General features: G+C 66.0%; 223 protein-coding genes, 5 tRNA genes and 8 pseudogenes (1 of these 236 only partly in view). 105 read left to right on the forward strand and 131 right to left on the reverse strand.

The genetic code is table 11. The features are described 5' to 3' along the window. The 21 genes and pseudogenes from AOZ53_RS08510 to AOZ53_RS08605 all read left to right on the forward strand — a co-directional run. A partial coding sequence (locus tag AOZ53_RS08510) for a pentapeptide repeat-containing protein (protein ID WP_197286469.1) occupies positions 1-385 on the forward strand: 385 nt, incomplete at its 5' end. Positions 386-419: 34 nt separating this feature from the next. Beyond that, positions 420-821 carry a hypothetical protein gene (locus tag AOZ53_RS08515; RefSeq protein ID WP_054487562.1) on the forward strand — a complete coding sequence of 134 codons (402 nt, stop codon included), beginning with the start codon at positions 420-422 and terminating at the stop codon, positions 819-821. Between the two features lie 2 nt (positions 822-823). Continuing rightward, positions 824-1,189: a hypothetical protein gene (locus tag AOZ53_RS08520; RefSeq protein WP_054487564.1), complete on the forward strand. Its 366-nt coding sequence runs from the start codon at positions 824-826 to the stop codon at positions 1,187-1,189. Positions 1,190-1,283: 94 nt separating this feature from the next. Beyond that, entirely contained in the window at positions 1,284-1,622 is a 339-nt protein-coding gene (locus AOZ53_RS08525; protein WP_054487566.1) for a hypothetical protein, read from the forward strand. After that, positions 1,619-1,858, forward strand: coding sequence for a hypothetical protein (locus tag AOZ53_RS08530; RefSeq protein WP_054487568.1), 240 nt, complete (start codon positions 1,619-1,621; stop codon positions 1,856-1,858). The genes AOZ53_RS08525 and AOZ53_RS08530 overlap by 4 nt, the downstream gene beginning before the upstream one ends. Next, on the forward strand, positions 1,855-2,007 hold the full coding sequence (locus AOZ53_RS34130) for a hypothetical protein (protein WP_156333325.1): 153 nt from the start codon (positions 1,855-1,857) through the stop codon (positions 2,005-2,007). The genes AOZ53_RS08530 and AOZ53_RS34130 overlap by 4 nt, the downstream gene beginning before the upstream one ends. Before the next feature lies 1 nt (position 2,008). Further along, the gene (locus AOZ53_RS08535; RefSeq protein ID WP_054487570.1) at positions 2,009-3,109 is read left to right on the forward strand and encodes a hypothetical protein; all 1,101 of its coding nucleotides are present in this window, start codon (positions 2,009-2,011) and stop codon (positions 3,107-3,109) included. A 7-nt stretch (positions 3,110-3,116) separates the two neighbouring features. Then, positions 3,117-3,890: an ERF family protein gene (locus AOZ53_RS08540; protein WP_082385571.1), complete on the forward strand. Its 774-nt coding sequence runs from the start codon at positions 3,117-3,119 to the stop codon at positions 3,888-3,890. Continuing rightward, positions 3,891-4,526, forward strand: coding sequence for a lambda exonuclease family protein (locus AOZ53_RS08545; protein ID WP_054487572.1), 636 nt, complete (start codon positions 3,891-3,893; stop codon positions 4,524-4,526). It abuts the gene before it with no gap. A 36-nt stretch (positions 4,527-4,562) separates the two neighbouring features. Then, positions 4,563-5,087, forward strand: coding sequence for a hypothetical protein (locus tag AOZ53_RS08550; protein WP_054487574.1), 525 nt, complete (start codon positions 4,563-4,565; stop codon positions 5,085-5,087). 79 nt (positions 5,088-5,166) lie between these two features. Then, the gene (locus tag AOZ53_RS08555; RefSeq protein WP_054487576.1) at positions 5,167-6,042 is read left to right on the forward strand and encodes a hypothetical protein; all 876 of its coding nucleotides are present in this window, start codon (positions 5,167-5,169) and stop codon (positions 6,040-6,042) included. Positions 6,043-6,044: 2 nt separating this feature from the next. Next, positions 6,045-6,512 (forward strand): hypothetical protein, encoded by a 468-nt coding sequence (locus AOZ53_RS08560; RefSeq protein ID WP_156333326.1) that lies wholly within the window; start codon positions 6,045-6,047, stop codon positions 6,510-6,512. Positions 6,513-6,515: 3 nt separating this feature from the next. Beyond that, a complete protein-coding gene (locus AOZ53_RS08565; protein ID WP_054487581.1) occupies positions 6,516-7,007 on the forward strand; it encodes a hypothetical protein in 492 nt (163 codons plus the stop codon). Beyond that, positions 7,007-7,303 carry a hypothetical protein gene (locus AOZ53_RS08570; RefSeq protein ID WP_054487583.1) on the forward strand — a complete coding sequence of 99 codons (297 nt, stop codon included), beginning with the start codon at positions 7,007-7,009 and terminating at the stop codon, positions 7,301-7,303. Before AOZ53_RS08565 ends, AOZ53_RS08570 begins: the two co-directional genes overlap by 1 nt. A gap of 2 nt (positions 7,304-7,305) precedes the next feature. Next, positions 7,306-7,560, forward strand: a complete 255-nt coding sequence (locus tag AOZ53_RS08575; protein ID WP_054487585.1) for a hypothetical protein — start codon at positions 7,306-7,308, stop codon at positions 7,558-7,560. A 1-nt stretch (position 7,561) separates the two neighbouring features. Beyond that, entirely contained in the window at positions 7,562-8,881 is a 1,320-nt protein-coding gene (locus AOZ53_RS08580) for a hypothetical protein (RefSeq protein ID WP_054487587.1), read from the forward strand. After that, the gene (locus tag AOZ53_RS08585) at positions 8,874-9,611 is read left to right on the forward strand and encodes an ASCH domain-containing protein (RefSeq protein ID WP_054487589.1); all 738 of its coding nucleotides are present in this window, start codon (positions 8,874-8,876) and stop codon (positions 9,609-9,611) included. Before AOZ53_RS08580 ends, AOZ53_RS08585 begins: the two co-directional genes overlap by 8 nt. A 50-nt stretch (positions 9,612-9,661) precedes the next feature. Beyond that, positions 9,662-9,868, forward strand: a pseudogene (locus tag AOZ53_RS08590) (repressor LexA); the annotation flags it as partial. Positions 9,869-9,900: 32 nt separating this feature from the next. After that, positions 9,901-10,134, forward strand: a complete 234-nt coding sequence (locus AOZ53_RS08595) for a helix-turn-helix transcriptional regulator (RefSeq protein WP_054460707.1) — start codon at positions 9,901-9,903, stop codon at positions 10,132-10,134. 63 nt (positions 10,135-10,197) lie between these two features. Beyond that, positions 10,198-11,130: an alpha/beta hydrolase gene (locus AOZ53_RS08600; RefSeq protein ID WP_231689870.1), complete on the forward strand. Its 933-nt coding sequence runs from the start codon at positions 10,198-10,200 to the stop codon at positions 11,128-11,130. Positions 11,131-11,138: 8 nt separating this feature from the next. Then, positions 11,139-11,753: a PIN domain-containing protein gene (locus AOZ53_RS08605; protein ID WP_082385572.1), complete on the forward strand. Its 615-nt coding sequence runs from the start codon at positions 11,139-11,141 to the stop codon at positions 11,751-11,753. A 1-nt stretch (position 11,754) separates the two neighbouring features. Here AOZ53_RS08605 and AOZ53_RS08610 read toward each other — a convergent pair whose 3' ends face one another. The 4 genes from AOZ53_RS08610 to rpsO form a co-directional block, all read right to left on the reverse strand. Continuing rightward, positions 11,755-12,972 (reverse strand): threonine ammonia-lyase, encoded by a 1,218-nt coding sequence (locus AOZ53_RS08610; protein ID WP_054433450.1) that lies wholly within the window; start codon positions 12,970-12,972, stop codon positions 11,755-11,757. A 13-nt stretch (positions 12,973-12,985) separates the two neighbouring features. Continuing rightward, complete coding sequence (locus tag AOZ53_RS08615) at positions 12,986-13,711, reverse strand: hypothetical protein (RefSeq protein ID WP_054477516.1); 726 nt, start codon at positions 13,709-13,711, stop codon at positions 12,986-12,988. Between the two features lie 203 nt (positions 13,712-13,914). Further along, entirely contained in the window at positions 13,915-16,071 is a 2,157-nt protein-coding gene (gene pnp, locus AOZ53_RS08620; RefSeq protein ID WP_054433452.1) for a polyribonucleotide nucleotidyltransferase, read from the reverse strand. Between the two features lie 90 nt (positions 16,072-16,161). After that, the gene (rpsO, locus tag AOZ53_RS08625; protein ID WP_006223612.1) at positions 16,162-16,431 is read right to left on the reverse strand and encodes a 30S ribosomal protein S15; all 270 of its coding nucleotides are present in this window, start codon (positions 16,429-16,431) and stop codon (positions 16,162-16,164) included. A gap of 318 nt (positions 16,432-16,749) precedes the next feature. On the opposite strand from rpsO, the gene AOZ53_RS08630 reads away from it, so the two are divergent. Next, positions 16,750-17,268 carry a hypothetical protein gene (locus AOZ53_RS08630; protein ID WP_054433453.1) on the forward strand — a complete coding sequence of 173 codons (519 nt, stop codon included), beginning with the start codon at positions 16,750-16,752 and terminating at the stop codon, positions 17,266-17,268. Between the two features lie 63 nt (positions 17,269-17,331). Here AOZ53_RS08630 and pssA read toward each other — a convergent pair whose 3' ends face one another. From pssA to AOZ53_RS08650, 4 genes are all read right to left on the reverse strand, one after another. Next, the gene (gene pssA, locus AOZ53_RS08635) at positions 17,332-18,105 is read right to left on the reverse strand and encodes a CDP-diacylglycerol--serine O-phosphatidyltransferase (protein ID WP_006389119.1); all 774 of its coding nucleotides are present in this window, start codon (positions 18,103-18,105) and stop codon (positions 17,332-17,334) included. 235 nt (positions 18,106-18,340) lie between these two features. Continuing rightward, positions 18,341-19,357, reverse strand: coding sequence for a ketol-acid reductoisomerase (ilvC, locus tag AOZ53_RS08640; protein WP_054433454.1), 1,017 nt, complete (start codon positions 19,355-19,357; stop codon positions 18,341-18,343). A gap of 68 nt (positions 19,358-19,425) precedes the next feature. After that, complete coding sequence (gene ilvN, locus AOZ53_RS08645) at positions 19,426-19,917, reverse strand: acetolactate synthase small subunit (protein ID WP_006217868.1); 492 nt, start codon at positions 19,915-19,917, stop codon at positions 19,426-19,428. Between the two features lie 10 nt (positions 19,918-19,927). Then, positions 19,928-21,697, reverse strand: coding sequence for an acetolactate synthase 3 catalytic subunit (locus AOZ53_RS08650; protein ID WP_255353196.1), 1,770 nt, complete (start codon positions 21,695-21,697; stop codon positions 19,928-19,930). A 440-nt stretch (positions 21,698-22,137) separates the two neighbouring features. Here AOZ53_RS08650 and AOZ53_RS08655 point away from each other — a divergent pair, with 440 nt between their 5' ends. Beyond that, a complete protein-coding gene (locus AOZ53_RS08655; RefSeq protein WP_054433455.1) occupies positions 22,138-24,360 on the forward strand; it encodes an FUSC family protein in 2,223 nt (740 codons plus the stop codon). A gap of 78 nt (positions 24,361-24,438) precedes the next feature. Here AOZ53_RS08655 and yaaA read toward each other — a convergent pair whose 3' ends face one another. From yaaA to AOZ53_RS08670, 3 genes are all read right to left on the reverse strand, one after another. Then, positions 24,439-25,209, reverse strand: a complete 771-nt coding sequence (gene yaaA / locus AOZ53_RS08660) for a peroxide stress protein YaaA (protein WP_054477982.1) — start codon at positions 25,207-25,209, stop codon at positions 24,439-24,441. A 16-nt stretch (positions 25,210-25,225) separates the two neighbouring features. Continuing rightward, positions 25,226-26,008, reverse strand: coding sequence for a 3-hydroxybutyrate dehydrogenase (locus tag AOZ53_RS08665; RefSeq protein ID WP_049071820.1), 783 nt, complete (start codon positions 26,006-26,008; stop codon positions 25,226-25,228). 148 nt (positions 26,009-26,156) lie between these two features. After that, on the reverse strand, positions 26,157-27,401 hold the full coding sequence (locus tag AOZ53_RS08670; protein WP_054487593.1) for a cation:proton antiporter domain-containing protein: 1,245 nt from the start codon (positions 27,399-27,401) through the stop codon (positions 26,157-26,159). 257 nt (positions 27,402-27,658) lie between these two features. On the opposite strand from AOZ53_RS08670, the gene AOZ53_RS08675 reads away from it, so the two are divergent. Continuing rightward, positions 27,659-27,749 (forward strand) — tRNA-Ser (locus AOZ53_RS08675). Between the two features lie 78 nt (positions 27,750-27,827). On the opposite strand, the gene AOZ53_RS08680 is transcribed toward AOZ53_RS08675, so the two are convergent. From AOZ53_RS08680 to AOZ53_RS08690, 3 genes are all read right to left on the reverse strand, one after another. Then, positions 27,828-28,808, reverse strand: coding sequence for a Bug family tripartite tricarboxylate transporter substrate binding protein (locus tag AOZ53_RS08680; RefSeq protein ID WP_054487594.1), 981 nt, complete (start codon positions 28,806-28,808; stop codon positions 27,828-27,830). Between the two features lie 102 nt (positions 28,809-28,910). After that, positions 28,911-29,819 carry a dihydrodipicolinate synthase family protein gene (locus tag AOZ53_RS08685; protein ID WP_054433064.1) on the reverse strand — a complete coding sequence of 303 codons (909 nt, stop codon included), beginning with the start codon at positions 29,817-29,819 and terminating at the stop codon, positions 28,911-28,913. 13 nt (positions 29,820-29,832) lie between these two features. Further along, positions 29,833-30,960: a mandelate racemase/muconate lactonizing enzyme family protein gene (locus tag AOZ53_RS08690; RefSeq protein ID WP_054433092.1), complete on the reverse strand. Its 1,128-nt coding sequence runs from the start codon at positions 30,958-30,960 to the stop codon at positions 29,833-29,835. Positions 30,961-31,118: 158 nt separating this feature from the next. Here AOZ53_RS08690 and AOZ53_RS08695 point away from each other — a divergent pair, with 158 nt between their 5' ends. After that, positions 31,119-31,994, forward strand: a complete 876-nt coding sequence (locus AOZ53_RS08695; RefSeq protein ID WP_054433063.1) for a LysR family transcriptional regulator — start codon at positions 31,119-31,121, stop codon at positions 31,992-31,994. Between the two features lie 41 nt (positions 31,995-32,035). On the opposite strand, the gene AOZ53_RS08700 is transcribed toward AOZ53_RS08695, so the two are convergent. Then, complete coding sequence (locus AOZ53_RS08700; RefSeq protein WP_054487596.1) at positions 32,036-33,235, reverse strand: amidohydrolase family protein; 1,200 nt, start codon at positions 33,233-33,235, stop codon at positions 32,036-32,038. 38 nt (positions 33,236-33,273) lie between these two features. Further along, positions 33,274-33,474 carry a hypothetical protein gene (locus tag AOZ53_RS08705; RefSeq protein ID WP_054433060.1) on the reverse strand — a complete coding sequence of 67 codons (201 nt, stop codon included), beginning with the start codon at positions 33,472-33,474 and terminating at the stop codon, positions 33,274-33,276. A gap of 190 nt (positions 33,475-33,664) precedes the next feature. On the opposite strand from AOZ53_RS08705, the gene AOZ53_RS08710 reads away from it, so the two are divergent. Together AOZ53_RS08710 and AOZ53_RS08715 are read left to right on the forward strand one after the other, a co-directional pair. Further along, positions 33,665-34,168, forward strand: a complete 504-nt coding sequence (locus AOZ53_RS08710; RefSeq protein ID WP_054487598.1) for an ASCH domain-containing protein — start codon at positions 33,665-33,667, stop codon at positions 34,166-34,168. Between the two features lie 349 nt (positions 34,169-34,517). After that, complete coding sequence (locus AOZ53_RS08715) at positions 34,518-34,856, forward strand: virulence factor (protein WP_054433055.1); 339 nt, start codon at positions 34,518-34,520, stop codon at positions 34,854-34,856. Positions 34,857-35,112: 256 nt separating this feature from the next. Here the strand turns inward: AOZ53_RS08715 and AOZ53_RS33305 are convergent, their stop codons facing one another. The 4 genes from AOZ53_RS33305 to AOZ53_RS08730 form a co-directional block, all read right to left on the reverse strand. Beyond that, complete coding sequence (locus tag AOZ53_RS33305) at positions 35,113-35,361, reverse strand: hypothetical protein (RefSeq protein WP_082380555.1); 249 nt, start codon at positions 35,359-35,361, stop codon at positions 35,113-35,115. A 294-nt stretch (positions 35,362-35,655) separates the two neighbouring features. Continuing rightward, complete coding sequence (gene serS / locus AOZ53_RS08720; RefSeq protein ID WP_054433054.1) at positions 35,656-37,002, reverse strand: serine--tRNA ligase; 1,347 nt, start codon at positions 37,000-37,002, stop codon at positions 35,656-35,658. 42 nt (positions 37,003-37,044) lie between these two features. Further along, complete coding sequence (locus AOZ53_RS08725; protein WP_054433052.1) at positions 37,045-38,385, reverse strand: replication-associated recombination protein A; 1,341 nt, start codon at positions 38,383-38,385, stop codon at positions 37,045-37,047. 135 nt (positions 38,386-38,520) lie between these two features. Continuing rightward, on the reverse strand, positions 38,521-39,312 hold the full coding sequence (locus tag AOZ53_RS08730; protein WP_082385573.1) for a deaminated glutathione amidase: 792 nt from the start codon (positions 39,310-39,312) through the stop codon (positions 38,521-38,523). A 230-nt stretch (positions 39,313-39,542) separates the two neighbouring features. Between AOZ53_RS08730 and AOZ53_RS08735 the strand changes: the two genes are divergently transcribed. From AOZ53_RS08735 to AOZ53_RS08775, 9 genes are all read left to right on the forward strand, one after another. After that, on the forward strand, positions 39,543-40,814 hold the full coding sequence (locus AOZ53_RS08735) for an amino acid deaminase (RefSeq protein WP_054487600.1): 1,272 nt from the start codon (positions 39,543-39,545) through the stop codon (positions 40,812-40,814). Between the two features lie 152 nt (positions 40,815-40,966). Then, positions 40,967-42,526, forward strand: coding sequence for an ABC transporter substrate-binding protein (locus tag AOZ53_RS08740; protein ID WP_054433048.1), 1,560 nt, complete (start codon positions 40,967-40,969; stop codon positions 42,524-42,526). A gap of 84 nt (positions 42,527-42,610) precedes the next feature. Next, positions 42,611-43,552 carry an ABC transporter permease gene (locus AOZ53_RS08745; RefSeq protein WP_054433046.1) on the forward strand — a complete coding sequence of 314 codons (942 nt, stop codon included), beginning with the start codon at positions 42,611-42,613 and terminating at the stop codon, positions 43,550-43,552. 120 nt (positions 43,553-43,672) lie between these two features. Continuing rightward, the gene (locus AOZ53_RS08750; protein WP_054433045.1) at positions 43,673-44,542 is read left to right on the forward strand and encodes an ABC transporter permease; all 870 of its coding nucleotides are present in this window, start codon (positions 43,673-43,675) and stop codon (positions 44,540-44,542) included. 2 nt (positions 44,543-44,544) lie between these two features. Beyond that, positions 44,545-45,552, forward strand: a complete 1,008-nt coding sequence (locus tag AOZ53_RS08755; protein ID WP_054433042.1) for an ABC transporter ATP-binding protein — start codon at positions 44,545-44,547, stop codon at positions 45,550-45,552. Beyond that, positions 45,549-46,550 (forward strand): ABC transporter ATP-binding protein, encoded by a 1,002-nt coding sequence (locus tag AOZ53_RS08760; RefSeq protein ID WP_054487603.1) that lies wholly within the window; start codon positions 45,549-45,551, stop codon positions 46,548-46,550. The genes AOZ53_RS08755 and AOZ53_RS08760 overlap by 4 nt, the downstream gene beginning before the upstream one ends. Positions 46,551-46,581: 31 nt before the next feature. Beyond that, on the forward strand, positions 46,582-47,454 hold the full coding sequence (locus AOZ53_RS08765) for a MurR/RpiR family transcriptional regulator (RefSeq protein WP_054487604.1): 873 nt from the start codon (positions 46,582-46,584) through the stop codon (positions 47,452-47,454). 14 nt (positions 47,455-47,468) lie between these two features. Next, complete coding sequence (locus AOZ53_RS08770; RefSeq protein ID WP_054433035.1) at positions 47,469-48,950, forward strand: N-acyl-D-amino-acid deacylase family protein; 1,482 nt, start codon at positions 47,469-47,471, stop codon at positions 48,948-48,950. 1 nt (position 48,951) lies between these two features. Next, positions 48,952-49,368, forward strand: a complete 417-nt coding sequence (locus AOZ53_RS08775) for a RidA family protein (RefSeq protein ID WP_054487607.1) — start codon at positions 48,952-48,954, stop codon at positions 49,366-49,368. A gap of 314 nt (positions 49,369-49,682) precedes the next feature. Here the strand turns inward: AOZ53_RS08775 and lolA are convergent, their stop codons facing one another. Continuing rightward, a complete protein-coding gene (gene lolA / locus AOZ53_RS08780; RefSeq protein ID WP_054487609.1) occupies positions 49,683-50,318 on the reverse strand; it encodes an outer membrane lipoprotein chaperone LolA in 636 nt (211 codons plus the stop codon). After that, the gene (locus AOZ53_RS08785; protein WP_156333328.1) at positions 50,318-52,696 is read right to left on the reverse strand and encodes a DNA translocase FtsK; all 2,379 of its coding nucleotides are present in this window, start codon (positions 52,694-52,696) and stop codon (positions 50,318-50,320) included. The genes lolA and AOZ53_RS08785 overlap by 1 nt, the downstream gene beginning before the upstream one ends. A 42-nt stretch (positions 52,697-52,738) precedes the next feature. On the opposite strand from AOZ53_RS08785, the gene trxB reads away from it, so the two are divergent. From trxB to AOZ53_RS08800, 3 genes are read left to right on the forward strand one after another with little or no spacing between them, the layout of a single operon-like run. Next, positions 52,739-53,698 carry a thioredoxin-disulfide reductase gene (gene trxB / locus AOZ53_RS08790; RefSeq protein ID WP_054433026.1) on the forward strand — a complete coding sequence of 320 codons (960 nt, stop codon included), beginning with the start codon at positions 52,739-52,741 and terminating at the stop codon, positions 53,696-53,698. Next, a complete protein-coding gene (locus tag AOZ53_RS08795) occupies positions 53,685-54,371 on the forward strand; it encodes a Smr/MutS family protein (protein WP_054487613.1) in 687 nt (228 codons plus the stop codon). The genes trxB and AOZ53_RS08795 overlap by 14 nt, the downstream gene beginning before the upstream one ends. Further along, positions 54,368-54,697: a DMT family transporter gene (locus tag AOZ53_RS08800; RefSeq protein WP_054433023.1), complete on the forward strand. Its 330-nt coding sequence runs from the start codon at positions 54,368-54,370 to the stop codon at positions 54,695-54,697. Before AOZ53_RS08795 ends, AOZ53_RS08800 begins: the two co-directional genes overlap by 4 nt. A gap of 72 nt (positions 54,698-54,769) precedes the next feature. Here AOZ53_RS08800 and AOZ53_RS08805 read toward each other — a convergent pair whose 3' ends face one another. Further along, on the reverse strand, positions 54,770-56,863 hold the full coding sequence (locus AOZ53_RS08805; RefSeq protein WP_054433021.1) for a sodium:solute symporter family protein: 2,094 nt from the start codon (positions 56,861-56,863) through the stop codon (positions 54,770-54,772). Continuing rightward, complete coding sequence (locus tag AOZ53_RS08810; protein WP_054433018.1) at positions 56,863-57,138, reverse strand: DUF4212 domain-containing protein; 276 nt, start codon at positions 57,136-57,138, stop codon at positions 56,863-56,865. The genes AOZ53_RS08805 and AOZ53_RS08810 overlap by 1 nt, the downstream gene beginning before the upstream one ends. 738 nt (positions 57,139-57,876) lie before the next feature. On the opposite strand from AOZ53_RS08810, the gene kdpF reads away from it, so the two are divergent. The 9 genes from kdpF to dapA all read left to right on the forward strand — a co-directional run bounded on the left by kdpF (position 57,877) and on the right by dapA (position 68,371). Then, positions 57,877-57,966 (forward strand): K(+)-transporting ATPase subunit F, encoded by a 90-nt coding sequence (gene kdpF / locus AOZ53_RS08815; RefSeq protein WP_035360036.1) that lies wholly within the window; start codon positions 57,877-57,879, stop codon positions 57,964-57,966. After that, the gene (kdpA, locus tag AOZ53_RS08820; RefSeq protein WP_054487615.1) at positions 57,966-59,762 is read left to right on the forward strand and encodes a potassium-transporting ATPase subunit KdpA; all 1,797 of its coding nucleotides are present in this window, start codon (positions 57,966-57,968) and stop codon (positions 59,760-59,762) included. The genes kdpF and kdpA overlap by 1 nt, the downstream gene beginning before the upstream one ends. A 22-nt stretch (positions 59,763-59,784) precedes the next feature. Then, complete coding sequence (kdpB, locus tag AOZ53_RS08825; protein WP_054433013.1) at positions 59,785-61,944, forward strand: potassium-transporting ATPase subunit KdpB; 2,160 nt, start codon at positions 59,785-59,787, stop codon at positions 61,942-61,944. Between the two features lie 30 nt (positions 61,945-61,974). Next, positions 61,975-62,583, forward strand: a complete 609-nt coding sequence (gene kdpC, locus AOZ53_RS08830; protein WP_054477957.1) for a potassium-transporting ATPase subunit KdpC — start codon at positions 61,975-61,977, stop codon at positions 62,581-62,583. Between the two features lie 51 nt (positions 62,584-62,634). Continuing rightward, positions 62,635-65,421, forward strand: coding sequence for a sensor histidine kinase (locus AOZ53_RS08835; protein ID WP_054487617.1), 2,787 nt, complete (start codon positions 62,635-62,637; stop codon positions 65,419-65,421). A 9-nt stretch (positions 65,422-65,430) separates the two neighbouring features. After that, a complete protein-coding gene (gene kdpE, locus AOZ53_RS08840) occupies positions 65,431-66,123 on the forward strand; it encodes a two-component system response regulator KdpE (protein WP_054419958.1) in 693 nt (230 codons plus the stop codon). Between the two features lie 118 nt (positions 66,124-66,241). After that, positions 66,242-67,003 (forward strand): TorF family putative porin, encoded by a 762-nt coding sequence (locus AOZ53_RS08845; protein ID WP_054433001.1) that lies wholly within the window; start codon positions 66,242-66,244, stop codon positions 67,001-67,003. A gap of 220 nt (positions 67,004-67,223) precedes the next feature. After that, complete coding sequence (locus AOZ53_RS08850) at positions 67,224-67,469, forward strand: hypothetical protein (protein WP_054433090.1); 246 nt, start codon at positions 67,224-67,226, stop codon at positions 67,467-67,469. Positions 67,470-67,471: 2 nt separating this feature from the next. Further along, positions 67,472-68,371 (forward strand): 4-hydroxy-tetrahydrodipicolinate synthase, encoded by a 900-nt coding sequence (gene dapA, locus AOZ53_RS08855; protein WP_054487619.1) that lies wholly within the window; start codon positions 67,472-67,474, stop codon positions 68,369-68,371. Here dapA and AOZ53_RS08860 read toward each other — a convergent pair. The 4 genes from AOZ53_RS08860 to icd all read right to left on the reverse strand — a co-directional run bounded on the left by AOZ53_RS08860 (position 68,349) and on the right by icd (position 74,034). Further along, a complete protein-coding gene (locus tag AOZ53_RS08860; RefSeq protein WP_054432995.1) occupies positions 68,349-69,893 on the reverse strand; it encodes a methyl-accepting chemotaxis protein in 1,545 nt (514 codons plus the stop codon). The genes dapA and AOZ53_RS08860 overlap by 23 nt on opposite strands. A 246-nt stretch (positions 69,894-70,139) precedes the next feature. Beyond that, positions 70,140-71,411, reverse strand: coding sequence for an O-antigen ligase family protein (locus tag AOZ53_RS08865; protein ID WP_054487647.1), 1,272 nt, complete (start codon positions 71,409-71,411; stop codon positions 70,140-70,142). Between the two features lie 130 nt (positions 71,412-71,541). After that, positions 71,542-72,519: a glycosyltransferase family 9 protein gene (locus AOZ53_RS08870; protein ID WP_054432993.1), complete on the reverse strand. Its 978-nt coding sequence runs from the start codon at positions 72,517-72,519 to the stop codon at positions 71,542-71,544. Positions 72,520-72,777: 258 nt separating this feature from the next. Next, a complete protein-coding gene (icd, locus tag AOZ53_RS08875) occupies positions 72,778-74,034 on the reverse strand; it encodes an NADP-dependent isocitrate dehydrogenase (protein ID WP_006393232.1) in 1,257 nt (418 codons plus the stop codon). Positions 74,035-74,239: 205 nt separating this feature from the next. Here icd and AOZ53_RS08880 point away from each other — a divergent pair, with 205 nt between their 5' ends. Further along, a complete protein-coding gene (locus AOZ53_RS08880) occupies positions 74,240-74,665 on the forward strand; it encodes a DUF1841 family protein (protein WP_054432991.1) in 426 nt (141 codons plus the stop codon). A gap of 77 nt (positions 74,666-74,742) precedes the next feature. On the opposite strand, the gene AOZ53_RS08885 is transcribed toward AOZ53_RS08880, so the two are convergent. Continuing rightward, positions 74,743-75,105, reverse strand: coding sequence for a c-type cytochrome (locus AOZ53_RS08885; protein WP_006393230.1), 363 nt, complete (start codon positions 75,103-75,105; stop codon positions 74,743-74,745). Between the two features lie 14 nt (positions 75,106-75,119). Further along, on the reverse strand, positions 75,120-75,473 hold the full coding sequence (locus AOZ53_RS08890; RefSeq protein ID WP_035360031.1) for a c-type cytochrome: 354 nt from the start codon (positions 75,471-75,473) through the stop codon (positions 75,120-75,122). A 178-nt stretch (positions 75,474-75,651) separates the two neighbouring features. On the opposite strand from AOZ53_RS08890, the gene AOZ53_RS08895 reads away from it, so the two are divergent. Both AOZ53_RS08895 and AOZ53_RS08900 read left to right on the forward strand, forming a co-directional pair. Then, entirely contained in the window at positions 75,652-76,533 is an 882-nt protein-coding gene (locus AOZ53_RS08895) for an AAA family ATPase (protein WP_054432989.1), read from the forward strand. 22 nt (positions 76,534-76,555) lie between these two features. Continuing rightward, positions 76,556-77,728 (forward strand): vWA domain-containing protein, encoded by a 1,173-nt coding sequence (locus AOZ53_RS08900; protein WP_054477953.1) that lies wholly within the window; start codon positions 76,556-76,558, stop codon positions 77,726-77,728. 41 nt (positions 77,729-77,769) lie between these two features. Here the strand turns inward: AOZ53_RS08900 and AOZ53_RS08905 are convergent, their stop codons facing one another. The 3 genes from AOZ53_RS08905 to AOZ53_RS08915 form a co-directional block, all read right to left on the reverse strand. Then, positions 77,770-78,327: a GNAT family N-acetyltransferase gene (locus AOZ53_RS08905; RefSeq protein WP_054432984.1), complete on the reverse strand. Its 558-nt coding sequence runs from the start codon at positions 78,325-78,327 to the stop codon at positions 77,770-77,772. A gap of 92 nt (positions 78,328-78,419) precedes the next feature. Beyond that, positions 78,420-78,800, reverse strand: coding sequence for a hypothetical protein (locus AOZ53_RS08910; RefSeq protein WP_006393225.1), 381 nt, complete (start codon positions 78,798-78,800; stop codon positions 78,420-78,422). Between the two features lie 294 nt (positions 78,801-79,094). Continuing rightward, positions 79,095-79,694, reverse strand: coding sequence for a GNAT family N-acetyltransferase (locus tag AOZ53_RS08915; RefSeq protein ID WP_054432982.1), 600 nt, complete (start codon positions 79,692-79,694; stop codon positions 79,095-79,097). Between the two features lie 111 nt (positions 79,695-79,805). On the opposite strand from AOZ53_RS08915, the gene AOZ53_RS08920 reads away from it, so the two are divergent. Both AOZ53_RS08920 and AOZ53_RS08925 read left to right on the forward strand, forming a co-directional pair. Beyond that, positions 79,806-82,559, forward strand: coding sequence for a M16 family metallopeptidase (locus tag AOZ53_RS08920; protein WP_054432981.1), 2,754 nt, complete (start codon positions 79,806-79,808; stop codon positions 82,557-82,559). A gap of 290 nt (positions 82,560-82,849) precedes the next feature. Then, positions 82,850-83,236: a DUF4148 domain-containing protein gene (locus AOZ53_RS08925; protein ID WP_054432978.1), complete on the forward strand. Its 387-nt coding sequence runs from the start codon at positions 82,850-82,852 to the stop codon at positions 83,234-83,236. Between the two features lie 333 nt (positions 83,237-83,569). Here AOZ53_RS08925 and dnaJ read toward each other — a convergent pair whose 3' ends face one another. From dnaJ to hrcA, 8 genes are all read right to left on the reverse strand, one after another. Continuing rightward, complete coding sequence (gene dnaJ / locus AOZ53_RS08930) at positions 83,570-84,700, reverse strand: molecular chaperone DnaJ (RefSeq protein WP_054432976.1); 1,131 nt, start codon at positions 84,698-84,700, stop codon at positions 83,570-83,572. Positions 84,701-84,809: 109 nt separating this feature from the next. Next, on the reverse strand, positions 84,810-86,735 hold the full coding sequence (dnaK, locus tag AOZ53_RS08935) for a molecular chaperone DnaK (protein WP_006393220.1): 1,926 nt from the start codon (positions 86,733-86,735) through the stop codon (positions 84,810-84,812). A gap of 81 nt (positions 86,736-86,816) precedes the next feature. Continuing rightward, positions 86,817-87,221, reverse strand: a complete 405-nt coding sequence (locus tag AOZ53_RS08940) for a thioredoxin family protein (protein ID WP_054432974.1) — start codon at positions 87,219-87,221, stop codon at positions 86,817-86,819. Between the two features lie 14 nt (positions 87,222-87,235). Next, on the reverse strand, positions 87,236-87,793 hold the full coding sequence (grpE, locus tag AOZ53_RS08945; RefSeq protein ID WP_054432973.1) for a nucleotide exchange factor GrpE: 558 nt from the start codon (positions 87,791-87,793) through the stop codon (positions 87,236-87,238). A gap of 59 nt (positions 87,794-87,852) precedes the next feature. After that, positions 87,853-88,002, reverse strand: a complete 150-nt coding sequence (locus AOZ53_RS34135) for a hypothetical protein (RefSeq protein ID WP_156333329.1) — start codon at positions 88,000-88,002, stop codon at positions 87,853-87,855. Positions 88,003-88,012: 10 nt separating this feature from the next. Continuing rightward, positions 88,013-88,246 carry a hypothetical protein gene (locus AOZ53_RS08950; RefSeq protein ID WP_054432971.1) on the reverse strand — a complete coding sequence of 78 codons (234 nt, stop codon included), beginning with the start codon at positions 88,244-88,246 and terminating at the stop codon, positions 88,013-88,015. A gap of 12 nt (positions 88,247-88,258) precedes the next feature. Beyond that, positions 88,259-89,350: a ferrochelatase gene (gene hemH, locus AOZ53_RS08955; RefSeq protein ID WP_054432969.1), complete on the reverse strand. Its 1,092-nt coding sequence runs from the start codon at positions 89,348-89,350 to the stop codon at positions 88,259-88,261. Positions 89,351-89,395: 45 nt separating this feature from the next. Then, the gene (hrcA, locus tag AOZ53_RS08960) at positions 89,396-90,400 is read right to left on the reverse strand and encodes a heat-inducible transcriptional repressor HrcA (RefSeq protein ID WP_006393215.1); all 1,005 of its coding nucleotides are present in this window, start codon (positions 90,398-90,400) and stop codon (positions 89,396-89,398) included. Between the two features lie 130 nt (positions 90,401-90,530). Between hrcA and AOZ53_RS08965 the strand changes: the two genes are divergently transcribed. Together AOZ53_RS08965 and recN are read left to right on the forward strand one after the other, a co-directional pair. Beyond that, entirely contained in the window at positions 90,531-91,430 is a 900-nt protein-coding gene (locus tag AOZ53_RS08965; protein ID WP_054432966.1) for an NAD kinase, read from the forward strand. Between the two features lie 13 nt (positions 91,431-91,443). After that, a complete protein-coding gene (recN, locus tag AOZ53_RS08970) occupies positions 91,444-93,105 on the forward strand; it encodes a DNA repair protein RecN (protein WP_054487620.1) in 1,662 nt (553 codons plus the stop codon). Between the two features lie 213 nt (positions 93,106-93,318). Here the strand turns inward: recN and fur are convergent, their stop codons facing one another. After that, the gene (fur, locus tag AOZ53_RS08975) at positions 93,319-93,738 is read right to left on the reverse strand and encodes a ferric iron uptake transcriptional regulator (RefSeq protein ID WP_006223539.1); all 420 of its coding nucleotides are present in this window, start codon (positions 93,736-93,738) and stop codon (positions 93,319-93,321) included. Positions 93,739-93,894: 156 nt separating this feature from the next. Here fur and AOZ53_RS08980 point away from each other — a divergent pair, with 156 nt between their 5' ends. Continuing rightward, on the forward strand, positions 93,895-94,431 hold the full coding sequence (locus AOZ53_RS08980; RefSeq protein ID WP_054432962.1) for an outer membrane protein assembly factor BamE: 537 nt from the start codon (positions 93,895-93,897) through the stop codon (positions 94,429-94,431). 16 nt (positions 94,432-94,447) lie between these two features. Next, positions 94,448-95,239, forward strand: a complete 792-nt coding sequence (dapB, locus tag AOZ53_RS08985; RefSeq protein WP_054487622.1) for a 4-hydroxy-tetrahydrodipicolinate reductase — start codon at positions 94,448-94,450, stop codon at positions 95,237-95,239. A gap of 58 nt (positions 95,240-95,297) precedes the next feature. Here dapB and murB read toward each other — a convergent pair whose 3' ends face one another. Then, positions 95,298-96,332, reverse strand: coding sequence for a UDP-N-acetylmuramate dehydrogenase (gene murB, locus AOZ53_RS08990; RefSeq protein ID WP_054477939.1), 1,035 nt, complete (start codon positions 96,330-96,332; stop codon positions 95,298-95,300). 284 nt (positions 96,333-96,616) lie between these two features. Here murB and AOZ53_RS08995 point away from each other — a divergent pair. From AOZ53_RS08995 to istB, 4 genes are all read left to right on the forward strand, one after another. After that, a tRNA-Gly gene (locus AOZ53_RS08995) sits at positions 96,617-96,692 on the forward strand. Between the two features lie 227 nt (positions 96,693-96,919). Further along, positions 96,920-98,854 (forward strand): tyrosine-type recombinase/integrase, encoded by a 1,935-nt coding sequence (locus AOZ53_RS09000; RefSeq protein WP_003097548.1) that lies wholly within the window; start codon positions 96,920-96,922, stop codon positions 98,852-98,854. Between the two features lie 119 nt (positions 98,855-98,973). Then, positions 98,974-100,473, forward strand: a complete 1,500-nt coding sequence (istA, locus tag AOZ53_RS09005; protein WP_003097546.1) for an IS21-like element ISPa36 family transposase — start codon at positions 98,974-98,976, stop codon at positions 100,471-100,473. Continuing rightward, positions 100,460-101,251, forward strand: a complete 792-nt coding sequence (istB, locus tag AOZ53_RS09010) for an IS21-like element ISPa36 family helper ATPase IstB (RefSeq protein WP_003097544.1) — start codon at positions 100,460-100,462, stop codon at positions 101,249-101,251. The genes istA and istB overlap by 14 nt, the downstream gene beginning before the upstream one ends. A gap of 212 nt (positions 101,252-101,463) precedes the next feature. Here the strand turns inward: istB and AOZ53_RS09015 are convergent, their stop codons facing one another. Further along, on the reverse strand, positions 101,464-102,771 hold the full coding sequence (locus AOZ53_RS09015) for a TolC family protein (RefSeq protein WP_003097539.1): 1,308 nt from the start codon (positions 102,769-102,771) through the stop codon (positions 101,464-101,466). Between the two features lie 206 nt (positions 102,772-102,977). Here AOZ53_RS09015 and AOZ53_RS33315 point away from each other — a divergent pair. Further along, positions 102,978-103,770, forward strand: a protein-coding gene (locus AOZ53_RS33315; protein WP_086009121.1) for an IS5-like element ISStma16 family transposase whose coding sequence is annotated in 2 segments (ribosomal slippage) — positions 102,978-103,237 and positions 103,236-103,770 — 795 coding nt in all. Because the reading frame shifts where the segments join, the coding sequence is not laid out codon by codon here. Positions 103,771-104,293: 523 nt separating this feature from the next. On the opposite strand, the gene AOZ53_RS33325 is transcribed toward AOZ53_RS33315, so the two are convergent. Then, positions 104,294-104,935 carry a LysR substrate-binding domain-containing protein gene (locus AOZ53_RS33325; protein ID WP_023657317.1) on the reverse strand — a complete coding sequence of 214 codons (642 nt, stop codon included), beginning with the start codon at positions 104,933-104,935 and terminating at the stop codon, positions 104,294-104,296. Positions 104,936-105,042: 107 nt separating this feature from the next. Here AOZ53_RS33325 and AOZ53_RS33330 point away from each other — a divergent pair, with 107 nt between their 5' ends. Further along, positions 105,043-105,348, forward strand: a complete 306-nt coding sequence (locus AOZ53_RS33330) for a helix-turn-helix domain-containing protein (RefSeq protein ID WP_003097526.1) — start codon at positions 105,043-105,045, stop codon at positions 105,346-105,348. A 4-nt stretch (positions 105,349-105,352) separates the two neighbouring features. Here the strand turns inward: AOZ53_RS33330 and AOZ53_RS09030 are convergent, their stop codons facing one another. The 9 genes from AOZ53_RS09030 to AOZ53_RS09070 all read right to left on the reverse strand — a co-directional run bounded on the left by AOZ53_RS09030 (position 105,353) and on the right by AOZ53_RS09070 (position 114,677). Then, positions 105,353-106,243 carry a LysR family transcriptional regulator gene (locus AOZ53_RS09030; RefSeq protein WP_003097524.1) on the reverse strand — a complete coding sequence of 297 codons (891 nt, stop codon included), beginning with the start codon at positions 106,241-106,243 and terminating at the stop codon, positions 105,353-105,355. 231 nt (positions 106,244-106,474) lie between these two features. Then, a complete protein-coding gene (locus AOZ53_RS09035; RefSeq protein WP_003090336.1) occupies positions 106,475-106,759 on the reverse strand; it encodes a CopK family periplasmic copper-binding protein in 285 nt (94 codons plus the stop codon). A 128-nt stretch (positions 106,760-106,887) separates the two neighbouring features. Then, the gene (gene copD / locus AOZ53_RS09040; protein WP_003097522.1) at positions 106,888-107,814 is read right to left on the reverse strand and encodes a copper homeostasis membrane protein CopD; all 927 of its coding nucleotides are present in this window, start codon (positions 107,812-107,814) and stop codon (positions 106,888-106,890) included. A gap of 4 nt (positions 107,815-107,818) precedes the next feature. Continuing rightward, complete coding sequence (copC, locus tag AOZ53_RS09045) at positions 107,819-108,205, reverse strand: copper homeostasis periplasmic binding protein CopC (protein WP_003090319.1); 387 nt, start codon at positions 108,203-108,205, stop codon at positions 107,819-107,821. Positions 108,206-108,346: 141 nt separating this feature from the next. After that, on the reverse strand, positions 108,347-110,653 hold the full coding sequence (locus AOZ53_RS09050; protein WP_228777907.1) for a heavy metal translocating P-type ATPase: 2,307 nt from the start codon (positions 110,651-110,653) through the stop codon (positions 108,347-108,349). Between the two features lie 287 nt (positions 110,654-110,940). Further along, positions 110,941-111,213, reverse strand: coding sequence for a DUF2933 domain-containing protein (locus AOZ53_RS09055; protein WP_003097518.1), 273 nt, complete (start codon positions 111,211-111,213; stop codon positions 110,941-110,943). A gap of 33 nt (positions 111,214-111,246) precedes the next feature. Further along, positions 111,247-111,732, reverse strand: a complete 486-nt coding sequence (locus AOZ53_RS09060; protein WP_003090303.1) for a DUF411 domain-containing protein — start codon at positions 111,730-111,732, stop codon at positions 111,247-111,249. A 37-nt stretch (positions 111,733-111,769) separates the two neighbouring features. After that, positions 111,770-112,750 (reverse strand): copper resistance protein B, encoded by a 981-nt coding sequence (locus AOZ53_RS09065; protein ID WP_005408883.1) that lies wholly within the window; start codon positions 112,748-112,750, stop codon positions 111,770-111,772. Between the two features lie 25 nt (positions 112,751-112,775). After that, entirely contained in the window at positions 112,776-114,677 is a 1,902-nt protein-coding gene (locus AOZ53_RS09070) for a copper resistance system multicopper oxidase (protein ID WP_003097515.1), read from the reverse strand. Positions 114,678-114,931: 254 nt separating this feature from the next. On the opposite strand from AOZ53_RS09070, the gene AOZ53_RS09075 reads away from it, so the two are divergent. The 10 genes from AOZ53_RS09075 to AOZ53_RS09120 all read left to right on the forward strand — a co-directional run bounded on the left by AOZ53_RS09075 (position 114,932) and on the right by AOZ53_RS09120 (position 122,999). Next, the gene (locus AOZ53_RS09075) at positions 114,932-115,624 is read left to right on the forward strand and encodes a heavy metal response regulator transcription factor (RefSeq protein WP_003097513.1); all 693 of its coding nucleotides are present in this window, start codon (positions 114,932-114,934) and stop codon (positions 115,622-115,624) included. Further along, positions 115,596-117,032, forward strand: a complete 1,437-nt coding sequence (locus AOZ53_RS09080; protein ID WP_003097498.1) for a Cu(+)/Ag(+) sensor histidine kinase — start codon at positions 115,596-115,598, stop codon at positions 117,030-117,032. The genes AOZ53_RS09075 and AOZ53_RS09080 overlap by 29 nt, the downstream gene beginning before the upstream one ends. 947 nt (positions 117,033-117,979) lie before the next feature. Next, the gene (locus AOZ53_RS09085; RefSeq protein ID WP_003116799.1) at positions 117,980-118,309 is read left to right on the forward strand and encodes an ArsR/SmtB family transcription factor; all 330 of its coding nucleotides are present in this window, start codon (positions 117,980-117,982) and stop codon (positions 118,307-118,309) included. A gap of 13 nt (positions 118,310-118,322) precedes the next feature. Next, positions 118,323-118,793, forward strand: coding sequence for an ArsI/CadI family heavy metal resistance metalloenzyme (locus tag AOZ53_RS09090; protein WP_054487624.1), 471 nt, complete (start codon positions 118,323-118,325; stop codon positions 118,791-118,793). A 12-nt stretch (positions 118,794-118,805) separates the two neighbouring features. Then, positions 118,806-119,303: an arsenate reductase ArsC gene (locus AOZ53_RS09095; protein ID WP_003107241.1), complete on the forward strand. Its 498-nt coding sequence runs from the start codon at positions 118,806-118,808 to the stop codon at positions 119,301-119,303. 10 nt (positions 119,304-119,313) lie between these two features. Further along, positions 119,314-120,399 (forward strand): ACR3 family arsenite efflux transporter, encoded by a 1,086-nt coding sequence (arsB, locus tag AOZ53_RS09100; RefSeq protein WP_003109696.1) that lies wholly within the window; start codon positions 119,314-119,316, stop codon positions 120,397-120,399. 14 nt (positions 120,400-120,413) lie between these two features. Then, positions 120,414-120,836 carry an arsenate reductase (glutaredoxin) gene (gene arsC / locus AOZ53_RS09105; protein WP_003107236.1) on the forward strand — a complete coding sequence of 141 codons (423 nt, stop codon included), beginning with the start codon at positions 120,414-120,416 and terminating at the stop codon, positions 120,834-120,836. A gap of 98 nt (positions 120,837-120,934) precedes the next feature. Further along, positions 120,935-121,237, forward strand: a complete 303-nt coding sequence (locus AOZ53_RS09110) for a PadR family transcriptional regulator (RefSeq protein ID WP_003107234.1) — start codon at positions 120,935-120,937, stop codon at positions 121,235-121,237. Continuing rightward, positions 121,234-122,463 carry a chromate efflux transporter gene (chrA, locus tag AOZ53_RS09115; RefSeq protein ID WP_003107233.1) on the forward strand — a complete coding sequence of 410 codons (1,230 nt, stop codon included), beginning with the start codon at positions 121,234-121,236 and terminating at the stop codon, positions 122,461-122,463. The genes AOZ53_RS09110 and chrA overlap by 4 nt, the downstream gene beginning before the upstream one ends. Before the next feature lie 5 nt (positions 122,464-122,468). Continuing rightward, positions 122,469-122,999: a GNAT family N-acetyltransferase gene (locus AOZ53_RS09120; RefSeq protein WP_003107230.1), complete on the forward strand. Its 531-nt coding sequence runs from the start codon at positions 122,469-122,471 to the stop codon at positions 122,997-122,999. Positions 123,000-123,206: 207 nt separating this feature from the next. Here AOZ53_RS09120 and AOZ53_RS09125 read toward each other — a convergent pair. The 4 genes and pseudogenes from AOZ53_RS09125 to mobH all read right to left on the reverse strand — a co-directional run. Next, positions 123,207-124,673, reverse strand: a pseudogene (locus AOZ53_RS09125) (chromosome partitioning protein ParB); the annotation flags it as partial. A gap of 243 nt (positions 124,674-124,916) precedes the next feature. Continuing rightward, positions 124,917-125,398 (reverse strand): annotated as a pseudogene (locus AOZ53_RS09130) (efflux RND transporter permease subunit); the annotation flags it as partial. 92 nt (positions 125,399-125,490) lie between these two features. Then, positions 125,491-126,687: pseudogene (locus AOZ53_RS09135) on the reverse strand (efflux RND transporter periplasmic adaptor subunit). Positions 126,688-126,980: 293 nt separating this feature from the next. Continuing rightward, positions 126,981-128,828: a MobH family relaxase gene (gene mobH / locus AOZ53_RS09140; protein WP_003109768.1), complete on the reverse strand. Its 1,848-nt coding sequence runs from the start codon at positions 128,826-128,828 to the stop codon at positions 126,981-126,983. Between the two features lie 315 nt (positions 128,829-129,143). On the opposite strand from mobH, the gene AOZ53_RS09145 reads away from it, so the two are divergent. From AOZ53_RS09145 to AOZ53_RS09155, 3 genes are all read left to right on the forward strand, one after another. Next, positions 129,144-129,770, forward strand: coding sequence for a hypothetical protein (locus AOZ53_RS09145; protein WP_003109769.1), 627 nt, complete (start codon positions 129,144-129,146; stop codon positions 129,768-129,770). Between the two features lie 12 nt (positions 129,771-129,782). Beyond that, positions 129,783-130,415: an RES family NAD+ phosphorylase gene (locus AOZ53_RS09150; protein ID WP_003090219.1), complete on the forward strand. Its 633-nt coding sequence runs from the start codon at positions 129,783-129,785 to the stop codon at positions 130,413-130,415. A gap of 84 nt (positions 130,416-130,499) precedes the next feature. Next, a complete protein-coding gene (locus AOZ53_RS09155) occupies positions 130,500-130,865 on the forward strand; it encodes a DUF3742 family protein (protein WP_003090216.1) in 366 nt (121 codons plus the stop codon). Positions 130,866-130,876: 11 nt separating this feature from the next. Here the strand turns inward: AOZ53_RS09155 and AOZ53_RS09160 are convergent, their stop codons facing one another. From AOZ53_RS09160 to AOZ53_RS09235, 16 genes are all read right to left on the reverse strand, one after another. Further along, the gene (locus AOZ53_RS09160) at positions 130,877-132,397 is read right to left on the reverse strand and encodes a conjugal transfer protein TraG N-terminal domain-containing protein (protein WP_003090214.1); all 1,521 of its coding nucleotides are present in this window, start codon (positions 132,395-132,397) and stop codon (positions 130,877-130,879) included. 13 nt (positions 132,398-132,410) lie between these two features. Then, complete coding sequence (locus AOZ53_RS09165; RefSeq protein ID WP_003090212.1) at positions 132,411-132,770, reverse strand: hypothetical protein; 360 nt, start codon at positions 132,768-132,770, stop codon at positions 132,411-132,413. Continuing rightward, positions 132,767-134,161: an integrating conjugative element protein gene (locus AOZ53_RS09170; RefSeq protein WP_003109770.1), complete on the reverse strand. Its 1,395-nt coding sequence runs from the start codon at positions 134,159-134,161 to the stop codon at positions 132,767-132,769. The genes AOZ53_RS09165 and AOZ53_RS09170 overlap by 4 nt, the downstream gene beginning before the upstream one ends. A 9-nt stretch (positions 134,162-134,170) precedes the next feature. Next, entirely contained in the window at positions 134,171-135,121 is a 951-nt protein-coding gene (locus AOZ53_RS09175) for a TIGR03756 family integrating conjugative element protein (protein WP_003109771.1), read from the reverse strand. After that, positions 135,118-135,564, reverse strand: coding sequence for a TIGR03757 family integrating conjugative element protein (locus AOZ53_RS09180; RefSeq protein ID WP_003109772.1), 447 nt, complete (start codon positions 135,562-135,564; stop codon positions 135,118-135,120). Before AOZ53_RS09180 ends, AOZ53_RS09175 begins: the two co-directional genes overlap by 4 nt. Before the next feature lie 164 nt (positions 135,565-135,728). Beyond that, entirely contained in the window at positions 135,729-136,223 is a 495-nt protein-coding gene (locus AOZ53_RS09185; RefSeq protein ID WP_003090203.1) for a JAB domain-containing protein, read from the reverse strand. 175 nt (positions 136,224-136,398) lie between these two features. Next, positions 136,399-137,166 (reverse strand): DsbA family protein, encoded by a 768-nt coding sequence (locus AOZ53_RS09190; protein ID WP_003090202.1) that lies wholly within the window; start codon positions 137,164-137,166, stop codon positions 136,399-136,401. A gap of 24 nt (positions 137,167-137,190) precedes the next feature. Beyond that, entirely contained in the window at positions 137,191-140,082 is a 2,892-nt protein-coding gene (locus AOZ53_RS09195) for a conjugative transfer ATPase (RefSeq protein WP_003105079.1), read from the reverse strand. Continuing rightward, positions 140,082-140,531 carry a TIGR03751 family conjugal transfer lipoprotein gene (locus AOZ53_RS09200; RefSeq protein ID WP_003109775.1) on the reverse strand — a complete coding sequence of 150 codons (450 nt, stop codon included), beginning with the start codon at positions 140,529-140,531 and terminating at the stop codon, positions 140,082-140,084. Before AOZ53_RS09200 ends, AOZ53_RS09195 begins: the two co-directional genes overlap by 1 nt. After that, on the reverse strand, positions 140,512-141,930 hold the full coding sequence (locus tag AOZ53_RS09205; RefSeq protein WP_003109776.1) for a TIGR03752 family integrating conjugative element protein: 1,419 nt from the start codon (positions 141,928-141,930) through the stop codon (positions 140,512-140,514). The genes AOZ53_RS09200 and AOZ53_RS09205 overlap by 20 nt, the downstream gene beginning before the upstream one ends. After that, positions 141,920-142,831: a TIGR03749 family integrating conjugative element protein gene (locus tag AOZ53_RS09210; RefSeq protein WP_003105643.1), complete on the reverse strand. Its 912-nt coding sequence runs from the start codon at positions 142,829-142,831 to the stop codon at positions 141,920-141,922. Before AOZ53_RS09210 ends, AOZ53_RS09205 begins: the two co-directional genes overlap by 11 nt. Then, positions 142,828-143,520: a PFL_4703 family integrating conjugative element protein gene (locus AOZ53_RS09215; RefSeq protein WP_003105641.1), complete on the reverse strand. Its 693-nt coding sequence runs from the start codon at positions 143,518-143,520 to the stop codon at positions 142,828-142,830. The genes AOZ53_RS09210 and AOZ53_RS09215 overlap by 4 nt, the downstream gene beginning before the upstream one ends. Beyond that, positions 143,517-143,915: a TIGR03750 family conjugal transfer protein gene (locus AOZ53_RS09220; protein WP_003105639.1), complete on the reverse strand. Its 399-nt coding sequence runs from the start codon at positions 143,913-143,915 to the stop codon at positions 143,517-143,519. The genes AOZ53_RS09215 and AOZ53_RS09220 overlap by 4 nt, the downstream gene beginning before the upstream one ends. Before the next feature lie 11 nt (positions 143,916-143,926). Next, positions 143,927-144,286 carry a TIGR03745 family integrating conjugative element membrane protein gene (locus tag AOZ53_RS09225; RefSeq protein WP_003090173.1) on the reverse strand — a complete coding sequence of 120 codons (360 nt, stop codon included), beginning with the start codon at positions 144,284-144,286 and terminating at the stop codon, positions 143,927-143,929. A 16-nt stretch (positions 144,287-144,302) separates the two neighbouring features. Further along, positions 144,303-144,536, reverse strand: a complete 234-nt coding sequence (locus AOZ53_RS09230) for a TIGR03758 family integrating conjugative element protein (RefSeq protein ID WP_003050225.1) — start codon at positions 144,534-144,536, stop codon at positions 144,303-144,305. Beyond that, entirely contained in the window at positions 144,533-144,916 is a 384-nt protein-coding gene (locus tag AOZ53_RS09235; protein WP_003105635.1) for an integrative conjugative element protein, RAQPRD family, read from the reverse strand. Before AOZ53_RS09235 ends, AOZ53_RS09230 begins: the two co-directional genes overlap by 4 nt. A gap of 203 nt (positions 144,917-145,119) precedes the next feature. Between AOZ53_RS09235 and AOZ53_RS09240 the strand changes: the two genes are divergently transcribed. Genes AOZ53_RS09240 through AOZ53_RS09275 form a run of 8 tightly spaced genes read left to right on the forward strand, consistent with a single transcriptional unit; the run spans position 145,120 to position 152,358 of the window. Then, positions 145,120-145,590, forward strand: a complete 471-nt coding sequence (locus AOZ53_RS09240) for a helix-turn-helix domain-containing protein (RefSeq protein ID WP_003050245.1) — start codon at positions 145,120-145,122, stop codon at positions 145,588-145,590. Next, positions 145,587-146,162, forward strand: a complete 576-nt coding sequence (locus AOZ53_RS09245; protein ID WP_003109777.1) for a PIN domain-containing protein — start codon at positions 145,587-145,589, stop codon at positions 146,160-146,162. The genes AOZ53_RS09240 and AOZ53_RS09245 overlap by 4 nt, the downstream gene beginning before the upstream one ends. Positions 146,163-146,179: 17 nt before the next feature. Continuing rightward, positions 146,180-147,094, forward strand: coding sequence for a CBASS system CD-NTase-associated protein Cap6 (locus tag AOZ53_RS09250; protein WP_003105629.1), 915 nt, complete (start codon positions 146,180-146,182; stop codon positions 147,092-147,094). Continuing rightward, positions 147,091-147,561, forward strand: coding sequence for a type III CBASS phage resistance system CD-NTase-associated protein Cap8 (gene cap8 / locus AOZ53_RS09255; protein WP_003105626.1), 471 nt, complete (start codon positions 147,091-147,093; stop codon positions 147,559-147,561). The genes AOZ53_RS09250 and cap8 overlap by 4 nt, the downstream gene beginning before the upstream one ends. Beyond that, complete coding sequence (cap7, locus tag AOZ53_RS09260) at positions 147,558-148,058, forward strand: type III CBASS phage resistance system CD-NTase-associated protein Cap7 (RefSeq protein WP_003090159.1); 501 nt, start codon at positions 147,558-147,560, stop codon at positions 148,056-148,058. The genes cap8 and cap7 overlap by 4 nt, the downstream gene beginning before the upstream one ends. Beyond that, positions 148,058-148,960, forward strand: a complete 903-nt coding sequence (locus tag AOZ53_RS09265) for a CBASS oligonucleotide cyclase (protein ID WP_003105624.1) — start codon at positions 148,058-148,060, stop codon at positions 148,958-148,960. The genes cap7 and AOZ53_RS09265 overlap by 1 nt, the downstream gene beginning before the upstream one ends. Positions 148,961-148,998: 38 nt before the next feature. Then, a complete protein-coding gene (nucC, locus tag AOZ53_RS09270; RefSeq protein WP_003050273.1) occupies positions 148,999-149,724 on the forward strand; it encodes a CBASS effector endonuclease NucC in 726 nt (241 codons plus the stop codon). Positions 149,725-149,733: 9 nt separating this feature from the next. Continuing rightward, positions 149,734-152,358 (forward strand): AAA family ATPase, encoded by a 2,625-nt coding sequence (locus tag AOZ53_RS09275; RefSeq protein WP_003116812.1) that lies wholly within the window; start codon positions 149,734-149,736, stop codon positions 152,356-152,358. Positions 152,359-152,398: 40 nt separating this feature from the next. On the opposite strand, the gene AOZ53_RS09280 is transcribed toward AOZ53_RS09275, so the two are convergent. From AOZ53_RS09280 to merT, 24 genes and pseudogenes are all read right to left on the reverse strand, one after another. Next, on the reverse strand, positions 152,399-153,148 hold the full coding sequence (locus AOZ53_RS09280) for a TIGR03747 family integrating conjugative element membrane protein (protein WP_003105620.1): 750 nt from the start codon (positions 153,146-153,148) through the stop codon (positions 152,399-152,401). After that, positions 153,145-155,337, reverse strand: coding sequence for a type IV conjugative transfer system coupling protein TraD (gene traD, locus AOZ53_RS09285; RefSeq protein WP_003116813.1), 2,193 nt, complete (start codon positions 155,335-155,337; stop codon positions 153,145-153,147). Before traD ends, AOZ53_RS09280 begins: the two co-directional genes overlap by 4 nt. A gap of 4 nt (positions 155,338-155,341) precedes the next feature. Beyond that, positions 155,342-155,890 (reverse strand): integrating conjugative element protein, encoded by a 549-nt coding sequence (locus AOZ53_RS09290; RefSeq protein ID WP_003109779.1) that lies wholly within the window; start codon positions 155,888-155,890, stop codon positions 155,342-155,344. Next, complete coding sequence (locus AOZ53_RS09295; protein ID WP_003109780.1) at positions 155,887-156,477, reverse strand: transglycosylase SLT domain-containing protein; 591 nt, start codon at positions 156,475-156,477, stop codon at positions 155,887-155,889. Before AOZ53_RS09295 ends, AOZ53_RS09290 begins: the two co-directional genes overlap by 4 nt. Further along, the gene (locus AOZ53_RS09300; RefSeq protein ID WP_003098886.1) at positions 156,459-157,196 is read right to left on the reverse strand and encodes a TIGR03759 family integrating conjugative element protein; all 738 of its coding nucleotides are present in this window, start codon (positions 157,194-157,196) and stop codon (positions 156,459-156,461) included. The genes AOZ53_RS09295 and AOZ53_RS09300 overlap by 19 nt, the downstream gene beginning before the upstream one ends. Positions 157,197-157,208: 12 nt before the next feature. Then, positions 157,209-157,853: a hypothetical protein gene (locus AOZ53_RS09305; protein WP_003098888.1), complete on the reverse strand. Its 645-nt coding sequence runs from the start codon at positions 157,851-157,853 to the stop codon at positions 157,209-157,211. Next, entirely contained in the window at positions 157,850-158,449 is a 600-nt protein-coding gene (locus AOZ53_RS09310; RefSeq protein ID WP_003098890.1) for a PFGI-1 class ICE element type IV pilus protein PilL2, read from the reverse strand. The genes AOZ53_RS09305 and AOZ53_RS09310 overlap by 4 nt, the downstream gene beginning before the upstream one ends. Positions 158,450-158,587: 138 nt before the next feature. Further along, entirely contained in the window at positions 158,588-160,867 is a 2,280-nt protein-coding gene (locus AOZ53_RS09315) for a helicase-related protein (protein ID WP_003098893.1), read from the reverse strand. 136 nt (positions 160,868-161,003) lie between these two features. Continuing rightward, positions 161,004-161,309, reverse strand: coding sequence for a hypothetical protein (locus AOZ53_RS09320; RefSeq protein ID WP_003098895.1), 306 nt, complete (start codon positions 161,307-161,309; stop codon positions 161,004-161,006). Between the two features lie 89 nt (positions 161,310-161,398). After that, the gene (locus AOZ53_RS09325; protein WP_003098896.1) at positions 161,399-161,719 is read right to left on the reverse strand and encodes a hypothetical protein; all 321 of its coding nucleotides are present in this window, start codon (positions 161,717-161,719) and stop codon (positions 161,399-161,401) included. A 50-nt stretch (positions 161,720-161,769) separates the two neighbouring features. Further along, positions 161,770-162,903, reverse strand: a complete 1,134-nt coding sequence (locus AOZ53_RS09330) for a DUF6094 domain-containing protein (protein WP_254917107.1) — start codon at positions 162,901-162,903, stop codon at positions 161,770-161,772. A 40-nt stretch (positions 162,904-162,943) separates the two neighbouring features. Then, a complete protein-coding gene (locus AOZ53_RS09335) occupies positions 162,944-163,591 on the reverse strand; it encodes a hypothetical protein (protein ID WP_003098901.1) in 648 nt (215 codons plus the stop codon). A gap of 76 nt (positions 163,592-163,667) precedes the next feature. Next, positions 163,668-163,928 carry a hypothetical protein gene (locus tag AOZ53_RS09340; RefSeq protein WP_003098905.1) on the reverse strand — a complete coding sequence of 87 codons (261 nt, stop codon included), beginning with the start codon at positions 163,926-163,928 and terminating at the stop codon, positions 163,668-163,670. Between the two features lie 16 nt (positions 163,929-163,944). After that, positions 163,945-164,352, reverse strand: a complete 408-nt coding sequence (locus AOZ53_RS09345) for a hypothetical protein (RefSeq protein WP_003098908.1) — start codon at positions 164,350-164,352, stop codon at positions 163,945-163,947. A gap of 106 nt (positions 164,353-164,458) precedes the next feature. Continuing rightward, positions 164,459-164,797: pseudogene (locus AOZ53_RS09350) on the reverse strand (hypothetical protein). A 94-nt stretch (positions 164,798-164,891) separates the two neighbouring features. Beyond that, a complete protein-coding gene (locus AOZ53_RS09355) occupies positions 164,892-165,581 on the reverse strand; it encodes a DUF3275 family protein (protein ID WP_003098913.1) in 690 nt (229 codons plus the stop codon). A gap of 94 nt (positions 165,582-165,675) precedes the next feature. Next, a complete protein-coding gene (locus AOZ53_RS09360; protein WP_003098915.1) occupies positions 165,676-166,503 on the reverse strand; it encodes a DUF932 domain-containing protein in 828 nt (275 codons plus the stop codon). Between the two features lie 145 nt (positions 166,504-166,648). Beyond that, the gene (locus tag AOZ53_RS09365; protein WP_003098919.1) at positions 166,649-167,554 is read right to left on the reverse strand and encodes a DUF3577 domain-containing protein; all 906 of its coding nucleotides are present in this window, start codon (positions 167,552-167,554) and stop codon (positions 166,649-166,651) included. A 397-nt stretch (positions 167,555-167,951) separates the two neighbouring features. Beyond that, positions 167,952-168,315 (reverse strand): annotated as a pseudogene (locus AOZ53_RS34965) (XF1762 family protein); the annotation flags it as partial. A gap of 141 nt (positions 168,316-168,456) precedes the next feature. Beyond that, a pseudogene (locus AOZ53_RS09375) lies at positions 168,457-168,759 on the reverse strand (DUF3085 domain-containing protein); the annotation flags it as partial. Between the two features lie 27 nt (positions 168,760-168,786). Beyond that, positions 168,787-169,793, reverse strand: a pseudogene (locus AOZ53_RS33345) (Tn3 family transposase); the annotation flags it as partial. A gap of 9 nt (positions 169,794-169,802) precedes the next feature. Beyond that, positions 169,803-171,491 carry a mercury(II) reductase gene (gene merA, locus AOZ53_RS09390; protein WP_003098932.1) on the reverse strand — a complete coding sequence of 563 codons (1,689 nt, stop codon included), beginning with the start codon at positions 171,489-171,491 and terminating at the stop codon, positions 169,803-169,805. Positions 171,492-171,501: 10 nt separating this feature from the next. Further along, a complete protein-coding gene (merP, locus tag AOZ53_RS09395) occupies positions 171,502-171,807 on the reverse strand; it encodes a mercury resistance system periplasmic binding protein MerP (protein WP_003098934.1) in 306 nt (101 codons plus the stop codon). 12 nt (positions 171,808-171,819) lie between these two features. Continuing rightward, entirely contained in the window at positions 171,820-172,170 is a 351-nt protein-coding gene (gene merT / locus AOZ53_RS09400) for a mercuric ion transporter MerT (RefSeq protein WP_003098936.1), read from the reverse strand. A gap of 71 nt (positions 172,171-172,241) precedes the next feature. Here merT and merR point away from each other — a divergent pair, with 71 nt between their 5' ends. Continuing rightward, positions 172,242-172,649 carry an Hg(II)-responsive transcriptional regulator gene (merR, locus tag AOZ53_RS09405; protein ID WP_003098939.1) on the forward strand — a complete coding sequence of 136 codons (408 nt, stop codon included), beginning with the start codon at positions 172,242-172,244 and terminating at the stop codon, positions 172,647-172,649. A gap of 261 nt (positions 172,650-172,910) precedes the next feature. On the opposite strand, the gene AOZ53_RS09410 is transcribed toward merR, so the two are convergent. The 8 genes from AOZ53_RS09410 to AOZ53_RS09445 all read right to left on the reverse strand — a co-directional run bounded on the left by AOZ53_RS09410 (position 172,911) and on the right by AOZ53_RS09445 (position 180,378). Beyond that, complete coding sequence (locus AOZ53_RS09410; RefSeq protein ID WP_003098941.1) at positions 172,911-173,735, reverse strand: hypothetical protein; 825 nt, start codon at positions 173,733-173,735, stop codon at positions 172,911-172,913. Positions 173,736-174,023: 288 nt separating this feature from the next. Continuing rightward, the gene (locus tag AOZ53_RS09415; protein WP_003098943.1) at positions 174,024-174,302 is read right to left on the reverse strand and encodes a hypothetical protein; all 279 of its coding nucleotides are present in this window, start codon (positions 174,300-174,302) and stop codon (positions 174,024-174,026) included. A 96-nt stretch (positions 174,303-174,398) separates the two neighbouring features. Beyond that, positions 174,399-175,136, reverse strand: a complete 738-nt coding sequence (locus AOZ53_RS09420) for a DUF5983 family protein (RefSeq protein WP_003098947.1) — start codon at positions 175,134-175,136, stop codon at positions 174,399-174,401. 213 nt (positions 175,137-175,349) lie between these two features. Beyond that, entirely contained in the window at positions 175,350-175,742 is a 393-nt protein-coding gene (locus AOZ53_RS09425) for a hypothetical protein (RefSeq protein WP_003098949.1), read from the reverse strand. 21 nt (positions 175,743-175,763) lie between these two features. Further along, positions 175,764-176,015, reverse strand: a complete 252-nt coding sequence (locus AOZ53_RS09430) for a hypothetical protein (protein ID WP_005408894.1) — start codon at positions 176,013-176,015, stop codon at positions 175,764-175,766. A gap of 298 nt (positions 176,016-176,313) precedes the next feature. Further along, positions 176,314-176,625, reverse strand: coding sequence for a hypothetical protein (locus AOZ53_RS09435; RefSeq protein ID WP_003108988.1), 312 nt, complete (start codon positions 176,623-176,625; stop codon positions 176,314-176,316). Between the two features lie 336 nt (positions 176,626-176,961). After that, entirely contained in the window at positions 176,962-177,462 is a 501-nt protein-coding gene (gene lspA / locus AOZ53_RS09440; RefSeq protein ID WP_003098955.1) for a signal peptidase II, read from the reverse strand. A gap of 3 nt (positions 177,463-177,465) precedes the next feature. Next, complete coding sequence (locus AOZ53_RS09445) at positions 177,466-180,378, reverse strand: heavy metal translocating P-type ATPase (protein WP_003098961.1); 2,913 nt, start codon at positions 180,376-180,378, stop codon at positions 177,466-177,468. Positions 180,379-180,470: 92 nt separating this feature from the next. Here AOZ53_RS09445 and cadR point away from each other — a divergent pair, with 92 nt between their 5' ends. Further along, on the forward strand, positions 180,471-180,869 hold the full coding sequence (gene cadR / locus AOZ53_RS09450; protein WP_003098965.1) for a Cd(II)/Pb(II)-responsive transcriptional regulator: 399 nt from the start codon (positions 180,471-180,473) through the stop codon (positions 180,867-180,869). Positions 180,870-180,936: 67 nt separating this feature from the next. On the opposite strand, the gene AOZ53_RS34970 is transcribed toward cadR, so the two are convergent. Together AOZ53_RS34970 and AOZ53_RS34975 are read right to left on the reverse strand one after the other, a co-directional pair. After that, the gene (locus AOZ53_RS34970) at positions 180,937-181,311 is read right to left on the reverse strand and encodes a DUF3703 domain-containing protein (RefSeq protein WP_055312603.1); all 375 of its coding nucleotides are present in this window, start codon (positions 181,309-181,311) and stop codon (positions 180,937-180,939) included. Positions 181,312-181,323: 12 nt separating this feature from the next. After that, entirely contained in the window at positions 181,324-181,527 is a 204-nt protein-coding gene (locus AOZ53_RS34975; RefSeq protein ID WP_023657334.1) for a sterol desaturase family protein, read from the reverse strand. Positions 181,528-181,944: 417 nt separating this feature from the next. Here AOZ53_RS34975 and AOZ53_RS09460 point away from each other — a divergent pair, with 417 nt between their 5' ends. Beyond that, positions 181,945-182,580, forward strand: coding sequence for a cation efflux transmembrane domain-containing protein (locus AOZ53_RS09460; protein ID WP_003098972.1), 636 nt, complete (start codon positions 181,945-181,947; stop codon positions 182,578-182,580). A 723-nt stretch (positions 182,581-183,303) separates the two neighbouring features. Here AOZ53_RS09460 and AOZ53_RS09465 read toward each other — a convergent pair. From AOZ53_RS09465 to AOZ53_RS09515, 11 genes are all read right to left on the reverse strand, one after another. Further along, positions 183,304-185,334 (reverse strand): DNA topoisomerase III, encoded by a 2,031-nt coding sequence (locus tag AOZ53_RS09465; protein WP_003098974.1) that lies wholly within the window; start codon positions 185,332-185,334, stop codon positions 183,304-183,306. Between the two features lie 283 nt (positions 185,335-185,617). Further along, on the reverse strand, positions 185,618-186,058 hold the full coding sequence (locus AOZ53_RS09470; protein WP_003098976.1) for a single-stranded DNA-binding protein: 441 nt from the start codon (positions 186,056-186,058) through the stop codon (positions 185,618-185,620). 73 nt (positions 186,059-186,131) lie between these two features. Continuing rightward, a complete protein-coding gene (locus tag AOZ53_RS09475) occupies positions 186,132-186,659 on the reverse strand; it encodes a DUF3158 family protein (RefSeq protein WP_003098978.1) in 528 nt (175 codons plus the stop codon). Further along, positions 186,656-187,447 (reverse strand): PFL_4669 family integrating conjugative element protein, encoded by a 792-nt coding sequence (locus tag AOZ53_RS09480; protein ID WP_003098981.1) that lies wholly within the window; start codon positions 187,445-187,447, stop codon positions 186,656-186,658. Before AOZ53_RS09480 ends, AOZ53_RS09475 begins: the two co-directional genes overlap by 4 nt. Positions 187,448-187,876: 429 nt before the next feature. Then, the gene (locus tag AOZ53_RS09485) at positions 187,877-189,115 is read right to left on the reverse strand and encodes an STY4528 family pathogenicity island replication protein (RefSeq protein ID WP_005408896.1); all 1,239 of its coding nucleotides are present in this window, start codon (positions 189,113-189,115) and stop codon (positions 187,877-187,879) included. A 3-nt stretch (positions 189,116-189,118) separates the two neighbouring features. Then, entirely contained in the window at positions 189,119-189,679 is a 561-nt protein-coding gene (locus AOZ53_RS09490) for a DUF2857 domain-containing protein (RefSeq protein WP_003090097.1), read from the reverse strand. Between the two features lie 14 nt (positions 189,680-189,693). Beyond that, positions 189,694-191,373: a ParB family protein gene (locus AOZ53_RS09495; RefSeq protein ID WP_003098985.1), complete on the reverse strand. Its 1,680-nt coding sequence runs from the start codon at positions 191,371-191,373 to the stop codon at positions 189,694-189,696. Next, positions 191,366-191,635, reverse strand: a complete 270-nt coding sequence (locus tag AOZ53_RS09500; protein ID WP_003050422.1) for a hypothetical protein — start codon at positions 191,633-191,635, stop codon at positions 191,366-191,368. Before AOZ53_RS09500 ends, AOZ53_RS09495 begins: the two co-directional genes overlap by 8 nt. Then, complete coding sequence (locus AOZ53_RS09505) at positions 191,619-192,494, reverse strand: ParA family protein (protein ID WP_003098988.1); 876 nt, start codon at positions 192,492-192,494, stop codon at positions 191,619-191,621. The genes AOZ53_RS09500 and AOZ53_RS09505 overlap by 17 nt, the downstream gene beginning before the upstream one ends. 42 nt (positions 192,495-192,536) lie before the next feature. Further along, positions 192,537-192,749 carry an AlpA family transcriptional regulator gene (locus tag AOZ53_RS09510; protein ID WP_003090093.1) on the reverse strand — a complete coding sequence of 71 codons (213 nt, stop codon included), beginning with the start codon at positions 192,747-192,749 and terminating at the stop codon, positions 192,537-192,539. A 118-nt stretch (positions 192,750-192,867) separates the two neighbouring features. Continuing rightward, complete coding sequence (locus AOZ53_RS09515) at positions 192,868-193,614, reverse strand: hypothetical protein (RefSeq protein WP_003120040.1); 747 nt, start codon at positions 193,612-193,614, stop codon at positions 192,868-192,870. 450 nt (positions 193,615-194,064) lie between these two features. Here AOZ53_RS09515 and AOZ53_RS09520 point away from each other — a divergent pair, with 450 nt between their 5' ends. Both AOZ53_RS09520 and AOZ53_RS09525 read left to right on the forward strand, forming a co-directional pair. Beyond that, complete coding sequence (locus AOZ53_RS09520; protein WP_003098996.1) at positions 194,065-194,565, forward strand: DUF305 domain-containing protein; 501 nt, start codon at positions 194,065-194,067, stop codon at positions 194,563-194,565. Between the two features lie 520 nt (positions 194,566-195,085). Next, positions 195,086-195,418: an immunity protein Imm33 domain-containing protein gene (locus AOZ53_RS09525; protein WP_054487626.1), complete on the forward strand. Its 333-nt coding sequence runs from the start codon at positions 195,086-195,088 to the stop codon at positions 195,416-195,418. Between the two features lie 36 nt (positions 195,419-195,454). Here the strand turns inward: AOZ53_RS09525 and AOZ53_RS09530 are convergent, their stop codons facing one another. Further along, positions 195,455-196,093, reverse strand: coding sequence for an FMN-dependent NADH-azoreductase (locus AOZ53_RS09530; RefSeq protein ID WP_054487628.1), 639 nt, complete (start codon positions 196,091-196,093; stop codon positions 195,455-195,457). Then, a complete protein-coding gene (locus AOZ53_RS09535; RefSeq protein ID WP_054432954.1) occupies positions 196,090-196,536 on the reverse strand; it encodes a GNAT family N-acetyltransferase in 447 nt (148 codons plus the stop codon). The genes AOZ53_RS09530 and AOZ53_RS09535 overlap by 4 nt, the downstream gene beginning before the upstream one ends. 110 nt (positions 196,537-196,646) lie before the next feature. On the opposite strand from AOZ53_RS09535, the gene AOZ53_RS09540 reads away from it, so the two are divergent. Continuing rightward, on the forward strand, positions 196,647-198,062 hold the full coding sequence (locus AOZ53_RS09540) for a MocR-like pyridoxine biosynthesis transcription factor PdxR (protein WP_054487629.1): 1,416 nt from the start codon (positions 196,647-196,649) through the stop codon (positions 198,060-198,062). Between the two features lie 54 nt (positions 198,063-198,116). Here the strand turns inward: AOZ53_RS09540 and AOZ53_RS09545 are convergent, their stop codons facing one another. Beyond that, the gene (locus AOZ53_RS09545) at positions 198,117-198,596 is read right to left on the reverse strand and encodes a carboxymuconolactone decarboxylase family protein (RefSeq protein WP_054432950.1); all 480 of its coding nucleotides are present in this window, start codon (positions 198,594-198,596) and stop codon (positions 198,117-198,119) included. 189 nt (positions 198,597-198,785) lie between these two features. Between AOZ53_RS09545 and AOZ53_RS09550 the strand changes: the two genes are divergently transcribed. The 5 genes from AOZ53_RS09550 (at position 198,786) to AOZ53_RS09570 (ending at position 200,403) form a co-directional block, all read left to right on the forward strand. Next, a tRNA-Gly gene (locus tag AOZ53_RS09550) sits at positions 198,786-198,861 on the forward strand. 308 nt (positions 198,862-199,169) lie between these two features. Further along, positions 199,170-199,245: transfer RNA gene (locus AOZ53_RS09555), tRNA-Gly, on the forward strand. Between the two features lie 54 nt (positions 199,246-199,299). Further along, a tRNA-Cys gene (locus tag AOZ53_RS09560) sits at positions 199,300-199,373 on the forward strand. 92 nt (positions 199,374-199,465) lie between these two features. After that, a complete protein-coding gene (locus AOZ53_RS09565; protein WP_054487649.1) occupies positions 199,466-199,810 on the forward strand; it encodes a hypothetical protein in 345 nt (114 codons plus the stop codon). A gap of 2 nt (positions 199,811-199,812) precedes the next feature. Further along, the gene (locus AOZ53_RS09570; RefSeq protein WP_054432948.1) at positions 199,813-200,403 is read left to right on the forward strand and encodes a DUF2946 family protein; all 591 of its coding nucleotides are present in this window, start codon (positions 199,813-199,815) and stop codon (positions 200,401-200,403) included. A gap of 47 nt (positions 200,404-200,450) precedes the next feature. Here AOZ53_RS09570 and AOZ53_RS09575 read toward each other — a convergent pair whose 3' ends face one another. After that, positions 200,451-200,903 (reverse strand): nuclear transport factor 2 family protein, encoded by a 453-nt coding sequence (locus tag AOZ53_RS09575; RefSeq protein WP_156333330.1) that lies wholly within the window; start codon positions 200,901-200,903, stop codon positions 200,451-200,453. 97 nt (positions 200,904-201,000) lie between these two features. After that, a complete protein-coding gene (locus AOZ53_RS09580) occupies positions 201,001-201,402 on the reverse strand; it encodes a DoxX family protein (RefSeq protein WP_054433086.1) in 402 nt (133 codons plus the stop codon). 123 nt (positions 201,403-201,525) lie between these two features. Here AOZ53_RS09580 and AOZ53_RS09585 point away from each other — a divergent pair, with 123 nt between their 5' ends. The 5 genes from AOZ53_RS09585 to AOZ53_RS09605 all read left to right on the forward strand — a co-directional run bounded on the left by AOZ53_RS09585 (position 201,526) and on the right by AOZ53_RS09605 (position 205,764). Next, positions 201,526-202,458, forward strand: a complete 933-nt coding sequence (locus AOZ53_RS09585) for a LysR family transcriptional regulator (protein ID WP_054432946.1) — start codon at positions 201,526-201,528, stop codon at positions 202,456-202,458. A gap of 10 nt (positions 202,459-202,468) precedes the next feature. Further along, positions 202,469-203,050: an NUDIX hydrolase gene (locus AOZ53_RS09590; RefSeq protein ID WP_054432945.1), complete on the forward strand. Its 582-nt coding sequence runs from the start codon at positions 202,469-202,471 to the stop codon at positions 203,048-203,050. Then, positions 203,047-203,796, forward strand: coding sequence for a leucyl/phenylalanyl-tRNA--protein transferase (gene aat / locus AOZ53_RS09595; RefSeq protein ID WP_054432943.1), 750 nt, complete (start codon positions 203,047-203,049; stop codon positions 203,794-203,796). The genes AOZ53_RS09590 and aat overlap by 4 nt, the downstream gene beginning before the upstream one ends. 113 nt (positions 203,797-203,909) lie before the next feature. Beyond that, positions 203,910-204,659 carry an arginyltransferase gene (locus AOZ53_RS09600; protein ID WP_054432941.1) on the forward strand — a complete coding sequence of 250 codons (750 nt, stop codon included), beginning with the start codon at positions 203,910-203,912 and terminating at the stop codon, positions 204,657-204,659. Between the two features lie 58 nt (positions 204,660-204,717). Next, a complete protein-coding gene (locus AOZ53_RS09605; protein ID WP_054432939.1) occupies positions 204,718-205,764 on the forward strand; it encodes a quinone-dependent dihydroorotate dehydrogenase in 1,047 nt (348 codons plus the stop codon). Positions 205,765-205,970: 206 nt separating this feature from the next. On the opposite strand, the gene phaP is transcribed toward AOZ53_RS09605, so the two are convergent. Continuing rightward, positions 205,971-206,549 (reverse strand): TIGR01841 family phasin, encoded by a 579-nt coding sequence (phaP, locus tag AOZ53_RS09610; RefSeq protein WP_054432936.1) that lies wholly within the window; start codon positions 206,547-206,549, stop codon positions 205,971-205,973. Between the two features lie 383 nt (positions 206,550-206,932). On the opposite strand from phaP, the gene AOZ53_RS09615 reads away from it, so the two are divergent. After that, a complete protein-coding gene (locus tag AOZ53_RS09615; RefSeq protein WP_006393194.1) occupies positions 206,933-207,910 on the forward strand; it encodes a tripartite tricarboxylate transporter substrate binding protein BugD in 978 nt (325 codons plus the stop codon). Between the two features lie 132 nt (positions 207,911-208,042). Here the strand turns inward: AOZ53_RS09615 and AOZ53_RS09620 are convergent, their stop codons facing one another. The 3 genes from AOZ53_RS09620 to AOZ53_RS09630 form a co-directional block, all read right to left on the reverse strand. Next, positions 208,043-208,906: an IclR family transcriptional regulator gene (locus tag AOZ53_RS09620; protein WP_006393193.1), complete on the reverse strand. Its 864-nt coding sequence runs from the start codon at positions 208,904-208,906 to the stop codon at positions 208,043-208,045. Between the two features lie 158 nt (positions 208,907-209,064). Then, positions 209,065-209,877 (reverse strand): competence/damage-inducible protein A, encoded by an 813-nt coding sequence (locus tag AOZ53_RS09625; protein WP_054432935.1) that lies wholly within the window; start codon positions 209,875-209,877, stop codon positions 209,065-209,067. Positions 209,878-209,923: 46 nt separating this feature from the next. Then, positions 209,924-210,727, reverse strand: a complete 804-nt coding sequence (locus AOZ53_RS09630) for an EI24 domain-containing protein (RefSeq protein ID WP_054432933.1) — start codon at positions 210,725-210,727, stop codon at positions 209,924-209,926. A 63-nt stretch (positions 210,728-210,790) separates the two neighbouring features. Between AOZ53_RS09630 and AOZ53_RS09635 the strand changes: the two genes are divergently transcribed. Beyond that, a complete protein-coding gene (locus AOZ53_RS09635; protein WP_054432930.1) occupies positions 210,791-211,174 on the forward strand; it encodes a thioredoxin family protein in 384 nt (127 codons plus the stop codon). 56 nt (positions 211,175-211,230) lie between these two features. On the opposite strand, the gene AOZ53_RS09640 is transcribed toward AOZ53_RS09635, so the two are convergent. After that, a complete protein-coding gene (locus AOZ53_RS09640; protein WP_054432929.1) occupies positions 211,231-212,007 on the reverse strand; it encodes an IclR family transcriptional regulator in 777 nt (258 codons plus the stop codon). A 174-nt stretch (positions 212,008-212,181) separates the two neighbouring features. Between AOZ53_RS09640 and AOZ53_RS09645 the strand changes: the two genes are divergently transcribed. Genes AOZ53_RS09645 through AOZ53_RS09655 form a run of 3 tightly spaced genes read left to right on the forward strand, consistent with a single transcriptional unit; the run spans position 212,182 to position 215,348 of the window. Beyond that, on the forward strand, positions 212,182-213,087 hold the full coding sequence (locus AOZ53_RS09645) for a polysaccharide deacetylase family protein (protein WP_054487631.1): 906 nt from the start codon (positions 212,182-212,184) through the stop codon (positions 213,085-213,087). 13 nt (positions 213,088-213,100) lie between these two features. Then, the gene (locus AOZ53_RS09650; protein ID WP_054487633.1) at positions 213,101-214,099 is read left to right on the forward strand and encodes an asparaginase; all 999 of its coding nucleotides are present in this window, start codon (positions 213,101-213,103) and stop codon (positions 214,097-214,099) included. Positions 214,100-214,127: 28 nt separating this feature from the next. Beyond that, on the forward strand, positions 214,128-215,348 hold the full coding sequence (locus AOZ53_RS09655; protein ID WP_231689868.1) for an MFS transporter: 1,221 nt from the start codon (positions 214,128-214,130) through the stop codon (positions 215,346-215,348). A gap of 100 nt (positions 215,349-215,448) precedes the next feature. On the opposite strand, the gene AOZ53_RS09660 is transcribed toward AOZ53_RS09655, so the two are convergent. Together AOZ53_RS09660 and AOZ53_RS09665 are read right to left on the reverse strand one after the other, a co-directional pair. Beyond that, complete coding sequence (locus AOZ53_RS09660; RefSeq protein WP_156330720.1) at positions 215,449-216,909, reverse strand: DEAD/DEAH box helicase; 1,461 nt, start codon at positions 216,907-216,909, stop codon at positions 215,449-215,451. A gap of 243 nt (positions 216,910-217,152) precedes the next feature. After that, positions 217,153-217,473, reverse strand: the 3' end of a protein-coding gene (locus AOZ53_RS09665) for a helix-turn-helix transcriptional regulator (RefSeq protein WP_054432923.1). 633 nt of this gene lie beyond the right edge of the window; 321 of the gene's 954 nt are visible here — the last part of the coding sequence; its start codon lies beyond the right edge, outside the window — the gene reads right to left on this strand; it ends in the stop codon at positions 217,153-217,155.

A 217,473-nucleotide genomic window follows, 5' to 3' on the forward strand; every position in this document is an offset into this window, starting at 1 on the left:
TGCCAACCTGGGCGATGCCAACCTGCGCGGTGCCAACCTGCGCGGTGCCAACCTGGGCGATGCCAACCTGCGCGGTGCCAACCTGGGCGATGCCAACCTGCGCGACCTTGTCGGCATCTGGGCCGCCAGCGGCAACCTGCGCGAGATCAAGGCCATCCAGTGCGACACGTGGTCGGTCACCTACACCGCGACCCACATGCAGATCGGCTGCCAGTTCCACGCGCTGGAATCGTGGTGGTCGTTCACCGACGAGCAGATCAGCCGGATGTCCTGCGATGCGCTGGCGTGGTGGCAGAAGTGGAAGCCGGTGCTGCACACGATCGTGACGATGTCGCCGGCGGTGCCTGGCGGCGAGAAGCCGGCCGAGCAGCAAGAAGCCGCCTAACCCCCACCCGCCCCGGTAGGGGCCAGGAGACACCATGAACCGCAACCGCATCCAACGCCGCGCCGCGCGCATCGGTGCCCAGGGCCGGGAATACCTCCTGAACCTATCGGCCCTGCGCTCGATGGTGCGCGACTTCTCGCGCGACCGCGGCATCACCCGCCGTGTGAACCCGGTCAACCGGCCCAGCGCCCAGGACCAGGTTTTCCAGGCGCGCAAGTTCTGGTTCGGCGACCAGTTCAGCCCGCCGGCGAGCCTGGCGGCGCGCACCGCGCTGCGTGTGGCCTGCGGCATGGGGTCGGACTGGCTGGCGTTCCGCGCGGCGGTGCTGCCCGGCTACTACCGCGTGCTGGCCGACTGCCGGCGCCAGGAGCGCGCCCGCGCCGCCGCGCACTACGGCGAGCTGGCCGACCTGATCGACCGCGAAGGGAGGAACTGACCATGGCCTACGCCCAACCCAAGACCACGCCCGCGCAGGAACTGCGCATGGACCTGGCCGGCGACGTGCGCGCCGCGCTGCGCGACGGGCTGCACGAGGTCGTGCGCTACGCCGTGGCCGAGCCGAACCGCCAGCCGATTGCCCACGCCGTCTACGAAGACAGCATCGGCAACCAGGATCTGGTCGCGGCGTTCGACGCGGTGGCAAAGGCCTACGCCCACGGCGACACGTTCGGCCGCATCGGCCAGTTGTTCAGCAGGTTCATGGACGACGCCAGCGCGCACTACGTGGAGAACCTGGCCGACGCCATCGAGGATCCCGAGCGCCAGCTTGATGTGTCGTTCGAACTGCCGGCGCGCCTTAAATGACCTCCCTCCTTCAATTCATCGCCGGCGGCCTGGCCGCGGCGTACCTGATTGGCCTGGTCGGCGACGCCTTGATGGCGCGCCACCGGAGAAATGTATGACAACGAAACACACGCCCGGACAGTGGCGGATAACGAAGGCGAAAGCGGGCGTCAGCATGGGCGATTACGTCGTCGCCATTGTTGCCGACGAACGGGGCGACCGGGCTCTTCTGATACACGCGGAGCAAGGAAGCGAAGCGGAGGGTGATGCAAACGCCTACCTGATAGGCGCCGCGCCCGAGCTGCTGAAGGCCGGCGAGGAAGCGGCCGGTTCGCTGTCCGCTGCGATGGAAATCATGACCCGGCTCGGATACGGCCGGACTGCCAATGTCATGCAGGCCTACCACGACGCCCTGGTCGCCGCCATCGCCAAGGCCAAGGGAGAGCAGCAATGAGCGACTTCGGCAAAACCCCCGCCTACCCGCAGTCCGTCGTATTCGACCAAGCGCGCGACCAGGTCACGGCTTCCTACGCATACGGCGCCGAGATCGGCATGAACATGCAGCAACACGTCTGGCTGCAGATCCTCTGCGCCGTGCTGGCCGACGGCCACACCCGCGCCGAGAACGCCAAGCAGTTTGCCGATGAGGCGCTGCCGCTCGTCCTCAAGCGCCTGGAGCAACTCGCATGATCCGCCGCCTCCTGCGCGCCCACTGGGAAGGCATCGTCATGGCGCTGCTGATGACCGTCGCTTTCTCCCTCGCCGGCCTGTTGGACGAGCCGGCCCCCTACCCCACCTGCGAAGGCTGCGGCAAGACCGCTGTGGCCGCCAAGGAATGACATGACCCAAACGACCGAACTTGCTGAACTGCCGCCCCAGGAAACCGCGCTGGAGGTGTATTCGAAGCCCTCCGGCCTGGAACCCTGGCTCGACAAGATCCGCGCCGAGGTGTCGGGCCACGTGCCGGACATGACGACGAAGAAGGGCCGCGAGGCCACTGCCAGCCTGGCGTTCAAGGTGCGCAAGTCCAAGGCCGCGCTCGACGCCCTGGGCAAGCAACTGGTCGACGAGCTGAAGGATGTGCCCAAGCGCATTGACGCCGAGCGCAAGCGCATGCGCGACGCCCTGGACGCCCTGGCCGAAGAGGTGCGCGCGCCGCTCACCGAGTGGGAAGCCGCCGAGGAAGCGCGCCAGCAGCGCCACCAGCAGGGTATCGAGTGGTTCCGCCTGCGCGCCGACGAGAACCGCGACCTGGATGCGGCCGAGCTGCGCGCGACCATCGAACAGGTCAATGCCCGCGCCGTGGATGCGTCCTGGGAGGAATACGAGGCCGAGGCGCACCGCGTCAAGGCCCGCGCCCTGGACGCGCTGACGCAAGCGCTGGCGGCGCGCGAGAAATATGACGCCGAGCAGGCCGAACTGGCGCGCCTGCGCGCTGCCGAAGCGGAGCGCGAGCAGAAGGAGCGCGAAGCGCGCATCGCCCGCGAAGCCGCCGAGCGCGCCCAGCAGGAAGCCGAGGCCCGCGCCCAGGCAGAGCGCGACGCCGCCGCGCGCCGTGAAGCGGAAGCCCTGGCCGCCGCCGAAACCGCCCGCCTGAATGCCGAGCTGGCCGAGCAGCGCCGCATTGCCGCCGAGCAGCAGGCCGAGCTCGATCGCCAGGCCGCCGCGGCGCGCGAACGGGAAGCTGCGGCGCAGGCTGAGCAGCGTGCGCGGCAGGCTGCCGAGCAGGCCGCCGCCGCCGAGCGCCAGCGCATCGCCGACGAACAGGCCGCAGAGGCCGCCGAAGCCGCGCGCCGCGAGGCCGACCTGGCGCACAAGGCCGGCATCAACCGCGCCGCCCTGGATGCATTCGTCCAGGGCGGCATGCCCGAGGACTGCGCCAAGCAGGCGATCAAGCTGATCGCCAAGGGCCAGATCCCCAACATCCGCATCACCTACTGAGGAAGCCATGACCGAAATCATCGACGCCCCGGCCCGCGAAGTGGCCCCCCGCCCCGAACCGAACCCCGGCCACCTGCCCGCGCTGGCCGCCAATTCGCCCATGGGCATGATGCTGGCCGCCGTGCAGCAAGGCGCCACGCTGGAACAGGTCGAGAAGATGATGGACCTGCAGGAGCGCTGGGCCAAGGCCGAGGCCAAGAAGGCTTACGACGAGGCGTTCGCCAACTTCAAGGCCGAGGCGGTCAAGATCATCAAGGGCAAGGACGTCACGGATGGCCCCTTGAAGGGCAAGGCCTACGCCGAACTGCACGACGTCGTCAATGCGGTCACGCCTGCACTCTCCAAGCATGGCCTCTCGTCGTCCTGGAAGCTCACGCGCGACGACAGGGACTGGATGGAAGTGACCTGCTACCTGCGCCACGTGGGCGGCCACGAGGAAAGCGTCAGCATGGGTGGCCCTCCCGACAACGGCGGCGCCAAGAACGCCATCCAGGCCCGCGCCAGCACCAAGACCTACCTCGAGCGCTACACGCTCAAGGCGATCACCGGCCTGTCTGAACAGAAAGACGACAACGACGGGAACGGCGCCGCGCTCGCAGCCGAAGACCTGCGCGACGAGTGGATCAGCAAGCTGGCCCAGGCTGACGACATGGAAGCCGCCGCCGCCATCTGGCAGGACGGCTGCAAGGCCATCCAGGCCACCAACAACCTTGCGGCGTTCGCCGCGTTCAAGAAGGCCTACGCCGACAAGCGGGCCATGCTCAAGCAGGAGGAAAAGTAAATGGACCTGATCTTCCACAAGGAGCCGCAGGGCTCGCCCGAATGGCTGGAAGCGCGCCGCGGCGTCATCACCGGCAGCCGGTTCAAGGACTGCCGCGACCGGCTGAAAAGCAAGGAGCCGTCCAAGAACTGCCTGAACTACGCCATGGACGTGGCCCGCGAGCGTGCCGGCGGCAAGGCGGCCGAGGTGTTCGTGAGCAGCGTCATGCGATTCGGCACCGAGCAGGAGCCGCACGCGCGTGCCGCCTACGAGGCCGCCACCGGCCGGTTCGTTGAAGAGGCGGGATTCATCACCACCGATGACCGCAAGTTCGGCGTCAGCGTGGACGGCCTGGTCGACGAAGACGGCATCATCGAGATCAAGACCATGGTGTCGTCCAACACCCTGTTCACCGCCGTCGTGTCCGGCGACATCAGCGAATACGTGGATCAGTGCAACGGCGCCATGTGGCTGCTCGGCCGCCAGTGGGTCGACCTGGTGCTGTGGGCGCCGGACCTGGAGGCCATCGGCCGCAAGCTGACCATCGTGCGCATCACGCGCGACGACGACGCGATCGAGGCCCTGGAGGCCGACCTGCTCGACTTCGAGCGCCGCGTCACGCTCTTCCACCAGCAGCTCACGCAGCTTGCCGCCTGACCCTTTCCCCAACGTAGCACCCTGGAGCCCTGCCCCATGTTCTCGATTACCGAGCAAACCGCAACCCTGGCGCACATCAACGTGCGCACCGAGCGCCACGGCGAAGAGCCGGCGGGTGCCGCTGACCTGAAGATCCAGTTCACCGCCGGCAACGGCGTGCTGTCCGAGTTCCACCCGCGCCTGCGCCATGCCCTCTACAAGGCCGAGGAAAACCCGGCGCAGGGCAGCGTCGACGGCGTCAGGCCCGAGCCCACTGTGCGCGTGTTCGGCGACCTCATCGAGAAGATCCGCCTCAAGCACGAGCTGGTCGGCGCCAAGGTGCTGATCGACTTCGGCCTGGGCGGCGATTCCGACATCGAGTTGGACACGGCCGACGTCGACGGATTCGCGGTGGAAATGATGGAAGGCGGCAGCGTGATCACCACCTTCCGCGTGAAATGCCACCCGAGCGGCGAGCAGGTCAAGAAGCTCTACGAGGTGCTGGGCAACGAGATCACCATCACGATCACGCCGGCGGCCGAGACGCAGGGCTCGCTGGGCCTGGGTGGCAACGACGACTGATCAATGGCCGGCCCGGCGGCGGGACTCCCTCCCCCATCCGACCGCCGCTGGTGCCCGGCCTCCATATACCGAGAAGACCATGACCGAACCTCTCAAGATCCAGGAACTGGAGAAAGTTGGCTACGTGGGCAGTTGCCAGTACAGCCCGTCCAGCTACGCCAGCTACATGGACAGCCGGTGGAGCACGCCGACGCCCGAACGAGTCGCGGCACACGCCTTGAACAAACTGGAAGAGGCGCGCCAGAAGGACGTCGCCGCGCATGAGCTGAACATCCCCCGGATTGAGATCAACAAGGCCATTCACGAGCGCGTCACGGCCATGATGGCCGAGATTGGCATGCCCAGCAGTTGGAGCGAACCTGACCGCAAAAGCCGCTCGCGCTATCCCAAGTCCATCCGCCATGACGCCGGATACCTGCTGGACCTACGCCGCGAAGCGAAGACGAGCGACGGCTTCGAGTACGCCACCACCAGCTATGAAAGCCTGAAGAAGAGGTACGAGGAATACGCCGAGGATGCGAAACGCCAGGCCGAGCTGGAGCGCAACAAGGCGCAGCGCGAGCGCGAGGCCGAAGAGGCGAAGCGCCGCGAAGACATGGAGCTGGCCGGCATCCTGCTGCGCTATGGCCTGGACGTCATGTCGTCGTGGGCCGATGTGCTGGAGGCGCTGCGCGCGAAGGACAAGTACCTGGACCTGGCCATCGCCGGCCAGCGCACGCGCGGCGACTGGAGCGGCGGCCCGTGGCAGGTCCGCAACGCCCTGGACCGCTTCACCATCGAGAGTGACACCGACAAGGACATCGTGGTCGACCTGTCGGACTGCCTGGCCGACTTCGAGGACGGCCGCGTGTTCCGGGATACCACCTGGAACTACGACCGCCTCTTCGGCATGGTGAAGGACGAGCAGCTGCTGAAGGACGCCCAACTGGCCAACGACAAGTCGCGGGGCTACTGACCATGACCCACGCCCGCAACCCCCGCCGCAAACAGTACCGGCCGCGCCCGGCAGTCATCCCGATGCTGGTGAAGTCGCAGTACGCCATCGGCCCGCTGGAAGACTGGCTGCGCCAGATCGAGATCCACGAAACCGTCGATTCGGTGCAGGGCGAAGCGATCCTGCGCAGCCACGGCGACGGCTGCGCCTATCCGGCGGCGGGCGCGGTGGACGGCGTCGCGGACTTCTTCGAAATGTGGGCGACGCGCCACGGCAAGACGCTGGATGTGTCGGCGCTGCACCAGATGGCCGTGCGCCTGGCTAACGGCGCGCCTATCGATCACCCCCTGATGGAGCGCGTGAAAGCGCTGCTGCCAACCCTGCGCCGAATCGGCGCGCTCATGAACCGCGACGACGCCGAGGATCTGATCCGCCAGACCCAGATCAAGGCCGAACTCGAAGCCGGCGCCGCGCGCGCCACTGGAGTCTGACCCATGACCACCACCATTCCCGCCGGCTGGAAGCTGGTTGCGAAGAAGACCTGCTACATGCTGATGCATGACGGCGCCGTGATTGCGACCCTGGCCGGCCCGGACTCCAAAGAAAACGCGGCCATCATCGCGTCGCTGCTCGCCGCCCCCGCACCCCCCGTATCCACGGTGGAGCAAGATCCGCCGGCCGCCTGGATGGAGCCAGGCATTGATATCCCGGTCACCAACGAATACCGCAACAAGACGCCGTTGCGCCAGGCCAAGTACAGCGTGCCGCTCTACAGGCATGCGCCTGTCGCCGCTCCCGCTGCTGGCGATGCGCTGGATGCTGCGCGGTATCGCTGGCTGCGTGAAATGAAGACCGACTTCGGGCACTCAGCGCAGCATCATGACCTCGGCAAGGAAACCATATGGCTGCGATTTAGCGGCTACGGCCGGAACGTTGACGCCGCAATCGACGCCGCCATTGCCGCCCAGCGGCAGGGGGATGCGTGATGCGCAAGGACTTCATCCCCAAAGCCGCCTGCACCGTTGCCAGCGGCGAATGCTTCTACAGCAGCCGCTGCCTGGGAAGCTGCACCACGCGCTTTCCGGCCGCCGACGCCAACGAAAAGCTGACGAAGGCCCTGGCCCTGTTGCGCGAGTTGCACGGATACATCCTCAACTTCCGCAGCGTGACGCGCTACGTCGACGGCTCCGAGATCGACAAGGCCATGCGTGAGGCAGCGCAACTGCTGAAGAATCCGCGCCGGCCTGCCGCCCAGCCAGCACAACAGGGCGCGGGGGAATAAGCATGGCAGACACAACGAAGGTTGTCAGCGACCGAGAATTGGAGATCGCGTTTCTCGGCACCAATTTCGGCGGCGCCGACCATCGCAAGCTAATCGAAATCGGCGTCCTGAAAAAGGCGGCTGGTTACAGCTGCGGCCACACCCTCACGAAGATCATGATCGGCCTCAAGCTCATCGGAACCAGGGGGAACGTCCTCAAGCGCGGTCGCGAACTGCTGGGCGCCGCCTACCACGAACTTATGCTCAATGGTGGATGAAATGACCAACCAGAACAACGCCGCCCAGGCGGCCGAACCGCAAACCGTGCTGTCGTTCGATGAGCGCGAGCGCATCTTGTGCCAGTTCATGCGCGAGCCGATCAACCACGACCGGGAAATGGCCATCGCCATTGAATCGGCCGTGCTGTCCAAGCTGCGCGCCCCTGTAGCCGATGAGCGGGCGGCCGTAGACCCATGCGGGTATGTCGCCGTCAAGGTGTCGGCGGTCGATTGGCTCAAGGATAAATTCCCGGCGCTGACGATCAAGGCCGGACTCTGCGAGCGCATCGGCGGACGGCTCTATACCATCACTCGCCTGATGCGCGACCATGACGCCGCCCTGGCAAGCGCCCCCGTGGCGCCGGCCGAAGTCATGGACGCGCTGAACTGGGTGGACGACTTCATAGCCCGCTGCAATCGCGATGATCGCGGTTCGTGCGAGTCCGTCAACGTCTTGCGGCGCGCCCTGGCAAGCGCCCCTGTAGCCGATGGCTGGCAACCGATCGACACCGCGCCGGCGGGTCAGCGCGTCTTGCTGGGACCGCGTCGTGCGCCCGTGGTCGGTATCGTGAAGCACTACGAAGACCCGGACAGCGACAAGCCGGCCATCGTCTGCAACGTCGTGCATTACAACGACACCGTCCTGGTAGCGGACTACCACTGTTCGGAGTGGGCACCGCTGGCAAGCGCCCCTGTAGCCGGGGAGGCGCGGGAGCATATCGAGCAGAGGGCCGTGAATCGGTATCGGCCAGTCCCTGATGGCAAGCTCAGCTATAAGGTCGTCGCGGGTGATGGTACCCGGTCGCTATACACCGGAACGAAGGATTCTTGCCTGCGGGTTGCGGCAAAACTGACGGAGGCGTTTCTTGATGGCGCATTTGTTGCGTCAGACGCCGCGCCCCAGGCCAGCGCCGAGCCGGCGCAACCATGCTCCTGCCCCAGCGGTGACGGCTCCCTGCGCCATCCGTGCGCTGTGCACCAGGCCAGCGAGGCGGTGCGCGATGCCGGAATAGCGGCATCAGAGGATGTGGTGCTGCCGCCACTCCCCGAGGCGCTGGCCCTACAGCCGGGCCAACTTGGCCATACCGACCAAACGTTGGATTACTTCGCCCGCGCCGCCGTTCTGGCCGACCGCCAGCAGCGCGCCGACAGATCGCAGGTCGCGCGGAATGAGTGCGACTGCGCGACCTGCCGCCCGCACAGCGTCGAAATGCGCATGATCCTGTGCAGCATCTGCGGGGACAAGCGCTGCCCGCACGCTGCTGATCACCGCAATGCATGCACGGCCACCCAGCCCGAACAAGGGGAACGCGATGCGTGAGCGCCCTATCCTGTTCACCGGCCCGATGGTGCGCGCCATCCTGGCCGGCAACAAGACGCAGACGCGGCGCGTCGTCAAGCTGCCACATACCAATCCGTTGGGGCAATGGGAGCCGACCACCGTGGGCGGACCTGGGGTGCGATTCTCGGACGGCACGCCGGCGCCGGAGCAGCCGGCCATATGGCACACCAGAACTGGCGATGCTTTGCTCTGCCCCTACGGCCAGCCCGGCGACCGCCTCTGGGTACGGGAGGCGTTTCGATTCGCCGCGAGCCTCGATCGCCTCTCGCCCAACGACGTGGGAGAGAAGGCGCTCGACGCCGGATACAACACGCCTTGGGCACCCACGCAGTTTGAAGCAGACGGCCGCCGCGCTGGCGCTTGGCACGGCTTCGACACGCCGCCCACCGTCACCACGCCCGGCAAGCTGCGCCCTGGCATTCACATGCCGCGCTGGGCCTGCCGCCTGGTGCTGGAAATCACCGGCGTGCGCGTGGAGCGGCTGAACGACATCAGCGAAGAAGACGCGAGAGCCGAAGGCTGCCCGTTTACGTGGGACGGCAATCAATATGAACCGCCGCCACCGGAGGTAGACAGCTGGCAGGGGTACGGGCGCGCCAGCTTCTCGCTGCTGTGGTCTCAGATCAACGGCCCTGAATCCTGGAACAGCAACCCGTGGGTCTGGGTCGTGGAGTTCCGCCGCGCCGACACCGACAAGAAGGAGATGTGATGGCACACGCAGCCCAACACCAAGCACCGGCCGCGGCGCCGAAGCGGGTAATGCTCCCGCTCACGGGGCGCCAGCGCGAAATCCTGGCCTTCATCGAGATGTCGATAAAAATGTGCGGCATCCCCCCCTCTCGGGTGGAAATTGCCGAGGCCTTTGGATTTCGATCTCCGAATGCTGCCGAGGACCATTTGAAGGCCCTGCACCGCAAGGGCGCCATTGACTTGGTGCCTGGCATTGCCCGCGGCATCAAGTTGCCGGTTCCCATCAACGCACCGGATATGGGAAAGCCATGACCGAACGAGACCTGATCGACATCGACAAGATCGCCGACATGCTGGGCCTGAACCGCAAGCACGTCCGCGACCGCACATCCAAGCGGGCCGACTTCCCCCGCGCCTTCAAAATCGGCCGGCGCAAGCTGTATGATCGCGATGAAGTGCTGGATTGGATCGATGGGCACCAGCAGGCACCAGACGGTCGGCGCACGCCACCTTTACGCCAAACCCCTTCGCAACCCGCATAAAACCTCAATCGGTGGTGTCCGGTCTCGGGCACCATTGCCGTCCCCCCTGATCCGGAGACCTGCGTGAGAGCTGCCGCATTGTTCACCCTGATGTTGCTGTCCGCGGCCTGCTGGCCGGGCGGCGCGTCCGCGAAAGACACGCCGGCCGCCAAGCCCGCCTTCTGGCAACGCGGCGCGGGCCAGCCCTACGAGGTGGCCGACAGCACGGTATGGGACGTGCCCGATCCCGTCTCCGGTCGCGCCTACCAGGTGTTCGTCGCGCTGCCGCCCTCCTACGCCGATCAACCGCAGCGCCGCTATCCGGTGCTGTACGTCACCGATGCCGACTATGCCTTCCCGATCGTGCGGCAGATCGCGCGGCGCCTGAATGGCGAAGGGCCCGCGGTGGAGGAATTCATCCTGGTCGGTCTTTCCTATGCGAAGGGCGACGGCGGCATGCACAGCCGGCGGCGCGACTACACGCCCACGCCGGCCGGCACGAAGGACGCCCCGGCCGCCGACATTCACGGCGAATCCGCGGCCTATATCGCCTATCTGCGCGATGGCGTCGTGCCGTTCATCGCCAGCCGCTACCGCACCGACGAGCAACGGCGCCTGTTCCTCGGGCATTCCTACGGCGGCCTGCTCGGCGCCGAGATCCTGCTGAGCGATCCGCGCCTGTTCACGGGCTACATCCTGGGCAGCCCGTCCCTGTGGTACGACAAGCGCTACATGCTCGGCCGGGAGGTCGCCTATGCCACCGGCCACAAGGATCTGCCGGCGCGGGTCTACATGTATATCGGCGAATACGAGGAAGTCCGCAAGGGCGATCCCCGCTATGCCAGGACCTACAACATGGTGTCGGACACGAAGGCATTGGAAGCGGCGCTGAAGTCCCGCCGCTATCCGTCGCTCAAGCTGCGCGTCGACATCCTGAACAACGAAAACCACCTGACCGTCGCGCCTCGCGGCTTCACGCAGGGCCTGCTATACCTGCTGCCCGATTCTCGGCGCTGACCCCGATCTTGACCACCCTGCCCGCTACCCCGCCCTTCATCGTCCTGGACGCCTGCGTCCTTATGTCCGGCATCCTGCGCCGGCTGTTGCTGCGCCTGGCCGAGGCCGGCGTGTTCCAGCCCGTCTGGACCGAGCGCATCGGCGAGGAATGGCGCCGCAACGCCTGCCGCATCTGGGACATCCCGCCCGAGGTGATGACCGAGTTCTGGGCCGAGATGAACGCCCGCTTCCCGCAGGCCATCGAGCATGACACCCAGGTCTACGAAGCAGCCCTGCGCTACAGCGATCCCAAGGACTTCCACGTCATCGCCGCCGGCCTGGCGCGCCGCGCCCGCTGCGGCCTGGCGCAAACGCCCGTGGTGCAGGTGCTGACCTGGAACCTGAAGGATTTCAACCGCTCGGAGCTGCGCCGCCAGGGCCTGGACGTGTACAACCCGGACCGCATGCTGGCGCAATGGTGGCAGGACGGCGCCGACCGCATGCGCGACGCCATCGGGCAGATCCCGGCGGACTACGTGGCGCTGGGGCGCGAGCCCGAGCCGCTGGCCGCGACCCTGCATCGCGAGCGGCTGTACCGGCTCAAGAACCAGGTGGGACGGGACCCGCGACTGGGCGGCGCGTAATTCAATGATCGTGGTTGCTAGCCGCGAAACCGGCCGCGTTGAGGATGTCGATGACTTCCTGGATGTGCTCCGGCCCGCGCGTCTGCAGCACGAAGTCGACCTCCACGTTGCGCACCGGCAGTGAGGTGAACGCGCGCTGGTGATGCACTTCGGTGATGTTGGCCTGGGCATCGGCGATCAGCTTGGTGGCGTGGGCCAACGCGCCCGGCAGGTCGCGCAGGTCGACGCGGATGCGCGCCAGGCGGCCGGCGCGCACCATGCCGCGCTCGATCAGCTCGCCCAGCATCAGCGGATCGATGTTGCCGCCCGTCAGCACCAGGCCGATGCGCTTGCCCTTGAACCGCTCGCTGCCCGCTTCCTGCGCGCGCAGCAGCGCCGCCAGGCCGGCCGCGCCGGCGCCTTCGACCACGGTCTTTTCGATTTCCAGCAGCACCACGATGGCGTGCTCGATGTCGGCCTCGCTGACCAGTTCGATGTCGTCGACCAGCCGGCTGACGATGGGCTGCGTCAGCCCGCCCGGCGATTTCACCGCGATGCCTTCGGCGATGGTGTACTGGCCCTGCGGCATCGACACGCCCTTGACCGCGGCGTACATGGCGGGGAAACGTTCGGTCTGCACGCCGATGATCTCGATGCCGGGCTTGAGCGCCTTGGCCGCGGTGGAGATGCCCGAGATCAGGCCGCCGCCGCCGATGGCGATCACCAGCATGTCCAGCTGCGGCTGGTCTTCCAGCATTTCCAGCGCCACCGTGCCCTGCCCCGCGATCACGGCTTCGTCGTCATAGGGATGGATCATGATGAGCCCGCGCTGCTTGGCCAGCTCGTAGCCATGCGCCTTGGCGTCATCGAAGGTATCGCCGGCCAGCACCACCTCGGCGCCGAAGCGGCGCGTGTTGGCGACCTTCACGGTCGGCGTGAAGCGCGGCATCACGATCACGGCGGGCACGCCCATGCGCTGCGCGTGGTAGGCCACGCCCTGCGCGTGGTTGCCGGCCGACACGGCGATCACGCCGGCGCGGCGCTCTTCGTCAGACAGCGTCAGCATGCGGTTGAGCGCGCCGCGCTCCTTGAAGCTGGCGGTGAACTGCAGGTTCTCGAATTTCAGCCAGATCTCGGCGCCGAAGATGTCGGACAGCGTGCGCGACAGCGTGAACGGGGTCTTGAGCACCTGGCCGCGCAGATTTTCGCGGGCGGTCTGGATGGAAGCGATATCGATCACGATGGAAATCCCGTTAGCGCACCGGCAGGAAATTGAAGAGTAAAAGGCCTTGCGCGTAGTTGATGCCGATACGGCGCGAATTCTCGCCAAGCAGGTTGGCGATCAGGTCGAGCCGGCCGATGATGGCGCCGAACTCGCGCTCGAAACTGAGGTTGGTGGCCTGCTGCGACATTTCATTGGCCAGCAGCAACGGCTCGCCACGGTTGTTGCGGCGCGACGCCAGCAGCCAGGCCGCCGCCTCGACGTTCCGTGCGGCATTGTAGACCCGCTGCCCGTCCAGCGCGTCGGTGGCGTACAGGCGGGTCTTGCCGTTGTGGGCGGCGATGATGGTGTCGGCCAGGCCGTAGATGAAGGCGCCGACCCGGTCGCCGGTGTAGTTGGGGTCGAGCGAGACCGCCAGGATCTGGATGTCGTGCAGGCCGCTCAGGTCGGCCGGCGGGATGCGCACCTCGATCGCGTGGCGGGCGCGCGCCACCGCGGTCGCGTGGTCGGGCGCGCCGGTCTTGCGCCATTCGCGCGGATTGCGGCGGTAGAGCTTGTCCAGCAGGCTGTAGAGGCTGGCCAGGTTGTCGCGCACTTCAAGCGTGACGGTGCGGTTGAAATCGGTCTGGACCAGCTGGTCGGCCGACATGCTCTCGCCCTTGGGCGATCCCTGGCCCGGCCCCGGCGGCGACATGCAGCCCGCCAGCAGCGGCCCGAGCAGCAGCATCGCGGCCGCCGGTGCTCGCCATCGCCTCATGCTCGATCCATCCCTATCCCCCTGTCTGGCGCCTGGCCGGCTTGCGCCGCCGACGCTCGTGTCACGCGCAAGACTTTACCGTAAGGGACGCGAAGATGGGAGATGCGGGGGATTCGAAGACGAAAGAAGATGAATCAGCCCGGGACCGCGCCAAAGAAAAACGGCGCCTCGCGGCGCCGTTTTTCAGCAGGGAAAGGCAGGCCTTATTCGGCTTGCGGTTCCGCTTGCGGGGCGGCTTCGGCAGCGGCTTGCTGCTGCTCGATGCCGCCGATCGCCTTGATGGACAGGCGCAGGCGGCCCTTGTCGTCGGCCTCGATGACCTTGACGCGGACTTGCTGGCCAACCTTCAGCACATCGTTGATGTTGGCGATGCGGTAGTTGGCGATTTCCGAGATGTGCAGCAGGCCGTCGCGGCCCGGCAGCACTTGCACGATGGCGCCGAAGTCCAGCAGGCGCAGGACCGAGCCGTCGTAGATCTGGCCCACTTCGACGTCGGCGGTCAGCTCGACGATGCGGCGCTGGGCTTCCTTGGCCTGCGCTTCGTCGACGCTGGCGATCACGATCGTGCCGTCGTCGGAGATGTCGATCTGGGTGCCGGTCTCTTCGGTCAGCGCGCGGATGGTGGCGCCGCCCTTGCCGATCACGTCGCGGATCTTCTCGGGGTTGATCTTGATGGTCAGCATGCGCGGGGCGAAAGCCGACAGCTCGCCGCGCGAACCGTCCAGCGCTTCCTTCATCTTGCCCAGGATGTGCAGGCGGCCTTCGCGGGCTTGCGCCAGCGCCACTTGCATGATTTCCTTGGTGATGCCCTGGATCTTGATGTCCATCTGCAGCGCGGTGACGCCGTTTTCGGTGCCCGCAACCTTGAAGTCCATGTCGCCCAGGTGATCTTCGTCACCCAGGATGTCGGTCAGCACGGCGAACTTGCCGCCGTCCAGGATCAGGCCCATGGCCACGCCGGCCACGTGATCCTTGACCGGCACGCCGGCGTCCATCATGGCCAGCGAGCCGCCGCAGACCGAAGCCATCGACGACGAGCCGTTGGACTCGGTGATTTCCGACACGATGCGGATGGTGTACTGGAAGTCTTCCGGGGCCGGCAGCAGCGGAATCAGCGAGCGCTTGGCCAGGCGGCCGTGGCCGATTTCGCGGCGCTTGGGCACGCCGATGCGACCGGTTTCGCCGGTGGCGAACGGAGGCATGTTGTAGTGCATCATGAAGCGGTCACGGTACTCGCCCATCAGCGCGTCGATGATCTGCTCGTCCTGCTTGGTGCCCAGCGTGGCCACGACCAGCGCCTGGGTTTCACCACGGGTGAACAGGGCGCTGCCGTGCGCGCGGGGCAGCACGCCCAGACGCACGCTGATCGGACGCACGGTGCGGGTGTCGCGACCGTCGATACGCGGTTCGCCGTTCAGGATCTGGCCGCGGACGATGGCCGATTCCAGCGAGAACATGATGTTGTCGACGGTGACGGCGTCCGGCGCCGGCTCGCCCTTTTCGGCGGCGGCGGCGTTCAGCTTGGCCGACACGTCAGCCGACACTTCGCGCAGCTTGGTGGTGCGGGCCTGCTTTTCACGGATCTGGTAGGCGGCGTTCAGGCCTTCCTGGGCGGCCGCGGTCACGGCGGCGATCAGGGCCTCGTCCTTGGCGGGCGCTTGCCAGTCCCAATCGGGCTTGCCGGCGTCCTTGACCAGTTCGTGGATGGCGTTGATGACGGCCTGCATCTGCTCGTGGCCGTAGACCACGCCGCCCAGCATGATTTCCTCGGACAGCTGGTCGGCTTCCGATTCCACCATCAGCACGGCGTTTTCGGTACCGGCGACCACCAGGTCCAGCTTCGACGACTTCAGCTGCGACGCGGTCGGGTTGATGGCGTACTGGCCATCGATGTAACCCACGCGGGCGGCGCCGATCGGGCCGTTGAAGGGGATGCCGGAGATGGCCAGGGCGGCCGACGCGCCGATCATGGCGGCGATGTCCGGATCGATTTCGGGGTTGACCGACAGCGTGTGGATGACCACCTGGACTTCGTTGTAGAAGTCTTCGGGGAACAGCGGACGCAGGGGACGGTCGATCAGGCGCGAGGTCAGCGTTTCCTTCTCGGACGGCTTGCCTTCACGCTTGAAGAAGCCACCGGGGATGCGGCCCGCGGCGTAGGTCTTCTCGATGTAGTCGACGGTCAGGGGGAAGAACGTCTGGCCGGGCTTGGCCTTCTTGGAGGCCACGACAGTGGCCAGGACGACGGTGTCCTCGATCGACACCACAACGGCGCCGGAGGCCTGGCGAGCGATTTCGCCAGTTTCCAGGACGACCGTGTGCTGGCCGTACTGGAACGATTTTGTCACTTTATTGAACATGACGATTATTCCTTACAAATGAAAAACCGTGGCCGTCGCGACATGCGTCGCACCGACCACGGTTGCGTCATGGGGAGCCAGCCCCGTCGATCACTTGCGCAGACCGAGTTTTTCGATCAGTGCGCGGTACGAATCGGGATTGCGGCCCTTGAGATAGTCGAGCAGCTTGCGGCGACGGCTGACCATACGCAGCAGACCGCGGCGCGAGTGATGGTCCTTCATGTGTTCTTTGAAGTGACCGGTCAGCTCGTTGATACGGGCGGTGAGCAGAGCCACCTGAACTTCGGGGGAGCCGGTATCGCCTTGAGCGCGTTGGAACTGCGCAACGATATCGGATTTCTTGATGTCAGCTACGGACATTGATGACCTCTTCGGACATGCGACAGGGCCGAGGCGCCCTGACGTGGTTTGGAAAAAAATCGCTGCCGGCGGTAAGCGTTGTTGCGTTCTCACTGCTGCTTCGAGACTGCCCTGGCAATGCCGGAAAACAAGGCTGAAAGCCCCATTTCATTCCGATCCAGTCCAGCCCCGTTGCCGGCGCAAAGCATCGTGCAAAATCAATACACTTGATAAAGCCTGCTGATTATAGCCGATTCGCTAGAATTACCCCAGTGACACCACCGACCCGCCGCCGGATGTCGCGCCACCGCCTCGGCGGCAGGCCACAGGAGCAACAACATGTCAAATTATTACAAACTTGCCCGCACCACCCTGGCCGCCGCGGCCCTCGCCAGCCTGGCCGCCTGCGCCAACCTGGCCCAGGTTGCGCCCGGCACGCCCCTGGCCGACGTCCAGGCCCAGTTCGGCCGCCCCAACTTCGAATGCCCGCAAGCCAACGGCGGCCGCCGCGTGATCTGGACGCAACAACCCATGGGCCAATACGCCTGGGGCGCCAATGTCGGCGCCGACGGCCGGGTCGACCGCGTCCTGCCGCTGCTGACCGATGCCCACTTCAAGGTGCTGGAGCAAGGCCAATGGAGCCCCGAGCGCGTGCGCTGCGAGTTCGGCCCCCCGGCCCGCATCGACCAGGCCGGCCTGGGCGAGAAGCGCGAGGTCATCTGGTCGTACCGCTACAAGGAGAACAGCGTCTGGAATTCACTGATGTATGTCTACATGGGACGCGACGGCACCGGGGTGACCCACTTCCACCCTGGTCCGGACCCGATGTACGACGACGACCGCTTCATGTGGCGCTGATCCTTCCCGGGCCGCCCAAGAAAAAACCCGCCGGAAGGCGGGTTTTTTCTTGGCAGCGCCGGATCAGGACGACTGGCCACGCCGTTCCTGCTGCAGCCGGCGGGCGCGGTTCCAGCGCCAGGCCCAGATGACCCAGCCCGAAAAGCCGTACAGCACGAACAGGCCGAACAGCACCACCGGGGGATCGCTGGAGACGAACACGAACACCGCCACCACCAGCAGGATGCCCCAGAACGGCACGCTGCGGCCCAGGGCGAAGCTCTTGCCGCTGAAGAACGGGGCGTTGGACACCATGGTGATGCCGGCGTACATGGTCAGCGTGAACGCGACCCAGGCCATCACACTGTCGTGGATCGGCAGCTTGTTGTCGACCGCCAGCCACACGAAGCCGGCCACCAGCGCCGCCGCGGCCGGGCTCGGCAGGCCCTGGAAGTAGCGCTTGTCGACCACCGCGATATTGGTATTGAAGCGAGCCAGGCGCAGCGCGGCCCCGGCCACGTAGACGAACGCCGCGAGCCAGCCCCAGCGGCCCAGGTCGTTCAGGATCCATTCGTACATCACCAGCGCCGGCGCCACGCCGAACGAGGTCATGTCGGACAGCGAGTCGTATTGCTCGCCGAAGGCCGATTGGGTGTTGGTCAGGCGGGCCACCCGGCCGTCCATGCCGTCCAGCACCATGGCCACGAAAATGGCGATGGCGGCGACCTCGAAGCGGTTGTTCATGGCCTGCACCACGGCATAGAACCCCGCGAACAACGCCGCGGTGGTGAATGCGTTGGGCAGCAGGTAGATGCTTCGGTGGCGGTTCTCGGAATCGCGCATGGAAAAATTGGGCATGGTCTCAATTACTTACGACAGACATTGAAAGGTTAACTCATCTGGCCCCACAACGGGCCGCAGCAAGGGGCATGCCCGCCGCGATCCGGCCCCGCCGGCGCGAAAAGCCCGCCCGCGCCCCGGCGGCGCGCCCGCCTTCGCGCACTTTCTGCGCAAATAAAAACGGCATGCCCTCGCGAGGCATGCCGCTTTCGGCCGGTGCGCGCGGGGCGCAAGCCCCGCGCGGAAACCGGAATCAGTTCTTGGACTTGTCCACCAGCTTGTTAGCGGCGATCCAGGGCATCATGGCGCGCAGCTTGCCACCCACCACTTCGATCTGCGATTCCGCGTTGATGCGGCGGCGCGAGGTCAGCGTCGGGGCGCCGGCGGCGTTTTCCAGGATGAACTTCTTGGCGTATTCGCCGGTCTGGATATCCGTCAGGCACTGGCGCATGGCCTTGCGGGTTTCGTCGGTGACGATCTTCGGGCCGGTTTCGTACTCGCCGAACTCGGCGTTGTTCGAGATCGAGTAATTCATGTTGGCGATGCCGCCTTCATAGATCAGGTCGACGATCAGCTTCAGTTCGTGCAGGCACTCGAAGTACGCCATTTCGGGCGCGTAGCCGGCTTCCACCAGCGTGTCGAAACCGGCCTTGATCAGTTCGACGGTACCGCCGCACAGCACGGCCTGTTCGCCGAACAGGTCGGTTTCGGTTTCTTCACGGAAGTTGGTTTCGATGATGCCGGCACGGCCGCCGCCGTTGGCGCTGGCGTACGACAGGGCCACGTCGCGCGCGGCGCCCGACTTGTCCTGGTACACGGCCACCAGGTGGGGCACGCCGCCACCCTGCTTGTAGGTGTTGCGCACCGTGTGGCCGGGGGCCTTCGGGGCGATCATGATGACGTCGATGTCTTCACGCGGCACGACCTGGCCGTAGTGGACGTTGAAGCCGTGGGCGAAGGCCAGGGCGGCGCCCGCCTTGATGTTGGCGTGCACTTCCTTGTTGTAGACCGAGGCGATGTTCTCGTCGGGCAGCAGCATCATGACGATGTCGGCCGACTTGACGGCGTCCGCCACTTCCTTGACTTCCAGGCCGGCGTTGGCGGCCTTGTTCCACGAGGCGCCGCCCTTGCGCAGGCCGACGATGACCTTCACGCCCGACTCATGCAGGTTCTGCGCGTGCGCGTGGCCTTGCGAGCCATAGCCGATGATGGCAACGGTCTTGCCTTTGATGAGGGAGAGATCGCAGTCTTTGTCGTAGAAAACTTTCATGGGGTGCTCCAGATATCTTGGATATTCGTTGGTTCGTATGTAGGGTGCGGCTTGGCCTGGAAGGCCGGTCAAATCTTCAGAATCCGTTCACCGCGGCCGATGCCGGACACGCCGGTGCGCACGGTTTCAAGGATGGCACTGCGGTCCAGGGCTTCCAGGAAGGCCTGTACTTTTTCCTGCACCCCGGTCAATTCGATGGTGTAGGACTTGTCGGTCACATCGATGATGCGCCCGCGGAAGATGTCCGCCATGCGCTTCATTTCCTCGCGTTCCTTGCCGACCGCGCGCACCTTCACGAGCATCAGCTCGCGCTCGATGTGCGCGCCTTCGGTCAGGTCCACGACCTTGACCACGTCCACCAGGCGGTTCAGGTGCTTGGTGATCTGCTCGATGACTTCATCCGAGCCGGTCGTGACGATGGTCATGCGCGACAGCGTGGCGTCCTCGGTGGGCGCCACGGTCAGGGTCTCGATGTTGTAGCCCCGCGCCGAGAACAGGCCGACCACGCGCGACAGCGCGCCGGGCTCGTTTTCGAGGAGGACGGAAATCACGTGCTTCATGGTGGCCTCCTTACAGGTCTTCAGAGCCGAGCAGCATTTCGGTCAGCCCGCGGCCGGCCTTGACCATCGGCCACACGTTTTCGGTGCGGTCGGTGATGAAGTCCAGGAAGACCAGGCGCTCCTTGTGCTTCTTGAACGCTTCGCGCAGCGCCGGCTCGACGTCGGCCGGGCGCTCGATGCGCAGGCCCACGTGGCCGTAGGCCTCGGCCACCTTGACGAAGTCGGGCAGCGAATCCATGTACGACTCGGAGTAGCGCGAGCCGTAGTCGATCTGCTGCCACTGCCGGACCATGCCCAGGAAGCGGTTGTTCAGGCAGACGATCTTGGGCGTCAGGCGGTACTGGGCGCAGGTCGACAGTTCCTGGATGTTCATCTGGATCGAGGCCTCGCCGGTGATCACGGCGATGTCATGACCCGGATTGGCCATCTGCACGCCCATGGCGTAGGGCAGGCCCACCCCCATGGTGCCCAGGCCGCCGGAGTTGATCCAGCGGCGCGGCTTGTCGAACTTGTAGTACTGCGCCGCCCACATCTGGTGCTGGCCCACGTCGGAGGTGACGAAGGCGTCGCCGCCGGTCACTTCCCAGAGCTTTTCCACCACGTACTGCGGCTTGATGACCTCGTCCGAATTGGCGAACTTGAGGCATTCCTTGCCGCGCCAGGTCTCGACCTGCTCCCACCACTTGGCGATGGAAGCCGGCTTGTGCTCGGCGGCGGCGGCCTCGTACTGCGCGCTCAGGTCGGCCAGCACATCCTTGACGTTGCCGACGATCGGGACGTCCACGCGCACGCGCTTGGAGATCGACGACGGGTCGATATCGATATGGATGATCTTGCGGGCGTTCTGGGCGAAGTGCTTGGGATTGCCGATCACGCGGTCGTCGAAACGGGCGCCGATGGCCAGCAGCACGTCGCAGTGCTGCATCGCCATGTTGGCCTCGTAGGTGCCGTGCATGCCGGGCATGCCGACGAACTGGCCGCTGCTGGCGGGGAAGCCGCCCAGGCCCATCAGGGTGCTGGTGCAGGGAGCGCCCAGTTGCGACACGAGCTTGTTCAGCTCGGGCGCGGCGTTCGACAGGATGACCCCGCCGCCGGTGTAGATCATCGGCCGCTCGGCGGCCAGCAGCATCTGCACGGCTTTCTTGATCTGCCCCTGGTGGCCCTTGTTGACGGGCGCGTAGGAACGCATCGAGATCTCGCCCTTGGGCGGGGTGTACTTGCACTGCGCGACGGTGATGTCCTTGGGGATGTCCACCAGCACCGGGCCGGGACGGCCGGTGCGCGCGATGTAGAACGCGCGGCGCATGGTTTCGGCCAGGTCCTTGACGTCACGCACCAGGAAGTTGTGCTTGACGCAGGGACGGGTGATGCCGACGGTGTCGCATTCCTGGAAGGCGTCCTCGCCAATGGCCGCAGTGGGCACCTGCCCGCTGATGATGACCATGGGGATGGAGTCCATGTAGGCGGTGGCGATGCCGGTGACGGCATTGGTCACGCCCGGACCGCTGGTCACGATGCAGACGCCGACCTTCTGCGACGAGCGCGAGTAGGCATCGGCCGCGTGCACGGCGGCTTGCTCGTGACGAACCAGGATATGCTGGAATTTGTCCTGCTTGAAAATCGCGTCGTAGATGTAGAGCACCGCGCCGCCAGGGTAGCCGAAAACGTGTTCCACGCCTTCATCGGCCAGGCAGCGCACGACGATATCGGCGCCATTCATTTCCATGTTGTCTTTCCTTTCAAAACCGGCCCTGCAACCCTGACTGCTGCGCGCCCGGATACGGCGGCAACTGAACCCATACCGGCTACGGCAACATGATCCGGCGCTTAGCGGCTCACGGAGCCACGCCACCCGGACACCCTGCCGACCCGGCACACGCTCGACAGAACGCAGTGCTAACGCCCCTGGGGGACGCTGGAGGTCGAAATGGAAGCCTTGGCAACACACGCTTGTGGCGCGGCCAACGGCAAATGTATCTGCTGCAGGATGGCTGGGAGGTGACCCTGGCCATCCGCCTCATCGCACCGGTTTCGGATAGGCAGACCGGCGCAAGTGGAGCAATTTACCGCGTTGCGTCAAAGCTAGCAAATCGAGGTTTCGCGGACGTTGCACGGAAGTCGCGCCGGCCACTGCGGGAAAGTCTGGTAACCATCCGACCCCTAAAACGCCGCCAGCCTCTCTATACTTGACGCGTCACCCGGAACCGAGCCCCGCCGCCCATGGATCTGCGCATTGCCAGCATTCGCCGCTTCCTCTACAGCCACTACTTCTTCGGAGGGGTGCGCCAGGGGGTCGGCATGCTGTTGCCGGTGCTGGTGCTGGGCGGACTGTTCGGCCACTACACCACCGGCCTGGTCGCCACCTTCGGCGCCCAGTGCCTGGCCATCATCGACCAGCCCGGCGGCCCGCAGCGGCATCGCACCAACGAGATGCTGGGCGGCGCGGCGCTGGGCACGCTGACCGTCATCATCACCGGCCTGGCCTCGACCCATCCCGTGCTGATCTGGCTGGTGGTCATCGCGCAGTGCTTCGTCTATTCCATGTTCACGGTGTTCGGCAAGCGCGGCGGCCTGATCGGCTTTGCCGGCCTGCTGCTGATGACGCTGACCATGCATTCGCCGCTCGAGGCCCACGAGGTGCTGGCGCACGCCGCCGCGACCCTGGGCGGGGCGCTGTTCTACGTGGCCTTCAGCCTGGGGTTCTCGCGCCTGTTCTGGCTGCGCGAGGAGCAGCAGGCGATGTCGGTGGCGTTGTTCGCCACCGCCGATTATGTCGCCGCGCGCGCCGCGTTCTACGACGAGACCGCCGACCTGGACGAGGCCTACCGCAACCTGATCCAGCGCCAGTCGATCATGACCGAGAAGCACCAGGCCGCGCGCGACATGGTGCTGCGCGCCCTGCCCCGCGGCAAGGGCCTGGGCGACCGCCGCCGCGTGATGATCTGGAACATGTTCGTCGACATGCTGCAACTGCTCGACACGCTGGTGGCCACCCACACCGACTACGCCGCGCTGCGGCGCGCGCTGGCCGGCAACGACTGCCTGATGTTCATGCGCGACGCGCTGGTGAAGATGTCGCTGGAGCTGAACCGCATCGCGCTGGACGTGTCGCGCGGCCGCAAGGTGCAGTACCGCAGCAGCGCCAAGGCCGAGCTGCGCGCCATCGAATACGAGATCGAACAGCTCAAGCAGCAGGGCCTGGGCGAGCGCGAGCCGGAAATGCTGGCGCTGATCGTGCAGGTGCTGCGGCGGCTGCGCAACTCGGCCCGCATCGTCGACCGGCTGGCCGACCACACCGCCGCCTCGCCCCACGCCCAGCCCACCGACGTGCTGCGCATCAACAAGTCGCTGACGCGCTTCATCTCGCGCCAGGAATTCCGGGTCGGCCTGCTGACCAGCAACCTGCGGCTGGATTCGCCGCATTTCCGCTATGCGCTGCGCGTGACGGCCGCCGCCGCCATCGCCATGACGCTGGCCAGCCGCTGGCTGTCGCCGGCGTTCTCGGCGCACAACTACTGGATCATGCTGACCATCGTCATCATCATGAAGCCGGGCTTCGCGCTGACCCGCCAGCGCAACGGCTGGCGCCTGATGGGCACGCTGATCGGCTGCATCTGCGCGCTGCTGCTGTTCAACGTCACCGACAAGCCCGCCATCCTGTTCGCGGTGCTGATGGGCGCCTGCATCATGGGCAACAGCATGGTGCAGCTGAACTACATGGCCAGCGCCATCTTCAACACGCTGTTCGTGGTGCTGGTGTTCCACTTCGTCTCGCCCGGCACGGTGTCGATGTCGGTGATCGGCGAACGCGCCATCGACACGCTGATCGGCTGCGCGCTGGCGCTGGTGTGCAGCTACATCCTGCCGTGGTGGGAGGCGCGCTACCTCAAGCCGCTGGCGGCGGCCGCCACCCGCGCCAACCGGGAATACCTGATGGCCGGCATGCGCTACGTGGAAGCGATGCAGACGCATGGCGCGCCGGTGGGCGCGGCCGCCGACGCGACGCCCGCGGTCACCGACGCCGACCTGGCCTGGCGCCTGGCGCGCAAGAACGTGCACATCGCCTTCAGCAATTTCGCCGAGGCCTTCTACCGCATGATGAGCGAGCCCAAGTCGCACCAGGTCAGCGTGCCAGAACTGAACAACCTGCTGATCCAGAACCACGTGCTGGCCTCGCAGATCACCGCCGCCATTCCCATCCTGGCCGCCCTGCCGGCCACGCCCGAGGCGGTGCAGCGGGCGCTGGCCGGCATGGTCGACCTGCTGGACGAGAACCGCGCGCAGGCGCCCGCCGACCTGCCCACCCAGTTCGACACCGAAGGCGAACAGGCGGCGCTGGTCTATCCGGTCAAGCAGATGCTCAAGGCCACCCACATGATCCGCCAGGAGCTGCACGCGCTGGCCGATCCGCAGCACGCACCGCCGGTGGCGGCGCCGGCCTGACGCATCCACGCACGCTTCCAGCACAAAAAAAGCCGGCCCCGATCAGGGGCCGGCTTTTACCTGGCGCGTCCGGATCGCTCAGAGCTTGCGGCGGAACACCAGCTTGTTTTCGGTGGAGGCCGAGGCGTCGTACTGATAGCCTTCCAGGTCGAAGCCGTGCAGGCCCTCGGGCTTGGACACCTTGTGCAGGATGGCGTAGCGCGCCATCAGGCCGCGCGCGCGCTTGGCGTGGAAGCTGATGATCTTCCAGGCGCCGTTCTTCCAGTCCTGGAACACGCACTGCACCACGCGCGCCTTGAGCGCCTTCAGGTCGACCGACTTGAAATACTCTTCGGACGCCAGGTTGACGATGACCGGCGCCTTCTGGCCGGCCTGGCGCTCGTTGAGGTAGTCGGCGATGCCGCTGCCCCAGTATTCGTACAGGTTCTTGCCCTTGGGCGTTTCCAGGCGCGTGCCCATTTCCAGGCGGTACGGCTGCATCAGGTCGAGCGGCCGCAGCACGCCATACAGGCCGCTGAGGATGGCCACGTGTTCCTGGGCCCAGTCCAGCTGCCTGGCCGACAGCGTCGAGGCCTCCAGGCCTTCATACACGTCGCCATTGAAGGCCAGCACGGCCTGGCGCGAATTGGCCTGCGTGAAGGTGCGTTTCCAGTGGCCGTAGCGCTGCACGTTGAGCTCGGACAGGGCCGGGCTCAGGCTCATCAGTTCGGCGATGTCGTCCGCGGTCTTGGTCTTCAGGACCTTGATCAGGCCGGCGGCCTGGTCCACGAACAGCGGCTGGGTGTGCGTCTCGACGTGCACCGGCGAGTCGTAGTCCAGCTTCTTGGCGGGGGAAAGCAGAAACAGCATTCGGAGATTCCTTTGATCAGCGCGCCGTCCAGCCGCCATCGACGGAGACGGTCGTGCCGGTGATTTGCGCGGCGGCATCGGAGGCCAGGAAGACGGCCGTGCCGCCCAGTTGTTCGGGCGTGACGAATTGCAGCGACGGCTGCTTTTCGCTGAGCAGTTCGCGCGCGGCGGTTTCCTGGTCGACGCCGTTCTTTTCGGCCAGCGCCGAGATCTGCTTTTCGACCAGCGGAGTGCGCACCCAGCCCGGGCAGATGGCGTTGGCGGTGATGCCCTGGCCGGCGGTTTCCAGCGCGGTCACCTTGGTGAAGCCCACCACGCCGTGCTTGGCGGCGACGTAGGCCGATTTGTTGGCCGAGGCCACCAGGCCGTGCGCCGAGGCGATGTTGATGATGCGGCCGAAGCCCTGCTTCTTCATGTGCGGCAGCGCGGCGGCGGTGCCATGGAACACGGCCGACAGGTTCAGCGCCAGGATGGCGTCCCATTTTTCGGTGGGAAAGTCCTCGATCAGCGCGGTGTGCTGGATGCCGGCGTTGTTGACCAGGATGTCGATGCGGCCCATCTGGCGCACCGCGTTGTCGACCAGGCCGCGCACGGCCTCGCCCTTGGACAGGTCGGCGCCGTCGTACAGCACCTTGACGCCATGCTGGGCGGCCAGGCCGGCGCGCACCTTTTCGATCTCGGCGGCGTCGCCGAAGCCGTTCAGGACGATATCGGCGCCCTGCGCGGCCAGCGCGGTGGCGATACCCAGGCCGATCCCGCTGGTGGAACCGGTGACGACTGCGACTTTTCCTTTGAGCATAGATGTTCTCCTGTGGCGGGGCGCGGAAGGCGGGCGGCGGCCGGAACGCGCCGGCCGGCGCCGTGGGCGAAACACGGGCTGAAAAACAGCGTCAAGTGTAGCTGCCCGGCAAGGCGCCCATCATGCCATGCCCCCACGCGGCGCGGGGTCAAGGATGCGGCGACGGGGAATCCGGCGGCTCCGCCTGGCGCGGCGGCGGCGCGGAATCCGACCGGTCCTGCGCCGTCTCGGCGGGCGGCGGCGCCGGCAGGTCCGCCATGCCCCCCAGGCGCTCCGGCACGCGCTCGAGCAGCTTGATCAGGATCGGCACCACGCCCATCGACACCGCCACCACCACCGCCAGCACGTCGCGCTGGTCCAGGTCCATCAGGCGGTTGCTCCAGGCCTCGTTGAAGATGGCGAAGCTGAATTCGCCGCCCTGCGCCAGCACCATGGCGAACAGCAGGCGGTGATAGCGCGGCAGGCCCAGGAACCGCGCGAAGCCGTACAGCACCAGCGCCTTGACCAGCAGCAGCGCCGTCACGCCCGCCAGGATGAAGGCCCAGTGATCCGCCACCACGTGCAGGTTCACGGACATGCCGATCGCGACGAAGAACAGGCCCAGCAGCAGCCCCTTGAACGGCTCGATGGCGTTTTCCAGTTCGTCGCGATAGCGCGACTCGGCCATCAGCACCCCCACCAGGAAGCCGCCCAGGCCCGCCGACAGGCCGGCGTAGTTGAACAGCTGGGCGGCGCCGATCACCATCAGCAGCGCCGCCGCGGTGAACAATTCCTTCAACTGCGCCTTGGCCGCCCAGCCCAGCAGCCGCAGCCGGTAGGCCACCGCCACCACCGCCACCGCCACCAGCGCCTCCTTGAACGACGGCTCCGACGCCTGGCCGCTGCCCAGCAGCCCGGCCGCCACCAGCATCGGGATCGCCGCCATGTCCTGGAACAGCAGCACCCCCAGCGCCGAGCGCCCCATCGGCGTGCGCGTCAGGCCGCGCTCTTCCAGCAGCCGCATGGCCACCGCGGTGGACGACAGGGCCAGCGACAGCCCGCACAGCACCGCCGCCTGCCAGCCCATGCCGGCCAGATGGCGCAGCGCGGCGCCGAACACCAGCCCCAGCAGCAGCCCGCAGGCCAGCATCTGCGACGCCCCCAGCGTGAACACCTCGTGGCGCATGGCCCACAGGCGCCGCGGCGCCAGCTCCAGGCCGATGATGAACAGCATCATCACCACGCCCCACTGCGACACATTGACCATGTCGCCCACGTCGGTCACCAGCTTCAGGCACGACGGCCCCACCAGCACGCCGGCCAGCAGGTAGCCCGGGATCGCGCCCAGCCCCAGCCGCTGGGTCAGCGGCACGCACAGGACGGCGGCAAGCAACAGGATGAGGATCAGATTCATCGGCGCGAGGCGTGCGGATCGAGACAGTCCGATTCTGCGCAAAGATTGCCCAACGGGAAAGCCGGGGAAACCGTCTGAAGCGCCCGACATCGAAAGGCTTTACACAAAAGTTTTTTTTGCTGTAGAATTGCGGGCTTCGCTGCTCCGACAACGCAGATTCTTCCGACCAGGAATCTGATCGTGGGAAACCAGGAACCGCTGATGGGCTCGCCCCTGATACCGGTCACTGGAATTTCACCGTTGCGGAACCCAGCCACGGAGAGGTGGCAGAGTGGTCGAATGTACCTGACTCGAAATCAGGCGTACGGTATCCCCGTACCGTGGGTTCGAATCCCACCCTCTCCGCCAGTATTCAAAAAAGGCCAATCCCTCGGGATTGGCCTTTTTCTTTGCACGCTTGCCGCGGTATTTTCCCCTAATCCCGCCCTACCCCTCGGCCACGATCTTCGCGTCCTGGATGGTCTTGGCGTACTTGCGCTGCTCGTCGCGCATGAAGTCGGCGAAGCGCTGCACGCTGCCGCCGCCGTCTTCCGCGCCAACCTGCGCCAGCTTTTCCTGCACGTCGGCCATGGCCAGGACGCGGTCGATGTCCTGGTTCATGCGCGCGATCATGTCGGCGGGCATTTTGGCCGGACCCACCATGCCGAACCAGATGCTGGCCTCGAACCCGGGGTAGCCCTGCTCGGCCACCGTCGGCACGTCGGGCTGGCTCTTGGAACGCTGCTGCAGCGTCTGCGCCAGCGCCAGCACCTTGCCGGACTGGATCAAAGGCGTGGCCGTGGTCATGCCCTCGAAGCAATACTGCACGTGGCCGCCCAGCAGATCGTTCATCAGCGGCGCCGAGCCCTTGTAGGGCACGTGCAGCACGTCGATGCCGGCGCGGGCCTTGAAAATCTCCAGCGCCAGGTGCTGCGCCGACCCGCTGCCGGCCGAACCGAAGATGATCTTGCCGGGTTGCGCACGGCACAGCGCCACCAGCTCGGGCAGCGTCTTGGCCGGCTGCGCCGCGCCGCCGATCAGCAGCGTCGGCGTCTTGCCCACCAGCGCGATCGGCGAGAAATCGCGCTCGGCCGAATAGGCCAGTCTGGGCTGCAGGCCGGGCGCGATGCCGTGGCTGTTGACATGCGCCATCAGCAGCGTGTTGCCATCGGGCGGCTGGCGCGCCACCTGCTCGGCGGCGATGATGCCGGCCGCGCCGGCGCGGTTCTCGACGATCACCGGGATGCCCCACATCACGCCCAGCTTCTGGCCCAGCAGGCGCGCCAGCACATCGGTGCCGCCGCCCGCCGGAAATCCCACCACGATCTTGACCGGCCCCGGCGGCAGCGGTTGCTGCGCCCTGGCCGATGGCAGGACGAGCGCCGCCCCCAGCGCCGCGGCGCCGGTAATGAATTCCCTACGTTGCATGGTTGTCTCCTCGCGCGCCGGGTCCATGCCCGGCGACTGTTGGTAAGCCTTGCCCGCCGCGGCCGGCTGGGCCGCGGCGTCCTGCGGGTCCTGCTGACGCGGTCAGGCCGCGGGCGCCGCCAGCCGCTGGGCCAGTTGCGCCGACTGCGCGGCGTCCAGCTCCACCAGCGGCGGCCGGACCGTGGCCCAGACCGGATCGTTGCGCCGCTGCGCGATCGCGGCTTTCATGGCCGGGATCATCGGGTACGACTGGAAGATGGCGCGGGTCTCGTTCAGGGCGCGCTGCCGGTCCTCGGCGCCGGCCTCGCGCCACGACCGGTACAGCGCGACGATCGGGCCGGCATTGACGTTGCCGGTGGCGGTGATGCAGCCCGCGCCTCCCGCCCGCATGGTTTCCAGCAACACCGTTTCGGTGCCGGCGAACACGTCGAAGCCGCGCGGCTGGAAGTCGCGCAGCATGGCCTGGGTGTTGGCCCAGTCGCCGGAACTGTCCTTGATGCCGGCGACGATGCCGGGAAATTCGCCCAGCAAGCGGTCGATCAGGCCCAGGCTGATCGGCACGCCCGACACCGGCGGGATGTGATACAGGTAGATGCGCAGGCGCTCGTCGGCGACCCGCTCGATCACGTGGGCGAAGGCGCGGAACAGGCCCTCGTCGCTGACGCCCTTGTAGTAGAACGGCGGCAGCATGAGCACCCCGCCGCAGCCGGCGCCGACCGCGTGGCGGGTCAGCTCCACCGCGTCGGGCAGCGCGCAGGCGCCGGTGCCGGGCATCATGCGCGCGGCCGGCAGGCCGGCATCCAGCAAGGCATCCAGCAGATGGCGCTTTTCCGCCACGCTGAGCGAATTGGCCTCGGAGTTGGTGCCGAAGATCGCCAGCCCCGCGCCCTGTTCCAGCAGCGCGCGGCAATGCCCGACGAAGCGCGGCGCGCTGGGCGACAGATCCGCGTTGAAGGGCGTGAGGACCGGGGAATAGACGCCTTGCGGCCGGCCCGCGGCTCGTGTGCTCATGAAGACTCTCCTGTCAGCGGCCGATACGGGTCCACTTGCCGTAGCGTTCGACCATGCGTTCATCGAAACCGAATCCCAACCCCGGCTCCTGGTGCAGCACCACGCGACCCTGCTTGTGGGTCAGTTGGCGGTCCACCAGCTTGCGGAAATTCAGGACCTGATCGTCCCAGAAAAATTCAACATAACGCGCATTGGGCGTGGCGGCCACCAGCGGCGCGTGCACGTCGTGGAACCAGTGCGGGCACACCACCACGCCGTAGCTCGCCGCGGTCGCCGCGATGCGCTTCCATTCGGTGATGCCGCCGCACACCGCCGCGTCGGTCTGCAGGATGCCGGCCGCGCCCTTGTCCAGCAGCTCCTTGTGATACCAGCGGCCGTAGCCGATCTCGGCGGTGGCGATAGGCAGGTGCGTCAGGCGCGCCAGCTTGGCGTGGCTGTCGATGTCGTCGGGGCCGAACGGCTCTTCGATGAAGTACGGCTCGTACTGCTCGAAGCGGCGGATGTACTGCATGGCCTGGGTCACGTCCTGCCAGGCGTTGTTGCAGTCCATCATCAGCTCGACGTCCGGCCCGACGGCCTCGCGCGCCGCCTTCAGCCGCGCCTCTTCCTCGCGCGGCGACAGGCGCCCGGTCTTCATCTTGACGGCGCCAAAGCCCTTGGCGACATAGCTGGCCATTTCCTCGCCCAGGTGCTGCGGCGTCTTGCCGTCCAGGTAGTAGCCGCCGCTGGCGTAGGCCGGCACCGACTCCAGCTCGACCGCGCCGAGGAACTTGTGCAGCGGCAGCCCCGCGGTCTTGGCGTTCAGGTCCCACAGCGCGATGTCGAGCGCGCTGAGCGCGCGCATCACCGTGCCCTGGCGCCCCTGCAGCAGGGCTTCCTGGTACATGGCCTGCCACAACCCTTCGACCGCGTGCGAGTCCTTGCCCAGCAGCACCGGCGCCAGCAGGCTCTGCACGGCGGCCTCGAAGATCGCGCCGCCGGCGCTGCCGACATAGCAGAAGCCGATGCCTTCGACGCCATCGGCGCTGCGGACCTTGACCAGTCCGTAATGGCGGGTGGAGACGGTGCGGTTCGAAAACGAGGTGACCTTGTCCAAGGGCACCGCGGCGGCGCAAACGTCGATGGATTCAATGATGGGCACGGCTGGCTCCTGATAACGGGAATAGTGCGGGTTGCGTTGCCGGCGCGCCTTGCGCCGGCGCAACGCTCAAGCGCATTCTTGCCGCCCCCAAAGAAACAAACAATTATCTTGATCCATATTTAGAATATGGAAAAAACATCTTCTCGGGGCGCCAGACGATGGATTCGAGATTCCTGCAGACCTATGTGCACGTGGTGGAGCTGGGCTCGATCGCGCAGGCCGCGCGCCACCAGGGGCTGACGCCGGCCACCGTGCAGCAGCGCCTGCGCGCGCTGGAAGCGGACATGGGCAGCGCGCTGATCGCGCGCTCGGGCCGCACGGTCAAGCCGACCGCGGCCGGCACCCGCATCCTGGAACGCGCCCGCAACGTGCTGCGCGATCTGCGCGACCTGCGCTCGGCGGCCACCGAGTCCGACCTGCCGGCCGGCCCCTTGCGCCTGGGCGCCACGCCCACGGCGCTGACCGGCATCATGCCGCCGGTGCTGCGCACCTGGGCGGCGCGCCATCCCCACATCGAGATCTATATCGAGCCGGCGCCCACCACCCTGCTCTACAGCAAGGTGCTGGCCGGCGAACTGGACGGCGCGCTGCTGGTGCACCCGCTGTTCGCGCTGCCCAAGTCCTGCGTCTGGCGCGACCTGCGGCGCGAGCCGCTGGTGCTGGTGACGCCTGCCGACATGGTGGTGCCCGACCCGCTGGCGGTGATCGCGCGCGAGCCCTATATCCGCTACGACCGCAGCGTAGTGGGCGGCCGCATGGCCGACGACTACCTGCGCGCCCGCGACCTGCGGCCGCACGTGCGCTTCGAGCTGGACGGCATCGACTCGATCGCCAAGCTGGTGTCGGAGGGATTGGGCGTGGCGCTGCTGCCGGATTGGGCCACCACGGGCGCTTCCGCCCCCGTCAGGCGCTGGCCGCTGCCGGGCCCCTGTCCGGCGCGCAGCGTCGGCGCGATCTGGCCGCGCTCGGGCGTGCGCTCGGAATTGATGCGGGTGTTCGTGGAGATGGCGGAACGCCAGGCGGCGGAGCGCTGACCGGCCCGCGCGGCATGCATGCGGCCAGGGGCCGCCGCGCCTTATGCCGCCAGGTCGGCCCTCAGTTGGCCGTTGCGCGCCACCACCTTGCCGCCAGAGATCACCAGGCGACGCGGCGCGCGCTGCGCCACGGCTTCGGCCACGCCGCTGGCCGCCACCAGCACCAGGTCGGCGCGGGCGCCAGGCGCCAGCCCGTAGTCCGCGAAGCCACAGGCGCGCGCCGCGGCGGCGCTGACGCAGTCGAAGGCCCAGCCGATCTCGTCATCGCGGCGCAGGTCGTTGCGCAGGCCGATCATCATGGCGCGCGCCAGCATGTCGGGGCTGCCGTAGGGCGTCCAGGTGTCGCGGATGCCGTCGTTGCCGCCGAACAGCGTCACGCCGGCCTCGCGACAGGCGCGCAGCGCCGGCACCGGACGCGACGGCGGCGCCGTGGTCAGCAGCGCCACATCCAGCGCGGCCAGGCGCTTGAGCAGGCCGTCCAGCCGCTTGGCGTCGACGCCGCCCAGACAGAAGGCGTGGCTGACGACCACGCGGCCGCGCATGTCCAGCGCCTGCACGCGGTCCAGGATCAGGTCGAGCGAGAAGGCGCCCAGGTCGCCCGGCTCGTGCAGGTGGATATCGAGGGGTTTGCCATGCTTTTCCGCCAGCCCGAACAGCACGTCCAGCGATTGCGCCGGGTCGCGGTCGATGGCACAGGGGTCCAGTCCGCCCAGCACGTCGGCGCCCGCGGCCAGGCCCGCATCCAGCAAGGCGGCGGTGCCGGGCCGGATCAGCAGGCCCGACTGCGGAAACGCCACGGTCTGGATCTCGACCAGGCCAGCCAGGGCTTCGCGGGTGGCGTGCACGCCGTCCAGATGGCGCAGGCCGGCGTCGGTGTCGACATCGACGTGGCTGCGGATGCGGGTGGCGCCCTCGCGCAGGAAGGCCAGCGCCAGCGCGCGCGCATGGCTGGCCGCGTCATGGCCGCTGGCGGCGCGCCAGGCCCGTTCGTTGTCGATGCGGTCGGTCAGCGCCGGCCCCACCTGGTTCACGTACCACGGCGAATCCCAGGTGGTCTTGTCCAGATGGGTGTGGCCTTCCACCAGGCCGGGCAGCAACAGCGCGCCGCCGCCCTGCTCGCGCGCCACATCGGGCGGCGCCTGCAGGTTGGGGCCGATGCCGGCGATACGGCCGCCAGAAATCAGCACGTCGACCGCCGCGCCATCGGGCAGGCGAACGTTGTTTAACAGCATGTCGGTCATGGAGGTATCCGGCGCCGCCGGCACGCGGCGGCGTCCGTTCAGCCTTGCTGGGGCGGTTCGATCCAGAAGAAGCGCTGGCCCTGGCGGATCATGTCCGCCACGCCTTCGGCGCCCAGGCGATAGTCGGTGCCCATCAACGTGGCGCCACCGTCGTCGTGGATATGGATGACGGCCAGCGGGTCATTGGCCATGGTGTACCAGTAGTAACCGGGCTTGAGATCGTGCAGGTCAGTATTCATGCGTCGAGTATACAAACATCCTTGCGACGTATTCAAAAAGACACACAAGTAACCCTTTGCCTGACATGGCGCCAGCGACGCGTCATACTGTTCCATGCGAGGCTTCCGGAGCCCGCCATGTTGGCACGCGTCGACTCGGCCGCAGAACCTTGGGTATGCAAGCGTCGATCGCGAGGGGAACAACACAGGTATGAAAAGGCAGGCACTCCAATTCAGCGAGCCGCTCAAGCAAGCCATCCTGGATGGCTCCAAAGTGCAGACCCGCCGCATCGTCAAGCCGCAGCCCTCCAAACCGACGACCGCCTGGTACGCCGACGCTGCGGACTCTGGCAAATGGGTCGCCATGGGTCCGGTCCGGGAAGGATCGAGCGAAATGCGCAAGACCTCTCCCTGGGTCAGTTGCCCCTATGGTAAATCCGGAGACAGCATCACCCTCGAAGACGAGTCCGGCAAGCCTTTTGCCAACGCGGTCATCGTCGGCGTGCGCATCCAGCGCCTGCAAAAGCTGTCGGACGCCGACGCGCGCGCCGAAGGCACACAAGCGCTTTATCACGCCTCGGCGCTGTTGCCAGGCGTGCCCTTGCAAACAGCGTTTGCCTTGACCTGGTGCGAGCGCTACGGCGCGCACGCCTGGGCCGCCAATCCGTGGGTCTGGGTGGTCGAATTCCGCTGTCAGCAACCGGACGAAAACTAGGTAGCGTCGACGCTGGACAGCCCGCAGGCGGCGTGGCTGGCGCATTGGCCGCCTGGCGCAGGCGTACCGGTGTTGCCTGCAGGGAACTTGGCGGCGGCGATGGTGAGCAGCTGTAACCTGGCCGCCGTACTTCACCGCATTCCACCTTATTTCAGTCGATTTCAGCCGAGGGTTTACCAGAGTGGAATCCGCCTGCCGCGCCGCAGCATGCGGGCCCGCAACGCATCCGCAACCGTTGCGGATTGTCGCTATTGAGGGACGGTCATTTACCCACGCCGATCCGAAAAGACCGAAAATAGCCTCAACGGAATACTCAACTTTGCTGCATAACGCAGTAGGCAGGTGCAACATGAAAAAATGGCTAATCGCTGGGGCCGGTGTCGCCGGCCTGCTGATCTCCAGCGTCGCGTTGGCCCGCGTCGACGTCGGCATCTCGATCGGCGTCCCCGGGGTCGTGTACCCGGCGCCGGTCTATGCGGCGCCCGCGCCCGTCTACGTGGCGCCGGCGCCCGTCTATGCGCCCCCGCCCCCGGTCTACTACCGCCCGGCGCCCGTGTACGTCGCGCCCCCGGTGGTGTACCCGGCGCCGGTCTACATCCGCGGCGGCGGCTACTGGGGCCACCATGGCGGCTACTGGCGCGGCCCCGGCCCGGGCTACTACCACGGCCGCGGCGGCTGGCACCGCTGATCGCTCCGCGCCGGGCCAGTCATGCCGGCGCCCTGAAAAACAAAGGCCACTCCTTCGAGTGGCCTTTTTTTTCTGCGGCGTAATTTCCGGTACGCCGCGGAAAGCGGGTCAGGCCGCGGGGACCTGAACGGATTTGCCAGCCACGACGGCCGGCGGTTGTTGCGGCGCCGGGGCGGGCTTGCCCGCGGCCCAACGCGACGATTCCTGAACGAGGTCAATCCAGCGGCGCGGGGCGCTGGAGGCCCGCCACCAGCCATTATGCGGACGCATGAGCAAACTCCGGTTCACCGTTGAAACGAACACCATTGATTTCTTCAAACAACTGCCGACTCTCCTGCTCGGCTTCGTGCAAGCTCGCGAACGGCGCCTGTCCCGGCACGGTCCAGCATTTTTCCGGTGCGGTTCCGCCTACGCGGCGGGTCCATATCTGCACCCGAAAGCCCTGCTCGTCATCCTGAGCCACAGAGCATCTCACACGAAAATCTCCAATCATTCTTGAAGTCATGGACAACTCCTTGTTATATAAGTGAATGATGCGTGTCGAACGCAGGTGTATTGTGCCGAACTATCCGGCCCTTTTATTGAAAATACACAATTGCTCACATCAAAAGCAAGCACTCAGGTCGTGAAGATAATCTCTCGAGACGACAGAATTATGTCTCGATCATAAATAAGGCGGATTATCCCGCCATCCGCCTTGCGGCCGACTTGCGTTATCAGCAAGCAGCGTGCCGCCCTCGCGGCGGCAATGAAAAACGGAGCCCGAGGGCTCCGTTTTTCATTGCGCGCGGTATCGGCGTCAGGGCTTCAATACCGTCAGGCCGCCCATGTAGGGCTGCAGCGCCTCCGGCACCAGGATGCTGCCGTCGGCCTGCTGGTGGTTTTCCAGCACGGCCACCAGCGCGCGGCCCACGGCCAGGCCGGAACCGTTCAGCGTGTGCACGTATTCCGGCTTGCCCTGGGCATTGCGGAAACGCGCCTGCATGCGGCGGGCCTGGAAGGTCTCGCAGTTGGACACCGACGAAATCTCGCGCCAGGTGTTCTGCGCCGGCAGCCAGACTTCCAGGTCGTAGGTCTTGGCCGAACCGAAGCCCATGTCGCCGGTGCACAGCAACACCACGCGGTACGGCAGCCCCAGCAGCTGCAGGACGCGCTCGGCGTGGCCGACCATGTCTTCCAGCGCCTCGTAGGACTGGTCGGGCTGCGTGATCTGCACCATTTCGACCTTGTCGAACTGGTGCTGGCGGATCATGCCGCGCGTGTCGCGGCCGCCGCTGCCGGCTTCGGAACGGAAGCACGGCGTGTGGGCGGTGAGCTTGAGCGGCAGGTCGGCGGCGGCCTGGATGGTGTCGCGGGCCACGCTGGTCAGCGTGATTTCCGAGGTGGAGATCAGGTACTGGTCTTCGCGCACGAACGGCTTGCCGTGTTCGTCGACCTTGGGATCGTCGTCGCCGCCGCCCTTGGACACGGCGAACATGTCGTCCTTGAACTTGGGCAGCTGGCCGGTGCCGTAGAGCGTCGAGGCGTTGACGATGTACGGGGTGTAGCACTCGGTGTAGCCGTGCGTGCCGGTCTGCAGGTCAAGCATGAACTGCGACAGCGCGCGGTGCAGGCGCGCGATCGGGCCGCGCATGAACGAGAAGCGCGCGCCCGACAGCTTGGCGGCCATGTCGAAGTCCAGGCCCAGCGGTTCGCCCAGGGCGACGTGGTCGCGCGCCTCGAACGGCAGCGCCGGCGGGTTGCCGTCGGCGCCGGCCGCGGCGGGCAGCCAGCGGCGCACTTCGACGTTGTCGTCGGCGGATTCGCCCAGCGGCACGCTGGCGTGCGGCAGGTTCGGCACCGACATGAGCAGCTCGTTGAGCGGCTGCTGCAGGGCGGCCAGCGCTTCTTCCAGCTGCTTCAGGCGCTCGGGCACGGCCTGCGATTCGGCCATGACGGCGCTGGCGTCCTCGCCCTTGGCCTTGAGCTGACCGATCTGCTTGGCCAGCGCGTTGCGGCGGGCTTGCAGGGATTCGGTTTCGGTCTGGACCGCCTTGCGGCGAGACTCCAGCTCGTTGAACCGTTCCGTGTCGAAGGACACGCCACGGCTCTTGAGGCGGTCTACGACGGTTTGCAGGTCTTTGCGCAGCAGTATCGGGTCTAGCATGGTGATGTCGGTGAGATTGCGGGAAGCAACGGGCGTGGCCCGTTACCGTTTCTTGGCACGTTCTTCCGCGTCCAGCTCGCGCAGAAATGCCAACTTCTGCTGGATTTTAGCCTCCAGGCCGCGATCGGTCGGCCGGTAGAAGGAAGGCTTGAGCCCATCGGGGAAATATTGCTCGCCCGCGGCGTAGCCATGCGGCTCGTCGTGGGCATAGCGATAGGCCTTGCCATGGCCCAATTGTTTCATCAACTTGGTGGGCGCGTTGCGCAGGTGGATCGGCACCGGCGCGCTGCCGTGTTCGGCGGCGAATTTGCGCGCCTGGTTGTAGGCGTTGTAGACGGCGTTGGACTTGGCCGCGCAGGCCATGTAGACCACCGCCTGCGCCAGCGCCAGCTCGCCCTCGGGCGACCCCAGCCGTTCGTAGATGTCGGCGCCATTGACCGCCAGGTCGGTGGCGCGCGGGTCGGCCAGGCCGATATCCTCGACCGCCATGCGCACCAGCCGGCGCGACAGGTACTTGGGATCGGCGCCGCCGTCGATCATGCGGCAGAACCAGTACAGCGCGGCGTCGGGATTGGAGCCGCGCACCGACTTGTGCAGCGCGCTGATCTGGTCGTAGAAGGCGTCGCCGCCCTTGTCGAAGCGCCGCAGGTTCTGCGACAGCGAGATCTCCAGCCAGGCCGCGTCCACCGTGTCGCGGCCGGCGGCCTGGGCCGATTCGGCCACCACCTCGACCGCGCTGATCAGGCGGCGCGCGTCGCCGTCGGCCCAGGCCGCCAGCTGCTCGCGCGCGTCGGCGTCGATGAGGATGCGGGCGCCTTCGTCGTGGCCTTCGTTGAACGCGGTGATGGCGCGGTCGACCAGTTGCTGCAGCTCTTCAGGCGTGAGCGACTGCAGCACGTAGACGCGGGCGCGCGACAGCAGCGCCGAATTGACCTCGAACGAAGGGTTCTCGGTGGTCGCGCCGATGAAGGTAAACAGCCCGCTTTCGACGTAGGGCAGGAACGCGTCCTGCTGCGCCTTGTTGAAGCGGTGCACCTCGTCGACGAACAGGATGGTGCGGCGGCCCTGGCCCTGCGCCACCTGCGCCACCGTGACCGCGTCGCGGATGTCCTTGACGCCGCCCAGCACGGCGGAAATGGCGATGAACTGGGCGTCGAAGCCGTCGGCCATGAGGCGCGCCAGCGTGGTCTTGCCCACGCCCGGCGGGCCCCAGAAGATCATGGAGTGCGGACGGCCCGACTCGAACGCCACGCGCAGCGGCTTGTCCGGCCCCAGCAGGTGCGACTGGCCGACGACGTCGGCCAGCGTGCGCGGACGCAGGCGCTCGGCCAGGGGCACGTAGGGCCGATGGGCGGGATCGGCCGCGAAGAGATCGTTGCTCATTGGCAGCAGATGAGGGAAGACGGCAAGAAAATCAAGCCAGTATTACAACATGTCCGGCCGCCCCGCGCCCCCGTCGACCGGACCGGAAGCCGACGCGGGCGGCCCTGCCCGCCGCCCCCTCGGAAAACCCGCGCCTCAGGCCAGTTCCGGCGTGGAAAAACGGCGGTTGGCCAGCACCGGCAGCACCTTGCGGGCATGCGCGAGGCGCTCGGGATCGATGTCGGCGAACACCAGCGCCGGGGCCTCGCCAGCCTGGGCGGTGACCACGCCCAGCGGATCCACCACCATGCTGCAGCCGATATTGCGTTCGCCGCACTCGCCGGTGGCGGCGACATAGCAGGTGTTTTCCAGCGCGCGCGCCGTCACCAGCACTTCCCAGTGTTTTTCCTTCAACGGACCGCGCACCCAGGCCGCCGGCAGCGCCAGCAGGTCGGCGCCGTCCAGCGCCAGGCGCCGGGCCAGCTCGGGGAAACGCACGTCGTAGCAGGTCATCAGGCCGACCTTCAGGCCGCCGATCTCCAGCAGCGGCGGAATGTCGTTGCCGGGCGTGACGTTGGTGGATTCCTTCATGGTGAAGGCGTCGTACAGGTGCAGCTTGCGGTACTGCGACACGATGCGGCCGTCCTGCAGCGTGACCAGGGTGTTCCAGACCCGGCCGTCGCCGGTCGGCACGTGCACGCACATCATGGTGGCCAGCGACGAGCCGCGGCTGGCTTCGAGCAGGCGCGTCATGAAGGGGCCGTCCAGCGGCTGGGCGGCCTTCAGCACGATCTGCGGGTCGGTGATGTCGCGCGCCAGGATGCCCTCGGGCAGCACCAGCAGGCCGGCGCCGCCCTCGCGGGCGCGCGCCATGAGATCGACGCAGACCTGGGCGTTTTCTTCCCAGACGCGGCTGACGGCGAACTGGCCCAAAGCGACTTTCAGCATGACTCTTCCTTGTGTGGGGCGGCAAACAGGCAGCGCCGCGGATTTCCTATTGTCGCGCCAATGGCCGCGAGAGGGCAGCGGCCTGCCGGATCGCCTGGCGGTCGACGGCCGCCGACCGCCACGGCAAGCGCCGACTACGGGTAACTCCCAACTCCCGCTTGTAAATTTCTTTCACGATAATGAAAAAAAACGGATTTGACGTAAATATTTTCCAGCCACGAGCGCCCGCCATGCCCCAATCCTCGATCACCGCAGCCCCCCTGGACGTCAACGGCAAGGGCCTGGGCGCGTTTCCCGCCTCCTGTACCAACGCCGACGTGGCGGCGCTGAACTGGAACCTGCTGGCCGAGGACGTCAGCCTGCCGGTGGCGGTGCTGTACGAGGCCCGCGTGCGCCACAACCTGCAATGGATGCAGCGCTTCATGGAGGCGTACCGCGTCAAGCTGGCGCCGCACGGCAAGACCACCATGAGCCCGGCGCTGTTCCAGCGCCAGATCGACAACGGCGCCTGGGGCATCACCCTGGCCACGGCGCCGCAGGTGGTGGCGGCCTACAACCACGGCATCCGCCGGGTGCTGATGGCCAACCAGCTGGTCGGCCGCGCCAACATGGCGCTGATCGCCAACCTGCTGCGCGATCCGGCATTCACCTATTTCTGCATCGTCGACTCGGCCGCCAACGCCGCCCAGCTGGGCCGCTATTTCGGCGAACAGGGCCTGGTGCTGCCGGTGCTGATCGAACTGGGCCCGACCGGCGGCCGCACCGGCGTGCGCGACGACGCGCAATTGCAGGCCGTGGTCGAGGAAATCGGCCGCTGGCCCGGCCTGGCGCTGGCCGGCATCGAAGTCTACGAAGGCGTGCTGCAGGAAGAAAGCGCGATCCGCGCCTTCCTGCGCCGCGCCACCGACGCGCTGCGCGGCCTGGCGACCGCCGGCCGCCTGCGCAAGCACGGCCCCGCCCTGATCTCCGGCGCCGGTTCGGCCTGGTTCGACGTGGTGGCCGAGGAATTCTCGCAACTGGACATCGGCGCGCCGCTGGAAATCGTGCTGCGTCCGGGCTGTTACCTGTCGCACGACGTCGGCGTCTACCGCTCGGCCGCCGAGCGCATCAACGCCCACAACCCGGTGGCCCACAAGATGGAGCCGGGCCTGCAGCCCGCGCTGCAGGTCTGGGCCTACGTGCAGTCGCTGCCGGAGCCGGGCCGCGCCATCGTGGCCCTGGGCAAGCGCGACGCCGCCTTCGATGCGGGCCTGCCGACGCCGTCGCTGCGCCATCGCCCCGGCCAGGACGGCGCTCCCGGCGCCGCGCCGGCGCACTGGAAACTCACCGCCATGATGGACCAGCACGCCTTCATGCAGATCGACGACGCGGACGACATCCAGGTCGGCGACATGATCGCTTTCGACATCTCCCACCCCTGCCTGACGTTCGACAAGTGGCGCCAGGTGCTGCTGGTGGACGAGCAGTACCGCGTCATCGACGTGGCCGACACCTTCTTCTGACCGCCGCACCCGCGCGCCCCGCGCGCCCCGCGCGCGGCTCCCTTGCGATACGAACAAGCCCCACGTCCCGGGGGGGCAAGACAGCACTCGGGCACCCGGCGCCTTTTCCGAATTACGCGACAACCTGTTTTTGACCCTCTGGAGAGAGAATCATGAACTTCCGTACCTCCCGGCGAGGCGGTGGGCTGAAGAGCCTGCTCGCGGCCGGCGCAATTGGCTTGACCGCATTGTCGACCCCCGCCCTCTGTGCCACGCCGGTCAAGGGAGGCACGATTTCCGTCGCCACCATCGGCGAGCCGCCGACGCTCGACCCGATGAGCAGCACCGCCGACCTGGTGGGCATCCTGACCCAGCACTTCTTCGAAACGCTGTACACCTTCGACGCCAAGTGGAACCTGACGCCGCTGCTGGCCGACAAGATGCCGGACGTGACGCCGGACGGCTTGGTCTACACCATCGCGCTGCGCCAGGGCATCACCTTCCATGACGGCTCCAAGATGGATTCGTCGGACGTGCTGGCCTCGCTCAAGCGCTGGACCGAGACCGCCACGCGCGGCAAGATGGCCGCCAAGGTCATTGCCAACATCGAGGCCCCCGACGCCAACACCATCCGCATCACGCTCAAGCAGCCCTACGCGCCGCTGACCGCGCTGCTGGCCATGAACAACGCCGCCGCCGTGATCATGCCCAAGGGCAAGATTGCCCCGGTGCTGACCGAGATCGTCGGCACCGGCCCCTACCAGCTCAAGGCGCGCGTGCCGGACCAGTACATCCAGCTGACCCGTTTCGAGGGCTACAAGCAGCGCGAAGGCGAGCCCGACGGCTACGGCGGCGCGCGCAAGCAATACCTGGACGAGATCCGCTTCGTGCCGGTCGGCAACGCCAACACCCGCTCCGAAGCCGCCGCCGCGGGCCAGTTCGATTACGTCGACTCGCTGCCGGTGGAAGCGCTGGACAAGCTCAAGGGCGGCCGCTCCGACCCGGTGATGCTCAAGCCCTTCGGCTGGCCGCGCCTGGTGCTCAACACCAAGCAGGGCATCATGTCCAACCTGGCGGTGCGCCAGGCCGTGCAGCTGGCGCTGAACGAAGAGGACATGCTGTACGCCGCCTTCGGCAACAAGGACTTCTACAAGCTCAACGGCGACCTCTATCCGGAAGGCTACCCGTGGGCCACGTCGCTGGGCGGCAAGGTCTACAACAAGGGCGACGCCGCCGCGGCCAAGAAGCTGCTGGACAGCGCCAACGTGGCCGACAAGAAGATCCGCATCCTGACCAGCCAGCAGTACGAGTTCCACTACAAGATGGCGCTGGTGGCCGCGGAATACCTCAAGGCCGCCGGCTTCACGGTGGACATGCAGGTGGTGGACTGGGCCACGCTGACGCAGCGCCGCCAGGATCCGGCCGTGTGGGACATCTTCATCACCCACAGCGTGTTCCTGCCCGAGCCCGCGCTGATCGACTTCCCGTCCAAGGACGCGCCGGGCTGGTGGGACACGCCGCGCCGCGCGCAGGTGATGGATGCCTTCAACCAGGCCCGCACTCAGGAAGAGCGCGTCAAGCGCTGGGCCGACGTGCAGCAGGCCGTGTATGACGAAGTGCCGTTCGTGAAGGTCGGCGACTTCAATGCGCAGGCCGCCCGTTCGCCGTCGCTGCAAGGCGTCAAGCCGGCACCGTGGCCGTTCTTCTGGAACGCCTGGAAGGCGCCGAAGTAAGCCGCGCCGCGGGGCGGGCCGAGCCGGCCTGCCCCGCCGCCATCCCAGCGCCCGCGTCGGCGCGCCGATCTTTAGGATGCCACTGTGTTGCGTTATCTCTTGAACCGGCTGGTCGGGCTGGTGGCCGTGATGTTCATCGTCGCGACCATCGTGTTCGTCATCATCCGCGTCACGCCCGGCAACCCCGCCGCCGTGATGCTCGGCCCCCAGGCCAGCCAGGCCGACATCGCCGCGCTGGAACACCAGCTGGGGCTGGATCGCCCCCTGCCCGTGCAATACGTGTCGTGGCTGGGCAAGCTGGCGCAGGGCGACCTGGGCCAATCCATCTTCATGAACAAGCCGGTGCTGGCGGCGCTGGCCGACCGCGCCGAGCCGACCCTGCTGCTGACGCTGATGTCGCTGTTCATCGCCACGCTGATCGCGTTGCCGGTGGGCATCCTGTCGGCGGTCAAGCGCGGCACCACGCTGGACCAGTCGGTGCTGTCGTTCTCGATGTTCACCTCCAGCGTGCCGAGCTTCTGGCTGGGCCTGCTGCTGATGCAGCTGTTCTCCGTCAAGCTGGGCTGGCTGCCGGTGTCGGGTTATGGCGGCCCGGACGCCTCGTTCGCCACGCGCGTGTCGCACCTGATCCTGCCGGCGGTGGTGCTGGGGCTGGTGAACTCGGCGCTGATCACCCGCTTCATCCGCGCCAGCATGCTGGACGTGCTGCGCGACGACTATGTGCGCACCGCGCGCGCCAAGGGCCTGACCGAGACCCGCGTGATCCTGAAGCACGCCGTGCGCAACGCGCTGATCCCGATCCTGACGGTGCTGGGCCTGACCACCGCCCTGCTGATCAGCGGCGCCGTCGTCACCGAGACCGTGTTCGGCCTGCCGGGCGTGGGCAGCCTGGTGGTGTCGGCCGTGCTGCGGCGCGACTATCCCGTCATCCAGGGCGCCCTGCTGATCATCGCGGCCATCTACGTGCTCATCAACCTGTTCATCGATCTGCTGTACCTGCTGGTCGATCCGCGCGTCCGTTACTGATGATGAACCCACCCCCGACGCGCCTTCGGCGCCTCCCCCTCAAGGAGGCGCCACGGGCGGCCCGGCAAAGCCGGCTCCGCGGTGGCCCCGCTTGGAAGTGTTGCGAACGAAACGACCGAAATGACTAATCCAACTACCGTTAACGCCGGCGCGGACCGCTGGCAGGTGTTGCGCCTGCTGGTGTCCCGCAAGACCGTGCTGATCAGCCTGATCGTGCTGATCGTGCTGGTGGCCGCGGCGCTGCTGGCGCCCTGGGTCAGCCCCTACGACCCGTTCAAGCTGTCCATCATGAACCGCCTCAAGGCGCCCGGCGCCGTACACTGGTTCGGCACCGACGACTTCGGCCGCGACGTGTTCAGCCGCGTCATCTATGGCGGCCGGCTGTCGCTGCTGGTGGGCTTCTCGGTGGTGATCGTGTCCAGCGTGCTGGGCATCGCGCTGGGGCTGATCGCCGGCTTCTTCCGCTCGGCCGACAAGTTCGTGTCGCGCCTGATCGACGCCATGATGGCCTTCCCCGACATCCTGCTGGCGATCTCGCTGGTGGCCGCGCTGGGGCCGTCGCTGGTGAACGTGGTGATCGCGCTGGGCATCGTCTACACGCCGCGCCTGGCCCGCATCGTGCGCGCCTCGACCCTGGTGATCCGCGAGCTGCCGTTCGTCGAGGCCGCCCGCGCGCTGGGCGTGTCGACCTGGCGCATCGTCACCGTGCACGTGCTGCGCAACCTGCTGTCGCCGATCCTGGTGCAAGGCACCTTCATCTTCGCCTACGCGATCCTGGCCGAAGCCGGCCTGTCGTTCCTCGGCGTGGGCGTCTCGCCCGACATCCCCACCTGGGGCACCATGATCAACGCCGGCCAGCAATACATGGGCTCGGCCGATTGGATCATGATCTTCCCCGGCATCGCCATCGTCCTGTCGGTGCTGTCGCTGCAACTGGTCGGCGACGGCCTGCGCGACGTGCTCGATCCGCGCCTGCGCAAGGAGCTGTAATCATGACCGCAAGCACCCGAGACATCGTGCTGTCGGTGGAAGGCCTGAAGACCTGGTTCCACAGCCGCGACGGCGTCGCCAAATCGGTCGACGGCGTCACCTTCGACCTGGCCCGCGGCGAAACGCTGGCCATCGTCGGCGAATCCGGCTCCGGCAAGTCCGTCACCAGCCTGTCCATCATGGGCCTGCTGCCCAAGCCGGCCGGCCGCATCGAAGCGGGCAAGATCCGCTTCCGCGACCGCCGCGGCCAGGAACACGACCTGGCCCACGCCTCGCCGGCCACGCTGCGCCGCATCCGCGGCGCCGAGATCGCCATGATCTTCCAGGAGCCGATGACCAGCCTGAACCCGCTGTACACGGTGGGCGACCAGATCGCCGAGGCCGTGCTGCAGCACGAAGGCGGCTCGCACGCGGCGGCCATGAAGCGCGCCCGCGACATGCTCGACCGCGTCGAGATCCCCGCGGCCGACCGGCGCGTCAACGAGTATCCGCACCAGATGTCCGGCGGCATGCGCCAGCGCGTCATGATCGCCCTGGCGCTGGCCTGCAACCCGGCGGTGCTGATCGCCGACGAACCCACCACCGCGCTGGACGTGACGGTGCAGGCCCAGATCCTGGATCTGCTGCGCCGGCTGCAGGCCGAGATGAACATGAGCATCCTGTTCATCACCCACAACCTGGGCGTGGTGGCCGAGATCGCGCATCGCGTGGCGGTGATGTACGCCGGCCGCGTGGTCGAGGACGCCGGCGTCTACGACCTGTTCGAAAAGCCCACCCATCCTTACACCCGCGGCCTGCTGTCCTGTCTGCCGACCGCGGCGCTGCTGGCCTCGGGCGAGCGCCTGCGCGCCATCCCGGGCAACGTGCCGAGCGTGCTGTCGCTGCCGGCCGGCTGCACCTTCGCGCCGCGCTGCGCGCAGGCCGACGACAGCTGCCGCCGCGACGTGCCCGAACTGGTGGCGGTGCAAGATCAGCACCGCGCCCGCTGCATCAAGGTGACTCCGCTATGACCGCAAGCCCCCAACCCGCGCGCGCCGCCGAGCCGCTGGTGCGCATCGAGGACCTGAAGGTCCACTTCCCCACCTCGCAGGCGCGCAACGCGCCGGTGGTGCGGGCGGTGGACGGGGTCAGTTTCGACGTGCCGCGCAACACCATCGTCGGCCTGGTGGGCGAGTCCGGTTCCGGCAAGACCACCACCGGCCGCGCCCTGCTGCGCCTGTTCGCGCCCACCGCCGGCCGCCTGCTGTTCGACGGCCAGGACCTCACCAAACTGTCCGAGAAAGAGATGCTGCCGTGGCGCCGCCGCATGCAGATCGTGTTCCAGGACCCCTACGCCAGCCTCAACCCGCGCATGACGGTGGCCGAGATCCTGGGCGAGGCGCTCGACACCCATCGACTCGCGCAGCACCGCCGCGAGACCCGTATCGGCGAACTGCTGGAACGCGTCGGCCTGAACGCCGATCACAGCCGCCGTTATCCGCACGAGTTCTCGGGCGGCCAGCGCCAGCGCATCGGCATCGCCCGCGCCCTGGCGGTCGAGCCCGACTTCATCGTGGCCGACGAACCGGTCTCGGCGCTGGACGTGTCGGTGCAGGCGCAGGTGCTGAACCTGCTGCAGGACTTGCAGCGCGACCTGGGCCTGACCATGCTGTTCGTGGCGCACGACCTGGCCGTGGTCGACTACCTGTGCGACGAGGTGGTGGTGATGTACCTGGGCCGCGTCATGGAACGCGGCCCGACCAGCGAGGTCTACGCGCGGCCGCGCCATCCCTATACCCGCGCGCTGCTGTCGGCCGCGCCGGTGCCGGATCCGCGCGCGCCGCGTTCGCGTATCCTGCTCAAGGGCGACATCCCCAGCCCGGTCAACCCGCCGTCGGGTTGCGTCTTCCGCACCCGCTGCCCGCACGCCATCGATGCCTGCGCCACGACCGAGGCGCGCGACGTCAACGTCGGCCCGGGCCATTTCGCGGCCTGTTCGCGCCTCGGCGATCCCGAACTGGCCGCGTAGCGCCCCGCCCGCATCGATCCAGGAACACCACATGAACATCATCCGCGACATCGTCTTCCAGATACGCAGCCGCCGGGACGACCTGAGCGTGACCGAGCGCAAGGTCGCCGACGCCATCCTGGACAACATCATCTGGAGCGCCAGCGCCACCGTGGACCAGCTGGCGGCCAAGGCCGGCGTCAGCATCGCCACCATCTCGCGCTTTGCCCGCACCGTGGGCTGCGACGACACCCGCGACCTGAAGATGAAGCTGGCGCAGGCCAGCACCGTGGGCAGCCGCTTCCTGGACCAGGGCACGCCGGCCGAGGAAAGCACGTTCTACGCGCGCATCTACGCCGACATCGAAAGCACGCTGCGCGCCCACCTGCCAACCTTCACCGAGCCGCTGTTCGAGGCCGCCGCCGCCATCGTCGACGGCGCCCGCATGGTCTACGTGTTCGGCATGGGCGGCGCCTCGGCCGTGCTGGCGCAGGAAGTGCAATCGCGCCTGGTGCGCCTGGGCTATCCGATCGCGGTCTACAGCGACGCCGTGCTGCTGCGCATGGTGGCCGCCACCCTCGACGAGCGCGACGCCGTGGTGATCCTGTCGGCCTCGGGCCTGACGCCCGAAATCGTCGGCGCGGCGCGCATCGTCAAGCAGTACCGCGCCCGCATCGTCGCCGTCACCGACGCCACGTCGGAACTGGCCAGGCTGGCCGACGTGGTGCTGCCGATCCGCACCGACGAAACCGACTTCATCTACAAGCCCTCGGCCTCGCGCTACGCCATGATGCTGGCGATCGACCTGCTGTCGACCGAGCTGGCGATGCTGAACCAAGAAGAGAACCGCGAACGCCTGCGCCGCATCAAGCTGGCGCTGGACGAACACCGCGGCGGCCCCAACCGGCTGCCGCTGGGCGACTGAACCTGGAAATCAAGATGTACGACACCCTCATCGGCAATGTCCGCGTGCTCGACGGCTCGGGCGGCGCCGAATACACCGCCGACGTCGCGCTCTCCGGCGGCCGCATCGCGGCCATCGGCGACCTGTCCGGCCAGCCGGCGGGGCAGATCATCAACGGCGCCGGCCTGGCGCTCGCGCCCGGCTTCATCGACGTCCACACCCACGACGACACCAACGTCATCCGCACCCCCGGCATGCTGCCCAAGCTGTCGCAGGGCGTGACCACGGTGGTGGTGGGCAACTGCGGCATCAGCGCCTCGCCGGTCTCGCTGCGCGGCGAGCCGCCCGACCCGATGAACCTGCTGGGCCAGCGCGACGACTTCGCCTACCCGACCTTCGCCGACTACACCCGCGCCATCGAGGCCGCGCATCCCGCCGTGAACGTGGCCGCGCTGGTCGGCCACACCGCCCTGCGCAACAACCACATGGACCGTCTCGACCGCAGCGCCACGCGCGACGAGGTGCTGGCCATGCGCGAGCAACTGCGCGAAGCCCTGGCCCACGGCGCCATCGGCCTGAGCACCGGCCTGGCCTACGGCTCGGCGATCGAGGCCGACACCGCCGAGGTCAAGCTGCTGGCCGAAGTCCTGGACGAATTCGGCGCGCTCTACACCACCCACCTGCGCTCGGAATTCGCCGCCATCCTGGAAGCCATGCAGGAAGCCTTCGACATCGCCCTGCACGCCCGCGTGCCGGTGGTGGTGTCGCACCTGAAATGCGCCGGCGCCGGCAACTGGGGCCGCACCAAGGAAGTGCTGTTCAAGCTGGAGAACGCCGGCCGCATGCAGCACGTGGGCTGCGACTGCTATCCGTACTCGGCCAGCTCGTCCACGCTCGACCTCAAGCAGGTCACCGACGAATTCGACATCGACATCACCTGGTCGGTGCCGCACCCCGAACAGGCCCGCCGCAAACTGTCCGCCATCGCCGCCGACTGGGGCGTGACGCTGCTGGAAGCGGCGAAGCGCCTGCAACCGGCCGGCGCCGTGTACCACAACATGCACGAGGACGACGTGCGCCGCGTGCTGTCGAACCGGCTCACCATGGTCGGCTCCGACGGCCTGCCCAACGATCCCATGCCGCACCCGCGCCTGTGGGGCGCCTTCCCGCGCGTGCTCGGCCACTACAGCCGCGACGTCGGCCTGTTCCCGCTGCCCGAGGCCGTCCACAAGATGACCGGCCTGTCCGCCGCCCGCTTCGGCCTGGCCGAACGCGGCCTGGTGCGCACGGGCTTCCACGCCGACCTGGTGCTGTTCGACCCCGCCACCGTCATCGACCGCGCCACCTTCGCCGCCCCCGTCCAGACCGCCGCCGGCATCGAGGCCGTCTGGGTCAACGGCGTCCTGTCCTACCGCCACGGCCAACCCACCGGCGACCGCGCCGGCCGCTGGCTGCCCCGCAACGGCGACCTGCGCGCCAGCTTCGCCGCCTCCACCCCCGCCCTCCAGGAGCCCTGACATGAGCAGCACCACCCCCACCGCCGACAACAACGGCATCACCCGCTACGGCGTCGCCGGCGGCACCGGCCAAGGCGGCTCCCACATGCCCTTCGCCCGCGCCGTCGCCGCCGACGGCTGGCTCTACGTCTCGGGCCAGGTCCCGATGGAAAACGGCGAAGTCATCGAAGGCGGCACCGTCGCCCAGTCCCACAAGGCCATCCAGCAGGTCCTCGCGATCCTCAAGGAAGCCGGCTACGGCCCCGAACACGTCGTCCGCTGCGGCGTCTGGCTCGACGACGCCCGCGACTTCCCCTCGTTCAACAAGGTCTTCAAGGAATACTTCGGCAACAATCCCCCCGCCCGCGCCTGCGTGCAGTCGCCGCTGATGGTGGATGCGAAAGTAGAAATTGATTGTGTAGCGTACAAACGCCCGTAATCTGCCCCGACGCAAGACACCACGTATGAAAAAAACGGCCGCCCGCGCGGCCGTTTTTTGCGGGCAACGCAAACCTCTCCCATGCCCCCGAGGTCCAGCAGCGCCGCATTTCTCGAAACCGTTAGCCCGGCGCGGGGCGCGCAGGCGGTGAGCGCGCCGTCGATGCGCCCGAGGGAATCTGAAGGCAGTCGCCGCAGGCGACAACGAAGATGACAAAGGAAAAGTCCGGAGCGAACGCTCCGGACCGCAATCGTTGGCGCGCTCACCGCCTGCGCGCCCCGTGCCGGGCGGCCTACGCAGCAAGCACCGCCCAACTACATCTTGACGACATCCACACCCTTGGGCGCCACAAACCGAAACTCCCCCTCCCCAAGCTTGGGATTGGGAACGATCGCAGAAAGATCCACCCGCGTCGTCTGCCCGAACGAATCCAGCAGCTCCACCCGCACCGGCAGATTGTCCTTCATGCCGATATCCACCCGGGAGAACCCCGCATCCGCCGTGCGCGGCTTCGCCCGCAGCCAATCGATGCCATCCTTGGACGGCAACGCCGACACATCGAACGATTGCTCCAGCGACCCCGACCCGAACAGGATCGCCGCCGGCGACGTCCCGATGGCGGCATCCACCTTGCGCTCGGTCACCTGCGCCAGGTCCGGATCGAACTGGAACACCTGCTTGCCGTCCGAGATCACCAGCTGCTCGTAGGGCTTCTGCACCGCCCACTTGAACTTGCCCGGCCGCTGGAACGAGAACACGCCCGTCTGCGCCGGCTGCGTGCGCCCCTGCGTATTGACGGTGTATTGGGAAAACGCGCCCGTCGCCGCCGTCACCGACCCCACGAACGCGCGCAACTGTTCCTGCGCGCTGGCGGCCATCGCCGCGGCCGGCGTCAACACCGGGACCAGGCAGAAGGCCAGGCCGGCGGCCAGGCCACGAAACGTCTTCATCATGCTTCCTCTCGAGCGGCGGCGGGCACCAGGATCTCCCGGTTGCCATTGGACTGCATCGCCGACACGATACCCGATTGCTCCATCTGTTCCAGTAACCGCGCCGCACGGTTGTAACCAATGCGCAGGTGGCGCTGCACCAGCGAGATCGAGGCGCGGCGATGCTTGAGCACCACCTCGCAGGCCTGGTCGTACATCGGGTCCGACTCGGCGTCGCCGCCGATGCCGGTGACGCTGCTGGCGCCTTCGCCGCCGTCGCCGTCCAGCCCGCCTTCCAGCAGGCCCTCGACATAGTTCGGCTCGCCCTGCGCCTTCAGGCTTTCCACCACGCGGTGCACTTCGTCATCGCTGACGAAGGCGCCGTGCACGCGCACCGGCAGGCCGGTGCCCGGCGGCATGTAGAGCATGTCGCCCTGGCCCAGCAGGGTCTCCGCGCCCATCTGGTCGAGAATGGTGCGCGAGTCGATCTTGGACGACACCTGGAACGCGATGCGGGTCGGGATGTTGGCCTTGATCAGGCCGGTGATGACGTCGACGCTGGGACGCTGCGTCGCCAGGATCAGGTGGATGCCGGCCGCGCGCGCCTTCTGCGCCAGGCGGGCGATCAGTTCTTCGATCTTCTTGCCCACCACCATCATCAGGTCGGCCAGCTCGTCGATGACCACCACGATGGTGGGCAGCGGCGACAGCGGCTCGGGCTGGTCGGGCGTCAGCGAGAACGGATTCGGGATCGGTTCCTCGCGCTTGATGGCGTCGCGGATCTTGGTGTTGTAGCCGGCCAGGTTGCGCACGCCCATCTTGCTCATCAGGCGGTAGCGCTTCTCCATTTCGCCCACGCACCAGTTCAGCGCATTGGCGGCATGGCGCATGTCCGTGACCACCGGCGCCAGCAGGTGCGGAATGCCTTCGTAGACGCTCATTTCGAGCATCTTCGGATCGATCAGGATCAGGCGGGTGTGCGAGGCGTCGGCCTTGTACAGCAGCGACAGGATCATGGCGTTGATCCCGACCGACTTGCCCGATCCGGTGGTGCCCGCCACCAGCAGGTGCGGCATCTTGGCCAGGTCGGCCACCACCGGGTTGCCGGCGATGTCCTTGCCCAGCGCCATGGTCACCACCGAATGGCTGGCGTGATAGGTCTGCGACCCCAGGATCTCGGACAGTTTGACCACCTGGCGGCGCGGGTTGGGCAGTTCCAGGCCCATCAGGTTCTTGCCCGGAATGGTTTCCACCACCCGGATGCTGACCAGGCTGAGCGCGCGCGCCAAGTCCTTGGCCAGGTTGACGATCTGGCTGCCCTTGACGCCGGTGGCCGGCTCGATTTCGTAACGCGTGATGACCGGGCCGGCCTGCGCCGCCACCACGGTGACGGACACGCCGAAGTCGGCCAGTTTCTTTTCGATCAGGCGCGAGGTGAATTCGATGGTCTCGGCCGACACGGTTTCCTGGTTGGCCAGGGGCGGATCCAGCAGGCTGATGGCCGGCAGGTCGCCCTCGCCGCCCGGCGGCGGGGCGAAGAACAGCGATTGCTGCTTTTCCTTTTCGACGCGTTCGGACTTGGGCACCACGGTGATCGCCGGCTCGATGCGCACCGGTTGTTCGTGCACCAGCTTTTCCTGCTTGGCCACCACCTGCTCGGTGCGCACGGCCTTGGCCACCTCGCCGACCTTGCGGTCTTCGCGCGCGGCGTAGGAATTGCGCACCCGGCGCACCAGGCCTTCGAGCCAGGAGCCGACGCGCTCGGCCACCGTCAGCCACGAGAACGAGAAGAACAGGCTCAGGCCGATCGCCAGCATCACCAGGAAGGCCAGCGTGCTGCCGGTGAAACCGATGCTGCGGCCCATCAGGTCGGCCAGGGTGTGGCCGATGACGCCGCCGGCGCCGCTGGCGCTTTCCGAGGCGCCCGGCAGGTGGGTGCCGCGGCTGGCCAGGCGCAGGGCTTCCATGCCCAGCGAGCCGATCAGCAGCAGGAAGAAGCCGATGCCCTCTTCCCAGTGGACGCGCGGCAACACTTCCGGCTGCTTACCATTGGTAACGCGAAGATGGCTGGCGAGGCGGCGGTAACCCGCCCGCACCCGGTGCAGCAGCAGGATGACCCACCACCAGGCGGAGAAACCGAACAGGTACAGCAGGATGTCCGCCAGGTAGGCGCCGAGGGTTCCGCCCCTGTTATGGATGGTCCCGGCGGGGACGGAATGGGACCAGCCCGGGTCGGCGGCGCTCCAGGTGGCCAGCACCAGCGTGAGCCAGGCGGCCAGGGCGGCGAAGAGGATCCAGCGGGCTTCGCGCAGCAACGCGGAGATACGCGTCTGCAGCGGCGAAGGCCCGTTGCGGGTGTTGCGCGAAGCGCGCGGAGAAGCAGTCGAGATACGCGGCATGCGGCTCATTATAATTGGGCGTTAACCTAAAGATACCCGCCCATGTCCACGCCTACGCACGCTAAAGTTTTGATACTCGGATCCGGCCCCGCCGGTTACACGGCGGCCGTCTATGCGGCACGCGCCAATCTGAGCCCCGTCCTTGTTACAGGTTTGGCCCAAGGCGGCCAGCTGATGACCACCACGGACGTCGACAACTGGCCGGCCGACGCCGATGGCGTGCAGGGTCCGGACCTGATGCAGCGCTTCCAGAAGCACGCCGAGCGCTTCAACACCGAAATGCTGTTCGACCACATCGCCAAGGTCGACCTGTCCAAGCGTCCGTTCACCCTGACCGGCGACACCGGCAAGGTCTACACCTGCGACGCCCTGATCATCGCCACCGGCGCCTCGGCCAAGTACCTGGGCCTGCCGTCCGAAGAGGCCTTCATGGGCCGCGGCGTGTCCGGTTGCGCCACCTGCGACGGCTTCTTCTACCGCAACCAGGACGTGGTCGTGGTCGGCGGCGGCAACACCGCCGTCGAGGAAGCCCTGTACCTGTCCAACATCTGCCGCAAGGTCACCCTGATCCACCGCCGCGACAAGTTCCGCGCCGAGCCGATCCTGGTCGACAAGCTGATGAGCAAGGTCGAGAACGGCAACATGGAACTGAAGGTGTTCCATACGCTGGAAGAAGTGCTGGGCGACGACAGCGGCGTCACCGGCGTGCGCGTGCGCCACGTCGACACCGGCGCCACCGAAGACCTGAAGGTCACCGGCGCCTTCATTGCCATCGGCCACCAGCCCAACACCGAGATCTTCCAGGGCCAGCTCGAAATGAAGGACGGCTACATCGTCACCAAGAGCGGCCTGTCCGGCATGGCCACCATGACCTCGGTCCCGGGCGTGTTCGCCGCCGGCGACGTGCAGGACCACGTCTACCGCCAGGCCATCACCAGCGCCGGCACGGGCTGCATGGCCGCCCTGGACGCACAACGGTGGCTGGAGAATGCGGGGCAATAAGGTCGGCGCGGCCGACCTGAAACGCCTCAAGAAAGACCTGCAGGCCGAGCAAGAGCGCGCCGCCCTCGCCCAGCGGGTGGCGGCGCTGAAGAAAACCGCGCCGGCGCCCGGCGCGGACACCGATCCGGCCGACGACATGGCCGCGTTCCGGCGCACCATGCAGTCGGTCAAGCCGATCAAGCAGGCCGCGCGCGTCGAGCACAAGCCGGCGCCGCAGCCGGCCCCGGCGCTGCGCCGCGCCAACGCGCTGGGCGAAACGTCCACGCGCGCGGATGTGGGCGTCTCGGACGGCGGCGAAATCACGCACCTGCTGTCCGAAGGCGGCACGGCCTTCGTGCGCAGCGACGCCGCGCCCGACACCGCGCGCAACCTGCGCCGCGGCCAGTGGCGCGCCGGCGCCGAACTCGACCTGCACGGCCTGCGCGTAGAGCAGGCGCGCCACGCCATGCTGTCGTTCCTGGACGAGTGCCAGGAACACGGCATCCGCTGCGTGCGCATCGTGCACGGCAAGGGCTACGGCTCGGAAGGACTGGAGCCGGTGCTCAAGGACAAGGCCCGCACCTGGCTGGTGCAGAAGACTGAAGTCCTGGCGTTTTCCGAGGCGCCCGAGCGCGAAGGCGGCGCCGGCGCCCTGCTGGTGCTGCTGCGCCAAGCCGAGGGATCGCGCAAATGAAGTGGCTCTACCTGGGCATCGCCATCATTGCCGAGATCTTCGCCACCAGCGCCCTGAAAAGCTCCGACGGCTTTTCGCGCCTGCTGCCGTCGGTGGTGACGGTGTTTGGCTACATGATCTCGTTCTACTTCCTGTCGCTGACGCTGCGCGAGGTGCCGGTCGGCATCGCCTACGCCATCTGGTCGGGCGTGGGCATCGTGCTGATCTCCATCGTCGGCGCGCTGTTCTTCAAGCAGCACCTGGACACCCCCGCGCTGATCGGCATCGGCCTGATCATCGCCGGCGTGGTGGTCATGAACGTCTTCTCGAAGTCCGTGTCGCACTGAGCCGTCCCGGGCGCAAGCCCGGGTCCGGCCGCCGCCGGCGCGTGTCCGGGCCGCCCGGCGCCCCCGCCACGCTCAGGCCGTGCCGTTTTCCGCGGGCGGCTTCGGCGCGCCCGGATGGCGCAGGTAGTCCACCAGCGCCAGCGTGGCGCGGTCGGGCGGCGGCGTCAGCAGCGACACCACGATGATCGTCAGGAACGCCACCGGCGCGCCGAACACCCCGGCCGCGATCGGCTGGATGCCCCACCACAGGTCCACCGGCTGGGTCCGCGAGATCCCCAGCACCCATTCCCGCAGCCACGGATGCGTGTGTGTCATGTAGGCAAACGTCACCAGCAGGCCCGCAGCCATGCCTAGCGTGGCGCCCCACTTGTTGGCGCGGCGCCAGAACACGCCCATCACCAGCGCCGGGAAGAACGACGAGGCCGCGAACGAGAACGCCGCCGACACCATGAAAAGGATGTCGGCCGGCTTGCGCGCCGCCACCCAGGCCGCGCCGAACGCCACCACCAGCAGCAGGATCTTGGACACCATCACCCGCCGCGCCGCCGACATGCGCGGCGACACCATCCGGTACCACATGTCGTGCGACAGCGAATTGGACAGGGTCAACAGCAGGCCATCGGCGGTGGACAGCGCCGCCGCCAGGCCGCCCGCCGCCACCAGCCCGGAGATCACATAGGGCAAGCCGCCGATCTCGGGCATGGCCAGCACCACCACGTCCGCGCCGATGCTGATCTCGCTGAGCTGCACCACGCCATCGCGGTTGATGTCGGTGACGTCCAGCAGATTGCTGTCGACCGCGCTCCAGGCATGCACCCAGTTCGGCAGGCTGAGGAAATTCGACCCCACCACCTGCGTGTAGACCTCGTACTTCACCAGCAGCGCCAGCGCCGGCGCCATGAAATACAGCAGCAGGATGAACAGCAGCGACCAGCACACCGAGCGGCGCGCCTCGATCACCGACGAGGTGGTGTATGAGCGCATCAGGATGTGCGGCATGCCCGCGGTACCCAGCATCAGGCACAGCACCAGCGCCAGGAAATTGATGCGCATGTTGCGCCGTTCCTCCGGATCTTCGGATGGGAAGGGCTCGGCATGCGGGGTCAGCGGCGCGGCGCGCGCCTCGAAGGTGGCCTTGGCCTGAGACCAGGCGATCCTGGCCTCCTCCACATTGGGCGGAAAGGCCGCCAGTTCGCGTTCGACCGAACGGATCTCGACCATCGGCGCGTCGCCGGCGTTGAGCTGGGCCAGGCGGCTGCGCAGCTTGTCCTTTTCCAGCGCCCAGGACTCGGGCAGGTCGCGCACCCGCTGCGCCATCTCGTCGGCGCGCTCCTGCCACAGGCGGCGCACCTCGATCTCGGCCGGATCGTTCTGCAGGTAGACCTCTTTTTCGGTCACCTGCTGCAGCACCGCGCCGGCCGACAGCTGCGGCACCGGCATGTCGGTGTGCTTGATCGACAGCCACACCACCGGCACCAGGTAGGCGATGACCAGGATGATGTACTGCCCCACCTGGGTCCAGGTGACGGCGCGCATGCCGCCCAGGAACGAACAGACCAGCATGCCGCCCAGGGCCACGAAGATGCCCAGCTCGAACGAAATGCCGGTCATGCGCGTGGTGATGATGCCCACGCCGTAGATCTGCGCCACCAGGTAGGTGAACGAACAGAGGATGGCGCAGGCCACGCCCGCCAGCCGCGGCAGGTTGCCGCCGTAGCGCGCCCCCATGAAATCGGGAATGGTGTATTGGCCGAAGCGGCGCAGGTACGGCGCCAGCAGCATCGCCACCAGCACGTAGCCGCCGGTCCAGCCCATGATGTAGGCCAGTCCGCCGTAGCCCGTCAGGTACAGCGTGCCGGCGACGCCGATGAAGGAAGCCACCGACATCCAGTCCGCGGCGGTGGCCATGCCGTTGTAGAAGGCCGGCACCCGCCGGCCGGCCACGTAGTATTCGACCTGGTCCGAGGTGCGGCAGACGATGCCGATGCCCGCGTACAGGCTGACCGTGACCAACAGGAACACGTAGCCGATCCAGTTGCGCGGCAGGCCCAGGATCTCGGCCAGCGCCATCAGCAGGATCATCAGCGCGAAGCCGGCCGTGTACAGCACGTAGATGCGGCGCAGCCGGATGCTGAATTGCTGCGGGGTATCTCCGCCGAACGGCATCAGGCGTCCCCCTTGGCCTCTTCCGAGCGCTGGTCGGCGCGGTTCATGATCCGCGCATAGATGCCGATGATGATGAGATAGGCCAGCGGCGCGCCGTAGGCCGCCATCCAGAACGAGAACGGCCAGCCGATGAAGTCGAACGACAGGCTGCGGGCGAAATAGGATGGAACGAAGGTCAACGTCGCCCAGACGACCAGCAGCAACACGATCAGCCGCACATTGCGGCGCCAGTAGCGCGTGGGGACGGGTTTGGAGGAAACGCGGGATTCCGGCATAGCTAGCGTGAGCGAAACCTGGGGAATATCGCGAAACGCGGCGCTGGAAAAAACCCTGGCGTGCGGAATACGGGCTTTTTATGCGACAACGGCCGGCACTGCCTGGTGCCAGCCGTTGTGCGTTTTGCTTTTCTTGAGTACTGCTACTTTTTTATGTACCGGTGCCGCCGGTAATTGCCCATGCAGGGCTTTGTCTCCTCACCTGCATGGGAAGAGATTCTGCACCAGATGCGGGAATGCCACACTAGGGGAATGCCCTAATTCGGCGCATTCATTTACATATTCCATGCACCACAGTAGTGCATTTTGGCGTCTCTGTTCTAAATATTGGGATTTTTTCGACCCAAACCCGCTTTCCGGAGGCTGCCGGCGGCCCCGATTTTGAGCCAGCCTCAACTCCCCCCGGCCCCGCCGCCCGCTTCCGGGCACTCGCGCCGCGCCATCGCGGCGCATCCGCAGACCGGATGATGCCAGCGCGTCTTTACGTTCCGTTTACACCCCCCCGCCAAAGCTATACCCCGTTTTTACCCCCTGCTCCGTAACCTGCCGGTGTCCTGATTGGTCACTTCGCCCGCGCGGTCCGCATCCCCTTTTGCCGCCCGGGCCCGTCGTTCGAAGGGAGCCCGCTCCCGGGAGGAAAAACGTGGATGCCATCTATATCGCGATCTTCGCCGTCATGGCCGGGCTGACCTACGCCCTGGTCTCGTTCTGCGAAGCCTTGTCCTCGGGAGAGCAACCATGAGCTGGCTCTACTGGCTGAGCGGCATCACGTCCGCGCTGCTGTTCGTGTACCTGCTGGTCGCCCTGTTCAAACCGGAGAAGTTCTGATGACTGCCGAATTCGTCGGACTGCTGGTCGTGTACCTGGTGGTCCTGCTCGCGATCGCGCCCTTTCTGGGGCGCTATATCCGCATCGCCATGGAAAACGGGCAATCCCGGCTGACCGCCTGGGGCCGCCCGCTGGAACGTGGCATCTACCGGCTGGCGGGCATCGACCCGCAGGCTGAAATGGGCTGGAAGCGCTATGCGCTGGCCGTGCTCGCCTTCAACATCCTGGGCATCGTGGCGGTCTACGCGCTGCAACGCCTGCAGGGCCTGCTGCCGCTGAACCCGGCCGGCATGGGCGCCGTCTCGCCCGATTCCTCGCTCAACACCGCCATCAGCTTCGTGGCCAACACCAACTGGCAGGGCTACGGCGGCGAATCGACGATGAGCTACCTGACGCAGATGCTGGCGCTGACGGTGCAGAACTTCGTCTCGGCCGCCACCGGCGTCGCGGTGCTGTTCGCGCTGATCCGCGGGCTGGCGCGCCATTGCTCGGCCACGGTGGGCAACTTCTGGGCCGACATGGTGCGCAGCACGCTGTACGTGCTGCTGCCGCTGTCGCTGGTGCTGGCGCTGGCGCTGGTCAGCCAGGGCGTGATCCAGAACTTCAGCCCCTACCAGGACGTGCAGACGGTCGAAGCCCTGCATTACGACCAGCCGCGCGTGGATGCCCAGGGGCAGCCGGTGCTGGACGCCAAGGGCCAGCCCGTGACCGACCCCGCGGTCACCCAGACGCAGACGCTGGCCATGGGCCCGGTCGCCTCGCAGGAAGCGATCAAGATGCTGGGCACCAACGGCGGCGGCTTCTTCAACGCCAACTCCGCGCATCCCTATGAAAACCCGACGGCCCTGTCGAACTTCCTGGAGATGCTGGCGATCCTGGTGATCCCGGCGGCGCTGTGCTTCACCTTCGGCGAGATGGTCGGCAACCGGCGCCAGGGCATTGCCATCCTGGCGGCCATGACGCTGCTGTTCGCCGTGTTCGCCTTGAGCACCGCCTATTTCGAGCAGCAGCCCAATCCGATGACCGCCCAGACCGGCGTCGACAGCGCCATGAGCGCGCTCTCGCCGGGCGGCAACATGGAAGGCAAGGAGACCCGCTTCGGCATCGCCGCCACCTCGCTGTTCGCCACCATCACCACGGCGGCCTCGTGCGGCGCGGTCAACGGCATGCACGATTCGCTGAGCGCCATGGGCGGACTGTCGCCGATGCTGCTGATGCAGCTGGGCGAAGTGGTCTACGGCGGGGGCGGCTCCGGCCTCTACGGCATGCTGGCGTTCGCCATCCTCGGCGTCTTCATCGCCGGGCTGATGATCGGCCGCACGCCCGAGTACCTGGGCAAGAAGATCGAGGCCTACGACATGAAGATGGTCTCGATCGTGATCCTGGCGACGCCGCTGCTGGTGCTGGGCGGCACCGCGCTGGCGGTGTCGGTGACGGCCGGCCAGGCCGGCGTGCTGAACCCCGGCATTCACGGTTTCTCCGAGATCCTGTACGCCCTGTCCTCGGCCGCCAACAACAACGGCAGCGCCTTCGCCGGCCTGTCCGCCAACACGCCCTTCTACAACGTGTTGCTGGGCATCGCCATGTGGTTCGGCCGCTTCGCCGTCATCATCGCGGTGCTGGCGATGGCCGGATCGCTGGCGGCCAAGCGCCGCCTGCCCGCCGGGCCCGGCAGCATGCCGACCACCGGTCCCCTCTTCGTGGTGCTGCTGATCGGCGCGGTCCTGCTGGTAGGCGCCCTGACTTATGTGCCCGCGCTGGCCCTGGGCCCGGTCGCGGAACACCTGCAACCCTGAATGCAACAGGCTAGGAAAGAAAATGGCCAAGATTGATATGCCAACCCAAGGCGCCGGCGGCGGCGCCGCCCGCGCGCCGTCGGCCGCGCCGCTCGAACGCAAGTTCGGCATGTGGTCGGGCGCGCTGGTCGGCCCCGCGCTGCTGGACAGCCTGCGCAAGCTCTCGCCCGCCGCGCAACTCAAGAACCCCGTGATGTTCGTGGTCTACGTGGGCAGCATCCTGACCACGATCCTGTGGATCATGGCGTTGCGCGGCCAGGCCGAGGCGCCCGCGGGCTTCATCCTCGCGATCTCCGTGTGGCTCTGGTTCACGGTGCTGTTCGCCAACTTCGCCGAAGCGCTGGCCGAGGGCCGCGGCAAGCAGCAGGCCGCGACCCTGCGCGGCCTGCGCACCACCATCGATGCGCGCCTGCTCAAGGGTTTCCGCGACGAGGATGCCGCCCGCGCCGAACCGGCGCTGTGGCGCAACCAGGCCGTCAAGCAGGCCTCCGGGCTGCTGCGCCGCAATGACGTGGTGCTGGTGGAAGCCGGCGAAACCATCCCGGGCGACGGCCAGGTCATCGCCGGCGTCGCCTCGGTGGACGAAAGCGCCATCACCGGCGAATCGGCGCCGGTCATCCGCGAATCGGGCGGCGACTTCTCGTCCGTCACCGGCGGCACCCGGGTGCTGTCCGACTGGATCTTCGTGCGCATCGCCGCCGATCCGGGCGAGAGCTTCCTGGACCGCATGATCGCCATGGTCGAAGGCGCCAAGCGCCAGAAGACGCCCAACGAGCTGGCGCTGACGATCCTGCTGGTCGGCCTGACGGTGGTGTTCCTGTTGGTGGTCGCGACGCTGATGCCGTTCTCGATCTATTCGGTCACGGCCGCCGGCGGCGGCACCGCCGTCACCGTCACGGTGCTGGTGGCGCTGCTGGTCTGCCTGATCCCCACCACCATCGGCGGCCTGCTGTCGGCCATCGGCGTGGCGGGCATGAGCCGCATGATGGGCGCCAACGTCATCGCCACCTCGGGCCGCGCGGTGGAAGCCGCCGGCGACGTCGACGTGCTGCTGCTGGACAAGACCGGCACCATCACCTTCGGCAACCGCCAGGCCTCGACCTTCCTGCCCGCGCCCGGCGTAGCGCCGCGCGAACTGGCGGACGCGGCGCGCCTGGCCTCGCTGGCCGACGAAACGCCCGAAGGCCGCAGCATCGTGGCGCTGGCCGACAAGGCCATCCACGCGCCGGCCGTGCGCGCCGCCGATGCCGAGTACGTGCCCTTCACCGCGCAGACCCGCATGAGCGGCGTCAACCTGAAAGACCGCATGATCCGCAAGGGCGCGGTCGACGCGGTGCGCGCCTGGCTGGCCGAGCAGGACGCCACCGTGCCCGAACAGGTGCTGCGCTTGGCCGAGGACGTAGCGCGCCGCGGCAGCACGCCGCTGATGGTCAGCGACGGCAACCGCGCGCTGGGCGTGGTCGAGCTCAAGGACATCGTCAAGCCCGACATCCAGTCGCGCTTCGCCGAGCTGCGCCGCATGGGCATCAAGACGGTGATGATCACCGGCGACAACAAGCTCACCGCCGCCTCCATCGCCGCCGAAGCGGGCGTCGACGACTTCCTCGCGGAAGCCACGCCGGAAGCCAAGCTCAAGCTGATCCGCGCCTACCAGAGCGAAGGCCGCCTGGTGGCGATGACCGGCGACGGCACCAACGACGCGCCGGCGCTGGCGCAGGCCGACGTCGCGGTGGCGATGAATTCGGGCACCCAGGCCGCCAAGGAGGCGGGCAACATGGTGGACCTGGATTCCAACCCCACCAAGCTCATCGAGATCGTCGAGATCGGCAAGCAGATGCTGATGACGCGCGGCGCGCTCACCACCTTCAGCATCGCCAACGACGTGGCCAAGTACTTCGCCATCATCCCGGCGGCGTTCGCCACGGTGTATCCGCAGCTGAACGTGCTGAACATCATGGGCCTGTCCACGCCGGCCTCGGCCATCCTGTCGGCCGTGATCTTCAACGCGCTCATCATCATCGTGCTGATCCCGCTGGCGCTCAAGGGCGTGCGCTACCGCCCGCTGGGCGCCTCGATCCTGCTGCGCCGCAATCTGCTGATCTATGGACTGGGCGGCCTGCTGGTGCCGTTCGCCGGCATCAAGCTGGTCGACATGGTGCTGGCCGCCCTGGGCTGGGTCTGACCCGCGCCCGTCACTGGAAAGGAACTCATCATGAAACAAGCTCTTCCCCTGCCGCGCCAAGGCGGCATCCTGCGCCCCGCGCTGGTCGTGTTCGCCGCCCTGTCGCTGGTGACCGGCCTGGCCTACCCCTTCCTGACCACCGGCATCGCCGCCGCCGTGTTCCCGCACGAAGCGTCGGGTTCGCTGATCCGCCAGGGCGACAAGGTGGTCGGCTCGGAATGGATCGGCCAGTCGTTCAGCGCCCCGCAGTACTTCTGGGGCCGGCCGTCGGCCACCTCGCCGATGCCGTACAACGGCGCCAACTCCGGCGGCTCCAACCTCGGGCCGCGCAACCCGGCGCTGGCCGAGGCCGTGCAGGCGCGCATCGCCGCCCTCAAGGCCGCCGATCCGGACAATCCCACGCCGGTGCCGGTGGACCTGGTCACCGCCTCGGGCAGCGGCCTGGATCCGCACATCAGCCCCGCCGCCGCGGCCTATCAGGCCGCGCGCGTGGCCCGCGCCCGCCATCTGCCGCGCGACAAGGTCGACGCCCTGATCGAAGCCAACACCTCCAAGCCCTGGCTGGGCGTGCTGGGCGACCCGGTCGTCAACGTGCTCAAGCTCAATCTGGCGCTGGACCAGCTGGCGCCGCTGAAATGACACGCCGGCGTATAGTATTGCCAGCCGTTCCCCCACTTCACTTGCGCGTTCATGGCTGACAATGCTGACGAGCGTCCCGATCCGGACGCGCTCTTGAAAGACCTCGACGATGCCGCGCGCCAGGCGGTGCGCGGCAAGTTGCGGGTCTACTTCGGCTCGTCCGCCGGCGTCGGCAAGACCTACGCCATGCTGGTGGCCGCCCGCGCCCACGCCGCGCAAGGCGCCCGCGTGCTGGCCGGCATCGTAGAAACGCACGGCCGGCGCGAGACCGCCGCCCTGCTCGAAGGCCTGGCGGTCCTGCCGCTCAAGGACGTCGCCTACCGCGGCCACGCGCTCAAGGAATTCGACCTGGACGGCGCGCTGGCCGCCCACCCCGACCTGGTGCTGGTCGACGAACTGGCGCATTCCAACGCGCCCGGCTCGCGCCACGCCAAGCGCTGGCAGGACATCCAGGAACTGCTGGCGGCCGGCATCGACGTCTGGACCACGCTCAACGTGCAGCACCTGGACAGCCTCAACGAGGCCGTCGGCAGCATCACCGGCGTGCGGGTCTGGGAAACCGTGCCCGACGAGGTCTTCGACGCGGCCGACGAAGTCATCCTGGTGGACCTGTCGGCCGACGAACTGCTGCGCCGCCTGCGCGAGGGCAAGGTCTACCTGCCCGAGCAGGCGCGCCACGCCACCCGCAACTTCTTCCGCAAGGGCAACCTGATCGCGCTGCGCGAACTGGCGCTACGCCGCACCGCCGACCACGTCGACGACGACGTCCAGGCCTATCGCCGCGACCGCGCCATCGAGCCGGTCTGGCGCACGCGCGAAGCGGTGGTGGCCTGCATCGGCCCGGACGCCGATGCCGAATACGTCATCCGCAGCGCCCACCGCCTCAGCCAGCAGCTGGAATGCGACCTGCACGTGGTCACCATCGACGTGCCGCGCGCCGCCCCGCCGCCGCAGGCCGAACAGGAACGGCTGCAGCGCAGCCTGGCGCTGGCCGACTCGCTCGGCGCGCGCTGCGAGACCCTGGCCGGCGGCGACATGGTCGACGCGGTGGTGCGCTACGTGCGCCGCCACAACATCACCAAGGCCATCGTCGGCCGCACCCGCGCCAGCGGCCTGCAACGCCTGCGCCTGTCGCTGTCGGCGCTGCTGACCGCGGCCATCAGCCCCGGCTGGCTGTGGCGCCGCCACAGCTTCGCCGACATGCTGGCCGCCGGCTGCCCCGAAATCGACATCATCCGCCTGGGCGCGCCGCCGCTGCCCGCCGCCAGCGTGCCGGGCCGCGATCCGCTCACGCTGGGCCGCCGCGGCCGCCTGAACGGCGACGAGCGCAGCCCGCTGGCGCTGGGCGGCTACGCCTGGGCGCTGTGCTATTGCGCGCTGGCCACCGCGCTGTCGGCGCTGGCGTTCCCGGCGCTGCACCAGACCAACATCGTCATGCTGTTCCTGCTGGCGGTGGTGGCGGTGGCGCTGCGCCATGGCCGCGGCCCGGCCGCCCTGGCCTCGATCGTCAGCGTAGGGCTGTTCGATTTTTTCTTCGTGCAGCCGCTGGCCTCGTTCGCCGTGTCGGACGTGCAGTACCTGCTGACCTTCGGCGTGCTGCTGGCCGTGGGCCTGCTGATCGGCCAGCTCACCGCCGGCCTGCGGCTGCAGGCCCAGGCCTCGGTCAAGCGCGAGGCCGATGCGCGCAGCCTGTATGAATTCGCGCGCGAGCTGTCGTCGGCGCTCCTGCCCGAGCAGATCGTCGCGTCCGCCGGCGCCTTCGTGCACGCCACCTTCGGCTCGCGCTGCGCGCTCTACATCCTCGGCCTGGACGACCGCCTCAAGCTGGCCTCGCCCGCCGCCGACGACATGCCGCCGCTGGAGTCGGCGCTGGCCCAATGGGTCTACGACCACGGCCAGCCGGCCGGCGCCGGCACCGCCACGCTGTCCAACAGCGACCTGCTGTACCTGCCGCTGAAGGCGCCGATGCGCACCCGCGGCGTGCTGGCGCTGGCGGCGCCGCGCCGCAGCCTGTTCTCGCAACCCGACTCGCGCCGCCAGATCGAGGCCTACGCCACGCTCATCGCCATCGCCCTGGAGCGCCTGCATTACGTCGAAGTGGCGCAGCAGGCGCTGGTCAGCATGGAATCCGAAAAGCTGCGCAACTCGCTGCTGGCCGCGGTCTCGCACGACCTGCGCACGCCGCTCACCAGCCTGGTCGGCATGACCGACACGCTGATGCGGCGCCAGGACGCGCTGCCGGCCGACATCCAGGACACCATCCGCGCCATGCGCGACCAGGCGCAGCGCATGCACGCGCTGGTCGCCAACCTGCTCGACATGGCGCGGCTGCAGAGCCGCGACACGCCGCTGCGGCTGGAGTGGCAGTCGATCGAGGAACTGGTCGGCGCCTCGCTGGCCGCCATGCGCGAACCGCTGGCGGCGCACCAGGTCGCGGTCGACAGCCTGTCCGGGCTGCCGCTGGTCGAATGCGATGGCGTGCTGATCGAGCGGGTGCTGTGCAACCTGCTGGAAAATGCCGCCAAGTACACCCCGGCCGGCAGCGTCATCCGCCTGCATGCCGCGGCGCAGGACGGCGAGCTGCGCGTCGCGGTGTGCGACAACGGCCCCGGCGTCGCGCCCGGCGCCGAGCGCCGCATCTTCGAGAAATTCACCCGCGGCGAACGCGAATCCGCCACCCCCGGCGTCGGCCTCGGCCTGGCCGTGTGCGAGGCCATCGTCAGCGCGCACCACGGCCGCATCTGGGTCGAGCAGGCGCCGGGCCAGCCCAGCGGCGCGCAATTCGTCTTCACGCTGCCCCTGGGTACGCCGCCCCCGATCCACCCCGAAATCGCCTGAGTCCATCGCATGTTCGACTTTCAGCCCACCGTCCTCATCATCGAGGACGACGCCAATATCCGCCGCTTCGTGCGCCAGGCCCTGGAGAGCGAAGGCTGCGCCGTGTTCGAAGCCGACACCGTCAAGCGCGGCCTGATCGAGGCCGGCACCCGTCAGCCCGACGCCGTGGTGCTGGACCTGGGCCTGCCAGACGAGGACGGCATGACCCTGATCCGCGAACTGCGCGGCTGGACCGAAGTGCCGGTGCTGGTGCTGTCGGCGCGCACGGCCGAGGCCGACAAGGTGGCGGCGCTGGACGCCGGCGCCGACGACTACCTGACCAAGCCGTTCGGCGTCAGCGAACTGCTGGCGCGGCTGCGCGTGCTGCTGCGGCGCCATGCCCGCGGCGGCGCCGGCAGCGCCGCCGAGATCAGCTTCGGCGACGTGCGCGTGGACTTCGCCAAGCGCGTGGTCGAACGTGGCGGCCAGCACGTGCACCTGACCGCCATGGAATACCGCCTGCTGGCCGCGCTGCTGGCCCATCGCGGCAAGGTCATGACCCACCGCGAACTGCTGCGCGAGGTCTGGGGCCCGTCGCACGTGGAAAGCAACCACTACCTGCGCATCTACATGGGCCACCTGCGGCAGAAGCTCGAGGCCGATCCGGCGCAACCGGTCTACCTGCTGACCGAGATCGGCGTGGGCTACCGCTTCGCGGGCTGAAGGCAGGCGCGGCATGCCGCGCCATTGATGCGCCTTTTACGCGGGCCGCGCGAGTCTTGTCTCGCCGTTTATGCCGCTTCTCCTATTGTGGCGATCCCGTCCAACACAGGAGAATTCCATGTCCCGCAACACCCTGGCCGCGCTCGCGCTGTTCGCCCTTGCCACCCCCGTGCACGCCGCCGATGCGCCCGCCGCCGGTGAGCCGGCTCCCGAGTACTCGCTGACCGCCAACGTCACGCTGGCCAGCCAGTACCGCTACCGCGGCCTGATGCAGACCAACAACCAGCCCGCGATCCAGGGCGGCTTCGATTTCACGCACGCCAGCGGCCTGTACCTGGGCAACTGGAACTCCAGCATCAGCTGGCTCAACGACGGCAACAGCAAGGTCTCGGCGCCGGTGGAGATGGACTTCTACGGCGGCTACAAGGGCAACCTGGCGCCGAACGTGCCGTTCGACCTGGGTGTGCTGCAGTACTACTATCCCGGCGACTACCCGTCGGGCTACACCAGCCCCGACACCACCGAGCTGTATGCCGGCCTGGGCTACGGCCCGGTGCTGTTCAAGTACTCGATCGCCATGACCAACCTGTTCGGCTTCGCCGACAGCAAGTACAGCCAGTATTTCGATCTGAGCGGCAACTTCGACACTGGGTTCTGGGGCCTGACGGTCAACGCCCACGTCGGCCGCCAGACGGTCCGCAACGTCACCGACGGCGCCTACACCGACTGGAAACTGGGCCTGACCAAGGACTTCGGCCAGGGCCTGGCGGTCTCGATCGCCTATATCGACACCAACGCCGACCGCGCCGTCTACACCAACAGCCGCGGCCGCTACATGGGCCGCGCCACCGGCCTGCTGTCGCTGACCAAGACGTTCTGAGCGCGTCCGGGCGTTGACGCGCTTTTTACGCGCCGCGCCCGCATTTATCGGCAGGTTTTACGGCCCGCTTTCTATAGTGGAATCGTCATCAACCAACCGGATACGCGCAAGCCCACCCCCCGGCTGCGCCCCCCCGACCGCCATGATTCCCCGCCAAGAACGCAGCACGTACGCCTCGTTTGACCGCTCCGCGCCGGCCCCCGCGCCGCAGCCCGCGGAAATGGTTTCCCTGACCGTCAGGATCGACACGCTGGACGCCCTGAAGGTGCGGTTGGCCCTGCACCGCGAGCTGGGCGAACGCATCGGCGTCTACGTGCTGTCGGTGGATCACGCGCATGGCCAGAGCATCCTGCAGCTGCATTGCGACCGCGGCCAGGTCGACGCCCTGATGCACGCGGTGATGTGCGGACTGCCCCAGGCCGAGTTCGGCCCGCTGCGCCCCGCCGCCGCCATCACGGTGCAGTGACCATGGATACCCCACTCCCCCCCGCTTTCGACGGTCTCTGGCTGCCGATGGTCACGCCGATGCGCGGCGGCTATGTCGATTGCGAGGCCGCCCAGGCGCTGGCGCGCTACTACCGCAACGCCGGCGTGGCCGGCCTGGTGCTGTTCGGCTCCACCGGCGAAGGCAACCTGCTCTCCATTCCCGAGAAGATCGAGATGATCGAGGCCATCCGCCGCGATCTGCACGCCCTGCCGCTGGTGTTCGGCGCGGGCGGCGTCGACACGCGCGGCGTGGCCGCCGCCATCCGCCGCCTGGACAAGTACGCGCCCGCCGGCTACCTGGTGCCCCCGCCCTACTACCTGGGCCCGTCGCAGCAGGGCATCCTGTGGCATTACCGGCAGATCGCCTGGGCCACCGAGCGTCCCATCATTCTCTACAACATTCCCAAGCGGGCCGGCGTCACCATGACGGTCGAAACCATGGAATCGCTGGCGCTGCTGCCCAATTTCCGCGCCGTCAAGGAATGCAATCCACCGGTGCTGATGGCGCTGAATGCGCGCGGACACCTGGCGGCCCTCTGCGGCGAGGACATGGCGCTGCTCGACCATTTCCTGGCGGGCGGGCGCGGCGCCATTCCGGCGGCCGCCCACCTGTTCCCCGAACGCTTCGTCGAAGTGATGCAGCTGGCGCGCGACGGCCACGCCGAAGCGGCGCGCGAATTGTTCGAGCCGCTGCGCGGCCTGATCCGCGTGCTGTTCGCCGAACCCAACCCGGCGCCGATCAAGCGCGCGCTGGCCCTGCAAGGCCTGATCGCCGACGAACTGCGCCTGCCCATGACCAGCGCCAGCCGCGAGCTGACCCCGCGCCTGCAGCGGGCCATGAGCGTGGTGCAGGGCTCGCCTAGTAGGCTGCAGACAGCTTGAACACCGCCACCGCGCGCGCCAGGTCGTCGGCCTGATCGTGCAAGGTGGCGGCCGACGCCGCGAACTCCTCGACCAGCGCCGCATTCTGCTGCGTCACGCTGTCCAGGTGCGTCACCGCCTGGTTGATCTGTTCGATGCCGACGCTCTGCTCGGACGAGGCGGTGGCGATCTCGCCCATCAGCGGCGCGCTACTCGCCGCCGACTGCAGCACGCTGCTCATGGTGGCGCTGGCCTGCTCGACCCGCTGGCTGCCGCGTTCGACCGAATCCGACGACGCCTCGATCAGCGTCTTGATTTCCTTGGCGGCGGTGGCCGAGCGCTGCGCCAGCGCCCGCACCTCGCCCGCCACCACCGCGAACCCGCGCCCCTGCTCGCCGGCGCGCGCGGCCTCCACCGCGGCATTGAGCGCCAGGATGTTGGTCTGGAACGCGATTTCGTCGATCAGTCGGATGATCTCGTCGATCCGCTGCGAGCTCTGCGAGATCTCGCGCATCGCGTCGATCGCGTGCTGGGTTTCTTCGCTGCCCTGCCGCGCCAGTTGCGCCGACTGGCCGGCCAGCGAACTGACCTCGCGCACGTGGTCGGCGCTCTGCTTGGCGGTGGCCGTGATCTGCTCGACGCTGGCCGCGGTCTGCTCCAGCGCGGCCGCCTGTTTCTCGGTGCGGTCGTGCAGGTCCATGCTGCCCGCGGCGATCTGGCGCGAAGCCGCCGCGATCGAACCGGTGGAGTGCACGATGGTGCGCACCGCCACGTCCAGCCGTTCCTGCATCAAGGCCATGGCGTCGAACAGCCGGCCGATCTCGCCGCGATGGTGGCGCGAGATGATGCTGGACAGATCGCCTTGCGCCACCCGCTCACAGACCGCCACCGCCTCGTCCAGCGGACGGATGATGTGGGAACGGAAGAACCGCAGCGCCGCCGCCAGCAGCGCCACCAGCAGCGCCAGCGTCACGCCGCCCTGGCGCCACAGCGTCGCGCGAAAAGCCGCATCGACGTCGTCCACGTACAGGCCGGTGAACATCAGCCACCCCCATTCCGGGTCGTAGACGGCGTAGCTGGCCTTGGGCAGCGCCTCTTCGGCCCCCGGCCGCGGAAAGTGATACTGGACGAAGCCGCCGCCCGCCTTGCCCTGCGCGTAGAGATTCTCGAAGATCGGCAGACCGTCACTGTCCGTGACCGCGCGCACATTGGTGCCGGTCATCTTGGCGTCGGGATGCACCAGCAGCGTATAGCTGTCGTCGAACACGCCGACATAGCCGTCCGCGCCATAGCGCAGCTGCGCCAGGCGCTGCGCCACGTTACGCTTTGCCTGCTCGGGCGACAGGTGCTCGTCGAGGGCGCGCTGCTTGCCATTGCGCACGATGCCGGCGGCCAGGTCCAGCACATTGCGCAGTTCCGTCTTGCGCTCTGCCAGCATCTCGGCGCGCCGTTCCCAGGCATCCCATCCCCCCAAGGCCAGCACCGCGACCCCGATCGCGAGCACGAACCACAGCAGCTCCCTGCGCAAGCTTGAATTCTTCATAGACCCTCTTTCTCCATGCCCACCCGCGTCCGAAACCAAAGACGGCGAAATGTGACGATTTATCTATTGCGTCTGATCAGAATAAGGGGGAGCGACAGGGTTTTCACCGACGAGAGGGGGCTGGCTTGATCTACGTCAAGCCCGGCGGGCATTTGGATGCGCCACGCGCGCGCGAAAAAAAAGCAAGGCCGCCGGGGCCTTGCTTTTCAGGATGACGGCGCGGCCGCGACGGGCCGTCCGGATCCGCTATCGTTTCGCCGCGAGGCGCTGCTGCGCCAGCCCGGTGCGGGCCGAGGTCAAGGCATACAGCACCACCACCGTCAACGCATAGATCGGCACGCTGCGCATGTTGCGGAACATCATTTCCGACAGGCTGAAGACGAAGTAGCCCAGGCAGAACAGCATGCCGATCTGCGAGCCCACGTGCACCACGGGGTCGTCGCTGGCGGAACGGCGCCAGAAGACCGCGGCGGGGATCAGGTACAGCGCCAGGATGCTGAGCAGCCCCAGCAGGCCATAACCCGCCAGCGCCCCGAGCATGTCATTGTGGGGTTCGCCGTAATCGGTCGAGACCAGCTCGGTCACGATGCCCTGCTTCTGCAGCTTGACCAGTTCCGGCCGGAAGTTGGGCACGCCCACCCCCACCAGCGGGCTTTCCCGGAACATCAGCCAGGAGGCCTTCCAGAGCTGGATGCGAATACCCACCGAGGTGTCACGGTCATGCTGCTCATAGCGGCTCACGTCCGACACCATGTTCTTCCAGCGGCTTTCCTTGCTGTTCCAGGACAGCACTGCCCCCACCGCCATCACCACGACCAAGGCCGCCACGAAGATGAGCTTGGTACGGCGTTGCCACTGCCGTTTGGTCAACAGGTAGACCAGGCCGAACACCAGCAGAAGCGCCCAGCTGCTGCGCGTCTGTGAAACCCAGACGCCATACAGGCTGACCGGCACCGCGGCGATCTTGAGGGCGGCTTCCAGCCTGGGCCAGGGCGACAAGCGCCAGGGCAGCGTCAGCAAGGAGGCGAAGCCAAACAAGATCGTCAAGTCGGCGAATGCCACCGCGTTGTAGCGGCCGCCATACTCGGACACCGCGCCACGGCCCAGGCTGGGTTCGTAGATGATGTACACCAGCATGAGCGACCCGGCAAAAGCGCCGAACAACAGGCTCCACTGCACTTGCTGCAACCAGTTGCGGGGCACGCGCAACAGCATCCAACAGACGGGCACCGCGAGGGCGAAACGCAGCAGCTTTTCAATTTCGGAAGAGCTCCAGACGCCCAGGTAGCTGCTGCTGATCAGCATCGCGACGAGCGGCGCCATCAGCGCCACGGCCATCGCCGACATCTCCTTCAGCGCGAAAGGTTCCCGGTGCTGGACAAGATTGGCCGCCATTGCCACCAGCGCGATCAATGCAGTCAGGTAGAGGATGGCGGGCCCCCCCACGGCACTGGTCAGTGCCAAGGCGGGGATCAGCAGTGTCAGGAACGCGACACCGCGCAGGCATGGAATGGACATCATGGGATTCAGTTCGGCCTTTGGCAGGACCAGTGATACTTTAGGGGAGAGAATTGGCGGACGCGGCAGGCTATGACACGTTATGCGGATCCGGCAGGCCATCCCGCGAAACCGTCGCGCAGGGTCGGAGTCAAGAACGGACGACCTTTGCAGCCGCCATGGATTTTTTGTAGTCCCGCGTCAGGCTTTCAAACGCCGACATGACGCTGCCCGGCCGCAGCCACTCGCGCCACAGGCGGTCACGCCAGCGGCCTCCGGGAATATAGACGGGATACGCGATGCGCGACATCGACCAGCCCGGACGCCAGGCCTTGGTCCGGGTGGGCCGGCCGGTCAACGTCAAGGTTGGCACGCCGACGCTGGAGGCCAGATGGCCAATGCCGGACTCGTTACCGATGAACCAGCCACATTCGTGGATGAATGCGGCCACGTCGGCCAGGGAGGGGGACTGCTGGATCGCCAGGCCGGCCTCGGTCAGGCAGGTCCATCCGGCGCGCTCATGAGGCGCCAGGATGAAGACAGGCTCATAGCCCTGGCGCTGCAGGCGCAACCCCAGTTCGACGAAATGCCGCGGCGCCCAGCAACGCTGCGCCCCGGTGGACGACGGATGCACCGCAACCCTTTTGTCGAACGCGCGATGCCGCCCCGCCATCGGTGGACGCAGGCCGATATCGGTGCCCGCCAGCGACAACCCCAGCGCATCGCGGCAATAGTCCCGGATCTGGTTGAGCTTGATGAACCCCTTGCCGGTGATCACCACGTGGGCGTCGTAATAGAAATAGGACGCGGCACAATCATGCAGGGCGTATGGCCAGCCGACGTGCATCTGCGCCGCGCAATCGTAGTCGGCCAGCACCGCCGACGCCTGCTCCTGCGGCAGTGACGGCCGGATATCCATGCCGGGAAACCAGCTGCGCAGGCCGTAGGCGAAATCGCCAAAGACCGTGACCTGGCGCCCGTGCGCGACCAGGTTGAACGCCATGGTCATCATCAACAGCGTGTCGCCCAGCCTCGGGGCCATCAATAGCGCTACCCGCCCGGCATCGCGCAGGCTGCGGACGCACGCCGAAGCATCATAGGGCGGCATATTGGGAGCGGGTTGGGCCATGTCTAGGAAATATCAGCGGAACCGGGTCAGCAAAACTGAGCCAAGAGTATCAGCGGTGGAGGGAAAAATGCAGCATTGCTGAACATATAAATTATACCGCCGTAACAATAACAATTTGATTCGTTTTGTCTTGTGTTGGTATACGAGGCGCTAAGGAATTCCCTTATTTCCGATATAGATCTTCACATGGACCGCCGTAAAAAAGCCCGCGAGCCTTGCGGCTTACGGGCTTTTCAAAGACTCACCGATAAGGCCCGGTCACATATTCTCGATCATCACCTGCCCGAAACCGGAGCACGACACCTGCGTCGCGCCCTCCAGCAGCCGGGCGAAGTCATACGTGACCTTCTTCGACAGGATCGACTTCTCCATGCTGGAGATGATCAGGTCGGCCGCCTCGGTCCAGCCCATGTGGCGCAGCATCATTTCCGCCGACAGGATTTCCGAGCCCGGGTTGACGTAGTCCTTGCCCGCGTACTTCGGCGCCGTGCCGTGGGTGGCCTCGAACATCGCGACCGAATCGGACAGGTTGGCGCCCGGGGCGATGCCGATGCCGCCCACCTGCGCGGCCAGCGCGTCGGAGATGTAGTCGCCGTTCAGGTTCAGGGTGGCGATGACGTCGTATTCGGCCGGGCGCAGCAGGATCTGCTGCAGGAACGCGTCGGCGATGACGTCCTTGACGATGATCTCGCGGCCGGTCTTGGGGTTCTTGAACTTGCACCACGGGCCGCCGTCGATCAGCTGCGCGCCGAATTCCTTCTGCAGCAACGCATAGCCCCAGTCACGGAAGCCGCCTTCCGTGAACTTCATGATGTTGCCCTTGTGCACCAGGGTCAGCGACGTGCGGTCATTGTCGATGACGTACTGCGCCGCCTTGCGCACCAGGCGCTCGGTGCCCTCCCGCGACACCGGCTTGATGCCGATCGACGAGGTGTTCGGGAAACGGATCTTCTTGACGCCGAGCTTGGTCTGCAGGAACTGGATCAGCTCCTTGGCCTGCTCGCTGTCGGCCATGTATTCGATGCCGGCGTAGATGTCTTCCGAGTTCTCGCGGAAGATCACCATGTTGGTCTTTTCGGGTTCGCGCACCGGCGAGGGCACGCCCTTGAAATACGCCACCGGGCGCAGGCAGACGTACAGGTCCAGCTGCTGGCGCAAGGCCACGTTGAGCGAACGGATGCCGCCGCCCACCGGCGTGGTCAGGGGGCCCTTGATCGAGACCACGTAGTCCTTGACCACGTCCAGGGTCTCGTCGGGCAGCCAGACGTCCGGGCCGTAGACCTTGGTGGCCTTCTCGCCGGCGTAGACCTCCATCCAGTGGATCTTGCGCTTGCCGCCATAGGCCTTCTGCACGGCGGCGTCCACCACCTTGATCATGACGGGCGTGATGTCGGCGCCGGTGCCGTCACCCTCGATGTAGGGCACGATGGGCTGATCCGGCACATTCAGCGAGAAATCAGCGTTGACCGTGATCTTCTGGCCCCCAGCGGGCACCTTGATATGTTGATAGGACATGAATGCTCCATTTGCTCCGAGTGGTTTTTCTGCACGCGCGCCGCATCGGCTGGCGTGTGGTCCGCGGGCCGCGCGGCCCTGGCGAAACGCACACTGGATAGCGGATAGCAACCAATTCTATATCGCATTGCGGCCCGCGGGCGGGCGGCGCCCCGGCGGGCGGTAAAATAAAGCCCTCTCTGGCCAGCATGGCATCCGTCTGACAATGTTCAACCCTTCCCGCGACCAAGTCCGCGAATTCTTCATCGAAACCTGGCGCAAGCACCGCGCCAACGAGGTCCTGACCCCGCTGGAGGCCATGGCCCTGGACTGGATCATCGAGCATCCGGAATACCACGCCGATCTCGAAAGCCCCGAGGCCATGACCGCCGAATACGCGGTGGAAAAGGGCCGCACCAACCCGTTCCTGCACCTGTCGATGCACCTGGCCATCGCCGAGCAGCTGTCGATCGACCATCCGCCCGGCATCCGCAGCGCCTACCAGCGCCTGGTGGCGCGCAGCGACGCGCACCAGGCCGCGCACGAGATCATGGAGTGCCTGGGCCGGGTCGTCTGGGAAGCGCAGCGCCTGGGCACCCCGCTGGACAGCGATACCTACATCGACCTGATCCGCCAGCGCGCCGAGCGCTAGCCCCTGGCGCGACACGAGCGCCCAAGAAAAAACCCTCGGTCTCCCGAGGGTTTTTTGCATGCGGCCGGACCGTCGCGCTATTTGCGCACGCCCAGGTCGCTGGGCTGGGCCGACAGCCACGCCGCCACGTTGCTGATGTCCTGGTCGGACAGCTGGGTGGCGAAGGCGCCCATGATGGGGTTCTTGCGCACGTTGGCCGTGGCCGCGCTGCCCGAGGCGCCGCGGCGATAGGCCTTGAGCGCATGCACCAGGTAGTCGGCGTGCTGGCCGGCCAGCGTCGGATAGGCCGGGTCCACCGCCGTCTTGGCGTCGGCGCCGTGGCATGAGGCGCAATTGAATTTGTCGAAGACGGCCTTGCCGGCCGCCAGATCCTGGGCCTGGGCAGTCGCGCCCGAAATGGCCAGCGTCGCGCCCGCGAGGGCAAGCATGATGCGGTTCATGTGATTGCCCCCGGTTATTTCAGGTTCGAGTAGTAAGCGGCCAGGTCGGCGATGTCCTGGTCGGACAGGCTGCCGGCAATGGCATCCATCGTGGGATGGCTGCGCGCGCCTTTTTTGTACTCGTTGAGGGCGGTCTCGATGTACTTGGCGTTCTGGCCAGCAATCATCGGTACGTGATAAAGCTCGGGGAAGGTCGCCTTGTAGCCTTCGATGCCATGGCAACCGATGCACATGGAAACCTTGTCACGGGCATTCTGGACATTACCGACCGGCGCTGCATCCGCAGCTACTGCCTGGCCGGCGATCGCACAGGATGCCAATGCGGCCAGCAGGGAAACCGAGTACTTCAGAGAGAATCGCAACTTCATTGGGATGGCTCTTCTTGGTATGGCTTGAGGACTAGGGCCTGCTCACACGGAAAGGCCCCCGGCAAACACGTTGCGGGTCGAACCCAACTGCAAAACCGCCTGATTGTACGATAATTGTCTAGGATTAATACCCGAAAATGGCCTTGATCCCCATCAACCCTGAGAAGTCCGCTGATCCATGTCCGCTGCCCAGACCGCTCCTTCCGCACCGCACGCACGCTTCGATGGCACCGACCGATACGTCGCCACCGATGACCTCAAGCTCGCCGTCAACGCCGCGCTGACGCTGCAGCGCCCGCTGCTGATCAAGGGCGAACCCGGCACCGGCAAGACCATGCTGGCCGAGGAAGTGGCGCGCGCGCTGGGCCGCCCTTTGCTGCAGTGGCACATCAAGTCCACCACCAAGGCGCATCAGGGTCTTTACGAATACGACGCGGTGTCGCGCCTGCGCGACTCGCAGCTCGGCGACGAGAAAGTCCGCGACATCCGCAACTACATCGTGCAGGGCACGCTGTGGCAGGCCTTCGACGCCGAGCAGCCGGTGGTGGTGCTGATCGACGAGATCGACAAGGCCGACATCGAATTCCCCAACGACCTGCTGCGCGAACTCGACCGCATGGAATTCCATGTGTACGAAACGCGCCAGACCATCGCCGCGCGCCATCGGCCGCTGGTCATCATCACCTCCAACAACGAGAAGGACCTGCCCGACGCCTTCCTGCGCCGCTGCTTCTTCCACTACATCCGCTTCCCCGACCGCGACACCATGCGCGACATCGTCGCGGTGCACTTCCCCGAACTCAAGCAGGACGTGCTGCGCGCCGCGCTCGACACCTTCTTCAGCCTGCGCGACGCGCCCGGCCTGAAGAAAAAACCGTCGACGTCCGAACTGCTGGACTGGCTGCGCCTGCTGCTGGCCGAGGACGTCAGCGCGGCGCAGATCGACGCGCACACCGCGACCGCGGTGCCGCTGATGGCCGGCGCGCTGCTCAAGAACGAACAGGACGTGCATCTGCTGGAGCGGCTCGCCGCCATGACCCGCGGCGCGCCGCGCCGCTGACGCATCCTTCACGGCGCCTGCCATGCTGATCGACTTCTTCTACCACCTGCGGGCGCACAAGCTGCCGGTCTCGGTGCAGGAATACCTGACGCTGGTGGACGCGCTGCGCCAGGACGTCATGACGCCCACGCTGGACGACTTCTACTTCCTGGCGCGCACCGCGCTGGTCAAGGACGAATCGCTCTACGACCGCTACGACAAGGCCTTCGGCGCCTACTACAAGGGCATCGAGGCCGCGCTGCCGGCCGGCAAGGACATCCCGCTGGACTGGCTCATCAAGCAGTTCGAGAAAAGCCTGTCGCCGGAGGAAAAGGCCGCCATCGAGAAGCACGGCTGGGACAAGCTGATGGAGCTCTTCAAGGAGCGCATGGAAGAGCAGAAGGAACGCCACGCCGGCGGCAGCAAGTGGATCGGCACCGGCGGCACCTCGCCCTTCGGCAACGGCGGCTACCATCCCGAGGGCATCCGCGTCGGCGGCCAGTCGGCCGGCAACCGCAGCGCGGTCAAGGTCTGGGACATGCGCCAGTTCAAGGACTACGACGACCAGGTCGAGCTGGGCACGCGCAATTTCAAGGTCGCGCTGCGCCGCCTGCGGCGTTTCGCGCGCGAAGGCGCCGAACTCGAACTGGACCTGGACGACACCATCGCCAGCACCGCGCGCAACGCCGGCCACCTGGACCTGCGCATGGTCCCGGAACGCCACAACACGGTCAAGGTGCTGATGCTGCTGGACGTCGGCGGCAGCATGGACGACCACATCGGCCGCGTCGAGGAACTGTTCTCCGCGGCCCGCAGCGAGTTCCGCAATCTCGAGGTCTACTACTTCCACAACTGCCCCTACGAGAGCCTGTGGCAGAGCAACCGTCGGCGCCAGAACGAACGCTTCGACACCTGGGACGTGCTGCGCAAGTACAACCCCGACTGGCGCCTGATCATCGTCGGCGACGCCACCATGAGTCCCTACGAGATCCTGCAGCCGGGCGGCTCGGTCGAGCACTACAACAAGGAACCCGGCGCGCAGTGGATGCGCCGGCTGCTGGACGCCTGGCCCAAGTCGGTGTGGCTCAATCCCGAGCCCACCGCGTCATGGCAGTACCGCCAGTCGATCGCGCTGATGCGCGACATCATGCAGGACCGCATGTACCCCGTGACGGTCGCGGGGCTGGAACAGGCGATGCGGGTGCTGTCGAAGTAAGGCGCCAGCCGCGCGCCGCGGCGCCGTTGCGGCGACGCGCGTCAGCCATCGACCGGCCGCGCCGGCGTGTCCAGCGTCAGCTGGTAGAACGCCAGGTCGAGCCAGCGGCCGAACTTGAAGCCAGCCTCGCGGATGGTGCCGGCGTGCGCGAATCCCAGCTTCTCATGCAGCTTGATGCTGCCCTGGTTGGCCGCGTCGATGCCGCCGATCATCACGTGCACCTGGTTGGCGCGGGCGCGCTCGATCAGCACGCGCATCAGCGCCTCGCCCAGCCCCTGCCCGCGGAAACGGCCGTCGACATACACGGAATGCTCGACCGAATACTTGTAGGCCGGCCAGGCGCGGAACGTGCCGTAGCTGGCGAACGCCATCAGCTCGCCCGCCGCGTTCTCGAACCCCACCACCGGGAAACCGCCGCCCGCCTTGGCCTGGAACCAGCCCAGCATCGCCTCGCGCGGGCGCGGCTTGTAGTCGTACAGCGCGGTCGAGGTGACGATGGCCTCGTTGAAGATGGCCAGGATCTGGTCCGCATGGCGTTCATGCGTGCAATCGACCAGGATGGCGCCGCGCGGGGCGCCGTTGTCAGCGTGCGTAGTCATGGCGCGGATTGTAGCGAGCCGCCCTGACCGCCAGATAAAAAAAACCGGCGATGTCGCCGGTTCAGTGAGGGGACTGCCGCTTCTGGCCACTCTCAGGCGGCGCGGCTCTCCACAGATCGGTTGGCGCTGCCGGCCATGCTGCGCATCCCCGGGCACTGGCGCCAGGACAGTTCGTCCGCATCCATGTCCAGGTCGAACAGGTCATTGGCCGCGGGCCACGGATGCTGGCGCGCCTCGGCGCCCTCCATCTCGAGCACATGCCCGGCAAAGCCTCGCGGCGATCCTCCGCACTCGGCGAAATAGCGCTGGGCGCGCAGGTCCACCACATAGGTGGTCATGTCATGGGTCAGTATGGCCACGAATTGGCCGTCATCACTGGCATAAGCGTACTGAAACTGCCCTTTGATGCGGTCGCCGCTCATGGGGCTGCCGGTCAATTGGGACAAGGCACGCGTGACGATCTCGGTCAGCATGGGTCGTTCCTCCGAAAGATGCGCCGGCAGGATGCCGGCGGCGAAGGCGCGAACAACAAGCACCGTCGTCGCCCGTGGGGCGCGAGGCGCAATCCGGCATGCGGCCGGTCTGCGACCCGGCGGGGCGGCGGCTGGCGTTGGACGGGAAACCTGTAGACGGCTGTCGCGCATCCCGTCGACAACAGCAACTACGTTCCGCAAAGCTTACACCCGCGCCCGCCCCGATCTCAAATCGGCCGCGCCACGCCAGGGTGTTGCAACGCAACATTCCGGCATGGCGCGGCCTGCCGACGCTTATGCCGCCGCGAACGGCCCCATGCCTGCGCCTGCGTCACCATTTTTCTGCGCATGCCAGGCCTCGCGCGCCAGCCGGTACAGCACGTGCGTCTTCAAGGGATGGCCGTCCGGCACCGCCGGATGCTCGAAGCGCTGCGTATCCTCACGCATGCCCAGGCGCCGCATCACCGCGCGCGACGGCGCGTTTTCCGGCACCGTGAACGCCACGATCTCGGGCGCGCCGACCTGTTCGAACCCCACCCGCAGCGCGGCCTGCGCCGCCTCGCTGGCATAGCCCCTGCCCCAATAGGGCGCCGCCAGGCGCCAGCCGATTTCCACGCCCGGCGCGAAGGGCAGCGTCGGCGCCAGCGCCTTGATGCCGACGAATCCGATGAACGGCGCCACGCCGGGCGCTTCCACGGCCCAGAAACCCCACCCGTATTCATCGATGCCCGCGGCCAGGCGATCGGCCAGCGCATCGCTTTCCTGGGCGGTCATCGGCAGCAGATAGCGGGTCACGCGCGCATCGGTGTTCATGTCGGCGAACGGCTTGCGGTCGGCCGCCAGCCACTGCCGCAGCACCAGGCGGGGAGTCTCGATTTCAAGGGATAGCGACATGCGCGGTTTTCCAGACAGAACGACGGACCGGCGCGCCAGGGGCCGTGCCCCTGAACCATTCACACCGTATACACTCCAACGGATTCTGCCATGCCAAAGGAATAGTCCGCCATGCGCCTGTCCATATCGAAGCTGCCGCGTCCGCTGGGCGCGCTGCTGTTCTCATCCTTCCTGGCCTTCCAGGCCGGAGCCGCCAGCCTGCCGGCCGGCGTCACGGAGGCCGCCTCGATTGAGGGCATCACCGAATACCGCCTCAGCAACGGCCTGCGCGTCCTGCTGGTTCCCGACGAATCCAAGCCCTCGACCACGGTCAACATGACCTACCTGGTCGGCTCGCGCAACGAGAACTACGGCCAGACCGGCATGGCCCACCTGCTCGAACACATGCTGTTCAAGGGCACCTCCACCACCCGCAACGCCATGGGCGAGTTCTCGCGCCGCGGCCTGCAGGCCAACGGCTCGACCTCCAGCGACCGCACCAACTATTTCGCCAGCTTCGCCGCCAACCCCGACACCCTCAAGTGGTATCTGGGCTGGCAGGCCGATGCCATGGTCAATTCCCTGATCGCCAAGGAAGACCTCGACTCCGAAATGACCGTCGTGCGCAACGAGATGGAAAGCGGCGAGAACAGCCCCTTCCGCATCCTCATGCAGAAGATGCAGGCGGCCGCGTTCCAATGGCACAGCTACGGCAAGAACACCATCGGCGCCCGCTCCGACGTCGAGAACGTCGACATCGGCCAGCTGCGCGCCTTCTATCACGAGTACTACCAGCCCGATAACGCGGTGCTGATCGTGGCCGGCAAGTTCGATCCGCAGGCCACGCTGGCCGACATCGAATCGACGCTGGGCAAGCTGCCCAAGCCCGACCGCAAGCTGCCGCCGGAATACACCGTCGAACCGGCCCAGGACGGCGAGCGCACGGTCACGCTGCGCCGCACTGGCGGCACCCCGCTGGTCGCCGCGATGTACCACATCCCGGCCGCCGGCAGCACCGACTTCGTGCCGTTCGACCTGGCCACCACCATCCTGGCCGACACGCCCTCGGGCCGCCTCTACCACGCGCTGGTGCCGACCAAGCTGGCCTCGGGCGTGTTCGGCTTCACCATGGAAAACCTGGATCCGGGCCTGGCGATGTTCGCCGCCCAGCTGACCCCGGGCAAGAGCCAGGACGCCGCCATGAAGGCGTTGACCGCCACGCTGGAAACGCTCGGCAAGAAGCCCTTCACCCAGCAGGAACTCGACCGCGCGCGCAGCAAGTGGCTGACCTCATGGGAGCAGACCTACAGCGATCCCGAGCAGGTCGGCGTGGCGCTGTCCGAAGCCATCGCCGCCGGCGACTGGCGCCTGTTCTTCCTGCAGCGCGACCGCGCCCGCAAGGCCACTCTGGCCGAAGTGCAGCAGGCCGCCACCACCTACCTGGTGCAGAGCAACCGCATCGAGGGCCGCTACATCCCGACCGACAAGCCGGTGCGCGCGCCGCAGATGCAACGCGTCGACCTGACCGCGGTGTTCAAGGACTACAAGGGCGATCCTGACTTCAAGGCCGCGTCCGCCTTCGACCCCACGCCGCAGAACATCGACCGCCTGACCCAGCGCAAGACGCTCGACCTGCCCAACGGCCCGGTACAGCTGGCGTTGCTGCCCAAGGCCACGCGCGGCAACCGCGTGCAGGCGCAGATGCTGATCCAGTTCGGCAACGAGAAAGACCTGCTGGGCCAGCGCGTGAATTCCAGCGCCGTGGCCGACCTGCTGACGCGCGGCACCGCCAAGCTGTCGCGCCAGGACATCCAGGACCGCCTCGACAAGCTGCAGGCCGAGCTCGGCTTCAGCGGCGGCGGCACCACGCTCAAGATCGCCATGTCGACCAAGCGTGAAAACCTGCCCGAGCTGACCCGCCTGGCGCTGGACATCGTGCGCAACGCCAACTTCCCCAAGGAACAGCTCGAGGAATACCAGCGCCAGCTCGAGACCTCGATCCAGAACGCCATGACCGAGCCGCAGGCCCTGGCCGGACGCGCCCTGGCCCGCCAGGACAATCCGTGGCCCGCTGACGACCTGCGCTACGTGCCCACGTTCGACGAATCGCTGGCCAGCATCCGCGCGCTGAACCGCGACGCGCTGGTCAAGTTCCACGCCAAGTTCTACGGCGCCGGCAAGATCGAGTACTCGGCGGTCGGCGATTTCGAGCCCGAGGCCGTCGAAAAGGCCGTCAAGGATGGCCTGGCCGGCTGGAAGCGCGCCCCCGCCTACACCCGTGTCGGCAATCCGTACCGCGACATTCCCGCCAAGCAGTTCGACATCGAGACCCCGGACAAGGCCAACGCGTTCTACATCTCGCGCATGCCCTTGAAGCTGCAGGACAGCGATGCCGACTACGCCGCGCTGTACCTGGCCAACTACCTGTTCGGCGCCTCGGAAACCTCGCGCCTGTGGAACCGCGTGCGCGAAACCGAAGGCCTGTCCTACAACGTGCGCAGCTCGCTGTCGGTCTCGTCGTTCGAACCCAGCGCCAGCTGGACCATGTACGCCATCTACGCGCCGCAGAACCGCGAGCGCCTGGAAAAGGCCATCGGCGAGGAACTGGCGCGCGTGCTCAAGGACGGATTCAGCGACAAGGAGATCTCCGACGGCATCACCGCCCTGCTGAACTACCGCAACCTGGCCCGCGCCCAGGACGACGTGCTGGCCGGCACCTGGCTCGACTACCTGCAGCGTGGCCGCACGTTCGAATGGTCGGCCGAGATGGACAAGAAGATCACCGCCCTCACGCCCGACGTGGTCAACGCGGCGCTGCGCAAGTACCTGCGCCCGGATGGCTTCAGCACCGCCGTCGCCGGCGACTTCAAGAAAAAGGCGCCCTGAGCGCCACGCCCTCCCGGCGTCCCCAGCCCCTGCCCCGGCAGGGGCTTTTTTTTGCCCGTGCGTTCCGCTCCCCCGGGTCGCTTCCGCAGTCGGACAGGAAAGACCATGCCATACGCGGGGAGATATCCCTATACGGCATTTATTACACGGTTATTTGGAAAGATGTTTTCAAGATATCAGGGTTTATCCCAAGTGGGATGCCGCGCACAATTCAGTCATCGGGAACAAACAACGAACCACGACGGAGGGCCGCCGGATTCGGCCCCGTTTAAAACGAATTGGAGGTCATTATGAAAACCCTGACAACTACCCTGCTGATTTCCCTAGCCCTGGTGGGCGCTGGCGCCCAGGCCGCCGGCGTCGAGCAGGCCAAGTCGAGCGCCCAGGTGGCGACCGAACTGCAACAAGCCAAGATCAGCGGCCAATACACCTTTGGCGAGCTGGACTACCCGCCCGCCCTGCCCCAGGCCGCCAGCCTGAGCGCGCAGGAAGTGCAGGCCCAGCTGCAACAAGCCAAGACCAGCGGCGAGTACACCTTCGGTGAACTGCAATACCCGCCCGTCAAGGCGGCTGCCAGCGTCAAGACGCGCGCCGAAGTCCAGCAGGAACTCGCCCAGGCCAAGGCCAGCGGCCAATACACGTTCGGCGAACTCGAATATCCGCCGATCACCCGGTGAGCTGCTTGCTGTAGCCCGGCCGGCCCCGGGCGGCATCATGGTTCGGGGTCGGTTTTTTCAGGCCACAGCGGCGGAGCAGTAGCAGTGCGAAGTAGCAGTACCTGTAGTTGCAGTAAGAAGTCTGTTTTGGAAGATGCAGCACCTGTAGTTAGCAGTACGAAGTCTGAAGCAAGAAGTTGCAGTACCTGCAGTAAAACCGCGGCGCAAGCCGCGGTTTTTTTTGCCCTGACCATTATTCGGCCATTGCCCGACCAATGAAATCGGCCCAGGCTCCGGACGCTTCCGGAGCCTGGGCCGAGAACCGCCGGTACGGCGGGATTCAGCTCAGCCGATTCAGCTGAAGAACTCCTTGACGCGATCGGTCCAGGACTTGCTTTGCGGCGAGTGGCGGTCGCCCCCGTCGTTCAGCGAGGCCTCGAACTGGCGCAGGATGTTCTTCTGGTCGTCGCTCAGACGCACCGGCGTCTCGACCACCACGTGGCAGTACAGGTCGCCCGGATAGCTGCCGCGCACGCCGCGGATACCCTTGCCGCGCAGGCGGAAGGTCTTGCCGGACTGCGTGCCTTCGGGAATCGAGATCTCGGCCTTGCCGCCCAGCGTCGGCACCTGCAGTTCGCCGCCCAGCGCCGCCGTGGTGAACGGGATGGTCAGTTCGCAGTGCAGGTCGTCGCCGTCGCGCTGGAAGATCTTGTGCTGCTTGATGTGGATTTCCACATACAGGTCGCCCGGCGGGCCGCCATTGATGCCGGGCTCGCCATTGCCGCTGGAGCGGATGCGCATGCCGTCGTCGATGCCGGCCGGAATCTTGACCTGCAGGGTCTTGTTGCGGCGGATGCGGCCGACGCCATCGCAGGCCGTGCACGGATCGGTGATCTCCTTGCCGTTGCCATGGCAGGTCGGGCAGGTCTGCTGCACGCTGAAGAAACCCTGCTGCATGCGCACCGCGCCGGAGCCGCCGCAGGTGCGGCAGGTCTTGGGCGAGGTGCCGGGCTTGGCGCCGGAACCGTGGCAGGTGTCGCAGTTTTCCCAGCTGGGCACGCGGATCTCGGTGTCGAAGCCGGCCGCGGCCTGCTCCAGCGTGATCTCCAGCGCGTACTTCAAGTCGGCGCCGCGATAGACCTGCGGACCGCCGCCGCGGCGGCCACCGCCGCCACCGCCGAAGATCTCGCCGAAGATGTCGCCAAAGGCATCGGCGAACCCGCCGCCCATGCCGCCACCGCCCATGCCGGCGGCGTTGGGGTCGACGCCCGCATGGCCGTAGCGGTCGTACGCGGCGCGCTTCTGTTCATCGCCCAGGACCTCGTAGGCTTCCTTGGCTTCCTTGAACTTCTCTTCGGCTTCCTTGCTGTCCGGATTGCGGTCCGGATGGTACTTCATGGCCAGCTTTCGATAGGCCTTCTTGAGTTCGTCGTCCGAGGCGTTTTTCGCCACGCCCAGGACTTCGTAATAGTCGCGTTTTGCCATGATCGGTGGGCTCGGGGGAGAGCCTTCTTTTCAGTGCTACAGAATGAGTTCGCCCGGTAGGCGGATTTCTCCGGCTACCGGGCGGCAGAGGCAGGTCAGCGCCCGGCCATTATTGGTCGCGCTTGACTTCCTTGAAGTCGGCGTCGACGACATTGTCGTCCACCGGCTTCGCGTTGTCGGCGGCCTGCTGCTGGCCGGCGGCTTGCTGCGCCTGCATGTCGGCGTACATCTTTTCGCCGAGCTTCTGCGAGGCGGTCGACAGGGCTTCGACCTTGGCGTCGATGGCGGCCTTGTCGCCGTCCTTCAACGTTTCTTCCAGCGCCTTGATGGCCGCCTCGATGCCTTCCTTCTCGGACGCCTCGAGCTTGTCGCCGTATTCGGTCAGCGACTTGCGGGTGGCGTGCACCAGGGCATCGGCCTGGTTGCGCGACTGGGCCAGTTCGGCGACGCGGTGATCTTCCTCGGCGTTGGCCTCGGCATCCTTGACCATGCGCTGGATCTCGTCTTCCGACAGACCCGAGTTGGCCTTGATGGTGATCTTGTTTTCCTTGCCGGTGCCCTTGTCCTTGGCCGACACGTGCAGGATGCCGTTGGCGTCGATGTCGAACGTGACTTCGATCTGCGGCATGCCACGCGGCGACGGCGGGATCCCTTCGAGGTTGAACTCGCCCAGGGCCTTGTTGCCCGCGGCGATTTCACGCTCGCCCTGGAACACCTTGATCGTCACGGCCGGCTGGTTGTCGTCGGCGGTCGAGAAGGTCTGCGAGAAGCGGGTCGGGATGGTCGTGTTCTTCTGGATCATCTTGGTCATCACGCCGCCCAGGGTTTCAATACCCAGGGACAGGGGGGTGACGTCCAGCAGCAGCACGTCCTTGCGGTCGCCCGACAGCACGGAACCCTGGATGGCGGCGCCAGCGGCGACGGCTTCGTCGGGGTTCACGTCCTTGCGCGGATCCTTGCCGAAGAATTCCTTCACCTTTTCCTGGACCTTGGGCATGCGGGTCATGCCGCCGACCAGGATCACGTCGTCGATGTCGGAAACCTTCACGCCGGCGTCCTTGATGGCCACGCGGCAGGGCTCGATGGTGCGTTCGATCAGTTCCTCGACCAGCGCTTCCAGCTTGGCGCGCGTGATCTTCAGGTTCAGGTGCTTCGGACCCGAGGCATCGGCCGTGATGTACGGCAGGTTGATCTCGGTCTGCTGCGCCGACGACAGTTCGATCTTGGCCTTTTCAGCGGCTTCCTTCAGGCGCTGCAGGGCCAGCACGTCCTTAGACAGATCGACGCCTTGTTCCTTCTTGAACTCGGAGATGATGTAGTCGATGATGCGCTGGTCGAAGTCTTCGCCGCCCAGGAAGGTGTCGCCGTTGGTCGACAGCACTTCGAACTGCTTTTCGCCATCGACGTCGGCGATTTCGATGATCGACACGTCGAACGTGCCGCCGCCCAGGTCATACACGGCGATCTTGCGGTCGCCCTTTTCGGTCTTGTCCAGGCCGAAGGCCAGCGCGGCCGCGGTCGGCTCGTTGATGATGCGCTTGACTTCCAGGCCGGCGATGCGGCCGGCGTCCTTGGTGGCCTGGCGCTGGCTGTCGTTGAAGTACGCCGGCACCGTGATGACGGCCTCGGTCACTTCCTCGCCCAGGTAGTCCTCGGCGGTCTTCTTCATCTTGCGCAGCACGTCGGCCGACACTTGGGGAGGCGCCATCTTCTTGCCGCGCACTTCCACCCAGGCATCGCCGTTGTCGGCCTTGACGATGGCATAGGGCATCAGGTTGATGTCCTTCTGCACCGCCTTTTCCTCGAACTTGCGGCCGATCAGGCGCTTCACCGCGTACAGCGTGTTGCGCGGGTTGGTCACGGCCTGGCGCTTGGCGGGCGCGCCAACCAGCGTTTCGCCGTCGTCCATGTAGGCGACGATCGACGGGGTGGTGCGGGCGCCTTCGGCGTTTTCGATGATCTTGACCTGACCGCCGTCCATGACAGCCACGCAGCTGTTGGTCGTGCCCAGGTCGATGCCAATAATTTTGCTCATGGTCGGGTTACCTTGGATAAATCTGTGAAATTGGAGAGAAATTTCCTGTCCCCACATAACTGGGGCTGCCCGCAGGGTTTTTCAAGACGCCTGGCTGGAATTTTCCGCCGGCGTTTCCTGCAGGCGCCGGATCGCCGCCGTGAACTGGGGCAATCCGGGCCAACCGGTAATGCGGCCGAGCCGTTTTCCGGCCCGGTAAAGCACAAAAGTGGGGACACCATGCAGGGAAAAGCGGCGGCCTAGCGGCTCGTCGGCATACACATCCGCCTCGAACCAGCTCAGCCCCAGGCCCAGCAGGGTTTCCTGGTGCAGCAGCGCCGCCTGCTTGAAGAGATTGCAGTTATAGCAATCCTGGCCCCACAGGAACACGCAGCGCAGGTCCGATCCCGGCGCCTGGACCACGGCGGCGTCGAATCCCGCGGTATCGACATGACGCATGCCGAACACCGCGAAGACCTGGGCCGGGTCGAACCTGGGATCGGTCATGGCGCGCGGTCCGTTCAGCCTTGGCCGGCGGACACCACCACCAGGGCCGGACGCAGGGTGCGGTCGGCGATGGCGTAACCTTTCTGCAGCACCTGCACCACCGTGTTGGCGGGCTGGTCGGTCGGGATCGACGAAATCGCCTGATGCTGGTGCGGATCGAACTTGTCGCCCTGGACCGGCGCGATTTCCTTGAGCATGTTGCGCTCGAAGGCGGCCGCCAGCTGCTTGAGCGTGACTTCGACGCCTTCGCGCAGCGTGTCCACGGTCTGGTCGGCCTGGGCCAGCGCGGCCTCGAGGCTGTCCTTGACCGGCACCAGGCTCTCCGCGAACGACTCGATGCCGAACTTGCGTGCCTTGGACACTTCTTCCTGGGCACGGCGGCGCACGTTCTCGGCCTCGGCGCGGATGCGCAGAAGCTGGTCATGCTGCTCATTGACGGTAGCCTGGGCCGCGTCCAACTGGGCGCGCAACTCGTTCAGCTCGGCCTGCGCGGCGTCCTGGGCGGCGGGGGCCGCATCGGCATCGTTGCCGAATCCGGGCGTCTGATCTACAGGCTCGTTGGGTGCCGTCATGGGGAATCCTCCAAAAAGAATGGCTTTCGCAGACATGAATGGGGGCCAATACCCCTATTTCAAGCCCGGGAAAGCAAATATTCCCCGCCGCGCACCGCTGCCGCGGCAATGGGCGGCAATACTGAAAAATCCGGCAAAACCCACTGAAAACTCAGCATCAGCGGCAAAAAACCGCCCAGAATCCGGATTTCCGACGCAGCCGGCGCCATCAGGAACCGATCATTTCTTGTGCGGCTGCGCCGGGGCGGCGGCGTCACTGGCGGGAAAGCTCTCTTTCAGGGCGCGGTCGACGCGCGGATCGTCGTCGGGTTCCGGGTTGATCGCGATGGGATCGCTGGCGGGGAAGGTCTCGGCCAGCGCCTCGTCCAGCTCGTGCTCGACCTGATCCTCGTCCACCGGGGTGCTGACGTTCCCCTTTTTCACAATCTTGCCCGTCTTGGGATCATGGTGCATGCGCCCTCTCCTTCAAGTCCGTGAATGTGTGGGCCATCCCTGCAAGTGCCGTTCCGTCAGGGTGGCCAACCCCGCGATCCAGGCCGGATCGTCATTGAGCGCCGGGATGTAACGGAACTGCTTGCCGCCGGCGCCGAGAAAGGCGTCGCGGCACTCCAGGCTGATCTCTTCCAGGGTTTCCAGACAGTCTGCCACAAATCCCGGGCACACCACATCCACCTCGGTGACGCCCGAGGCGGCCAGCGCCTTGAGGGTCGGTTCGGTGTAGGGCTCGAGCCAGCGGGCGGTGCCGAAGCGGCTCTGGAAGGTCACCTCGATCTGCTCGCGCGGCAGCGACAGGCGCTGCGACAGCAGCCGCGCGGTTTCCATGCAGTCGCGGTAGTACGGATCGCCCAGCTCGATGGAATAGCGCGGCAGGCCGTGGAAGCTCATGACCAGCTTCTGCGGCTTGCCATGCTCGCGCCAGTACGCCTCGATGCGGGCGGCCAGCGGGTCGAGATAGATGGGATCCTCATGGAACCGCTTGATGAAGCGCATTTCCGGCTGGTCGCGCAGCCGGCCGGCGTGGCGCGTGACGGCGTCGACCACGGTGGCCGAGGTGCTGGCGGCATATTGCGGATACAGCGGCACGGTCAGGATGCGTTCGCAGCCCTGCGCCCGCAGCCGCGAGATGGCGTCGGGAATCGACGGGTTGCCGTAGCGCATGCCCAGTTCCACCACCGCCTCGACGCCGGCCGCGGTCAACGCGGCCTGCACGCCTTCGGCCTGGCGGCGGCTGTAGACCATCAGCGGCGAGCCGTCCTTGAGCCAGACACCGGCGTAGCGCGGCTCCAGCTTCTTGGGCCGCATCGTCAGCACCAGGCCGTGCAGGATCGGCTTCCACAGATAGCGCGGAATCTCGATCACGCGCGGGTCCGACAGGAATTCGCCCAGGTACTTGCGGATGTCCTTCTTGCCCGGGGTGTCGGGCGTGCCCAGGTTCACCAGCAGCACGCCGACCTTGCCCGGCGCGCGCGGCGGCGGGTCTTCATTGAAAGGGTCGTCCTGCTCCGTTTCGGGCAGGTAGCGTTCAGGCCAGAGATACTTGAACAGGCGAAGAAACACAAAAACTCCCCTTCCTCCGCAAGGAGGATGTCGGTTCGAATGGAACTACTGGTTGTGGCTGAGGGCGTTGGACAGCAGACGCGCCGTGATGTCCACGATGGGAATCACGCGTTCGTAGGCCATGCGGGTCGGACCGATCACGCCGAGCGTGCCGACCACCTTGCCATCCACGCCATAGGGCGCGGTGATCACCGAGACTTCTTCCATCGGCACCAGCTGCGAATCGCCGCCGATGTAGATCTGCACGCCTTGCGCGCGGCTCGACACATCGAGCAGCTGCAGCAGGTCGGTCTTCTTCTCGAACAGCGAGAACATCTTGCGCAGGCGATCCATGTCGGACGCGATGTCAGTGACGTCGAGCAGCTTGCGCTCGCCCGAGATGACCACGGCGTCGCCGTCCTCGGCCGCTTCGGCGCTGGCCTCGACCGCCGCCTGCATCAGCCGCGAGATGTCTTCGCGCAACTGGGCCAGCTCGGTGGACAGCGTGCGCCGCACCGCGTCGAAGGACTTGCCGGCGAAATGGATGTTGAAGAAGTTGCCGGCCTCCAGCAGCTCGGCCTCGGCGTAGTCGCGCTGCACGAACAGGATGCGGTTCTGCACGTCGCCGTCGGGGGTGACGATGATCAGCAACACGCGCTTGTCGGACAGGCGGATGAATTCGATCTGGCGGAACACCTGGGCGCGCTTGGGCGTCAGCACCACGCCGGCGAACTGCGTCAGGTTCGACAGCAGCGCCGCCGCGGCATTGACCGCGCGGGTGGGTTCGGCCGCCGCCAGCATGTCGCCCATGTTGTGGGGCTCGAGCTGGTAGGACTGCACCGCCAGCAGCGAATCGACGAACATGCGGTAGCCGCGCGGCGTCGGAATGCGCCCCGCGGAGGTGTGCGGACTGTGGATCAGGCCCAGCTCTTCCAGGTCCGCCATGACGTTGCGGATGGTGGCGGGCGACAGGTCGAAGACCTTCGATAGCGTCCGCGAGCCGACTGGTTGCCCATCGGCGATGTAGCGTTCGATCAACGCTTTCAGTAATGCGCGTGCGCGGTCATCCATAGCGGGTATTTTAGGGAATCTTTTCCAATTAAGGCGATTTTTGTCCCGCAAGCCAATATGCGGCCCCATATAATCGGCTAACGGGCCCGATTCCGGACCCATTTCGCTTTTTCTGATTCGCCTCGCCACCATGCACTTTCCTACCGTCGCGCTGATCGGCAGATACCAGGACGCCGGCCTGGCCACTCCGCTAAGGGCGCTCGCGCACGCGCTCACGCAGGCCGGGCGGCAGGTGCTCGTCGACGCCGACACGGCCCGCAATACCGGGCTCACGGAATACCCGGTCGCCACCTACGAGCAGATCGGCCAGGACGCGTCGCTGGCGGTGGTCATGGGCGGCGACGGCACGGTGCTGGGCGCGGCGCGCCATCTGGCGCCGTTCGGCGTGCCGCTGGTCGGCATCAACCACGGCCATCTCGGCTTCATCACCGACATTCCGGTGCAGGACGCGCACGACGCGCTGGCGCGCGTGCTCGAAGGCAACTTCCAGATCGAGGAACGCATGCTGCTGGAAGGCAGCGTCTGGCGCGGCGACCAGCAGATGTACGCGGCCTCGGCGCTCAACGACGTGGTGCTGAACCGCGCCGGGCGCGGCGGCATGATCGAAGTGCGCGTCGAGCTCGACGGCGCCTTCATGTACACGCAGCGCGCCGACGGCCTGATCATCGCCACGCCCACCGGCTCGACCGCCTATGCGCTGTCGGCCAACGGCCCCATCCTGCACCCCGGCATGAACGCCATGGTGCTGGTGCCGGTGGCGCCGCAGACTTTGTCGAACCGCCCCATCGTGATCCCCGACAGCGGCGTGCTCAACATGACGCTCACCGCCATGGGCCGGGTCGAGGTCGGCGCCAGCGTGCACTTCGACATGCAGACCTGGTCCGACCTGCAGCCCGGCGACCGCATCGTCGTGCAGCGCGCGCCCTACACCATCCGTTTCGTGCATCCGGAAGGCTACAGCTTCTTTTCCACCCTGCGCCGCAAGCTGCACTGGAACCTGATGCCGCAAGCCACCGACAACGTAGAGTAGTAAGCGCCCCGACATGCTGCGCACCCTGCACATCCGCGACTTCGTCATCGTCGAGCAGACCGAGATCCATTTCGGTCCCGGCTTCACCGTCTTCTCCGGCGAGACCGGCGCGGGCAAATCCATCCTCATTGACGCGCTGGCGCTGGCGCTGGGCGAACGCGGCGACGTCAGCGTGCTGCGCGAAGGCGCCGCGCGCGCCGACATCACCGCCGTCTTCGACACGCCGCCGGCGCTGAACGCCTGGCTGGCCGAACGCGAGATCGACGCCGACGAGGAGCTGTCGCTGCGCCGCGTGATCGACGCGCAGGGCCGCAGCCGCGCCTACATCAACGGCACGCCCGCCACGGTCGCGCAACTGCGCGAACTGGGCGACAGCCTGGTCGACATCCACGGCCAGCACGCGCACCAGAGCCTGATGCGGCCCGAGGCCCAGCGCGACCTGCTGGACGCGCACGGCGGCCACGGCGACCTGCGCCAGGCCGTCGGTCAGGCCTGGAAGCAATGGCGCGCGCTGGCGCGCCAGCTCGAATCCGCCGAAAAGGATGCCGCCGGCCTGGCCACCGAACGTGAACGGCTGCAATGGCAGGTCGACGAACTCGACCGCCTGGGCCTGGCGCCGGACGAATGGGAATCGCTGCAGGCCGAACACACGCGCCTGTCGCACTCGCAATCGCTGCTGGACGGCGCCACGCAGATCCTCGATGCGCTCGACGGCGAGGGCGATTCGGCCCACCATCGGCTGACCGCGGCCAACCACCGCATCCAGCAGATGCTGCGGCACGACACCGGCCTGCAGGGCATCTACGACGAACTCGAATCGGCCCGCATCGCCATCAGCGAAGCCGTGTCCGACCTGAACAACTACGTCAGCCGCGTCGATCTCGATCCGCGCCGCCTGGCCGACCTCGAAGCTCGCCTGAGCGCCGTGTTCGAGACTGCGCGCAAGTTCCGCACCGAACCCGACGGGCTGTCCGCGCTGCGCGACAGCCTGCACGCCGAACTCTCCGCCTTGCAGGCCGCCGCCGACATCGACGCGCTGCGGGCCCAGGCGCAGGCGGCGCAGGCGCAGTACGACGCCGCCGCCGCCAAGCTCACCACGGCACGCCGCAAGATCGCCAAGGACCTCGGTAAGCAGGTCACCCAGGCGATGCAGACGCTGGCCATGCAGGGCGGCAAGTTCGAACCCACGCTGGCCGCGGCCGCGCCGTCGGCGCATGGCAACGAGCAGGTCGAATTCCTGGTGGCCGGCCACGCCGGCACCACGCCGCGGCCGCTGGCCAAGATCGCTTCCGGCGGCGAACTCTCGCGCATCTCGCTGGCGCTGTCGGTCATCGCCAGCCGCGCCGCGCGCGTGCCCACGCTGATCTTCGACGAAGTCGACAGCGGCGTCGGCGGCGCGGTGGCCGAAGCGGTCGGCAAGCTGCTGCGCGAACTGGGCGAACGTCACCAAGTGCTGTGCGTCACCCACCTGCCGCAGGTCGCGGCCTGCGGCAACAACCAATTCCTGGTCAGCAAGACCGAATCGCGCGGCACCACCCGCTCGCGCATCGAGGAACTGGACGACGGCGCCCGGGTCGAGGAAATCGCCCGCATGCTGGGCGGCATCAAGCTCACCGCCACCACCCGCGAACACGCCCGCGAAATGCTGGCCGGCATCGGCCGCGCGCCGGCCTGAGCCGGCCGCCGTCCAGGCCCCAGCCTCGCCGCCCGCAGGCCGGTTGTTGGCCGTCCGAATCCAGGGGCTGCCCTTGCGCCGGCAGCCCGTATCGGGCCAGCCCATCGCCCGATTCAGTCCGGGAATAAAAAAAGCCCCTTCTTTGAGAAGGGGCTTTTGCTTTCACTGAACCACGGCGAGCGCGGCCGTGGTCAGGGTCGAACGCGGAAAAGCTCAGCGGCCTTTCAGGCAGCTGCCGCAGATGCCGTACAGCACCATGGCGTGGCTTTCCAGCGCGAAGCCGTTGTCCTTGGCGATCTTCTGCTGGCGCTTTTCGATGTCCGGGTCCGAGAATTCGACCACTTTGCCGCAGTTCGTGCAGATCAGGTGATCGTGGTGATCGCCGTCATTGAGCTCGAACACGGCCTTGCCGCTGTCGAACTGGCTGCGGGCAAGGATGCCGGCCTGTTCGAACTGGGTCAGCACGCGATAGACGGTGGCCAGGCCGATTTCGACGTTTTCGCCGATCAGGGCCCGGTAGACGTCTTCGGCGCTGAGGTGGCGCTGGTCAGACTTACGGAAGATATCAAGAATTTTCAGGCGCGGGAAAGTCGCCTTCAAACCCATGTTTTTCAGTTCGCTTTGGTCGCTCATGGTGTAATCGCTCTCCGTCCGCGTTGGCATGGGCAAGGATACCGGGTAACCGCGAGCCGGCTTCCCAGAATTCCTGCCGCCCCGCAGAACTATCCTTATGAAACCTTTATGATAACGGTTTTGTCTGCTTCCAAATAATAGGGGCGCGTAGTGTCCATGATTGCACGAATTCCTTCCCGCTCGCTCAAGACCGGATTGGCCATCGCCGCCCTGGCCGTCGCCCTTGCCGGCTGCACGGGGGACAAGTGGGGCTTCCCCTATAAGGCCGGCGTCCAGCAAGGCAACTGGATCACCCAGGAGCAGGTCGCGCTGCTGCAACCGGGCATGACGCGCGAACAGGTGCGCTTCGCCCTCGGCAGCCCCACCCTGACCAGCGTGCTGCACGCCAACCGCTGGGATTACCCCTACTACTACAAGCCCGGCTACGGCGACGCCCAGGAACGCAAGTTCACGGTCTGGTTCGAGAACGACCGGCTGACCCGCTGGGAAGGCGACAAGCAGCCCGACCTGCAGCCCTATCAGCTGAACACCCCCAGCGCCACCGCCGACGAAAAGGCCGACAAGCGCCTGAGCGAGGACGAGGCCCGGATCAAGCAGGAAGAAGAGCAGAAGAAGCGCGACGCCGCCGCGCCCGCCAACCCCATCACCCAGTACCCTGGCCAGCCCGGCAACGCGCCCGAGCCGCTGCGCTAACCCAAGGATTTTCTTCATGCGTATTGCTATCGCCGGCGCCAGCGGCCGTATGGGCCAGATGCTGATCGACGCCGTCCTGAAGGCCGACGGCCTGCAACTGGCGGTCGCGCTCGACCGCCAGGGTTCGCCCTCGCTGGGCCAGGACGCGGGCGCGCCGCTGGGCCAGCAGACCGGCGTCGCCATCACCGACGACCTGGCCGCGCTGGCCAACGCCGACTGCCTGATCGATTTCACCCGCCCCGAAGGCACGCTGGAACACCTGCAGGCCTGCGCCAGGCTGGGCGTGAAGGCCGTCATCGGCACCACCGGCTTTGACGACAACGGCCGCGCCGCCATCGAAGTGGCCGCGCAGAAAACCGCCATCGTGTTCGCGCCCAACATGAGCGTGGGCGTGAACGCCACGCTCAAGCTGCTGGACATGGCCGCCCGCATCCTGAATTCGGGCTATGACGTCGAAGTGTTCGAAGCGCATCACCGCAACAAGGTCGACGCGCCGTCGGGCACCGCGCTCAAGATGGGCGAGACCATCGCCTCGGCCTGGGACGTCGCGCTGCCCGACGTGGCCACCTGGAGCCGCCACGGCGACACCGGCGTGCGCAAGCCCGGCACCATCGGCTTCTCGGTACTGCGCGGCGGCGATATCGTCGGCGATCACACCGTGTCGTTCTGCGGCATCGGCGAACGCATCGAGATCACCCACCGCTCGGCCAGCCGCGCCACCTATGCCGAAGGCGCATTGCGCGCCGCGCGCTTCCTGGAAGGCAAGCGCAACGGCCTGTACGACATGCAGGCGGTGCTGGGTCTCTGATCCCGCCGCGCCAACAAAAAAGGACCCGCGAGGGTCCTTTTTTTCGTGGCGCGTCCGCTCACACCACCACGGGTTCCGGCTCCAGCGCCACGCCGTAGCGTTCGGCGACCTCGCCCTGGATCGCGCGCGCCAGCGCCAGGATGTCGGCGGCGGTGGCGCCGCCACGGTTCACCAGCACCAGCGCCTGCCGGTCATGCACCCCGGCCGCCCCGAGGGCGCGCCCCTTCCAGCCGCACTGGTCGATCAGCCAGCCAGCCGCCAGCTTGTAGCCGCCGTCCGGCTGCGGATACGACACCAGGCCGGGATAGCGGGCGGCAAGCGCTTCGCGCTGCGCGGCCGATACGATGGGGTTCTTGAAAAAGCTGCCGGCGTTGCCGGTGACCGCCGGGTCCGGCAGCTTGGCGCGCCGGATCTCGCAGACCGCCTCGAAGATGGCGCGCGCCGACGGCTCGCCCGCCAGCCCGGGATGACGCTGCAGATCCGGATACGACAGCACCGGCCGCCACGGCCGCGGCAAGCGCAAGCGCACCGCCACGATCACCCAGCGGCCGGGCGGCTGATGCTTGAAGACGCTGTCGCGATAGGCAAAGCGGCAATCGGCCGCGCTCATCTCGACATACCTGCCGGCCAGCACGTCCCAGGCGGTCAGGCTGTCGAAGCGATCGGCCAGCTCGACGCCGTAGGCGCCGATGTTCTGCACCGGCGCCGCGCCGACCGTGCCCGGGATCAACGCCAGGTTTTCCAGGCCGTCCCAGCCCTGCTTCACGCATTCGGCGACGAAGCCATGCCAGGTCTCGCCGGCGGCCGCTTCGACCAGCCACGCATCGGCCTCGGCCCGCAACAGGCGCACGCCGCGCAGCGCCACGCGCGCCACCAGGCCCGGCACGGTCTCGGGCAGCACCACATTGCTGCCGCCGCCCAGCACCAGCAGCCGGTCGTGCCGCGCGGCCAGGGCCGACAGCGCCGGCAGTTGGGCCACATCGTCGAGCGTGACGCAGGCCTGGGCCGTGGACGCCAGGCCCAGGGTGTTCAAGGCGGAAAGGTCCCGCGCCTCGGGGGTCAGGACAGGCGCGGTGGCAGAGGAATTTGACATGGATACTACCGGGTGTGCTATATTTTCTGTCTTCGCTCATATTACTTGATTGAGCTTGGCAGCCAGGCGGCACTCAGTGCAACCTTGGCCACGCGAAGTTCAGCGCGATCCGCCTGCCCCGGCAATCTGCCAGCGGCAAGCACGATTGAAAAAAATCATGTAGAATGCGCGCCTTCTGATCGATAACCAAGTTGATCAGGCAACCGCGAAAGTGGTTGGCAATAAGAAATGGTTTGCACTGGCACTGCGTGGAGTTTTCACCAAGCCAGAAATTGCGGACCCATGCGGGAGTAGCTCAGTTGGTAGAGCGCAACCTTGCCAAGGTTGAGGTCGCGAGTTCGAGACTCGTCTCCCGCTCCAATTTATGATCTACAGACTTCCACTGACGTCTGTAAGTCATTGAAAAGAGGAGCTTCGGCTCCTTTTTTCATTCCAGCGAAAGCCACGAAAGTCCACTGACAGCCACCATTTTTGAGGCCAAAAACAAGGCCAAAGAATGCGGGTCGTGCCGGTTCCGGGTTGTTGCTGGGGTTGGATCGGGATGACAAGCAGCATCGGGCCTAAGTCCAAGACTTAGGAGCTTGATGATGACACTCTCTGATCTGACCGTGCGGCAAGCCAAGGCCGCCGAGAAAACCTACAGCATCCCCGACACCGATGGCCTCGGCCTGGTGGTCGCCCGCACCGGCGGCAAGTCGTGGCATTTGCGCTATTACTGGCTCGGCAAGCAAAAGCGCATCTCCCTGGGGAACTACCCCGAGATCGGTTTGCGCGAAGCGCGCACCTTGCGCGACGAAGCCCGGGCGCTTCTGGCAAAGGGCGTCAACCCCCATACCGATCGGAAACAGAAGCGACACGCGGTCAAGCTTGCGGCCGACTACACCTTCAAGGCCGTCTTCGATGCGTGGGTCGAGCATCGCCGCAAGGAAATCAAGGAGGGCAGGAACAGCACGCTGTCGCAAATCCTGCGGATCTTCAACAAGGACGTGCTGCCTAGCCTCAAGCAGATGTCGATCTACGACATTCGCCGGCCCCAACTCCTGGGCGTCCTGGCGAGGATCGAGGAGCGCAAGGCGTTCACCACTGCCGAGAAGGTCCGCACCTGGCTGGGGCAGTTGTTCCGCTATGCCCTCGTCATCGTGGAGGGGCTGGAAGCCAATCCGGCCTCCGACCTGGACGTGGTGGCCGAGCCCAAGCCCCCGGTGAACCACAACCCCTACCTGCATCTTCCGGAGCTTCCCGAGTTCCTGCACAAGCTCAGGCTCTACAACCCTCGTGGTTGGCAGACCCAACTCGGCATCCGGCTGCTGTTCCTGACCGGCGTGCGTACCGGCGAGCTGCGGCTGGCGACCCCGGACCAGTTCGATCTCGACCGTGGCCTGTGGATCATCCCGCCGCAGATCGTCAAGCAACTCCAAGACGAGATGCGCAAGGCCGGCAAGCGCCCGCAGGACGTTCCGCCCTACATCGTGCCGTTGTCCGTGCAGGCCATCGAGATCGTGCGCTACCTGTTGGGTGTGATGAGGCCGGCCCAGGTCCATCTGCTCACGCACCGCAGCGAACTCAAGAAGCGCATCAGCGAGAACACCCTCAACGCGGCCTTGAAACGAATGGGCTACGAGGATCAACTGACCGGTCACGGCATCCGCGGAACCATCTCGACGGCGCTCAACGAGATCGGCTATCCCAAGATTTGGGTGGACGCGCAGCTTTCGCACTCGGACCCGAACAAGGTGAGTTCGGCCTACAACCACGCCAAGTATGTTGAGCCGCGCCGCCGGATGATGCAGGACTGGGCGGATCGTCTCGATCTGCTCGAACAGGGCCAAGTGGAAGCGGCCAGCGCGCACCTCACGATCCATATCGAGGGCGTGCCGGCCATGGCAGAGGAGGACAAGCCCAACACCATCGTCGCTGCTGCTTCTGCGGCATCCGTTCCGCCTGTGGTGGCCGAACCCATCGTCGTGACGCCAAACGACGGGGGAATCACATTCCAGCGACTGTCGCAGGTACCACCGCCCCCGACGCATGCGCCAGAGCCGGAGGTGTCTGTCATCCAGCGCGAGCGCGAGGAAATGCTGGTCATCTACGAATCGCCGAGCAGTCTGCCGGTCCCGCTGTTCGGCAAGTTGGCCGGGAAGTCCAAGGACCAGATCAACCGCGAGCTGAAGGCGGGCAAGCTGCTGTCCATCAGCTTGGGCAACCGCGGGCAACGCGTGCCCGACTGGCAGCTGGTACCCCTCAAGCACAAGCTGGCACAGGTGCTCATGAACCAGTGCCCGCATGCGGATCCGTGGGACCTGTACCGGATGCTGACCCGCCCACATCCGGACCTGGGTGATCGCGCAGCCATCGACATCGTGACACCAGGAAATTTGGGCATGGTCGTGCGGGTCATCGCGGGCACCCAGCAGCAGCCAAACAGGCCCGGACCTGACTCGTCTGTGCAAGGTATTCCAGAGGAGACTCGCCAGCGCATTCAACGGTTGCTAAATGATGCGGCAATGCTCGAAAGTGCCTGACGCTGTTGGCGCGCATCCAGAACTGACCCACTTTCGGCGGTGATGCGCGGGTAAAACTGACCCACCTGAAGCCCACATCCTGAGCATCTTTTGCTCGGGGGATTTCAGGAGTGATCACCATGGTCATGTTGGCCAAGATCCGGCGGATGCATTTCCGCGATGGCCTGCCGCTGCGCGAGATCGCCAAGCGCACGGGCCTATCCCGCAATACCATCCGGCGATGGCTGCGCAGCGGCCAGTCCGAGCCGGTCTATCCCAGGCGAGCCTCGCCCTCCCGGCTCGATCCCTACCGGTCCCAGTTGGAGACGTGGCTGCGTGCCGACAGCCATCGTCCCCGGCGGGAACAACGCACCGCCAAGGTGCTGTTCTCGCAGTTGCAGGCGATCGGCTATCCGGGCACCTACACCCGGGTGACGGCCTTCATCCGCCAGTGGAAGGCGGCCGGCGGCGCCAGCCGCCGCCCGGCCTTCGTGCCGTTGCACTTTCCTCCGGGTGAAGCCTTCCAGTTCGACTGGAGCCGCGAGTACGCCTTCGTCGGCAGCCACGCCAAGATGCCGCTGGATCTCGCCCACGTGAAGCTGGCCTGCAGCCGCGCCTTCTGGTTGGTGGCCTATCCCACCCAGAGCCACGAGATGCTGTTCGATGCTCATACCCAGGCGTTTACCGCCTTCGGTGGCGTGCCGCGCCGCGGCATCTACGACAACATGAAGACGGCGGTGGACGGGATCGGCCAGCACCGGGAACGGCGGGTCAACGCCCGCTTCCACGCCATGACCAGCCACTACCTGTTCGCCGCGGAGTTCTGCAACCGCGCCGCGGGTTGGGAGAAGGGGCGGGTCGAGAAGAACGTGCAGGACCGGCGCCGACAGATCTGGATCGAGGCCGGGGCCCGCCACTGGCCAGATCTGGACACCCTCAATGCCTGGCTCGCCAGCGAGTGCCGCGCCGCTTGGCCGATGCAGGCGCATCCGGATGCCTCCGACATCACCGTGGCCGAAGCTCTGGAGGACGAACAGCCCCACCTGATGCCGATGCCCGCGCCCTTCGACGGCTACATCGAGCGGCCGGTGCGGGTCAGTTCGACCGCGCTGGTCAGCTTCCAGCGCAACCGCTACAGCGTGCCGTGCGAACACGCCCACGCCGTCGCCAGCCTGCGCGTGTATCCCTTCGAACTGGCCGTGGTGGTCGGCGAGGCCGAGGTCGCCCGCCACCGGCGCAGCTTCGAGCGTGATCGGGTCCACTACGACTGGCAGCACTACATCGCCCTGGTCCAGCGCAAGCCGGGGGCACTGCGTGACGGCGCGCCGTTCCTGTCCATGCCCGATCCGCTGCGCAAGCTGCAGCAGGTGTTGCTGCGCCAGCCTCACGGCGACCGCGCCATGGCCCAGGTGCTGGCCGCCGTACCCGTGCACGGGCTCGAAGCGGTACTGGTGGCGGTGGAACTGGCACTCGAGTCCGGCCTGGTGCGCGCCGACCACGTGCTCAACGTGCTGGGGCGATTGCAGCATCCGGACCGCACGATCGAGACGGTCGCCTCGCGAGTGACGCTGCGTCATCCGCCGGTGTCCGATCCGGCCCGCTACGACGCCCTGCGGGAGGCAGATCATGTCGACGCCTGACCTGCCGCTGCGCATGCAGCAGCTCAAGCTGCACGGCATGGCCAGCCAGTGGCCCGAACTGCTGGCCAAGATGCGCCTGCACACCATGGAGCCCGAACACTGGATGGCCGAACTGCTGCAGGCCGAGTCCGCCGAACGGCAGGTTCGTGCCCAGGCCAACCAGATGAAGGCCGCACGTTTCCCCGTCCATCGTGACCTGCTCGGGTTCGACTTCGCGGCCAGTCCCGTTGATCGCGCACTGGTCGAACGACTCCACCAGGGTGACTTCATCCACACCCCCGAGAACGTCGTCCTTGTCGGTGGACCGGGCACCGGCAAGACCCACCTGGCCACCGCCATCGGCATCCAGGCCGTGCGCCAGCATCGCCTGCGCGTGCGCTTCTTCTCCACCATCGAACTGGTCAATGCGCTGGAGAAGGAACAGGCCCAGGGCAAGGCCGGGCAGATCGCCCTGCGCCTGACCTATGCCGACCTGGTCATCCTCGATGAACTGGGCTACCTGCCGTTCACCCCCTCAGGCGGCGCGCTGCTGTTCCACCTGATCAGCAAGCTCTACGAGCGCACCAGCCTCGCCATCACCACCAACTTGGCCTTCTCCGAATGGGGTCAGGTGTTCGGCGACGCCAAGATGACCACCGCGCTGCTGGATCGCATCACCCACCACTGCCACATCCTGGAGACCGGCAACGACTCCTGGCGGCTGCGCAACAGCACCGCCGCCAACAAGACCAAAGCCAGAATCAGGGCAAAGGAGGCCACCACCCAGACCACCAACTGATACCCTCAGCCCCGTACACCGGGTGGGTCAAAGTTCAACGCGCAGCCTGGGTCAGTTTTAAGTGCGCGCCAACAGACGTTGGCAGCGGGGGAGCCGCTGAGGTGGCCGGCGCGCCATTGGGCGACGCCCCATCCAACGGCAATACCGGCAGCAACCAGCGTCAAGCCGGCAAGGATGTTTCTCGAAGAGGTATTCATGGCGAGGGTCTCCACTCAGTCCGCGATCAGGCTGTTCAGTCGGGCGACGAGGCTGTCGCGCTGCGCTCCAAGGTCGATCAGACGCATGCGCGTCTCCAGCACCTGGGCGCGTGCACTGAGCACAGCGCTCAGGTCCCCCTTGGCGGATCGGTAGTTGCTCAATGCAAGCGCCGCTCGGTTCCGTACCAGTTGCAAGCCGGCGGTCTGCAGGCGGTCGATCTGGCTGTTCAACGCTTGGAGTTCGGCGGCGCTGTCGTCCAGCTCCTGCAAATGCCGCCGCGCCACGTCTTCGCGTTCGGCGTCCAGACGTTCCAACTCGTGCCGTTTTGCCTCGATCATGGGCACTTGGCGTCGATCCTTCTGCCAAGGCAGATCGAATGTCACCTGAAATGACACCATGTCGCCCCATCGGCGATCACGCCGGCTATAGGCTATCTCCCAGGCCCAATCGCCGCGGGTCTCTGATTGGGCTTCGCGGGACTCGGCCCGGGCCATGCTTTGCATCGCCGGATAGAGTTCAAGCTCCGCGTGATTCGCCAGTTCTGTGCGCAGTTGCGCGACGGGGCGAGTGAGCGGGCCTGGATCGCCTTGCAGTGCTTCGTCGGCCCTGGAGCCCACCCAGCGCCGCAACGCGGCCCTGGCCTTGGCCCGGTCCCGCTGTAGATCGTCACGGCGGTCCGTGAGTGTCAGCGCCTCCTGTTCCGCGACCAACAGATCGCCAGCCTGGGCGGTGCCGCCGGCGACGCGAGCGGGGAGACTGTCTTGCAGGCGCTGGTTCTCCGCGAGCAGTTCCGTCAGCAGTATCTCCCGTTGCTCCACCGCCTGCGCGGCGATCCACGCCAGGCTGAGTTCCTGGCGGATCTGCAATCGCTGCAAAACCAGCGCCGCGCGTTCTCGATCCACACGCGCCTGCGCGCTGGCGACCTGGGCGTCGCGCTTGGCCCTGTTGGGCACTTCCTGCATGAGCGCCAAGCGCTGCATCGTCATGGATTCGCGCGTCATGCTCCAGCGATCCATGCCGCTGATGGGGTAGTTTTCGATGCCGAGCGAGAGCTTGGGGTCGGGCAGCGAGCCTGCTGCCTTCTGCACGGATTCGGCGACGTTAACCTGCAACTGCTGCGCGCTTATGCGTGGGCTCTGCTGCTCCGCGATAAGGCGTGCCTCAGCAAAATCGAGGGCGTAGGCTACAGGCGAGACAAGCGCACTGCCCGCCAACGCGATGCTGATAGCTTTCAGACGATGCACTCGCATCGAGGCCGGCGTTGTGCCTCGGCCGTACGCCGACGGGCGCCCCTCGGGGGCGCCAAAAAAGGGAGTAAACATGGTTGTCCTCGGAATTGGTATTCACGAAATCACGTGGTCTGCCGCATCGGTGCGCGGCGAGCACGGACACATAAATCAATTCCGCAGGACTTGGAACGTGAGGTAGATCGGCGGAAAGCCCGCGCGGGGATTGGGAGGAATGTAGGTAACGTGCCGCCTGAGAACGTGTTCAAAGTCTCGCCCTCTTGATGTGAGAAGCTCGCTGGGTGAGAAAAGGCTACCCCAGCGACATCAAGCGCGAGCAGTTCGAGGTGATCCGGCCATTGCTGGAGAGTGCGCGCAGAAAGACTGCCCCACGCAAAGTGGAGCTGTACGAGGTGTTCTGCGCCGTGCTGTACCTGCTGCGCACGGGCTGTCAGTGGCGGGCACTGCCCAGCGACTTTCCCAAATGGCGCACCGTGCACTCGTACTTTGCCATCTGGAGCGAGCCACGCGAGGGTGGCAGCCTGCTGGAGCAGGCATTAAAAAAATCAGGTTGGCGCGGCCCGCGAGAAACTGGGGCGCAACGCCTGCAGCACGCTCTTGATCGTGGACGCGCAGAGCGTGAAGAACACGGACACGGCGGGCTTGAAGGGCTATGACGCAGGCAAGAAGGTCTCGGGCATCAAGCGCCACATCGCGGTGGACACCCAGGGATTGCCGCATGCGATAGCGGTGACCACGGCCGAGGTGACGGACCGCAAAGGCGCACTGCAGGCGCTACAGCGCTGCAAGCCCCGGTTGAGCCGGCTACAAAGCCTGCTGTGCGATGCAGGCTACATCGGTCGGCCGTTCGCGCAAGGCGTGCAGCAGATTCTGGGAGGGCATGTGACGGTGCAGATCGCCAAGAGAAGCGAGCTTCACACTTTCAAAGTGATGCCCAAGCGCTGGGTCGTGGAACGCAGCTTTGCCTGGCTGGACAAGAACAGGAGGCTGTGGAAGAACTGCGAGCGATGGCTCAACACCAGCCTGCAGTTCGTCCACTTGGCATTCTTGGTGCTCTTGCTCAAAAGACTTTGAACACGCTCTGAGGGCTACCCGGTCGAGAACCAACCCGGGCAGCGAGTTGGCGAGCCACATCACGTGCGCCGCGAGAAACTGAATGTCCAGCCCCTGCCATGAAAGCGCCGACTCCCGATCGCCACTGCAATGAGCGTGGCACAACTGTGGCGCTTCGCTGTCCATGGAATCAGGCATGCCGGTGCAATCCGACATTGGCAACTTGTCAGCCTGCTGCATCGAGATCGTGGCACGCATTTGCGTGGTTTCCACAGATGCCCTCGGGTCTGGCTTGGGACAGACGTACATCGCCATCGCAACCTGCGAGAAAAGCAAGGTTACGACTAGGCCGCTGGTAATCCAGCGGCTCCATCTTGCGAGAAGGCGCCTTAAGCCGATCATGCGGACATACTATTGGAAGTTGTAGGGAGTTGAATTGATCAAGGTCAGTTTCCAGGATGAATTGATGCGTCTGGACGGCGCCTTGGCCCGAACCGGCACCCGCTGCAAATCCACCGGCAAGGGCGGGCACCGCACGTGGTTGTCATGCTTTACGCGCCTCGGCAACTCGCAAGGCTCTAAGCTCAAATCGATCAGCTACAAGATTCGTCTGTCCCGAGAGTCGCTGCAGGTGCGTAATGACCTCGTAGGGGCCATCGGCTATTGGGCGCGTGCAGATTCCGCACTGGCTAGCGGTTTCGATGCGTGATCGCGAGGAAATCCCTACGCCATATCCAGCTGCGACCCAGAGCAATAACATCTCAAAAGAACTGACATGCTGGACATTCGGCCTTTCCGTTGATGACATGGAGGACAGGTACTGGTCCAGCGAAGGAGAATATTCGGCCTTCCATCGAAACACGGAGTGCTCCTTAAGTTCGTCTATTCTGATTGACTGCTGCCGGAGCAGTGGGTATCGCAGCGGCGTGGCAAGAGCTGTCGCCTCGAACCAAATAGAAAGACTCTTCAGCGAAGAATCGCTCACCTGCTTCAGAGAAAGGCCGACGTCGAAGCGCCGTTTGTAGAGGCCCGTAATGAGATCGCTCGCCGTAACCTCATTAAATTCCATAGAAACTTCGGGCTCCTCCGCGCGCTGCAGGGCAAGCAATGCAGCTAGGTACGAAGAGGCCACACCAGGCGCTATGGCGAGCCTGAGCTGTGGGCGTGGGCTGGTGGCGTCGTGCATGAGAGGCCCCAAGAAGCGATAAGACAAGGATGGAAAGTCTTCATGATAGCTAGTTTGAGTTAAACTTAACGTGGTTAAATTGTTTGGACTGTTCGACGCTTCCAAGGATGGAGAAGCGAACTGTCCGACGAGGCCGTCCCCCAGGAACTACCACTTTCGACGCCGAGCCAGCGTTGGCATTCGGAGCGGCCGTTCGTGTCGCCCGCCTGACGCAAGGTGTTGCTCAGGAAGAACTGGCTGCGAAAGCAGGGATCGAGCGATCGCACATGGGCAAAATAGAGCGTGGGGAGCACATGCCCACTCTCGCTCTGATCTTAAGAATCGCCGCCGGACTCAAGCTCAGTGCTGCGGAACTCGTCAGCGCAGCCGAACGCAATCTTCGTGCCGCGGCGCACGATTCAGATAGGCATTGACGCTTTAGTCATCCGGAGGTCCTCGCAGACGTTCGATGAAGCGATCCAGCGAAACCGATGAGTTGCTGCTTTCTGGCCGAAGCAGATAGGTTGTGATTACCGCCGTGTCCTGCGCCAGAGGGCGAATCACCACGTCCGGCCTCTGGCTGATGGGAATCTTGGTCGCCGTCATGAAACCAATCCCATAGCCTGCGCCGACGAGCGTTAGCATCATGTCCAGCGACGACACTTCTTCGACAACGTTGAGTCTGTGTTCCAGAACCTGTAGCAGCCGATTTAGTTCTCGGCAGTAGCCTTCGCAGGCCAGTTTGTCGCACAGAACCAGTGGGTGACCCTGAAGTTCGTTCAGCGGAACTTGCTTGTGCGCAAGAAGCGAGTGCCGCGCTGGCACGGCGATCACAATCGGGTCTCGCCAGATCGGTTCAGCCACGATGCCTTCGCCAACATCCGCCGCGTGTGCAAATCCGATCGTGAAGTCGCCAGACCGTAGGCCCCGTATCTGCTCGGTCAGCGGTACCTCGGAGAGACGTATCTCGACCTCGGGCTCTTCCGCGCGGCAACGAGCTAGGAACGCCGATAGTCGTGGGTCCATCGCACCATCGGAAATTGCAATGCGCAGGCTGCCCCTCAGGCCCGCGGCAATGGCTCTGGCATTTTCACGCGCTTGCTCCAGGACAGTGAAGAGTCGGCGGGTGTCCTGCAAGAATGCCGCCCCCGCCACGGTCAGCCGTGTGCCCCTGCGGTCGCGGTCAAACAGCGTGACCCCAAGCTCATCTTCCAATTCCTTGATCGCGCGAGACAAGGGGGGTTGCTCTATATGCAGCCTCTCGGCCGCCCGCGTGAAATGCAACTCCTCTGCCAAGACGACAAAGCATCGTAGATGACGCAACTCCATAAATCGGGCTCCTCGCAAGTTCTCATTCGCGCCAGATGTCCCGTGGACGAATCACGGTGGACGGGGAGGCTGGATCCATTTCAGGGAAGTTGATGCGCTTGACATCGCAAAAACTGGCACCTTGAGCGCTCGTGGTTGCTCGTGACGCGTCCCAAGCGCGCGCGCCCAATCGGGGCGCGCGTCTCTGTCACACTGTGCAGAAGCTTTGAAAAGCACCGCACACCCGCGGCGTCATCCGCCGTGCTCTTTTTGTAGCAGCGACCCGAGGCGAGCGACTTCATTGCTGGTGATCGCGATGTTGCGCCCATCCTTCGTCGACACCGAAGCTCCGACATTGAGATAGACGGCGCGCCCGAAGCGGCTTTCCTGTGCCATCTTTCCGTCCTTGAAGATGTACAGCGTTCCCCCGTCAGCCAAGGGAACCATTTCCTTGGCTGCTTGGGCTGCTGCATGACCGGCGAAGGCTGGCACGGAGAGAGCGCTCAACAGGGCGGCAATGACAATTTGCGATTTCATGATCGACTCCTTTGTAAAAACGACGACAACTTGCGCCGCGTCGTTAAATGTAGAAGCAGGCGGTCTACAGAGCGCTTACCCGTGCATTACATTCAATTCATGTGCTGTCATCTGCCGCCCATGAAGGACTAGGTTCCAGTGGGAGACAAGATGCCAAGCCATGCAACGCTCGCCAGAACCAAAACGGCCAAGGTCGCCTCCGTGAACAGACTCTGTCTAAGCTTGATGACTGCCTGTGCGCGATTGCCTGCCTTCAAAGCAGCCTCCAGGCTCGGGCTCAACCGATACCGATTGGCAGCAGCCAACGCCAGCATGCCTGCGAAAAGCAAGAGCTTTACCATCAGCAGCCGGCCATACAGCGTCGAGATGAGCGGATCAAACGATGGTCCGGCGATCAACAGGTAATTGAGAATTCCACTCACGACGAGTGCAGCCACGATCGCTGTACCTATGCGAGCAAAGCCATTCGACGTCCGACTGAGGACCGCTACCGGGTCTTGCGCGACATCCTGCTTGTGGGATGCCAGCATCAAGAACGCCACCAATGCGCCCACCCAAGCGCCCGCTGCCCAGAGGTGCGTGATATCCGACGCAAGATGGATGTAGCCGCGAACGCCGTCGTCCATCGCGCCGTGGCCTGCCCACGCAAGGGTCGCCAGCGCCACGCCGGTGGAGAGCGCCATCACTGCAAATCGCAAGGTAGCGTTCAATTTCAACATTGCGACGAGCACACACACCAACAGCGCGAGGATGCGAATGCACCAGGCGATGCCCATGTGCGTGCCCGTAATGAGCATGTCGAAGACGTGCGTTGACAGCTCCGCGTAGCTCTGGGCACCGGACATGGCCTTGGCCATGACCGTCATGCCCCACATCGACAGGGCAATGCCGATGGCAGCGGATGCGCCAATGAGGACGCGATAGCGGCGCGAGATCGTCGAGGATCGCTCGTCGTTGCCCAAAGCATAGAGACCGAACATGGCGACGCCAAACGCCGCCGCCAGGTCCAGATACAGCGCCAGGCGCAGGACGATGGTCAACCAATCCCCGGCCATGGGCTTACTTCACCTTGAAGGTGACGTTACCCGTGATCGGATGCGTGTCCGAGGAGACGGCACGCCATTCGACGCGATAGTCACCGGGCTGGAGCGCCTGTGCCGGCGTGATGACCATGGTCTTGCCGTCGCCGGCAGCCGCGACGCTGGCGTTGATCTTCATCGGGCCATGGCTCGCCATTCCCGGCATGCCAGTCATGACAAGGCTCGCGGCGGAGAACTGCGGCACCAGCGTCTCGGAGAACTTCAGTTCGATGGTGGCTGGCGCAGAAACCTGCGACTTGTCGGCCGGCGTTGAAGACACCAGCGAAGGATGCGCGAATGCGGCGGTGGCGAACAGACCAGCAGCGATCGGCGCGACGAGCTTGGCGATGAAATGTGAACGGGTCATAGAAGTTTCTACCTGGATGTGTGAGGTGTGGTTTAAGAACGAAATGCCGAGATAAGGCTTGCACCTTTGCAACGGCGTGGAACGAAAGAAACGGTTTGCTGGGCGATAGCAGGCTCCTGTAGTTTCAGAAAGAAAATCCGGTCACAGTCGGCTCGCTCTCAGGCGCAAGGCGTTGCCAACGACCGACGCCGAACTCAGGCTCATCGCCAATGCTGCGATCAGCGGCGACAGCAGCCAGCCCGTGAGGGGATAGAGAACCCCGGCGGCGATGGGGATGCCCAGCGCGTTGTAGAGGAAGGCGAACATGAGGTTCTGCTTCATGTTGCGCACGGTACTCACCGAGAGCGTGCGAGCGACAGCGATGCCACGCAGGTCACCCTTGACCAGCGTGACCTGGGCGCTGTTCATCGCCACGTCGGTTCCCGTTCCCATGGCGATGCCCACGTCTGCCTTCGCCAAGGCCGGCGCGTCGTTGATGCCGTCTCCGGCCATGGCGACGATGCGTCCTTCTTTCTGCAGTCGCTCGATCAACATGAGCTTGTCCGCCGGCTTGACCTCACCATGCACCTCGTCGATGCCTAGGCGTGCACCGACGGCTTTGGCGGTGGTCTGCCCGTCCCCGGTGGCCATGATGACCCGCAGGCCCGCAGCCTTCAACGCGGCCAGGGCCTCGGGGGTGCTGCCCTTGACCGGATCGGACACGGCGAGCAAGCCCGCGAGCTGCCCGTCCACCGCCAGGTACATGACGCTGGCCCCTTCGCCGCGCAGAGCTTCGGCCTGGGGTACGAGCGGTTCCACCGATACGCCAGACTGTTCCATCAGCACTGTGTTGCCCAACGCCAGTTGCCGGTGCTCAACCTTTCCGCGCACGCCGATGCCGGTTCCCGATTCAAAGCTCTGAGGCTTCACGAGTTGGAGGCCCTGGGCACGCGCGGCCTGCACGATGGCGTCGGCCAGGGGGTGTTCACTGCCCTGGTCCAGGCTGGCCGCAAGACGCAGCACCTCATCGTTCGTAAAGCCGGGGGCTGCGACGACCTGATCGAAAGCAGGTCGGCCTTCGGTCAGGGTTCCTGTCTTGTCGATGACGAGGGTATCGACCTTGCGAAGATTCTCGATCGCCGCGGCATCGCGGAACAGCACGCCCTGCGTGGCGCCACGGCCCGTTGCGACCATGATCGACATCGGCGTGGCCAGACCCAGCGCGCACGGGCAGGCGATGATCAGGACGGCCACCGCATTGATCAGTCCATAGACCCAGGTGGGCTGTGGCCCGAAGAATCCCCATACAAGGAGCGTCGTTACCGCAATGGCGACGACGGCCATCACGAAGTAGCCGGCAACGACATCGGCCATGCGTTGCATCGGTGCCTTGGAACGCTGCGCCTGGGCGACCATCTGGACGATCTGCGATAGAACGGTGTCCGAGCCGATCCGCTCCGAACGCATGACCAGCGCGCCGCTGGTGTTGAGTGTGGCCCCGATGACCTTGTCGCCCACGCGCTTGCTGACGGGCAGCGGTTCGCCGGTCAGCATGGATTCGTCAATCGAGCTGCTGCCCTCGTGCACGATGCCATCCACCGGCACCTTCTCGCCGGGTCGGATGCGCAGCAGGTCGCCGACGTGCACATGGCTGAGTGGCACGTCTTCCTCGCTGCCGTCCGCATTGATGCGCCGCGCCGTCTTGGGTGCCAGCCCCAGCAGCGACTTGATGGCTGCCGAAGTCTGGGAGCGGGCCTTGAGTTCCAGCACCTGGCCGAGCAGTGTCAGCGAGATGATGACGGCGGCGGCCTCGAAATACACGCCGACCCGTCCCATGGACATGAAGGAAGCTGGAAACACTTCCGGCGCAACGGTTGCCACAACGCTGTAGATGAATGCCGCACCCGTTCCCAGGCCGATCAGTGTCCACATGTTCGGGCTGCGGTTGACCACGGACAGCCAGCCGCGGGAGAAGAAGGGCCAGCCGGCCCACAGCACGATCGGCAACGACAGCACCAACTCGACCCAGCTCTGTGTAGCCATGTCCATCAGGTGCAGCCGCTCGCCCAGCATCGCCAGCGCCAAGACCACGAGCGTCAGCGGCAAGGTCCACCAGAAGCGACGCGAGAAGTCACGCAACTCCGGGTTGTCGTCATCGAGGTCGGGCAGCAGAGGCTCCAGCGTCATCCCGCACTTGGGGCAGGTTCCCGGATGATCCTGGCGGATCTCCGGGTGCATCGGGCAGGTGTAGATGGTTCCGGGCGCGGTTGGCGATGCCGCCGGGGCCGGTGAAACTGCGGTGCTGGCATGGTGATGCGGTGCATGGCCGCTGCCTGTGCCTATGCCCGCGTCACCGCTGGCATATCGCGCCGGATCGGCGTCGAATTTGGCCTTGCATCCGGTGCTGCAAAACAAGTACGTGTTCCCCAAGTGCGTGGAACGGTGCTCCGACGCCGCCGTGACCGCCATGCCACACACCGGATCTCGCGTCGCGGCATCGGGCTGCGTGTGGCTTGAGGACCCGCCCGCGTCGTCACTTCCAGCATGGCTGGCGTGATGGTGGTGCGTATGCGGGCCGGACGTTGTGGCACCCGCCGCCATGCCTGCGTGCTCATGTCCTGAAGACTTGCTGGGTGAATTCATAGTGACAAGTGCCCTCCGCCGTTAACCTTTGGTGTCTGGTGATCGCAGCAGGCCGCAGGCGCGCAAGGAGACAAGCGCGGCGTCGCGTGCTCGCACGGTGCGAGTGCCTCGACTCATTGCTTCTGCTCCTTGGAGGCTGCGGCACCTTCCTTACCCTGACGCGCGGCATGATCGTGTCCGCCGTGGCCGTGACCACGGTGCATGAACAGGTGCATCAGCGGACAAGCCGCCAGCAGCAGGAAGGGGAGATAGCCGGCAACATGTGCCGTATGCTCCTTGAGCAGGAAATACGCGGCGACAGCGGCGATGATGAGGAACGCCACGCCGTAGCGCGATCGCCAGAACCGGGGGCGATCGCTGGGGGTCTGTGTGTGCTGATGCTGCATGGCATATCTCCACGGAGAAGGGTTGATGGATGGTCAGCGATGCGACTGATAGACCGTGCTGCTACCGTTTTTCCCAATCAGCAGCACGTCGTAGGCGTCCTTGCGTCCACCATAGGCCGGACCATCCATGCCGGGCGAACCGACCGGCATGCCGGGCGCCGCGAGGCCGATGGCCTGCGGGGCTTCGCGCAGCAAGCGTTGAATGTCCGAGGCAGGCACATGACCCTCGATGGCATAGCCGCCGATCTGCGCCGTGTGGCAAGAACCGTACTTCTGCGGGATGCCCAGCCGCGTGCGCGCTGCGGTGTTCCCGGTGTCGAGAACCTGCACATCGAAGCCTGCGCCTTGCAGGTGTGAGACCCAGTCCTTGCAGCATCCGCAGCTCGGGTCCTTCCAGACCTTGGCAATCGGTCGGCTCTGCGCCAGGCTCGGTCCTGCGAGTGCCATCACCAACAAGCCAGCGATCAATGCCTGGCGTCTCGGCACTTTGCCCTGGCTTCTGTCGTAGTGCATGTTCATGGATCGCCTCTCATCAGATGATCAAACCCGCTAGGTTCTAGAACCAGAATCGCACGCCAGCCACCCAGCGCGTCTGCTGCGCACGGCCGCCTTCGGCACGCACATAGTCCGCGGTGCGTCCGAAGCTGCCCGCCCGTTCCACGCCGATATAGGGGGCGAACTGGCGACTGAATTCATAGCGCAGGCGCAAGCCAGCAGACGCTTCGGCCAGGCCCTTGCCGATACCGCGTTCCGGGTCGTCCTTGCCATAAAACTGCAACTCGGCGCGAGGCTCCAGAATCAGTCGCTGGGTCAGCAGCAGCTCGTAGCTGCCTTCGACACGCAGCGCCGTACGTCCACCACTTCCCACGTAGCCCGTCGCCTCCAGCTCGAACCAGTAGGGGGCGAGGCCCTGGATGCCGAAAGCCAACCATTGACGGCTCGGGCCTTCCCCGTTATCCACCCGAACGCCGAGCTGGGTGTCCCAGTACGGTGCGACGGCGTGCCCCCAGAGAAGCTCGGTACGCGATTCTTCGAGCTTTCCTTTGGCGATATCGCCTTCGGCCTTCACGACGGCCTTGTTGTAGGTCGTCCCATACCACGCCTGGAGGTCGTAGGCCGTGGAGTCGTCTCCTTTGCGCGTGAAGCGGCGTTCCAGAGTTTCGCCGCGCAACGAAAAGAACCTGTGTTCGTCGGCCAGCATCAGCCGCGGCACACCGGGTACGGCGTAGTCGCCCGATCCCAATGTCAGGCCATTGGAGTAGCCATGCGGATCGCGGGCGTCAGGAGGCGCCGACCCGCCCTGCATCTGCATGTTGCCGTGATCCATGGCCGGGGCCGCGGTCGAGCCGCTCGCCGACGTCGCGTGACCCGCGTGCGGGTCGGCGGCAGGAGCCACGGTCTGAGTGGATGGCGCGGCCGTTTGAGCGTCGGCCTGGCCGTGCGCTGCATGGTCGTTCTGTGCTTGTGCCTGGGCGGCGACGCTTACCAGGGCCAGAAGCGTCGTGGCCAGTGCGCGAGTGGGGAGTGCTTTGGACATTCTTGGTCTTCCTTGTGCGCTGGGTTCAAGACACCACGACTTCGCGGAACATGCCGGCATCCATGTGGAACATCAGGTGGCAGTGCCACGCCCAGCGGCCGAGCGCGTCGGCTGTCACCAGGAAGCTGATGCGTTGTGCCGGCTGCACCGGCAGGGTGTGGCGGCGCGCAAGGAAGCGACCGTCGGGGCTTTCCAGCTCGCTCCACATGCCGTGCAGGTGCATGGGATGGGTCATCATGGTGTCGTTGTGCAGAATGACCCGCAGCCGCTCGCCGTGTTTGAAGTGCACCGGCGTGGACTTTCCGAACTCCAGCCCGTCCAGGGACCATGCGTAGCGTTCCATGTTGCCCGTGAGGTGCAGTTCGACCTCCCGGCCGGGGCCTCTCTTGTCCAGCGGCCCCGACGGGGTATGCAGATCCGCGAGGGTCAACACGCGCCGACCGTTGTTGCGCAGTCCGATGCCGGGGTCATCGAGGTTGGTGCGCGCCATGTCAACGCGCATGTCCGTGCTGGCACCATACTCGGTGCGAGCGTGGCGAGCAGTAGTGCTGGGCACGGCCAGTCCCCCCGCCGCCGCGGCGTGTTGGCTGTGATCCATCGCCATGCCACCGTGGTTCATGGCGCCGTGATTCATGCCTGCCATCGCCCCATGATCCATCCCGGACATCGAACCCGAGCCCATCCCGGTCATCCCGGTCATGCCCGTCATGCCCGTCATCCCGGTCATCTCCATGGCCTGGCCGGACCCGCCATGGTCCATGCCCCCCATCATGCCGCCCATCATGTCGTTCATGGTCAGCCATTCGACCGGATCGAGGGCAGGCACGGGAGCTTGAAGACCTTCACGCACGGCCAGCGTGGCACGCGCGTAGCCTGTCCGGTCCATCGCCTGGGCGAAGATCGTGTAAGCGTCATCCCGTGGCTGGACGATCACGTCGACGGTTTCGCCAGGACCGAATCGGAACTCATCGACGGTCACCGGCTCCACGTCAACACCATCGACGTGCACCACCGTGAGTTTCAGTCCTGGAATGCGTACGTCGTAGAAGGTGTTGCCCGCACCGTTGACCATGCGCAGCCGCACGCGCTCACCCGGTCGGAACAGCGCCGTCCAATTGCCGGCGGGGGTGACGCCGTTGGCCAGATAGGTCAGCGTGGCGGCAGACAGATCTGCGAGATCCGTCGGATTCATCCGCATCTCGTTCCACATCTTGCGCTTGTCGATCGCAGCGGCCGTGCCTTCGCGCGAGGCGTCCCGGAAGAAGTCGAAGACGGTAGGTTGGTTGTAGTTGTAATAGTCGCTTTGGGACTTGAGCTTGGTGAACACCCGCATCGGGTCTTCGTCGGTCCAATCCGAGAACAGCAGCACGTGGTCACGGTCGGCGTGGATGGTCTCGGCGCCAGCGGGGTCGATGATGATCGCCCCGTACATGCCCGTGAGTTCCTGGAAGCCGGAGTGCGAGTGGTACCAGTAGGAGCCGCTCTGCTGAACCTTGAAGCGGTACGTGAAGGTCTCGCCGGGAGCGATGCCATTGAAGCTGATGCCCGGCACGCCATCCATCTGATACGGCAGGATGATCCCGTGCCAGTGAATGGATGTGGCTTCACGCAGCTTGTTGGTTACACGGATTGTGACGGTGTCACCCTCGCGCCAACGCAATGTCGGTGCCGGCAGCGAGCCGTTGATGGTCGTAGCCACGCCTGGCTTGCCCGTGAAGTTCACGGGCGATTCGGCGATCACCAAGTCGAACTCGGTGCCCTTCAGCACAGGGGCGGCACCGCGCGTCGCGGAGCCTTGCTGGGCAAATGCCTTGAACGCCGGCGTGGACAGCCCAGCGAGAACGCCGCCGGCGGCTAACCCTTGGACGAAACGCCGACGAGAAAGGCCCTGTGTGGGCACGATAAAAAAGGGTGAACGAGGCGGCATGGCCTGAAATCCTCCATAGATGACTCGGAAGTCGTTCTAAACGCCACCCCATCCTGAGCGGCACAGTTCGACGCAATGCAGGTCATGCTATGGGTTGGGCACTTTCCATCGAATGACCCCTGAATTACATTCATGTAATGTTCGTGTCATGTTCGTGGAAGCTGGCAACCAGTAAATTGCTGATTGAAAGTGGATGAATGCGTACATCGTGAGCGGCTATTTTTCCGCGCCGTAGCGATTTCATGGGACATGCGATGAAACTGCTGGTCGTTGAAGACGAGAACAAGACGGCGGATTACGTCCGCCAAGGTCTCATGGAGGCGGGATTCGTCGTGGATCTGGCGCGCAACGGATTGGACGGACACCACCTGGCCATGGGCGAGACATACGATCTGGTGGTCTTGGATGTCATGCTGCCGGATGTCGATGGCTGGCGCATCGTGCGTGCCCTTCGAGATGCCGGTAAACAGGTCCCTGTGCTCTTTCTGACGGCGCGTGGCGGTGTAGACGACCGTGTCAAGGGATTGGAACTGGGAGCGGACGACTACCTCGTCAAGCCATTCGCGTTCTCTGAGTTGCTGGCGCGGGTGCGGACGCTGCTGCGACGCGGAAGCGCTCCGAGCCAGCCTGATCGCATCCAGGTTGCCGATTTGGTGCTGGACTTGGCGCGCCGGCGCGCAACGCGCGCTGGCCAACGCATCAATCTCACCAGCAAGGAGTTCGCGTTGCTTGAGCTCCTGGCCCGTCGCCAGGGGGAGGTCCTTCCACGGTCTCTGATCGCGTCGCAGGTATGGGACATGAATTTCGACAGCGACAGCAACGTCATCGATGTAGCCATCCGCCGTCTACGCGCGAAGATAGACGATGCGTTCAATCCGAAGCTCATCCACACCGTGCGTGGAATGGGATACACGCTCGATGCGCCCGATGATGCCCCTGCGCCATAAGCCGCGGCAAAGCCGTCCAGCGTCGCTTGCATTGAGGGTCACGGCCCTCGTTGGTATCGCCACGACCTTGGTGTTTCTTGTGTTCAATTGGGTCATTCTCCGGTCGTTGGAGCACCACTTTGCTCAACAGGATGCCCACGAACTGGAGGCAGTGACAACCGCTTTGGCTCAGCCCTTGCACCAGCTTGCAAGTGACATCGCAAGCGACGAACTGAAGCAACACTTGGCCAACGCAGTCGCAGGACATCATGGGATGACGTACGGCGTCTACGATGGGGCTGGCAATAGCATCTATGCCACGCCCGGTCCTGACCTGTCTAAACTTGCCAGTAGCAAAAAGTTGGTCAACCGCATCACCGCTGACGATTTGATCGTGTGGCAGGAGGATCAGAGGTCATATCGAGGTGTGGTGCTGCAACTGCCTGCTGACGATTCAGCGGCGCCCGGCTACCGCATCGTCGCTGCCATGGACATCGGCTTTCATCTCGACTTCCTGGCGGAGTTCAAGCGCATGCTCTGGTGGGCAACCGGCTTGGTCATGTGCCTGGCGCTCGGTGTGGCTTGGCTGGCGGTGCAGTGGGGCCACCTGCCGATTCGCAAGGTCAATGAAGAGATTCGGGCGATTCGCTCTTCAAAGCTGGATGTGAGGCTGGATCCTCGGGATGTGCCGATCGAACTGGCGGAACTGGTATTCGCCTTCAACGATATGTTGGCGAGAATCGAGGAAGGCTTCACCCGGCTATCACACTTTTCCGCAGACATCGCGCACGAGTTGCGCACGCCCGTCACCAACCTGGTCACGCAGACTCACGTGGCGCTTGGCCAGCCGCGCAGCAACGAGGAATACAGAGAAATCCTCTATTCAAATTTGGAAGAGTTTGATCGGATGGGACGCATGATTGGTGACATGCTGTTTCTTGCCCAAACGGAAAATGATCCCCGCAACTTGCGTCTGTCTACCATTGATCTGTCCGAATTGGTGCGGAGTCTGTTCGACTATTTCGAGGCGCTGGCAGAAGATAGCGGCATTACGCTTGGTGTTAAAGGGGCGATCGGCAGCATAGCGGCGGATCGGGAAATGCTCACCCGGGCGCTGAACAATCTTCTCTCGAATGCAATTCGACACACGCCTCGCGGCAAGAGCATCACGGTCTTGCTTTCGCAGGACGAGCAGTGGACAACGATCAGTGTGGTCAATCCCGGTGAGAGAATTCCTGAGCGCGATCTACCAAAGCTCTTCAACCGCTTCTACCGAGTTGATCCGGCACGGCAACGAAATACGGCGGGCGCCGGTCTTGGCCTTGCCATCGTGAAATCGATTGCGGAGGCACATGGTGGCTCCGTTGCCGTGACCTCCAGTGAGCTTGTCACCAGGTTTGACTTGGTATTGCCCCATCTGCGGCAGTAGTCCGAGGGCGCTGCGGTCCGTCCAGCCAACTGGCGTATCTCTTTGCCTGATTCTGGGATCTACCCGGCCGGCCACGTTGCTACGCGAGCGGGACATTTTTTCTCCGTGACTGCCACGTGCCCAGTCCTAGCGGCAGGCGCCGACATCATGCGCTTGTGTATCCCATCGCTACGTCCACACCGCGCGCGGGGGCCTTTGCTCGGTCGTGATCCGGTCACCGATCGTCGATAGCCTCAGCGGTCAGTGCCGAACGTCTGCCTGCTCGGCGCCTCGATCGCGCGCAGACCTGGCTGTGTGCGCTGAGCCCCTGAGGTGAGTTGGAAGTTGGTCTGCTGGTTCGTTGCGCGGGTATATGTACCCGTAGCTGGGTACAGAGAGTCTTATTGATCAAGATCAAGGTACTGCTATCAGGCGCCGGCTGCATATGAACGCAGCCAACCGCCAAAACTACCTATGCAGGTGTCCACTAAAACTTGACCACTGCACCCCGCCCGAAGGCTTCTCCGACTCGCCCGCTGACGCGGGCCAGGTCAACCCCACAACGACAGGCGAGAACGCCCCGCCATGCCTTGCAGCGCCGGTCTTGAGGCGTGGCGTGGAAGCTCCATAGCGATGCCGGGCGGGTTGTCCCTGAACCGCGTTGAGGACGGCACGCACCTGCACAACCTGCCGCAGCAAGCGCCAGCGTGTTCGCCAGCGTCCCGTCCATCGCGGCGGGGCGCTGGCCGGGCCGATCCGGCGCAGCCGGTTCGGCGGCATCGAGGGGCGCCAAGCATCGCGCGGCGGGGATAGCCCGCAGGGCTTTCCCCTGGAGGCAAGCGAAGCGCGCAGCGCCGCAGGCGCGAAGGCGTGAGCAACTGTCTTGAAAGTCAAGCCTCGCAAGCGCGCAGGCTCCATTCAATTGAAGCGTTTTGCCAATGATTCAATAAATGTTGTATTATCGAATCATGAACGAGACCCAAGCCATTTCCGCCCTCGGCGCCCTGGCCCATACCCAGCGGCTGCGCGTGTTCCGCGCCCTGGTGGTCGCCGGCCCCGAAGGGCTGACACCCAGCGTCCTCGCCGACCAGCTCGACGTGGCCCGCAACTCCCTGTCCTTCCACCTGAAAGAACTGGCCCATGCCGGCCTGGTCACCATCGAGCAGCAGGGCCGCAACCTGATCTACCGCGCCGACTTCACCCAGATGAATGGGCTGCTCGGCTATCTGACCGAGCACTGCTGCCAGGGCGGCGCGTGCGAGGTCACCGAATCCTCCTCTGCCTGTACTTCCTGCTGAAAGGATCACCCCCATGAAGCGCTTTCACGTCCACCTGCACGTCGATGACCTGAACCGCAGCATCGGCTTCTATTCCCAACTGTTCGCCGCGCAGCCCGCGCGCGTCGAAGGCGACTACGCCAAATGGATGCTCGAAGACCCGCCGGTCAACTTCGCCATCTCCACACGTGGCAACAAGCCGGGCATCGACCACCTGGGTATCCAGACCGACGATGCCGAGGAATTGGCGGTGCTGAAGGCCCGCGCCGAGGCGGCCGACATGACGCTGCTGGACGAGGGCACCACGACCTGCTGCTACGCGCGCAGCGAGAAGCACTGGATCACCGATCCGCAGGGCGTGGCCTGGGAGCACTTCCACACGCTGGGCAACATTCCGGTCTTTAACGAAACGGCGCCTGCAGCGACTTCCGCCGCAGCGTGCTGTACCCCGGTGCGCGGCAAGCCGGTGGGCGTTGCGGTGAAGCCGGCTTCCTCCTGCTGCTGATGTGAGATACCCATGACCACCGACAAGACCTACAACGCCCTGTTCATCTGCACGGGTAACTCGGCCCGCTCCATCCTGGCCGAAGGCATCCTCAATGAATTGGGCCAGGGGCGCTTTCGCGCCTACTCGGCGGGCAGCCACCCCAAGGGCGAAGTCCACCCACTGGCGCTCGCCACGCTGGAGCGGCTGCACATGCCGACCGCCGGCTACCGCAGCAAGAACTGGGACGAGTTCGCGGCGCCCGGTGCGCCGGAGCTGGATTTCATCTTCACGGTCTGCGACAACGCCGCCGGCGAGGTCTGCCCCGTGTGGCCGGGGCGCCCGATGTCGGCGCATTGGGGTGTGCCTGATCCTGCAGCCGTTGAAGGCACCGACGAGCAGAAGCGCAAGGCGTTCACGGATGCGGCGCTGACGCTGCGCCGACGCATCGAATTGTTCCTGTCGCTGCCGATTCAGCGCCTGGATGCCATGTCGCTGCAGCACGAGCTGCGCAGCATTGGTACGAAGTGAGGTTGGCGCGATGAGTGTTGGAACCCAAACGGCCGGCCGCGTGCCGGCCGCCCCCACCATGAGCGTCTTCGAGCGCTACCTGAGCGTGTGGGTGCTGCTGTGCATCGTCGCCGGTATCGCGCTCGGCCAGTTCGCGCCGGGCGTGTTCCAGGCCATCGGCCGCACGGAAGTGGCTCAGGTCAACCTGCCCGTGGGCCTGCTGATCTGGGTGATGATCATTCCCATGCTGCTCAAGGTGGACTTCGGCGCTCTCGGCCAGGTCAAGCAGCACTGGCGCGGCATCGGCGTGACGCTGTTCATCAACTGGGCCGTCAAACCATTCTCGATGGCGTTGCTGGCGTGGATCTTCATCCGCCAGGTCTTCGCGCAGTGGCTCCCCGCCGACCAGCTCGACAGCTATGTCGCGGGCCTGATCTTGCTGGCCGCCGCACCTTGCACAGCCATGGTGTTCGTCTGGAGCCGGCTGACCGGGGGCGATCCTGTGTTCACGCTGTCGCAGGTCGCGCTGAACGACACCATCATGGTGTTCGCCTTCGCGCCCATCGTCGGCCTGCTGCTGGGCCTATCGTCCATCACGGTGCCGTGGGCCACGCTGCTGGTATCGGTCGGCCTGTACATCGTGATTCCCGTCATCCTGGCCCAGTTCTGGCGCCGCGCCCTGCTGAGCAAGGGCCAAGCCGCCTTCGACCGGGCGCTGGAGCGCATCGGGCCGCTGTCCATCGCGGCGCTGCTGCTCACGCTGGTGCTGCTGTTCGCCTTCCAGGGCGAGGCCATCATCCGCCAGCCACTGGTCATCGCCATGCTGGCCGTTCCGATCCTGATCCAGGTGTTCTTCAACTCCGGCCTGGCCTACTGGCTCAACCGCAAGGCGGGCGAGCAGCACAGCATCGCTTGTCCTTCGGCGCTGATCGGCGCCAGCAACTTCTTCGAGCTTGCCGTAGCCGCCGCCATCAGCCTGTTCGGCTTCCAGTCCGGCGCCGCGCTGGCCACCGTGGTCGGCGTGCTGATCGAGGTGCCAGTCATGCTACTGGTCGTTCGGATCGTCAACCAAAGCAAGGGCTGGTATGAGTGCGGCCCGAACCCTGCCCGCGGATAACCAAGACACGACTCATGAGCAACATCACCATTTACCACAACCCCACCTGCGGCACGTCGCGCAACGTGCTGGCTCTGATCCGCAACAGCGGCGAAGAGCCGAACGTTATCGAATACCTGAAGACACCGCCTGACCGCGAAACGCTGCAACGCCTGATCACGGACATGGGCGCGCCAATGCGCGCCGTGCTGCGTGAGAAGGGTACGCCCTATGCGGAATTGGGCCTCGATGACCCGAAGTGGGGTGACGAGCAGTTGATTGGCTTCATGCTCCAGCACCCCATCCTCATCAACCGGCCCATCGTGGTGACCCCGCTGGGCACGCGCCTGTGCCGGCCCTCAGAGGCCGTGCTGGACATCCTGCCGCAGCCGCAGCGCGGCGCGTTCCGCAAGGAAGACGGCGAAGCCGTGGTGGATGCGGAGGGTCGCAGGGTCTGAGACCTCCCGCACAAGCGGCAGGCAATCTGAAGTGAGGCTGGTATTATCGAATTTCGTTATCGATATTCGATATGAAAGAGAAACCTACTCCACGTGCCATGGAGCACCACGACCTGCTGTCGGGGCTGATCCGCCTGCATGTGCTGCACCACGCAGCCGAGCAGGAGATCTACGGGCAATGGATGATCGACGAGCTGGCCCACCACGGCTACCGCCTCTCCCCCGGAACGCTGTACCCGATGCTGCACAAGATGGAGCGCGACGGCTACCTCGTCTCCCGCCAGGAGCGTGAAGGGCGCACCGTGCGCAAGCTCTACACGATCACGCCCAAGGGCAAGGAAGGCTTGGCGCTGGCCAAGGACCGCATCCGGGAGTTCACCGGGGAGGCGATGCACAAATGACAGATTCCACCAACACCTTGCAGCATGAGGCCGCTGCCGCGCGCGGCTCACCCGTCGAAGTCTTCGGCGCCTTCCTCAAGCTGGGGCTGACCTCCTTCGGCGGGCCGATCGCGCATCTGGGCTATTTCCGCTCGGAGTTCGTCGAGCGTCGCCGCTGGCTGGATGACCGCAGCTACTCCGATCTGGTCGCCCTGTGCCAGTTCCTGCCGGGGCCGGCCAGCAGCCAGGTCGGTATGGCGCTGGGGTTGGGCCGCGCGGGCTGGCTGGGGCTGCTGGCGGCCTGGGCCGGATTCACCTTGCCATCGGCGATTGCGCTGATCCTGTTCGCCTTTGGCATCGCCGAGTACCAGGGGCTGGCCCAGTCCGGCTGGGTGCACGGGCTCAAGGTCGTCGCCGTGGCCATCGTGGCGCAAGCGGTCTGGGGGATGGCCAAGTCGTTGTGCCCGGACCGGCCGCGCGCCGCGCTGGCCATTCTGGCGGCGCTGCTGACCATGGTCCTGCCCTCGGCCGCGGGACAGCTTGCCGCCATCGCGGTGGCAGGGCTGCTGGGCTGGTGGACATTGAAGATCGCGCAACCCGGCGGCGGCCACGCCCACAGCTACCCCGTCTCGCGCAAGCTGGGCATCGTGGCGCTGCTGCTGTTTGCCGCACCGCTCGTCGGGCTGCCCCTGTGGGCGGCAGCCACGGACTCGTCCACGATAGCCCTGCTGGAAGGGGTGTACCGCTCCGGTGCACTGGTCTTCGGCGGTGGACACGTTGTGCTGCCGCTGCTGCAGGCCTCGGTGGTGCCCAGCGGCGTCGTGAGCAATGCCGACTTCCTGGCCGGCTACGGTGCGGCGCAGGCCGTGCCGGGGCCGCTGTTCACTTTCTCGGCCTACCTCGGCGCGGTCGCCCACGGACCGCTGCATGGCTGGATCGGCGGGCTGGCACTCCTGGGCACGATCTTCCTCCCCGCTTTTTTCATGCTGGTCGGTGCACTGCCGTTCTGGGAAGGGCTGCGCCACCGCGCGGGCATCCAGACGGCCATGGCCGGCATCAACGCCGGCGTGGTCGGTATTCTGGTGTCCGCCCTCTATGACCCGGTATGGACGAGTGCCATCCACAGCAAGGCGGATTTTGGGCTGGCGCTGCTCTCGTTCGGACTGCTGACGGTGGGGCGCGTGCCGCCGGCGCTCGTGGTGCTGTTAGCCGGGCTGGTGGGCTGGGTCATGGCGATGGGCGTCTGAATCTCATGTGGCACACCCTGACCATCCAGCTCCGACACGAAACCGCCGACGACATTGCCGCCATCGAAGCGGTCACGACCGCCGCCTTCGCTGATGCACCACACACCAGCCACACCGAGCAATTCATCGTGCGCGCCTTGCGTGCCGCCAACGAACTGACGCTTTCCATCGTGGCCGAAGAACATGGGCGCGTCGTCGGTCACGTCGCGCTGTCGCCAGTAACGATCACCCATGAGCACAGGCGAAAGACCGAGGGCTGGTATGGGTTGGGGCCGATCTCCGTCCTGCCGCCAAGGCAGGGGCGAGGCATCGGTTCGCGCCTGATGGAACAGGCGCTGTCTGAACTGCGGGCTATGCAGGCCGCAGGCTGCGTGCTGCTGGGAGATCCAACGTACTACACGCGCTTTGGCTTCCAGGCCCATGCGGGCTTGCAACTGCCGGGCGTGCCGCCCGGCTATTTCATGGCGCTGGCCCTGCATGGGACAGTGCCGGAAGGCATCGCGCACTACAGCGATGCCTTCAACGCCGCCGCCTGAGCCAGCGCGAAGGCGGCGGCGTTTTAATTCGGCTATTGGCCTTGAACACCGGGCGCGGCCACTGTCGCACCCGGATTTCGCGTCCACCGCGCCCAGGGCGGAACGGCCTGGGCGCGGTGCTGATCGCGGTTATTCCTTCGTCTCGATGCGCCACCACACAAAGCGAAGCGCCCCGGTCGAGGCCGGGGCGCTTGCCTTCGGCGCGGGTCAAGCGGCCAGTGCCTCGGCGGGTTCATCCGCCATTGCCTCGGTATCCTCCGGGGCGTCCTGCTCCGGGCCTTCTTCCTGCGCGGCCTCCTGCGGGCCTTCGGCCTTGAAGATGGCGGGCATCCAGCCGGTGCCATCGGCCAGCCGCTCGGCCTCGCTGGCAATGTCGGCCTTCTTGAGCTTCGCCAGCCGGGTGACGAATTCCGGTGCAAACGCGCCCACGGCATCCAGAATCACGGCCTTGGAAACGTGCTTGAAGTAGCCTTCTGCGGTCGGCTTCCACCATGCGGCCATGTCGAGGCCCACGGCCTGCGCCAGTTCTGCGCCGGGCTGGTGCGGCGTGGCACGGGGCGTCACCACGTCCACCGTGGAAGCCACGCACACGGCCAGCAGCCGCACCAGTTCGTCTTGCGACTTCGCCAGCAGCGCGGCGAACAGTTCGGCGCTGTCCTCCGGCAAGGCTTCCCCGGCTACCTGTTGCAGTTCGCGCAGCGCCACAGCGGCGGGCGACTCCGGCCAGTCCGGGGCCATGCCTTCCAGCCGGTCTTGCACTTTCAGGCTCACGCCCAGCGGCAGGTCGTGGCCGTGGTAGCTGTCCTGCAAAACCTTCTGCACCATGCCATGCACCAGCGCGGCCAGCGCGACGTGCGGATGCCGGGCCACTTCGATTTGCAGCGCCGCCGTGCGGTGGGCGCTCAACCGCTGCGCCAGCTGGTCGGACAGGCTCGCGGCCTTGGGCGGGTCGTCGGCGTCCTCGTGCTCCTCGTTGGCGGCTTCGCCTTCGGTGCTGCCGAAGCCGCGCCGCAGCTTTTCCAGCGTGCGCAGCGCCTTGGCCTCGGCTTCGCGCAGCAGGCCGCGATGAATAACAGCCTCGCCGTTGCGGTCGATGGTGACGATGGCACCGGCCACCTCGCGCACTTCGGGGGCGTAGCCTTGCAAGGCATTCTCCGCGTCTTGCAGTTCTCCGACCACCTGATCGCGCCGCTGTTCCAGCTTCTCGGCCTTGGCCTCGTCCTCGGCGTCGCAGGCTTCTTCCAGTTCGGCGTCGATCTTTTCGAGGCGGGTTTCCAGCGAGGCGATGCGGCGGGCCTCGCGGGTGGTCGGCTCGCGGCGGTGGCGCGGGGCGTTCTGGAACGCCTGCCGTTCCTCGTAGGCCAGATGCGGCACGGCCTCCACCCATGCCCAGCCCTCGGCGCGCACGTCCTCGGCCAGCGTTGCCAGCTTGTCGCGCACGAGCGTTTCCAGCACTGCGGTATCGGTGAGGTAGGTTCCGGCATCGCCTTCCGCGAACAGGTCGCGGCGGATGCCGCCGCCTGCCTGCCGGTAGGCGTCCAGCCCGACGAAGCGCACCAGCGCGTGCGCGGCGTCGATTTCGCGCTCGGTCAGGCGCTCGCGCAGCTTGGACGGGCTGCGCTGCCATTCCGGCGCACCATAGAACGTGGCTTCCTGCGCGGCGTGGTCGTCGGCGAAGGGACACAGCAAGACCGCCCCCTCACGCCACCCACGCACGCCGGTTTTCGGCAAGCGGAGCGCGCAGGCACGGATCAGCGAGCCGGGCCGGAGGCGCCAGCGATGGAAGCCCGACAGGGGCGAGACTCGCGCAGCGAGGCTCAATGCGCAGCACGACAGCGCGACGGCGGCACGCCGGGACGCCCGACTGCTTGGGACAGGACTACTCGTTGTCGGTCTTGCGCGGCTCGATGTGCAACTGTCCTTGACGTGCAGCCGGGCGTAGTTGCGAAGGTACAGCGTGTCGTACTGCTTATCGGGCGATGTCAGGTGCACCACCATCAGGAAGGCGGGGGACTGCTTTTGGACGGTGATGCCCTGGCGCACCACATCGCGGGCAGCCGGGCCTGAGCCTGGGCGACGCGGTTTTGTACCCGCACCGTCGCGTCATCGGCGTTGATGCCAGAACGGAAGGTGACCGTGGTCACCAGCACGCCGTCGGAGCCGGCGACAGACTTGATGTACATCATGCCTTCGACGCCGTTGATCTGCTCCTCCAGGGGTGTCGCCACGGTCTCGGCAATCACCTTGGGGTTGGCGCCCGGATACACGGCGCGCACCACGACCTTGGGATATTCGCTGATCGGCAGCGCCGGGATCGCGAGCAGGCCCGAGACGAAGATGACGATCGACAGCACAGCCGCGAAGATCGGCCTGTCCATGAAGAACTTGGAGAGGTCCATGGGCTAATACCTTGAAAGGAGTCCAGGGGGAAGCGCGCCGCGCCGCTCGTTGTGTGATACGTCCGATCGGTGGCGCGCTCCGGCGTGGTGCTTCATTTGGTGGCGGACGCGGGCGCCGCAGCAGCCACCATGGGCACCGCCGTGGCCTGCACAGGCATGCCCGGCAAGAACACCTTCTGCGCGCCGTTGACGATCACGCGGTCGCCCGCCGCCAGCCCCCCTCGCACGATGCGCAGCCAATGGGAACTGCCACCCAGTTTCACATCACGTCGCTGCGCCAGTCCATCCTTGTCTACGATGTAGACGTAGTTACGGTCGTGGTCGGTCAGCACCGCCTTGTCGTCGATCAACACGGCCGAGAATTCGCCGCTGCCGACCAGTCGCACGCGGGTATAGAGGCCCGGCGTGAAAACGCGATCCTTGTTGTCCAGCACCGCGCGCACGGCGATCGTGCCGCTGCCCCGGTCCACCTGGTTGTCGAGGAAGTCCACCGTGCCGGTGTGAGAGAAGTCCGCCTTGTCCGCCAGGGCGATCTGGACCGGCAGCTGGCCGCCTCGCTCGCTGGGGCGCTCTCCCTTGCGCGCCATGCGCGAGTAGCGCAGGAACGCCTTCTCATCGGCCTCAAAGTAGGTATAGACCCTGTCCTGGAACACGATGGTGGTTAGCACACTGGCTGCATCGCTGGCGGCCACCAGGTTGCCTGCGGTAAGGCGGGCACGGCTGGCGCGCCCGTTGATGGGCGAGCGCACTTGGGTCCTCTCCAGGTTCAACTGCGCCGTCTCCACCGCAGCCTGCGCGGCCTGCACCTCAGCCTGCGCGGACTCGTCAGCGGCGCGGCGCTGCTCCCAGGCCTCGGTGGAGACAGCCTGCTGCTCGACCAGCACCTTGGCACGTTGCGCCTCGCTTCTGCTGCGGCCGGCTTCGCTGCGCGCCCGGGTCAATTGCGCCTGGGCCCGGGCCAGTTCCGCGCGGTAGCTTCGGGCATCGATCATGAAGAGCACATCGCCCTTCTTGACCTCGTCTCCTTCGCGATAGGCGACCCGCTCGACGTAGCCAGACACCCGTGGGCGCAGCTCGACGCTCTCGATGGCTTCGATGCGTCCGTTGTATTCGTCCCATTACGTGATGGGCTTGATCTCGACCTGCGCGACGCTGACTTGCGGCGGCGGTGGATGGCCTCCGGCGCCAGCTCCGGCGTTCTCTTTACAACCTGCGAGCGCCATCGCGCTGAGGGAGATCAGTATCCAAAGCAGGCGCACGCCGCGAGGGTCGGAGCTGGAAGTCGTCATCTGAACAGGTTCCGTGGTCAGGTCGTAAAGCGAATGAAGCGAGCGCGATCGCGCTGCACGCTGTCCCCTGACGCTGCTTTCTTGGCAGCGCAAGACCATGAGCGACAGATGCGGCAGAGATCGAATCCCGTTGGTTGTCGGCTTCTCGTCTCGTCGCAGAACGCGCGCGCAAACCGACCTCGGCGGCATTACAAAGCCTCAAAACTTGAGGTCAAGCGATATCGACGTTCTGATTCGCGCCGTTGCGGATTGGTCCGCCGCGTCGCATTTTTGGACGGCTCTTGAGCCGCCGGTTACGCGAGAAGTGACAAGTAAGGATTGTTCGGTGGTGGCTCTGCGAACAGGAGCCGAACATCGTGCAATAGATAGCCATACAGGCGGCGGGACTTCCTGGGGCCTGTGACATCGCACGTCCAGATGTTCAGGCCCCTGGGCTTTTTGCGATGCAGTTGCAGGCGCTCGAAGCGCTTTTGTACCCATTGCCAATCCTGCTGGTTCTCCTGCTTGGCGAGAGTCCCGACCTGGGGGTGTTCTTGTGCGTAGCGTTGGAATACCCCGGGGCTGACCAGGTAGGCCGTGTCGCCCACCGTATGCACGAGCGCCTTCGCGTCGTTGATGACCAGCCGGCGGGTAGCGATACCTTGTTTCAGCCACGCCATGAAGTGCTCGCCCGATGGCTGCGCCGACGAGGACGTGGGCACCGGCGCTGATGACGGCACGGGCACCATCGAGGTTGGCGGTGGCGTTTGAGGGCCAGCGGCGGGTGCGTCGCCCGAGACGGCTTCCGCATCCTGTTGGGGAACAAGCAAATCGCCGATTCCTACCATCGCCAGCAGGTCCTCCATGACATCGGGTGCGGCTTGTGCGGCAGGCAAGTGAACCGGAGTCGCGGCGTCGACGCCCTCCCATGGAAGGGACTCTTGATCGTCGGTGGCTGGCTTTGCCGTCATTGCCGGCGAGGGCACCAAGGCATCGGCATTGTTGGGTGCCGGTGTCCCGTCGATTGCCACTGCCCCTGCGAAGGGCGCTGGCCGCTCTCCAGACTCCCAAATCAGCGCGGGAGCGAGACGCAGCAGGGTGAATGAGTGGGACCAGCCAGTCGTGCTGGTCACGGTCGCGCGCCAGACCGCCTTGCCGTCCGGCGTCGGTTGCAACATGCCGTGATCCTGCAGCACGTTGAAGACGGCGGTGTTGCTCGCGGGGATGCCGTCGACGCCTAGTGACAGCAGGTGCGCACGCAGCTTGTCCGAGACCGTCTTGCTTACCAGCCACAAGGCATCCTCGGTGATCCAGCCATCGGAGGCTTCCGGCTGGTTCAGCTTCAACTGTTCCTTGAGCAGGTAGCGCAGCCCGTCGAGCAACTTGCGCTGCAGCGCATGCTTGTGTGCAGCCATGGCGCGGGCCGGATCGCCGCCCAGTTCCTGGGCCACCGAAGCCCGGTCGGCCTGCACGACAAGTTCGCCCAGCACGCCGGCGCGCTCGTACTGGCCGGCCAGGACGTAGAGCAGCGGTCCCCACAGGTCGGGATAGCCACTGAGCCAGTCCAGGGCATCACGGTCGAGCAGTTGACGGTAGAGTAAACCTGTCGCGGCGCTGTGGAGCCGATATTCCCGATCGTCGCGGTAGCGGAAGCGGTATGGCTGGTGCAGCGGGCCGTGCCAGGGGTGCCACAGCGAGCCGTCGGACAGTTCGACGTGCAGATCGACGGCGATCTTGCCGATGTCGTGCAGCAGCGCGGCATAAGCGACTGCGGCAGTCCAGGCTTCAGACTGCGCCGCCTGGTCTTCGGGACTGCCGCCAATGGGCAGCAGATGGGACTGCCGCAGCTTGAGCGCATAGGCGACGATCTCCAACCCGTGATCCAGCATGCCGCCGGGGTAAGCGTGGTGATGGCTTTCCGATGCGGGGAATTGTTGGACCAACTCGGCGTAGTGCTCCAGCGGCGTGCGGTATAGGGTGGCGAACTGCCGCCGCGACAGCGACGTGCGCTGCCAGATGTGTTCCAGCAGCTTCTGCCGGCGCGGTGTTGCCAGCAGCGATGCGGCCGATTCGGGCCGCAGCAACCCTTTCGGGAGGTCGGTGGCGGGCGCTGGCGACGGGGCAGCGACCGGGGGCCGTTTTCGCTGGAACAGGGAGAGCATGCGGGTGTCCTCTGGGGGGCCGGCCGGGAGGCCTTTTCGCCTTTTCGAGGTAGGGCCTTTCCCCTTGCACCCCATTCCCTTGCCGTTTCGGCCCTTTGGCCTTTAACCGTTTCGGTATAGCCGGGCCTGGGTTGCGTCTCCAGCGTCAATGTGGAACCCGCACGAATGGATTGGACGGAGACCTGGCGCTGGCCCCTGCCTATGCTGCGGGGACGCTACCCCCGGCAGGTAGGCTCTCGCTCAGGCGACTAAGTTGACAAATGCGACAAGGGCGACTAGAGTGAATCCTGTCTCAAACCTGCTTGGGAGATGACCATGCCCACCGCCATTGAATTCATTGCCGATCGTCTGCCGCGCGTCACCGTGGAGGACGTGCGCCGTTTCGCGGATACCGTTGAAATCCGGGATGCGCCGGCTTTCGCGGCCGAGTTGCAGGCGTTCATTCACGAGCGCGTGGAGGCGGTAAAACTGCCAGCCAACCTCGAAGGCGAAACGGTGGAGCAGGCCCTGGCGCGCAAGGCGGCCGCGCTGCGCACCGAAACGCGCTGGACCCCGACTGAAACCGACGTCCAGCGAGGCCGCGCCGTGTTGCTGGAATCCTTCAACCAGCCGCACAACCTGCCGATCCCCGAGTACGCCAAGCTGGCGGACAAGTCGCGCCAGCAGATCTACAAGGACATCCTCGCGCGCCGGCTGCTGGCGCTGAATGTGGGGCCGCGCGGCCAGAAGCTGCCCGACTGGCAGCTCGACCCGGTGAAGCAGCAGTTGACCCAAACCGTGCTTCAAGAGGTCGAGGGCATCGACCACTGGACGATCTACCGCGCACTATCCGAACCGCTCGAAGGCTTGGGCGGACGCTCGCCGGTGGATGCGGTGACGCATGGCACAATCGATGACGTGGCCGAAGCGGTGTTCAACGTGCTGGGCGTCCAGGTGCATTGAGGCAAGACCGCCATGAGCCGCGAACTGCCCTTGTTCTTGATCGATGCGGGTGAACTGCTCCAGCATGTGAGCCGCGTCGTCTATCGGGGCAGCCCGCTGTACTATGGCCGCAGCGGCACCAATCGCTACGACGACCCGGCGCGGACCTACGGCGTGCTCTACCTGGGCCGCGACCTGTCCACGGCGCTGATGGAGTCGGTGTTTCACAAGCACCAGTGGCTGGCGGACGAGAAGCGCTCGATTGCGCTGAAGGAAGTCGAGAGCCGGCTCGTGCGGGCCGTGGGGGTCCTGGACGACGTGCGCTTGGCCGATCTCACGGCCGAGGGTGTCATGGCGGGTTACTTCGGCCTGAACCTGGAACAGTTGGCCAGCCGCGACTACACGCACACGCAGCAGGTGTCCGCCCAGGTGCATGCGATGCTCGGCGATGATGGCCAGCCGCTGTTCGACGGGGTGCTCTATCCGTCGCGCAACAACTATCCCGCCAAGAGCATCGCCCTGTTCGAGCGTGCGGCAGCAAGAGTCGGCGTTGTCGATGACATCGACCTGGTGGACCATGTGGACTGGCCGCGCTTCGTTGCCACGTATCGCGTCGGCGTGGAGCCTGATCCCGGGCCGGTGGAACCGGATGACGAAGCGTCCTGAAGCGGCAAGAGAGCACATTGAAGCCCCAAACAGAATGAAATGGACCAAACTGGAATAGGCATCCCTCTGTAGCAGGAGACGACCATGAACACCACGACCCGCATCAGCACCGCAGAACGCCTCGGCCGCACCTTTGGCCGCGGATGGCGCGCCTACGCGCGCGGCGAACGTCGGGCGTCGAACTGGTTGGTGTCCAAGGGGGTGCCGGCGGCCGTTGCCACCGCGCTCGTGTGGGTGGTCAAGCTGTCTGTGGTGGGATTGCTGCTCTACGTTGCTTTTTGGTTCGCACTCGTGTTGTTGGGCGTCGTGGCGGCGGCGTGGGCTGCTGCTGCCAATACCTCTGACGAGGACGAGTGGCCTTTCACCGATCTCACAGAACTGCGCAAGACACCGGGCTACGATCCCAATCTGTACAACGATACGTCGCACGAGTTGTACACCGACGACTGACGGACTCCGGGCTACTTCAGCTTGCCTCCCGTGAGTGCCCCAGCCCCCTTGCCCCCGGCTTGGCCGGCGCTCTTGCTGCCGTCCGACAACCCCTGAATGGCATGTCCCGCCCGAATTCCAACCCAGGTCAGGCTTGCCAGCCAGAATCCTGGCAGCACCAGGAACATCGTGCCCGCGACGAACATCAAGAGCATGTCGCCGAACGCATTGTTCAGCCCCACCAGCGGGTCGAAGTTCGTGTGTGGCCGGTTCCAGCCAAAGCCCCAGCCATAGAGCGCATCGAGGATAGTGCTGTCGATCCAGCGAGCGAGCTGGAACCAGAAATCCACGAAGAACAGCGCGAATTGCACGACGCTGACCGTGACGACCGTCTTCAGGTCATAGGTGCCCACGACCAGCACGAGCGGGATGCAGATGACCAGCGCCATCTTGAGCAAGGCGAGGACCATGGGTAGAGACTGTCTCACGACGTCCATGGCGGGAAACGCGGCAATCGCGCCGACGGCCATCCCAACGTCTCCCGTGGCCCGTGTCACGATGTTCGGCAAGGTCTTGTCGATCTGGCCTCCGTAGTCCGTATAGACGCTGCCCTGGTTCAACTTCTGCTGCCGCGGTGACGCGATGGCTCGGATCACCGAGTCGTCCACCTCGGCCCGGCTCAGGAACCCGGCCCAGCCCGCCAGGCGACTCAACAGGCTCGGGTCCACCTGACCCAGCAGGCGTGCCCGCAGGCCGTTACTTCCATCGCTCCACCACTGGCGGCAGGTCGGGTAGCCGCCACCGCTGGCCACCTGCGCAAGCCCTGCGTCGCGGGTGCTGTCATAGGGCCAGTCCTCGCGTGGGGTGCTGGAACGGTATGTGTCGTAGTAGCCGTTCGTGTCGGTGAAGAACCGCGATCCGATCCAGGTCACGTCGTGCATCTGCTGCTCATCGAGCTGAGGGCGCTGCATGAACAATTTGGCCCGTGCAGGCCCATAGCAATCCCGCGAGAAATCCGCTACTTCCTGAGCCAGCACCGGGTCATCGATGCGCGTAGCGTCGATCTCCATGCGCATCTGCCGCAGGTCCGTGCCGCACGGGATCGCTGCCACCGAAGCGCCCGTGACGGCGCGCGAGAGCGCGTGCATGAACGCCCACCACACCGGCACCTTCGCCGACTGGTTGTTGATGGTGCTGAAGGACTGCGACCAGCCGGTATCCCCGGGCTGCGCCACGCTGACCTGGCACTGGGCCGAGCGCGAGCTGTCGTACTGGATGGTGTTCAGGTCCACGTCGATGAACGGAATGCCGGCGAACATCACCACCACGATGGCGACGAAGACCCGGTTCTCGATGCGGGCGGCGCTCAGCACGCCTTTGTTGCCCTCGTCGGCGCCTTCCGCACGGGCCTTCAACCACTCCTGCACGATGATGGCGACGAAAGGCAGCGCGAATACCCCGCTGGATACGAGGACCGCCCAGATGCCGTTGTTGACGATCCAGGACACGAGGGTTAGGTAGTACTCCAGGTAGTCGGTCGTGAAAAGCGTCATGGCCTCGATCCCCTCAAGCGGCCTGCATCAACAGGCTGGCTTCCAGCGCCACGATGGCAACAATGCCGGCGACCTCAGCGCGAATCAGCCGGCGTCGGGCCAGCGTGCTGTCCTCGCGCGCCAGCAGCCGCCGCCGCATCCAGACCCAGCCGCAGGCCGTCGCCCCGTACAGGAACAACCGCCACACGAAGAAGTAGCCCGATGCGGCCGCGAGCCACCGCTCCCAGCCGGCCACGCTGCCAACGAGATAGATGCCGGCGATGTTGGCGCCCACCGCAGCGGCGACGATCACGGCCGCCCACAGCAGTGCTTTCGCCGCACGCCGGCTGATGAGCCAGCGCAAGGGGCGCCAGGCCATGCGCTCCGCGCTCATGGCCGGCCTCCCGGATTGCCCTTCTGCAACTGGTCGAGGCGGTCGGGCACCGGATCGCCCTCATAGATGCCGCGCGAGCCTGCCGCGCGCGTGCCATGGCGCTGGATGATGGCCATCGGCGAGTTGTTCGCCAGCTCGCGCCGCAGTTCAAGTTCGGTCTTGAGGTTGCGGATCTCCCGGTCGAGCGTGTCGCTCTCGTGGTTCACGGCCTCGACTGCCAACTCGTTGGCTGCCACGTTGGGCTCTTTCTTGCCGGTGAGCAGCGTGCGCTGGAGCAGCAGTGCCTTCTCCAGCACCGACGAAAGCGCCACCTCGGACGCGAGGCGCCGCGCCAGCAGGTCCTGGTCCGGCTCGTCGCGCAGCGCCTCGATGACGCCGCGCGTGATCGGCAGCGACGTGCTGCCGGCCTCGCGCAAGTTCTCGAAGGTGGTGTTGCGCACGCCGGAAACCAGTTCCTGCAAGACTTCCAGCTTGGCTTCGTACTCCTCCTGGATCAGCGGCGTCAGCCCGACGCCGGGCACCGTCTCGGTCTTGGTGCAGGAATCGCACGTGCGCTGCACCTGTTCCCCGAGGACCCGGGTGGCCCATTCGGTCGCCTGCTGCGGCGACGTCCAGGTCTGGCAGGACAGGCTCGCGCAACTGGTGGACGCGATGGAGGATGTGTCCGTCACGCCGCGCCCGTTGACCAGGTTGTAGCCCGCGCGGGTGACGTCGCCGACCACGCGGATGGCGGACTGGCCTGCGCCACCGGCATTGCTGCCGCCCACCCAGGGAAGGCCGTCGTTGCCGCGGCGCGTCTCGGCCTGCTCGACGGCCGACACGGCATCGTTGCTGCCAACCGCGTCACGCAAGGCCATGCCTTCGGCCATCTGGCTCCAGCCAAGCTGGCCACCCGCAGTCTCGGCCATCTTCTCCGCCATGGCGCGGCACGTCAGCTTGGAGCGGTCGAAGTCCAGCCGCGCCTGCAGCACGCCGTTGGTCAGCAGGTTGTACAGGCCCGGATCGGCGCGCTGAATGATCAGCGCCGGCAGCGATGCAACCGCGCTGGTCGCGCTCTGGATCACGTTGCTCATGATCTGCTGAAAGCCGTTCGTGATGCCGTTGAGCTGATTGCGCAGCGTGGTCTGGATGCTCATGTCGCCGCAGATCAGGTTGCTGTTCCACCCCACGCCGACCCCGATGGAGCGCATGCCGGCCGCGCGGCCCATGGACACCGCACTGCCACCGCCGATCGAGTACATGACGTCATCGCCGAGGACGGGGCCGCTGTTCTGGTATCCGACCTGCGCCCACGCCAGGCCGCAGACCAGAGCGAGCGGGCCGGCCAGCGCCTTCGGGCGCAGCAGGCGGCACGCCTTGGCGGAAAGGTTCATCGATTCAGGACGCTTCATCGTGGCACCTCAGAGGAAATCGACGCTGCCCAGGAACACCTGCCCGCGGCGTTCGCAGCACGCATAGGGACGCCACAGCGCCCAGGCGTAGTCGCCTTGTTGGGCCTGGGTCAGCGTGCCGCTGTGCGGGAACACCACGCAGGTGTTGGACAGGCGCGGCGTCAGCTCCTGCCACTTGCCCGTAGAGGCATCACCCTCCATCAGCGCGCCGGCCGGCCAGTAGCCGTCGCGGGCGTTGGCAAGCAGCGGCTGGTACACGTGGATCTGCCCGCGGCGCGTGACGACATCACCGGCGCGCTGGGCCACGACGGCCCCGGATTTGTAGTCATCGGTCTGATGCAGGAAGCCGCCGCGCGGATAGACATTGCCCCAGAGGTTCATCGTGGTGCGCGCACCGACCTCGCGCATGCCCGGAATCAACGCCTCCGGGTAGGCCATTTCAGGCACGTTGTAGCGCCAAGCCAGCGTGTCCAGGGTGCTGAGTAGATACGGCATGAAGGCCGTGCCCGCGCCTTGGCAGAAATAGCCCGACGACGATGCGAACTGGTTGAATACCTCGCCGCCAGGATGGCCGATGACATCGCTGTTCTTGAATTTGGCGAGGTTGTTGTCGTGGTCTTCGTTCGTGGTCCCATCCCCACCTGCCTGTGCGGATGGGTTGGGCGTGCTCATCGCCTGCACCTCGACCCAGGGGTTCTCTCCGGTGTTGCTGTAGCTGGAGACGACCGCATCGGGCACGTAGTGCCGGACCTTGGTGGATGTGCGCACCGTGCAGCCCGTCCAGGTGCAGTAGAGCCAGTAGCAGATGCCCACCACCCGGTACTCCAGGCAGTCCGGCGACATGACGGAGGACACGATGGTGGCGGTGTTCAAGGCGTAGCTGCCCGTGGCGCTGATCAGCAGCAGCGAGGCCACGGCGACGCGCAGGCGGCGCAGCAGGTCGAATGGGCGATGGGTCACGGCTGCGTCCTCCGGTGTTGCTCGATGCGCGCGACGGCCCGGGCCACGTCCGGCTCGCCATAGACCACAAAGCGTTGATCCACCACGACGGCCGGGATGGTCGTGACACCCAAACTCCATGCGTCGGTGACGCCCTGGTAGGCGGTGCCGATGCGGCGCTGAAGATCGGTGCCGCCTTGCTTCAGGCGTTGCCGGACGATGGCTGCTGCCCGCTCAGGGTCGGCTGGAAGATTCGCGGAAAGCTCGGCCTCGATCCGGGGCGTTTCGCCCAACTCGATCAGTCGCTCGCCGCCCATGGTCTTGACCGGGTGGCGGCTGTCGGTGACGACCACCACGTCGGCGGCGAAGGTGGCCGGGCTGAACACCGCCAGAGACGTCGGCAGCGCCACGGCCAGGCCAAGGGTTCGCCAGCCTGGTGCGAACCGGGTAAAAGCTGCTGGCATGTCATGTGCCCCGGAAGTTGATCAGGGCCATAGTCAAACGCCGAACCCCAGGCGGCCCCAACAAACAATGCGCATCGCGGCCACCCCGCATACCTGCTTGCGTCGCCGCAAAGAAAAAAGCGGAGGCCGAAGCCTCCGCGCTGATCAACGAAGCAGTGCAACCCTTACAGCAGGCCGGACTCCGCAAAGGAGAACGGGGCACCCTGGCCGACGATGATGTGGTCCAGTACCCGCACATCGATGAGCGCCAGCGCGGCCTGCAGTTGCTGGGTCAGCATGCGATCCGCGCTCGACGGCTCGGAAATGCCCGAGGGGTGCTGGTGCGCGAAGACCACCGCGGCGGCCTTCAACTCCAGCACACGCTGCACGACGACACGCGGATAGACCGAAGTCGAGTTGATCGTGCCCCTGAACAACGGCTCGTAGGCCAGCACCTGGTGCATGCTGTCCAGGAACACCGCGGCGAATATCTCATTGGGCTCGGCGACCAGCTTCACGCGCAGGTAGTCGCGCACGGCCGTGGGGTCGAGGAGTTTCGCACCCGCTTTGAAAACCCGCTTCTCCAGCAGTGCAATGGCTTGCTGGATGATCCAGTCCTCGTGTTGGGCAGCGATGGCGGAAAGCGACTCCAGGCAGGAGTCATTGACGACGAAAGACATGGCGAACCTCCAGACGGTGAGATCGGAGGGCGCGCGCCCTGGGAGGGCAAGCCCTCCTGGGGAACGAACAAGGTGCATCCATCACCGCGGCAGCGGTGATCGTTCGCGGCCAGGATGCGAGGCGAACGGGTTTCGGTCAGCGCAGTGGACTGCGCCGTAGCCTTGAAGACCGGGGCTACCTGGGCATGTCGCCGACGACGTCGGCAGGCATTTCCGATGTAGTAGGTGTGGCGGCGGGATCGCCGGCCGCGAGCATGTCCATGGCCGACAGCAAGGCATCGCCCTCGATCGGACCCTGCAGTAGGATCGCCTTGCCGGTTTCGCGATCGTGCAGCCGCAGCGACGGCGTGGCGGTCACGCCGCTGCTCGTGGCTTCCGCCGTCTGGGTGCGGATCGGCGCCTCGGGCCGTTCGCTCGCCAGACACTGCTCGATGGCTGGCGTAAGGTCGGGGTACCGCAGGTCCTCGGGCAAGCCCTGGCCGTCGCTGCGCGTGTGGGCATAGACCCACTCGACAGCCTGCCAGAAGGCGGCATGGCCGCCAGATTCGCCGGCGCACTCCGCCAGGCTCGCTTCGGCAGACGCGGCCGGCTCATGCGCGGCCAACGGGAGGTGGTGCCATTGCAAGGCCACGTCCGCGTTGCCGGCCACCCAACGCTTGAGCACTGGGAAATAGGATCGGCAGAACGGGCATTCGAGGTCCGCGTAGAGCGTCAGCGTGAAACGCCCTTCCGGATTTCCCATCTGCCACGGAGGCCCGGCCACCTGCGTCACGCTGACCGGCGTTGAAGTCTGGGGAGTGGACTTGCCAGAATAGCGGGACACGAGCCAGATCAGCAGCAGCGCTACCAGCACGGCGGCCAACACCCAGGGCCAGCTGAGCCTCCAGCGCCGACGGCGGAACGCCTGTACCTGCATCGGAATGGATGGGCGTTTCTGTTCCATGGCGTTCTCCGGTGTACGGCAGATTCAGGGCAGGTCCAGGGTCGGCGACTCGATGCCACGTGCCCGGTCGATCTTCTCAGCCACCTTGAAGGCGGCATCCAGCTCGCTGACGCCGTGCTGCTGCATGAGCTGGTAGCGTTCTGCCTTCTCCTCGGGCTCGGTTTGCGCGAGCGCGAGGTAGAGACTTGGCGGCACGGCGCGGAACAGCACTTCCATGCTCTTGGAGAGGATGACGCCCTCGGTGAACTTGCCCGCTTCCTTGCGTGCGGAGAGCATCAGCGCCTTCTGCGCCGGCGAGAGTTCGCGGAACCTGGCGATCTTCTCCACTTCGTCCGGCGGCATCGACAGGCACACCCACCACTCGATCATGTTGAGCATGGGCTCTGCGGCGCGCGGCAGATCGTCGATGTTTTGCGTCGCCAGCCAGAACCAGGCGCCCAACTTGCGCCACATTTTTGTAATTTTCACGACATAGGGCGCGAGCAGCGGGTTCTTGGTGATGATGTGACCTTCGTCGGTCACGTTGACGATCGGCCGGCCCAGGTACTGGTCGCGCTCGGCGATGTTGTTCACCGTGCTGATCAGGCTGATGTAGGCGATGGAGAGCTGCGCGTTGTAGCCCTCGCGGGCATAGGTCGCCAGATCGACCAGCGTGATGTCGGCCTCGGGCCACGGCGTGCCGTCACGGTCGAACATCTCGCCGTCCGTGCCTTGGCAGAACATGTCCATCGCGTCCGCCATCTCCAGCAGCCGCACGCGCCGCATCTCGGGCAGCGTCGGGTCCTGGCCACGGGCGCGCAGCGCGTTGCGCACGTCGCGCGTGAGCACGGTGCGCTTTTCGGCCACGCAATGTTCGGCGGCGTCGAGGATGCACTGGCGGATCAGCGAGCGGTCGGCCCGCGTCATCCGCGCTTCTTCCTTGTCTTCGCCGCCCGTGATCATCAGCCGCGCTGTGATCTCCAGTTCGCCCAGCACGTCGCGCTGCTCGTCCGCTTCCATGGCCGAGGCATCGGGGGGCAGGTCTTCGTCCAGCGCGTCGGCATCGAGCGTCTGTACGTCGCTGGGCGTTTCGATCAGCCGGCGTGCGTCGGCGAACGGCGCCAGGCTGATGCCCGATCCGGGGGCCAGCTTGACCCGGTTCACGGTCAGGCCCAGGCGCCTGGCGAAGTCGCTGAACAGGCCGAAGCTGTTGCCGGCTTCCACGATGAAAAGCCGCGGCCGGTAGATGGCCGTCACCTGGTTCAGCAGGTTGTTGAGCGTGGCGGACTTCCCCGAGCCGGTGGGGCCAAATAGAAACAGATGGGCATTCATCTGCCGATCCAACCTGTTCAAGGGGTCGAACGTAATCGGGCCGCCGCCGCGATTGAACATCGTGATGCCGGGATGCCCCGTGCCCTGGGCGCGGCCCCATACTGGCGACAGGTTCGCCGCGTGCTGGGCGAACATCAGTTGCGTGTACCACCGGCGCCGGTCCTTGCCGGGGTTGTAGCAGCACGGCAGCCAGCGCAGGTAGCTGTTGAGCGGCGCCACCTCGTCGTCCTCGCGCACCGGCTGCAGGCCGGCGTTGAGCATCACGTTCGCGAGGTCCAGGCCGCGCCGATCCAGTTCCGCCTCGTCGCGCCCGCGTAGGTAGAACGCCAGAGTGCCCCGGTAGAGCTTGTGCGCGCTGCCGATCAGGGAGCGGGCTTCATGCACGTCCTTGAGCGTCTGCTCCGACGCCAGCGTCTCGCCCACAGCTTTCTTCGCCAGATGGTTGAGGTCCGATTCGAGGACGTCCTGCGGCGTGGCCACCATGGTGAGACACATCAAGGTGTCCTCGGGCATCTGGTCGAACAGCGTGTTGATCGCGTCCCCCTTGCGGGTCTCGCCGGTCAGGTGCCCGGTGCCGGGCGGCATGCGCAGCCGGTCGGTGATCAGCACGCGGTGCGGCATGCCGTCGAAGTACCAGGCCCCTTGCGCCACGTCCGAGCGCGGCTGCCCAAAGAACAGCCGCTGGCTGAAATCCCGCCCGCTCGCCAGCTCGATCTCGCCGGCCTCGCTTTCCTCGGTACTGTCCGGATAGCGCGCCAACGCGTAGAAGCGCTCCCGGTCCTCCACCCCAGGCCCGAGCAGCGTGGGGCGCGGGTTGAACCACCGCAGCAGCCAGTCGTGGACGTCGGCCGCGACCATGCGCCGGGCCTGGATGCCGGCGTTCGCCAGGCCGCCGCACAGGCGGTCGCAGACGATGCCCAGCATCTGCTCGGGTGTCTGGCCGCGGCGGTTTGCCTGTCCCTGTCCGCTCGCGCGGCGGTACACCACCATGCGCACGCGCCGCGTCTGGCCGCGCCAGCGCAGCCGCGTGACCACCGTGTCCTCGAACAGGCCGCCGGGCTTGGCCACAGCGCGCAGGTGGTGGCCGAAGAAGCGCAGGTAGAACTCGGTGAACGCCGAGCCGCGCGCACGTGGCTGCACGTAATCGCGCAAGGTCTGCATGTACTGGTCGAAGCTCGGTTCGTCCTGGGCATAGAGCTGGAGCACCCACGGGTTCTCGTCCAGTTCATCGAAGCTGTCCTGAAGCGCGTTTTCCAGGGCGTCGCGGGCATGCGCGAGCCAGCCGGGTTCCCGGCCTTCGGTGCCCAGCGGCACCAGCTCGTAGAAGGCGGCCACCGATTGGCCGTCCTCCAGGAGCATCGATTTCGACTCGGGCAAGAACTCCACCCAGGGCAGCAGTTCCACGAAGGACGGTGCGACGTCGTACAGCGCCTGCTCGTCGGCCACGGTCGCCGGCTTGCGGCCCTGGACCGCGGCGCCGGGTTCGGGGATGCCGGCTTGCTGCAAGGCCTCGACGTGGCGCTGCCAGCCGTCCGGCTGCTCGTCGGCGGCGGTGTCTTCGGCGCTGACGGCAGCCAGCTTCGGCCATGGAAGTTTCCACCGCATCAGTAGTCCTCCGTCCTCTCGCCAGGCATCGCGTACTGCACGCGCTGGTACAAGGGGAAAACCGTCGTGTAGCCCGGCACGGGAACGGGGTCGGTGCCGGCCAGGTGCGGGTACACGTACATCACGAGATCGGGATTGGGCAGACGCTGGAACTGGCGGTGAACCTCATTGCGCGCGGTGCGCGTGTAGCGCATCTGCTCGACAGGTGCGGCCTGCACGTCGGCGTCGGTCAGGGGCCGACGCAGGCTCTGGCGCGCATCGAGCAACTGGCGGCCGGCGTTCCGTCCGGCTGCGCCACCGCCGTCGCCGGCCTCCTGCTGCCAGATGTCCATCATCGTGCGGTCACCGTGGGTCAACAGCTTTTCCTTGCTGGTGGCGCAGCCGGCGAGCACCGCGACGGCGAGGGCCAGTGCTAGGCCACGGGCCAGGTTAGTCAAGTTCAAGGGCATGGCTTTCTCCTGCGCGGTGATCGACCTTGCGGCCTTCGGGATCGAAGTCGATGGCGAGCGGCTTTTCGAGGTGGACGGCAACCTTGGCGCCGGGTTGGACATAGACGGCGGCGAAGGCTTGGCCGTAGAGCTTGTTGACCCAGGCCGACATGTCCCGGACACCGCCCGCGAGAATCTGGCCGACCGCTTCTTGGCCGGTGATGCCCACGGTGCCGATGGAGCCGTCCGAGCCGACATAGGACATGCGGCCGCTGCCACTCTCGATGAGCGAGGCCACACCGGCACCGGCCGCGGTGATTAGGGCCTGCGAGCCGAGGTATTGCTGGGCGTTGCTGCGCCGCTCGCCGCTGACGCAAGGAATGCCGTGGGGATCGCTGATCCAGCCCAAGCCGTCGCGCTGTTGGTTGTTCTGCTGGTTGCCCTCGCGGTCTTCGGGGATCGTGCGAATCGTGCCGTCGTTGAAGACGAACGTGATGCTGCGCACCTGACCTCGCACGCACGAGAGCGTCCAGTCGCCCGAGGCGGTGCCGCTGAACACGGCGCCGGCCACGTCGGGAATGTCGATGCCATTGGCGGTCAGGTTGTCCGGCCCGACCAGAACTTTGAACGGATAGGGATCGTTGACCGTGCCGTCGATCGGCACGCGGCCGATCAGGGCCGTCATCGCCACCGATCCCATTAGCGTCGAGTTGGTCGGCACGGTATAGACCGGCTTGGCATTCTTGACCCCGGCGGCGCGGGCGCCCGCGTTGGCCACGGTTTCAGCGGTGGTTTCGAGCGTGCTCTGCGCCGGGCCGAAGCTCGTGGGGAAGCTCATGCCGCCGCTCGCGCCACGCCCCCCGTTGCGCCCCTCGGCGGGCTTTGCGTCGTCCGGCTCGACCCACCGCACGCCGCCCTCCATGCCGGCCTCGTCGCCGCCCTGCAGCCCCAGGCCCACGGGCAGGTCCGCATGGCCGCCGCCGCGCCCGCCGATGCTGTCCAGGCGCCGCTGCAGGTCGGCGAGCAGCCCTTCGGTCTGCTGGCGCGCGCTGGCCGCCTGCTCTTGGTCGCGGCGCAGGTTGGACCGCTCGGATTCGAGCGCCGAGTTGATGCGCTGGTCGATGGAGTTCTCGCGCTGGCGCAGCCGCTGGTTCTCTTCACGCTGCGACTTGTTGTCCGAGAGCGCGGTCTGAAGCTCGGTGCGCAACTGCTTCACTTGGGCAACGAGCGTCGCCACGGTGTCGCGCGGGGTGTCGCCTTCGATGCCCAGCGCCTTCATTTCCTCGGGCGTGAGCTGGGCGCCGTTGTCCGCCGCGGGTGGCGCCGTGCCGCCTCCACCCGAGAACAGCCGGATACCGGCGAACAGCACCAGGATGGCGACAGGGATCATCAGCCACTTGAGCAGGCCGTTACTGCGCATGGCGGGCCTCCTTGGCGTTCTCGTCGCCGTCCGGCTGCGGCAGATGCACGGCAGGGTCGAAGCGGTGAATCGCCGGCAGCAGCGACTGCGCGAGGCCGCGGCCGCGCGTGACCAGGTACAGCACGGTCGTGTCCTCGGTCGTGCCGCGCGGGCCCAGCGCCTCGTGCTGGAAGGTGGCGGTGAGGAAATCGCCTTGCAGCACGCGCGGGTCGAGCGCGACCCAGTCGGCGCCGGTGTTGGTGAGGCGCACGGCAGTCACCCATTGGTCTTCCAGGCGCCACGACGCGAGCACGGCCGCGCGCACCGGCAGCGTTGGCATCAGTGTGTCCAGGTCGAGGTCGCGGGGAAGGTTGACCCGCATGACGCCCGGAAGCGGCTCGACGGTGCGCAGCGGTGCGTAGAGGTTCTGCGCGGCGAAGCGCGTCAGCACGACAGGGACCGGAGTTTCGCGCCGCGCGGTCCGCGCACCTGCCTGGCCCTGGGCGCGTGCCGGGGCCTCGGCACTGTCGGCCTGCTCGCCATAGCGTCCCGGTGCGCTGTCACCCTCGACGATGCGCACCGGCTCCAGCTCGGCTTCCCCGTCCTTGGGCGGTTCGGCTGCGATGTCCAGCAGGATCAGCGCGCCCGTGTCGGCGTCCTGCAGTTGCAACCGCGTGGGCTCGATCGGCTCGCTGGCACGCAGGTACACCGCGCCGCCCGCACTCTGCACGCGCAGGCGTTTGCCCACGCCTGCGGGCACGCCCACGCGCACGTTCCGGTCGATGAATACGATGCGTTCCTGACCGACCTTCAGCGGCACTGCCAGTGGCATGCGTTCCCAACGCAGGATCTCCACCGCCTGGGCGACGGGTGCCGCGGCCACGGCCAGTAGCCCCAGCAGCGCGAGTACAGGATGCTTCATGGGGTGTTTCCTCCTTGAGGCGCTTGCGGATTCAGGTCACTCGGCGCCGGGCGCGCCGGCTCCGGTGCACTGATGCGCTGGGGCGCGCCTTCGTAGCAGTCCAGCGCCAGGCCGAACGGGTTGCGGGCGGGATCGACGTCCACCCGCGTGACCTTGATCGGATAGCGCACCAGGGCGCGTTTGACCTGCTCGGCGCCGTAGTACTCGTCCGCCGTGATGTCCAGCGTCACCACCCAGTCGCGATCGGATACGGTGCGCACGCGCGCCGTGGGGTCGTCGCCATAGCCGCGGCCGGGAATCTCGTAGATGCCGCGCACGCGCTGACGCAGCTCGCCCGTGGAGCGGCGGTAGTCATAGTCCGCCCGCAGGAAGGCCTGGCAGGACGGGGTGAGGTACGGCGAGAGCGTATGGAGGTTGCGCGAGTAGTCTTCTTCGCCATTGGTCGGCCAGCGGTTCAGCGTCTGGAACACGTAGAACGTGAACGCATAGACCGATTCGGGCGGCACTTCCCACCACTTGCGGGTACTGCCAGAGCGCAGGTCGGGCGGGACGTGGATGGTCAGGTCGCGCGGCGCGCTCCACCAGCCGCCGCCCATGACCAGGGCGACAATGACCAGCGCGCCCGCGCCCAGGCGCAAGGTCTTGATGTGCGCCTGCAGGTGGGCGATCTCGTTCTTGAAGCGGCTCATCGCATGCTCCTGCGGGTGGACCAGAAGCCCGAGCGCGAGATCAGCACGTGGCCGCCCACCCAGCCGGCCATCAGCGGATGGCGCGTTGCGATGCGCCACTGCAACTGTCGATACAGCCAGGTGTCGGGGCGCCCACGCTTGAGGCGGCGCAGGATGCCGCCGCCGATGAACACGCCCAAGGCCACGCCCAGGACAACGAACGTCGGTGCGATGGCGATCGTGCGGAACACCCACGAAAGCGGCGCGCCGACCAGCAGGCCGGCCGCGCCGGACAGGCCGCAGCAGATCCACAGCTCGTCGGCGGTGAGGCCGCGCACGACCACGGGATGGCGGTTGAGCCGGTGCGGAAGGAACGTGACCGTCCCGTCCGCACGGACGTGCTGCTGCTCGGACATACCGGCCTCGCTTACAGGATGCCGGTGGCTTCGGTGAGCAGCCAGATGCCGATCACGAGCAGCACGGCGCCGATGGCGACCGTGAGGCCGAATTGGCCCCACGTCTTGCGGCCGGTGTGGATCTCCGCGTAGGTGCCGTAGGCGTGGTAGCAGACGCCGATGAACATCGACGCCACCACCAGCAGGGCCACGAGCATGATGATGTCGTAGCCGTAGTTGCGGATGGTCTCCATGATGCCGTTGCCGGTGCCGCGCGTCGGGTTCTCCAACTGCGGCAGACCTTGCGCGAACGACAGTGCGGGCAGCGCGGCGGCGCCCAGGGCCACGGCGGCGCGCTGGGCAAAACGGGAAGTGAGGTTGCGGTTGTGCATGGTCGGGCCTTTCATGTCAGGACAGGAGGAAGAAACTCAGGACGAGGTACATCGCGACGAAGCGGATGCAGACGCCGAGGAACTGGCGCTGGTTGAGGCGGCTCTCGGACCACCCCACATAGGCCGTTCGGATGGCCCAGACGCCCCACACGAGCAGGACCGCGAACACGACGCCGACCAGGACGGTCGCCATCGCGGAAGGCGCGATACCGCTGTTGGCTTGAAATGCCGAGACCTGGGCGCCGTTCATTGCTCGCCCTCCGCAGTCGTCTTCGGCGATGGCGAAGCGGCCCGCTCGGTGCGGTAGTCGCCGGCCAGTTCGGAGGGGTCGCGCGGCTGAGCGCGTGATGGCGTCAGGTGGAACTGGATGCCGGCGCGCACGCGCGCCAGGTCAGCCAGCAGCCGTGGGTAATCGAAGTGGTAGCGCTCGCCCGGCTGGATGGGGGCATGCGCGGCGCTGTCCGCGACGGTGCGTTCCAGCGCGTCGAGCTGGCGCAGCGCGGCGACCAACTCCTGGCGCTGCGCCGGGGACTCGGCCAATGCCATCGGGGACTGGCCCAGCACGAGGGCCGTCACGAAACAAGTGGGCACGCCGCGATGCGCGGCGCGCAGCCAGATCGAAGCCACCATCGCGCCATTCCTGTGTGATCAGCAATGGGTTGATCGTGGAGATCAGGGCTGTTTCAGGCCGCAAACAATAGGAACTGGCGGACGACCGGATTGGGCATGCTGCGAGCGAACCTACAAAAGCACGGGTCGCGCTTCGATTATTGCGTTTTTCGAGTATTTCGAATATGATCGGCTCTGCAACCGTTTTCGCTTAGGAGCTACCCATGACCACCGCCACTGCCCAATCCAAGATGACCCTTCCCGCCGCGGGAGAGGTGAAGGCAGCCGTCCAGGGTCAACGTGCCTTGGCGGCTTACCTCGCAACCCAGTTCGAGACGCAGCACATCCAGATCTTTGATGACCACAAACAGGCTCATCAGGTGGAACTGCCTACCTCGGCTTTACGCCTGCTGGTCGACATCCTGGCCGAGTTGGCCGATGGCAATGCAGTAAAGGTGGTGCCCGTCCATGCAGAGCTGACGACCCAAGAGGCGGCGGACTTGCTCAACGTGTCCCGTCCCCATTTCGTCAAGCTGCTCGAAGATGGGGTGTTGGCATTTCATCGCACCGGCAAGCACCGCAGGGTGAGGTTCGCCGATCTGATGCAGTACAAGGAAGCGCGCGAGCGCGCCAGTGAGCAGGCGATGGCCGAACTCGCTCAGCAGTCGCAAGAGTTGGGAATGGGATACGAATGAGGCATTCCCCATTCACCGCCGTCTACGACGCGTGCGTTCTATATCCCGCGCCACTGCGGGATTTCCTGATGTGGCTCGGCCTGTCTGGCCGCTTCCGGGCGCGGTGGAGCCAAGCCATTCATGAGGAGTGGAAACGCAACCTGTTGATCAACCGCCCCGATCTCACCCGGGTTCAGGTCGACAGGACGTCGGATCTCATGGACCGGGCAATTCCGGACGGCTTGGTGGAGGGCTACGAAGCGCTCGTGGCAGGCCTGACATTGCCCGATCCGGACGACCGGCACGTCCTGGCTGCGGCGATTCGCTGCGGTGCGAGCGTGATTGTGACGTTCAACGAACGGGATTTCCCGAACGATCTGCTGGCTCCGTACGGCATCGAATCGCAGCACCCCGATGAGTTTGTGGACAACCTACTGGATCTGGACGCGGCCGCCGTGGTGTCGGCTGCGCAGCGCCAGCGTGCCCAACTCAAGCATCCGCCGATCGAGGTGGACCGCTATCTCGAAATCCTGCTGCGCCAGGGCCTTGTGCAAACGACCAAGGTGCTGGCGACCTATCGCACCATTCTCTGACCCGCCGAGAGCCACGGATGACCAAGAATCCTTCATCAGACGCCACTTTGCCGAAAGGCATCCATCGAAGCTGGAAGCTGCCGGACACGTCGCTGGGCGCCCTGTGGGATTCCATCGTCATGGACGAAGCTCTCAAGAAGCAGTTGCTGTCACAGGCGATCGTCAACTTCACGGTGCGCCCCAAGGTGGAGCGCACGGTACTCCCCCTGCACGGCGTGATCTTGTTGGTCGGCCCGCCGGGGACTGGGAAGACCTCCTTGGCACGGGGCTTGGCGCATCGTGTGGCCGAATCTTTTTCTTCTGCGAAGTTTCGATTGCTGGAAGTAGAGCCTCACACGCTGACGAGCTCTGCAATGGGAAAGACTCAACGCGCCGTGGCAGACCTGTTCTCGCAATCGATCGCAGAATCCGCAGCGGCGGGCCCGACGATCGTCCTTCTGGACGAGGTCGAAACGCTTGCGGCTGATCGAGCCAAGCTCAGCCTGGAAGCCAACCCGGTTGATGTGCACCGGGCCACCGACGCGGTGTTGGTGCAGTTGGACATGTTGGCCGAACGCAACCCGCATCTGCTGTTCGTGGCCACCAGCAACTTCCCACAGGCCGTCGACAGTGCCTTCCTATCTCGTTGCGACATGGTGATGGAGGTGCCACTGCCCGGCAAGGATGCCTGCAAGCAGATCCTGGTGGACTGCCTGAATGGCCTGGCAAAGACATTTCCGGGGATTGGCAAGCTTTCCTCGGCTCACCAGTTCGACGCGTGCGCTGGCGAGTGCGTCGGATTGGATGGTCGGGCCATTCGCAAGGTCGTAGCCAACGCCCTCGCGGCCGACCCGCAAGTGGCTATCGATCCGAACAAGCTTTCCGTAGAGCACCTGCGCAGTGCGATACGACAGGCAACGCAAATGCGCCTTCAAGGAGGGAAGCAAAAATGACCACCGTTGTCAGCCGGACGTTTCGCAGCTCGCCGCACCGCGATGCGTTGCAGACGTGGGATGCCATTGTCGAACTGCTCACTCAGGGCAAGGACGGCACGGCTCGCTCTGAACTCAGGGCCGTGGCGGGCGTGGCCGCCAGCTTGATCGCCGACCAGGCACCCAAGAGCGCGCCCATCGTTGCGACATGCGATGGACCACGGACCAGGATCTACTGCCTCTTCGACGAAGACGCGATCGATGGTGATGATGCCAACGAAGAAGTCTTGGGGTTCGAGCCGTTGAAGGGAGACTGGGGAGTCTCGCTGCCGTGTCCGAAGGAGCAGCTCGGCTGGGTGCAAACCGCGCTCAAAAAGCACAGTTCTCGCATCATTGCACGGGACTTGAGCCAAGGAATTGCCACGCAGGCGCAGGCCGATGCTGGACAAGCGCTGTCGCTCGACCTCGGAGGTTTCCTCAAGTCATGAGCACCGTCGCCACCTACTCGTACACGCACTCGGTTACCTATGTGACCGACAACATCCTCAAGAGCTTGAAAGACATCATCCTGCTCAGTGGGCTGGACCCCGAGCACTTCGCGGATCGCTGGGAGAGCAATACCCGAGCCATCAAGACGTGGCTCGGGACCGGTGATCTGCGCAAGGTGATTCTGGAGATCTACAACCCGGCAACCGACAAACTCGTGACCCGATGGGATATCGACATCGTGTATGGGTGGTCCGATGGCGACGGCAGCTTCTGGACGGATACCGAGCAGTTGAAGTACGCGATCAAGAAAGCTGGGCTGCTGCCATCGCAGGCCAAGTACAAGTTAATGCTCGATACAAAGCCAGGGCGGCCTGATGTGGAGGGGTGGAGCAAAGGAAGTTATCGCTCGACGGATGGAATGGTCAAGCAGAGCCTAGGCTCGACTGTCGAACACAGCGGCCTGGCGGGTCAGGCCGGATATTGGAGGCAACGCTGATGCTGTCGATCGATGAAGCTTTTCGCAAGTTCAAGTCGCGTCTGGAACTCAACGAACGCGAACAGAAGAATGCCTCGCAACGCCAGAACGAAGTGCGGGACTACCTGCAGACCAAGTTCGGCATTGCGCGCAGCTTCCTGACCGGGTCCTATGCTCGATACACGAAGACGAAGCCGCTCAAGGATATCGACATCTTCTTCGTGCTGAAGGACTCGGAGAAGCATTACCACGGCAAGGCCGCATCGGTAGTGCTGGATGATTTCCACTCTGCATTGGTGGAGAAATACGGTTCGGCGGCCGTGCGCAAACAGGCGCGCTCGATCAACGTGGATTTCGGTGTTCACATCGACGCGGAGGACAACACGGACTACCGGGTGGTCAGCGTGGATGCGGTGCCCGCATTCGACACCGGCGACCAGTATGAGATCCCCGATACGGCGTCCGGAAAGTGGATCAAGACGGACCCGGAGATCCATAAGGACAAGGCGACCGCAGCGCACCAAGCCTATGGCAATGAGTGGAAAGGTCTCGTGCGCATGGTGAAGTACTGGAACAACAATCCCAAGCACGGCGATCAGAAGCCGGTGAAGCCCTCGTTCCTGATCGAGGTAATGGCCCTTGAGTGTCTTTACGGCGGCTGGGGAGGATCGTTCGATCGCGAGATCCAGTCGTTCTTTGCCACGCTTGCCGATCGTGTTCATGACGAGTGGCCGGATCCCGCCGGACTTGGCCCGGCGATCAGCAACGATATGGATGCCGCGCGCAAGCAGCGCGCGCAGCAGCTGCTGTTCCAGGCGAGCCAGGACGCAAGCATCGCCATCGACCACGCGCGTCGTGGTCGCAATATCGAAGCGCTTCGCGCCTGGCGCGCACTGTTTGGCCCCAAGTTCCCACTGTCCTGATTCCATCGGCTTCCATACACGTCCCATCGAGGTACAGCATGTCCCAGTGGTCGCTTTCCCAGCTCCTGTCGTCCCTGCATGAAGACATCCAGCAGCGCTTGTCCGTAGTACGCAAGACCTTCGGTCACCCGGGTACGAAGGGGGATGCGAGCGAGAACGTCTGGATCGACATGCTGGATACCTATCTGCCCAAACGGTACCAGGCGGCGAAGGCGCATGTGGTGGACAGCCTGGGGAACTTCAGCCAGCAGATCGATGTGGTGGTGTTTGATCGGCAATATTCGCCTTTTATCTTCACCTACGAGAACGAGACGATCATTCCAGCCGAAAGCGTGTACGCCGTGTTCGAGGCCAAGCAGACGGCTGACGCGGGGCTTGTGGCCTATGCCCAGGAGAAGGTCGCCAGTGTGCGCAGGCTGCACCGCACGAGCCTGCCGATCCCGCACGCTGGCGGGACCTACCCAGCGAAGCCGTTGATTCCGATTCTGGGTGGCTTGCTCACCTTCGAGAGCGAATGGAGTCCTGCATTGGGCCCATCCATGGACAAGGCGCTGAACGCAAACCTCACCGAGGGGCGTCTGGACATCGGATGCGTTGCCGCCCACGGGCACTTTTTCTATGACCAAGCCAGCGGCGCGTACAGCTACACCAACGAAAACAAGCCGGCGACCGCGTTTCTTTTCAAGCTGATCGCGCAGCTTCAGTTCAGTGGAACGGTCCCCATGATCGATGTGGAGGCTTACGGTCAGTGGTTGACCAAGTGAGGGGTCGCTGTGGCAAGCATACGTTCGGAGTACCACCGGTTCCTGGCGCACTTGACGCAGCGGCACGTGCACGACGACGTGCGCCGGCTGGCGCACCTGGTGCTCGATCACCTGCAGCCACTGGCCGAGGTCGGTGCTGCACGCCGGGGGCGCTCCACGCGCTTGGCGCCGCTGGCCATCGCGCATCTGGCGCAGATGCCTGTCGCCTACGACGGGGACGCGCGCGGCCCCGAAAACGGGCCGGCGCTCGGGCGACTGCACCAGCTCGAAGTCGGGCCGTTTCGAGGATTCATGCGGCAGGAGACGTTCGACCTCAGCCATGACATCACCTTGGTCTACGGTGCCAACGGCACCGGCAAGAGCAGCTTCTGCGAAGCCTTGGAAGTGGCGATGCTCGGTTCGATCAGCGAAGCGCAGGCCAAGCGGGTCGACCAGCGGACGTACTGCAACAACGCTCGCCTGCGCCGCCACATCGCGCCAGTCCTGTCGTCTACGGCGGCGGGCGAGGCGCAGGCCGTCCAGCCCGACGAAGCTGAGTATCGCTTCTGCTTCATCGAGAAGAACCGCCTCGACGATTTCGCCCGAATCGCCGCGCGGACCCCGAGCGATCAGCGCCAGCTCATCGCCACCCTGTTCGGCGTGGACCAGTTCAGCGAGTTCGTGCGCGGCTTCAACCCCTCGCTCGATCAGGACCTGATGCTTGCCGGCGTGCAGGCGGCGCAGCTGGCGCAGCGTCGCCTGCAGTTGGCGAACTCCGAACAGACCATCGCCGCCTACCCGCAGAAGATCGCAGCGGTCGAGGGCCTGGAACAAGCTTTGGCGCAGCGCATGTCACCTGGCGCGACCTATCAAACCTGCGTGGACTGGCTGCTGGGTACGCCGCAGCAGCAAGGACGGCTACCGTATGTCCAGGCTCAGCTGGACGCCAACCCGCCTGCCATTCACGAGGTGACCCAGGCCCGCCTGCAAGCGTTGCTGGCAGAGGCCTACCGCGTCCAGGGACTGTGGCAAGCGTCTTCCGCGCAACTCGCGGCCCGCGCCGGCGAGGTGTCGTACGCGAAGCTCTACGAGGCCGTGCAAGCGTTGGCGGACGGGGCGACCGCGTGTCCGGCATGTGGAACCGAACTGGCCGCCGTGGCGCAGGACCCGTTCGCCAGGGCGCGAATGGGCCTGGAGCAGCTCGCGCAACTGGCCGTCCTGCAGCAGCAGGAGGCCGGGCATCGGACACAGTTGAGCGAGGCGGTCCGAGCGCTGTGTGACGAAATGCGCCGCGTGGTGGCGGCGGCTGGGGTCGCTTGTCCTGCCGAATCGCAGGCCGCGGGCCTGCCACTGCTGCCTCCCACGTCGGCGGGCAATTGGCTCGGCGGCGGGGTGAATGGGGACCAGCGCGCCTGGCAAGCCCTCTTACGGATCGCACAGATCATCGAAGGCTTCGACGCGCAGGCGCGCGACGTGAATGCCCAGCGCGGCGCGATGGCCCAGGAGCGGGACCGCCTGCAACAGCATCAGCTGGAGATCGAACGGCTGCGGACCATGCGCACGACTGCGGATCAGGAGCTGGCGGCCGCCCGCCAAACCGTGGCCCAATTCGACGACGCGAACCGCGGCCTGATCCAGGCGGCCACGGACGAAATGCCGGTGGTGGTGCACCATCAGCGGGTCAAGGCCGCCTACGACGGTTTCCTGCCCGAGATTCAGGCATACCTGACCGCTCTGCCGGGGGTTCTGCTACAGGGGCTGGGAGACCAAGCCCGCCATCTCTACAACGCATTCAACCGGGCCGATCCGCCCGGCGATCTGCTGCACGCGCTGTGGTTGCCCGTGGCCGAGAACGGCAAGATCGAGGTGGAGTTCGCCGGCGAGCCGGGCGCGCGCTACGACGCGTTGATCGTCTTCAGCGAAGGGCACATCAAATGCCTGGGCCTGGCGATTCTGCTTGCCAAGAACCTCGCGCAGGGCTGCCCCGTGGTCATATTCGATGACGTCGTCAACGCGATCGACGACGACCATCGCGATGGCATCTGGCGTACCTTCTTCGAGGACGGTTTGCTCCACGGCAAGCAGGTTATCCTCACCTCGCACGCAGAGGAGTTCCTGCACCGCATCCAGCAGGAGTTGGGCGTGCGCCGCGCCGCGGCCATTAAGCGCTACAAGTTTCTCCCGCATCAGGGAGAGCACGAACTGCGGGTCGACAGCGACCCGCCAGCGAAGAACTATGTTCTTCTGGCCCAGCAGGCGTTGGCGGCTGACGAGAAACGCGAGGCACTGCGTCAGGCCCGGCCGGCGCTGGAGAGTCTGACGGACCGCCTGTGGACGTGGCTGGGTCGGCGGGCGGACGGCCGGATCGACATCAAGCTGAGCGGGCCCCGCGCGCCTTGGGAGCTGAACAATAAATGCACCAAGTTGCGGTCGGCCGTCGAGCGTATCGCGGCGCAACATGCGGGTGCGCCGGATGCCGTAGGGGCGTTGGTCCGGCTGCTCAATGTCAGCGGTACGAGTATTGAATGGGGTTACCTCAATAGCGGTGTGCACGACGCTCAGCGCGATCATGAGTTTGATCGGGCGACGGTAAGAACGGTCGTCGAGGCGGTTACGGCGTTGGATGCTGCTCTTGATACCCTGCAGAACCGATGAACGGCACACGGCTTTGCAGAGCCGTGCCGCCCGTGTCACCTCATAAGTACTTCTTGAAGCTGCCTGCGGTCAGGCTGACTGCCATCCCCAGCAACGCCGCGCTGGGCAGCAGGATGACCAGAGGATGCACCGATATGGGCAGAGCGAGATAGGTGGCCCAAGGCAGCACGGCCAACGGCATCAGGCTGGCCTTCGCGCGGTGGTAGATGAAGCCGGATTCGCGGCCCGCGCCGAACCGGCGCACATCCCGTCGCACCAGGCCGTCAATCAGGCCGACGAATGCCGCCGTGAGGATCAGCGGCAGCGTGAGCACCAGGACCAGCAGGCGCACCAGGAAGGTGAGCGTCGTGAAGGCCGCAGCGATCAGGTAGCTTTCGGCCCAGACATAGACTTGGCTGATGTAGTAGCGGAAGTTGCGGCTCTGCCCGTGGCTGGGCGCGCGGACGCGCTCGGCGGTCTGGCTCATGCGCTCCAGCAACCCCGAGCGCACGAACACCCACTCGTACCCGGTATCCACCAACTCGTGCGCCGTGCGCCCGGGCTCCTGTACCACCACGCTGCGCGTGAAGTGGTTGGACAGGTGCCCGAGTTCGTACCGCAGCATCTGCTGGGAGTGGCGCCAGCCCTGGTCCTTCCAGAACAGGTGCATGCCGGCGCACTCCACCACGATCGAGAACAGCAGCGAGCCAATGAGCACCCCGAGCAGCCGGAACGGTAAGGTGATGGTGCCGACGATCAAGCCTTGGCGATGGTTCTGCTCCCGCTGCGCGGTCGAGGCGGCATCCTTCATGGCACGGCCTCGTTGCCCGCGCCATCGTCGGCGCCGGTGGCCACCGCGCCGGGCTCGGCCGCAGCGGCATCGTCCAGCAGGTCGTCGGGCAAGGCCGCATCCTGCAAGGCCGACGAGCTGGTGAACTCCCACCACTGCGTGGCCTCGCTGTAGCTCTGGCGCATGTACCCGGCCAGTTGCTGCAGGTCCGCCGGCATCACTTCATCCGGGTCCGGCGCCGGCAGCGGCATACGCACCTTCCAGAGCTGGCCGCCCTGCAGCAGCGCGAAGCACTGGCCCTTGGGCAGGCCGACGACGTGTGACGGCTCGATCATCGGCACGCTGGCCATGCTGATGCGGTCCTGGGTGTTCGACGTGAAATCCGTCGCGCCGCGGATGTCTGAGCTGTCCGTCGCGCCCGAGACGATGGTGGTTGTATAGACCTCGACCTTCGGCAACTGCCTCGTCAGCAGTTCCGCGGTGGCCGTCTCGCGCACGCGCAACATGAATAAATTGTTGAAATTCCCGATCACTTGGCCGGCCTTCGCGCGATTTCCGATGCGGGCCTCGATGTCCGAGAGCGTCTGCGTGTACGCCGTGACTTGCAGGCCGGCACCGCCGCCCTTGTTGATGAGCGGGATGAATTCATCGCCCATCAGTTCATTGAATTCGTCCGCGTGCACGTTGATCGGCACGCGAGCGCCAGCCACTGCGCCGGGCAGGCCATCGTCGATTCCGTGCTTGTAGATGTGTCCGGCCACCGAAACCAGGTCAGAGAACATCGAATTGCCGACCGCTGCGGCGACCTCGGCGTCAGACAACGCATCCAGACCCACATAGACGATGGCCCGCTTTCGGATGACCTGCATCCAGTCGAAGATCGGGCGCGGGTCGGCCAGGTCGGAGTAGTTCGGCGCCAGGAGCTGGGCGATCTTGCCGCTCGTGAGCTTTTCCAGCAGCGGCAGCAGCGATGCAACGATCTTGTCGAAGTAGGTCTTGTCGTAGCGCACCGCCGAGCGCAGGCCATCGAGCACAGGGTCGTAGTTGCGCGCCTGGGAGAGGTATTGCTCCAGCGCCACCACACGCTTCTCGCGCCCGATCATGTTCCTTGGGATGTTCTTCTCGTTGAGCTTGGCCTCGATCTGGACGATCACCTCCCAGGCCTTGGGCTCCGTCTTGGCAAAGTAGTGCTGGGCGTACTCAATGAACAGCGCGTCGATGTTGATGACGTGGCGCTGGATCAGCATGTAGTCCGGGCGCTGCCCCAGTTCCACCAGGGCGCGGGCGATGATGTTCACGAAGCGCCATGCGAACTCGCGGAACGCCGCGCTGTTGCCTTCGCCGGAGAGCTGCCCCGCGATGCGTGTCGCCACTTCCGAGATCCGACCGAAGCGGCCCACGGCGTTGTAGCGGGCGCTGATTTCCGGCCAGCCCAAGTGGAAGATGTAGAACTCGCCTTCGCGGCCAGCGCGCTGGGCTTCGACGTACATCCGTTTCAAGAGATCGGCATCCCCCTTGGGGTCGATGACGATGACGACCTCATGCTCGCCGGCAGCATTCCTGCGGCGGATGTCCTGCGTGACGAACAACTCGGCCAGGCGCGTCTTGCCCACCCGCGTGGTGCCCAGCACCAGCGAGTGCCCGACGCGCTCGCCCAGCGGCAGGCTGACGTCCACTTCGTCGGGCTCGATGCCGTGCAGCCTTGGCAGGCCGCCGACAGGCGGCAACGGGCGCACGGGGTTGAAAGGCGCGTCCCAGCCGGTGAGCTTCGGCAGGCGCGAGAGCGGCAATGGCGCGAATTCCAGCCGTTCCTCCAGGCGCCTGGTCAGCCGGTAGGCCGGCGTCGGCTCGACGTAGCGGCGGAACTCGGGCCGGTACGTCTGCATCAGCCGATGCGTGTGCTTCTGCTCCCAGAGAAAGCCGCGCCCCACGAATAGGCGCTGCTGGCTGACCGGCACGTCCTTGCTGGTCATCACGTAACGCGGCAGACGGCGGATGTTGCGCCGGTAGCGCAGGATGATGCGGGCATCGCGGTAGCGGATCGCGCCGTAGGCGCCGAACGCCAAGGCGCTGCCGATGCCCATGGCCGGGCTCAGCGCGAGCGACCATGGGGCCACCAGGCACAGAAACGCGGCGCCTGCACACGCCGCGACGGTGTATAGCTCCACCGCTGGGCGTAGCAGAACCTCGACCGGCTGTTTGCCCGACATGGCTTCATTGCTCGATGCCGGTGGCCGTGATCAGCGCCGGGTAGTGCCGCAGGCCCAGGCGATCGGCCAGGTCGTCGCCGGCCACGGGCGCGAGCGGCACGCCCGGCACCAGGGCGCGCAGCCGCGCCAGGCCCTGCGCGGTCTCGACGTTGACGACCAGGCCGACCGCGCCACGTTCGCGCAAAGCGGCGGCGCGGCGCTGCAACCAGGCCCGGGAAGCCTCGTCGTCGCCGATGACCACGAACGGCCGCAGGCCGGGCGCTTCGATCACCCGTCGCGCGACGGTGCCGGGCGTGAGCTTGGCGCTGCGCACCGGCAGCATCGCGGCTTCGTCCGCCCGTGTGGCAGGAACCTGGGGCGTCGGGATGGACGGCCGCGCCGGTGCGTTGGCGCGCGGCTGGAGATTCAGGGCTTCGTAGTACGGCAATGCCGACGTGCCGCCACGGTCCTCGACAACGATCAGTGGCTCGCCGGCACGCGAGGCCAGCGGCAGGCCTGACAGCAGCATGAGTAGGCCCGTGAACGCGAGATGGGCGGGATGGGGTTTCGTCATGGGGAGGTCTCCTGGCGCGCCGCGAGGACCGCGGCGGCTGGTCGCGTGCCCTGCACGCGGGCAAGGTGGCGCGACACGCTGCGCCGATAGCGGGCGGCGGGCTCGCCGCCTGCGGGGCGGTGGTAGCGGCCGATCGCCAGCAGCCAGTCCTCGCCGGGGGTGTGCTGCTCCTTCAGGATCTCGGCGGCAACGGCCAGGTTGCGATACGGATCCAGCAGGTCGCACGCGCCGGTAAAGCGGTGCTTGTGGTAGCCGAGGTTGATCTGGCCCAGGCCCGCATCAATGCGCGTGTGCGGCGTGGCGCGCATCGCCTGCTGCAGGCCAGCGCAGGCGTCGGCGCGCGTGGCGAAGCGGCGCGACTGGCCGGCGACGTTGAGGGACCACGGCCACGGCACCAGGCGCCCGTTGCGCCGGATGCCGCTCTCCTGCAAGGCCACGGCGTAGAGCACGGTCGAGGGGATGCCTGCGCGCTGGGCGGCAAGCTGGTAAGCCGGTGGCGGAACCTCCTGGGCCAGGGCGGCAACGGCATACAGGCCGGCAGTGAGCACCAGTGCGCGCAGGGGCATGGCTACGGCTGGCGCTGCCATTGGCCGTTCACTTCGCGCACGGCGGCGGGCAGATCGCCGGGCAGGCCCAGTGACAGCCAGCGGCCGCCGTCGTGGTTGAGCGTGATGCTGCCGGCGCGCACGCGCGCCGGGTCGATCTGCGCGCGCTTGGCCCAGTCGCGGATGCGCGCGTCATCCTGGCGGCTGCCCACCATGTACAGGTCGAACTCCGCGCCCGAGGATTGCAGGCGCTGCACGAGCTGTCCGCAGGCTGCGCAGCCGTCCTTGACGAACACCGCCATGCGGCCGCTGCCGCGCAAGGGACTGCTGGATGGGCCGGCGCCCGGCTTGTCGTCGGGCAGGTTCACGCGCTGCATCCCCGGATTCAGGCGCTGCCAGGCCTCGTCGTAGGCGCGCTGGTAGGCGAGCAGCTTCTCGACGCGGCGCGCTTCCACCTGCACCTGCAGTTCCGCATAGCGGCGCCGTTCTTCGTCCGTGCGAGCTTCGATGCCCAGGGCGGACAGCGGGTCCAGGTTGGGCGAGTAGATACCCAGCGGCCCATCCATCAGCTCGCGGTAGCGTGCCCATTCTTGTGGCTGCAAGCCCCATTCGGTTGCCACCCGGTCGTCCAGCACGCGGGCGGCCAGCGGGCGCTCCTGGCTCTGTGCGTTGCGCGCCGAGGTCGTTGCGGGCTGCTGCGCCCAGGCGGGCCATTGCGACGACGCCACCAGGACCGCGAAAAGGAGGATCGACGGCTTCATGGGGTGCTCCGGTCAGGGAATCGCCACGCGGCGGGTCTGGTTGCCGGCCTGGAACACTGCGGTGTTGCCCTCGATCGCCTGCAGGCGCCACGGGCCGACCGCATCCCCGGGCAGCAGCACCTGAAGTTGGGCGGGCGTGAAGTCCCCGATGCTCGGCGCGACGGACACGCTGCGCTGGCCGGCGCGCAGTTCGGCGCCGACGACGCGGAATGGCAGCGGCGGCAGCTCGGTCTTGGAGGCGGCGGACGTGCGCGATGCGCGCCGCTGGGCGGGTGCGGTGGCACGCGCGGCGGCTTGGCGCGCCTTGATCTGCTCGACCTCCGCGCGCAGCGCCTGGAGGTCGTCGGCCGCTGCGTAGCCACTGAGAGATTTCTCGACCTGGGCCGCGCGTGCTTCCAGAATCTGGCGGGTGTCTTTGAGGTCAGCGTCCGTCGCGACGGCCGGGCGCTGCTGGATGGCCTCGATCGTCTCGGCCAAGCCAGTTGCCTGCGCTTCCAGGCGTTGCAGGCGGGAATCCAGCCGCTCCTGGTCGGCCTGGTCGCTGAGGGCCTGGTAGCCCAGGGCCGCCAAGACGCTGAGGAAGATCAACCAGAGCCACATCAGGCTCTGCACCACCACGGCGGCGGTCGATCGCTGGGCAGGTTGCGGGGCGTTCATGGCTGGCCTCCCGAAACCATGGGTGCCAGCGGGAACGTCTGCACCGCCTCGGTGGCGGGTGGCTCGGATGGGGACTCGGCGACCGCGCGATCGCCGGGCCGCTCGAAGCAGATTTGCCGTGCGCGGTCATCCGCGTGCAGTTCCCAGGCCGGGCCAGCCAGCGTGAGCAGCGCATCGCGCAAGGTCATGGGGCCGAGGTGCAGGTGTACCGCCGGCAACGGCAGCGCGTACAGCTCGATCACGGCATGCGCGGTCTGGCACAGGCCATAGCCGCTGCGTTTGAGCACGTGCCGAAGCCCATCCCCGACCGTGGCGCGGGCATCCTCGGGCATGGACACGTCGATGGTCTGCAACAACAGGTCGCGCTGCGCCGCCATGGGTGCCAGTTCGACCAGTGTGTAGCGGGCGTAGCGCACGACCGGGATGTACTCGGAAGCCTCGGGTTCAGGCGCGGCCAAGACTTCCGCGATGGTGTCGGGCGCGACCGGCGCAGTCGTCGTCGCGCAGCCACCGGCCAGCACCGACCACAGCAGGCCGAGAAATCCCGCCAGAAGGCGGCGTTCGGGATAGTGAAACCACGGTGGAGAGGGGCACATAGCTCGGCGTCCTGAAACATCCAGCCCTCACCATCGCCGCTCAGGCCGCGAGCGGCAGCAAACAATGCGAACCAGGCAGCGTCCGATTTACCGGGAGCGGCAAAAAAAACGGCCCCGAAGGGCCGTAAGTGGAACGTGTCATGCGGCGACAAGCTGCCGGGCCAGTGCGACCTCGACGGAATCACCGTCCTGGTTCAGGACATCGAGCCCGGATTCGGGCACGTCGCCCGAGGTGGACTGCGAGACCATGATCTTCTTGGCCATCAGCTCCAGGCAGGTCATCTGCGAGGAACCGGCGTAGCCGAGGTAGATCACACGCACGGGCTGCTTCTGCCCGATGCGCCAGGAGCGGCGTGCCGCCTGCTGGAGCGAGTACACGTTGTAGCCCGACTGCATGAACACGATCGTCGGGAACTCCAACAGGTCCAGCCCCGTCTTGACCAACTCGGGGTTGGTGATGAGCACGTCGATGCCACGGTCCAGTTGCTCGGCGATCCAGTCTTCGCGGCGGCTGGCATCCACGCTCGCGCGCAGCACCGCCACCTTGAAGCCTTCCTGCTCCAGCAACACCTTCAGGCGCGACGTGGTGTCGCGCGTGCCGGTATAGACCGTGTAGGCCAGGACCTTGCGGCCCTGCGCCTTCTCCTCTTTGCAGATGTCGATCAGCTCACGCTCCTTGGGGCTGATCTCGAACTCGTTGAACTGAGCCGGGACAAACGCCAAGGTGTTGCGCGTGCGCGGATGCACCACGGTCTCCGACCGGAAGCAGCAATCCGGCCAGGCCAGCAGCACGTTGAGGACCACACCCAGCAAGGTCGTATCGCGTCGCGCCAGAGCCTGTTTCAGCTCGGCGGTCAGCCGACCCGCCAGATCGCGGTAGGCCGCGGCTTGCGCCGTGTCCATCGCGACTTCACGGAACTCCTCGTCATACGGCGGCAGGACGTTGCCGCCGATGTCCTTGAGCTTGAGGAAGATCGTGAATGGCAGGATGCAGCGCAAGACGCCCTTGGGGCCGAAGCCCGGGGCCTTGACCGTGCGCACCGATACCTTGGTGCCCTTGGCCGTCTTGTGCGCCGTGCCGGTGCTCTCGGAGTAGATGTCCTTCAACACCCCGTGATCGCGCATGAACGCCATCGCAGCCGAGGTCATGCTGCCGCTCGTGGTCGGGCGGTAGCCGTCTTCGATCATCCGCCCCGGAAGGGCTCGGAACAGCAGGTGAAAAAGATCATCACCGTAGCCGCCCATCAGCGTGCCAGTCAGCAGCAAGGTCTTGCGAGCCTTCGCCGCCAGCACGCCCATGGCCTGGCCCTGGGCACTGCCCCCGTTCTTGTACTCATGCGCTTCATCAGCGATGAGCAGGTCGAACGTACCTTGCGGCAAGTACCTCTTGATGAACTCCGAGGGTTGATAACCGCCCTCGCCAAAGCCGAACTCCATGTTGGCCATCGCACGTTCCATGCGCGTGGCTTGACGGTCGGAAAACACCAGCTCGCCGTTGCCATCCATGAGGTTGATGAACTCGTGGATGTTGTCGCCCAGCATCGAGGCCAGGAAGCCGTCACCGAACTTCTGCATCAGCTTCTGCGCAGTGACTTCCCCGATGGTCGGGATGCGCTTCAGGGCTTTGAGGACGGCCGAGGACTGGTCGCTGCCGGACAGGCTGCGCGGGCGGATCAGCGTCCACAGGGGCGCAGCGCAATGGCTGCACTTCCTGCGGTACTCCTCGGCTTCGAGCGCGACCGGGTTGACCGGCTCGCCGTCGAGGTCGGTGATGACCGTGCCGCAGTCCGGGCAGGCCGCCACGTCGCCGTGGCGGGTGCGCCGCTGGGTGAAGACGGGCTTCCAGTGGAAACCCATCCGCATCCTGACGCGCCCCAGGACGAAGAACTCCTGGCCCGTGGGCTGCACGCCCAACTGCTCACGCAGCTTGAGGAGCTTGACGAGCGTATCCGGCCCATTGAGCACCCATACCTTGGCGCCGGCCACCGTCTCCTGGATCTCCCGCCGCCACTTGTAAACCAAGTGCGGTGGCGACAGGACCAGAGTGCGGCGGTAGCCTTCGGCGTTGAGCACGGCGGCCGCGGCGATGCCAACGGTCGTCTTACCACAGCCCATCTCGCCATTGACGATCGCGGCGCGTTCGCCACGGTCGATCAGCAGCTCGGCGGCGGCGTGGACGACTTCGGCCTGGGCCGGGAACAGCTTGCGTTTGAGGCTGGCGACGATGAGCTGCCGGTGCGCCTGCGGTTGGCCGGTATAGACAGGCGGGTTGGCGCTGTTGAGGGCGTCGAGCAGTTCGTCGCCGAACTCGCCGACGAAATCCTGAAGGCTCAGGGTCAGAGGGGATGATTCCGCGTCGAGCAGTTCGCCCTGTACGGGCGCGGCGTCAGCGGCAGTGGTTTCGAGATCGAAGGACATTGTGATGCTCCAATGAAAAATGGGGCATGCACCACCCCCAGCGGGGCAATGGCATGCCCCGTGGTGGGAAGGAAATCGGCGCGCGGCCGAAGGTGGTTGAAGATGCTGGCCTGAGTGGCCTGCGGGTGAACCGTGCTCAGTCTTCGGACGGCAGCACGATGGCAGTGACGCTGCGCCCCGCATCGGTGATGATGCGAATGGCGAGTCCCGGGTGGATCACATAGTGCGATTCCAGCGACGCGCCCGATTGAAGTGCAACGCCGTTGGCGTGCCATTGGCAGACGTTGACGTCACCCCAGTCGCCACGGGTGTGGCGCCTGAAGTACGGAATCGGGTCCAGGCGACCCGCGCGGACAAGGCGATCAATGCCTCGGCTGAAGATGAGCGCCCCGATGGGGAACGCCAGCCTCTGGCAGTAGGTTTCGATGCGATGCGATGCCATGGGCTCCTCCTTGAAAGGCTATTGAGCCACGACACCCCTGGCGGAGTGAAGTGGCTCCGTCAAGTGGATGGGATGACGAGGCGGCGCCTTCAGATCAGGTCGCGCTCTTCGGGAAGCTGGACCACCGTGGTCTGGTGGTCTTCGCTGGTCTTCACGAGCAACACCAGTTCCGGCGTGATCCGGTACTGGGAGATCATCAGGTTGTCCTGTTGGATTGCGACGTCGTTGGCTTGGCGGGTGGCCTCATCGATCTCGCCCCAGTCCCCGCGCACATGGCGCTGGACATAGGCCAAGGGGTCGATCAGGCCTCGCCGAGCCAGCCAATGCACCTTCTCGCTCAACTTCAACGTACTCGGTGCGAACAAGGGTTGCTTGCGCGGCGCAGGCCGCTTGAACGGATTGGGGAACATGGTGTTTCTCCTTCGATGTGGTACAGCAGGACGGCAGCGCGTCCGGTGGATCAGCGAATGGTCAGCACCTCGCCCCTTGTCGGGGAGCCAGGCGTCATGTCCCACGCGCGGATAACGGGCACAAACTTGTCGGTGAGGATGCGTGTCTCGGCGATGGAGCCGTCTTCGCGTTCGGTGAATTCCCGCTGGAGCGTCTTGTCCTTGTGGGTGTCACCTTTGACGACGAGCACGCGCCCCGTCTGGGAGCGCACGACGCCGGAGATCGCGCCCGCGGCCAGAGCCAGGGCGAGATGCCAGTGGGACAAGGCCCGCGCCGGTGGACGCAGCGACTGCTGCGCGGTCCCCAAGTGCGTGTCCAGCGACGGCCAAAGGCCTTGCAGCCGGCCAACCTCGTCGGCGAACTGTTCGGGCTCCATCGTCACGCGGAAGAAATGCTCCGGCTCGGCCGGACTGGCGGGGACGATGTACGGCAGGAACGGCCATTCGCTCGGCAGTTCCTCGGCTTCGACTTCGCCAAGCCCAACCTGCAGCAGCAGATTGCGCACGGCCTTGACGCCATCGGGTGCCAGCTCCCGCTGACGGACCCGGCGGCCGAAGATCACCACCTGCTTGAACTGCGTTTCCACCGCTCGGTAGATACGCAGATCGGTGTAGTGGCGCGTCAACCAGCCGACCAGCTCCGCGTCGAGCACGTAGCCGGGGACGATGAAGACCAGCACGCCGCCGTATTGCAACAGCGACAGCGAACGCTGATAGAACAGCTTTTCGAGGCGGGCACGGCCCTGGCCCTGATAGCCGATGTTGCCGTTGACGTCCTTGGACAGGTCGCCATACGGTGGATTCAGCCACAGTAGTCCGAAGGACTGCTTGGAGATCATCGTGTCCATCAGGTCCGCGTGCAGGCAGTGATCGACCAGGCCGCGGGCATGGCGCGCCCGCTCGGCGTCGAATTCGACGGCGAACGCCTTGGTCTGTTCGCGCCCGAGGGCATGAGAGGCTTCGGCGATTGCCACGCCTTCACCGGCGCAGGGATCGAGGATGCACATCGGCCCGTCGCTGGGCATCAGTGCGTTGAGGGCTCTTTCGAGCGTGGGTTCGTCGGTCGGGTAGTACCCATTTTTGGCGAAATTGCGGGCGAGCCGCGGGAACATGAGAGCCATGGAAGTCTCCTGGTTGGCGGGGATGAATGACGGAAGCACGCCAAGGCGTGCCTCCGAGGGTGGGTCAAGCCGCTACCGCTTCCGGCGTCCAAATCTTGGCCGGATAGGGATAGGCGGTGAGCGCGTCACTGCGGATCAGGGAGCCCAGCGCCAAGCTCAGCGCCGGCACGTCGATGGCGAGCCGATGGCCTTCCAGCGGCCCGAGGGCGAACGGAAGGCGGGCCAGCATCTCGCGGCTTTGCAGCAGTTCCAGCACGGTCTCGCGCCAGTGGTCGAGCAGCGGCAACGGGCAGGTGTCCCGCACCAGCATCCACAGGCGGTCAAGCCGGTGGGCGCTGTCACGTGGCAGCAGTGCCAATGCGCTGGCGTTGGCCTTGTCGGGCTTGACGCAGCGCCGGTCGAACAGCCACACGTTGGACAGCGAACCGAACAGCGTTCGCCGGTAGGCGCGCGTGATGCGCTTTTCCAGGCGATCGACGTTGCCGATGAATACCGGGACGCTGCCGCCCTGGTCGGTGATGACGTGGAACTGGTCCAGTCCCTGCTCGTCGCGCCCGAGGGTCAGGCGTGCAAGGAACTGCTGGACGGCGGTGTCCCGCGCCCAGATGGACAGGAAGATCAGGTTGCCCTGGTCATCGCCGACGCAGGCGTCGGCCATCACGTCCGGGCATTCGTCGATGCGGTACAGCGTGGAAGAAGTGTTTGCGGGCATGGTGGTGTCCTCGGATGAACGGGAACAGCACCGCCCGCTGGGGCAAGTACTGCCCCAGGGGGTGGAAGAAAACCGCTCAGTCCGGCTCGAACTGTTGGGTGTGCGGATTGAAGTGAAGCGCCTCGTCCACCGCGGTGATCGGCGTGAAGCCGTCCAGGTAGATGTTGTTGAGGTACTGGTCGCGGTAGGTCAGCGCCTGCCGTGCCTGCTCCTCGGTGAGGCCGTTGTCGATGAAGTACCCCAGCATTTCCTCGTCGGAGGAAACTTCGTCGTTGGACAAACTGCCTTCAACGAGCTTCAACAGCGAGAGCGGGAGTGCAGCCAGGATCGGGTCCATGTCGGTTCCTCCTGGCTCAGGCCAACAGCGCCGCGGCGGGTGCCGTGACAGCCGTGGGTGTGCGCCGCCGTGCGTGGTAGGCGCGAACGCCTGCACGCCAGTCGGCGGACTGCTCCGGTGCGAGGTCCAGATAGGACAGCGGGCACGAGTAATAGTACGGATGCATGGACTCTTCCAGCGGCTTGTAGCCCCACTGGTTGCCGCTTCGTTCCAGCAGATCGCAGCGGATGTAGCGCAGGGACTGGCCCGGCGCGAGATCACGATGCACACCTTCGACCTTGGCGGTCAGTTCGACCACGGACCACAGCACGTTGCTGCGCAATGCGTGAGCGATAACCTTCGCGCTGACGCGCTCGGTCTGCTGTGGTGCGATCAGTTCCGCGATCAGTTCAGACCGCGATTGGGGAGAGAAATACCAGCCCATGAGAGGCCTCCTCGAAAAGTTGAGCTGGAGGCCTCCCCGTGGGGAAGAACCCCCAGTGGGTGATGGAATGCCGCAGGTGCAGCGAAGGAAAACCTATGCCTTGCCCTTAGTCCCAGTCGTCATCGTCGCGATCACAACCAGCCGGGCAGCTGCCGAACTCGATCCCATGCGAGCAATAGCCGTGCTCCGCATTCCAGTCCTGGGTTTCCTGCCGTTCGGCCGGTGTTGCGTAGTCTCATTCCTGTGCGATCTTCAGCGCCTGTGCGCGCTGTTCTTCGGGCAATCGACCGAGTTGCGCGTCGATCGCCGAACTGAAGCGTTCGACGTAGTAGTCGTGAGACAGTCCGCAACCCTTGGTGGCTTGTGCGGCTGCCGTCTCGCAGAGAGCCCGCCACGCGGGTTCATCCAGCGCGGAGCGGGGGATATCGCAAGCGATGGTGGACATGATGAAGACCTCCAGAAGATGGCCAGGGCCTCCCCCGCATGGGGAAGGAACCCCGGCGGGTGGATGAAGAACACCGCGCATGCGGCGTCTGCGATCACGCAGGTTGCAGTTCGGCCTGGCGGCTCCACTCCTGCGTCTTGAAGTCCAGCGCGTAGCCCAGCTCGCCCAGGCGGACGATCTGTGCACGCAAAGCGCGGCGGTCGATGGTCGAATCCAGTTTCACGGACTCGCCCAGCGGCCACAGCAGGCCGAAGAGCGCGGGGTCACCGTCTTGGGTGCTGCCGGGGGCAGCAGCCTCAGCAGGTGGCGGCGCATCCACGCCAAAGGGCGTGGTATCGACCATCGGGTCCGCGGACGCCTGCACGGGTGCGGGCTTGGCGGGCCTGGACGCTTTGGTGGGCTTGGCCGGCGTTGCCGCAGGCTGCGCCCCTTGCTCTTCATCGAGCGGATCGACGTCCTGGGTGGCGAAGCTGCGGGCTTCGTCGCGGCTGAGTTTGTCGATGCCGTTGAGCGTCATGCCGTCGAGGCTGGCACGGATCTCGAACCGCATGCCGCCGCCGACCGGATAGGACTTCGGGAAGATGTACCTGATGATGAATTCCCCGTCGTACTTGCCTTCGGGGTACTGCTCCAGCTCCGGGTCTTTGACCTCGAACGTACCGAGGTGCGTGGCGAGGCGGCCAACCGTGAACGGGCCGTTCTTGCCGCGGATGGTACGCAGCGTGAGCTGGCCGGGGACGACGATGGGCGCAACCGATTTCTCGGGTGCCAATGGGGTTGCCATGATGGTTCTCCTGATGATGAATGACGGGCCGCCGACGGCACCCGGTGGATGAGAGGAAATGGCTTCGCCCGAGGTGGGCGAGGTCCGCGTGGCATCACGCCTTGAGCTGGCGCATGCCTTCGGCCAGCAGCCACAACGCCCGGTTCAGGCGCAGGTTCTGGTCGATGCCTTGCACCGGACGGGTGCGCTGATTGCGGCCGTTGGCCGTGCGTCCGTTCAGGCCCCCTTTGACGAGGTTCTCCTGGACGCGGTTGAAGACGGCCCACAGGTCGTTCTTGCGGTCGTCCCATCGCCGGGGTGCCAGCAGTTGGCACTCCGTGACAGGCGTGGACTTGGCTGGATCGTCGTACTTGAGTGCGAGCGCGGAGTTTGCAAAGACCTCCGCTTCGCCCTCATCGAGGGTGATGGTGCGCATCGCATCGCGCGCGTTCTGCACGCGCTCGAAGCCGTCGAGGACTCCGTAGGCACCTTCGATCACCTGGCTGACCACGTCGCCCTTGTGGGGAACGCGGATGTCGGCGGTGGTGTCACCGCAAACCAGGCCGTTGTGGCAGACGAACCGGAACATGCCGGCGAGCATCTGATAGCTGCTCGTGCCGTCATGGCTGTTGAGCAGGATGATCTCGTTCGCCTCGTCGCCGTTGATCTGGCTTGCATGGCGAAGTCGGATGAGGTGCTTCGTGTACTCGCGCCGGTCTTCGTTGCGCACGCGCGTCTGACACACCATGAAGGGCTCGAAGCCCTCCTGGCGCAGCTTGGTCAGCACGGTCGAGGTCGGTATGTAGGCATACCGATCGGACCGGCTCCCATGTGGAGCGTCGGCGAAGATCGACGGAACGACGGCACGAATGCGGTCGTCCGAGAGTGGGCGATCAGAGCGCAGGATCGGGGATTGCGGAGCAAAGCGGGATACCAGAGACATGGCTGATCTCCTTTGAGAAATTCGACAACCGCGTGGCCGTGAGACCACGCGGAACTCGGGGGATGAAATGCGCAAGCACGCGTCCTGGGGACGCGGCGTACGTGGGGAGGAAAAGCGACAAGGCCCCGTGAGAGGCCGTGCCGGATCAGAACGAAGCAGCCAATGCCGGCTCCTGCTCCTGGACTTGCGCCTCGGGCTCGCGCTCGGCGGGCTCGGTGGCCGTGTCGATGGCATCGTCGGCTTCGGACGCGGATGCGTCTTCGGCCGGCGGCGCCTCGGCTTGCGCCTGGCTCGTCGGATAGACCTGGGTGCCGTCGATCTTGATGAGACCGATGTGGACCAGCGTCGATTCCAGGCTGGCGGCCGGTTCCCCGGCGTGCTCACCCTTGGTGCGGATGTACGGATCGATCTTCATGTCGTTCAGACGGAAGGCGATCAGCACCTTGCGGTCACCCTCGATGGCCTGAACGCACCGGCGAACCAGGTGCTCGGCTTCCGGGGTGGCGACGATGGTGTCGAAGTACCGATACTCCGGTTCATCGACAGGCCCGGCCAGTGCCGCGACGGTGCAAGAGAGGAACGAGTCGCCAGCTTTTGGGGTGACGTCCTTCACACGATTGAGATAGCCGATGCCGCGGGTGATCAACTCGTGCTGCTCGATCGAAGCCAGTTCGGCCCGGTCGATCAGTTCGGCCTTGAGCAGTCGCGCCTTGAGGGACGCGGCGGCCTGACCCTTCTGCTCACCCTTGTCGCGGATGTACACATCGCCCCACAGGTCACCGAGGCGAAAGCGCACCAGCGGGCGCTGCTTGGGATCGTCAACGCCGATGTAGCGCTGAACGAGCTTCTTGGCCTCGGCACCCGAGACCTTGACGTCGAAGTAGCGGTAGCTGGGGTCCCGGGCGGGGCCGACCAGCGCGGCGATGGTGCATGCCAGGAAAGGCTGCGCACGGCGGCCGCCCCGGACGGGCACTTCACGGACACGCTGGATGTAGCCGATGCCCGAGGTGTGGAGGTCGAAATACGATTTCTCGTTGGACGTGGTGTTCATGGTGAATCTCCATTGGGATGAAGCGGAGACACACCGGCCCACGCATGCGGGGAAGGTGCGTGACCCCGCGGTGGGTTGATAAGGCGAAAGCATCCGCCACCAGAGGCTGGTGGCCGCTCGCGGAAGGATGCGGTGCGAGCTGGCTCGGTCACGCAGTGGGAACTGCGCCGCAACCTCGAAGACCGATGGTTGCCTGGCATGTCGCTGACGACGTCAGCAGGCATGGGGCCAGCATGGCGGGGCCTCGCGCGCGCGGCAGCAATCAATCGGCACCCGGGCGCTTCCCTTTGTCCGCGCCACCCGGCGCCTGTCACAGGCACTTGGCGCCGCGCAGGTGCTCGGGGGTATCGGCGCGCGGACGGCCGGGACGGCTCCAGGCGCCGCCACCGCGCGCGCCGATCAGCCGCCAGCCGGCGGCGCGCAGGCTGGCGCCACCTTCGTCGGGCATGGTGTAGGTGAGCAGGCGTATGTAGCCCAGCGCCCTTGCCGCCTGCCAGGCCGCGCCGTAGAGCTTGCTGCAGGCGCTGGGTGTGCCGTCGGTGCACAGCCGCGTGACTTCCAGCGTCCAGGTGCCGCGCGACCGGGCGGCCGACAATGGCCACGCCGTGGATCAGGTCGCTGTCGCTCAGCGTGACGGCCAGGGCGAACTTCGCGCCCTGGACCGGGCGGTGGTGGCGATGGTGCGACAGAACGAATGCATTGGCCGTGCGCAGCGACACCGGTAGGAGGTGCAGCCTCGGCGAGGTCGATGGCGTGTTCATGCGGTTGTCTCCGGTGGCATGCCGGCGTTGTGGCCGGCGGGGCGTGCCTCGGCGGCTGGAGACAAACGCGCACGCGCGGCGATGGCGGCGGTGCGAACAAAAGAAGGCCCCCGATGCGGGGGCTGCGAGGCGGTTGCCGCGTCAGGCGGGAGGCACCACTGCTAAGGACAGGTGCGTGGCGGTGGCGGAAAGCACGAGATCGTCCGCCGAGTGCTGGAGGCGCGTGAACAGGCCGTCCTTCGGGTCGAAATACTCCGCGAAGTCATCGCCGCCCAGCTCGCGGCCGGCGAGGTGCCACCAGTCATCGAACGGGTCGGTGTCCGGGTTGCATCCGACGGCGTAGGCGAGCAGTGCCTGGCGCCCATCCGGGCGACGCTCCCCACGCTCGGCGAGGAAGTACACGCCCTGATCCTTGACCAGGACAATGCGGCACTGATTGGGGACGTCTCAGAAAACGGAAAAAATCGTACGCTAAGCCGGTTGCAGCGGTCGTAGCGGCCTGAACTTGCCCGCGCCGATCTTGGCGCTGCTGCGCCAGAGGTAATCGCCGGTCAGGTTGATGTGCTCCCAGCCCAGCGGCGACAGGTACTGCAACAGGGCGTCATCGACAGTCTGGCCGTGACCGCGTAAGGCGTTTGAGGCCCGTTCCAGATAGACCGTGTTCCACAACACTATGGCCGCCGTCACCAGGTTGAGGCCGCTGGCCCGGTAGCGCTGCTGCTCGAAACTGCGGTCGCGGATTTCGCCCAGCCGGTTGAAGAACACGGCGCGGGCTAGCGCGTTGCGGGCTTCGCCCTTGTTCAGTCCGGCATGCACGCGGCGGCGCAGCTCGACGCTTTGCAGCCAGTCCAGGATGAACAGCGTTCGCTCGATGCGGCCCAGCTCGCGCAGCGCCACGGCCAGGCCGTTCTGGCGCGGGTAGCTGCCGAGTTTCCTGAGCATCAGCGAGGCCGTCACCGTGCCCTGCTTGATCGAGGTGGCCAGCCGCACCTTGGCGTTGATCGCCTTGCCGGACGCCTGGAACTGCTGCTGATGCTTGTGCTTGGCAGCGTTGAACAGCTTGCCCAGGATGCGGTCGTGCAGGTCGATGATTTCGTCGGTGACGGTGGCCATGCCCTCGATGGCGAGCGCACCAGGGTCGCGTAGCGGCGCTGTGCCTCGAACTTGGCCAGATCGGCGGGCGTCATCTGGCCGCCTTCGCGGGCGATCTTGAGCAGGCGGTTCTGGTGCACCGACCGCTCGATGCCGGAAGGCAGGTCGAGCGCCTGCCAGGCTTTGAGGCGCTCGATGTGTTCGAGTATGTGGCGCGAGTTCGGCTTGACGGGCGACTGGCGCAGCCAGGCCAGCCAGGTCGTCTTGCCGTTGTCGTGGCGCTTGAGCAGATCGTCGAGGCGGTGCCGGTGGGTGGCCGACAGGGGATCGGACAAGGCCGCGTAGATGCGGCGGTTGGCGCGGCTGTAGGCGTTCATCGAACACCTCCCTTTTCCTCATCCGGCGCAACAGGACAGTTGCTTCACGTCCTTGTTGAAGGTCTGCGCCGCGAGCTTCAGTCCCTCGACCATGGTCAGGTAGGGGAACAACTGGTCGGCCAGCTCCTGCACGGTCATCCGGTGGCGGATCGCCAGCGCGGCCGTCTGGATCAGTTCGCCCGCTTCCGGCGCGACCGCCTGTACGCCGATCAGCCGCCCTGAGCCAGCTTCCGCCACCAGCTTGATGAAGCCGCGCGTGTCGAAGTTGGCGAGCGCCCTCGGCACGTTGTCGAGCGTCAGCAGCCGGCTGTCGGTCTCGATGCCGTCGTGGTGCGCTTCCGCCTCGCTGTAGCCCACGGTCGCCACCTGCGGATCGGTGAACACCACCGCCGGCATCGCCGTCAGGTCCAGCGCCGCGTCGCCGCCGGTCATGTTGATCGCGGCGCGCGTGCCGGCCGCCGCCGCCACATAGACGAACTGCGGCTGGTCGGTGCAGTCGCCGGCAGCAAAGATGTGCGGTGCGCTCGTGCGCATGGCGCGGTCGATGACGATGGCTCCCTGCGCATTGACTTCGACGCCTGCCGCTTCAAGGTTCAGGCTGCGCGTGTTCGGCGCGCGACCGGTGGCGACCAGCAGCTTGTCGGCGCGCACTTCCCCCTGCCCGGTGGTGAGCACGAATTCCCCGCCCGCATAGGCAACGTGGCTCGCCTGGGTGTGGTCCAGCACCTCGATGCCCTCGGCGCGGAAGGCGTCTGTTACGGCTTCCCCGATGGCCGGGTCTTCTCGGAAGAACAGCGTGCTGCGCGCCAGGATCGTGACCTGGCTGCCCAGCCGGGCGAAGGCTTGCGCCAACTCGACCGCCACCACGGAGGAACCAATCACGGCCAGCCGCTCGGGGAGCGAGCTGCTTTCCAGCGCCTCGGTGGAGGTCCAGTGGGGTGTGTCCGCAAGGCCCGGGATTGGCGGAAGCGCCGGGCTCGCGCCGGTGGCAATCAGGCAGCGGTCGAAGTTCACCTCGTGCGTGCCGCCGTCAGCGGTCGCCACGGTCAGCGTGCGCGTGTCCCTGAACCGGGCCTCGCCGCGCAGCACGGTGATGGCCGGAGTGCTTGCCAGGATGCCTTCGTACTTGGCATGGCGCAGCTCCTCGACGCGGCCTTGTTGCTGGGCCAGCAGCCGCTCGCGCAGTACAGCGGGCGCTGCGGCCGGCAGGCCAGCATCGAACGGGCTTTCGCGGCGCAGGTGGACGATGTGCGCGGCGCGGATCATGATCTTGGACGGCACGCAGCCGACATTGACGCAGGTGCCGCCGATGGTGCCGCGCTCGATCAGCGTGACGCGGGCGCCTTGCTCCACGGCCTTCAAGGCAGCCGCCATCGCCGCGCCGCCGCTGCCTATCACAGCCACGTGCAGCGCTTGTTCACCGCCAACATGCTTCGTTTCGCCACCGAGCCAGCCCAGCGCCTTGTCTAGCAGGCCGGCAGGCTTGTTCGGCGTGTCGGTAAGCCGTGCGCGATAGCCGAGCGTGGCCACTGCGGCAACCAGCGGGGCCACGCTCACGCCTGCATCCGCCTCGATTTCGGCCTGCCGCTGCGGATAGGACACCGAGGCCGCGCGCACGCCGGGCACGTTCGTCAAAGCCTGCTGGACGTGCTCGGCGCACGACGTGCAGGTCATGCCTTCGATGTGGAGGGTGATCGCCTCGGCCATGATTACGCCCTCACTGCTTGACGCTGGACGGGTAACCCGCGTTTGCGGTGGCCTTGGTCAAGGCGTCGGCATTGGTCTTGGCCTCGTCGAAGGTGACGACGGCCTCCCGCTTCTCGAAGCTGACTTCGGCCTTCTCGACGCCGGCGACCTTGGACAGAGCCGTCTTGACCGTGATCGGGCACGCGGCGCAGGTCATGCCGGGCACCGACAGGGTGACGGTCTTGGTGGCAGCCCAGGCGGGCGCGCTTAGAGCGGCGGCCAGGGCGATGAGGGTGGTGAGGGTGGTGAGGGTGGTGAGGGTGGTGAGTTTCTTCATGGTGATCTCCTTTCAGTAGAACAGCGGCAGGACGTAGGGAAACGCGAGGGCAACCAGAACCAGGGCGGCCACGATCCAGAAGATCACCTTGTAGGCAGTCCGCACTTGGGGCACGGCGCAAACGTCGCCGGGCTTGCAGGCATGGGCTGGTCGGAAGATGCTGCGCCAGGCGAAGAACAGCGCGATGAGCGCTGCGCCGATGAAGATCGGCCGATACGGCTCCAGCACGGTCAGGTTGCCGATCCACGCGCTAGAGAAGCCGAGCGCGACCAGGACAAGGGGGCCGAGGCAGCAGGCCGAGGCGAGGACGGCCGCGACGCCGCCGGTCGCCAGTGCGCCGCGGCCGTTCTTGGGTTCCGACATAAGGTTCTCCTTCCGGGACTTCGCTTGATGCTGTAACGTTACTTCCGTAGTCAACTACGGAGTCAAGCGCCATGGAGAACGCTCAAGAGAATCTGACCATCGGGGCCTTCGCCAAGGCAGCCCGGGTCAACGTGGAGACGATCCGCTTCTATCAGCTCAAGGGCTTGCTACCCCAGCCGGAGCGGCCCTACGGTCGCATCCGCCGCTACGGGCAGGCGGACGTGGCGCGGGTGAAGTTCGTGAAGTCAGCCCAGCGCCTGGGATTCAGCCTGGATGAAGTCGGCCAGCTCCTGAAACTGGAGGACGGCACCCATTGCAGCGAGGCGGCCGAACTGGCTGCTCACCGGCTGGCCGATGTGCGCGCACGCATGGCGGACCTCACGCGGATGGAAGAGGCCCTGTCGACGCTAGTGAGAGAGTGCAACGCGCACCATGGCAATGTTTCCTGCCCGTTGATCGCAGCTTTGCATTGCTGCTAAAGGGCCCACTTCGGCTCTTAGCGTACGATTTTTTTCCGTTTTCTGAGACGACCCCTGATTGGCGATGGCTTCGGTCAGCACGGGGCGCAGGTCAGCGCCTTTGAATCGCAGTGACATGGATGAAATCTCCTGTGTGGAAGAATGAGAAAGGCCTCCATCCGATGGGATGAAGGGCCTGTAGTGCACGCGGCCGGAACGGCTGGAACGCCGTGGCGGATGCCTCGGGTCAGCCGCAGGACCGCCCGGTTTCGCTGCGGGGCGTCATGCCGGGACGGCCTGGCGCTTGCGGGCCGCTTTCGCGTCGAGGATGCTCACGTCGATCTGGCGCCAGCGCCCGTCGTCGATGAGCCTCTCCAGCACTTCGCCGAGCATGTCGAAATACACCTCGTCGTGCCGATCGACCAGTTCGACCGATTCACCGTTCTGACGGTGCAGTTCCACCACGTAGGTGTCTCCGCCGCGGTCGTAGAGGATCGTCACCCGGCCCTCGAACTTCGCGGTCGAGACCGTGAAGCTGATCGCCGGCGGGGTCTCGATGATCTTGGAGGGCGTGGGATCGACCCAGGTGAAGTCGCGGGCACCGGCATCCACCAGCATGTGGGTGATGCGCCGGAAGCGATCGGGGGCCGGCATCTCCTCCAACTGCTCGATGAGCTGGCCCAACTCCATGCACTGCGGCGTGGGAATGGGCAGCTTGGCCGGCGCCGAGCCGAGGATGTGCCTCGTGATGGTGTACGGCGTGCCGTCCGAAGTCTCCTCGGTGATGACCTCCGGCGTGTCCGCGCGCAGTCCGTCGAAGCGACGACGGGCATAGGGTTGGACATGCACCTTGGCGCCTTCGGCAGGAACCGTGGTCACCAGGCTGGGATCGAGCACCGCGAACTCGGAAGGCTTGAGCTTGACGACGATGGCATCGTCGGTCGCGGCGACCACCTTGCCGTCGAAGGGTTGGGGGTCGATGGCGAAGCCCAGCGTTGAGGACAGCGGCTGATCATCGAACACGCGGTACTTGAACGACCGCACGTTGCGGGGCACATGGCCTGCGACCAGCGAAGGCATCATGGATTTGATGAGGGAACGATCCATGGGGAAACTCCTTGAGGAAAAACAAGGGATTCCCCGCCCGCAAGGGAGAGGTCCCTTGTGGGTGGCGTGGATGGACGCGGTAGGTCCGTAGGAAGAAACGACCAGCACGGTTTCCCGCGCTTGCAGCCTCGAAGGTCTCGACTGCCTGGGCATGTGCCGGCAACGCCGACGAACATGGGGCAAGCATGGCCCTGGGGCGGTCTGCCTGCCCGCAGGAAACGGCACCGCACCACAACCGTTTTCCTGTGCTGCGGGCAAGAAAAAGCCCCTCGAAAGGGGCTGGAGGAATCAGGCTTGGTACACGAAGTAGTGCTCGCGCTGACGCGGAAAGAACACGTGTTTCCACGTGTCGCCGCTTGTGTTGCCACCGTCGAAGACGACCATTTCGTAGTCGTCAATGTCGGTGTCCACCAGATCGGCGCTGTCGATATGGCGCATGTGCAGCGTACCGCTCATGCGCTCGAACACCAGGATCTGGCCGATGGCGTCGTCCTGGCTCATGGCGTTGACGCAGGCTCCAAGCTGATTCTCGAAGTCGGGCGTGGGCAAGATGAGATCGGGGAACATGAGATTGCTCCTATGGAATTGAACCAGCCCGGCTCCTGGTGGGAGGCGGGCTGGCATATGGGGGATAAAGGGGAAGGCTTGCGCGTCGCGTGTCTGCTAGGTCTCGGCCAGTGGCAAGCCCAGTAGCGCGGGTGCGTCGGCATCGAGGATGAGGATGCGCACATCTGCCTGGCCGGCCAGTTCAAGGATGTTCGCCAGGTCGTCAGGCATGCCCTTGTCGCGGTGCTCCTGTCGAAGCTGCTCAGCACTGATGCCCTCGGCATATTCCAGGTTCTTGTCTGTCCAGGGCGTGGAGATCAGCTTGACGCCAATCGCCGGGCTGTACGGAACCCGAAAGGCGATGAACAGAAAAGCCTCCGGCGTGGCGAGGTCTGCCAGGTTGGCGAGGTACTGGCCGGTTTCCTGGCAGATGTGCGCGCTGCTGACTTCCCAGCACCGGCTGTAATAGCCGGTCTCGAAACTCAACCGCTGCACCACGTCTCGCGCGGCTTCGGCCGAATAGGTATCACCGACATGGACCGGGCGGCCGTCGAGGTCGTCGCCATGGATGGCATAGACCACGGCGCCCACCACGCCTTCGCCGTTGATGCCTTCAACAGCATCACATTCAGCAATCAGCTCGTCGCTGATGGCGTCAGTGCCGCTTTTGATCAACGCGAAGTCGCTGGTGACGATGCAAGGCGATGAGATCAGGTCGTTGTCGGAAAGATGCGCTTGGCTCGTGTGGATGGATCGCCAGACATGCGGGCTTCCGTCCCCGTAGCAGATGCACAGCGTTCGGACGACTCTCAGATTCCAGTAGCCGCGTACAAAGGGATTGGGATTCTGGGTCATGGAATTTCTCCAGATTGAATAATGGAGCCAATTCCCGCCACCGGGAATTGAACCCCGGTGGGTTGAAAGTGGAAAAAGCGTCAGGCGGCACTGATCGAGGGCTTTGGGCCAATCGGCGCAGGCTGACGGAAGAAAAATCGAGGGACATGGCCGCGTGGACGCATGTCCCTCATGGGCAGTGAACAAAAAGACGGTGGTATGCCGCAGACCGGCTCACCAACCGCTGTAGTTCACCAACAGATCGGCGATGACCTTGCGGCGTTGCAGATCGAGACCATCGAAGTCCGACAGTCCTTGGAAGTGGCAGCGCTTGAGCATGGCACCGCCCTCGCGCGCGTTGTAGAAGCTGAACATGGCGGACAGGAACATGCGTTCCCCGCTGCTCAGGACGCCGAGTGCGTCGTTGGCACGCAGCATGTCGGGACGCAGATCCCACTTGCTCTTTGCCTGGTTCAGGCCTTCGCGCGTGCCGTCGCCAAACCATTGCGGGCCTGCGATCTCGACGCCGCGCTTCCAGACCTCGAAGAAGGCTTGGGGCGCGGCGGCGAAATGCTGCTCTTCCCGCATGATCTGATCGACGACTTCCTGGGGCAAAAGCTGGTTCATGACGTGGTTCCTCCAGTTGGATCAGGGTGTGGCGAGCTGGGACCCGCCGCCTCTTTCGAGGGCACGTTGAGCCGCGGCATAGCTGCGGAAGTACTGGCAGGATTCCCGCGAAACGGGACCTTCTGTATCGCGCGTGCCGATGTAGTGGCCGGCGGCGCTATGCAGGATTTCGAGCGGCAGGAACTTGCCGCAATGGATCAAGGCCAACTGGCCGAAAGAGGCTTGCTGGGACGTGGACGGGCTCCTTGGAAAAAGCGGGGCCTCGTCCCTCACGGGATGGCAGCTCCCGCACGCGGTTGAGAAAAAAGCATCGGCGTCACGGGTGACGCGCGTCCGCAGACTCGATGCGATGGCGGACTGGCGGGTAGCGCGGAAAGAATCCGCGGCAGCCTGGAAACTCTGGCTGCTGGCATGGTGCTGACGAATCAGCGACACATGCGGGCAGCTTCATGCGCGAGGCGAGCCGCGTCAGCCGGAAATCGGCATTTGCAACAGCCCCGATTGGCGAACGCGGAAAAAAGAAAGCCCCGCAATAAGTGCGGGGCTGTCAGGAGGATGAGGCGAAACTGGGTCAGCGAGGCCTGTCGCCCAGTACATGCTGCTTCCACAGGGCGAATGCCTCGTCCGGTCCCAGCTCTGCGAGGATGACGATGGGCTGGCCCCGACGGGCACGCAGCGATGCGAAATACGCTGGCCGGTCGGCGATGGCGTTGAGCTTGATGCCCTTTAGGAACAGCAACTGGCGGGGGCGAACTTTGGTGGTAACGCAGGCATGATTGCGCTTGTTTGGGGCAAAAGGGCCAGCGAAGCGGGCGGACACGGCCAGAAAACCGCGACGAACTACTTGTACTTGCCAGGCGAGGCGAACGGGTGACATCAGCATATCGCTATGCGGTAAAGAAGACCGTCCTAAAGCTTGCAGGATCCCGGCATAGCTTCATCATCACCTCTCCGTGACGGCTCATTGGAACGAAAAAGGCCAGCATCGCCGTGATGGACTTTCATAATTGCCAGGTCAACTGGCTTGCGTGCTGTTTATTCACAGCAAGGCATTGCGACGTCGTTGCAGCAATCGCCGCCATCGCAACAGGGCGTTGCAGCAAAAGCGGCGGTGGGCGCTAGCATGAGGGCCAAGCCGCGGCCGCTCATGCTGGGGGCCGTTCTCTTCAGATTGGTGTCCTGCACCGTGTGCATTGCGAATTTCCGGATCGTCCCAATGTCACTGGGACTCCTTTGTGGCGGCCGGGTTCTCCACGCTCATGAACGACTGGGCCACCAGCGCGATCGCCCCGCCCACGATGGCCATGTCAGCGATGTTGAAGGCGGGCCAGTGCCAGCCGTGCAGGTGAAAGTCGATGTAGTCGATAACGTGCCCGCGCGTGGCGCGGTCGAACGCGTTGCCCAATGCGCCGCCCAGAATGAGGCTGTACGAAAGGCCTTCCGTTTTGCGCAGCGGCCGGGAGAGCAGCCATGCGAGCCATGCCGATATTGCGAACGCGATCGCCAGAAAAAACCACCGCTGCCAGCCGCCCGCGCCAGCAAGGAAGCTGAACGCCGCGCCGGGATTGAGAGCGTGAACTAGGTTGAAGAATGACGCCACCTCGTGCGACCAACCCAAGGGAGTTGTCGCGTCAATGTAGCTCTTAGCTGCCTGATCGCCGGCGAATATAACGATCGCGAGTGAGTACCACTGCGTCTTGCGAAGAGATGGTTCATCCATTGTTCATGCCGCCTTGAACTTCAGGAGGCGCAGCCCATTGACGACAACCAAAAGACTTGCCCCCATGTCAGCGAACACAGCCATCCACATGGTGGCATGCCCTGTGAACGTCAACGCAAGGAACACCGCCTTGATGCCAAGGGCCAGAACGATGTTCTGCGTGAGGATCGCCGCAGTGCTACGCGACAGCCGGATGAAGGCGGGGATCTTGCGCAGGTCGTCGTCCATCAGGGCGACGTCGGCTGTTTCGATCGCGGTGTCGGTGCCGGCCGCGCCCATGGCGAAGCCGATGTCGGCACGGGCGAGCGCGGGCGAATCGTTGATGCCGTCGCCCACCATGCCCACCTGGCCCTCGCCGCCGACCAGGCTTTCGATGGTCTTGAGCTTGTCTTCGGGCAGTTGGTCACCACGGGCTTCAGAGATTCCGACCTGGGCAGCGATGGCCGCGGCCGTGTGCTGGTTGTCCCCCGTCAGCATCAGCGTGCGCACACCCAGCGCCTGCAGGTCGGCCACCGCCTCACGGCTGGTTTCCTTCACGGTGTCGGCCACTGCAAAAATGCCGAGCACGGTCGCATCGTCCATCAGCAGGATCGCTGTCTTGCCTTGGCGCTCCAGGGTCTCCAGCCGAGCCTGGAGCGTCGCTTCGCTCAGGCCCAGCTCCTGGGCGAGCCTGTGGTTGCCCATGTGCAACATGCGCCCGGCGACGCGGCCGCGCACGCCGCGGCCAGGCAGCGCCGCGAAGTCGTCGACCTCGTGCAGCGCGATGCCGTCACGGTTCGCCTTGCGGGCGATGGCCTGAGACACAGGATGGTCCGAGCGTGCCGCGAGGCTTGCGGCCCAGGCGGCAACTTCCTGCGCCTCGCCGATCAGCGGCACGAAGTCGGTCTGCTCGGGCTTGCCATGTGTGAGTGTGCCGGTCTTGTCCAGGGCCAACGCCTTGAGCTTGCGCCCGCCCTCCAGGTAGACGCCACCCTTGATCAGGATGCCGCGTCGGGCGGCAGCGGCCAAGCCGCTGACGATGGTGACCGGCGTGGAGATGACCAGAGCGCAGGGGCAGGCGATCACCAGCAGTACCAGGGCCTTGTAGACCCAGTCAAACCATGCGCCGCCGAAGGCGAGCGGCGGCACGACGGCAACCAGCACGGACACCGCGAACACCGCCGGCGTGTAGACGCGGGCGAACTGGTCGACGAAGCGCTGCGTGGGCGCACGGCTGCCCTGCGCGGACTCCACGGCATGGATGATGCGCGCGAGCGTCGAGTCGCTGGCGCCTGCGGTCACCTTGTATTCGAAAGAGCCGGTCTCATTGATGGTTCCGGCGAAGACCTGGTCACCTTCGGCCTTCTCGACGGGCAGGCTCTCGCCGGTGATGGGCGCCTGGTTGATGGCCGATCGACCCGAGGTGATCAGGCCGTCCAGTGCGATGCGCTCGCCAGGACGCACGCGGACCACCGCGCCCTTTGCGACCTCCTTGGCCGGCAGCTCTGTCCATGAGCCATCGGCCTGCCGCACGGTCGCGGTCTCGGGCGCCAAGTCCATCAGCCCCCGAATGGCGTTGCGGGCGCGGTCCAGCGACTTCGCCTCGATCACTTCCGCCAACGCGAACAGGAACATGACCATGGCGGCCTCCGGCCAGTGGCCGATCGCCATGCCGCCGGTGACCGCGATGGCCATCAGGGCGTTCATGTTCAGGTTGAGGTTCTTCAGCGCGATCCAGCCCTTCTTGTAGGTGCTGAGGCCGCCGGTGAAGATCGAAACCAGTGCCAGCACGATCACGGCCCAATGATTGCCGTCGTTGACCCAGTACACGCCTTCGGCGGCCACCGCCGCAACGCCCGAAACCGCCATCGGCCACCAATTGGTCTTGTGCGCGGCCACCGGGGCATCGCGCGGCTCATCAGTCCTCTGGACCTCGGCTTCCATGCCCAGCGATTCGATGGCTTCGACTGCCGGCTTGATCGCGTCGGGTGTGTGCCGAACCGTGAGCGTGCGCTGCATCAGGTTGAAATCCATTCCCTGCACGCCCGGCATGCCTTGCAGCTTGCCGCGGATCAGACTTTCCTCGGTCGGACAGTCCATCTTCGCGATGCGAAGTACCGTGGTGGCTGTCTGCATGTCCTGCCGCGCAGCCTGCATTCCAATGGAAGCAAGCGCCTTCTCGATCGGCGCTGAGGTCGCCAGCGTGTGCTGGACTCCCAGCACACGCTGCATCAGATTGAAGTCGAGCGCGGTCACACCCGGCAGCTTGCCCAGCCGGTCGCGGATCAGCGCTTCTTCCGTCGGGCAATCCATGTTCTCGATCCGGTACGTCACCCGCTCGCCGATCGGCGGCGCGGAAACGGCAGCGGTTGGTTGCTGCTGCAGGGCCGAGGATGGGATCACAGCCGCGGCTTCGATCGGCCCCGTGTGGCCGAAGGTCTGCTCCTTGGCGCGCATGCCGATCGAGGCCAGGACCTGCTCCATCTGCGCGCGTGCCTGAGCGAGGTGTTTCACCGACAGGGTGCGCTCAGCGAGGTCGAAGTCGAGGTCCTGAATTCCCTCGACTGCCCCGAGGTGCGAGCGGATGAGTTTCTCCTCGCTCGGGCAGTCCATGTTCTCGATGCGGTAGGTGGTCGACACGGCGGCGTCTCGGACAGCCTGAGCCTTCATGCCCACCGAATTCAGCGCTTGCTCCAAGGCATCGGCCGAGACTTCGCGGTGCGAAATGGTCAACAAACGCTGCGGAAGATCGAACAGGAGCCGCTCGACACCGGGCATGCCCTCCAGCGTTCGCCGCACCAGTGCTTCCTCATTGCGGCAATCCATGTTGCTCACGTGGAAAACGGTGGTTTCAGTGCTGGCCTGCTCACTGGCGCACGCCGTCTGTTGGCCATTGCCGCCGGAGCAGGCGCATGGGCTGGAAGGTTCTTTGTTCATAGATCGCTCTTCATTGACAAGGTTTTCCCCGGATGCCATCATTAGAAAACCTCTAGTAGATATAGAGTCAAGTTTTTTTATAGGAAGCAACCATGATGCGGATCGGTGAACTGGGCAAGAAGGCAGATTGCTTGGTGCAGACCGTGCGCTTTTACGAGTCAGAAGGCTTGCTGCCCGAGCCTGCACGTAGCGAGGGCAACTTCAGGCTCTATGACGAAGTCCATTTGCAGCGCTTGCTGTTCATCCGCCGCTGCCGGGCGAAGGACATGACGCTGGATGAGATCCGTCAACTGCTGAACTTACGGGATCGGCCAGAGTTGGGCTGCGGCGAGGTGAACGCGCTGGTCGACGCTCATATCGCGCAAGTGCGGACCAAGATGAAGGAATTGCGCGCCTTGGAGCGCGAGTTAATGGATCTGCGACGCTCCTGCGATAGCGCCCGAACCTCGCGCGAGTGCGGCATTCTCAACAGCTTGGCCGAGCCCGCCTGAAGCTCGAGCGTGTCATCGGTGCTGGAAGTGATCGGGTCCAGTTCTGAGAGCCACGTGCCGCGCTCCATCATGCGAAAGCGCGCGGTTCTGACGTTTTGAGACGGCGTGCGACCGAGGGCGTGGCCCACAGGAGCCAGCGCGAGCCGGACGACCTGCGCGCCGCAATCTCCGCCACCTTACGGGTTCTCCAGGCCAGACCGAGCATCGCGGCGTGGCTGCGCAGGTGCAGGTGCAGGCCAAGGTAGCAGTGCGCCACGACGCGGCCCGACTCATGGGCACGCCACGCAACTCGCGATCGCTTCGCAAGAAGCCGCAAGGCCCGACTCGCGCAAGAATGCGACGTGGGCAAGATCGTATAGCCAGCAGCGCAAGCGTTTGCCGCTGCTGGCCGGCTCCGGAAGGGATAGACAAGCTGCGGGCCGTAGTCCATTGGAAAGTCCATCTTTCTTGAGTGTCACTCTTTGGCGCCCAGCGTGTGCTTTTGCGACCGGAAAGCGCTGAACAAGTGGCCCCCGGGCATCCAGAAATCGCCGTAGTTGACTTGGGCGTCTTCGTGCTCACGCTTGTGATGCCAGCGATGGGCTTCAGCCACCCCGATCAACAATCCCAACGGCCCGACCCGGTATCCCAGATTGGAGTGCTGGAAGGCCAGATGCACGACCAAGAAGCCGAGCCATGCGCCGACGGCCAACCACAGCTTGGAACGCCGCTACTGGCTCAACGGGGAGTGGAAAGGCCGCCCGCCCTCTAGCAAGGCGGCACAAGCGAGCGCGACGATCACTGTGAGTAGCTCCGTCGGAAAAGACGGCCGGCCGGTCGCGAGCTCGCCGAAGAGCACAACCGCAGTGGCGCCACGGATCAGTGGATAGCAGCCATACCGGATGACAGTCGCAATGAAGGGGGCGCATTGGTGCTCATCTGTTCTGTCCTAAAGCTCTGACTGGATTGGAAAACCTTCTAGCTACGGTAGAGTCAAGGGCGTCCGGGAAGACCCTGTGGCAAGTTCGTTGCATCTGCGCCTTGACTCTCCAGCCGCTACAGGCTTCAGCATCCATCGATTTGGAAGGAACAATGCATGGCTGAAAACCACAGAAATCACGAAAACGACGAGTTGGGCCGCCTAGATGCGAGCGATGCGAAGGACCGAAAGATTCTTCTGACTGTGTTGCTGATCAACCTGACGCAGTCCGCCGCCGGCATTGCCCTTGGCATCTGGGCTGGCTCTACGGCGCTGATGGGCGCCGGGTTGGACAACCTCGCCGATGCGTCGGTCTATGCGGTTAGCCTGTATGCCGTCGGTCGTGCGGCAACGGTCAAGGTGGGCGCGGCCCGCTTGTCGGGTTTCTTGCTAATCGGCCTGGCCGCGCTGCTGCTGTTGGAAGTCCTACGCCGCTTCGCTGGAGGGGAAGAGCCTGTCGGCCCAGCCATGATGGCCATGGCCGCGCTGAACGCGGCTTTGAACCTAGTGTGCCTCAGACTACTGCGCCGCCATCGCGGGGAAGATGTGAACTTCAAGGCGTCAGCGATCTTTACCAGCAACGACTCCATCGTCAATGGTGCGATTGTGCTGTCCGGGGTGCTGGTGATGGGGTTCGGGTCGAACATCCCGGATCTGGTGCTGGGCGTCATCGTGGCCGCAATCGCAGCGAATGGGGGGCGGGAAATCCTGCGCGAAGCATCGGAAACAGCTCGCCGTAAGGCGGGCACATAAGGCATGTTTTCGCCCAGTTCATCCCGAGGTTTACCTCTGCAAAAGAGGTAGTCCAGCCTTTGGGCTACGGCCTCGGCTGCAGCCGAGCGTACCATTGGCGATGGCCGCGCGATAGGCGGGCATGCCGTTCTCGACCTCCGTCTGCCGTACAGCAGCGGTGCGCAAGGTTGAGGGTGCATGTCGTCTCTCCTGTTCGTGTGGCCCAGGCCAATGGCCGGGCCGGGACGTTGATGGGCAGGAGAATGGCGCCGAAGGCCCAACGGCCTTCGGCTCGGGAGAAAAGAGGAACCACCCGTGGGCTGATTGGCAGGCCCGGTCGTCGCTAGAACCATCTGCTCATCAAGCAATCACACCCGGCCCATGTCGTGGCTGGGGCCGGCATCGTCTGGCGCACATCCGCGCACAAAGGGAGCCCGTTTTTGCACCGGCGGGCACCGGCACCGATTACCGCTGACCACGAAGGGTCTCCCGGTGGCTCGTGCAGCCTGGCAAGCCACCGGGAGACCCTTCGCAGAGGGCGGAAGAAACGCAGATCAACAGAACGCGCGTGGTGCGGCTCGCAGAGAAGCTACCTTCAGGTCCCGCGGCCGGGGACGGCTGGGCGGGACGCGCACACGGATCAAGAAGGCGTTGCGCGCTGGGCGTCCCGCAGGGCATGCGGCGGAGTGCGGGACAGGGGCCACGCCGCCGAAGGCGGGCACGGCTCACGGGGAACGGGGGCGGTCAGGAGCCTTTGCGGCCGCTACGGCGCGGGCGCGAGGCGCCGCGCTTGGAGCTGCCGGATTCGACTGGCAGCGTGCCTTTGCAGTCCGGGTAGCGGCTGCACGACCAGAACGGGCCGCTCTTGCCGCTGCGCTGGCGCGTGGGTGCGCCGCACTGCGGGCATGCCGGCCCTTGGGGAACCTTGATGGACAGGGAGGCGCTGCCGTACTGCGCAATCAACTGCGAAATCCACGCGGCCTGCTTGCCGATGAACACGTCCAGGGTGAGCTGTCCGGCCTCGATCATGTCGAGCGCCTGTTCCCAGACGGCGGTGGTGCCAGGGTCGGCAATCGCCGCAGGCACGGCATCGATCAAAGTGAAAGCCGCATCCGAGGCGCGGATGGCGCGCCCCTTCTTCACGAGGTAGCCGCGAGCGATCAGGCCGCCGATGATGTTGGCCCGCGTCGCTTCGGTGCCGATGCCAACCGTATCCTTGAGCTTCTGCTTCAGGCGGGGATCGGACACCAGCTTGGCGACGCCTTTCATGGACTTGACCAACTCGCCTTGCGTGTACGGTTTGGGCGGCAGCGTCTTGAGTGCCTTGAGATCGACGTCGGCCACCTGGCATGCCAGGCCCTCATACAGTTTCGGCAGCGCGGGCAGCACCTGGGCGCGGACCGCAGTATCGCCCTCGCCATCACCGTCTTCGGCCTGCGGCTCGGCGAGCACCTGGCGCCAACCCGGGATGACAACCTGCTTGCCCGTGGCCGCCAGGTTCTGCCCCCCGCACGAAAACTTGGCCACAGTTCGGTCGAACTCGTGGTGAGGGAGGAACTGCGCCAGGTAATGCGACCGGATGAGCCTGTACACGGCCAGTTCCTTCTCGCTCATGGCGGAGAGCTTCGCCGGTTCGAGCGTCGGGATGATGCCGTGGTGCGCCGTGACCTTGCCATCGTTCCAGGCGCGCGAGCGCTGCGAGCGGTCGAGCTGGCCCATGATCGAGCGCAGCGAGGGATCGGTCTTGAGCAGGCTGTCGAGAACGGTGGGCACTTCGGCAAACATGCTCTCGGGCAGGTAGCCGGAGTCCGAGCGGGGGTACGTCGTGGCCTTGTGCGTCTCGTACAGGGCTTGGGCAATCTCCAAGGTTTCCTGCACGTCCAGCCCAAGCTGCTTGGAACACACTTCCTGCAAGGTGCCCAGGTCGAACGGCAGCGGCGGGCCTTCGCGGACACGCTCAGTCTCCACCGACACGACGTGGGCACTGCCCGCAGCGCGGATCTGCTGCATGGTCTGCTGTGCGACCGGCTGCCGCAGGCAGCGGCCTGCGTCGTCGGTGCACGCATCGGGTGGAACCCATTGCGCGGCGAAAGTCGAACCGCCTGCGAACAGGGACACGGCGATGGCCCAGTATGGTACGGACACGAAGCGCGCGATCTCGCGGTCGCGGTCCACAACGAGCTTGAGCGTCGGGGTCTGTACGCGGCCGACCGACAGCACGCCGTCGTAACCCGCCTGTCGCCCCAGCACCGTGAACAGCCGGCTCAGGTTCATGCCCACGAGCCAATCCGCACGGGAGCGCGCCAGCGCCGAGTGGTACATCGAAAGCGTCTCGGCCGAAGGCCGCAGCTGGCCCAGTGCCGCCCGAATGGACGCATCGTTGAGCGCCGACAGCCACAGGCGTTCGATGGGGCCGCGGTAGCCGCAAAGCTCCACGATCTCGCGGGCGATCAATTCGCCCTCGCGGTCGGCATCGGTGGCGATAACCAGGTGAGTCGCCTTCGCCAAGAGCGCCTTGACGACCTTGAATTGCGTGGCGGTCTTCGGTTTGACCTCGACCCGCCAGTGCTGGGGAATGATGGGCAACTGCTCAACGGACCATCGTTTGAGCTGCTCGTCGTAGGCCTCGGGCGGCGCCGCCTCCACGAGATGGCCGATGCACCAGGTGACCGTGACGCCGGAACCGTTGAGGCAGCCTTCACCGCGCTGCGTGGCGCCGAGAATCCGGCCAATGTCTTTGCCCTGGGAGGGTTTCTCGCACAAGAACAGCCGCATATCCGTCCATCCCGATTCCTGTTGTTCATGGAGTTGCTGGGATCGAGGATGCCGAGCGCAGCCCCTGGCAGCAGCAAACAAGCCGCATGCGGCAGCGACCGCTTTCACGCCGATGAAATGGCGAGTGCGGGGAAGGTGCGTGGCCGGAAGTGTGCGGGCCGAGAGCCGCGATTTCCGGGAGCGCGCGTGGAACTCGGTGGACGTTGGTGGAGCTATCCCCTGGGGATAATTCGCAGCGCATGGAGGGCGGCGAAGCACTGCGGCAGCCGCCCTCCATGCCCGATCACTTCCTGCGCTTGGTCTCTTTCGGCGCCGTCGATTCCTGGGTGGCCTGGGGCTTCGGCTCTGCCTCCTGTGGCTTCGGGCTGAGGGCCACAGACTCGATGCGGTACGGCAGGATGCCGACACTGCGCGCGTTGACCTGCCAAGTCTCACGCGGCTGATCTTCGTTGTCCGTCCAGGGGTCGCGCTCCATGCGGCCGACGACCAGCACCCGCATGCCCTTCTGGTAGAGCTGCTGCCAGCGGTCGGCGTCGTGGTGCCAGAGTTCCACCGGCGCCCAGAAGCCGCCGCGGTCCTCGAACTCGCCGCCCTTGGTGGGGACGGGGTTGTCGAAGTACACGTTCAGCCGGAGCAACCGGCGAGGATCGTCGTTGCCATTGGGGAATTCGCGGTACTCGGGAGGCGATCCGATGTTGCCCTCGCCGATGAATTGTGTGCTCATGTTGGAATCTCCGTGGTGGTTGAAATACCCGTGCCTCGTTGGGCTCGGGCGCGTGCTCGGATGGCAGGCGCAATCACCGATCGCGCACTGCGGCAGGAACGGACGCGAGCCGGCGCAGGTAGGTGTTGTCCGCCTGCGCGGCCTTGCTGGCGCATTCCTGTGCTTGCCTGCCCAGGGTGTGCAGCAGGCTGATCTGCATGTTCAGCATGACGCGCTGCAGTTCGATCTCGTGCAGGTCGTGCAGCAGGTTGACCGGCGTGCTGGGGCTCGCCATCAGCTCCTGCCACAACGCCACGCCCATGGCCGATCGATCGTGCTTGCGCCAGCGAAGAAAGGTCGTGCCTGCGCCAGTGGTCTGCTGGGCCAGCTCGACGGGAAGCAGGTGGAAGGGATGCCCGCACGCCTGTGGCAGCACCTGTCGCTGCGCCAGGGCAATCAACTCGTCGCGCATGGCGAAGCACTGGCTGGCCCAGGCCTCGAAGTCCCCTTTACCTTTAAAAGGCTTTAAAAGGCCTTTTAGAGAGGCCGCGTGTTCCAGCCGCATGAAGGCTGGCTGTTCCAGACGACGGAAGTAGCGCGGTTCGCGGTTCGGGTCGCTCATGCCGGTTCGTCCTCGCCGGCGGCTGTGGACTTGGCCTCGGCCGAATCGGCGGCAGCGCCTTCGTCGGTGGGAGATGCGGCTGCGGCAGCGCTATCACCACGCTGTTGCAGACCACGGCGCACGACGGGCGGCGCAAACTTCGAGCGGCGCATGCCTTCGAGCACGTCCTGCGGCAGTTCGCCGAACTTCTCCAATGCTGCCCGAGCTGCGGCGTTCTTGGCCGCGAAGTCGTCGCGGGTGCAGCCCGAGTAGCGGTATTGCTGGGCCAGGCTGAACAGGCTGCGCAGCGCGTGGGCACCTTCGTTGAGCCAGCGCTCCAACGTCGAGCGATCGATCAGCGCGGTGTGGTGGGCGAGGATCAGCTTGCGCGCGATGTCGTCGTAGTCGGCCAGGAGATAGACGGCGGCAAAGCCCAACTGCGCATTGACGAACAGCGGAAGCTTGACGGGCTGCACGTTGAGGTTCTCGCCCAGGGTCAACGCGGCGGGCACGCCGGCCAGGGCCTGGTCCACCTGGTCGCGCAGCGTCTGCAGCGTGGTCCTGGTCTGGTCGAGCTTGTCTTCGATGCGAAGCATCCACCAGTCGCTGTATGGGTCGTCCTGCTCCGAGCCGCGCTTCATCTTGTTCATGACGGCGATGTAGCCGTTCAGGCCGACGATGCCCGGTCGCCCCTCGGCGGCGGCGCGGCCATGCCAGATGCGCGAGGCGTGGTGGGTGTGCAGCGTCAGCGACATCGCGCTGCGCAGGGAGCCGAGGTTGAGTTGCAATGGTTCGTTGCTGGTTGCCATGGTGATCGCTCGCTGGTGGACAGGGAGCCGCCAGCATCCGCATGCAGCGGAAGGCAGTCAGTCAACAAACCGAAATGAGCCGACCCCCGGTTCTGTGCGCGCTGGCGGCGCAGCGCGCAACGGTCCCCTGGGGACCGCTCCGCAGATGGGCACTCACATCGGCGTTCCCGTCCTCGGTTGTTGACGGTATGCGTGCTGCACCGCACGTCGCGCTGCCGTTCGACACGATCCTTCGCCGCGCAGCCGTCCCCAGGGGACCGTTCCGTTGAGCGCCATGGAGGTCTGCTTCATGGTCTTGCATGCGCTCTACTCAGGTTTTGCGCAGCATGTCGCGCCGTCGCCCGGCGCTTCACCGCACAGCCGTCCCCAGGGGACCGTTTCTGCCGACCGCCATGGAGATCTACTTCACGGCTTTGACAAGCCCTGTGCTCAGGATTTGCGCAGCAGATCGCGCAGGCGCTCGATGTGCTGCCGGGCCACCTCGGGCGGCACGACGTTGCGCGGCGGCTCGGTTGGTGGCGCTCGCGCCGCCGATGGTGTTGGCGGTGCCGGGCCGGTCTGCTTGGCCCAGGCATTGAACTCGCCGCGCATGGCGCGCTGGATGATGCCGAACAGATAACCGGCGGGGTTGCGGATGCCATGCTTGCCGCACCGTGCGGCCCATTCGTCCAGCACGGCCTGCCGCAGGGCAGCGTCCACCTGCTGCAACGCCATCTTGGCTCCGGCCTGCTGTTCCGCCTTCAGTTCCGCGAAGCGCTTGGGCCATTGCAGGTCGCCCAGCGCACGCGCCTGCGCGGTAGTACGTACTTCATCAATATGACTACTACGTACTGTACGGTCCTGCTTCGAATTCCGAAGAGCGCCGTCTGGCGCGGGTTTCGGCCCTGCTTCGGATTCCGAAGATGGGCGATCGCCATTCCGAAGAAGGCTCGCGGGCCCTTCTTCGGAATCGTGGACCGCATCCTCCTGTGGATAACTTTCGGAGGCGGTGATGCCCTGGTCGGCCAGGCGCTCGGCGAGCACTTGCAGCCGCGACGGCAAGGTGCGTCCGGACAGCATCGGGTCGTCCGCGATCTCCTGGAGGGTGTTGAGTCCCACCACCTGGACGGCCTTGGCCGAATGCCCCAGCGACTGGCTGACCAGGGCCAGGTAGTCGGCGTCGAGTTGCATCGCCTCGAACGGCGTCAGCGGTTCGTCGTGCAGGACGTAGAGGTTGCCGAGGATGCGACCGGTCTTGGGGTCGCGCCGTCGTCGCACGAGGCTCAGCCAGCGCGTCAGGCGCAGCAGCGTCAGCGCCCGCGCCACGGTCTCATGGGAGGCCTGGCCTGCGCAGGGCATCGACGCCAGCCAGGGGCGCAACTGCTCATAGGTGGGAAATGCCGTGACGCCATCGTCGTTGAGCATCAATCGGAACACCTGCCAGGCGTTGCGCTCCAGCGGTGTCAGGCGGCGGTCGAGGAACAGCCGCCGCGGCACGCTCCCGTGCCGATTGCCACTGAACAGGAAGGCGTCGCCGGACGTAGGAGGCGTGGGCGTTGGAGCAGGCAGGGACGCGGGAGCGCCAGAGCTGGACTTGGGCGCGAGGTCCTTCAGCGCAGCGTCGAACAGGTCGGCGAGTGCGATGGGGCCAGGGCGCTGGGCTCGTGGGGCGGTGTCGTCCACGGCCATGGCCTAGCCCAATCCCTGATCGACCCAGTTCCTGATCGCGGCCCAGACCACCGAGAGCGGCAGCGACATGCCCTCGGCCAGGTCCATGGCCGCATCGAGAATCGAGGTCTCGTCCTCCAGATCGACGTTCCTGCTGCTGGTCACGGCTTTCCATTGCCGCCACAGTTCGGTGTCCTGGGTCTCGTCCAGGACGGGGTGGCGCCCCTTGCGCTTGGGCAGGCCGAGGATCTCCCGCCGCAGGGCGACTTCCTGATGGGTCAGGCCATAGAAGCGGCTGACCATCTCCGTGCTGGCCCCCAGCCGCAGCATGCGATCGACCGTGGCGATTTCCTTCTCCACGTCCTGTGCCTGGTTGAGCAGGCGCTGCAGCACTTCGCGGTTGACCGTGACCGAGCACCACGAGACGCTGGCGTTGGCCAGCACGCTGATCAGCGCGGGGTGCTTGAGCGCATCCAGCTCGGCCTCGCCGAAGCCCATGGCCTTGCAGCGGCGCAGTTGGCCGTTGCGAAGGTCATACAGCGCCTGGGCAATCACGGCCTGGTTGAGCGGATGCGATGTGGACATGCGGCCTCCCTCGCTCACGTCCCGGGCGCCGTGGTGCCGGCTTCCAGGTCCAGCAGACGCCGGGCGAGGCGCAGCAGCCGAAAGAGCTTGACCAACGCCGTGTCGCTCAAGCGCCTTGCGCCGCTGCCATGGCCTTGGCTCTGGCCGTGCAACAGGGTCGGCAGGTCGGCGGCGAGCTGCGCGCCGTCCAGGCCCGCTTCGGCGACGGGCTGACCCGTCAGGGAAGTGAGCAGCGTCAGCACCGCGCGGCCGAGCGGCGACGGGGCTTGGCCGCGGGCGCGGCACGCAAACCCGATGCCATCGGCGCGATCCTCGATGCACTCGTCCAGGCCTGCCTCCCCGGCGATCTCGCGCGCGAACTGCGCGATGTGGATGCGCAGCCGATCGGGCGTGTCCAGGCCGGCGTCGATGTACCAGACGTCGGAGATCGGATAGAGTCCGCCGAGTTGCACCGGGATGGACTGCAGCACGCTCGCCGAGAAGTCGGGCGGCAGCGCATCGCCCAACTGGTCGGCGACCATGCGCTGGATCGATTGGAGCCGTTCTGTCGTCGGTGCTGGCGAGACGATGTGCTCGCGAAGCAGATCGCCCGGTGCGGCCGGCTGGCTTCCCGTGGCCGCTTCGCCAACCGCCGTGTCGTCGTGGCGCAAGGTGGGCTCGGACGCCGGAGGGCTGGCGGGTGGAGGACCGGCCGCCGCTGCAGGCGTGGCGATGGACGATGCTGCGCCCGGCGGAGTCGGCGTGCCGGCGGTGGGCGAAGGCAACGCCGGCTGCGCCGCAGGTGGCGTCGGGTCACTGACCAGCGCCCGGTGGCGGCTTTCCGATTCGGTCAGGTCCAGCGCCAGCACGTCGTAGCCGATGCCCAGCAGCTCGGACATCTGGCCGATCAGCTCGTCTTGCACGCGCTGCGGCGCGAACTCGTCGCCCTGCGTGTCGAACTGCGCCAGCACCTCCTGAAAGAAACTGTCGAAGTCCAGCGGCAGCGAACGGTCCTTGGCGTAGTGCTCCCAGGTGCGTTTGCAGGCCGTGCGCATGACCGACAGCCGCTCGACCTGGTGGCGCCCCAGGCCGCCATAGAGCACAGTGGGAATGGCGGGCAGCAGGTAGCGCACCGCGTCGGCCATGCGGGTGATGTGCGACCGCTGGACGGGGAAGCCATCGGCCGCCAGGCGGCGGGCCAGTTCCGACTGGCTCAGGGCGGCGCCGCTCTCCTGCTCGTAGAACTCCCGTGCTTTCTCGACGCCGAGCGCGCGCTCGATGAACGTGAGGCCGCCGCGCAGTTCGTTCTCGGCAAGATGCCCGGTCAGCGCGACGATTTCACCGCGCTCCGGCCATGGTCGGAACAGGCACGATATGCGGAAGAAGCGTTCTTCCTTGGTCTCCGACCAGAGTTCGCGCAGGATCGCCAGTCGCGTGTTGCCGCCGTTGCGGATGATGTAGTGGTCCTCGCCGGGCCTGCGCGTGATGGCCGGCGCCGCGTCCAGGCCGCGCTCGCGGATGGATGCCTTGATTTCCTCGTAAGCCGGGTTGCGCTTCATGCGCGGGTCATGGTCGTAGGGCCGCAACTGGTCCAGCGTCACGACCATGGGCGTGTCCGCGATCGGGTCGCTCAAGGCCGTAGCCGCTGGGCCGCTGCGCTCGAAGCCGGCCGCGAGCAGCTTGCCTGCCATGTCCTGCGAGGTCATGTCAGCCATGGCCGCACCCCTCGCAGTCCCCACGACCGCCGGCCGGCGCCATGCGGGCCTCTCGCTCGGCGCGGCGGATCTGCGCACGGGCGTTCAATTCGGCCCGGTGGTCACTCGCTGTCGAACTCGTGTAGATCGCCGCGCAGCCGGCCTTGGTGAACTTGAGGTGCCCGCCCGGCGTGCGCTTGACGTGCCAGCCCTCACCGACCGCGAACTCGATCAGGGCGCGCAGCCGCTTGTGGCCGCGGGCCAGCTCATGTGCGTTCGCCATGGGGCCTCCCAGGATCAAGAGGTCGCTGCGGGCGGCCGGATACTTGAGCCAGTCGGTCCTGCCATTGCGGGAACAACTCGCTGGCGAGCGCGCGCATCGTGTCGAGCGCGGCAGGGGCGACTCTGCCGGGCGGCTGGCGGTGCTCGACCCGATGCACCGGCAGGCCGCGCGTTGCGGCACGTGGATACGCTTCTATGGCCGGCACGTCGGTGGCGAGCACGCGGATGCCGGCGCTGTCCTGGAACAGGTCGCGCAAGGCCTGCTGGATCAGCCGTGCGTTGGCGGACACCGGGTGGACGCGGTTGATGAGCAAGTGCAGCGGCGGCGGTTCGATGCCCAGGTGCCGGTACGGCGCAATGTCTTCGAGCAACTGCATGGTGCCGCGCCGCAGCTCGCGTGCCGCGAGGATCTCCGGCGTGACGGGCGACAGCGCGAGATCGGAGGCGAGCACCGCCATCTCCAGCAGCACGGAACGCGCGCCCTGGGTGTCGATCAGCACCAGGTCGTAGAGGGGAGCAAGTGCTGGCAGCAGATGCCGCAACCGCAGGCGGCCATCCGGCGCATGCAGCAACAACGTGTTCAGCTCGCCCCGGTGGTCGTCGGACAGCACCAGGTCCAGGCCCGCGATGATCGTGCGGGACACGAGCTGGCCAAGGTCGCGCTCGTTGAAGGCCAACAGCTCATAGATGCCGCCCGGCGCGCGCTGGGTCAGTTCGTAGTAGGAGGACAAGGTGGGCTGCACGTCGAGATCGAGCAGCAGCACGCGCAGGCCCGCGTCCGCGGCGAGCCCGCCCAGGTTGGCGGCCGTCGTGGTCTTGCCGACGCCGCCCTTCGTTGAAATGATGGACACGACCTGCATGGCGCTCTCCGGCTGGGAATGGGAAGTCCGCGGGAGAGCGGGTCAGGTCCGGTGGTTGAGGCGCTCGGCGATCCACTGGTCGATTTCGATCGAATCCCAGCCGACAGCGCGCACGCCCAGGCGCAGCGCCTGAGGGAACTGGCGCTTCTTCATCAGGTTGTAGATGTGGGCGCGTTTGAAGCCGGACTTCGCTTCGACTTCATCGAGCCGCAGGATGCGGCGCTCGTTCGGCGGGAGTACAGGGGTCTGCGACATGGCGGTCACTCCTGAACGCTCGGTGGCGTTTGTTGGCGTGACCTCTATTCAATAGACCTGGCTGCGGAAAGACATTGCAAATGCAATCTCCGCGATTGCACATACAAGCTGGATAACCTCATGCGCTTGCGCTACGAACGTACCTCTTAGCGTTGGCGAACTTTCCGTTTAAGGTGCGCTCAGTGATGCCCATGGTGCCGCCGTAGTGGGCGACCAATGCAGAGACAAGGGCCTCCTGCGTTTTGAAGCTGGAATAGGGCACGCCTGAAGGCGACTGGCTCAGCATCAGCGTCAACATCCCTCCAATGATGTTGAGATAGGTCGTTTCCGCCCGTTCGCTGATCTCGCATTGCTTGGATGCCAACAGCACCGAGGATTGCTTGAGTAGCGTGTCGTGCTGCTCCTGCAGTTCTCGCATCTCACGTCGGGCTTGTTCAAGCGCGGCCTGAAGGGCCAGCCGCTCCACGAGGATCGCCTGTCCTGTTTCCATGGTGATGAAAGGATGCGCCATGCGTTCGCCACGGCTGAACAGAAATCCTGGCCGGTGCTCGGGATAGTGGGTGCGCATCCAGCGTTTTAGATCGACATGGCGAACAGTCAGATCCAGAGAATTGAGCAGCTTCGGATCATTGAGCGTGATCCCGTTCTTGCCGTAGGGCAGCTCTCCGTTGAGGATGCCGTCATAGATACGTTCCGAGTGCAGCCGGCACTCATTCCATCGAGGGCAGTTCAGCGACCGAGGCAGGACACGCGGTGACGCGATCGTGGCCAGGATCATCGGGAGATACCGCAGCAACCCAGCCCATCGGATGGCCGCCTCGATGGGACGATAGAACACCTTTGATGTTGAAATGTCCTTGTGCATGTCTTCGTCTCCTTTCGGGTGCGCTACATCACCGGCTCCTTTCTTGCCCAAGGGCTGTTGTGTCGTTATGGCCTGCGACGGACGCTTGAGGCGATGCCCTAAGCGAAGGCGGAGGAGGCCATTGGCGTCCGCCGCAGGTGGCCTTGTCTTGCTTGATATGCAAGAATCGATCAGTTGCCGGCCCATCGAGCGATGAGGACGCAAGCTCGATATTGGCGCTCACGGTACCAGCGTCATAGGTGGCGCAAAGCCCATCAAGACCGATTTGGTATAGTCTGATATCCAGACGGTTCAAGACCAGCGAGTTGAAGCGTTCGACGCCCCTACGTCCAGTTGGTGACTGGAAATCAGCGGTTAGTGATGCATCGCTCCACATGCTGATATATCGACAAAGTATCTGCCGCAGTACCAGTGACCCTGCCAGGTTGCCCCAGCACATAGGAGACGGAGATGGCTGAACATTCCCATGAACATCAACATCACACATCCGGTCAGATGGGTAAGCACGGCCGACCATACGCCAAGTTCTGGGTGAACATGGTGTTGGGCCTCGTCGTCATGTACTTCGTAATGTTCAGCATGATCGACGGCGCCAGGGACTTCAGAAACAATCTCAACATGCTCTACATGGCGGTCACTATGTGGGCGCCAATGGGCATCTTCATGCTAGCGACAATGCCCGGCATGTTTCCAAACCGGCGGCTCAATCTCGTGCTGTACGGCTTGTTTGCCGTTCTCACACTCGGTTCTTTTGCCGCTACCCGTGCTCAAACCGGAATCGGCGATCGACAGTTCATCGCGTCTATGGTCCCGCACCATTCGGGAGCGATCCTCATGTGCCGCGAGGCGCAGCTCTCAGATCCGGAACTCGTCAACCTATGCCAAGCGATTTCCGATGGCCAGCGCGCGGAGATCGAGCAGATGAACCGGATTGCTGCACGCCTTCGTTGAGGCTGGCTGCCACTACACTGGCGCCGCGTTGCGCTCCGGCGAAGTTAGCCGCAGCGATGTAAAGATGAGTACTTGCGGTGTTCCGATGCCGGCGGTTGTGTCCTACAGCCGTCCAGGTGCCAGGCAGTCCACGCGACACCACCCCGCGCTGCCTGCGGAGCGAGCGCAAGTCATGATCGTCGCAAGTTGGAGTTCGATAGCGAACCCGCTCAGCAGCTGGACGCATCAGGCGTAACGACGGGTGGATGGATCATCCTTGGACGCTGGTGGAAGTGGTTGGATGAACTTTGTTGCCGAGGGCGAAAAACAAGGCTATAATTGAGTTCTTCGCTGATCACCACAGTGGAGAAAGTGATTGGGAAACAGAGACTTAGCGCTCTAGTGCATGACTCGTCTCCCGCTCCAGATTTTATGGGCAGTGTCTTCACACTGCGCATGTTGCAAGAAAGGGCCTGCGGGCCCTTTTTTCATTTCCGCGGCGACAATCACACATTCGCGACAACAACCGGAAATGGCCTGCATGACGACACCCCCGCGAACGGCGGCACAGGACGAGATCTGCGCCCGATACGGCATGCAGGGCATGGCGCCGGAAGAGATGGTCGCGGTCGCCCTGCATACCCTTGGCGCCATGCCGATTTACGGCACGCGCATCGCGTTGCCGCGTGACGGCACCGTCAGCTGGTTCATCCACGGCGGCGAATACTCGAACGCCGACGACTTCTACCAGCCCCTTCACACCGCGCATCTGGCGACGCTGCTACCGCGGGTCGTCGATTACCTGCGCCTGCCGCCAGGCGCGAAGTTCATCATCGACGACCAGGGCTACGAAGACGTGTGGATGGACGCCTAGCGGCGTATCAACCCAGAAGGGAGCCGGGCACGGCGCCTAGGCGGCGACCTCGGCCAGGGTGTCGGCCGCATCCGCGAAGTACGCCGCGATTTCCGCCTGAGTCCGCAGCCGTGCCGCCTCCAGCGCCTGTCCCCCCATCGCGCTGCCTTCCACCGAAAAGAACGTCAGGCGCTTCAGGCCGATGGTGGCCAGCGCCACTTTCAGATAGGGCGTCAGGAAATCCGGCTGGCGCGCCTCGCCCCCGGAGAACAGGCCGCCCGACGACACCGCCACGAACACCGGCTTGTCGGCCAGCACCCCGATCTTGCCTTCGCGCGTCACGGTGAACGTGCTGCGCACCCGCACCACGTGATCGATCCACACCTTCAAGGCCGAAGGCACGGTGTAGTTGTGCATCGGCGTGGCGATGACGACGTAATCGGCCTCGACCAGCGATTGGATCAAGCGGTCGGACTGATGCAACGATCCGGCGGGATCGCCGTCCGGATCGGAGGGCGATCCCAGCGCCCACGCGTATTCGGCATCCACATGCGGCAGCCGGTTGGCGTCGATCTCGACGAGGTCGCGGCCACGCGCGGCATCCGCCCGCGCCAGGCCATCGACGACGAACTGCGACAGCCGGTGGCTTTCCGATTCCGCGCCGCGCGGGCTGCAAGTCAAACGCAGGACGCTCATGCCGCTTGCTCCCCCAGCACCTTGCTGAAACGCATCGCCCCAGTCAGCAATCCCTGACGGAAGTAGAAGCGCTGCGCCAGCGCATTGGCCAGCCCGGTGTCCAGCACCAGCTTGGCGCAGCCGGCCTCGCGCGCCATGCGTTCGAGCGCCTGCAGCAGGGCGGCGCCATGACGCGCGCCACGGCTGCGCTCGGTGACGACCAGGTCGTCGACATAGAGGAAGCGGCCATAGATCAGGTTTTCCTGGAAGCGGTAGCCGGCCAGCGCGACAGGCGCGTCGTCCTCCCACACCGCCAGCAGGGCGTAATGCTCGTCGCGCATGCGCGCGACGCGGTCGGCGAAATCGCGCTCGTCGGCCAGGTGCGGGCGCAACTCGCGCATGACCGGAAAGCAGGCGCGCAGCGCCTCGGCGGATTCGATAGGGCGGATGTCCTGTTGACTCATGAGGATCCTGTCTTGAAAGAAACCACCCGCCGCCAGGGCGGGCACAACCATGATGCTAAGGAAGCCATGCCATAATTTGAAGAACCATAAATTGACCTTTCGACTAGGCCATGACGCCCTCTTCCCTTGCCAGCCTGCCGCCCGCCGCTTCCGGCGACGAACCGCTGTACCGGCAGGTCTACGAGCGCTTCCGCGGCGCGATCGCCCAGGGCACGCTCAAGCCGGGCGACCGCATCCCGTCGGCGCGCGCGCTGGCCAAGGACCTGGGCGTGGCGCGCGGCACCATCGAGATGGCCTATTCGCTGCTGCACGCCGAAGGCTATGTGCAGCCGCGCGGCCAGGCCGGCACCGTGGTCACCCCCGGCCTGCAGGCGCAGGCCGCGCCCCGGCCGCTGCCGCCGCCCGCCAAGGCGGACCCCGACATCTGGCGCCAGCCACCGACGCTGCTGCCGTTCCAGATGGGCCTGCCGGCGCTGGACGCCTTTCCGCGCAAGATCTGGGCACGGCTCGGCGCCCGCCACCTGCGCGCCACGCAGGCGGCCGACCTGTCCTACCCGCCCGCCGACGGCCTGCCCGCGCTGCGCACCGCGATCGCCGCGCACCTGCAGGTCGCGCGCGGCATCCACTGCTCGCCGGCGCAAGTGTTCATGACGTCCGGCTATCGCGAGAGCCTGAACCTGGTGATCCAGGCGCTGCTGCAGCCCGGCGACGAGGTCTGGGTGGAAGACCCCGGCTACCCGCCGACGCGTGAGCTGTTGAAGCACTCGGGCCTGACGCTCGCGCCGGTGGAAGTCGATGCCGAAGGCATCATGGTGGCGCAGGGCATCGCGCAGGCGCCGCAGGCGAGCGCCGCGGTCGTCACGCCCGCGCACCAAAGCCCGCTGAGCGTGACGCTGTCGCTGACGCGCCGTCAGGCGCTGCTGGAGTGGGCCGAGCGCAATCAGCGCTGGATCGTGGAAGACGACTACGACGGCGAGTACCGCTACGTCAGCCGGCCGCTGCCGGCCCTGAAGAGCCTGGACCGCCACGGCCGCGTGCTCTATGCGGGCACCTTCAGCAAGGTCATGTTTCCCGGCATCCGCCTGGCCTACCTGGTGGTGCCCGAGGCCCAGGTGCGGCGCTTCGAGGATGTGAACCGGGTGCTGGGCAACGGCATTCCGGGCCTGACCCAGGCGCTGGTCAGCGCCTTCATGCTGGAGGGCCACTTCGCCCGCCACATCCAGCGCATGCGGCGGCTCTATTCGGAGCGCCGCAACGCCACGGCCGCGGGACTGGCCAAGGTGTTCGGCCCCGCCATGCCGATCAATCCGCAACCGGGCGGCATGCATCTGCTGGTGCGGATGCAGGGCCACCAGACGGACCGCCCGCTGGCGCAACGCATGGTCGAGCACGGCATCTATGCGCACGCCCTGTCGCGCTGGACGACCGCCGCCCCATGCGGCGCCGGACTCTTGATGAGCTTCACCAACATCGAGTCCCAGGAGCGCGCCGAGCAGCTCGGGCGCCGCATCCTGGAACTGATGTAGCGACCCGCGTCTTGCCCATGGGCAAGACGACGCCGCCGTCCGCCTCAATCCCGCTTACTTCAACCCGGCCTTGTCCAGGCCGAACGCGGCGTCGGCGGAGCCCGGCTCGGTGCGGAAGGCGACGTTCAGGCGGTTCCAGCCGTTGATGCCCACCACCAGGAAGGTGAGATCCGAGATTTCGGCTTCGGACAACTGGCCGCGGACCTGTTCGTACACCGCGTCGGACACGCCATGCGGGTGCAGCGTGGTCAACGCCTCGGTCCATTCCAGCGCGGCGCGCTCGCGCGGGCTGAACAGGGTGGACTCACGCCAGATGGCGATGTGGTGCAGCCGCAGCTCGCGCTCGCCGCCGATCTTGGCCTGCTTGATGTGCATGTCCAGGCAGAAGCCGCAGCCATTGATCTGCGAGGCGCGGATAGTCACGAGGTCATTGAATTCCCGGATCACGGCCGTCTTTTTCAGCGCGGTGCTGAAGTCGAGGTAGTGCTTGGACAGTTCGGCGGAAACCTGGAAGTAATTCAAACGCTGGGTCATGTCACGGATACCTTTGTGGGAGCCATTGCGGACGACATCGCCGCATGCCCACATAGTGCCGCCAGCGGCCGCGGCGAAAAAGCGCCAAGAATCACCATTTGGCCTGGGCCATAGGGCCTGGGCACGTCCGCTTGCCCCGGCCGAAAATTACGGTATACTCTCGCCTCTTCGCAGTACAGCAGTATCCGCGCGGGAGTAGCTCAGTTGGTAGAGCGCAACCTTGCCAAGGTTGAGGTCGCGAGTTCGAGACTCGTCTCCCGCTCCAGCAGATGCGCCGTTTCATGAACGTCGCCGCATCGTTGGAATCATCCGCCGGATCTGCTTATTGAAACGGTTCGCCAGGCACCATCGGCACCGCCTTCTTGCACGACAGATTCCTGTCGATCCCATCCCCGACTGTCTAGCTTTGCCGCATTGCATCCCGCATGCCTGCATCGTTGCGGCTACTTTTTTTACCTGACGCCCCGGCGAGCCCGCACAAGTCCTAAAAACTGTGTATAATCGCTGTCTTTGGTGGACACGGCCTCTTTCAAAAGCAGCCGACAAAACAGGTTCATCAAACGCAGTGCCCCCGCGGGAGTAGCTCAGTTGGTAGAGCGCAACCTTGCCAAGGTTGAGGTCGCGAGTTCGAGACTCGTCTCCCGCTCCAAATACAAAAAGGAAGCACCGGCCTATACCGAGCTTCCTTTTTTCTTGCAGTACTGGCGCAATGGCAGAGTGGTTATGCAGCGGATTGCAAATCCGTGTACGTCGGTTCGATTCCGGCTTGCGCCTCCAGTATTTCTCCCCCTGCATCTCGTTACCCATCCCTACGCCCAGTCAATCGTTTGATTGCTAAGGTGACGCCGTTTTCATTCGACGACGATCCCATGCACAGCAATCAAAAATCGCGACGCGCCCGCCCCACCCTGCTGGCCTTGTCCGCCGCCACGCTGATGACGCTGGCGCCGCTGGCCGCCGAGGCCGATTCCGACCGCCATCACCGCCATGGCCATGGCCATGGTCATGGTCATGGCCGCGGCGAGTATAAAGAGAAGTACTGGGACGGCGCCTGTGAAGTCGAGCGCAAGTGGAAACGCAACGGCGACTACCGCGAAAAGCGCAAGTGCCGCGACGACTACCGCTACGGTTACGCGCCCCAGCCCGTGCTGGTGCCGGCCATGCCCGCGCCCGCCATCATCATCAACCCGCCCCCCATCATCATCCGCCCCTGACCATGGATCCCTCGGTGAAAGACGCCATCGCCCGCTGGCCCGACGTGCCCGCGGTGTTCGGCTGGCTGTCGCTGGATCCGCGCGGCCGCTGGCGCCTGCATCCGCAAGGACAGGCCGCCGCGGGCGGGCCGGGCGAGTCCATCACCAATCCCCAGATCCAGGGCTTCATCGACCGCAATTACGAACACGACGAGGCCGGTCGCTGGTTCTTCCAGAACGGGCCGCAGCGCGTCTTCCTGCGGCTCGATGCCGCGCCGTACGTGCTGCGTCTCGATGACGCCGGCCGCGCCCTGCTCACGCACACCGGCCAACCGGTGGGCGCGGTCAGCGGCTGGTGGCTGGATGACGCCGGACAGTTGTACGCCATGGCATCGCAGGGCCCCGGCGTGGTGCTGGATCGCGACCTGCCGCCCCTGATGGAACGGCTCGTCACGGACGACGGCGCCGCCCTGCTGGACGTCATCGATCGCCTGGCGCCCTCGCAATCGCTGCGCATCGCGCTGCCGGGCGTCTACGACGCGGCGCCGCTGCGCCTGATCGACCGCGCCCAGGTGCCGGACAGCCTGGGTTTCCAGGCCAACCCCACCGCCTGATCCGGCGCGTTCGCGCAAGACGGCGCGCCGGCGGCAAGCCGCCCGCTTCAGAACATGCCGTTGCTGTTGGCGGATTGCTCGGGAATCGGCTGCACCGCGTCCCAGTGCTCGACGATCTTGCCCTGCTCCAGCCGGAAGATGTCGATGATGGCGTTGCCGCGCGACCCCGGTTCGCGCACCGCGTGCACATGCAGGATCACATAATCGCCATCGGTGAAGACGCGCTTGATCTCGCTTTTCGACTGCGGGTATTTGTCGCGCAGGAAGGCGACGAACTTGCGGAATCCCTCGGGTCCATCAGCCGCGTTTGGATTGTGCTGGATGTAGCGGTCGCCCAGGTACTTCACGGCGGCGTCCGCGTCTTTCTGGTTCAGGCCCTTTTCATAGAAGGCCAGCACGGCCGCCTTATTGGCGGCCTCTTGTTCGGTCGAGGCCTGGACGGCGGGCGACAGGGCGACGGCAAACAGGACTGCGCCGAGGACACGCGTGATGAACGACATGGAATCTCCAGAAAAGCCAAGGCGGCCGGCCCATTCTAGGTGCCGGCCGCCTTGCGGGCGATGCCCAATCCAGTAGACAGTTTGATGCGCGAGCCGATCAGCCGCGGCCGCTCTTGAGCAGCGCGAACTTGCCGTCGCCCAGCAGCGCCAGGACCGCGGCGGCCACCGACAGGAACACCGGATACTCCCAGCCGCCGTTGGGGTTGCTGAAGCCCCAGCCGTTGCCGAAGTGCACGGTGGAGGCAACGAACAGCTGCACCGCGGCGATCACGGCGATCCAGCGCGGCCACACGCCCAGGATCAGCAGCACGCCGGCGCCGATCTCGAAGAAGGTCACCGGATACGCCAGCCAGCCGGCAAAGCCGATCTTGGCGAAGAACTGCGCGGTGCCCGGCAGGGTGAACACCAGCAGCTTGGTCAGGCCATGGGCCAGGAACATCACGCCCAGCGCGATGCGAAGCAGGAGCGCGGCATAGGGCGCGGTACGGGTATCGATCATTGCATTCTCCGTGAGCGAATCGCCCAGGACGGGAAGATTCTTCATGGCCGCTATTCTTGCGATTCCAAAAACAAAGATAAACATGCAAAATCGCAACTTATTGTTCCCCGTTAGGTAACAATCATGGACACCCATACCGCCATGCAGACCTATGCCCGGGTGGTCGAACTGGGCTCGTTCGCGGCTGCCGCGGACAAGATGGGCCAGGCCCGTTCCGTGGTCACGCGCCAGATCGCGCACCTGGAAGAGAAGTACGGCGTGCGGCTGCTGAACCGCACGACCCGCAAGCTCAGCATGACCGACGCCGGCCGCGCCTTCTACGAGCGGGTGCGGCCGATCCTGGCCGAAGTGGCCGACCTGGAACTGTCGCTGCAGGCCGAGGGCCAGGCGCCCAGCGGACGCCTGCGCGTCAGTGCGCCGGTGTCGTTCGGCATCCTGCACCTGGGGCCGGCCATCGCCGAATACCTGCTGCGCTATCCCGACGTCATCATCGACCTGGACCTGAACGACCGCGTGGTCGACCTGGTCGAGGACGGCTACGACGTCGCGGTGCGCATCGGCCCGCTGCAGGACTCGTCGCTGGTGGCGCGGCCGCTGGCGCCGCAGCAGTTGCTGGTGTGCGCCGCGCCCGCCTACCTGGCGCGCCATGGCGTGCCGCAAACGCCCGACGACCTGAAGCAGCACCGCTGCCTGCATTACGCCTACGCCAGCACCGGCAACGAATGGCATTTCGAGAAGGACGGCGTCACCCACCTGGTGCGGGTCAACGCCGCCCTGCGCGCCAACAATGGCGACGTGCTGCGCACCGCCGCGCTGGCCGGACACGGCGTGATCCTGCAGCCGGAATTCCTGGTGGGCGAGGACGTGCGCGCCGGCCGCCTGACCGCCCTGCTGCAGGACTACGCCCACACGCCGATTTCCATGTACGCCGCCTATCCGCACCGGCGCTTCCTCTCGCCCAAGGTGCGTTCCTTCGTCGAACACCTGGAAGAACGCTTCGGCAGCCGCGCGCCGATGGCGCCCGCGCGACGCGCCAGCCGTCGCCGCAGCCGTTAGAATCGTAGCCATGACCGCCAAATCGCCCCTCGAATACTTCCCCGCGCCGCGCCGTGCGAACTTCTGCAGCCAATGCGGCTCGCCCGTGAACCGCCGGGTGCCCGAGGGCGACAACCGCGAACGCGACATCTGCGATCACTGCGGCGCGATCCACTACCAGAACCCGCGCCTGGTGGTGGGCACGGTGCCGGTGCTGGACAACCGCGTGCTGCTGTGCCGGCGCGCGATCGAGCCGCGCTACAACACCTGGACGCTGCCGGCCGGTTTCATGGAGCTGGGCGAGAGCACCGCGCAGGGCGCCGGCCGCGAAACGCTGGAGGAATCCGGCGCGCGCATCCGGCTGGGCGAGATCTACACCATCATCGACGTGCCGCAGATCGAGCAGGTGCACGTCTTCTACCTGGCCGAAGTGCTGGGCCCCGAGCTGGATCCCGGCCCGGAAAGCCTGGAAGCCCGCTTCTACGACGAGGCCGAGATTCCCTGGGACGACCTGGCGTTCCGCACCGTGGCGACCACGCTGCAACGCTATTTCGAGGACCGCAAGCGCGGCACGTTCGGCCCTCACCACTACACCCTAGAATCGCACCGTTGAAGCTGCCCTGGCTCGCCGCCGACACGCCCTTTCCGCCGGCGGAATTCGCCCTGACGGATCCGGACGGCCTGCTGGCGGCCGGCGCCGACCTGTCCACGCCGCGCCTGATCCAGGCCTACTCGAACGGCATCTTCCCCTGGTATTCCGAGGGCGAGCCGATCCTGTGGTGGAGCCCGGATCCGCGCATGGTGCTGGCCTGTCGCGACTTCGCGCCCTCGCACTCGCTGCGCAAGCTGCTGCGCCAGATCGCCAGCCACGAACACGAGGCCGCGCCGCGCATTGAGGTGCGGGTCGACACGGCCTTCGCCACGGTGATGGCGCACTGCGCCGCGCCGCGCGATGGCCAGCCGGGCACCTGGATCACCGCCGCCATGCGGCAGGCCTACCTCGCCTGGCACGAGGCCGGCTACGTCCACAGCATCGAAACCTGGATCGACGGCGAACTGGCCGGCGGCCTGTACGGCATCAACCTGGGCCGCATGTTCTTCGGCGAATCGATGTTCACGCGCGCGCCCAACGCCTCCAAGATCGCGCTGGCCTACCTGGTGCGCTACGTCAGCGCGCAGGGCGTGCAGTGGATCGACTGCCAGCAGCAGACCCGCCATCTGGCCAGCCTGGGCGCGCGGCCGGTGCCACGCTCGCGCTTCCTGCAACACGTGCGCGCCGCCACCGTGCAGCCGCCGCTGGCCTGGTCGCGCGGACGGCTGGACAGCACGGGGCGGCTGCTGCCCCTGGCGGCCGCCTGACGGCCGCCCCGGCGCCTGGCGCCGCGCTCCGTCCCCCCACATCGCGAGCCGGGTTAGGCGTTAATATGTAGTCGTCCCCGTCACGGACTTGGCGCCGGACACCGGGATCCCACATGAGCCAGCTCAAAGAATTACCTTTCTCCACGCTGCAGTTCTACGCGACCGCTCCCTACCCTTGCAGCTACCTGCCGGGACGCCAGGCACGGTCGCAGGTTGCCGCGCCCGGCCACCTGATCAACGCCGGCACCTACTCGCAACTGGTCGAGCAGGGTTTTCGCCGCAGCGGCCTGTTCACCTACCGCCCGCACTGCGACAGTTGCCACGCCTGTGTGCCGGTGCGGGTCGACACCGCCGGCTTCGCGCCCAACCGCAGCCAGCGCCGCGCCTGGCGCGACCACCGCAACCTGCAGTCGTTCGTGGCCGAGCTGGCGTGGTCGCCCGAGCATTACCGGCTCTATACCCGCTACCAGCAGGGCCGCCATCCCGGCGGCGGCATGGATGAGGACAGCCGCACGCAGTACGCGCAATTCCTGCTCACCAGCCGCGTCAACACCCGCCTGGTCGAATTCCGCGATCCCGCGGGCGTGCTGATGATGGTCTCGATCATCGACGTGCTGGACGACGGCCTGTCGTCCGTCTACACCTTCTACGATCCCGACGTGCCGGGCAGCCTGGGCACCTACAGCATCCTCTGGCAGATCGAGCAGTGCCGCACGCTCAACCTGCCCTGGCTCTACCTGGGCTACTGGATCGCGGACAGCCAGAAAATGTCGTACAAGGCCAGCTTCCATCCGGCCCAGTACCTGATCGATGGCGCCTGGGGCGAACCGCCCGCGCCCGCCACGCCCGGCCCGGCCGCCTGATCCGCCCCGGCGGCGGCGGCCCGCAAGGGCGGCCAAAGACGCTTTACAATCCCGCTCCATGTCGATCCTCTTCCACGCCTATCCCCTGGCCCGCCCGGCGCTGTTCGCCATGGACGCGGAAACCGCCCACGAAGTCACCCTGTCGGGGCTGCAGCGGGCCTACGAATGCGGCGCCACGCGCAAGCTGCTGCACGCGCAGCCCAAGGCGCCCTGCACCCTGATGGGCATGCAGCTGGCCAACCCCATCGGATTGGCGGCGGGACTGGACAAGAACGGCGCCTATATCGACGCGCTCGGCAATCTGGGTTTCGGTTTCGTCGAGGTCGGCACGGTGACGCCGCGGGCACAGCCGGGCAACCCCAAGCCGCGCATGTTCCGCCTGCCGCGCGCCAACGCGCTGATCAACCGCCTGGGCTTCAACAACCAGGGGCTGGACGCGTTCCTGGCCAACGTACAGCGCAGCCAGTGGCGCAAGCAGGGCGGCATCCTCGGCCTGAACATCGGCAAGAACGCCGACACCCCGATCGAGCGCGCGGCCGACGACTACCTGATCGGCCTGGCCGGCGTGTACCCGCACGCCGACTACGTCACGGTGAACATCTCGTCGCCCAACACCAAGAATCTGCGGGCCCTGCAAGGCGGCGACGAACTGTCGGCGCTGCTGGCGCAACTGGCGGACAAGCGCCGCGCGCTGGAAGACCAGCACCAGCGCCGCGTGCCGATGGCCGTCAAGATCGCTCCCGACCTGACCACGGAACAGATCGACGCCATCGCCGACGCCCTGCCGCGCCATGGCATCGACGGCGTCATCGCCACCAACACCACCCTGTCGCGCGATGCCGTCACCGGCATGGCGCACGCCGAGGAAGCGGGCGGCCTGTCCGGCGCGCCGGTGCATGAGCTGTCGCTGGCGGTGATCCGCCGGCTCAAGCAGCAGCTGGGCGACAGCCTGGCGATCATCGGCGTGGGCGGCGTGCTGTCGGGCCAGCAGGCCCGCGAAAAGATCGAGGCCGGCGCCGACGCGGTGCAGTTGTACACAGGCCTGATCTACCGCGGCCCCGCCCTGGTGGGCGAGTGCGTGCGGGCGGTGGCCCGCCGGGCCTGATCCCGCGCCCCGGCCACGCCGGGGCTTTCCAGGACGAACCTCGCGGGCGGCCATGCTGCCCGGGCGGCGCCCGCGCGCGCCCGTCATCCCGCGGGGAAAATGGGCAAAAAAAGAGGCCACCCGAAGGGTGGCCCTAATTCCAGCTCTGCTCTGTCACTCAACAGTACTACATTACTGCGATTTGCGCAGCATCGCGCGCCAAATACTTAGGCGCTGCGACGGCTGCGGCTGGCGACCTTGGTGGCGGCGTCGGCGGCATCCGTCGCGGCCTTGAAGGTCGCGTTGGCGGCGGCATTCAGGTTGGACTCGGCGACTTCGGCGGCCTGCTTGGCGGCCTTGGTCAGCGAATCATAGGCGCTGTTGGCGGTGGCCAGCGACGACTTGATCAGGGCGACGGCGCTTTCCGAACCCGTGGGGGCGTTCTTGGAGAACTGCTCGACGGCGTCGCTCAGTTGCTGTTGGCCTTCGGCGATTTGTTCTTCGGTCAGCTTGACCAGGTTGCCCTGCACGCCGGCGACGATGTCGTACACGTGCTTGGTGTAGGCCAGGGCCTTTTCGGCGCCCGGCTGCAGCAGGCCCGAGGCGAACGCCGCGGCTTCCTGCGGGTCCTTGACTTCGGCGGCTTGCTGCGACTTCTGGGCGACTTCGTCCAGGGTGGCGCGCACGACCTTCAGGTTCAGCTCGACCAGCTTTTCGAAGCCGGCGAACACGGCCGATTGGGCGGCCACGAAGGTGTTGATGCTGGCTTTTTGACGGTCCAGGACTTGTTGCGGGATAGCGCTCATAGAATTGCTCCTTTTAGGGGTAGCCGGAGGCTCTCCGGCAAGTAAGGATGGTGTCTGCGACGAAATAAGGAACGTGCGCGGAAACTGGTACTACAAGCTACCGCCGGCCCGTTTGATGCACTGCACAATTGATATTCTACGGGCCTAAAAAACCTTGTCAAGCAATATTGGTGCAACGCAACAACTATTTGCACATTAACAGTGCAAGCGCCGGTGCGGGGTTGATCCAGCACAAGGATTTCCCATGATTCGGGAAATACCGGACATGACGGCGTATCAATTCTTTTCTACACTGCTTGCACGCTGATGACAGACAAACACAAACGATAAGTCAGCGGTCAAAAACACATCGCAGCAAGCAAAACCCTGCAATTGGAGACTTCATGACCCTCATCCCCCGCACGCTTTCGGCCCTGCTCGCGGCCAGCGCCATGCTCGCGGCCGGCGCCGCCCACGCGGAATTCCCGGAACGCCCCATCAACATGGTGGTGCCTTTCGCCGCCGGCGGTCCGACGGACAACGTCGCGCGTTCGCTGGCTGAAGCCATGCGGCATTCGCTGGGCCAGACCGTCGTGGTCGAAAACAAGGGCGGTGCGGGCGGCACCATCGGCACCACCCAAGTGGCCCGCGCGCAGCCGGACGGCTATTCCGTGCTGCTGATGCACGCCGGCTTCTCGACCGCGCCGTCGCTCTACAAGAATCCGGGGTACGACCCCTACAAGAGCTTCGAGCCGATCGGCCTGGTGGTCGACGTGCCGATGACCATCATCGCGCGCTCGGACTTCCCGCCCAACAACATCCAGGAACTGGCCGACTACGTCAAAAAGAACAAGGACAAGGTCTCGCTGGCCAACGCCGGCATCGGCGCCGCCAGCCACCTGTGCGGCACCATGCTGGTCGAGGCGCTGGGCGTGCAGTTGCTGACGATCCCCTACAAGGGCACCGCGCCGGCCATGAACGACCTGTTGGGCAAGCAGGTCGACCTGCTGTGCGACCAGACCACCAACACCACGCAGCAGATCGACAGCGGCAAGGTCAAGGCCTACGCCGTCACCAGCCTGCAGCGCGTGCCCACGCTGCCCAAGCTGCCGACCATGGACGAGTCCGGCTTCAAGGGCTTCGAAGTCGGTATCTGGCACGGTATGTGGGTGCCGAAGGGCACGCCCAAGCCGGTGGTCGACAAGCTGGTCAAGAGCCTGCAGGCCGGCCTGGCGGATCCGAAGTTCCAGGAACGCATGAAGCAGCTGGGCGCCACGGTGCTGACCGCCGACGCCAATCCGCAGGCCCTGGACGCCAAGGTCAAGCAGCAGGTCCCGCAGTGGGCCGAGCTGTTCAAGAAGGCCGGCGTCGAACAGCAGTAATTCAGGGCGGGCCCCGCCAGACGGGGCCTGCGCTGCGCATCGCGCCTGACGGATAGTTTCGCCACGGCCATGAAAAAGCCCCTCGGTTGCTGAAACCGGGGGGCTTTTTCATGGCCGTGGCAACGCAGTCGATCAGGTGCGCATCGCTTCGGCCGCCATGCCCAGGCCGTTGAAGCCGCTGGACACCGAGGGCTCGTAGCCCAGCGCCTCGGAAATGCTGGCGGCCGTGTCCACCAGGGCCTTGATCCAGTCGTCCTGCAGGCGCTCGGCGGGCGCCGAGATCGACAGGCCGGCGACCAGCTTGCCGGTGTCGTCGAAAATGCCCGCGGCGATGCAGCGCACGCCCAGTTCCAGTTCCTCGTTGTCGCGCGCGTAGCCGTGGCGGCGCACCAGCGCCAGCTCGCGCTCGAGGCGGTCGAGGTCGGTCAGGCTGTTGCGGGTGTGGCCGGCCAGGCCGGTGCGCAAGGCGTAGGCGCGCACCTGGCGGGCGTCGCCGGTCGACAGGAACAGCTTGCCGGTGGAGGTCAGGTGCAGCGGCGCGCGGCCGCCGATGGCGCGCACCACCTGCATGCCCGAACGCTCGCTCCAGGCGCGGTCGATGTAGACGATTTCGTCGCCCTGCTGCACCGACAGGTTGATGGTCTGGCCCGTGAGCTTGTGCAGCGACCGCATCGCCGAAATGGCGGCCTCGCGCACGTTCAGCCGTCCCTTGACCAGCGAGCCCAGCTCCAGCAGGCGCATGCCCAGCTGGTACAGGCCGTTATCGACGCGCTCGACATAGCGGCCCACGACCAGGTCGTTCAGGATGCGGTGCGCGGTGGAGGCATGCAGGCCGGTGGTCGCGGACAATTCCTTGAGCGTGACGGGATCGGGCTGCGCGGCCAGCGCATCGAGCAGGCGCATGGCGCGCTCGATGACCTGGATGGCAATGGGACTGCCCGAAGCGCCATCGGCCTCGGCGTCCAGGGCGTTGCGGGTGGAAGAAGGACGGGACATAGGAAGGAAGGGCTAGCGCGGCGCCACCGAAAGAGACCAGACTTGCGGCAACGCAGCAAACAGTTCTTTCCCGTATTGTGAAATTTACCGGGCTATTTGGCAACCGTTTTTTGGCTCGCAAACGGGGGACGCGCCCCGTTTCCCTTGCCGCCGCCGGCTCAGGCCGCGGGCGGCGCCAGCTTGCCGCCCAGGCGCAGCACCTCGGCCCGCAGGAAGGCCAATGCCTCGGCCGCCGCCTCGGGTTCGCCCTTCACGCCCAGGTCGATATGCGGCGTGCCGCCGGCTTCGCCGACGCTCGGCAGGCTGAAGGCGCGCACGCCCGGCCAGCGGCTTTCGACGGTCTGCATGGCCGGCGTGATGCGCGATTCCGGCATGCTGAACACCAGGAACGAATGCTCCGCGTGGCGGCGCGTATGCTGCAACGCACGATAGCGCGTATCCAGGGTCCATTCGAGCATCGGCCAGGCCATCACGGGAAAGCCCGGCACGAAGGTATGGTCGCGGATGAAGAAGCCCGGGATGCGGTTGTACGGATTGGGCACGATCTCGCAGCCCTCGGGGAACACGCCCATCTGCAGCCGTTGCTGGTTCTCGGGCGCGCTCATGTCGGCCGTGCCCTGCCCCTTGGCCGCCATCTCGGCGGTGCGCAGCGCGATCGCCTGCTCCGCCTCGGGATGCAGGGCCAGCGGCAGGTCCAGGGCCGCCGCCGCGGCCTGGCGGGTATGGTCGTCCGGCGTGCCGCCGATGCCGCCGCAGGAAAACACCACGTCGCCGGTGGCGAAGCTGCGCCGGTAGGCGGCCACCAGCACCTCGCGGTCATCCGGCAGGAACTCCGCCCAGGCCAGTTGCATGCCGCGCGCGCCGAGCAGCTCGACGACCTTGGAAAAATGCTTGTCCTGGCGGCGGCCCGACAGGATTTCGTCGCCGACGATGATGAGGCCGATGCGGCGGGAGGCGGATTCTGCTGCCATGTCCGGTTCCAGAATTTGGCGGTTGAATGAAGGCGAAGGCGCCGCGTCAGGCGACGTCGATGGTGCGTTCCTGGCGCAGCCGCTGGAGCGCGTCCAGGCCGTAGTGCGCGTAGACCAGCGCCGAGAACACGGGCAGGATAATCCAGGCGGGCGGCAGCAGGTTCAGCAGCGAGCAGATCAGGCCGATGATCCAGAAGCCGCCGTTGTGGCGCTCCAGGATGAGCTTGCGCTCGGCCGGGCTGGCGTGCTCGACGATGGCGTCGACCCGCATCATGCGCGAAAAGGCGAAGGTCCACCAGAAGATCGGCAACACCAGGGCCATCGGCGGCACCAGCCACAGCGGCATGGTGAACAGCCAGCCGAGCACGAACGCGCCCGACACCCAGATCGCGTTCCAGACGCTGACGGAAGTGGCCAGCTTGCCCTGCCGGCCGAGGCCGGCGTACTCGCGGTGGCCGACGTGGCGCAGCACCAGCGGCATGACGAACACGGCCGCGATCGCCAGGCCCAGCACGCCCGACAGCGGCAACAGGATCGACACCGCGATCACCGGCACCAGGTAGATCTTGAGCGAGAACAGCCCCATCGCCAGCAGCCATTCCTCGGTGCGGTTGATGAAGTCCCAGTGTGAAGCCTGGGCGGCGAGCCAGTCGGTCAGGGGCGTCCAGAACAACCAGAACAGCAGCACCACGCCGACCAGCGCGATCAGGAATGGCAGCAGCACCGCGAACAGCATCGTCGGATGGCATTGCGACACCAGGGCGCGCTTGAACGCCAACCCGACGCCGCTCGCGGCACGGGCGAAGCGGCCGGTTTCGGGCGGCGGGGAATCAGTGCGCAAAGCGGTCATCGTAGGACGAAAGGAAGGTGATCATCCCGGGTATGATAGTCAAACACGCCCCCCTGCGCTCGTATGACATTACTTGTACCCGGCTCCGACCTCACCGCCTTGCGCGCCCAATTGGCGGCCTCGCCCGACGCCTGGCTGGTCGCCTGTTTCTGCGCCGCCTGGTGCGACACCTGCGAAGAATACAAACCCAAGCTGCGCGCCCTGTCCAGCGCCCTGCCGCGGCATGTTTTCGCCTGGATCGACATCGAGGACCACGCCGAATTGCTGGGCGAGGTCGACGTCGAGAACTTCCCCACGCTGCTGATCCAGATCGGCGGCCGCGTGGTGTTCTACGGCCCGATGCTGCCGCACATCGGCCATCTGGAACGTCTGCTGGAAAGCCTGGACGAACGCAGCGCGGCGGTCACCTCGGCGCTACCCGATTTGCCCCGCCTGCTCGCCGCCTGACGGCCACGCCGGGCCGGAGATCCACTCCCCCCGGGGAGGCTCGGCCCAATTCGCCGTTATTGCTGCAACAAGGCGCCGATGGCTTGCGCCGCCCCGCGCAGCAGCGGCACGATCTCACGCACCCGGGCGTCCGTCATGCGGTTGTGGGTCGCGGCGACCGTGACAGCGGCCAGCAACAGACCACTCTCGCCATACACGGGGACACCCAGCGCGCTGATGCCGGGCACCGCGCGATTGGCGATGTGCGCGTAGCCAACCTTTGCCACCAGCGCGCAATGCGCGCGGACATCGTCGGCATCCAATTCCCCATATGCCCCAAGCCGCGGCGCAACGGCCTCGATGATGCGTTTCTGTTCCGCGGCCGGTAACGCCGCCAGCAGCGCCAGGCCGCCCGCGCTGACCCCCAGGGGTTGGCGGCTGCCCAGCGGCAGTGCCGGCGTCTGCACGGGATAGGTCCCCTGGATGCGATTGATGCAGACGGCGTCGTCGCCGCTGCGCACAAACAGGAACGTCGTATCGCCCGTCACGCGGGCAAGGTCCGCCAGGGTGGCCGTGCTCAGGTCGCGCAGATTGAAACGATGCGCCGCCGCCAGGCCCAGCTCGAACACCAGGGGACCCAGCCGGTAACGACGGGTCGCGGCATCCTGCACCGCCATCCCTTGCGCGACGAGCGCCTTCAGCAGCCGATGCATGGTGGGCCGCGTCAATTGCGCGGCCTGCGCCAGATCGACCAGCCGCAGGCCGACATCGGCCTGGCGCGCCAACAGCTTGAGCACCAGCACCGCCCGGGTAATGCCTTGGGCGCCATCGACCCGCGCAAGGGAATCATTCATGCCATTCCAATTAGTGGAATTATTTTCGGTTGTGTTGCGAGTGAATTTATCGCAACGCTAGCATTTATCGCCAGTAGCAGGAGTATTTCACTGAATCATTGGTCTCCATTTAATTCCAAATAATGGAATCAACCGTGAATTGCTCCCGCGTGTTTCCCCACATGGAGCCTGCCGATGAATCACCCCTCGCCCGTCTGGTCCGCTCGCGATCGCGTCGCCTACGAGCCGATTACCCAACGTCGCCCATTCGTGCTGCCCGACGGCGCGCGCGTTGCCGTCTGGACCATCGTCAACGTGGAAAACTGGCTGCCGCAACACGCGATGCCGCGCGCCGTCCTGCCTCCGCCGATGGGACAACCGTTGCTGCCGGACATTCCCAATTGGTGCTGGCACGAGTACGGCATGCGCGTCGGCTTCTGGCGCTTCCTCGAGACCTTGGGCGCGCGCGGGCTGAAGGCCACGTTGGCAATCAATGGCACCGCCTGCCGCGAATACGCCCAGGCTTGCCAGGCGGCGCTGGAGGCCGGCTGGGAATTCATGGGCCACGGCCATGTGCAGCAACCGATGCACCGGGTGGCGGACCAGGCCGCGGCGATCCGCGACACGATCGCGGCCATCCGCGATGTCACCGGCCGGGCGCCGCGAGGCTGGGAAAGCCCCGGCCTGACCGAGACGGATGACACGATCGACCTGCTGGCCGCCGCCGGCATCGAATACGTGGCCGACTGGGTGCTGGACGACCAGCCGGTGCCCATCAGGACACGCACGGGAAGCATGCTGTCGGTGCCCTACACCGTCGAACTCAACGATGTCGTCATCTCCGCCGTGCAGCAGCACCGGTCCGAGGAATTGCTGATCCGAGGCCGCGACCAGTTCGACCAGCTCTACCGGGAAGGGGCGAGCATCCCGCGGGTCATGGCGATCTCGATCCACCCTTATCTGACGGGCGCGCCACATCGCATCCGCTACCTGGCCGAGCTGTACGACCACATCCTGTCGCACCCGGATGTGTGTCTGTGCACCGGCGGCGACATTCTCGATATCTATCGGAATCAAGCCGACCAACCCGAGCAGGCCTAGCCCGGAGCCGAACATGGACCTTCCCCGCGTTCTCCTGCTGGCCACTGGCGGCACCATCGCCATGACGCCCGGCGCCGATGGCGGCATCGCGCCCGCATTGGACGCCCATGCCCTGGTCGCCGCCGTTCCGGACCTGGCCGCGGTGGCCAGCCTGGAGGTCATCGCTTTCTCCAACAAACCCGGGGCGTCCCTGACGCAGCAAGATCTCGCGCAGCTGGCGGCGTTGATCGAGGAGGGATTCGCCCGCGGCTGCCAGGGCGCGGTGGTGGTCCAGGGCACCGACACCATCGACGAGACTGCCTTCGCCCTGGAATTGCTGGCGCGCCGCCCGCTGCCCATCGTCGTGACCGGAGCGATGCGCGGCGCGGCGGCGCCGGGCGCCGACGGCCCCGCCAATCTGCTGGCGGCGGTCACCGTGGCTGCCGCCCCCGCGGCGGCCGGCATGGGCGCGCTGGTGGTGCTTGGCGACCAGGTGCATGCCGCCCGCCATGTGCAGAAAGCGCATACCACGCTGCCGTCGGCCTTCCATTCGCCCGGCCGGGGACCGCTGGGCACGCTGTGCGAGGGGCGCCTGCATCTGCACGCCCGGCTGACGCCGCTGCCCGCGCTGCGGTCTCCGCGCCAATTGCAGGAAGCGCCCATCGCGTTGCTGCGCATCGGCCTGGACGACGACGGCAGGTTGCTGCCCGCGCTTCCTGACCTGGGCTTTCGCGGCGCGGTCATCGAGGCGATGGGGGCCGGCCATGTGCCGGGCCACCTGGCCCCGCTGCTGGGCGACCTGGCGGCGCGGATGCCCGTCGTGCTCAGCACCCGGGTGGCCGCCGGTCCGGTGCTGCGCGCCGCCTATGCCTTCCCCGGATCGGAAAAGGATCTGCTGTCCCGCGGGCTGATCCATGGCGGCGCGCTGGGTGGCCTGAAGGCGCGCCTGCTGCTGCGCCTGCTGCTCGCCACAGGCGCTTCCCCGGAGGCGCTGCCCGCCGAATTCGCCCGACGCTGCGACGCGCTCGCCTAGGGCCCATCGACATTCAAAGGAGACTGCCATGCAAACGCGCCGCTACGCGCTCGGGATGTTCGCCGTACTGCTTTTCTCATATGTCATCAACGCCATCGACCGGCAGCTGTTTTCAGTCCTTGCCACGGATGTACGCAACGCCCTGGGCCTGACCTTGCCGCAGGTCGGCCTGGCTTCGACGGTCTTCACGCTGGGCATGGGCCTGGCCGGCATACCCACCGGCTATCTGCTGGGCAAGGTGTCGCGCAAGTCCGTCACGCTGATCGGGCTGGTCATCTTTTCCGTGGCCACCTTCCTCACCGCCTATGCGAAAGGACTGCCGGACCTGCTGGCCTACCGGTTCATTTCCGGCCTGGGCGAAGCCATGCAGCTGACGGCGCTGCTCGCCATTGGCACGAGCTACTTCCTGCAGCACCGGGCGGTCGCCGCGAGCTCGCTGAATTTCACATTCGGCATCGGCGCCATCATCGGCCCCAACCTCGGCGCCGCGATCCTGGCCGCAAGCCACTGGCAGATGCCCTTCATCGTTTTCGGGCTGTCGGGCATCATCGCCATCATCCTGATCGTGCCGCTGGTCAAACCCTGGTTCAGCGAAGCACAGGCGCTGCCGACGCAGGCCGAAGACACCGCCAGCCCGGCGGCCGGGACAAGCCTGTGGGCGCGCACGCCGGTCATGCTGGCCATCGCGACCGCGTTCGCCGGTCTGTCGATCTATGGCTATCTGGGCTTGTATCCCACCTACCTGCGCGAAGCCCTCGGTTTCAGCCCCAAACAGGCGGCGGGCGCAGTCAGCTTCTACGGCCTGGGCGCCCTGCTATCGTTGCTGGGAGGCTGGCTCGGAGACCGCTACGACTACCGCAAACTGTTGTTCGGGTCGCTGCTGTTGTCGGCGTTGGCCGGAGGACTGCTGTTCACCGACCTGGAGAAATCGCTGAGCGCGCACGCCGCCATGTCGTTCATCTTCGGCGCCGCCATCAGCGGCATGGTGTATGCCAACCTGTCGGCCGGCATCATCAAATCCGTCAGCCGGGCCAAGGCGGCGCAGGCCTCGGGCCTGTTCGTGGCCAGCCTGTATGTGCCCGCGGCCTTCGCCGGGTATCTGCTGGGCCAATTGAAATTGACGCTGGGTTGGACTCAGGCCGGCATTCTCCAGGTAACGGGCTGCGCGATCCTCGCGGCATTGTTCTCGATCGCGGCCGGCGTGCGGCGCCCGGATCCGATCCCCACAACGACAACGAGCGCCCCATGAACGCCGCATCACCGTTGTCTTGAAACAAAAAAAGCGTCCATCAAGGACGCTTTTCCTTTGGCGCGGGCCGCATCGGCGATGCGGGCGCGCAGCGCTGCCGCTACTTGCGGCTGCCGCCCAGCAGGACGGCGATCTGGCGCTTGGGCGCGGACGAATTGCCACCCTGGCGCGGCGCGTCGGGCTCTTCTGCCGGGGCCGACGACGTCGACGGCTCGTAGGGCTTGAGGAAGAAATCGTCCACCGGCTGGCGCGACGATCCGCCGCTCGAACGGCGTTCCGACGAACGGCCACGCTCGCGGCCGCCTTCGCGCGGCGATGCGGCGCGCTCTTCGCGGCGGCCATGGCCATGATGGCTGCGCGCGACCAGGTCGGCGGGCAGTTCCAGCGTGCCGCGCGGCACTTCGCGCTTGATCAGCTTTTCGATGTCGAGCAGGAAACGCTCTTCGTCGCCCGTGAACAGGGCGATGGCTTCACCGGTGGCGCCGGCGCGGCCGGTACGGCCGATACGGTGCACGTAGTCTTCGGCGTTGTACGGCAGGTCGTAGTTGATGACGCAAGGCACGCCGGCCACGTCCAGGCCGCGCGCGGCCACGTCGGTGGCGACCAGCACTTCCAGTTCGCCGGCCTTGAAGGCTTCGAGCGCCTTCATGCGGTCGGCCTGGGTCTTGTCGCCGTGGATCGATTCGGCCTTGACGCCGTCACGCTCGAGCTCGCGCGCCAGGCGCGCGGTGCCGATCTTGGTGTTCGAGAACACGATGACCTGCTTCAGGCCGCGCGACTTCACCAGGTGCACCACCGCCGCGCGCTTCTGGTCGCCCGACATCTTGTAGGCGATCTGCGTGATGGTGTTGGCAGTGGCGTTGCGCGCCGCGACTTCGATTTCGACCGGGTGGTTCAGGTACGAACGGCCGAGCTTGCGGATTTCGTTGCTGAAGGTGGCCGAGAACAGCAGGCCCTGACGCTGCGCGGGCAGCAGGCGGATGATGCGTTCCAGGTCGGGCAGGAAGCCCATGTCGAGCATGCGGTCGGCTTCGTCCAGCACCAGGATGCCGACCTGGCTCAGGTTCACGTTCTTCTGCTCGACGTGGTCGAGCAGGCGGCCGGGCGTGGCCACCAGCACTTCGCAGCCACGGCGCAGCGCTTCTTTCTGCGGACCGATATCGACACCACCGAACACCACCGCGGAACGCAGCGGCGTCTGCTTGCTGTAGCGCTTGACGCTTTCGTAGACCTGGTCGGCCAGCTCGCGCGTGGGCGTCAGGATCAGCGCGCGCACCGGGTGCCGCGCGGGCGAGGCGCTGGTGTTGGCCAGCGGCATCAGGCGATGCAGGATGGGCAGCGTGAAGGCCGCCGTCTTGCCGGTGCCGGTCTGGGCCGCGCCCATGACGTCGCGCCCTTCGACCACGACGGGAATGGCTTGCGCCTGGATCGGGGTGGGCGTGGTGTAGCCGGTTTCGGCGATCGACTGCAACAGCAGGGGATGCAGCCCGAAGTCGGAGAACGTGGGCGTAGGCGCGGGCGCTTCGGCGGTGGGTGCTGCGGATTGAGTGGATTCAGTCATCAGGGTTTGGCAGATACCGGGACCAGTGGAAAAGAACAAAACGAGAGTGCTGCGAGCACTGCACGACATATGCATCGGGACAACCGGAACGCGCGCCACGCTCGCGCGGCCACGTGCAAACCACCCCGAGGCACAAGCGCGTCGCGGGCAATCAGCACCCTGCCTTGCAGGCCAGGTGGCGCATTCTGGTTTCGATACTTATGAGGGCAGTACCAGGCCCGGATTGCTGTGGATAACTTAATTTTAGCGCAGCCGGACGCCGGGGCGGTCAAGCCAGTGCCTGGGGGCGACTCCTTTGGCCTGGCGGAAGCTCTTGCTGAAATGGCTCAGGTTGGCGAATCCGGCGGCCAGCGCGGCGTCCGTGACGCTGTAACCGGCCTCCAGCATGGACGCCGCGGCCTCCAGCCGGACGGACTTCAGATAGGCATGGACCGAACGGCCGGCCACCTGGCGAAAGCCCGCCTTGAGCTTCTTTTCGCTCAGGCCGACCTCGCGCGCCAGCCGCGATACCGTCCATTCCTCGCCGTAGCGGACCTCTATCAGGCGCCGCGCCTGCCCCAGCTG

It is taken from the genome of Achromobacter sp. 2789STDY5608621 (assembly GCF_001299375.1).
Classification (GTDB): domain Bacteria; phylum Pseudomonadota; class Gammaproteobacteria; order Burkholderiales; family Burkholderiaceae_B; genus Achromobacter; species Achromobacter insuavis.

What these genes read in the sequence shown, in the direction of transcription:
- AOZ53_RS08515 (WP_054487562.1), top strand. Translation starts at nt 420, where the DNA reads ATGAACCGCAACCGCATCCAACGCCGCGCCGCGCGCATCGGTGCCCAG.
- AOZ53_RS08520 (WP_054487564.1), top strand. Translation starts at nt 824, where the DNA reads ATGGCCTACGCCCAACCCAAGACCACGCCCGCGCAGGAACTGCGCATG.
- AOZ53_RS08525 (WP_054487566.1), top strand. Translation starts at nt 1,284, where the DNA reads ATGACAACGAAACACACGCCCGGACAGTGGCGGATAACGAAGGCGAAA.
- AOZ53_RS08530 (WP_054487568.1), top strand. Translation starts at nt 1,619, where the DNA reads ATGAGCGACTTCGGCAAAACCCCCGCCTACCCGCAGTCCGTCGTATTC.
- AOZ53_RS34130 (WP_156333325.1), top strand. Translation starts at nt 1,855, where the DNA reads ATGATCCGCCGCCTCCTGCGCGCCCACTGGGAAGGCATCGTCATGGCG.
- AOZ53_RS08535 (WP_054487570.1), top strand. Translation starts at nt 2,009, where the DNA reads ATGACCCAAACGACCGAACTTGCTGAACTGCCGCCCCAGGAAACCGCG.
- AOZ53_RS08540 (WP_082385571.1), top strand. Translation starts at nt 3,117, where the DNA reads ATGACCGAAATCATCGACGCCCCGGCCCGCGAAGTGGCCCCCCGCCCC.
- AOZ53_RS08545 (WP_054487572.1), top strand. Translation starts at nt 3,891, where the DNA reads ATGGACCTGATCTTCCACAAGGAGCCGCAGGGCTCGCCCGAATGGCTG.
- AOZ53_RS08550 (WP_054487574.1), top strand. Translation starts at nt 4,563, where the DNA reads ATGTTCTCGATTACCGAGCAAACCGCAACCCTGGCGCACATCAACGTG.
- AOZ53_RS08555 (WP_054487576.1), top strand. Translation starts at nt 5,167, where the DNA reads ATGACCGAACCTCTCAAGATCCAGGAACTGGAGAAAGTTGGCTACGTG.
- AOZ53_RS08560 (WP_156333326.1), top strand. Translation starts at nt 6,045, where the DNA reads ATGACCCACGCCCGCAACCCCCGCCGCAAACAGTACCGGCCGCGCCCG.
- AOZ53_RS08565 (WP_054487581.1), top strand. Translation starts at nt 6,516, where the DNA reads ATGACCACCACCATTCCCGCCGGCTGGAAGCTGGTTGCGAAGAAGACC.
- AOZ53_RS08570 (WP_054487583.1), top strand. Translation starts at nt 7,007, where the DNA reads ATGCGCAAGGACTTCATCCCCAAAGCCGCCTGCACCGTTGCCAGCGGC.
- AOZ53_RS08575 (WP_054487585.1), top strand. Translation starts at nt 7,306, where the DNA reads ATGGCAGACACAACGAAGGTTGTCAGCGACCGAGAATTGGAGATCGCG.
- AOZ53_RS08580 (WP_054487587.1), top strand. Translation starts at nt 7,562, where the DNA reads ATGACCAACCAGAACAACGCCGCCCAGGCGGCCGAACCGCAAACCGTG.
- AOZ53_RS08585 (WP_054487589.1), top strand. Translation starts at nt 8,874, where the DNA reads ATGCGTGAGCGCCCTATCCTGTTCACCGGCCCGATGGTGCGCGCCATC.
- AOZ53_RS08595 (WP_054460707.1), top strand. Translation starts at nt 9,901, where the DNA reads ATGACCGAACGAGACCTGATCGACATCGACAAGATCGCCGACATGCTG.
- AOZ53_RS08615 (WP_054477516.1), bottom strand. Translation starts at nt 13,711, where the DNA reads ATGAGGCGATGGCGAGCACCGGCGGCCGCGATGCTGCTGCTCGGGCCG.
- pnp (WP_054433452.1), bottom strand. Translation starts at nt 16,071, where the DNA reads ATGTTCAATAAAGTGACAAAATCGTTCCAGTACGGCCAGCACACGGTC.
- rpsO (WP_006223612.1), bottom strand. Translation starts at nt 16,431, where the DNA reads ATGTCCGTAGCTGACATCAAGAAATCCGATATCGTTGCGCAGTTCCAA.
- AOZ53_RS08630 (WP_054433453.1), top strand. Translation starts at nt 16,750, where the DNA reads ATGTCAAATTATTACAAACTTGCCCGCACCACCCTGGCCGCCGCGGCC.
- pssA (WP_006389119.1), bottom strand. Translation starts at nt 18,105, where the DNA reads ATGCCCAATTTTTCCATGCGCGATTCCGAGAACCGCCACCGAAGCATC.
- ilvC (WP_054433454.1), bottom strand. Translation starts at nt 19,357, where the DNA reads ATGAAAGTTTTCTACGACAAAGACTGCGATCTCTCCCTCATCAAAGGC.
- ilvN (WP_006217868.1), bottom strand. Translation starts at nt 19,917, where the DNA reads ATGAAGCACGTGATTTCCGTCCTCCTCGAAAACGAGCCCGGCGCGCTG.
- AOZ53_RS08655 (WP_054433455.1), top strand. Translation starts at nt 22,138, where the DNA reads ATGGATCTGCGCATTGCCAGCATTCGCCGCTTCCTCTACAGCCACTAC.
- yaaA (WP_054477982.1), bottom strand. Translation starts at nt 25,209, where the DNA reads ATGCTGTTTCTGCTTTCCCCCGCCAAGAAGCTGGACTACGACTCGCCG.
- AOZ53_RS08665 (WP_049071820.1), bottom strand. Translation starts at nt 26,008, where the DNA reads ATGCTCAAAGGAAAAGTCGCAGTCGTCACCGGTTCCACCAGCGGGATC.
- AOZ53_RS08670 (WP_054487593.1), bottom strand. Translation starts at nt 27,401, where the DNA reads ATGAATCTGATCCTCATCCTGTTGCTTGCCGCCGTCCTGTGCGTGCCG.
- AOZ53_RS08680 (WP_054487594.1), bottom strand. Translation starts at nt 28,808, where the DNA reads ATGCAACGTAGGGAATTCATTACCGGCGCCGCGGCGCTGGGGGCGGCG.
- AOZ53_RS08685 (WP_054433064.1), bottom strand. Translation starts at nt 29,819, where the DNA reads ATGAGCACACGAGCCGCGGGCCGGCCGCAAGGCGTCTATTCCCCGGTC.
- AOZ53_RS08695 (WP_054433063.1), top strand. Translation starts at nt 31,119, where the DNA reads ATGGATTCGAGATTCCTGCAGACCTATGTGCACGTGGTGGAGCTGGGC.
- AOZ53_RS08700 (WP_054487596.1), bottom strand. Translation starts at nt 33,235, where the DNA reads ATGACCGACATGCTGTTAAACAACGTTCGCCTGCCCGATGGCGCGGCG.
- AOZ53_RS08705 (WP_054433060.1), bottom strand. Translation starts at nt 33,474, where the DNA reads ATGAATACTGACCTGCACGATCTCAAGCCCGGTTACTACTGGTACACC.
- AOZ53_RS08710 (WP_054487598.1), top strand. Translation starts at nt 33,665, where the DNA reads ATGAAAAGGCAGGCACTCCAATTCAGCGAGCCGCTCAAGCAAGCCATC.
- AOZ53_RS08715 (WP_054433055.1), top strand. Translation starts at nt 34,518, where the DNA reads ATGAAAAAATGGCTAATCGCTGGGGCCGGTGTCGCCGGCCTGCTGATC.
- AOZ53_RS33305 (WP_082380555.1), bottom strand. Translation starts at nt 35,361, where the DNA reads ATGACTTCAAGAATGATTGGAGATTTTCGTGTGAGATGCTCTGTGGCT.
- serS (WP_054433054.1), bottom strand. Translation starts at nt 37,002, where the DNA reads ATGCTAGACCCGATACTGCTGCGCAAAGACCTGCAAACCGTCGTAGAC.
- AOZ53_RS08725 (WP_054433052.1), bottom strand. Translation starts at nt 38,385, where the DNA reads ATGAGCAACGATCTCTTCGCGGCCGATCCCGCCCATCGGCCCTACGTG.
- AOZ53_RS08730 (WP_082385573.1), bottom strand. Translation starts at nt 39,312, where the DNA reads ATGCTGAAAGTCGCTTTGGGCCAGTTCGCCGTCAGCCGCGTCTGGGAA.
- AOZ53_RS08735 (WP_054487600.1), top strand. Translation starts at nt 39,543, where the DNA reads ATGCCCCAATCCTCGATCACCGCAGCCCCCCTGGACGTCAACGGCAAG.
- AOZ53_RS08740 (WP_054433048.1), top strand. Translation starts at nt 40,967, where the DNA reads ATGAACTTCCGTACCTCCCGGCGAGGCGGTGGGCTGAAGAGCCTGCTC.
- AOZ53_RS08750 (WP_054433045.1), top strand. Translation starts at nt 43,673, where the DNA reads ATGACTAATCCAACTACCGTTAACGCCGGCGCGGACCGCTGGCAGGTG.
- AOZ53_RS08755 (WP_054433042.1), top strand. Translation starts at nt 44,545, where the DNA reads ATGACCGCAAGCACCCGAGACATCGTGCTGTCGGTGGAAGGCCTGAAG.
- AOZ53_RS08760 (WP_054487603.1), top strand. Translation starts at nt 45,549, where the DNA reads ATGACCGCAAGCCCCCAACCCGCGCGCGCCGCCGAGCCGCTGGTGCGC.
- AOZ53_RS08765 (WP_054487604.1), top strand. Translation starts at nt 46,582, where the DNA reads ATGAACATCATCCGCGACATCGTCTTCCAGATACGCAGCCGCCGGGAC.
- AOZ53_RS08770 (WP_054433035.1), top strand. Translation starts at nt 47,469, where the DNA reads ATGTACGACACCCTCATCGGCAATGTCCGCGTGCTCGACGGCTCGGGC.
- AOZ53_RS08775 (WP_054487607.1), top strand. Translation starts at nt 48,952, where the DNA reads ATGAGCAGCACCACCCCCACCGCCGACAACAACGGCATCACCCGCTAC.
- lolA (WP_054487609.1), bottom strand. Translation starts at nt 50,318, where the DNA reads ATGAAGACGTTTCGTGGCCTGGCCGCCGGCCTGGCCTTCTGCCTGGTC.
- AOZ53_RS08785 (WP_156333328.1), bottom strand. Translation starts at nt 52,696, where the DNA reads ATGCCGCGTATCTCGACTGCTTCTCCGCGCGCTTCGCGCAACACCCGC.
- trxB (WP_054433026.1), top strand. Translation starts at nt 52,739, where the DNA reads ATGTCCACGCCTACGCACGCTAAAGTTTTGATACTCGGATCCGGCCCC.
- AOZ53_RS08795 (WP_054487613.1), top strand. Translation starts at nt 53,685, where the DNA reads ATGCGGGGCAATAAGGTCGGCGCGGCCGACCTGAAACGCCTCAAGAAA.
- AOZ53_RS08800 (WP_054433023.1), top strand. Translation starts at nt 54,368, where the DNA reads ATGAAGTGGCTCTACCTGGGCATCGCCATCATTGCCGAGATCTTCGCC.
- AOZ53_RS08805 (WP_054433021.1), bottom strand. Translation starts at nt 56,863, where the DNA reads ATGCCGTTCGGCGGAGATACCCCGCAGCAATTCAGCATCCGGCTGCGC.
- AOZ53_RS08810 (WP_054433018.1), bottom strand. Translation starts at nt 57,138, where the DNA reads ATGCCGGAATCCCGCGTTTCCTCCAAACCCGTCCCCACGCGCTACTGG.
- kdpF (WP_035360036.1), top strand. Translation starts at nt 57,877, where the DNA reads ATGAGCTGGCTCTACTGGCTGAGCGGCATCACGTCCGCGCTGCTGTTC.
- kdpA (WP_054487615.1), top strand. Translation starts at nt 57,966, where the DNA reads ATGACTGCCGAATTCGTCGGACTGCTGGTCGTGTACCTGGTGGTCCTG.
- kdpB (WP_054433013.1), top strand. Translation starts at nt 59,785, where the DNA reads ATGGCCAAGATTGATATGCCAACCCAAGGCGCCGGCGGCGGCGCCGCC.
- kdpC (WP_054477957.1), top strand. Translation starts at nt 61,975, where the DNA reads ATGAAACAAGCTCTTCCCCTGCCGCGCCAAGGCGGCATCCTGCGCCCC.
- AOZ53_RS08835 (WP_054487617.1), top strand. Translation starts at nt 62,635, where the DNA reads ATGGCTGACAATGCTGACGAGCGTCCCGATCCGGACGCGCTCTTGAAA.
- kdpE (WP_054419958.1), top strand. Translation starts at nt 65,431, where the DNA reads ATGTTCGACTTTCAGCCCACCGTCCTCATCATCGAGGACGACGCCAAT.
- AOZ53_RS08845 (WP_054433001.1), top strand. Translation starts at nt 66,242, where the DNA reads ATGTCCCGCAACACCCTGGCCGCGCTCGCGCTGTTCGCCCTTGCCACC.
- AOZ53_RS08850 (WP_054433090.1), top strand. Translation starts at nt 67,224, where the DNA reads ATGGTTTCCCTGACCGTCAGGATCGACACGCTGGACGCCCTGAAGGTG.
- dapA (WP_054487619.1), top strand. Translation starts at nt 67,472, where the DNA reads ATGGATACCCCACTCCCCCCCGCTTTCGACGGTCTCTGGCTGCCGATG.
- AOZ53_RS08860 (WP_054432995.1), bottom strand. Translation starts at nt 69,893, where the DNA reads ATGAAGAATTCAAGCTTGCGCAGGGAGCTGCTGTGGTTCGTGCTCGCG.
- AOZ53_RS08865 (WP_054487647.1), bottom strand. Translation starts at nt 71,411, where the DNA reads ATGTCCATTCCATGCCTGCGCGGTGTCGCGTTCCTGACACTGCTGATC.
- AOZ53_RS08870 (WP_054432993.1), bottom strand. Translation starts at nt 72,519, where the DNA reads ATGGCCCAACCCGCTCCCAATATGCCGCCCTATGATGCTTCGGCGTGC.
- icd (WP_006393232.1), bottom strand. Translation starts at nt 74,034, where the DNA reads ATGTCCTATCAACATATCAAGGTGCCCGCTGGGGGCCAGAAGATCACG.
- AOZ53_RS08880 (WP_054432991.1), top strand. Translation starts at nt 74,240, where the DNA reads ATGTTCAACCCTTCCCGCGACCAAGTCCGCGAATTCTTCATCGAAACC.
- AOZ53_RS08885 (WP_006393230.1), bottom strand. Translation starts at nt 75,105, where the DNA reads ATGAACCGCATCATGCTTGCCCTCGCGGGCGCGACGCTGGCCATTTCG.
- AOZ53_RS08890 (WP_035360031.1), bottom strand. Translation starts at nt 75,473, where the DNA reads ATGAAGTTGCGATTCTCTCTGAAGTACTCGGTTTCCCTGCTGGCCGCA.
- AOZ53_RS08895 (WP_054432989.1), top strand. Translation starts at nt 75,652, where the DNA reads ATGTCCGCTGCCCAGACCGCTCCTTCCGCACCGCACGCACGCTTCGAT.
- AOZ53_RS08900 (WP_054477953.1), top strand. Translation starts at nt 76,556, where the DNA reads ATGCTGATCGACTTCTTCTACCACCTGCGGGCGCACAAGCTGCCGGTC.
- AOZ53_RS08905 (WP_054432984.1), bottom strand. Translation starts at nt 78,327, where the DNA reads ATGACTACGCACGCTGACAACGGCGCCCCGCGCGGCGCCATCCTGGTC.
- AOZ53_RS08910 (WP_006393225.1), bottom strand. Translation starts at nt 78,800, where the DNA reads ATGCTGACCGAGATCGTCACGCGTGCCTTGTCCCAATTGACCGGCAGC.
- AOZ53_RS08915 (WP_054432982.1), bottom strand. Translation starts at nt 79,694, where the DNA reads ATGTCGCTATCCCTTGAAATCGAGACTCCCCGCCTGGTGCTGCGGCAG.
- AOZ53_RS08920 (WP_054432981.1), top strand. Translation starts at nt 79,806, where the DNA reads ATGCGCCTGTCCATATCGAAGCTGCCGCGTCCGCTGGGCGCGCTGCTG.
- AOZ53_RS08925 (WP_054432978.1), top strand. Translation starts at nt 82,850, where the DNA reads ATGAAAACCCTGACAACTACCCTGCTGATTTCCCTAGCCCTGGTGGGC.
- dnaJ (WP_054432976.1), bottom strand. Translation starts at nt 84,700, where the DNA reads ATGGCAAAACGCGACTATTACGAAGTCCTGGGCGTGGCGAAAAACGCC.
- dnaK (WP_006393220.1), bottom strand. Translation starts at nt 86,735, where the DNA reads ATGAGCAAAATTATTGGCATCGACCTGGGCACGACCAACAGCTGCGTG.
- AOZ53_RS08940 (WP_054432974.1), bottom strand. Translation starts at nt 87,221, where the DNA reads ATGACCGATCCCAGGTTCGACCCGGCCCAGGTCTTCGCGGTGTTCGGC.
- grpE (WP_054432973.1), bottom strand. Translation starts at nt 87,793, where the DNA reads ATGACGGCACCCAACGAGCCTGTAGATCAGACGCCCGGATTCGGCAAC.
- AOZ53_RS34135 (WP_156333329.1), bottom strand. Translation starts at nt 88,002, where the DNA reads ATGGCGCCGGCTGCGTCGGAAATCCGGATTCTGGGCGGTTTTTTGCCG.
- AOZ53_RS08950 (WP_054432971.1), bottom strand. Translation starts at nt 88,246, where the DNA reads ATGCACCATGATCCCAAGACGGGCAAGATTGTGAAAAAGGGGAACGTC.
- hrcA (WP_006393215.1), bottom strand. Translation starts at nt 90,400, where the DNA reads ATGGATGACCGCGCACGCGCATTACTGAAAGCGTTGATCGAACGCTAC.
- AOZ53_RS08965 (WP_054432966.1), top strand. Translation starts at nt 90,531, where the DNA reads ATGCACTTTCCTACCGTCGCGCTGATCGGCAGATACCAGGACGCCGGC.
- recN (WP_054487620.1), top strand. Translation starts at nt 91,444, where the DNA reads ATGCTGCGCACCCTGCACATCCGCGACTTCGTCATCGTCGAGCAGACC.
- fur (WP_006223539.1), bottom strand. Translation starts at nt 93,738, where the DNA reads ATGAGCGACCAAAGCGAACTGAAAAACATGGGTTTGAAGGCGACTTTC.
- AOZ53_RS08980 (WP_054432962.1), top strand. Translation starts at nt 93,895, where the DNA reads ATGATTGCACGAATTCCTTCCCGCTCGCTCAAGACCGGATTGGCCATC.
- dapB (WP_054487622.1), top strand. Translation starts at nt 94,448, where the DNA reads ATGCGTATTGCTATCGCCGGCGCCAGCGGCCGTATGGGCCAGATGCTG.
- murB (WP_054477939.1), bottom strand. Translation starts at nt 96,332, where the DNA reads ATGTCAAATTCCTCTGCCACCGCGCCTGTCCTGACCCCCGAGGCGCGG.
- AOZ53_RS09000 (WP_003097548.1), top strand. Translation starts at nt 96,920, where the DNA reads ATGACACTCTCTGATCTGACCGTGCGGCAAGCCAAGGCCGCCGAGAAA.
- istA (WP_003097546.1), top strand. Translation starts at nt 98,974, where the DNA reads ATGGTCATGTTGGCCAAGATCCGGCGGATGCATTTCCGCGATGGCCTG.
- istB (WP_003097544.1), top strand. Translation starts at nt 100,460, where the DNA reads ATGTCGACGCCTGACCTGCCGCTGCGCATGCAGCAGCTCAAGCTGCAC.
- AOZ53_RS09015 (WP_003097539.1), bottom strand. Translation starts at nt 102,771, where the DNA reads ATGTTTACTCCCTTTTTTGGCGCCCCCGAGGGGCGCCCGTCGGCGTAC.
- AOZ53_RS33325 (WP_023657317.1), bottom strand. Translation starts at nt 104,935, where the DNA reads ATGCACGACGCCACCAGCCCACGCCCACAGCTCAGGCTCGCCATAGCG.
- AOZ53_RS33330 (WP_003097526.1), top strand. Translation starts at nt 105,043, where the DNA reads ATGGAGAAGCGAACTGTCCGACGAGGCCGTCCCCCAGGAACTACCACT.
- AOZ53_RS09030 (WP_003097524.1), bottom strand. Translation starts at nt 106,243, where the DNA reads ATGGAGTTGCGTCATCTACGATGCTTTGTCGTCTTGGCAGAGGAGTTG.
- AOZ53_RS09035 (WP_003090336.1), bottom strand. Translation starts at nt 106,759, where the DNA reads ATGAAATCGCAAATTGTCATTGCCGCCCTGTTGAGCGCTCTCTCCGTG.
- copD (WP_003097522.1), bottom strand. Translation starts at nt 107,814, where the DNA reads ATGGCCGGGGATTGGTTGACCATCGTCCTGCGCCTGGCGCTGTATCTG.
- copC (WP_003090319.1), bottom strand. Translation starts at nt 108,205, where the DNA reads ATGACCCGTTCACATTTCATCGCCAAGCTCGTCGCGCCGATCGCTGCT.
- AOZ53_RS09050 (WP_228777907.1), bottom strand. Translation starts at nt 110,653, where the DNA reads ATGGCGGTCACGGCGGCGTCGGAGCACCGTTCCACGCACTTGGGGAAC.
- AOZ53_RS09055 (WP_003097518.1), bottom strand. Translation starts at nt 111,213, where the DNA reads ATGCAGCATCAGCACACACAGACCCCCAGCGATCGCCCCCGGTTCTGG.
- AOZ53_RS09060 (WP_003090303.1), bottom strand. Translation starts at nt 111,732, where the DNA reads ATGAACATGCACTACGACAGAAGCCAGGGCAAAGTGCCGAGACGCCAG.
- AOZ53_RS09065 (WP_005408883.1), bottom strand. Translation starts at nt 112,750, where the DNA reads ATGTCCAAAGCACTCCCCACTCGCGCACTGGCCACGACGCTTCTGGCC.
- AOZ53_RS09070 (WP_003097515.1), bottom strand. Translation starts at nt 114,677, where the DNA reads ATGCCGCCTCGTTCACCCTTTTTTATCGTGCCCACACAGGGCCTTTCT.
- AOZ53_RS09075 (WP_003097513.1), top strand. Translation starts at nt 114,932, where the DNA reads ATGAAACTGCTGGTCGTTGAAGACGAGAACAAGACGGCGGATTACGTC.
- AOZ53_RS09080 (WP_003097498.1), top strand. Translation starts at nt 115,596, where the DNA reads ATGCGCCCGATGATGCCCCTGCGCCATAAGCCGCGGCAAAGCCGTCCA.
- AOZ53_RS09085 (WP_003116799.1), top strand. Translation starts at nt 117,980, where the DNA reads ATGAACGAGACCCAAGCCATTTCCGCCCTCGGCGCCCTGGCCCATACC.
- AOZ53_RS09090 (WP_054487624.1), top strand. Translation starts at nt 118,323, where the DNA reads ATGAAGCGCTTTCACGTCCACCTGCACGTCGATGACCTGAACCGCAGC.
- AOZ53_RS09095 (WP_003107241.1), top strand. Translation starts at nt 118,806, where the DNA reads ATGACCACCGACAAGACCTACAACGCCCTGTTCATCTGCACGGGTAAC.
- arsB (WP_003109696.1), top strand. Translation starts at nt 119,314, where the DNA reads ATGAGTGTTGGAACCCAAACGGCCGGCCGCGTGCCGGCCGCCCCCACC.
- arsC (WP_003107236.1), top strand. Translation starts at nt 120,414, where the DNA reads ATGAGCAACATCACCATTTACCACAACCCCACCTGCGGCACGTCGCGC.
- AOZ53_RS09110 (WP_003107234.1), top strand. Translation starts at nt 120,935, where the DNA reads ATGGAGCACCACGACCTGCTGTCGGGGCTGATCCGCCTGCATGTGCTG.
- chrA (WP_003107233.1), top strand. Translation starts at nt 121,234, where the DNA reads ATGACAGATTCCACCAACACCTTGCAGCATGAGGCCGCTGCCGCGCGC.
- AOZ53_RS09120 (WP_003107230.1), top strand. Translation starts at nt 122,469, where the DNA reads ATGTGGCACACCCTGACCATCCAGCTCCGACACGAAACCGCCGACGAC.
- mobH (WP_003109768.1), bottom strand. Translation starts at nt 128,828, where the DNA reads ATGCTCTCCCTGTTCCAGCGAAAACGGCCCCCGGTCGCTGCCCCGTCG.
- AOZ53_RS09145 (WP_003109769.1), top strand. Translation starts at nt 129,144, where the DNA reads ATGCCCACCGCCATTGAATTCATTGCCGATCGTCTGCCGCGCGTCACC.
- AOZ53_RS09150 (WP_003090219.1), top strand. Translation starts at nt 129,783, where the DNA reads ATGAGCCGCGAACTGCCCTTGTTCTTGATCGATGCGGGTGAACTGCTC.
- AOZ53_RS09155 (WP_003090216.1), top strand. Translation starts at nt 130,500, where the DNA reads ATGAACACCACGACCCGCATCAGCACCGCAGAACGCCTCGGCCGCACC.
- AOZ53_RS09160 (WP_003090214.1), bottom strand. Translation starts at nt 132,397, where the DNA reads ATGACGCTTTTCACGACCGACTACCTGGAGTACTACCTAACCCTCGTG.
- AOZ53_RS09165 (WP_003090212.1), bottom strand. Translation starts at nt 132,770, where the DNA reads ATGAGCGCGGAGCGCATGGCCTGGCGCCCCTTGCGCTGGCTCATCAGC.
- AOZ53_RS09170 (WP_003109770.1), bottom strand. Translation starts at nt 134,161, where the DNA reads ATGAAGCGTCCTGAATCGATGAACCTTTCCGCCAAGGCGTGCCGCCTG.
- AOZ53_RS09180 (WP_003109772.1), bottom strand. Translation starts at nt 135,564, where the DNA reads ATGCCAGCAGCTTTTACCCGGTTCGCACCAGGCTGGCGAACCCTTGGC.
- AOZ53_RS09185 (WP_003090203.1), bottom strand. Translation starts at nt 136,223, where the DNA reads ATGTCTTTCGTCGTCAATGACTCCTGCCTGGAGTCGCTTTCCGCCATC.
- AOZ53_RS09190 (WP_003090202.1), bottom strand. Translation starts at nt 137,166, where the DNA reads ATGGAACAGAAACGCCCATCCATTCCGATGCAGGTACAGGCGTTCCGC.
- AOZ53_RS09195 (WP_003105079.1), bottom strand. Translation starts at nt 140,082, where the DNA reads ATGCGGTGGAAACTTCCATGGCCGAAGCTGGCTGCCGTCAGCGCCGAA.
- AOZ53_RS09200 (WP_003109775.1), bottom strand. Translation starts at nt 140,531, where the DNA reads ATGCCCTTGAACTTGACTAACCTGGCCCGTGGCCTAGCACTGGCCCTC.
- AOZ53_RS09205 (WP_003109776.1), bottom strand. Translation starts at nt 141,930, where the DNA reads ATGCGCAGTAACGGCCTGCTCAAGTGGCTGATGATCCCTGTCGCCATC.
- AOZ53_RS09210 (WP_003105643.1), bottom strand. Translation starts at nt 142,831, where the DNA reads ATGAAGCATCCTGTACTCGCGCTGCTGGGGCTACTGGCCGTGGCCGCG.
- AOZ53_RS09215 (WP_003105641.1), bottom strand. Translation starts at nt 143,520, where the DNA reads ATGAGCCGCTTCAAGAACGAGATCGCCCACCTGCAGGCGCACATCAAG.
- AOZ53_RS09220 (WP_003105639.1), bottom strand. Translation starts at nt 143,915, where the DNA reads ATGTCCGAGCAGCAGCACGTCCGTGCGGACGGGACGGTCACGTTCCTT.
- AOZ53_RS09225 (WP_003090173.1), bottom strand. Translation starts at nt 144,286, where the DNA reads ATGCACAACCGCAACCTCACTTCCCGTTTTGCCCAGCGCGCCGCCGTG.
- AOZ53_RS09230 (WP_003050225.1), bottom strand. Translation starts at nt 144,536, where the DNA reads ATGAACGGCGCCCAGGTCTCGGCATTTCAAGCCAACAGCGGTATCGCG.
- AOZ53_RS09235 (WP_003105635.1), bottom strand. Translation starts at nt 144,916, where the DNA reads ATGGTGGCTTCGATCTGGCTGCGCGCCGCGCATCGCGGCGTGCCCACT.
- AOZ53_RS09240 (WP_003050245.1), top strand. Translation starts at nt 145,120, where the DNA reads ATGACCACCGCCACTGCCCAATCCAAGATGACCCTTCCCGCCGCGGGA.
- AOZ53_RS09245 (WP_003109777.1), top strand. Translation starts at nt 145,587, where the DNA reads ATGAGGCATTCCCCATTCACCGCCGTCTACGACGCGTGCGTTCTATAT.
- AOZ53_RS09250 (WP_003105629.1), top strand. Translation starts at nt 146,180, where the DNA reads ATGACCAAGAATCCTTCATCAGACGCCACTTTGCCGAAAGGCATCCAT.
- cap8 (WP_003105626.1), top strand. Translation starts at nt 147,091, where the DNA reads ATGACCACCGTTGTCAGCCGGACGTTTCGCAGCTCGCCGCACCGCGAT.
- cap7 (WP_003090159.1), top strand. Translation starts at nt 147,558, where the DNA reads ATGAGCACCGTCGCCACCTACTCGTACACGCACTCGGTTACCTATGTG.
- AOZ53_RS09265 (WP_003105624.1), top strand. Translation starts at nt 148,058, where the DNA reads ATGCTGTCGATCGATGAAGCTTTTCGCAAGTTCAAGTCGCGTCTGGAA.
- nucC (WP_003050273.1), top strand. Translation starts at nt 148,999, where the DNA reads ATGTCCCAGTGGTCGCTTTCCCAGCTCCTGTCGTCCCTGCATGAAGAC.
- AOZ53_RS09280 (WP_003105620.1), bottom strand. Translation starts at nt 153,148, where the DNA reads ATGAAGGATGCCGCCTCGACCGCGCAGCGGGAGCAGAACCATCGCCAA.
- traD (WP_003116813.1), bottom strand. Translation starts at nt 155,337, where the DNA reads ATGTCGGGCAAACAGCCGGTCGAGGTTCTGCTACGCCCAGCGGTGGAG.
- AOZ53_RS09290 (WP_003109779.1), bottom strand. Translation starts at nt 155,890, where the DNA reads ATGACGAAACCCCATCCCGCCCATCTCGCGTTCACGGGCCTACTCATG.
- AOZ53_RS09295 (WP_003109780.1), bottom strand. Translation starts at nt 156,477, where the DNA reads ATGGCAGCGCCAGCCGTAGCCATGCCCCTGCGCGCACTGGTGCTCACT.
- AOZ53_RS09300 (WP_003098886.1), bottom strand. Translation starts at nt 157,196, where the DNA reads ATGAAGCCGTCGATCCTCCTTTTCGCGGTCCTGGTGGCGTCGTCGCAA.
- AOZ53_RS09305 (WP_003098888.1), bottom strand. Translation starts at nt 157,853, where the DNA reads ATGAACGCCCCGCAACCTGCCCAGCGATCGACCGCCGCCGTGGTGGTG.
- AOZ53_RS09310 (WP_003098890.1), bottom strand. Translation starts at nt 158,449, where the DNA reads ATGTGCCCCTCTCCACCGTGGTTTCACTATCCCGAACGCCGCCTTCTG.
- AOZ53_RS09315 (WP_003098893.1), bottom strand. Translation starts at nt 160,867, where the DNA reads ATGTCCTTCGATCTCGAAACCACTGCCGCTGACGCCGCGCCCGTACAG.
- AOZ53_RS09320 (WP_003098895.1), bottom strand. Translation starts at nt 161,309, where the DNA reads ATGGCATCGCATCGCATCGAAACCTACTGCCAGAGGCTGGCGTTCCCC.
- AOZ53_RS09325 (WP_003098896.1), bottom strand. Translation starts at nt 161,719, where the DNA reads ATGTTCCCCAATCCGTTCAAGCGGCCTGCGCCGCGCAAGCAACCCTTG.
- AOZ53_RS09335 (WP_003098901.1), bottom strand. Translation starts at nt 163,591, where the DNA reads ATGCCCGCAAACACTTCTTCCACGCTGTACCGCATCGACGAATGCCCG.
- AOZ53_RS09340 (WP_003098905.1), bottom strand. Translation starts at nt 163,928, where the DNA reads ATGGACCCGATCCTGGCTGCACTCCCGCTCTCGCTGTTGAAGCTCGTT.
- AOZ53_RS09345 (WP_003098908.1), bottom strand. Translation starts at nt 164,352, where the DNA reads ATGGGCTGGTATTTCTCTCCCCAATCGCGGTCTGAACTGATCGCGGAA.
- AOZ53_RS09355 (WP_003098913.1), bottom strand. Translation starts at nt 165,581, where the DNA reads ATGGCAACCCCATTGGCACCCGAGAAATCGGTTGCGCCCATCGTCGTC.
- AOZ53_RS09360 (WP_003098915.1), bottom strand. Translation starts at nt 166,503, where the DNA reads ATGTCTCTGGTATCCCGCTTTGCTCCGCAATCCCCGATCCTGCGCTCT.
- AOZ53_RS09365 (WP_003098919.1), bottom strand. Translation starts at nt 167,554, where the DNA reads ATGAACACCACGTCCAACGAGAAATCGTATTTCGACCTCCACACCTCG.
- merA (WP_003098932.1), bottom strand. Translation starts at nt 171,491, where the DNA reads ATGGCCGAGGCGATCACCCTCCACATCGAAGGCATGACCTGCACGTCG.
- merP (WP_003098934.1), bottom strand. Translation starts at nt 171,807, where the DNA reads ATGAAGAAACTCACCACCCTCACCACCCTCACCACCCTCACCACCCTC.
- merT (WP_003098936.1), bottom strand. Translation starts at nt 172,170, where the DNA reads ATGTCGGAACCCAAGAACGGCCGCGGCGCACTGGCGACCGGCGGCGTC.
- merR (WP_003098939.1), top strand. Translation starts at nt 172,242, where the DNA reads ATGGAGAACGCTCAAGAGAATCTGACCATCGGGGCCTTCGCCAAGGCA.
- AOZ53_RS09410 (WP_003098941.1), bottom strand. Translation starts at nt 173,735, where the DNA reads ATGGATCGTTCCCTCATCAAATCCATGATGCCTTCGCTGGTCGCAGGC.
- AOZ53_RS09415 (WP_003098943.1), bottom strand. Translation starts at nt 174,302, where the DNA reads ATGTTCCCCGATCTCATCTTGCCCACGCCCGACTTCGAGAATCAGCTT.
- AOZ53_RS09420 (WP_003098947.1), bottom strand. Translation starts at nt 175,136, where the DNA reads ATGACCCAGAATCCCAATCCCTTTGTACGCGGCTACTGGAATCTGAGA.
- AOZ53_RS09425 (WP_003098949.1), bottom strand. Translation starts at nt 175,742, where the DNA reads ATGAACCAGCTTTTGCCCCAGGAAGTCGTCGATCAGATCATGCGGGAA.
- AOZ53_RS09435 (WP_003108988.1), bottom strand. Translation starts at nt 176,625, where the DNA reads ATGCTGATGTCACCCGTTCGCCTCGCCTGGCAAGTACAAGTAGTTCGT.
- lspA (WP_003098955.1), bottom strand. Translation starts at nt 177,462, where the DNA reads ATGGATGAACCATCTCTTCGCAAGACGCAGTGGTACTCACTCGCGATC.
- AOZ53_RS09445 (WP_003098961.1), bottom strand. Translation starts at nt 180,378, where the DNA reads ATGAACAAAGAACCTTCCAGCCCATGCGCCTGCTCCGGCGGCAATGGC.
- cadR (WP_003098965.1), top strand. Translation starts at nt 180,471, where the DNA reads ATGATGCGGATCGGTGAACTGGGCAAGAAGGCAGATTGCTTGGTGCAG.
- AOZ53_RS34970 (WP_055312603.1), bottom strand. Translation starts at nt 181,311, where the DNA reads ATGGACTTTCCAATGGACTACGGCCCGCAGCTTGTCTATCCCTTCCGG.
- AOZ53_RS09460 (WP_003098972.1), top strand. Translation starts at nt 181,945, where the DNA reads ATGGCTGAAAACCACAGAAATCACGAAAACGACGAGTTGGGCCGCCTA.
- AOZ53_RS09465 (WP_003098974.1), bottom strand. Translation starts at nt 185,334, where the DNA reads ATGCGGCTGTTCTTGTGCGAGAAACCCTCCCAGGGCAAAGACATTGGC.
- AOZ53_RS09470 (WP_003098976.1), bottom strand. Translation starts at nt 186,058, where the DNA reads ATGAGCACACAATTCATCGGCGAGGGCAACATCGGATCGCCTCCCGAG.
- AOZ53_RS09475 (WP_003098978.1), bottom strand. Translation starts at nt 186,659, where the DNA reads ATGAGCGACCCGAACCGCGAACCGCGCTACTTCCGTCGTCTGGAACAG.
- AOZ53_RS09480 (WP_003098981.1), bottom strand. Translation starts at nt 187,447, where the DNA reads ATGGCAACCAGCAACGAACCATTGCAACTCAACCTCGGCTCCCTGCGC.
- AOZ53_RS09485 (WP_005408896.1), bottom strand. Translation starts at nt 189,115, where the DNA reads ATGGCCGTGGACGACACCGCCCCACGAGCCCAGCGCCCTGGCCCCATC.
- AOZ53_RS09490 (WP_003090097.1), bottom strand. Translation starts at nt 189,679, where the DNA reads ATGTCCACATCGCATCCGCTCAACCAGGCCGTGATTGCCCAGGCGCTG.
- AOZ53_RS09495 (WP_003098985.1), bottom strand. Translation starts at nt 191,373, where the DNA reads ATGGCTGACATGACCTCGCAGGACATGGCAGGCAAGCTGCTCGCGGCC.
- AOZ53_RS09500 (WP_003050422.1), bottom strand. Translation starts at nt 191,635, where the DNA reads ATGGCGAACGCACATGAGCTGGCCCGCGGCCACAAGCGGCTGCGCGCC.
- AOZ53_RS09505 (WP_003098988.1), bottom strand. Translation starts at nt 192,494, where the DNA reads ATGCAGGTCGTGTCCATCATTTCAACGAAGGGCGGCGTCGGCAAGACC.
- AOZ53_RS09510 (WP_003090093.1), bottom strand. Translation starts at nt 192,749, where the DNA reads ATGTCGCAGACCCCTGTACTCCCGCCGAACGAGCGCCGCATCCTGCGG.
- AOZ53_RS09515 (WP_003120040.1), bottom strand. Translation starts at nt 193,614, where the DNA reads ATGCACAAGGACATTTCAACATCAAAGGTGTTCTATCGTCCCATCGAG.
- AOZ53_RS09520 (WP_003098996.1), top strand. Translation starts at nt 194,065, where the DNA reads ATGGCTGAACATTCCCATGAACATCAACATCACACATCCGGTCAGATG.
- AOZ53_RS09525 (WP_054487626.1), top strand. Translation starts at nt 195,086, where the DNA reads ATGACGACACCCCCGCGAACGGCGGCACAGGACGAGATCTGCGCCCGA.
- AOZ53_RS09530 (WP_054487628.1), bottom strand. Translation starts at nt 196,093, where the DNA reads ATGAGCGTCCTGCGTTTGACTTGCAGCCCGCGCGGCGCGGAATCGGAA.
- AOZ53_RS09535 (WP_054432954.1), bottom strand. Translation starts at nt 196,536, where the DNA reads ATGAGTCAACAGGACATCCGCCCTATCGAATCCGCCGAGGCGCTGCGC.
- AOZ53_RS09540 (WP_054487629.1), top strand. Translation starts at nt 196,647, where the DNA reads ATGACGCCCTCTTCCCTTGCCAGCCTGCCGCCCGCCGCTTCCGGCGAC.
- AOZ53_RS09545 (WP_054432950.1), bottom strand. Translation starts at nt 198,596, where the DNA reads ATGACCCAGCGTTTGAATTACTTCCAGGTTTCCGCCGAACTGTCCAAG.
- AOZ53_RS09565 (WP_054487649.1), top strand. Translation starts at nt 199,466, where the DNA reads ATGCACAGCAATCAAAAATCGCGACGCGCCCGCCCCACCCTGCTGGCC.
- AOZ53_RS09570 (WP_054432948.1), top strand. Translation starts at nt 199,813, where the DNA reads ATGGATCCCTCGGTGAAAGACGCCATCGCCCGCTGGCCCGACGTGCCC.
- AOZ53_RS09575 (WP_156333330.1), bottom strand. Translation starts at nt 200,903, where the DNA reads ATGTCGTTCATCACGCGTGTCCTCGGCGCAGTCCTGTTTGCCGTCGCC.
- AOZ53_RS09580 (WP_054433086.1), bottom strand. Translation starts at nt 201,402, where the DNA reads ATGATCGATACCCGTACCGCGCCCTATGCCGCGCTCCTGCTTCGCATC.
- AOZ53_RS09585 (WP_054432946.1), top strand. Translation starts at nt 201,526, where the DNA reads ATGGACACCCATACCGCCATGCAGACCTATGCCCGGGTGGTCGAACTG.
- AOZ53_RS09590 (WP_054432945.1), top strand. Translation starts at nt 202,469, where the DNA reads ATGACCGCCAAATCGCCCCTCGAATACTTCCCCGCGCCGCGCCGTGCG.
- AOZ53_RS09600 (WP_054432941.1), top strand. Translation starts at nt 203,910, where the DNA reads ATGAGCCAGCTCAAAGAATTACCTTTCTCCACGCTGCAGTTCTACGCG.
- AOZ53_RS09605 (WP_054432939.1), top strand. Translation starts at nt 204,718, where the DNA reads ATGTCGATCCTCTTCCACGCCTATCCCCTGGCCCGCCCGGCGCTGTTC.
- phaP (WP_054432936.1), bottom strand. Translation starts at nt 206,549, where the DNA reads ATGAGCGCTATCCCGCAACAAGTCCTGGACCGTCAAAAAGCCAGCATC.
- AOZ53_RS09615 (WP_006393194.1), top strand. Translation starts at nt 206,933, where the DNA reads ATGACCCTCATCCCCCGCACGCTTTCGGCCCTGCTCGCGGCCAGCGCC.
- AOZ53_RS09620 (WP_006393193.1), bottom strand. Translation starts at nt 208,906, where the DNA reads ATGTCCCGTCCTTCTTCCACCCGCAACGCCCTGGACGCCGAGGCCGAT.
- AOZ53_RS09625 (WP_054432935.1), bottom strand. Translation starts at nt 209,877, where the DNA reads ATGGCAGCAGAATCCGCCTCCCGCCGCATCGGCCTCATCATCGTCGGC.
- AOZ53_RS09630 (WP_054432933.1), bottom strand. Translation starts at nt 210,727, where the DNA reads ATGACCGCTTTGCGCACTGATTCCCCGCCGCCCGAAACCGGCCGCTTC.
- AOZ53_RS09635 (WP_054432930.1), top strand. Translation starts at nt 210,791, where the DNA reads ATGACATTACTTGTACCCGGCTCCGACCTCACCGCCTTGCGCGCCCAA.
- AOZ53_RS09640 (WP_054432929.1), bottom strand. Translation starts at nt 212,007, where the DNA reads ATGAATGATTCCCTTGCGCGGGTCGATGGCGCCCAAGGCATTACCCGG.
- AOZ53_RS09645 (WP_054487631.1), top strand. Translation starts at nt 212,182, where the DNA reads ATGAATCACCCCTCGCCCGTCTGGTCCGCTCGCGATCGCGTCGCCTAC.
- AOZ53_RS09650 (WP_054487633.1), top strand. Translation starts at nt 213,101, where the DNA reads ATGGACCTTCCCCGCGTTCTCCTGCTGGCCACTGGCGGCACCATCGCC.
- AOZ53_RS09655 (WP_231689868.1), top strand. Translation starts at nt 214,128, where the DNA reads ATGCAAACGCGCCGCTACGCGCTCGGGATGTTCGCCGTACTGCTTTTC.
- AOZ53_RS09660 (WP_156330720.1), bottom strand. Translation starts at nt 216,909, where the DNA reads ATGACTGAATCCACTCAATCCGCAGCACCCACCGCCGAAGCGCCCGCG.